Source organism: Ensifer oleiphilus (assembly GCF_013371465.1).
GTDB classification, from domain to species: domain Bacteria; phylum Pseudomonadota; class Alphaproteobacteria; order Rhizobiales; family Rhizobiaceae; genus Ensifer; species Ensifer oleiphilus.
This window is the reverse complement of the sequence record NZ_JABWDU010000007.1, coordinates 1-227,271: the sequence shown is the minus strand read 5'-3', so window position 1 is coordinate 227,271 and position 227,271 is coordinate 1. Positions and strand designations below refer to the sequence as shown.

Sequence of the window (227,271 nt, the reverse complement as noted above, 5' to 3'; positions counted from 1 at the left end):
TGTGCGCGAACCATTGAGGGATTGGGACCCGAGAAATCGATAAGGCAAAGCGATGAATGACGCTATGCCAACCCGCTATCGTCGGGCACATGCCATTGTACGCCGAAACATCCAAACGAGGGTCGCGCCAGGCTAAATGCCAAGCGGCGTCTATGGGGTTAACCACGCTTGAATCTGGCAAACCTAGTCCCGGTTCTCATGCCTTGCAATCAAATCCCGATATCAATTGGCACCTGATTGCAGCAACTGAACTTAGTGAGTCAGCTCAGCATCAAAGATCCAAGTTCCTTATCCATCGTATAACGTGGACAACGAGGAGATTTCGATGCAAACCCAGAACGTTGCGATGCCAGACGTGGATGGCTTTTTCGGTCAATTCGGTGGGCGTTTTGTTGCAGAAACGCTTATGCCCCTTTTGCTCAAGCTCGACGCCGAATGGCAAGAGGCAAAAGCCGACCCTTCGTTCTGGCAACATTTTGAAGCCATGTCCCTGCGTTATATCGGCCGCCCTAGCCCGCTGTATTATGCCGAGCGTCTTACAGCCGCTCTTGGTGGGGCCCGTGTCTACCTCAAGCGCGATGAACTCAATCACACTGGCTCGCACAAGATAAACAACTGCGTCGGTCAGATATTGATCGCGCAAAGGATGGGTAAACGACGCATCATCGCTGAAACCGGCGCCGGCCAGCATGGCGTCGCGACTGCAACGGTCGCAGCGCGTTTTGGTCTCCAATGCATCATCTACATGGGCGCCAAAGACATTGAGCGCCAAGCTCCGAACGTGTTCAGGATGCGTCTCCTTGGCGCGGAAGTGAGACCGGTTACGTCGGGAAACGGAACTCTTAAGGACGCCATGAATGAGGCGCTTCGCGATTGGGTTTCCAACATCGATGAAACGTACTACCTGATCGGTACCGTCGCCGGCCCCCATCCCTATCCCGAAATGGTCAGAACCCTCCAATCAGTCATCGGTACAGAGGCACGCAAACAAATATTGGAGCACGAGGGCCGTCTGCCAAACCTACTGATTGCAGCGGTTGGCGGCGGCTCTAATGCAATGGGTCTCTTCCACGCTTTTCTTGGCGATCCGGACGTCGCGATGATCGGCGTCGAAGCCGGGGGGCGCGGTGTCGATACCGATGAGCACTGCGCTTCTCTTTCAAAAGGAAGGCCCGGCGTGCTGCATGGCAACCGGACTTATATTTTGCAAGATCTGGATGGCCAGATCCGAGAGGGGCAATCGATTTCAGCAGGTCTCGACTATCCCGGAGTTGGGCCTGAGCACGCATGGCTCAGGGAAAGCGGTAGAGTCTCATACAAATCTGCCACTGACAGCGAAGCACTCGAAGCGTTTAAATTTCTGGCCACCGAAGAAGGTATTATACCGGCTCTGGAGCCGTCGCATGCACTGGCGGAATTAATAAAGATCGCACCTGGAATGTCGGCAGAAGCGATCATTATTCTCAACCTCTGCGGCCGCGGCGATAAAGACATATTCACCGTTTCAACCTTAATCGAAAGTAATGAGGAACTCTTTTGAGAGGAGCGACCTCATGGTGCGATCAGCAACAAGGTACCGATCTGACTGATGAACAAGCGAAGGGCTGCCAGCCCTTCCCTATAATAATTCCCAAGACTCTTCGAAAGAGCAGAAAGAATCTTGGCCTCAGGTCAAGCCGCCAATACAATCCGCGCCGAATTTCAGTTGTTCCCATCCTTTGCGATCCGCCTCTCGATAGTCCTTCGTATCGAGGTTAAGTTCGTTTTTCGCCCAGACACATATTCGATAGCCGCAACAGCAAGTTCATTCGCCACGAAATCCGATTTGTGGCCAAGATTCTGAACCACAATCAGTCTTGCACCACGGATGTTGCGCGCAAGTTGTGCGGCGTGAATCTCCGGGGAAACTATCTCATCGGCATTCCCGGTGATGATCACCGTCGGGGCTTTGATCCCGCGGTATTCCAATGAGGCTGACTCCGCCCAATTGCTCAGCGCAGCCAACTCCCGAGCGTTGTGTTGAAACGCAATCGGCGACAATGCCTGCCAAGCTTTTGTCTTCTCTATGTAGTCGTCGGGACGGGGATTGGGAGCGAAAACTTGTTTGGTCGCACGGTCGATCGCGATGAGGCCGACTGGAGGTGCCACCAGGGCGCTGAATATGGATCCGGCGAACGGGATGCCCGCAACATCGTAATACCAGGCGACCCCACCCTTCCAAGGATAAGCGGCTGGCGACATCAACACCAGTCCCGAAACCAGCTCGGGATGTCGAGCCGCCAGGGCGACGGCAATCGCGCCGCCAAGCGAATGTCCGACGACTATGGCCCGCTGGACGCCGCGCTTACTCATCAGAATGGCGATGGCGTCCGCTTGCCCGTCCGGCAGGATGTTCTCCCTACCACCCTTGTCCGAGTTTCCATGGCCAGGGCGATCGACGAAAAGCAACTTTGCCCTCCCATCCAGCTTATCGCGAAAAGAGAATACTGGATCGTAAAGGCTCGCGCTCGCACCATGAAGGAAGACAATCGGCGGGAGATCTGCTTTGCGGCCGCCGTCCAGCAATACGCTATTGAGTTTATATCCACCGACATCAATGCGAACAGCTCGCAGCGACAGATCATCAGCTTTCGAAGAAACGCAACCGGCAAGAATGAAGATGACCAGCGAAAGGGTGGCAACGAACGTACGGGCGGGACCAGACATGTTTCCTCATCTCTCTCCCAATCCGGGACAAGCAATCGCCGTTGGGGATGCGTGCGCGAGCATACAGGCTCACGCAGAGACCTTCAAAATCTGTTCTATCTGAAGCTTCAAGCGACAACTATCTGTTTATACTGCGCCATACGGCAACAATCGCGACCAAACTCGCGCGCCGCGATGTGACGGTCGGTGCCAACGCGCATGTGCAGCAATAAGCGCGCCAAAGCCTCCGAAAAAGCGAGAGGCGTCGAATTATGTGCGCAGATGCTCGCGAAATCGAAACAAAGACCCGTATCAGAAATGATCCAAACGCCACCTCATGCTCGTAACTAAAACTGACCAAAAACAACGGGAGCACACGAACCAGCCATGTGTCGAACTGCAATAGCGATCGCAGCTTTGTCCGCGGCTACGGCACTCCACGCCGCCGCGGAACGATACAAAGCGAACGAGATCGAAGGAAATTTTTATCGCTGGACCCGTTTATAATATCATTTGCCTAACAAGCATCTCATGCTCTGACGTCACACCTGCACTTAACCGGTTGACGCCGGAAGTTGGGCGACAGCGGTGTCTTGCGCGCTCTGCTAGGCCTTGCCGCTTTTGGTTACAGCGACCTACTCTCTGGTGGGTATGTCTTGGTTTGTTCCTTCAGCGGCAAGCTCAACACATCTCTCTGGACGAAAGAAAGCTGCGAAGACGTTCGGAACGTGGATTACTCAGAACATCACGTGGATCGCCCTGCTCCTCGATTACTCCTTGGCTGAGAAAAATCACATGATTGCCAACGTCGCGGGCAAATGCCATCTCATGAGTGACGACGATCATAGTTCTTCCCTCCTCAGCCAATGCCCGCATCACCCGAAGCACCTCACCGACAAGCTCCGGATCAAGCGCCGAGGTAGGCTCGTCGAAAAGCATAATCTCAGGTTCCATCGCGAGCGCTCGAGCGATGGCTACTCGTTGCTGTTCTCCGCCCGAAAGAAATGCCGGAAAGGCGTCGCGGCGATGCGATACGCCGACTTTTGCCAAGTATGCTTCGGCTCGTTCAGTTGCCTCAGCGCGGCTTGTTCCCTTCACACGCATTGGCCCGAGCATCACATTCTCCTTGGCCGTCATATGGCTCCACAGGTTAAACTGCTGAAAAACCATGGATAACCGTGAGCGCATCGAAGCAAGTTTCTTTGGGTCATGGACCGTGAGGTCTCCACTCGGCCCTTTCCTCAGATCGAGTTTTTCACCCTGAAACCGATAGCTCCCGCCAGACGGGTGCTCCAAAAAATTGAGGCAGCGCAGGAACGTGCTCTTTCCGGAGCCGGACGCGCCGATCATGGAAATCACGTCTCCGCGCCTGGCGGTAAGTGAGATGCCTTTGAGCACCTCAACGGTCCCGAACTTCTTTCGAATGTCGGTGACTTCGAGCATCGCCTTCATAGTCTATCTCCGTGTCCTGACAATCATGGGCTCAACAGTGGACCGTTGCGGAACATTTCCTTGCCGGCGATCTTGCCGAGGCGTTTACCGCGCTCGGCGATGCGGCTATCTGCGCGCGCATAGAAAACCCCCGATGTGCGCGCCTTCACGGCTGTCACCGTTCCTGAGAGCGGGTCGATGATCTCAGCGACCACGTCACCAGCGATTACCTCTTGGCCAAGGTCGATTGCATAGCTCACGACCCCCGCGGACGGTGAAACGACAGCCTCTGAACCCGCAAGCGGGGTAGGCTCACACAACTTGGCCGGCGCTTGCCCCGCCGAACCCTTCACGATCCCAAGTTCGCGCAGGAAGTCGACGATGCCCTCCGCGTCGCTTCGAGCACGTTGGCGATCAACATCGCTGCGACCTCGCAACTCAACGGTGGTCGAAGCGCAGCCAAGCGGGATGTTCATGTCTGGCAGTTCCCTTGCCAGATCGAGCCACGGGCGCACGAGTGCTTCGTCAAAAGGATTAAGACCTGAGATTTCTGCCAGGAGCACCGCACGTGCTTGAAGGCGAGTTGCAAGGGATGAAAAGGTCTGTGCAAAAAGCGGTTGCGTGTACAGATGAACCTCCGCCTCCCCGTCGCAATGAAGGTCCAACACATAATCGGCGTCGATAGCGAGGTTCATCAGGCATTTTCGAACGTGATCCGAAGGAGTGACGACGTCCCATTCGTCAATCAGAAGCTTCAACTCCGCTCGAATTACAGCCGCGTTGATGCTGGCGTCGTTGCCCAACCGGCCCGAAAGCCGACCTGACAGCATGGGCCCGAAATCGGGATAATGCCGATTAAAATTCCGTCCGTCATAAAGATCGAAACGCCCCTCCTGCTGACCGAGGGCGAACTGCGACAGCCCCACCGGGTTTGCAACCGGAACGACGCGAACACGACCGGAGATCGCGCTGGCGGCTTCAAGCTCTGCCAGCGTCTCGCAAAGCGCATGCGCGACAATGATGCCAGGGGCTTCGTCGGCGTGAAGGCCACCTTGGATATAAACAATCGGACTGCCTTCATTCGACCCGAATTCGACGCACTTCAATCTATGGCGCGTGCCGGGTCCCTGACCCTCGATATCAAAGATGGTCTCTTTCATCATGCAACTTTCGGATTGAGGCGCTCGGCCCTCTGCCCACTAGTGTGTGAAGTGTCGGAGCGTGAGAGATGCCGCAAAAAGTGCTTCTCAAGCCGGCGGAACAGAGTGGTCAGGCCGATGGTCAGACAGAGATAAATGGCGGCGGCGACGCCGAAGGATTCGGTCAGGACCAGATAGTTGGTGTAGACGTCCCTGGCGACGCGCATTACTTCGACAATCGTTACCGTGCTCGCAAGTGCTGTCGCGTGCATCATCATCACCACCTCATTGCCATATTGTGGCAGCGCACGACGCCACGCCGACGGCCAAATTACGTGCCTGAGGACCGCAGCGCGGCTCAAGCCGATCGATCGCGCCGCTTCAATCTCCCCAGGCGCCGTCGTTCGAATGGCGCCGGCGAAGATTTCGGTCGTGTAGGCGACAGTGTTGATGGTCAAAGCGAGCCACGCGCAAAACCAGGGAGAGCGGAATAGCGGCCATAGCACGCTGCTGCGCACGAATTCGAACTGGGCGATACCGTAGTAGATGACAAACAGTTGAACCAGCAGCGGTGTGCCGCGTATTACATAGGTGAACAGCCAAACCGGACCAGAGAAATAGGGCGACCGTGTCGCGCGCACGAGCGCCAGGGGCACCGAGATTGCAAAGCCGCTGACGATGACAGTCACCAGCAGGATCAATGTGTTTACCAGACCGCTCGCAAAAGCCGGCAGGTTATCAACAACGATTTCCCAATCGATCATGCGGCGCCTCCGCTACGAACCCCGCGTGAAGAGACCTTCTCAACCGCTCCGAACAAAAGGACCGAAACCGTGGTGACGGCGAGATAAATGAGGCCGATCAGTGCGTAGAAGGTGAATGGTTCCCGGGTGGCTGCGGATGCGAGCCCAGCACGATGGACCATGTCGTCGAGCCCGATGATTGACACCAACGCTGTCGCTTTCAACATGACCAACCAGGTGTTGGTTAAGCCAGGCACTGCATGTCGTATCATCTGCGGTAGCAGTATGTAGAAGGCAACCTGCGAGCGGGAAAGGCCATATGCAAAGCCAGCCTCGATCTGTCCGGCTGGCACGCTCAAGATCGCCCCCCTGAACGTTTCGGTAAGATAGGCCCCAAATACAAAGCCGATCGTGCTCACGCCGGCTATGTAGGGATCTACATCGAGATAGCCCCATCCGTAGGTTTCGGAAATGGAATTGAGCAGGATCTGACCGCCGTAGAACACCACGAGCATCACAAGGAGATCCGGCAAAGCGCGCACCACTGTGGTATACGCGGTAGCTGACAACCTGATCCCCCTCCCACCGTAAACCTTTGCGGAGGCGCCAATGAGGCCGATAAAACAGGCGATCGCCAGTGAAACCGACGCTACGCTGAGGGTTACGCGTAACCCCTCCAGGATCATCGGCAGATAACCTTGAAACATGGAAATTCCCCCTCGCGACCGACGCTGACCAAGCGCCGGTCGCGGGAAAAGAGCTACTTCTTCGCCGATTGCGGCGTCACATCGAAATCGAAGTATTTCCCCGACAGTTGCTTGTAAGTGCCGTCAGCCATGATTGAAGACAGAGCGCTGTTAACTTCCTCGCGCAAAGCGCCGTCGGACTTGCGCACAGCGATGCCAACGCCGCCGTCGGCGTCCTCGCCCAGGAAGAGGGTGTCGCCCACTTGCTCGAAATCCTTCCCTTCGGGCTTCTTGAGGAACGCTTCGGCCGAGACAACGGACGATCCGAAGGCGATGTCGCCGCGACCGGCTGCCAGTTCCAGGTAAACCGCCGGCTCCTTGTCCACCGCCAAAACGGTGCTCTCCGGATAGTTTTTCGCAACGTATTCGGCCCGGGGGGAGTTGCGCAGGACGACGATTGTTTTGCCCTTGAGCTCTTCGGGCGACCAGCTCTTGTACTCACCCTTGCGCGCGACCCATCGCGAGGGGACGTCATAGTAAGGGTTGGAGAAGTCGACGACCTTCTTGCGTTTCTCGTTGATCGTCATCGAAGCCACGATGATATCGAACTTCTTCGCATTGAGCGCCGGGATCATTCCATCCCACTCCTGCTGCACCATCACGCAGCTCTTCTTCATCTTCGCACAGAGCGCATTTGCAATGTCGATATCGAAGCCGGAGAGCGCACCATCGGGAGCGACTACGGAGAACGGCGGATAGTTTCCTTCCACGCCTATGCGCAGATCCTGCGCAAAGGCAGTGCCGGCGAGTATCGTAGTGGCAAAGATTGAAGCGAGAAATTTCATTCGCATGCGTTTTCCTCCCAAAATCGGCTAAGCTGGCTTCTCAATGGCAGGAATTTTTCATAGAGTCAACAAATGAAAGAAAATTTTCAGACACCCATCGCTTGGAACGCAGAGGCCGATCGCCGCTTTGCGACGTCTCCACTAGGTCGTGAACTCAGCAAGCTTTTGCACAGTGGATCGACTTCCCAGCGCGCGCTCTCGGGCTTCGTGCTTCGTGACCCCATGTTCGTGGCCACCCACGGCATTGAAGATCTTGCGGCTGCGACAAGCACTTCAGCTTCAAGCGTGAGCCGTTATGTCCGAGACCTCGGACTGGCGGGCTTTTCGGAGTTTCGATCATCGATAGCGGCTTTGGTGAGCGAACTTATAGCGCCAGTTGCAAAGCTAGATGCCTCAATCAGAGACCTCGATAAGCGCAATCAGGGTGTCGAATTGAGCATAGAGGTTACGGGCTCCAATATCGACGCGCTCAAGAGTCCGCAGACTGCGGAATACATACGCCTTGCTTGCGGGGACATGAAAGCGGCTCGAAGAGTATTCGTCATTGGCTTTGGTCTTTCCGCACATCTTGCGGCGATACTTGTGCTTTCGCTGCAGCCCTATCGCGACGAAGTAATAAATGTGGCTCAATATGGAGGAACAGAGTCTGCAGCCGCGCGCGCAATGTCGATTGGGGAAGGCGACTTGCTTGTGGCAATTTCTTTTCCAAGATATTCGAGGGACGTTGTCGAAATCGTCAGATATGCGCGCGATAACAAGGCAAGAATTGTCGCGATAACGGATTCTCCGGCCGCGCCACTGGCTCCGTTGGCCGACCGGTTGCTTCTCGCGCCATCCAGGCACCCGGTTCTTTCGGCCAGCAACGTACCGGCCATGGCAATCATCGAGGCCCTTGCCTCCGATTTCATGCTCGCCGATCCGGAAAATGTCAGGCGAGCAGAGAAGCTTGCCAAGGCAATTTCGTCATATCTGACTGAGGGTGATTGACGCCGCCCAATTTTCGAGCGCAGAGGGTAGCTAATTCACCGGACATCACGAAGGAAAAAGGTGTCGCGGCGGCAGCGGCGGATGGTTATTCCACCCGTTCGGTCCGCTTGCAGCCGAGCGAGCGCGCCTGCGCAATGCTCGATGTACTCGATCGGTTGGCGCCGGCAAACACCGGAGGGTTCTTTGCCTGTGGTGGCCTGCCTGGTGTGTCGTGACACCGGTTCGCCTGAACTAGCCAGCTGCCTGACGTGGCGCTGAGGCCTTGATGTGTGACAGAAAATCAAACTGCGGCTTTGACATGCAATATCATCTTTTTTTGGTCAAGAGCGCTTAAATCTCCTGCCGCTCAACTGCCGCCGACATGGTCGGCGGCAGAGTTAAGAACGCTTGCGCTTTGTTGGTTGCCTTTATGACGATTTTGGAAGCAGAACCTTATCGATCACATGAATTACACCGTTGGACTGTTTGACGTCGGCGACCGTCACAGTTGCTGTGCCGCCTGCTTCGTCGGTCAGTGTGATCTTGTCGCCGTCCATCTTTGCAGAAAGCGTGCAGCCTCCGACGGTCTTAACCGCATGGTTGCCGCCGTCATCGGCAATCATCTTTCCGACAGCCTCAGAGAGCGCATTGGCAGCCACCACATGACAAGTCAGCACTTTCGTCAGTTTCTCCTTGTTCTCTGGCTTTAGCAGTTCTTCGACGGTACCTGCCGGCAAGGCTTCGAATGCTGCATTAGTCGGCGCAAAAACGGTGAAAGGACCATCTCCCGACAGCGTTTCCACGAGGCCCGCGGCCGTCACAGCGGCGACCAGTGTCGTATGGTCTTTCGAGTTTGCAGCGTTCTCCACAATGTTCTTGCTTTCGGACATGGCCGCTCCGCCGACCATCGGATTCTCGGCGTTCGCAGTGAATGCTACGAGAGCGAAAATCGACGCGATCGCGGCGGTAGGTGTAAGGGACCGTTTCATTTGCGTTCATTCCTCCTTGCAGCCCGCACCATGCGGGCTCTCCTAACCGTGGTTCGCCAGAAATTGTCCAGCGCTAGAGATACGGCATCTGGAGGAAACTGGATCATCGTCACACGCAGTCAGCCTGATTTTGACCGACGCTGCCGGGTTCGAAGACAGGACAGATTGAGCGTGAGAGTTGTTCGTGTCGCTACAATCGATCTGATCGAATGCAGCGGCGCCAGCACAGTCTTTCGTCGGGCGCCGAGGATCTTAAAGCCGAATTAGTCTCCTATGCGGTGTGTCCACGATTGTAAGGCGCGGCCATCTTCACCTGCTCGGATCACAACGAGAGGCACAATCTCGACCAATCTATATGTTACCACGGCATCGGCCCGCCTATGCGTTCAGTCGAGAACCGAAAAACTCGCCCGCGATAGCACTTCCAGCAGTTTGGTGGTGCACCATGGATTTTCCGGACGACGATGGATGGACGCCATAAACGGCAATATATACCGAGCCCGATCCGGTCGCCCGTCACCTCACGTGTTCCGAAGTGTCCCCCGCAAGTCTCGCCCCGGGAAAGGCGCCAGCATGGAAGCTGCCAAGTCGAGTTGCGCAATTGATGCTATTTGAACTGGACTGTTCGGCCTTCGATATTCTGCATGTAATCTGAGCTGCTTTTAACCTAGGAAGCATTGATGTTCTTGCACGGACAAGACAGGCACCTTGACCGAGGGAGCAGCCGACTGACGAAGAGCAAGCTTTTCGCCGAGGCGGAGAAGGCGAACCTGTTCGTGGAAATCGACGCCAACCAGAAGGAGCGCATTGTCAAAGCCGTGCGGTCGTATGGGCACGTCTTTTCTGCAGCAGCGATTCGATGGGCTGACAGGAAACCGACAGTACCGACCCAATAGGTTCGGCGCCACGCAACATCGTGGATTACCCGTACCAAGGAGAACTCTGCATGCGACACCTCCGCAACACATTTACCGCGTTTGCCATCGCCTGTCTTGCAACGCCAGCATTCGCCGGAACCACAGTCAAGGTCACAGAGGGTGGGGAAGCCGGTGGTGCGATGACCCTCACACTCGATCAGTCCACGGTCAAGGCCGGCGAGACGACATTCCTGGTTCACAACGACGCTATTACGGAAGAGCATGAGATGGTACTCGTGAAGCTGAAGTCTGCCGAGCAGGAAATTGTCGTTGATGCAGCCAAGGGGCGGATCGACGAGAAGACGCTCAAAAGCATGGGCGAGGTTTCGGAGCTGAAACCCGGTTCAGAAGGTCAGCTCAAGGCGAAACTCGCGCCGGGTTCCTACGCACTTCTCTGCAATATCAAGGGCCATTACGAAGCTGGTATGCACGCCATGTTGACGGTCACCGAATAACGCGATCCGAGTATCCTCCCCCGATCTCGGAGAATGCGATACCGCGGTCTCCGAGAGCAGGCCGAGCCGCAACAAAAGGCACTTTCCCTCATTGCAAAGATGGACCTCTTGTTCTCTTTCGCAGTGGATCTTCCACTGGATGACGGAGGCCCCGGTCTTCTTGAACCTTGCTGTTGCCTGACGGCATGAGCGAATAGAGCCGAGCCATCAAACGGACTGGTTCGGCAACCACAGAACAGGTCGTCAGCGTCGATATTCACTGATGCTCCTTGTAGAGCGCGTTGCGCCCCACGCATCTCCCGGCACCGACATCCAGACCAAGGCAATTTCTTGCGGGCAAGAGCGATCTCGACATATGACGCGCGACTCAAACCGCCAGGAGAACGCATCAGGACCGACTTACGCAAGAACCGGCTGATTGTTGCAAGACGTTTCGGTGCAACGCAGACGATCCCGTTGAGCGGTGAACATGCCTCGCGATTGATGAGGGCACTAACGGGGGCACGGGTGTCAATACCGCGATTGAAGCGGTTGCTGTCCGCGCCAAGTTCGAACTTCGTCAGAAGATTGTGGCCGCCGGTGGATCGTTGCCAGCATGGTTGTCTATGGTTTCAATGCCGACCTGCACCTGGAAAAGCTGGGTCGGAAACATCTCCCCCCGGCGGCTTGTTAGTGCAACAACTAGGACTTTGCTGCTCAAAATCGACGAGACAGAGCTTCCGCACGCCTTGGGCCCAATCCGTGCGACGTTTCCTGCGCGAAGGGACTTGCGCAAATGGTCGCCTGGCTGGCGTTATTCGCCAGATACAGGAGGCCCTCGATGCAAGCGAGTACAAAAAAATCCTTGATTGACGATTTGCGACGGCTGGGCATCCGCGACGGCGATGTGGTGATGGTCCATGCATCGCTGAGCACGGTCGGACCTGTTGATGGTGGACCTATGACAGTCGCCTTAGCGTTAAGAGAAGCCGTCGGGGCGGCCGGCACGCTCGCAGCCTATGTATCCTGGGAGTATTCGCCCTACGAAGCAACGCTTGGTGGGCGACGTCTTCCAAGGAAAGAAGAACGCGCCTGGCCACGCTTCGAACCCGATTCCCCTCCGTACCACGGCTTCGGCACGCTCAACACCTTCCTGTTAAGACTGGATGGCACGCATCGCAGCCCCCATCCCGACGCGTCCATTTTTGCCGTGGGCGCCCTGGCGAGCGAGATTACCGCGCTTCACCCCCTCGGCACAGGCTATGGGCCGGGCTCCCCGATTGAGCGACTTATAGCACGCGGATGCAAGGTCCTGCTGCTAGGAGCTCCGCTCGATTCCGTCACGGTGCTTCACTACGCGGAGGCCGTAGCGCGCATTCCCGGCAAACGCATCATTACTTATCGAGCGCCCCAGCCTGGAGGCTCATCTCCTCCGGACTGGGTCGACGTTGCAGAATTTGACTCGAACGGCATTCTAGACGTCTTTGCGGGAGAAGCCACCATGGATGCGGTTGAGTCCATTGCGCGCGCTTACCTGCTCGAGGGGCGGCACACGCAGGGGATCGTCGGCAGGGCCTGCTCCATCGTTTTCGACGCTAAGGACATTGTCGATTTTGGTGTTGGTTATCTGGAAGAACGCTTCACCTGAGCGCGCCCTTTTGTCGAAAAACCGAACAACAAGTTGAACGTGTTTGTCGGTAATTGCTCCCGGGTTCGACAGATAATCGCTCCCAAAAGGAAAGCTCCGTAACCGCCGGCAACGCTCAACCGAAAACATCAGCCCGGTCTGATGCTTCGCCATAGGCAGACGCTGAGGACTTGGGCTCTCAATTCGACGTAGACAAGACGGTTGCCACCGCGGGATCACGGTGCCAAGAACGGGGCTGCAACGTAGGCCCGAGAGTGATTGTTGGGCACATCGGTGTGTAGGTCGCTGGCCCCCTCTTTACCCAGTAGGTGGCCAAGAAGATGGTGGACTACCCAAGGTGGCCTGTTTCCCCTCCCCTAAGGATCTCTGTTCCTCTTGAGCTCGGCCCTGTGTTCCAGACCGAACCTTGTCCTCAAAGGCGCGCATTTCCTGCGCGATGCACTGCCGATACCTTCGTGATCCTGCTACGATTGGCGGCGGCTCTGCCTGGGACATCGTCATCTCCATCGCGTATCCTCATTCAGGGTTCATGCGTCGACCTAAAGTCGCCTGTGGCTGCTCCCATGGTCAGGCGCCCATCAATGAGATGAAGACGCCGGTCCATCCGCGACGCCATTTCAAGGTCATGCGTGACCGCGATCACCGTCTTTCCTTGTTCGCGAACGAGCTTCTCCAAAATCATGAACACCTGTTCGGAACTCTGGCTATCGAGGCTGCCGGTCGGCTCATCGGCAAGGATCAGCGGCGGATCGTTGGCGAGCGCGCGGGCCACCGCCACGCGCTGGCGCTGGCCGCCGGAAAGTTGGTCGGGACGCTTGTCGAGATGATCTGCAAGGCCAAGTGCGGCAAGCAGATCACTCGCCCTTTGGCGCATCTCGTTGCGGCCTAGATGCCTGAGCTTGCGCATGGGGATCTCGACGTTTTCACGGGCGGTAAACTCCGGCAGGAGGAAATGGAACTGGAAAACGAAGCCGATATTGACAAGCCGCATGGCGGCCCGTTCGTCCTCGTCCATCAGGGCCGTATCCCTGCCGCGGATCGTGACCGTGCCGTCAGTTGGCCGGTCGAGCAAGCCGAGCAAATAGAGAAGCGACGACTTACCCGAGCCTGAGGGGCCGGTGACCGCGACAAATTCCCGCTCGCCGATGCTCAGGGACACGTCCCTAACCAGGGCGACCGGCACCGCCTCTCTGAGGATGCGTGTCAGATCCTTTGTTTCGATCAGCGTGTTCATGCCGCACCCCTGATGATATCGACCGGATTGGCGCGAGCTGCCCGCCTTGCCGGCAGATATCCGGCGACGGCGGCCGTGCCGAGTGCGAAAGCGGCGGCGATCAGATAGTGCAATGTGCTCCAGGCGATCGGCAGCCGAGTCATTTCTCTGCCGGTCGTCGATATTTCGAAATGGACGAGCGAGAGGGCGTAGACCATGGTGAAGCCAAGCGCCCAGCCGAGAAGCGTGCCGGCCGTGGCGATTGCCACACCTTCGAGCACGAACAGGACGCGCATGTCGGCCTCGGTGAAACCCAGCGACTTCATGATGGCGATGTCGCGCGCCTTCTCGTGCGTGATCGTGGAGATGATGTTGAAGATGCCAAAGCCTGCGACCAGCATGATCGCTGCAACGACTGTGTACATGATGACATTGCGCACGACCAGCGCCTCGAGGATGGACTCGTTCGCCTCCTGCCAGGCGACCGCCTTGTAGCCGAGTTCCGCCTCGATGCGACGCGCCACGGTGGGTGCCGCGTTCGGATTATCTAGCTTGATGTTGATCTCATTGATCGCGTTCGGGCGGGCCGAAAGGATCTGCGCGTTCTTCTGCAGCACATAGGTCTCGCCTTCGTCACGCGCCGTGGTGCCGGTATGGAAAAGGCCAACAATCTTGAAACGACGACTGAGCCCTTCCGAAGAGACGGCGGTGATCGTATCGCCGAGCTTGGCGCCGAGGCGGGATGCCATGGTGTCACCGATCACCACGTTGTTACCGCCAGCGGCAAGTGCGGCGAAGCTTCCGGCCTTGAAGTCTCCGATGATCGGCGAGACGCTTGGTTCCGCCTGTGGATCGATGCCGATGACCACAGCACCGACTTCCTGGCCGGAATACCGCATGACGCCTTGTGACTTCAGGGTCGCGGCGAAGCGTCCGGGGATCCAGCCGCCGATCCAGGAGAGTGCGGCGGTGGGGTTGATGATGCCGCGGCGGTCGTCGCGTGGCCTCAGTCCAGAAATGGCTGCCGCATCAAACAGGTCCTCCGCCGGTTGGCGGCGCGCTGTACGATGCTCATCGGTCACTTGGACATGCGGCATCGTGTCAACAAGCTGGCGGACGAAATCGTCCTGGCCGCCCTGCATCAGCGCCGCCATGGCGATGGAGAAACCGACGCCGACGGCAACGCCCAGCATCGCAACGATCGTTTGCCGGCCTCGGCCGGAGATGTGGGTCAGCGCGATGTCGAAGATGAGGCGCATAACCAGCTCATTTCGTAGGGGCGAGCATGGGCTTCACGCGCGTGCCGTCCGCAAGACCTGTCGGGAAAGGTGAAACGACGCGCGCGTCGTCTTCCAGCCCGGACAGGACCTCAACGCCGTCCGCGCCGCGTATGCCTGTTTTCAATGCACGGACCCTGAGACGGTTGCCCTCGATTGCCGCCGCCTTCGTTCCGTCCAGTGCCACGGTCGGGAGGATCAGGACGTCCTGCGATACCCTGACGATGATGTTGATGTCGGTCGACATGCCGATCCGAAGAGGCGTGTCGTCGGGCAGGCGGAAGCGAACGCGATAGGTCTTCGTCACCGGATCGCCCTTGGGCGTTATGCTGTCGACCGTCGCCTCCAGCTGCCGATCGGGGAAAGCATCCGATCTTAGCAGCGCGCGCTGACCAACTTCGACGCGTGGAATGTCCTCTTCGTTGACGTCGGCCGTAACGATCAGCGGTCTCGGCTCTCCGACCCAGAAAAGCACCGTACCGAGATTGGCGACTTCACCGATCTCGCCGTCCTGCCTGAGCACCTGACCGGCGCTCGGCGCTCTCAACACATAGGTTGCGAGCCGCGCCTGACGGCCGGCGACGAGCGCCTCGAGCTGTCCGAGTTCACTGCGGGCCCGGTCGACCTCCTGTTCGCTGATCGTACTGCGTTCCGAGAGCACCAATTTGCGGCGATACTCTTCCTTCGCCAGCGTCAGGCGCGCCTGGAGTTCGCCGAGCGCTGCCCGCGCTTCGGAGTCGTCGAGGCGGGCGAGCACATCGCCCTTGGCGACACGTTTACCCTCGCAGTTGCACTGTTCGACGATGCGCTCGGCAATTGTAGGCGTGACTTTCGCCCAGGTGCGCGGCTCCACGACACCATCTGCATAGATGATCTCCGCCGCATCGCCACGCTTGGGGACAATGACGGACACGGGAACCGGGCGAAGCATATACCAAGAGCCGGCCGCGCCGATGATAGCGACGATCACCGTTCCGATTGCATAACGAGCTAGCCGCACGAGACACTCCTTGAATGCTTCCAGTCCGTTCTATATAAATAGACCGACGGTCGGTTTGTTTCAATGACATATGTCAGCGTTGCCCCCGGCGCATGTGGGACCGCCATCTAAACCCCCGTAGGAAGCCGGTGGTCTGGGAGTGCCTATGGTCAGAACGAAAAAACCACCGGAAGTCCGATCGAATGAGCTGATCGATTGCGCCGAGCGGCTGTTCTTTCAGCACGGCTACGAGAACACCACGGTCAACGACGTCATTCAGGCGGCAAATGTCTCCAAAGGCGCCTTCTACCACTACTTCGTTTCGAAGGAGGCACTGCTCGAGGCCGTCGCCACTCGCCTGGCACAGCGGAACCTGGAGGCGTTGCAACCGCTCATCGGGGATCCGTCGCTTGACGCGGTCGGGCAGTTGAACGCCCTATTCGCCGGCTCTCGACGGATGAAGCTTGAAATGGCGTCGCAGCTAAAGAACACCTTCAACGCCCTTTTCAAACCGGAGAACGTCGCCCTCTACCACCGCATCGACGAGGCACTGCTGGCAGTCAGCATCCCGCTGGTCGCCGAGATTCTACGGCGCGGCCATGCGGAAGGAACGCTCGATGCGCCCGATCCCGAAGCCGCGGCCTCGATGCTGCTGCAGCTGCGCGTGAGCGTCGCAAGAGTGATGCACAAGGCGCTGCAGCGTTACGAGGCCGGCGATCTCGAAGGTGCGGCGGCGATGCTCGACGGCTGGATGCGGACCTATGGAACCGCCATCGAACGCTTTCTAAAGCTCCCGGATGGGTCGATAGAAGCGACCGAGCCGAGGTTTTCCCGCGCATTCCTCGAAGCGTAACCAGCCTTAATAGATGCCCGGCGGGCAACCACAGGTGTGCCCGCGACTTCAGAATGTTCGGCCCCGCGCTCTTGGCAACGGCGGGCGTGCTACCGGTTAGCCATCGTGCCGTCCCATCACCATTCGCGGCGACAGCTACCGTCTTCGCGAAAAGCGTCGCTCCGGCCTTCTACAGAAAGCTGGATCGGCGCTTGAAACAAACGAAACGACCAATCAATGAAGGGGGTCAAATCTTCACTTCGCTTGACACGCAGCTCGGCAGGATTGCTGCAATTGCCCAGCAAGTAAGTTCGAAGAACGCATAGTCGCACCAGACAGGAAGTGATAAGCCAGTTGGACGGGAGCGTGACCGTACCGCGTGGCAGAGCAGCATAAGGCTGGCATATGGCGAACGCAGTTTACACAAGAGCGACTGGCGACCTAGTGCAGCAGGTCCTTGAGCGGCCGCGAGCGCTCAAGAAGAAAGCTCCGCACTCAGACGGATCCACGACTAAACTCACTCTCAGCGTTGATAGGGAGGTGGTCGACTGGTTCAAGGCATCGGGCGCCGATTGGCGCGCAAGAATGCAGGAGGCTCTTCGAAATGCAACGGATCTCGGCAAGGCTGTTTGATCCCGACGGATCCGTCTCGCGCTTCCAGACAAGCGACCGGCTCCATCATTAGCCGGGAGGTATCTGCAATGAAGAGCGTCTCACTACCGGCCCTGTTTGTCCTTCTGTTAGTGACAGGGTGTGAAACCGCAACTTTGACCGCAGAACAGGGGTATGGCCCTACCCCGCAACTTGTGAAGCCAAATCCAACGCTGCTGCCGACAGTCAATATCGCTGAAGCTTCCGGATGGGCTGAAGGACAAAAGCCGACAGCCGCGACCGGGTTTTCCGTTGGCGCCTTTGCAACCGGCCTTGATCACCCGCGCTGGATCCATGTTCTGCCCAATGGCGATGTCCTGGTCGCCGAGACGAACAAACCTCCAAAAAAAGACAAGAGCTTCAGCCTCCGCGGCTGGGTCATGGGATTGTTCATGGCGCGCGCTGGGGCAGAGGTGCCGAGCGCCAATCGCATTACGCTTCTCAGGGACGGCGACGGCGACGGGGTCGCCGAGACGCGCTCGACATTTCTTGAGAACCTGAACTCTCCCTTCGGCATGACGCTCTCGAAAGGCACCCTCTACGTCGCCAATACCGATGCGATCATGGGGTATCTCTATAACGAGGGCGAAACGAGGATTAGGGTTCGCGGGCAGAAAATCGCCGATCTGCCTGCCGGCCCGATCAATCACCACTGGACCAAGGACGTGATTGCCAGCCCACACGGAACGAAGCTCTATGCCACTATTGGTTCCAACTCCAACGTCGCCGAGAATGGCATTGAAGCGGAAGCAAATAGGGCCGCGGTTCTCCAAATCGATTTGGCGACCAGAAACGTGCGCACCTTCGCGTCCGGGCTTCGCAATCCGAACGGCCTGTCCTGGCAACCTCAGTCGGGCGCGCTCTGGGTGGCGGTCAATGAGCGTGATGAAATCGGTAGCGATCTGGTTCCCGATTACATGACTTCGGTCAAGGACGGCGGCTTCTACGGCTGGCCCTACAGCTATTTCGGCAAGCACATCGACACCAGAGTGAAGCCCCAAAGACCGGATCTGGTCCAAAATGCGCTGGTTCCCGACTATGCCCTCGGCCCGCACACAGCCTCGCTCGGTCTGACCTTCTACACCGGGCAGCTATTCCCGAAAGAATACCGCTACGGGGCCTTCGTCGGCCAGCATGGTTCCTGGAACCGCCGGCCCCGCAGTGGCTACAAGGTAGTATTCGTACCGTTTGCCAACGGCAAGCCAGCAGGGCGCCCGAAGGATATCCTCACCGGCTTTATCGGACCGGATGACAAGGCGCGTGGGCGTCCGGTCGGCGTGGCGGTCGATCGGCGAGGAGGGCTCCTTGTCGCCGACGACGTCGGCAATGCGATTTGGCGGATCACGCCATCCAAGTGAGTACGCGCCACTTCTTGTTCGCTCCCGGCCACGGGCTTTCGAAGTTTACATCCCAACCTGCCCTAGTGCTTTTGTAACGGCCAGCAGCTTCGTCAGCCTCGCGTTTTCGTCCTCAAGCGCCTTCAGCCCTTCGCCTAGGCATTGCGGTTTCATTGCCTGAGTAAATTTGCTTCCTGTCAATAAAGAGCCTATCGTGGACGCCGGTCGAAGAAGAGGATGCATCGCCTCGCATATCTGGCGTAGCCCTATGACGCAGTCTTCGACGGGCATAGATGTTTGCCAACCGGCATTCCTCAGACGCTGGTTTCCGCCTCCTAAAATGAAAGCGAGGCAACCCGATGGACGCCTTCATCGCAAAAGAAAACATCAGGCGATTCAGTTCCTTACTTCGGACGGAGACAGGCGAATCCCAGAGGCGCGTTCTCTTGGATTTGCTGAGCCTTGAGAACGAAAAGCTGGCTGCGGCGGTGGGGAAGATAGATACCAACAGGGATGGCAAAATTGTCTCCGAAGAGGTTCATGCCATCATTACAGCCTAGCCGGTCACGCCGTGTGGGTGATGGAGGCATGATGATGGAGTCCGCCAATGCGGGACAATGATGGAACGCGACATCCTTCGCACCGAATGCGGCGCTGACGCGGCTCACGTCGAGTTCTCGAACTTGAAATACCACGCCTTCGCCATTTCTGTGGCTAGGATGTATCCGAGCACGATGACCACAATAGCAGCCAGTTGGGCCGTTGAGAGCGGTACGAACCCGAACACCGAAGTCGAGCCTCCAAGGAACGGAATGGCAAAAGTCGCGACCACCACCGCAACGGTCGACCACAAGAGCAACTGACTGGGTTTGCTGCGGAAAGCGGGCTTGTGGGTGCGTAGGACGAGCACCACCGCCAGTTCCGTCAATAGCGAGATCATGAACCAAGCCGTCTGAAACGTCGCCTCATTCGCATGAAAAACGAGGAGCAGGACGCCGAATGTCAAGAGATCGAAGACTGAACTGATCAGCCCGAAGAGGACCATGAATTTCCGAATATCCTTGATGTTCCAACGCTGCGGACGCAGCACTCGCTCCGGATCGACGTTATCACTGGAGATCGCGATCGAAGGCACGTCGGAGAGGAAATTGTTGAGAAGGATCTGCTTGGCTGCGAGCGGCAGGAACGGCAAAAGAGGTGTCGCTAGCGCCATGCTGATCATGTTGCCGAAATTCGCGCTTGTCGTTATCGAAATATATTTCAGCGTGTTGGCGAATGTCTGCCGACCATCCTCAACGCCGGTGCGGAGGACGTCCAGGTCGCGGCTCAACAGGATGATGTCGGCGCTCTCGCGCGCAACGTCGACCGCCTCTTCGACGGAGATGCCGACATCGGCCGCATGAAGGGCCGGCGCGTCATTAATCCCGTCGCCGAGATAGCCGAGCGAGTGCCCGGTCCGCTGGAGCGCGCGCACGATACGTTCTTTCTGCTGGGGATCAATCTCGACGAAGAGGTCGGTGCGCGGCGCGAGGTGCCACAGCGCCTCGTCTTTCAAAGTCGCAAGTTTTTCGCCGGTGAGCATGGATTTGGCATCCAGTCCGACAGCCTCGGCGAGATGGGCAGTTACGTAGCGATTGTCGCCGCTGATCACCTTGATGCGGATGCCAAGACGATTGAGGTCATGGATCGTGCGTTTTGCATCCGCCTTGGGTGGGTCATAGAAGACAAGGAAGCCACAAAAGGTCATCTCGCGCTCGTCGTCGCGGTCGTAGTCCGCCTCTATTGCGACCCTACGGGTGGCAACCGCGAGCACCCGAAATCCTTCGGCGCCGCTGGCCTTAAACAAGGTCTCGAGTTCTGCTCGCGCTTTGGCATCCAGCGGAACGTCGACGCCATTGCGGTCGACCGAGGTGCAAATGTCGAGCACGTTCGAAAACGCCCCTTTGGTCACGAACAGATGCTGCGTCGGTGCTGCACCTTCCGCCAGGACGATGGTCAGCCTACGCCGCATGAAGTCGTACGGGATTTCGTCGATCTTAATCAGACCGCTCGTTGTGAGGCCGGCGCCCTTGCCTGCCGCCACAATCGCCGCATCCAACGGGTTCTTGATCCCGGTCTCGAACGCGGCATTCAGGAACGCGAGCCGTCGAACCTTTTCCGACGGACGGCCGGCAGCGTCCTGCACATCGCTCAGAACGATGGTGCCCTCGGTCAGCGTGCCGGTCTTGTCGGTACACAAGATGTCCATGCTGCCAAGATTCTCGATAGCGTCGAGCCGCCGCACGATAACCCCACGCTTGCTCATTGCGCGTGCGCCAGCCGAGAGGGTGACGCTGATGATAGCTGGCAAAAGCTCCGGCGACAGTCCAACGGCCAAAGCAACGGCGAATAGCAGCGACTCAACTACCGGACGATCGAGCAGGAGGTTCACAGTCAGCACAAACAGGACGATCACAATCATTACGCGAATGAGCAGATAGCCGAACTGGCGCACGCCGCGGGCGAAGTCGGTTTCAGGCTGACGCGCCCGCAACCTAGCGGCAATCGCGCCGAACTCGGTTCGGCGGCCTGTATTTACCGCAAGCACCTTTGCCGTACCGCTGCGCACCGATGCGCCCAGGAATACCGAATTTGTCCGCTCCGTGATGGGCGCGTCCGGCCTGATGGTTCCCGGGCGCTTCTCGACTGGGAAGGACTCGCCGGTCATGCTTGCCTCGGTGACAAGAAAGTCCGCCGCATCGATCACAACGCCATCCGCTGGAATGAGATTACCAGCCGATAACAGAATGAGATCACCGGGAACGATCGTGCTGACCGAGACTTGTTGCTCCGCTCCATCGCGAACGACGCGGCAGGTCAGCGCGAGGCGTTTCTTCAGTTCCTCGACTGCGGTGGACGCCCGGTACTCCTGATAGAAACTCAGCAGTGAGCTTCCCATTACGATGGCCAGAATGATGCCGGCATCGACCCATTGCTGCAGGACCAGAGAGATCGCTGCGGCGAAGGCCAGGATGAGCACAAGAGGGCTTTCGAACTGACGCAGCAGGAGCCGTAGGGCATTCAGATGCACCGTATCCTCGACGCTGTTGGGGCCAACAAGGGCAAGCTCAGCGGCAGCGGCATCGGAGGTAAGACCTAGGGGGACGGATCCGAGAGACGCCGCTAACGCGGCCTGGTCCTGGCTCCAGTAGGGAGCGTCAGCAGTAGCCTCGCCCATTCAAAGGTCCGATCATCATAAGCTCTTGCGAAGAATTCTTCCCTCATCTTACGCCGAAAAGAGCGATGTCGCACCCGCACATAATCCCGTGTCTAAAATGCCACCGCTTTAGTGCGAGTTTGTTTTTCACAACTTGACCCTCAACAGGCAACGAGATCACTCAAGTGGTATCGCCTCTCCTTGATATGGATCAATGAAATTACGTTAGTCTCATCTAATTTATGAAGACCTAAAAGCAATCATTGTCGACGCGGAAAAAGGGAGAAGATGATGCGCGGACACTCACGGATCCATCCTCGGCAAACAGGGCAGTCAGGCGGAATTGGGACCGAACCAGACTTTCGCGTGACGTATTCTCGAAACAAAGGGTGGGAGATCGAAGTCATCTCTCCGCAAGCACATGCGTGGTTAGATTCGGCCGATCAGGCGCTCCTCGCCAGAGAGCGCGGTTGCCTCAGTATCGATCTCGCCGGAGTCAACCGACATGTGCATATCGCGCGATCGGCAGGCTTAAGAACGGAATACATCGGCCTCCAGCGACTTCTTATCACTTGACCCTTCTAGCGGATCTCACCACCTAGTTTGGCGCAGAATGCACAACGGGGAGCGTTGTGATACAATAATTCTACAGCATAAGTGACTGCCGATGATGATTCCCAGCGCCTGCACAATTTCATGTTTGGCGTATATGCGAATGGGACTGGACTAATATTTGATTTGGATCAAAGCCGATACATGGCCTGCAACCTAATTTACCTTATCCTCGGCTTCTAGAGGAGGCTCCAAAGTACCGAGGCCGTACAGATGTCCAATGTTTCGGTTATTGTCGCCTGCAGCACTTCGGTATTCGCGACTGCGACCATTGATGCGATAGCAAAAGCCGTACCTCCAGGCCTTCCGACCGCTCCAACATGCTACGCAGAACCGGATCAGAGTTGGCGTGCCGGATACCTTTACAGGGTCAACAAGGATGGTGACGCAGTCTATATTTCGCCCAACGGCCAATTTTTCCGCAACCGCCGACGCCAAAAGACGACGTGTTGGAATTTCAGCGTAAGCAATTGAGCAGCCTTGCAAATTGGGGAAACCGCTTCTGCAAACAGGCACTGGGAAGATAGCATAGCCCCGCGAGTCACTTGGCCAACTGCTCAAATCAATGTGAGTGTTGCAGGGACTGCCCGCGCACCACGGGCGGGTTGCACGTAGCCACGACTACTTCTAATTATACCTCTACCTCTACTTCTACTTCTACTGTTATTACTGCATTTTTGCCGGGCGCCACTACGAACAATCAGACAATTTTTACATCCAGATCATCTTTGATTGATCATGCAAAGGAATGGGAGGTCCCCAATGGTGCACTCAGCCGCAGTCTTCCGACTTGGAGTCGTGCTTCTCTCTGTCTCAGCCCTGCCCGTCTTCGCCCAGGAAGTTGGAGGCGATGTGGGGACGTTGACCTCAGAGAAGGCCGCACTGATCTTCCCCGAAAAGAGTCCCTATTCGCCTTACGCAGGCCGCAATTTTCCAACCCGCCCGCTCTTCGGCGACACGCATCTGCACACAGCTGCTTCTTTCGACGCCGGCGCATTCGGTGCGAGACTGACCCCGCGTGACGCTTATCGCTTCGCCCGCGGGGAAGAAGTCGTGGCATCCGGCGGAGAGCCGGCGAAGCTGTCGCGAGCACTCGACTTCCTCGTGGTCGCTGACCACTCCGACAATTTAGGCCTATTCCCGGATATGTTTGCAGGCAAGCCGGAGATTCTGGCTGATCCGCAAGCCAAGACTTGGTACGACATGATGAAGTCAGGTCGAGGCGGCGAGGCAGCTATTCAGATCATCATGGCTTTCGGCGCAGGGACGATTCCCAAGAGCATGAACTACCTGCCGGATAGCCGCGCCTTCAAATCGGCCTGGCAAGATAACGTCAAGGCTGCGGACGAGTTCAACGATCCTGGTCGATTTACGACCCTGATTGGCTATGAGTGGACTTCTAACACCGGTGGCAACAATCTTCATCGCAACGTCATTTTCCGCGACAATGGCGACAAGGCCGATCAGGTCCTGCCCTTTACCACCTCGAAGCCACTCGGCAGCGACAACCCTCGCGACCTTTGGGACTGGATGCAAGCCTATGAAGATAAGACAGGGGGGAACGTGCTGGCGATCGCCCATAACGGCAACCTGTCCAATGGCATTATGTTCCCTATCATTGAGTCGTTTACTAATAAGCCGGTCGACCAAGATTATGTCGAAAAGCGCGCCAAATGGGAACGCCTCTATGAGGCCACGCAGGAAAAGGGCGATGGCGAAACCCATCCGGCGCTCTCCCCAAATGACGAGTTTGCCGATTTCGAAACATGGGATTTTGGCAACTTGGATGCCACTGTAACCAAGACCCCTGAAATGCTCGAATTCGAGTATGCCCGATCAGCGCTGCGCAATGGCCTCAAACTCGAAGCGGAACTAGGCACCAACCCGTACAAGTTCGGCATGGTAGGCAGTTCTGACGCCCATACGGGCCTTCCGGCGATGGAGGAGGACAATTATTTCGGCAAAACATCGGCGATGGAACCCAACAAGGAAAGGCTGAAGGGCACTTTCATCAACAATCCCGAAGCAGGCATCAAAATAATGGATTGGCAGGTCAGCGCCTCAGGCTATGCCGCTGTCTGGGCGATGGAGAATACGCGCGAATCTATTTGGGATGCGATGCAACGCAAGGAGACTTATGCGACCACGGGATCGCGCATGATGGTGCGCTTTTTCGGCAGCTTCGACTTTGAGCAAGCCGATACTCAGAATCGCAATCCTGCTGCAACAGGCTATGGTAAGGGCGTGCCAATGGGGGGCGACTTGTCCGGCGCACCGGAAGGAAAAGCGCCGACGTTTCTCGTAGCGGCCCTTAAAGACCCGTTGGGAGCAAACCTCGATCGCTACCAGGTCGTCAAGGGTTGGCTCGACGACAAGGGCGAGACACATGAACACGTCTACGATGTCGCCTGGAGCGGCGATCGCAAGCCGGGGCCGGACGGCAAATTGCCATCCGTCGGCAATACTGTCGACGTCGAAAGCGCGACCTGGACCAACACCATCGGCGCTCCGGAACTGATCGCGGTCTGGAAGGATCCGGAGTTCGACCCAAAGCAGAAGGCCTTCTACTACGGCCGCGTGCTTGAAATCCCGACACCCCGGTGGACCGCCTATGACGCCAAGCGTTTTGGAACGAAGCCGCTGGAAGGCACGCGCATGACAGTGACCGAGCGTGCCTACACCTCTCCGATCTGGTACACGCCATGAGCCCACCGATGGCACACCCGACACGAGCGCGACGCCCTCCACGCCGTCGGCACCTGTCGCAAGGCAAACGAGTACGGCGAGCATGCTGAAGCGTGTCTTGAGAGAGCCTTTGCTGCATTTTCTGGCGCTGGCGCTGCTGATCTTCGCCGCAAACGGTCTGCTTGGCGGCAATGCGAAGGCACCCGACGAGATCGTGGTCACTGCGGCGAAAATCGAGCAGATGGCCGCCTTGTTTGACAAGACCTGGCAGCGCTCCCCGACAGCGGGCGAACTGAAGGGCATGATCGACGACTATATCAAGGAAGAAATCCTGGTGCGCCAGGCGCTGGAACTCGGGCTCGACCGCGACGACGCGATCGTGCGACGCCGCCTGCGGCAGAAAATGGAGTTCCTGAGCGCCGACCCCGTGACGGCCACCAATCCGGAACTGGAAGACTATCTCGAGGCCAATCCGGCAGCCTTCGCCACCGATACGAAGCTGGCATTCGAGCAGGTGTTTCTCAATCCCACCCGGCATGGCAAGACGATCGCCGAGGACGCCGCCGCCTTGCTCGCGAACCTCCGCAGCAACGACACGGCCGACCCCGCTTCGCTTGGTGATGTCTCCCTGCTTCCCGCGGTCGTGCAGCTCACAAGTAGGTCAGCCATCGACCAGTTCTTCGGTGGAAGCCTTGCGGAAGGGCTCGAAAAGGCTCCGCTCGGTCAGTGGACGGGACCAATCGCCAGCAGCTTTGGCCTCCATCTGGTGCGGGTCTCGAAGCATGAGCCAGGCCGGATGCCAAAACTCGAGGACGTCCGCGACGACGTGGCAAGGGAGTGGGGAAACGCGAAGCGTGCCGAACTCGAACGGCAACGCTTCGCCGAACTGCTCGCTCGCTACCAGATCAGCGTCGAAACACCCACTGCCGCGGGGGACGGCCCATGAGAGCGCCTGCCGCCCTTTTCGCCCTGCCGATCCTGATGCTGCTCGGCGCTCCCGCTATCGCCCATGAGGTGCGACCGGCCTTTCTCGACATTCGAGAAACAGCGCACGAAACCTTCGCCGTTCTCTGGAAAGTGCCGGCGCAGGGCAGGATGCGGCTGGCACTCGACGCGCATCTGCCAAAACAGTGCATCGAAAGGGAAACGCCGACACGGTCGTTCGAAGGCAGCGCCTATCTGGAGCGGTGGACCGCCGACTGTGCGGGGGGGTTGCGGGATGGAAAGATCGTCATCGACGGGCTCAAGGCCACATTGACCGAAGCCCTGGTGCGCATCGAATACAAGAATGGCGGCACCGAGGTTGGGCGCCTTTTGCCGGAAGCTCCCTCCTTCACTGCGGCGGGCAACCAATCCTATCTTGAAGTCGCCCGAACCTATTTCCTGCTGGGCATTGAGCACATACTCTTGGGCTTCGATCATCTGATCTTTGTGCTCGCGCTCATGTTGCTGATCCATGACCGCTGGATGCTGCTCAAGACGATCACAGCCTTCACCGTCGCCCACAGCATCACGCTTGCGGGAGCATCGCTGGGCTATCTCAGCCTTCCCCAACGGCCGGTGGAGGCGACGATCGCGCTCAGCATTGCATTCGTCGCGCGCGAATTGCTCAAGTCCCGACCTACCAAAGCGCGCCTCTCGGAAACCTATCCCTGGGTCGTGGCATTCGCCTTCGGCCTCTTGCACGGCTTCGGTTTTTCCGGCGCTTTGAAGGAGATTGGCCTGCCGCAATCCGATGTGCCGCTGAGCCTGCTGGCGTTCAACCTCGGCGTCGAAGCGGGACAGATCATCTTTGTTGCCGGGGCCTTGGCGATTGCCTGGGCGGGGCGCACGATGGTCGGTCTCCACGCCGCCCTTGCGCGCCGGGCGATAGCCTACGGGGTCGGCACCAGCGCAATGCTCTGGTTCATTCCCAGGATCGCCGGCATTGCAGCCTGAAACTGACTACGGCTTTACCCGTTACAGCTAAACGACGGCCCCAGGAGCGGTGTTTGCCGCATCGAACGCGGAAGCAGTGGTGAAATTCCGTACGCGACGAAATAGAGACAACGCTATACGAAATCTCCAAATATCGACTGAGCTGTAGAGCGGGCGTCACGTGCGCCCTCTATCGCGCAGCTGCTAAAATCGGACTTCCAGAGTCAGTATTGGCCCCTGCTGTACCGCGTCAAAAACGAATCCATCTTTACTGTAGTCAACTCCCAGCGCCCGATAGCCGGCCAACGCTGAAATAGTCTCGTTGAATTGGTATCCGATTGCGGCGGCAACATCCCAGTCGACATCAGCTCCCCCAGCGCCGACAAGCCCCCAGCCCGTAAGATAGATTTCAGGTGAGATCGAATAGGTGCCTCGAAGACCGGCGACCGCATCGACCCATGTCGCATCGTCGGTTGCGGAACGTCCATCAAGAATGCCGCCACTAAAAGAGACTTCGTTCTCTGCGGACCAAATGCGTGCGCCGCCGGCGACATCAAGTCGAGCCGCGGAATCCTCAAATATCGTGTAACCAACTCCAAGCAATCCCGCGAAGGTCTCGGCAGATACCGAGACATCAGATGCAACAATCCCCCGTGGCGTTGCACCCTGACCTGAAATCTTCGTGTAAATCACGTCGCCGAAAACACTATAGGGACCATAGCGCGCTTCACCCATCGCCATCGCCGCGAACTCTAGGTGGTCAAATATGTCGCCGAAGCTTGCGTCGATATGCGCTTCAGGCAATCCAAAGGATGCGACGTCCCCTTTCAGGCCTGCCGCCCAAAAGTAAGGTGCAAACGAGAAGGTCCAACCGCCCCCAGTCTCAGTCTCTTGGACTTCGGGCGTCATCGCTGACTTGAGGTCGGCAGCCGAGGCACCGCCAACCAGCAAAAAACACGCCATGGTTGCGATAGTTAAGAGACGTGCTTGCATTGTTCCCCCCAGGTGTTCCCACCACGAATTGGTTCCGAACAGCATACTTCAGAAGAAACTCAAACATGTCCAAGCAATTTTCGGCACCAGGTTCCGGGCGGGAACCGTTTTTGCGCGGGTGCGACCGCTTTGCCTCAGGATGCGTCCATCGAGCCGACTTCGTCGTTTGCTGACTTGTGCGCATGATGACAGATGAAATCAGGCACGAAGCGCATGAACTTGCAATGCGGTTTGCCGGTCGCCTCAAGCGTCGCCGTTCTGATGCCAAACGGCGTGAGGAGTGCAACCGCGTGGTCATTGCGGGCTTGATCCTCCCCGTGGCAAACCCTGCGACTGGCGTGAAGGAAGTCCGCATCAAGCACGCCAGCTGCAACGTCTTCCAGCACGGCACACCTGCCACCGTTTTTCCATGCTTCGGATTTGACGCGTCCATAAATTGTTGATCCGGCCACAGTTCCTTGGGCGACACGAGGCGGAAATTCATCCCCACCTTGGCAGCGCCGATAGCCAGTGTTCGAGCCCCGCCGAGCCGGCCGTTTCCAACCACGGCCAACGCCAAGTCTGAGAGGTGCTTATGCGTGAGCTCACGCATGGTCTGGAAGTCAGCCACAAGCTGGCAAGGATCGTATTGCTGCGACAGGGCATTGAAGAGTGGAATACCCGCCCGTTGGGCAAGGGCAGTCATGAGATCGTCAGCAAGCCCGCAACATACGATGGCATCGAATATTCTTCCAAACAGCGCGGCCATTTGCCTGATCTCATCAGGCGCAGCGTTCGCAGACTGGTCTGGCCCGATACCGACGACATGGGCGCCTTGATCGTGCGCAGCGAGCTCGAACGCCGCCCGTATGAATGGCAGTTCATGCCCATGCAAGAACGCCAGACGATTTTGGAAAAGGTGTGGGCGCTCACTACCAGAGCGGTTTGCTACTTTCAGGTCGCCGCCCATTTGCACGGGAAACCGCAACTCGCCTGGATCCAGCACCTCCACCGAAAGGACGCTACGGCCATGGAGATTGATCGACATAACGTTTCGCAACTCTCATGATTGCGCCGAAACCATGCTACTCCAAAGTGAATATCCCAAAGTTGCCCTCGGTGCTTCTCGCTTTTTCGCAGTCCGGGACTGGCGACATATCCAACAAACCCCGGACCAACACCAAGGGCATTGACCGGCATCAATGACCTTGCCGGACGATTGCCCGATCCTTTGCGGACAAAGGCTGCGGTCAACGTACGGGCTCAGGCGGGCGCCCAAAGAAATGCGGATTGGCCGAGGCTTTATCAGGGAGAAGTTGATGGCAATGGCTTATCGAACCGGACCGATCCTTCGTCATCAGGTCGACAAGGCGTTCCGTCTGATCGAGATCGTCGATTATCCGATAAATCTCGCGCAATGGCGGTCAATCTGCGAACGCGACTTCAATCGCCGATATGTTGCATCTTCCCAAGGCTCAATTGTCACCGTTGAAAATTCAATCGGCTATGTACAAGGCATCTGCATCGCTTATCCTGGAACCGACCCGAACTACGGCCACATACTCGATGTGCCCGTTTTTATTGTGGCAACGGTCTCCGACACTGCTGGCGTCTCGAACGCACTTCTGGGTCATTTGAAAACAGTGGCCCGAGCAGATCACTGCAGCTACATGATTGTCGCAAACATTGACCCGAATGTGTGGCCTGCCAAAGGATCTGATCCTCGAAGGGGCATCGTCATACCTATAGCGGTTTGATCATTGCCGAACGGGTCGGGCACTGAGAGCAGATCCAACTCCCCGCACCGACTTGACCAGCGATAAATTGGTGGGATTTGCTTCTATCTTTCTACGTAAGCGCGCAATCTCCGTATCGAAATACTCCTCCTGGGCCTCAACCCGATCTTTGCCGGCTGGATCGTGGCGACGCAGGGCAACCTTGATGCGTGCAAGCAATCTGCGAAAATGGAACGGCTGGAGAAATAGTCATCTGCACCAAGTCCCAGGCCGACGACGCGATCGACCAGATCGTTACGCCCGTCAGCATGATAACGGAATGTTGGATCGGGCGCGAAGATCGCGGGCCAAAGCAAATCCGTCTGTGTCGGGAAGGACCCCATCGAGAAGGACGACTTCGATGTCGCCACGCGCCAAGAAATCGCGCATTGTACGACTATCGCCAGCGCTGCTGACCCGGAACCCTTCATCTTGACGGTGCTGATCAACCACCTGGCGAACTCTCGTCATCGTCGACGAAACGAGCATGCTCCAGCTGCTTGCCTGAAAGCGTTTTGAATGCACTTTGTCAGCGATCAAGTGCGGCAAGCAGTTACACTCTGTTACACACCAGAACAATGTGTAGCATGTCTGTCGTCCGCCGGTCACGCCTCTGGCGTCAACTTGATCGGTCACGATCAGCGGAGGATGCCTGATGAACATGCCACGAAGGCTGGTTCAGCCAACAAATCAAACCTCGATTGAAGATGCGCCTTTCAGTACAACCGGGTTATCGTCTCTCTTTAGGCACCAGCCGCTCGAACGTTTCGCTGCGGGAACAATCGTCTTCTGGGAAGGAGACAAGGCAACCAAGGTCTTCGAAGTCGTTTGTGGCATGGTGCGCGCCATCCGTCTGCTGAGCGATGGTCGCCGCATAATCGTCGGCTTTTTGCGACCCGGTGATCTCGTGGGGGTATCCTTCAAGGACCAGTATGTCTACACCGTCGAAGCCGTAACGAAGGTAGAGTTGCGCCGTTTCTCCCGCCATCTCTTCGAGCTCGAGATCGCTCGTCAACCGGCAATGCGGGAGCTGCTCTTTTCCAAGCTCTGCGATGAGATGACGGCGGCACAGGACCAAGCCGTCCTGCTATCGCGTCGAAGCGCAGACGAGAAACTCGCAAGTTTCCTCCTGCGAATGGCGACCCGCCGCATAGGACAACACATGGTGGTCGATCTTCCCATGACAAGGCAGGATATTGCGGACTATCTTGGCATGACCATCGAGACGGTCTCGCGTACCACGACCAAGTTTGCCGGGAGCGGTATTCTTGCCATGACGGATCGACATATCATTACAATCCTGAGCATGGATGAGCTCCGCTCAATCGCCGAGGGTGAAGAATGTAACCACTGGATCGCTCCGTGTTTGGCGAAAATGCGCCAGCAGACCTCGGATGCGCGACAATTGATTGGCTGACCATACCTACACCCCCAATTGCAAGATCCTCGAAGTGTGCGGCGACGCGAACGTCATCGCGCGTCCTTGACCGAGGTCAACCGCCGATCGCGTTTGGCCAAGATTTCCGGGCAACAGGAAACCAAGCAACGCCGCCGACCAGAGAGGAAACGTACAATGCAGGTTCACCGCGACATCCAGGCAGGCCTAACCAGTCAATCGGGAGTTGCCTCCATGTTTGAGGAGCGCTCCCTGCCAACGAAATGCTGGTCGCCGATTTCTTCGCCCACGTTACGCCGGAAGATTGGTCTTTCCGTTTCTTGTCTGGCATGAAGGAAGTGCCGGACGAACGTCTGCAGGCGATGACTCATGCAGACGACCCAATGATCATCGATTTTCTGGCGTTCTCACCCGCAGATATGCTGGTTGCGGTCGGGGTATTTCCGATCGATGAACGCCTTCCTCGTGGAGAAATCGGAGCGCGACATGGGCTTTGAGATAACCAACATCGCAGATGATCCAAGTTTAGTCCTGTTCCGGCGGGAACTGCCGTCAGGAACATAACCGATCTCGATCGTCACGCGACTTGGTCGTCACTGCCAGCTTGGCCCCCTAGCTTTGACGTGGATTCTTGTTAAGGCAATCGACATACCTGTCATTTTGGCTGGAGGTATCAGGATGGGGCTGGGATTGCCGCTGTATTGCGCCTTGGTGCGAACACTGCGCCGCTCGGGACCGCATTCACTGGTTGTCCGGAATCACTAGCAGACAAAGGCTACAAGTCAGCGCTGTTTATGTCGAGAAAGTCCTCGCCCCCACACTTGCCAAGCGGGACATCTTGATCCTCGGGAATCGCGACACGCACAAGGGACAAGCCGTTCGCCTGGTCGTAAGGGCCACCTCCCTCTGAGATCGGCTCCAGATAGCGACGGCGAATCGCCCGCCAAAATTACTCAGCTCACGGGTAATCGCCTGCGGTCGCGTCGAGGATGAGCGGTCCTTCCGCCTCCAGCCGGACACGGCCCCTACCAACGCGGACGAGGCGTATGGGTGCTTGCTTCTCTTCGAGCCGGCGACGCAACAGCAGGAGCCGTGTTTCGAGATTGTCCTTGATCTCTGGCATGCGGGCGCCGACCGCGAGCCGCATTTCCCGGTTCGTGAATTCGTTCCTACCGTCGCTCCGATGCCATTCAAGCATCAGGCGCAGCAGCGTGCCGGCGACGCCCTTAACTATGTAGGTGCCGTCGACGAACACGCTGTCGTCGAAGCGGTGATGGACGACGCGGACATCTCGCCCGGCGGGGGCAGCCTCGGGCAGGAGAACCGCTGGCCTCATCTCGGCGGCTGCCGCTTCGCGTTCGCTGGCCCTGAGGGCGCTTGCAGCCTGTCCCGCCAGAATCTCGAGAGCAGCCTCGTCCTCTTCACGGAAGGCGAGCCGCTCCGTGCTCTCGATAAAGAGTACGCCCATCACCGTTCCGCCGGCGGTCATAGGAACGGCAATCTGGCTCATAGCCGTTGGCAATTGTGGGAAAGCGACGGTGCGCGAAGTATTCTCAGCCCCTTCCGCCTCCAGGACAATCGCTTCGCCGAACCGGCGCACGCGGCTCATGTCACTGACCTTTATCGTCTGGCCACTCGTTGCCGCAGCGCCGATCAATCCATCGCTGCCGGCGATTTCCGATCCGAGGCCCGAGCGCTGGTAGCCGATGCTGCCGGTGGTGATCAGGCAGCCGCGATGATTGTCGTGTATCAGCACAAGCACATTGCCATATCCGAGAACGCGCTGAATGGCGCCGAGCAGGCTGTCGATGATCTCGTCGGCTTCGGCCTGTTGCTCGATGGCCTTGAGCGCCTCCGCAAGGGCGGGAAGGCTGACGGGTGCGCGGCTGGCCATAGGCGACGCAGTTTCCACCGGTGAGGGAACTTTTTCGATTCCGTGCACGCGGAAAATGTCAGCGCTCCTAAGCCGCATGACGTCCGACATGCCTACTTGCGCACTGCTTGCCTTGAGTTGACGGGCAATCTTGTCGAACAGCGCGCCGGCGTCGATGGAGCGCACGAAACCGATGTCAAGCAAGAACTGGTCGCCGGTAAAACCATCAACGAGGATGAGCGTGACCTTGGGATTGGCGCGCACATTCGCCGCCGTCTTGGCGAAAAACTGGTTCGAAAGCGCGACATGCTCCTCGTCGACCCGCACCACATGCGAGAGATAAGAGATGTTCGGCATGCCGTCGGCCGAGGCGGTAGCGATGATGGAGGGGATGACACCTTCGAAGCAAGCAGAAAGGTCGGAAAGCCGCAGGTTCATTGAGACCTCGTGCCAAACTGCTCGCCTACCAGCATGCCGGCGAGCGGGCCGGGCGTCTGGACGTAGATTTCACTAATAGCGAGCCGTGCGACTCGAGCCTCGCGTGCCGTCAACCATGGCTCGATGAGGCGTCGGGGAACGCCAAGGGATTCGAGCTCGTCAGTCGCTGCGGTCATGAAACAGTGGGCGCGATCGAAGTCAGCCGTTTCCGTCTCTCGCATCGCGGCGAAACCCTTCAGCTGATAGCTCACATAGTCGGAAGGGCTGACGAACGTCGCGGCGATCCGCCCGGTCTGCCGGATGCAGGTCTCGAGCCGCGGCCATTGCCATGCGGAAAAGATGACGTCGATCCTCTCGTAGTCTTCCAGGAGCTGGAAGCCAACGCCCCGTCCCGCCGAAGGACGACCGGTGTTGTCGGCCACGGCGATGATGCACATCAGCGGCCGATTAAAAAAATCGTGGAGCCTATCATCTAGTCTCATTGCCATCCCCTACTGCGCATCCTTGGCCCCCTTAGCAATCTTTTAGGATATTCGGCACGGCTTGCACATTCATTTAGGAACGCCGGTTTTCGCAGCGCGCTACATAGAACGCTGTACCGGCTGGACGGACTGGACAACATCATCCGCCTGTCTTCGACGTCCCCGATGCCGCCCAAGCGAAAAACATCCTAACCCGCCTCGTATTCCGAGGCGAGGTGACGAGCCGGCGTCCGGCAACATCAGCGGAAACATCGATGACCGATGCGATCCGAACCTTGAGAGAGAGAGAGAGAGATGAACACGTACACCTATGCGGCGGTTTCGCCGCCGGGGCATGGGACGCCTGCGATGGCGTTCGGCAGGCATGTCATTCGCATGATGGCGGCCAATACGGGCGGTTCACTAGGCATGTTCGAGGCCTTTGTGTCAGCCGGCGAAGGCCCACCACTGCATATGCACGAGCGCGAAGACGAGTTCCTCCGGGTTCTGGCCGGCCACTTCGGCTTCTGGTGCGCAGGCGACTATGTCGAACTCACGGAAGGCGGCTGCATCGCTCTGCCGCGCGGCGTACCGCACCGCTTCCGCAATGTCGGGAAGACGGAGGGTCGCCTCATGGTCGTCGTTACACCCGGCGGATTCGAAAGCTTCTTTCCAATCGTCGAGCTCTGCAAGCCTGAAACGCCCGAGCAAATCGCCTCGGTCGCCAGGGACTTCGGCCTGACCTTCCCACCCGAGGAGGAACGCGAGGTCGCCTAAAGTGCCCCAAACACAGCACCTGAACCTGCACAACGGTCCATCGAAAGGATACCAAGGATGACACAGCTGCCTTCGAACGAAAACGGAATGACCCTGACAGCCACGCAGCTCGATGCCTATCTGGCCCGGATCGGATTTGAGCGGCCGTCTCACCTCGACATCCGCGGCCTGTCGAAGCTGCATCGCGCTCATCTCATGACCTTCACCTGGGAGGCGCTGGACGCCTTCATGGGATGGCCCTCCGAGATCACCCCGGCTGCCGCCTTCGCGAAGATGGTCGGGGGCCGGCGCGGCGGCTGGTGCTACGAGATGAACGGTCTCTTCGGCGCCGCGCTTGCCGCACTCGGCTTTCGCGTAACCCGCCTTTGCGGCGGCGTCGACCGGGAGAAGCTCGGCGACAGCGCCATCGGCAATCATCTGACGCTGTGTGTCGACCTCGACCGTCCCTATCTTGCCGAAGTCGGCGTGGCGGACGCCATCGTCGAGCCGGTGCCGCTTGCCGCCGGGCCGATCAGCCAACGCGGCTTCGACTTCTCGATCATGCCGGCGGACGGCGGCTGGCTGCGCTTCAACAACCATGCACGCGGCATCGCGAAAAGTTTCGATTTCCGGCCCGACCACAGCGACGAAGCCGCTATGGCCGCAACTCACGGCTGGCTGATGCAGGATCCGGGCTCCCCGTTCACCAATGCGCTCGCTGTCCTGCGACACACGACAGACGGCTATATCGCACTTCAGAACGACTGTCTGCGCCGTGTGACGGCGAACAGCCACTGTGAGCAGCGCATCACGAGCGCCGACCAGCTCGCCGACACCCTCGAGACTGTATTCGACCTCGACGTTCCCCAGCCCGGGCGCGTCTGGGAGCGCCTCAATGCCATCGGCCACGACAAGGCCGCCTGAGCCGATAGTCGCCTTATTCCACTTCCGAGGAAACATCCATGCTTCGCATTACTGCATCTGCCCTTGCTCTTGTCTTGAGCGCGATCCTCGCCCTCGCCGCTGCCCCTAATCCGGCGCCGGGCGGGGCCTATAAGATCGACCCCTCGCATTCGAGTTTCAACTGGTCGTTCAACCATTCCGGCCTCTCGCACTACACCGCGCGCTTCACCAAAGTCGATGCGCGGCTCGACTGGAAGCCGGAGAAGCCGGAGACCTCGACGCTCTCGGTCACAATTGATCCGCTTTCGGTCCGCACCGACTATCCTTGGCCGGAAAAGGTCGACTTCGATGCGGAAATAGGCGGCGAAGAAACCTTCCTAGCAGCCAAGCCGATCATCTTCGTTTCCAAGGCGATCCGCGTGACGGGCGAGAAGACCGGCGTCGTTGAAGGTCTCCTCACCTTCCGCGGCGAGACGCACCCGACGACGCTCGACGTCATCTTCAACGGTTCGATGGCCGAGCACCCTATGATGGGCGTCCCGAAGATCGGCTTCTCGGCGACCGGCTGGATCCGCCGCAGCGAATGGGGGCTGGACTTCGCAATCCCCGAACTTGGTGACGTAGTAACCTTCTCCATAGAAGCGCAGATGGTGCCTGCTGATTACTCCTTCGAGTGAAAACGAAATGAGATGCAGGTCCGACCCGACCTGCTTCTTAAGCCACGTGGTCTTTACCGGATACGAACCGGCGTTGGCTAGTTCGTCTTTTGTGCAGGCAAGTGATATTGCGATAGACAACGAAGTATGGCAGCCGGACATCATCTTCAGCTTCGCCACGGCCCCGAAAACGTCCGAGACGTCCTCGCCACTCTATCCCTCGGCGTCATCGAATTCACTTGGCCGCATGATCGCGCCGACACCGTCGCCCGGCACCAGTCGTCATACCCGGAACACCTCGTAGGTCTGCGGCGACCTTCGATATGCTTCTTCGCACCGCGGTGAGCAGAACCAGGGTCCTTGCGGCGCGGCCCGCCTATAGGATGAATACGGTGCATGCATCTTGCACACCGGGTCGATCCAGGCCGGGTCAGCCGATGGAGCAAGCTGGATCTCAAAGAGGGAGACTTCTTCGACAACCGATCGAAGCGCTACCGATCCGAGGTCTCGCACAAGGATGCCCTTGGCGACGGCCGCCTCGGCGATGGGTTGGGTGGCAAGCAATTGACCGGCGGTTGCGAGCGCTGCTACGCGCGCCGCGATATTGACCGTTGATCCAAAAAGATCACGTCCCCTGCGGATAACTGGCCCATGGTTCAACCCCGCCCGTGTGAGCGGTATGCGCTGTTCTTTTCGGCATGCCTGCACGAGCGTTCCTACTGCCTGGATCGCCATTTGCGGCTCGGGAAATGAAAGCATTGCCTCATCTCCGATCCATTTAATCGGGGGCTCATAGCCATTGAGGGCGTCGACGACCATACACTCGAATCTCTCCAGGACGTCAACCGCGGCTTTATCCCCATAGACGTCCGCGATGGCGCTGAAGCCCGAAAGATCTATGAAGGCAATCGTAGCCGAGGGGACAGAGAAAGTTTCTACTTTCCTCATATAACGCTCCATCACTACCGCCAAACCTGTTTGCATTGTAACGCAAATTCTAGTGCCAAAGCAGTACAAAGGGGGCCATAGTCGGGTCACTCCATGCCTCCAATGTTTCCAGAGACGAAAGGCGAAACTGGCGAATGCTTCGTCAATCGGAAATTCCCGCCTCGTGAGGCTGAGACCACGCGTACTCCATCTGAAGAGCGATAAAGGCTGCGGTTTCGCGGTCGTAGCGCGCCTCAATACCGTTCAGCGCGATGTTGATCGCTTTCAATGGCGCCGCGTCATCAATCGGGTCGAGAACGATGTCGAGATTGGCTTCCTCGATGGCATAGTCAGGCAGCAGCCGAAGGCCAGCGCGCATAGTCAATGGCGCAAGTTCCTCGGCCAGAGATACAGCAACCGACTGGCGGGTCCGCGAATAGACGTCCGCGACCAGCGCCATCGAGATCTCGTCGATGCCGTCGGAGACGGGAACACCAATCTGTTCATGCGCCCAGATTTGCGCGCTGTTGCGCAGCTGGACCCAGAAGTCTGTGCGGTCAAGGTAGAAGGCGCTGCTATCGTGACGTGCGTCCCAGTTTGTCGCGCCGAGTTCCGCAGCGAGCTCGATGGCGCGCGCGCGACCGCCGATTGCCTCGACGAGTGCAAGTGAGATCGGCATCGACGCGCTGACACCAGTCGTCGTAACAACGTTCCCGTCAACGACGTAACGGCGGTCCTGCACCCAGGTCATCGACGGGTTGTCCCCGCGCAGCTTGGCGATGTCGTACCAGTGAGCCGTGGCCTTGCGTCCCGTAAAGAGGCCTGCGGCGGACAACGTCTTGGTGCCCGCGCAAATGCCGACAATGATCGCGCGCTTGTCGGACTGCTTTTGGATCCACGCTACCACTTCTGGATCGGCCGCGTCTTCGATCTTGGGCACGATCACATAGTCGGCGCCGCCCGGAAACCGGCGATCGAATTCCGCGGTCGACGCGTCGGCCACGACTGAAAGTGCCGGTGTCAACTTGATCGTCCCATCCCTGGGAGCCACAGCAATCACGTCGGCGAGGCCTGAGCGAGCGAGCACGCCATAGGGAACAACGAAGTCGGTGATCTCGGCGCCCTCATTCTGGGCGATGACGGCCACCACCGGCCGTTCACGCTTGGGCGGCCGCATAGCCTTGATGGTAGCCGCGTGTTCCTCGGCCACTATTGGCGCCAAATCTAACACCGGCGCAGTGCTTTCCGGCGGGAGTCGGATATGACCATACGTAGCCGCAGCCGCCAGCGCAGTCCCCACCGTAATTGCCACAGCGAGGAGAGTCTTACTGAGCAGGGACTTGCATGCCTCCAGGAGTGTCGTTTCGGTGAGCCCGCCAATGCGTGCCGCCGGGTTGCGCGATACAAGCGCCGGATGAAGAAAATGAACTGCTGTGAACCTTAAGACCCCGCTCCTGACTACACGTTTACAAGATGCGAGGTCCGCCCGCCAATTAGCGTTCGCGTCAGCATTTTTCGTTTTGACCGCCACCACCCTGTCTCGTTGATGGGAGGTCCTGTCGGGAACCACAAAACAAGTCACGCCACACTCCATGTTTGGTTGCGCGACGGTCAATTTGAGGTTTCCAAAGCTTGGAGGGTCAAGACGCGATTATCATGTCCTCATCACTCTTGCTTGCTGCGCTTGATCACAAGTGCCCCGCCGGGTTCAGGGAAGTCCTTTTCAGACTCCGGCACACGAGCCGACTTTTTCTCTTGACCTTCCAAACGTTGGAACCTGCATAGTCGGGCGATCCAGTGATCTGCATGCCAGGCATTAGGAAGGAGCGCGCGATGAACATTGGTGAAGCGTCGAAAGAAACAGGCCTTTCGGTCAAAATGATTCGGTACTACGAAGGCATCGGCCTTATCCCGCCCGCACCTCGAACGCTGTCCGGTTACCGTGTCTATCGCTGGAGAGATCTCGGCACGCTCCGTTTCATTCGGAAGGCACGGGACCTTGGGTTTTTGGTCGAACACATCCAAAGGCTCATCCATCTCTAGCAGAATGACCGCCGGGCAAGCGCGGATGCCAAGGAGATCGCTCTTGAGCAGGTGCGAGAGCTTGAGGGCAAGATCGCCGAAATGCAAACGATACTCTGCAATGTGCGGCGGCTGGCAGAGTCCTGGTCGGGGGATGAGCATCCGGTTTATACGATCATCGATCACATGGCTTCCAGCGAGACTAGCCAACCGAGAACGATCACCACACCTCGTTTCGATGGCGTGGCGACGTTATACAGCACCATGAAGAGGCGAGTAACGTCCACAACTAAATTCTCCGAGCAAGGGCTGCGAACCTGACGCAAAGTACGTGGCGCGTACCGGCGGAGAAGGCGTCGCCGCTGAAGGCTCTAAGCATGCCGTCAACAACAAGAAACAGTCCGGCATGATGGTGACAGGAAGCCAAAGATCCTCGTCAGTGCCTGTGCTCGGTGAACGCGTGCGTTACTATGGCCGCGCAAAGCTGTTCGAAAATGATTTGCTGTGTAAATGGCAGCAGAGCGGTTGGGTCGTTCCGCATTGTTTGGAGCTTGCTGCCGGTTTTCCATTCCGCGCCCGCCGGCCGAGATCGAGCCAGATTTCGGCGGCGCGTCACGGAGAACACCTCCTAGGCGCGCGCATCGCGGTGTCCACGCGAGTGTCAACGGATGGCTCTACGCGCTATTTAGCGATGGATGTCCGGCTCTTACACGGGCCGCTACGATAAGAGCGCAAGTTCGGTGAGTGCGTGGCGACCTCGGTCGCTGCAAGAATTCGGCGTCGCCGTCTACTCTCAGAACGAGATCGCGCATCTCGCCCGCCACGCAGATCCACGGAGCAGAGAGGATGGGGCGTGCGCCCCGCGACGGGGCCAGCCAGATTCAAGCGAGGAAAGACATGATAAAACGATACATTGTCAACGTTGACGGGGTTCCACCGTCACCGTCTCCTATTAGCAACGCTGTCGTTGTCGGCAATCAATGCTGGATCAGTGGCCAATTGTCCGTCGGCGACGATGGTAACTATGTGCCCGGCAGTACCCTCGAAGAGGCACGGCGAGCTTTTGAACATGTCTTTCGGATTGCCAAGGCTGCGGGATTCAGCACCGCCGATATCGTCTATGTCGATCTGGCTTTTATAGATCTGGCGGACGTCAATGAGGTCAATCGTCTCTACGCGGAACTCTTCCCGGAAGGGCAAAGGCCGGCGCGAACCATCTATCAGGCCGCCAAATTGCCTTTCGGGGGCCGTATCAAGGTGCAGGCAGTTGCAGCGCGTTGACCTCAACACGAATCCTTGGTCGCACGTTGAGCGATCACTAATTTTGCGCTGGCCACAGCTTCATTCCTTGCTTTTTCTGGCGGACCGCGATGCGGATAAGTTGAGCCCGCTCAGCCGGAAATTCCCGACCTCGGTTGCACGCAACGTGTCCTGAGTTCGGTACAAATGTGTCGGAGAACATCTCGTATATATTCTCCGAAGCGGGCAGGCGCTGTCGCTCAATAATATGGCGACACGCATTCCTGGCGCGGCCCATAATAGGGCTGGAAAGTGTTGTCGTAGGCTCTGTACGAACGATAGCGGTCATAGCACCATTCGACATGCGCTGACGGCGCGTTGGAATAGACCCTGCGGGGCGGCTGCGCGATCGCGCCACCGACAACCACTCCTGCTCCGAATGCCGCCAGAGGATACCACCACCCGTCGCTGTGCCGACGGTACCCGTCGCGACGGTAACGATAGCCCTCGTAGCCGTTGTAATAGCCGTATCGTGGCCCAGCATTGTAACGGTTGCCGCCGTAACGGTAGCCGTCATAGCCGCTTCTATGGGGCGGTCCGCCGCAATGACCTGGCTTGTGGTGGATCAACTCGACAGGCTGGGAAGCCGACTGTCCGGCCAAAACGGGGGACATGGGCACGGCCTGCGCCGAGAACCCTGAGAGGGCCGTAGCCGCGGCCACGATTACTGCGCCTATTCTTTTCATAAGGTTACCACCTATCAAAACAAGTGCCTGTAAACGGCAATCGAGCCGCAAAGGAGCAAATGTGCTCGGCACCCTGCGCCACTACTGAACAATCGAATCCGCCAATCAATTAGTTCGCTTCAGAGGTTCCGCCAAAGGTCCTAATGTGCTCGGCGAACAGTCCACCTTGGCGCCAGTCGAGCGGAACGGTCGAAGTTGTGGGCCTGATCCCGCGCGCCAGGGCGTCATTGCGGGCGTGCGCGATCGGCAATCCCGTGTTGTTGTGCCCGTCGTCGGAAAGGTCGAGAATGCGGCGCACCCCGAAACAGGCGTTGGGCTCGATCAATTTCGCACCCAAGTGGATTGCGCTCGAGAACAAGGTGCCGTGTCGCGGCCGGGCTTCGAGCTTGGAGCGAACAGGTCCCCTGATGGTACTAACGCGACGCCGCGCAAATCTGTATGCAACGCTCAAGACTGTAGGTGCATCTCAACCAGACATGACCGATGGGCACACTCTAGCTGCAACGTCTTCGGGCTCGTTCAAGCCGACGGGACACACCGGGGATCACATTGGATGCGGGCGGTCAGACACGGGTACGCTGGAAGATAATGGAGTATCGCAACTCCCAAGTTGGTTCAGTCAAATCCAAGGGCTCGCGTCCCCAACGAACCCACGGCCATCCTTCCTTGGACCCATCAGCCATCCACACGTCTTCCTGGCTCAGCAGGATCGGCTTGAAATCTGCCGCTGCCAAAACCCGTGTCTTCAGCTCGAGGTCGATATCATCGACAACAAGATACCCCCCGGGCTCGACTAAGTTCATTACGTTCCGCAAGCACACTTCGGCGAGCGAGTCGTCCATCGGACCCATCACGTTGTTTGCAAAAACGATATTGTGCAGTCCGAGGGTGTCAGGGAAGCCAGTTTCGGTTGCATCGGCTGTAAGCCAAGTCGTGTCCCTGCGAAGCCAATCGCGCACCCTGAGCGTTCCGCCCTGTTGAACTTCAAGCACCTCTTGAAGAGCATTGATATCTTCCCAGAAGACTTCTGGTCGCCCTTCCAGATACAAGCCGTCTATTGCGGCGGACTGGCCTGGACAATAGACGCCTCGTTCAGCAGCTTTGACGACCTCGCTCGAAATATCCACGCCAGTCGCCAGGAACCTTAAGTCTGGCCGTGCTCGGCGCAGCACATACAAGGCCGAATACAATTCCGCGCCTGTACTGCATCCAATTGACGCCAGTTTGACGGTCGACCCAATCTGGTACGCGAACAAAAGCCTTGCCAAGACGTCCAACAGCGGGGGATTTCGCATGAACTGCGTGTCGTGACTTTGGATACGAACGGTGTGGCGGGTGAACTTACGGTAGATGAGTTTCCCGACGCGGTGCATCAACCGCGTCTGTGTAATTGCGCCGCGCAATCCATCCCAGATGCTGCTGAAGACTCGGCGCGGCGCTTGGAAAACGACATCGGTGAAATTGATAGCGGACATGTGAACTCCTGATGAGTTGCTCCGACGCCAGGCAAACGAGGCAACGACCGCCATTCAGCGAAGGTTTGCGACCACTCAATGCCCAACCGACGAGGAACAAGGGAGAGTTCGGTCGATGAACGCTGGGACCCACCCAGCCCCAAGCGGAGTAAGAGTCCCCAGCAAGCGGCTCTTGGAGGCGTATTGGATTTGCAATTACGCCCAGGGTGAATGCGAGCAACCATTTCATCTCTGAACCCAGATTTGTGAAATCTCCACCAGCGTGTGCCAAGTGATCGGCACACGGGTTACGCGCTGCGGCTGCGGCGCGATTTCACAAAGTCAGGCGATTGGTGGGCGATAGAATTCAGGGGGAAAGCAAGAATCCGGCTCAGACCAGACGAAGAGCGGATGTATAGTTGTCGGCATCTCGCCAGTGAGCTTCGCGGTGTCGGTCAGAATGGCGACAGCTGAGCACATCTCTCCGCAGCATTTTCGGCTGCCATGCTCGTCGTTATGGTGATCGATCACCTTGTCTTCCCCACTCGCGCAGTCGTGTGCGATAGCGACAAAGGAAGCACTTTTGAAGGCGGCAAAGTATGTGGTTTGTTCAGCAGTGGCGAAGGAGGATGCGGCCAGCGACAACACGATCGTTAGCTTCATCAAACCAATCAGATATGAGCCCCATAGCTTTGCCATCCTGCGTTTCTAGGTTCGGTGCAGCCTGCAATCAACTCCGCAGTCTGGCCAACAAAATCAGCCAAATTGCTTAAAGCATCTAAGCCAGCTCCTTCTCGCAGGCCATTGCACTTTCCCAAGCGCCTGCACTTGACCTTACCATCGTTGGAAGCCCAACAAACGTCAAAAGCGCTGTCGCGACAAAGCGCCGGTCGAGCAACGCTACAGAAACGACGCGAATCGTCCATTAGCAAGACCTGACAATCGACGTCGAAACCGCCGCTCTAGGAGCCTGATCGAAGTCGCGACGCAGGTCGTGACCAGGGCACTTTAGAGGTTATGCGCCTCGCGCCAATGGTTTCGAGCTGCGCGCATGTAATCCGGAGTTGGGCAGCAAATGTAGCGATCAACGAAGATTGTCCCTCACCTGCCCGCCCTCACAAGCGACCTGGCGATATCGATGATGTCATCACGGGCGGCCGTCGGGTCATCCTTGGACCACGCGACCCCAAGCCCGATTGGATCGGGTTCGTCAAGTACGGTGCCCTTAGGCTCGTGAGCAACCCGCCCCAGTCCATCAAGCGCAGCATTCCGCGGTGGCAGAAGGCCCGCAGCACCGCTTGTCCTCTGACGCCCGTTCGGCCAACCAACGGTCGCGCGGTTTGCAACTGGCGGGTCGCGGCGTCAGCGCAACCTCCAGTGCGCCGTTTTTCAAAACAGGATGGCTGGCACAGAACAACTGTATCGACGAGACGCCATCGCTCACTTCGAAGGTAAGCTTGGCAGAGCCATCAAGTCGGACGTGCTCGGAAACCTTCCGGACGATGGCCGAGAACTTCCCGGCCGTCATGTGGATCCGCTCCCCCTCGTCGACGTCCCACAGCTGCACGAAGATTTCCGCCCACGCTTCGGGGTTCGCTCCGCAGTCGAGGGCGGAGAACTGACCCGCCTTGACCTCGGTCACGTGATAGCCGGGCTTCACGGGATTGCCTTCGTACATGAAGATCAAAGGACGCTCCGGCGCTTCCGCGATCCTTTCCAACAACTCCGCGAGCGAAATGTCAGTTCTGTCGAAACGGCTATTGTTGATTGTGCTCATTTGCGGTTATCCTACATTTCAATGATTCAAGGATTATTGAAATATGGATGATCGTCAAGCCCTCACTTCCTTCGCCGCGCTTTCACAGGAGACCCGGCTCTTCATCGTGAGGACCCTGGTCATCGCCGGCCCTGAAGGTCTGGCCGCCGGCGCGATTGCGGAACGTATGGGCATTTCACCATCGAACGTGTCGTTCCACCTCAAGGAACTCGAGCGCTCTGGTCTCATTTCCCAGCGCCGCGAGTCGCGCTCGATCGTCTACAGCGCAAGTTACGATACGCTGGCTGACCTGGTGACGTTTCTGATGGAAGACTGCTGCGCAGGGCATCCCGGCATCCGCGGCTCGGTCGAGCGATCAACGGGTTGTTGCCCGCGCGAAGCATAGGTGGCCTGAGGAATACATCATTGCATAAGATCAAGGTTCCAGCGGGCATCGTCTCCGCTCTGGGTGTCACGCAGATCATCGGCTACGGCACTCTCTATTATTCCTTCAGCATTCTTTCCCCCGGAATGGCCAAGGACTTGGGCATCAGCCTGGAGCGGGTCTTCGCGGTCTTCTCGGTATCGCTGTTTATCGGCGGCCTGTCTGCACCGTTCATCGGCATGCACATGGACAGGATCGGTGCGGCGAGCGTGATGACGCTGGGATCGGGCCTTGCGGCGTTCACTTTGGCACTGTGTGCGTGGTCGCCGTCCGTAGTCCTCTTCGCCCTTGCGGTCGTCCTGTTGGAGGTGTCCTCCGGGATGGTCCAGTATCAGGCGGCATTCGCGACACTGGTTCAAAGCGAACCGCGGACTGCGTCACGCAGCATCACCTATCTCACGCTCATCGGCGGATTTGCCTCCACCATCTTCTGGCCGATCGCCGCGACGCTGACCGGATACCTGTCCTGGCGCGAAATCTATCTGGTGTTCGCCGCCTTGAACCTTCTCGTCTGCATGCCGCTACACTACTGGATCATGCGTGCCGGAAAGGCCGGTTCCAAGTTGGGCGAGACAAGGCCCCGCGAGGTCGTCATTGGTGCTCTTGAGCCGCAGGCGCGCCGCCGCGGCATGCTGCTGGTCTCCTTTGCATTCTCTCTTTCGGGCTTCACTCTCGCCGCGATCCTTGCCCATATGGTGCCGATGCTCGGTGCGATCGGACTTGGCAGTGCGGCCGTCGTGATTGGTTCGCTGTTCGGGCCGGCACAGGTCATGAGTCGCCTGATCAATATGGTCTTCGGAAAGAGTCTGTCCCCGCCCGCGCTGGCGATTGTCTCCGCGGCGCTCATGGTCCTGGGAATTCTGATCCTCGGGCTTTCGGGCGATTGGTTGCCAGGGGCTGTGGCTTTCGCCGTGTGTCTTGGCCTTGGCTCCGGGATCAACAGTATCGCTCAGGGGAGCCTGCCGCTCTATCTCTTTGGGTCCGCTGGCTACGGCGCAATCACGGGCAAGATGGCAGCGGCAAGGCTGGCGGTTGGTGCCGCCGCCCCATTCCTGTTCGCCACGACAATGGAAAATCTCGGCATCGCCATGGCTCTGCTCGTCAATGCTCTGCTTGGTACGCTCGGTGTCGCTGCGTTTATCGCAGTGGCTGCATCTACGCGAATCCCTGCAAGGCCTGAGTAACTAGATCGATTTGAGGTGGACGCGCATTTCGAGTTCGTCCGCGTGCTCCTTCCGCTCGCTGTAGCGGTCTGTCAGGTGAGCCGAGGCGTCCCGTGTCAGCAGCGTGAACTTCACCAGTTCCTCGCAGACGTCCACGACGCGGTCGTAGTAGGAAGACAGTTTCATCCTGCCGTCAGCGTCGAACTCCTGATAGGCCTTGGCGACGGACGACTGGTTGGGGATCGTGATCATCCGCATCCAGCGGCCGAGCACGCGCATCTGGTTCAGAGCGTTGAAAGACTGGCTGCCACCGGAGACTTCCATGATCGCCAGCGTCTTGCCTTGCGTCGGCCGGATCGATCCGAGTGACAGCGGAATCCAGTCGATCTGGGCCTTCATGATGCCCGTCATCGCCCCGTGGCGCTCGGGGCTGACCCACACCTGGCCTTCCGACCATTGCGACAACTCGCGCAGCTCCTGCACTTTCGGATGGCTGGCCGGAGCCTCGTCGGGAAGCGGCAATCCTCTCGGCTCGAACATTCGCACCTCGCTCCCCAAACGCTCGAGAAGACGTCTGGCTTCGTGCGCGAGCAACCGGCTGTAAGACACCTCCCGAAGCGAGCCGTATAGGATCAGGATGCGTGGCTTGTGCGTCGAAAAGGCTGGACGCAACGCCTCGAGGTCAGTCTGACGAAGATGCTGCTCCTGCAAGGCCGGGAAGGTCTCAGACAATGCGCTTCCCCTCCGGATCGAGGACCTGCTCGCCGTCTTCCTTGAAGAAGGCTCCCTTGAAGTCATTCGGAAGAATGTCGAGTACGACCTCGGAGGGGCGTGCGAGCCTCGTCCCGAGCGGCGTGACGACGAACGGGCGGTTGATGAGGATCGGGTCCTTCAGCATGGCGTCGAGCAACTGGTCGTCGGTCAACTTCGGGTCGTCGAGTCCCAACTCCACGTAAGGCGTCCCCTTCTCGCGGATCGCCTGGCGAACGGTCAACCCGGCGCCGGAGATCATCCTCGCGAGTTCCTCGCGGGTCGGCGGGGACTTGAGATACTCGATGATGGTCGGTTCGATCCGGGCTGCGCGGATCATCTCCAGTGTGTTGCGGGACGTGCCACAGGCCGGGTTGTGATAGATGGTGACGTCCATTGTCATGTCCTTTCGGTAATGGTGTTGCGGGAGACGGCGGGTGCCGCCTCGTACCAGCCCTTGCTGCGGTTTACGGCCCAGACGACCGTGAGCATCACGGGGACCTCAATGAGCACGCCGACGACGGTCGCCAGCGCAGCACCGGACTGGAAGCCGAACAGGCTGATGGCGGCCGCGACCGCGAGTTCGAAAAAGTTGCTGGCCCCGATGAGTGCCGAAGGTCCGGCGACGCAATGGCGCTCGCCCGACATCCGGTTCAGCAGGTAGGCCAGCCCCGCGTTGAAATAGACCTGGATCAAGATGGGGACGGCCAGCAGCGCGATGATCGTCGGCTGCGAGATAATCTGCTCGCCCTGGAAGCCGAACAGGAGGATGAGCGTCGCGAGCAGTGCCACAAGCGAAAGCGGCTGCAGTTTCGCGAGCATGGCGTCCAAGGCATTCGTCGTGCCATCGGCGGTCAGCCGCACTCTCAAGACTTGGGCGATGATGACGGGGACAACGATATAAAGGACGACCGACAGAACCAGCGTGTCCCAGGGTACAGTGATGGCCGACAGTCCGAGCAGCAGCCCTACGATCGGTGCGAAGGCGACGACCATGATCGCATCATTGAGCGCGACCTGGGAGAGCGTGAACAGCGGTTCGCCGCGCGTCAGGTTGCTCCAGACGAACACCATCGCGGTACAGGGTGCAGCCGCGAGGATGATCAGGCCTGCGATATAGGAGTCGATCTGATTGGCCGGCAGATACGGGCGGAACAGCCAGCCAACGAACAGCCATCCGAGCAGAGCCATGGAGAACGGCTTGATGGCCCAGTTGATGAACAAGGTCACGCCGATGCCACGCCAGTATGTGCTCACCTGCGCCAGCGAGCGGAAGTCGATCTTGATGAGCATCGGGATGATCATCAGCCAGATCAGGATGGCGACGGGCATGTTCACCTTCGCGACCTCTGCCGCGCCGATGACCCGGAACACGCCGGGCATCAGATGGCCGAAGGCGACGCCGACGACGATGCAGAGGAACACCCAGATGGTCAGATAGCGTTCAAACGTAGACATCAGGCCGTCTTTCCCTGAGTTCCCGTCGAGCCTTCCATCGCGCCGATTTGGCGGAGCTTCGTTTCAAGCGCCAGGCGGTCGATCGATGCCAGCGGAAGACTGACGAAGGCCATGATCCGGTTCTTCAGGAAACGGGCAGCCGTCGCAAAGGCGCGTTGGATTTCGACCTCGGAGCCGACAACGGCCGCTGGGTCTTCTACACCCCAATGGGCTGTCATGGGATGACCGACCCATACCGGGCAGGCCTCGCCGTGCGCGCTATCACAGACGGTGAAGATGAAATCCATCTCGGGTGCACCCGGTTCGGCAAAGAGGTCCCAACTCTTCGACGAAAAGCCAGTCGCGGGATAGCCGAGCGCGTCCAATTCCTTCAGCGCGTGCGGATTGACTTCGCCCTTCGGCTGGCTGCCCGCGGAGAAGGCCCGGAAGCGCCCACCTCCCTCCTTGCTGAGGATGGATTCGGCGAGGATAGAGCGAGCGGAATTACCCGTGCACAAGAAAAGCACGTTGTAGGTTTTGTTGGTCATCGTTGTTTTCCGTGGTTAGTTCGGACGTCTTTTGAGTTTCATGATCGTGGCCCATGCCAGGCAGATGCCGGAAAACTGACAGGTTGCGAGAACGGCGGGCGGCAAACCGGCACGATCAACCACAGCGAAGCCGAGCTTTCAAAGAACGGAGCGGGGGTCGTCGTAGCGAGGAAAACTGGCACACGCCGTCGAAAACTGGCGCACGCCGTCGATGATTTTCAACGTGTCCATGGTCAGCGATCTACCGAACGACTTACCGCGATGCTCGGTCAAGATGACTATCGACCTGAGAAGCATGTCATCGCCGCACGCTCGATGCCAGCATAGCCCACCGTGCCACAATCGGAGGAAACTGCCCTGAAAAACGTGCGCCCAACATCTTCGAGGTCTTCGGTTGGAGGACCGGAAGCCGCCAGCGCCAGTTTCAGTTCCGGAGCTTCCCGGGACTGGCTTCAACCTAATTTTGCTCATGACAGCTTCACCTCGCGAGCACAGCAAGGTGTGAGCTCGGCGACCAGCGGCGCACAGAGTTCGGCCGATCCGCCGCAGCAGTCTTTCAGCAGAAAGAGCGTAAGGTCTCGCAGTCCCTGGAGATCCGCCCGATAAATGATCGAACGGCTGTGCCGCTCGCTTGTGACGAGCCCCGCCCGCGATAGCGTCGCCAGGTGCGCCGACATGGTGTTCTGCGGAACATCAAGAAGGCGGGCCAGTTCGCCGGCTGCCACGCCATCGGGTTCGTGTCGTACGAGAAGCCGAAACGTCTCGAGCCTCGTGGTCTGGGCGAGTGCGGCGAGAGCCGCGATTGCGTTTGTGGTATCCATATATCCAGCTTATTGGATACATGGAGATTGTCAAGAGGCCGCCGTTTGTTGTCAATCTCGTTGTTCGATATCTTGGGGTCAAGACAAGAGCAGTTCAAATCCTGCGCTAAGACCGAACGGAGCGTGAACCTTCGTCTCATACGCGCATGACCGTCTGCCGATTTGTCGCGAGTCTCGTGCGTGCTGACCTCCGAATTCATCAAGCAATGGAATGAAGGCAAGGACAGTTTTGTCAGCGATCCGCGAAATCAACGTGGCGCACCGCCCAAGTGCGATCATCTCTCGCACCAGTCCTGTTGTGATCGGCCGGTCGACTACCCGTTTCGCAGCAAACGTTCGAGCTCGTTCGGGAACTTGATGGACAGGTCTATTTACCGCGCCTTGGCGTATGCCTGCGTATTGGCCGGCTCGAGGCTAAGCAACTTTGCCGTGACTTCAGTTGCCAGGTCATAGTCGCCGACGCGCAACGCCGGAATCCCCCGGCCGGCAAGAGCCGTACGCTGGGAGCCGTCGGCGTCCAGGACCCGCCGATACCATTCGACGGCGGTCGCGTCGTCGCCCCGCGCCGACGCCTGGCCGGCCATCTCGAACAGCAGGTTGATACTGCCCGGCAGATGCGAGAGGCGTTCTCGAGATAGCTTGCAGCGCCTTGCCCGCCGCCCAACGCCCCGGCGGTATTCCGCTAATGCGCGTTCGAGGGTGGTCTTTTCTTCCGCGCTCGTTGCGATTGCCGACGTGTCGTCCGCGAGAAGCTCCTGGGTTACGGTCCGACGCACTGCCCTCACTGGATCGGTCAGCAGCGGCTTCAACAGCGCGACGCGAAGCGGCGAGGCAAGGTTTCGGGTAGGCGAAGCAGCAGCCGGGCGCACCAGCAGGGCACGGACCCTTTCGACAACGTTCTGATCGGCGAAATCGCGCAGGAGATCGACCGCGCTGGCGCATACAATGTCGGGCCGATCGAGATCGAGCGCATAGTCGGCAAGCGCCTCGAGCTCTGCCTTAGCGCCCACCCCATCGGCGACATAGAGACCCGCTTCCAGAAGGGCCAGGCGTAAAGGTCGCGGAAAATCGAGCCGACGGGCGAACTGTCCGCCGAAAAGGCCTCGCAGCGGGCGTGAATGGGACCTTAGACCGCGAGCCCATCATGGAGAAAGCCGAACCTGTACAAGTAATTTTCGTACAAGCGTTCCAGGAGGAAGCCGGCACCGCCATCCTCCGATATCACTGGTAGAAAAAAGCGGATGCTCGGAACCCCGCAATCCCACTGCAATAGGCTATGGTAAGGGCGTGCCAATGGGCGGCGCGCCGGAAAGGCAAAGCGCGTTTCTCGTAGCAGCCCTTAAAGACCCTGATAAGTCGTCAACGGATCTTTATCTTCGAACCCAACTACCTGTGCTTGCGCAACTCTGAGCGCAGATATTAAATCCATCCTGGCACCTCCTCAAGAAGGATGACCGGTCGCATGGAGCGTCCGGTCTTCTGCGTATTGTCACAGATTATCGTGCCGCTTCCTCGATGAGATCGGCAACCGCCTGTGGCTGGGAGACCATGACCACGTGGGAGGCGCCTTCCACCACGACCGTGCGCTTTGAGCCTGCTCGCTCAGCCATGAAGCCAAGCGCCTCGGCGGGGATGTTCTTGTCGCCATCACCATAGATGAAGTAGGAAGGCAGCACCTTCCAGGCCGGCTTGCCGGACTTTTCCGTCAGTGCCGCCTCGGTGATCGGCCTCTGGCCGGCTGCCATGAGCGCAGCTTCGCCAGCGCCGACGTCATGCGCAAACTGATCGTGGAACTTCGCATGATCGATGGACAGATCGGTACCGCCATCGGCGAGCTTAACGGGGGCCGCAAGTGCCTGTCCGAGCGTGCCACCTGGAAACTTTCCGGCAAGATCGGCCGCCGCCTCGCCTTCATCCGGGGCAAATGCAGCCACATAAACCAACGACTTGACGTTACCCCTGCCGTTTGCGGCGGTGGTTATTACCTGTCCGCCATAGGAATGGCCGACGAGAACGACAGGCCCGTCGATGCTTGCGACGACATCCGAGACATAGGCAGCGTCGGATGAGACACTGCGCAACGGATTGGCGGCGGCAATGACACGATAGCCATCCTTCTGCAGGATCCCGGTGACACCGCTCCAGCTGGAGGAGTCGGCAAAGGCGCCATGAACGAGAACAACGGTGGGCTTGGCAGGTTGGGCAACCGCGTTACCCGACAGAAGAGCGCCAGTAACGGCAAGGATTGCAACAAACTTAGACATGATAGTTCCTCTTCTTCAGTGTGAGGGTGATGTTGGATGACTATGTCGCTTGGCAGGTGAAGCTTTGGATGTTCAGCTGCGGATGAAGGCAAGCACGTCGGCGTTGAAACGATCAGCCTCGGTCTCTGCCAGCCCGTGCGAGCCGCCTGGATAGATCTTCAGCGTTGCGTCGGCCACCAGTTCAGCTGCGCGGTGGGCAGAAGCGTTGATCGGCACGATCTGGTCATCATCGCCGTGGATTATCAGCGTCGGCCGATCGATGCTCTTCAGATCCTGCGTATAATCCACTTCCGAGAATTCGCGGATGCAATCATACTGACCCTTGATACCGCCCTGCAGGCCTATGCGGCGGAAGTTCTCCCGCAAACCGTCATTGGTGGCGACGCCATCCCGGTTGAAGCCGTAAAAGGGAACCGTCAGATCGAAGAAGAACTGCGAGCGGTTCTTCGCTGTGTTCTCTCGGATGCTGTCAAAAACCTCCATCGACGTGCCGTTCGGGTTGTCGGCAGTCTTGAGCATCAGCGGCGGAACTGCGCCCACCAGAACCACTTTGGCGACACGAGCCGTGCCATGGCGGCCGATATAATGCGAGACTTCCCCGCCGCCGGTGGAATGACCAACTAGGAGCACGTCGGACAGGTCGAGCGCATTGATCAGTTCGGCAAGATCGTCGGCATACTGGTCCATGTGATTGCCGTTGAATGTCTGATCCGAGCGACCGTGGCTGCGACGGTCATGGGCGATGCCCCTGAAGCCGTTCTGGCTGAAGAACAGCATCTGCTGGTCCCAGGCGTCCGAAGACAGCGGCCAGCCATGCGCGAACAGGATCGGCTGCCCTGTTCCCCAGTCCTTGTAAAACAAGCGCGTCCCATCAGTGGTGATGAAAGTCGACATGGCATTCTCCTGTGCGGCTGCTTTATTTGTGTGCGATTAATTTGTGTACGATCTATATGACCGCTCCGATCCCACCTGTCAATCGCTTGCAAATGGATTGTGTGCGATTTAATTGAGAGAAAAGGAGATCTTTATGACCGACACCCCATCTGACACCGACAATGCCGTGCCTGATGTCTCAGTCATGCTGTGCTTTTCGCTGTACTCCGCAGCCCACGCATTCACGCAGCTCTACCGGCCATTGCTCGATAAACTCGGACTCACCTATCCGCAGTACCTGGTCATGGTGACCCTGTGGAAACGCGATGGCCAGAATGTAAAAGAACTGGGCAGAACCCTGTTTCTGGATTCCAGCACACTCACCCCGCTCCTGAAGCGCTTGGATGCGGGGGGCCTCATCACCAGGACCCGCAATCCCAAAGACGAACGCGAGGTCATTATCCGTCTGACCGAAAAAGGCCACGCCCTCAAAACCCACGCCGCTGATGTCATGCGCTGTATCGAGGAAGCCGTCGGTATGGACGCTGAGGCCATTCAAGCAATCAAGGCCTCAGTCGACACCATCCGGGACAAGATCAAGTAGAATCAGAATGGATCGCGCCATGATCGGGATCAACAGACCTATCCCTACGAAGTTCGTGGGCGAACCTCACGTATCGGCACGCCTTTCACTTCTCTTGAACCACAAGCGGCACGTCCCTCTTTACAACGTAGGTGGCCAACTCAGAGGCATCACCGTCTCCCACGTTTTTCGCAATGTGCGCGGTTCCTGCCGGTATGAAGAGTGACTGGCCCGTTTTGAGAGTGACAGGTGAGCGGCCCTCGAGCTGATATTCGATTGAGCCCTCTAAAACAAATGCGACTTCTTCGCCGGGATGCGAGTGCTTGATGGAAATCGCGCCTGGGGCGAAATCAACCCGCGCTTGAACGATTTTGAGCCCAGGGGCACTGATGTCATTGTGAACAAGATCGGTGCGCTGAAGTTGACTGTTCTGCTGCGCCTGTGCCGACAGTACGAAAGCCGTGCCTGTGATCAGGCCTGCAGCTACGATGGATTTTAGAACATTCATGACGGTATCCTTGGATTTGCCAAATAGCGGGCTCCTGCCCGCGTCGACGGTCAATCTCCGTCGACCCACCCATCTAAACGGCTCCGTGTATTGAGGATGCGTCCGCAGGAGCCGCATTTTGTAAGCATGTGTAGCAAGCCGTAATGGGAACGGAGATTTCTCAATCCGGATCCCTGAAAATGCCGACCATCGCAGTGCGCTAAAGCATTGGCAATGTCGGCCGAGCCCCGGACGACGATCGCGATCGAGCCGGCCAAGGCGGCGGACCTGTTGAGGCGGAAGATTTGTACGACACCAAGGCCCACAAACTGCTCGACGCCTTGCGATAGACCGGTCTCCGCGAAACGTCACTTCCGCGGCCAGTCCGGTCCGATTATAAAGCTTGACAGAACCACCGATTGTCGATGCACTTCCAAGCGCCAGTGGACTTGTCCTTTCAACCGCCAGTAGATTGCGCGCGTGGCGATCGAGAAGAAGCGGGAGAACCCGTTGTTTTCGATTGGACGGATGAAGCCAAGTAAACACGCGGCGTCTCACAATGATCAAGCTTCACACCAGGCACATGGCGGGCGACGAGCCGAAAGAGGCGCGTCCCGCGCACAATGTCCGTTAGGGACCGACAACCCTGCCGATCCCCGTGCGGGCTTCTTGCGCCTAGACGGACCAATCAGCATCCAGCGAATATGCCTCGATGTAGTCTATCTTCATCTCGCTACCATCGACGAAGTCGTCATCCGGCGTGCCGGCCATCCCACCGACGGCTAGATTGACAAGCATGTACATCGGCTCGTGCATATCCGCGGGCGTGTCGGTGCGTGCGATCTCGGTGTCGTCGAAATACCAGATGATCTCGTCTTCCGTCCACAGTACACCGTATTCGTGGAACCCATCCGTATCGGCCACCTGCACCGCGTCGCGGCTCAATGTGTGAGACCCGTTTTCATTGGAATGGGCTGTGGCGATGACGGTATTTGTGTCCTGTCCGCGCATCTCTACAACGTCGAGTTCCGGCGGCCAGGAGCCGTCCGCGGGCAGCAGCCAGAACGCCGGCCAGGCACCTTGATCGTCCGGCAAGTCGGCCCGCATTTCAAAGTAGCCATAGGTCTGGGCAAACGAAGAATAGGTGGTCAGCATACCAGACGTGTATTCATAGCCATTGATCTCGCTCTGGATCGCATCCGTGGCGCGCTCGGCAGTGATCGTGAGCACGCCATCTTCGACCGAAAACGGGTTGGCTGAAGCGGTCGGCTGGTATGTCGGATTGACGTACCACTGCAGCTCGCCGTTTGCGGCGAGCGTTGCCCCGTTTTCCGGAGCCCACCAATACTTCGCATCCCAAACACCCCCGGCGCCGGTGGTGAGCTGAAGCGCGTCGAAATCGTCGGAAAAGGTCTGCGTCAAGCCGGACCGGTCCAGGCTCAACTGAAACTGGGTCTCCCGCAGTTCACCGGCTGTCGTATCGGCAAGGACGAGGCTTTCGTCGTTTCCGAGATCAAGGCGGAGATCCTCGCCTTCCTGGGCAACTTTGGCGAGCACCTGCTGGAACGAGGTGAAGCCGTAGCCTTCGAGGCGAATCGTGTCGTTGGAACTGAAATCAGCGACAAGGTCACTGCCGTTGCCACGTTCGAACACGAAGATGTCTGCACCACCCGAACCGACAAGAACGTCACTGCCTGCGCGTCCGTCGATGGTCTGGCTGCCCGATCCGCCGGTGATAATGTTATTGGCATCATTACCGAAGGCGTGTCGGTCGCTTCCGGTGACTGTCAAGTTTTCGAAGTTCTCCGGCAGGGTGTAGCTCATCCACGTATTGATCGTGTCGGTGCCTTCGCCGGGGTCCTCCTCGGCCCGATTCAACGATGAATAAAGGAAATAAATGTCATCATCGGCGCCGCCGATCATCGTCACATCGACGGAACTGTCACCCCAGAGGGAATCATTGCCGGGCGTGCCTTGGAGGATCGGTCCGGAACCGGTTGCGGAAAACCATGCCGTCGAATTTCCACTGTAGTAAAGGGGCTGCCCTAGGGCGTTTGTGGCCGTTTTGATCATCGGGAAGTGTCCTTCTTCGTCCGCGCCCCTGCCCGATGAACACCCCTAGCATTTCCGACTGTGCCCTGTCGCCCACACGATATTGGGGGCTCAGGCATCCGCCGCCGCCGTTACGACGATGCTGAACGGCGGCGGCCGGCATGTCGCGATGACTATGACAACCGGTACTGTTAAATTCTTCGACCAGGAAAAGGGTTTTGGTTTCATCACACCCGATAACGGTGGACAGGACGTTTTTGTCCATGTGTCGGCGCTTAATGGCGCGACTTTCCGGCGCGACGGCCAAATGGTCAGCTACGAGCTTGGCCAGGACCGCAAGACCGGAAAATCGAAGGCCGAAAACGTCCGGTCAGCCTGAACGTCGTATCATACACTTCGGGAGTTTGCTTCATCGCATTCCCTTACGTGCCCGGCCGCGCGAGCGGCCGGCCCTTGGGACACCTCATCGCAGGTTCTCAACCTCGTAAATAAGGGTTGGGCGGGCCTGACAAGTCCCGGCCACCCGCAGCGCTCTAGTGCCTGCGATGAATCGAAGTGGGAAGCGTCCGTGCCTGGTGATCCGGCGGAGTCGGCCCCGTTCCGCCAGCGGCTGAAAGCGGAAATAGTTTCCGCTTCGCGCGCTTCGAGCCACCGGCCGCCGTTGCTGAAGGTCGGGCTGCACGCACCCCGCCCTATCGATCGCGCGACATCGCAGAGTATGTCGTCCCATTGTTCAGGGGTCCACATGTACTCCCACAAGCGCCATGCAAAGGGACGTTCTGTTTCGAGGAGCCTTCCCTCGCGCCAGCCCCTAGTATTTCCGGTGCAGACCTGCACCTGCCGTAACAGCCTCGCCACTCCACCGCGCGGTCTTCGGAGCCACCTTGAGCGGCAACAAAGTGCGCGAATGCTGCTATTGGCCCACGTCTCTTTTGCGCCCGCTTGTCGTTCAGGCACTACCGCTGGAGAAGACCAGCAACATATTGTTGGCAGGCATCTCGATCGTCTCGCGGAGAATAAGTCCAGCGGCCCCACCCACATGTTCAAGATCAGCAATATCACGCACACCCCAGGATGGGTTGCGCTCCATTAGCGCCGCGTCGAAAGCAGCGTTCGAGGGGGCGGTGTGTGCCCCGTCGCGCTTGAATGGGCCGTAGAGAAGAAGAAGTCCACCAGCGTGAAGCGAACGGCCAGCTCCTGCGAACAATCCTAAGCTTGCCGCCCATGGCGCGATATGGATCATGTTGATAGACACGATGGCGTCGAAATGCCCCGGTTGTTCGAGGCCCCATTGTCCTGAGCACACATCAATATCCCGCGGTGCCAGCACATTCTTCAGCCCTGCGAACTTGATCCAGCTAGTCGTGCTGGTGCGGGCGTCGGCATCCGGATCGCTCGGCTGCCAAGTGAGGTGGGGCATTGCTCCCGCAATATACACGGCGTGTTCACCGGTCCCGCATCCAATCTCCAGCACAGCGCCACGTGTTGGAAGGACACGTTTTAGGACCGCGAGGATCGGCGCCGAATTTCGCGCAACGGAAGGTGAGAACATGCGCTGGTCGGCGCTTAGTTCGCGCTGTTCCAGCGCAACAGGCGAATCGTTCTTCTTCTCTGGTGGCATTGGCCTTGAACCCCCTTTGGGCAATGTCTCCATTGCGCGCCATTTCGGTCGTGAACCGGGACACTAGTAAGCCAGCTGCTCGCGTAGCCTTGGGACGATCCAGTCGAGGAAGCACCGCACCTTCAGCGGCAGGGGATCGGCTGGTCCATGGATAACGTTCACAGGTAGAGGTTCCGGTGCAAAGTCTGTCAGCAATTCGTGCAAAGCACTGGAGCGCAACTGATCGGAAATCTGGTAAGACAGCACGCGGATAATGCCGATACCGGCTATTGCAGCCTGAATGGCAGCCTCCGTCGTATTGACCGCAAATTTGGGGCGCGGTTCGATGGTAAAGGCCGCGCCGTCCCGGCGGTAGCGCCATTCCGGCGCGGTCGCAAAGCCCTGAAAGCTTATGCCGTCATGCTGGCTGAGGTCTTCCGGCTGACGCGGAACGCCTCGGCGGGCAAGATAGTCGGGGCTCGCGCAGATCACCCGTCGGACTGAGCCGACGCGCGTTGCGATAAGTGCGCTGTCCGCCAAGTGTCCGATCCGCAGGGCCACATCGACATGCTCATCTGCCAGACTTAGCTGCCGATCGGCGAGTGTCAGGCGCAGGTTGATATCGGGTTGCTGTTTCAGGAACTCCAGAGCTATTGGCAGCATATGGCGCTCACCGAAGGCAATCGGTGCGGTCACGTGCAGCCCTCCACGCAGCGCGCCATAGTCGCCGCTGGCCTGCCGCTCAGCCGCGTCCAGTTCCTCCAGAATACGACGTGACGCGGCGACGAAGCTGCGCCCCTCATCCGTCAAGGTGAGGCCGCGGCGGGTGCGCAAGACCAGGCGCACGCCAAGGTGCTTTTCAAGATCCGCGACCTTGCGGCTGACCGTGGCGAGCGGTGCATGCAATCGCCGCGATCCAGCCGAGAGGCTGCCGGCGTCCACCACCGCCAGCAGCACCGACATCGCTTCAAACCGATCCATCGTATCCTTTCAGAAATTGAGAGGAACGTTCCTGAAATGGCAGGATACCCTATTGGTTTCGGATATCCTAGCTTTTGTGTTGTTCCAGGGGACGCCGGCCGCCTCCCCGTATGGCCAATGATCAGGAGAAAGACGTCATGCCTCAGATTTCACGTCGTGCCTTTGCCAGCGCTCTTCCTCTCGGCCTCCTCGGTGGAGGACTGATCAGTGGCGCACCGGCCCTTGCCGCAGCGCAGAATACCGCCAAAGCGCCGGTCAGCATTACACCGCTGGCGCAGATCCGAATCGGTCGCTTCACGGTGACGGCGCTGACAGACGGGTATGCAGATATGCCCTTCGACTATTTTCCGGGGCGCACCCCGGCGGAGGTGGAGCAGGCGGCAGTCGCTCAGTTCACCGCCCGGCCGAGTGGGGTGCGGTTCCTCTTCAACCAGTATCTCATCGATGATGGCGAGCGCCGCATCCTGATCGATGCCGGTGCAGCGGGCTCGATCGGGCAGACCGGCAAACTGCCGCAGGCGCTCGGTGCGCTTGGCCTGCAGCTTGACCAGATCGACGCGGTGATCGTAACGCATATGCATCAGGACCACATGGGCGGTCTGATCGCCGGAGGCAGGAACAACTACCCCAAGGCGGAGCTCTACATCGATCGTCGTGACGTCACCCATTGGACCGACCCGGCCAAGCGCAGCGGCGCGCCCGATTATCTGCAGACCAGCTTTAAGATGGCGGAGGAGGTGGTGCGCCTCTACCCGAAACTCCAGGCGATTGACGGAGAACGCGAGATTGTGCGCGGCGTCTCAATTGTCGACCTGACCGGCCACACACCCGGCCATATCGGCGTGCGGGTCGAAGATGACGGCAAGAGCCTCATCATGGTCTCGGACATGATCTTTCCGGTCGTGCATCCGGGGGCGACCGACGTGTTCTTCCTGTTCGAGCAGGACCGTGCAGCGGCCAAGGCGATGCGCGACCGCTTTTTCCCTCGCGCCGCTTCGGAAGGCGCACTCATCGCCGCCACGCACATGCCCTTCCCAGGGCTCGGCCGTGTCGTCGCCGACCGTGGGCAGATGCGTTGGGAGGTGGCGGACTGGGCCTTGCAGGATTGAAGTTAGCTTCGGCGGTCTAGAAAGATAGGAATGGAATGAGCAGCAGATATCTCAGTATCGCCACGACGCCCTCCGTAGCGGCCGCACAGGAGCACTATGGCAGCGCACAGCAGTGGGCGCGGATCGGCGCGCGCGCTCACGCAGACGAAACTGCGCAGAGCCAGCGCCTCGGTCCGGCAGAAACGGCCTTCATCGGCGCGCGCGACGGTTTTTATCTTGCCAGCGTCTCAGAGACCGGCTGGCCCTACGTCCAGTACCGTGGTGGGCCTGCAGGATTTCTCACCACGGTTGACGCATCGATGCTGGGCTTTGCGGATTTTCGCGGTAACCGGCAATACATCACGACAGGCAATGTCAGCGCCAATGACCGCGTCTCACTGTTTCTGATGGACTACGCGCACCGGCGGCGCCTAAAAATCTACGGTCACATGCGAGTCATCGATGCAGAAGACGATTCGGTGCTGGCGAGAAAGCTGACAGCACCCGACTATCCCGCTCGGGTGGAGCGCCTCGTCCTCATCGCGGTGGAGGCGTTCGACTGGAACTGCCCGCAGCACATTACGCCGCGCTTCACTCTGGCTGAGCTGGAGCGTTGGCGATTGGAGTAACTAGATGTTGTTGTTCCTCGGTAAAGGTTTCCAGGCCCTTGACCACCCGGATGGTCATGACCACTCAAGGCAATAGAGACATGCCGGATTGGCGGCTTAAAAGCTGTAACGCACGAAAGTCACTGGTCCGCTTGCGGCTCAAACGCGACGTTAGAGTGTTCGATTAACAATATCCGCTGGTAGCGCTCTTTGCTCGTTCCGAGGGGCGAGGCAAACGGCAACGTTCCACCCGACAGAGACGACAGAAAGCCGGCGACATGCCCCCTGTCCGGGAAGTTGCTTCATATCCCTCGCCTTGAAATGAGCCCAACTATCGGTGCTTCTAGGACACCGTCCAGGTTGTGAACCAGTTCCCTTGGCAAATGAGCGTACCAGGCTTCGGCGGCGTCGCTGGAAGAGCCAGTTCGCGCTCGGTTTGACCGGCTAAAAGCCTCGTCTCGGAGGATCAGCATTAGCGACGGCCAACGGCCGGTATCCGGGAAGCCTAGGCCCGGCAAGCCGCTCCGTATGATTGAGGATCGCACCAAACGCAATCCGGTTCTTGGTCCCTCACCTTCCCGCCCTGACCAGCGGCCGCGCGATGTCGATGATGTCGCCCCTGACAGGAGTCGGAACATCCTTCGACCAAGCGACCCCGAGCCCGATCCTTAAGTCGACCCCGCTCACCTTCCCGACACTATCGTGCTGTCCTGTGAGAGATCAGCGTGAAGCAGAGGACCGAATTCAGTTAATGCTGGCTCCACATCTCGCCAGAGATCGGCATCAAGCATGAAGCCAGGGACCAGAAGCATCGCCATAGTCATAAACCTTGGTTCCTTGTGCCCATAAGGAGCCAAGATCAATGACCGGTGCAAGTAGAGATACCTGAGTCCCGAGAGCGGCAGATGAGGGCGAAGGACCACCTTCGCCAGTCGTGGCCAATGCAGTTTTCGATGTTGCAATGCAGAAAAAATGACGTCATAAAAAGTCACTCACCACGGACCCGGTGAAACTCCGGGTGGCTCTTCTGGCCGCCGATCCGCCAGACCACGCAAAACCTGCATGCCAATGTCAAAACCGCTCCATTGAGCGCGTTAGCCATGCTTTGCGAGAACTCACCAAATGCAATTTTCCTCCTTCCGTCGGGAATGGTCCGCGGCCCCTGTGCGCGAAATGCTTGCCGGAGCCGTGGCTACATTCGCACTGATCCCCGAGGTCATCGCCTTTTCCTTTGTCGCCGGTGTCGATCCGCAGGTGGGGCTGTTCGCCTCCTTCATCATCAGCATTGTCATCGCCTTCACCGGCGGGCGCCCTGCCATGATCTCGGCGGCAGCAGGATCGGTCGCGCTCGTTGCGGCACCCCTCGTCCACGCGCACGGGCTGCCTTATCTTTTGGCCGCCGGATTGCTGGCGGGTGTCCTCCAGATCGTTTTCGGCCTTCTGCGCCTGGGCGTTCTCATGCGCTTCGTTTCGAAATCGGTCCGCACGGGCTTCGTCAACGCACTTGCGATCCTGATCTTCGCAGCCCAGCTGCCGCACATCGTCGGCGGTGCCGTGCTTGCCTATGGCATGTTGGCAGCCGGGCTGGCGGTCATCTACTTTACGCCAAGGATCACGACGGCAATCCCCTCGCCATTGATCTGCATTCTCGTTCTCACCCTTGTGTCGGTTTCGTTCCAGCTCCCGGTGATGACCGTTGCCGATCTCGGCAAGTTGCCCGAGGCGCTGCCGATCTTCAGCTGGCCTGCCGTTCCCCTGTCGCTTGAAACACTGACGATTATCGCCGGCCCGGCGCTTGCGATCGCCATGGTCGGCCTGCTGGAATCGATGATGACAGCCACTGTCGTTGACGATCTCACGGGAACCCCCAGTTCTAAGAACAGGGAGTGCACCGGCCTCGGCATTGCCAATTCAGTGGCAAGCCTGTTCGGCGGGATCGCCGGCTGCGGCATGATCGGCCAGACTGTCAGCAACGTGAAGTACGGCGGGCGTGGTCGTCTCTCGACGCTGTTTGCAGGGGCCTTCCTCCTGATGCTGATGGTGTTGCTGAAGCCATGGGTATCTCAGGTTCCCGTCGCCGCCCTTGTTGCCATCATGGTGATGGTGTCGATCGATACTTTCGACTGGTCTTCATTAAAGAGTGTGGTTACCCATCCGAAGGTGTCGAGCGCCGTCATGATCGCGACCGTCTTCGTTACGGTTTTCACCTCGAACCTGGCACTCGGCGTGATAGTCGGCGTCCTTCTGAGCGGCGTTTTCTTCACATTCAAAGTCGCCCGTCTGTTGCAGGTCGAAATAGTCGCCGACACGACCGCTCGGCGTTTGACCCATCGCGTATCCGGCCAGGTGTTCTTCGCCTCGGCCGGCATTTTCGTCGAGGCTTTCGATATAGAAGAGGCAAGTGGCATGACTGTTACCATCGACGTGTCGCTGGCGCACTTCTGGGATATTACCGCGGTCGATGCCCTCGACAAGGTCGTTGACCGTTTCAAGGCGCATGGTATCGCGGTGGAAATCCTGGGTCTCAACGAGGCGAGTGCGACGTTGATCGAAAGCCTTAATGCTTCGACGAAGCTAAGGGAAGTCTGATCCAGATATCGATCGTTGCCAAGAGGCTGACCGCCGTCGCAAAGGACACATCATCAACGGAGCGCAACGGCCCCGCCGGGAAACAGAATGCTGGAGCAAGCAGTCGGTCGCCGCCTACCCTGCTGGCTGGCGGTACCCGATAGACTTGGCCTTTTGCAAGGCATCCATGGTGTCTTCAACGCTGATGAGAACAGTCGTCTCGATAGTGCGGACGGCGCCACCTGCACCGATCGCAAGCACGACAGCCGCCATTGATACGTTATCTGGGGCCTCCCACAGGTTCCACCCATCATGATCGCCAAACGCATACCAGAACCCATGGAGCTTGCCGCCAACGGATTCGATGTAACTACGCGCCGCCTCTCGGCGATCCTCAGGTTTCTCCATCATGCGGGCCCAGGTCTCGGACGTGTAGCTGAAGCGGGTAAGATACATGGCCATAGGTGCCTCCTCTTTCAGAGTGAAACAGTTAACGCCCATGTCAGGCCAAGCGCCAATCATTTCCCCTGCGGAGATCTATCAGCATGAATTGCATGACAGGAGATGACTAGGGGAACCCTTCGCTCTAAGAGCCCCAGTAACCAAGCCTCCACAATGCCCCTGCCTTTGACTTCGACTGCACCCCGCGGCTCGAAGATGAACTGGTCCTTCAACTGTCAGCATACAGAACGCGTTGGCTGTATGGCGTGAGAGACACTGCCCGTTTCCGACAGACCATCCGATCCCGGCGTGTTGACAACGGTTTGGGATTTTTATAACCATCTGGTTGGAAATAATGGAGCTATCGGATGGGGCGAAAGCGTGTCATCGACCAACAGGGCATCCTCGACGCGGCTGAACGTGTCGTCGGACGAGATGGAGCGGCGAACCTGACGCTGGACGCCGTCGCCAAAGAGGCGGCGGTGAACAAGGCAAGCGTCCTCTATGACCACAAGACCAAGCAGGCGCTGATCGAGGCCATCGTCGACCGCGCCTTCGAGCGTGATAATGCTCACCACTCCCGCATCGAAGCACAAATCGGGGATGAAACGGATCGCGTGATCCGTGGGCGCATCATTGCCGCGTCAGAGCCTCCGGCCAAGGAGTTTCGGGCGGTTGCGTTGAACCTCACGGCAGCGCTCACCCTGGATGCCGGACTGCGTGAAAAGATGCAGGGCAACCAGGCAGCAACGGTCGATCGTATCCTTGATACCTCGCCATCTCAACGTGGTGCTCTTCTCGCCTATCTAGCGCTGGAGGGGCTCAAGTTCCTCGAATACCTCGATTTCCATCACTTTCCGCGAGAGGAACGACAACGGCTCCTGCGCGAAATCAACTGGCTCGTGGCGGCCGATCCGCGGGAGCTTGATCTCCCGGAGACGTCGTCGGGCTGACCTTCAAGTACATCAGGTGAATGACATGACTGACAGAAGCATCGCCGCAGCCGCCGCGGCCACGGATAACCACGTCCCATATCGTCGGATATTCCTCACGGGAGGCAGCGGCTACGTCGGGCGCAACCTGATCCGGCACTTCGTCGGGCGCGGAATCGAAGTCGTTGCCCTCGTTCGCAGCGAGAGGTCGGAACACGTTGTCGGACTGCTGGGTGCGCACCCGTATCGTGGTGATATCCTTGTCGGGGACCTCACTGCGGCAATGTCGGGATGCGATGGCTTTATCCATGCCGCCGCCGATACAGATCATGGCCCTGCCACGAACAGGCAGCGGCAGGTAAACGAATACGGGACGCGGGCTGTCATGGAGGCAGCCCGTGCGGCAGGCATCAGAAAGGTCGTTCACCTCAGTACGGAGTCGGTTCTCGCGACCGGAAAGCCGCTGGTCAACGTGGACGAGACCATGCCCATGCCGCACAAATTTGCTGGAGGTTATTCACGCAGCAAGGCGGCGGCGGAACGTATCGCTCTCGAAAGCGACGCGCCGGAGTTCTCCGTCGTCGTGTTGCGGCCACGGTTCGTCTGGGGTCGGGACGACACGACTGCCCTTCCTGCTCTGATCGAAGCAGTGCGATCCGGCAAATTCGCTTGGATCGGCGGCGGCACTTATCTGACCTCGACCACCCATATCGCCAATCTGTGCGTCGCCGTGGAACGGGCGCTCGAGCGTGGACGCGGCGGGGAGGCCTACTTCATCTCCGATGGAATGCCAGTTCCGTTCAGGACGTTCGTCTCATCGCTTTTGGAGACGCAGAGGCTCATCCCGACGGGAAAATCTGTTCCCCGAAGTGTCGTCGGAACTATCGCAGCCATCGGTGATCTGATCGCGCTCGTCTCCGCAGGCAGGATCACCATGCCGCTGACGTGGCAATCCTATGCGACATCCGCGGTCGAGATTTCGCTGGATATCGGCAAAGCCCGCCGGGAACTGGCTTATTCGCCGGTGATTTCAAGGGAGCAGGGATTGGAAGAGCTTCGCTCGGGTCAGCACTGGTAGTCTTCAAGGCGAGGTGCTTCATTGGGCTTGCCCGCCTTGATCCACTCCACCTTGCCTTGAAGGAAGGACAGGGCTGCATTCAGGGCGGCCCTGCGTTCCTCCAGCCTTTCGATTTGTGACTGCAGGACTTCGATCGTCCGTTCCGACGAGTTTTCACCGGCTCGGTACTCTTCGTTCAGCGCAAGTATTTCCCCGAGTGAATAGCCAAGCGTCTGCTGCAATCGGATCATGCGAGCTGCGGTCACGTCCTCGGGCTTGAATATCTGATACGGATTGGAGCCGCCTTTGGCGCTGCGATCGGGCTTTAGGAGGCCCTTTGCGATGTAGAAGCGGATCGTGTCGATCGGTAGTTCCGCAGCTTTTGCAAATTCGGAAATCAGCATCTTCAAGCCTTGACCATGGACTATACTCCGCACTTATAGGTGTTGCTTGTCGAAATGTGGAGACCCAATCATCACAAGCGAAATCACATCGATGCCTCAGGTCCAACTCGGTCGGGATGGTCCCGTGGTTGGAGCCCAGGGCCTTGGCTGCATGGGCATAAGTGAGTTCTATGGAGCAACAGACGGGGGTGAATCCAAAGCGACACTGGAACAGGCGCTGGAACTCGGTATCACGATGTTCGATACCGCCGACATGTACGGCGTGGGCGGCAACGAAGAGTTCCTTGCCCCCTTCATTGCCGCCAATCGGGACCGGATCGTCATCGCAACGAAGTTTGGCTATACGCGCACCCCGGAAACCCCGGACGACTGGCGCATCGACAATCGGCCGGAATTCATAAGGGCTGCCATGGATCGCTCGCTCAAGCGTCTCGGCGTCGACGTCATCGACCTCTATTACATGCATCGCCGGACAGCCACCGTCCCTTTGGGAGAGTCCGTCGGTGCGATGGCCGAGCTTGTCCGGACCGGGAAGGTGAAGTGGCTCGGCCTGTCCGCCGTCACTGCAGCCGAGCTACGCGAAGCTCAGGAGATTCATCCCATTGCCGCCCTGCAGTCAGAGTGGTCGATCTTCTCCCGCGATATCGAGGCGGAAGTGGCACCGACGGCCGCCGAACTCGGCGTGACGATCGTGCCTTACTCACCCCTGGGTCGTGGCATGCTGACCGGGGCGGCGTTCACGAGTTTGATCACCGAGGGTGATGCCCGGCTGAACTTTCCCCGGTTCTCCGCAGAGAACCGGGTTTAACATGGCACTGGTCGCGAAGATCGAGGATATCGGAGCGGCGCGCGGCATATCGACCGCCCAGGTCGCCCTCGCCTGGCTTTATGCCCAGGGCCGCAAACTCGATGTCAAAACGATACCCATTCCCGGCACACGCAGACGGAGCCGTCTCCAGGAAAAGGCCGTGGCCGCTTCATTGCTTCTGACGGCGCAAGAGATGGAGGAACTGGAACCGCTTGCTTCTGCAGTCCGAGGGATTGCCGTCTAATTCGTCTCGAAGGGACTCTTCCCGGAAGGACAAAGGCCGGCGCGAACCATCTATCAGGCCGCCAAATTGCCTTTCGGGGGCCGTATCAAGGTGCAGGCAGCTGCAGCGCGTTGACCTCAACACGAATCCTTGGTCGCACGTGGAGCGATCACTAATTTTGCGCTGGCCACAGCTTCATTCCTTGCTTTTTCTGGCGGACCGCGATGCGGATTAGTTTTCGCCCGCTCAGCCGGAAATTCCCGACCTCGGTTGCACGCAACGTGTCCTGAGTTCGGTACAAATGTGTCGGAGAACATCTCGTATATATTCTCCGAAGCGGGCAGGCGCTGTCGCTCAATAATATGGCGACACGCATTCCTGGCGCGGCCCATAATAGGGCTGGAAAGTGTTGTCGTAGGCTCTGTACGAACGATAGCGGTCATAGCACCATTCGACATGCGCTGACGGCGCGTTGGAATAGACCCTGCGGGGCGGCTGCGCGATCGCGCCACCGATAACCACTCCTGCTCCGAATGCCGCCAGAGGATACCACCACCCGTCGCTGTGCCGACGGTACCCGTCGCGACGGTAGCGATAGCCCTCGTAGCCGTTGTAATTGCCGTATCGTGGACCAGCATTGTAACGGTTGCCGCCGTAACGGTAGCCGTTATAGCCGCTTTTATGGGGCGGTCCGCCGTAATGACCTGGCTTGTGGTGGATCAACTCGACAGGCTGGGAAGCCGACTGTCCGGCCAAAACGGGGGACATGGGCACGGCCTGCGCCGAGAACCCTGAGAGGGCCGTAGCCGCGGCCACGATTACTGCGCCTATTCTTTTCATAAGGTTACCGCCTATCAAAACAAGTGCCTGTAAACGGCAATCGAGCCGCAAAGGAGCAAATGTGCTCGGCACCCTGCGCCACTACCGCACAATCGAATCCGCCAATTAATTAGTTCGCTTCAGAGATCCCGCCATAGGACCTCAGTCCTACCGCGGCCCGCCAAAGGTCTTAATGTGCTCGGCGAACGGTTCACCTCGTCGCCAGTCGAGCGGAACGGTCGAAGTTGTGGGCCTGATGGGTATCACCAATCCGTTGATTACGATTCCGCGCGCCAGGGCATCATTGCGGGCGTGTGCGATCGGCAATCCCGTGTTGTTGTGCCCGTCGCCGGAAAGGTCGGGAATGCGGCGCACCCCGAAAATAGCGTTGGACCCGATCAGTTTCGCACCCAAGAGGGTTGCGCTCGGCCTCCGATGGGACGGCCGTCGGATCGCTACACACTTTGCCGAGCAAACTGCATTCAAACTACCGATTGACGCTTAGGCTAAGACACGGATAGAACGAACCACCGAATTTGCTCGCTAGCTTTGGTTATTGCGCGATTGGCGTCGCGCTCTGAACTGACCTTCCTTTCAAAATCGCTACAAAACCCCACGCCTCATGCGGGGTCTCTCAATATTGCTGTTGAAGAGTCCGTCATGCTCACCGGAGCCGCAGCACGCGGATGACCGCAGGTAGTTCATCGCCACCATCTAGTGGTCATTTGCCGCCTCCATCACAGGATAAATTGAAGGTAGACAATGAAGAGCTTGGACGAAAATTTTCTGATTGTTCTGGGTGCCTTTCACAGCGTCCGATATGGAGTATCGCCATCCGTGTCACGGGGTTCCGCTGAAAATCATTCTAAAAAACATGGGCTTGCGGGAAAAGAATACAGCCAGAGCCTCGAAGCGGCCATTGCCGCTGGACTTATAGGTCTCTCGTCGGACTCATATCTCTCAATTAGGGCAGCGGGACGAACGATGCTAGGCAAACGCTAGCGAAAACATACTGTGCGGCGAGGAGGAAACCGCCTGGGCGGTCCCAGAGCTCAGTCCAGATCGCCAGCCGCTGGCGGGCGAGCACTAGGCCCACCCCCTCCAGCCACTTGCCATCACGGCCCTTAATCACTTCGCGACGTGACGCTCCGCCGGCCTGAAAAATCCGCGCGCAGGAACGAGAGTGGATGGACGCTCAGCGTCAGCCCTATTTGCTTTGCGCGTCTCGACACGGGCGCCTGTTCTCAATTGATGGCTGTCTCGTCAGGACGCTCGTGCTTTCTACTCAGCGTCAACGGCTCATTCGACGGGTTCGATGAGAGGGGCGCCTTTGCTGACGATGTAAGTCGCCAGCTCGGAGGCTTTACCTTCACCAACGTTCCTGGCGAGGTGTGCCACTCCCGAAGGAACGAACAGCGACTGGCCAGCCTGCAGGATGACAGGCGCCTGCCCCTCGAGCTGGTATTACAGCGCACCTTCCAGGACAAATGCGACTTCTACGCCTGGATGCTTGTGGTTGATCGAGGCCGCACCTGGATTAAAGTCGACCCTCGTTTGGGCGATCTCCTTCCCAGCAACTGTGATATTTTGTTGCAGAAGGTCGATGCGTTGGACTTCCTACTGCGCCTGGGCCGCCTGTAGCGACAGAATGCCCATTGCCAGAATAGTTGTGGTGAGAGTGTGGGGCTTCATTTGTCTATCTTTTTGAGGAGTGCTGGTAGCCATAGAGATCAGTGACCTTAGGGTTCTTGCCCGTCGATCCAGGCGGCGAAAGGATGCGTGTCCGACCGCCCTTCGACATCCATCTCAATGATGGACGTCAGAATGACTGATAACGGGCGGCTGGTTTGTTGGTGGATAGATTGTCGGCCATTGCCTGTCGGGCAGCCTCATAGGTATCCCACTCACCGACATCGTGAAGGCTGGGGATAGTGACAAATTCGTTGCGCGCCAGCCCCATGAGCGCCGCGTCGACCAACGCGTTTGCGGGCATGACAATTTCCTGAGGCAGGTGCTGCACAGGCAAGCCGGCAACATCCCAGAAGTCGGTGGCGGTGGCTCCAGGGAGGACGACCTGAACATGTACGTTCGTGTCGGCGAGTTCGTGGCGAAGGCTCTGACTGAAGGCGAGAACAAAGGCCTTTGTCCCGCCATAGACGCCATTGAGCCTCTCGGGCGCAACCGCCACGATGGAAGCGATATTGATGATGGTTCCAGCGTTGCGGCCGACGAAGGCGGGGACCGCGGCATAGGTAAGTCGCATCAACGCCTCGACATTGAGGGCAATCATCGTGCTCATAGCCCGAGCGTCGGATTGAAGCAGTGTCGAGGTTGCACCAACGCCGGCATTGTTGACCAGCATCGTTATCCGTGGATCATCGGCAATCTTCGCCGCGACCCGAGCTACATCATCCACGACCGTTAGATCGGCAGTGACCGTCTCGACAGTGCGGCCGGTCTGCTCGTGAATGGTCGCTGCAACTCGCCGCAACCGGTCGCCGTTTCGCGCGACCAAGATCAGATCATAGCCGTTGCGGGCCAGGCGATCGGCATAAAGCGCACCGATGCCGCTTGATGCACCCGTAATGACGGCCTTTCCTAATATCTCTTGCATCGTCGTGCCTTTCTTATTGTGGTGCGCGCAGACCGCGATCGTTTGCGAGCATCGGTGCGTGCTGATTTCCAATAGATTAGGTTGGATGCCCCCCGGCCGGTACTAAGAGGAAATGAGAACCAGCCTCTCGTTTCAGGGTCTCCGGTCAGTCCGGGCGCCGATATGGCGCCAGCTGGCCACTCACGAGATCGTCGAACGGCGTTTGGCGTTCCTGTTCGCAAGCCGCCTATCAGCTTGCTCCAGACACGTCGTCATTTTGCGATCGGTGTAATTTAATAGCCGTCGTTTGGGACTTGCCGACATCAAGCGGCTTCCTCTCGGATTCTCGCCCCACCGGCCGCCGGCGCAAGGCTCTATTCCTATGCAGTCCTGAGTAGATCGCTGGACGACAAGCAGGCCGATCGAACCACTTTTTTCCAAACTGTCGAAAATGGGGGCGGTTCAGCTGCCAAGAGCGGCGCCCCCGAGCGCGTAGCCGGCTCTATCGATATTGGCGTTGTATCACTTGTGCACGGTCACCAACAAACTGAGTAAGAGCTCGTAGCCGTGGAAGGCGACGGAGATCGTGATGGTATCCTAGCCAAGTATCCCTTCCAGGGGGGGGCTCCGACACCTCGACACGCTTCAATCCCTCCATCGAGTCCCCCAGCGGTCTTGGAAGAACGGCTATCCCAGCACCACCTGCGCATAACCTTGCCTGAACATCGCGATTGTTGCTTCGCATCGAAACTTTCGCATTCGGAAACTGGTTTTTCAGCCAACCTACGTCGGGCATGATTCCATATGCCTCGTCCATAATGATCAAACTGAATCCCGCTCCAGTGCCGGGCGAAGGGTCGTCCGATCCTTTAGCGACATACAGGCCATAGGGAATATGTAGCAGCTTGCGTGAAATGACTTCCGGCTCCATGAAGGGCTTGATGCGGAAGACCAGATCCGCTTCGCGACGCGCCAGGTTCAAAAGCCTTGAATCCGTGAGAACCTCGACGATTACGTGGGGATGCACACGCCTGAAATCGGCAAGGATGGGGGCGAGAATATGGATGCCGAACCAGTCAGAGCACGATATCCGCAAGGTTCCGGACAACGTGTTCTCGGTGCCCGCAAGCTGGCGCTGGAGTGCCAGCGCCTCCTCCTCCATCCGTTCGGCGTGCCCCATCACGACGGTGCCCTCATCTGTCAGGACAAAGCCGTCGGGCGTGCGCTGGAAGAGCGAATGGCCGACCGCGGCCTCAAGAGTCTTTAGTCGTCTCCCCATTGTCGGCTGCGTCAGGCCCAACTTCCTCGCGGCCGCACCCAGCGTTCCCTCCCTCGCGATCGCAAGGAAAAGACGGATGTCGCTCCATTCCATCATGACTTATGGCCCATTCAAAAATGCATGATCAACATACAATCTTTATGATTTTCATTCGGAAAATTCCATATCACAGTGCTGACATCAACTGAAAGGGATCAATCCTATGGGCACGATGAAAGCACTAGTTCTTGAAAATCATGGTACCGAATTCCGGCTCGCGCAGATCGCACTACCGGCTGTGGCCGAAGGCCAGGTGCTCGTCCGAGTTAAGGCGAGCGGCGTAAATCCGCTGGACACGAAAATCCGCGCAGGAGTAGCCGCTCATGCCAGACATCCGCTTCCCGCAATCCTGGGTATCGACCTTGCTGGGGTCGTTGAAGAAGTCGGCGCAGGCGTGACCGGATTTCGCCGCGGGGACGAGGTCTACGGCATGACAGGCGGAGTGGCTGGCGTTAAAGGTTCACTCGCAGAATTCGCGGCCGTCGATGCACGGTTGCTGGCCATTAAGCCATCTCACCTTTCCATGCGGGAAGCGGCCGCTCTACCCCTCATTTTCATCACGGCGTGGGAAGGCCTTGTGGATCGCGTCGGCATCCGGGCTGGCCAGAAGTTGCTCGTCCTCGGTGGCGGTGGCGGCGTCGGTCACGCAGCAGTGCAGATTGGAAAATCTCTTGGTGCGGACGTCTATGCAGTCGATGGAGCCCGGAAGGCTGACTACCTCAGGAGCCTTAATGCGACGCCAATCGACTACGTCACGGAAAGCGTCGAAGAATACGTCGCCAAGTACACACAAGGGCAAGGATTCGACGTCGTCTACGACACGATTGGCGGCGCTGGCCTGGACACTGCGTTCAAGGCAGTCGCCCGCTTTGGGCATGTGGTTAGCTGCCTCGGCTGGGGCACGCACGCACTGGCCCCGCTCTCATTCAAGGCCGCGACATATTCCGGAGTATTCACTCTGCTACCGCTGCTCACTGGCGAAGGCCGTGAGCATCACGGAGACATCATGAGGGAAGCGACGCGTCTCGCAGAAAAGGGCCAGTTAATGCCGCGTCTCGACAGTCGGTCTTTCACCCTCGAGAGTGTTATGGCGGCTCACGAGTTGATTGAAGCTGGCAAGGTGGACGGAAAGCTCGTCGTCGACATCGCGTAACGGCCAGGGTCTCGTCGTATCAAGGGCGAGGCCCTTTCTCTGCAATTTCTTCATATTTGCATACACCGGACGCCAGGACGTCCTCTCCGTCGAGTTACTCGCAATTGATCACGCGGTATTGGCGGAAGTCCACCTTTGCCGCGGCCCTGCCATTCCCGGGTGGGGCCAATCCCGGTGGCGAACAAGCCACTCTCGGCGCCGCCGCTAAATCTTGTCAACCTCGCCAGTCCCTATCAATTCGGCCCTCTTCGGCCTTGTGAAAGTATTGGGAGCATACCAGCCAACCTTTCAAAGGCCTCAGCAGCATAACACAGGCCGCCGTGAGCAAAGGTAGAGCACAAAGCAGATGTAACCAGAGCGGCGGCTCGAACGTAAGTTGGAACCACAGCGCGAAAGCAAGCGCCGGAACGGCGACAACAGTCATGGCGAAGAATGCGGGGCCGTCTGCAGGATCAGCGAACGAATAGTCGAGACCACAGACCTCACAGGAGGGAGCCAGGGACAGGAGCCCATTAAATAGGTGTCCCCGTTGGCAACGCGGACAGCGCCCCTTGAATCCGGTGAGTGCAGGATTGGTAGTCTCGTTATACTCGATGGCCATGTATCTGTCCCCTAACCATCGAAATCGAGATGAATGCCGTTGAAGGCTAGCTGGCCTCGGTCGTGGGCGGTAACGCCGCTGCGAACTCGTCACGAGACGTCGGGTTCCCGTCGATCATCTCGTAGACGGCCTTAGAGCGGCCAAGGGTTTCCATTAGCGAGGATGGCCCGGCGAAGGGTTGTCCGCCAATGTGCCAGCCATCGGCGTGAAGCTCCTCTATCAGAACCCAGGTAACGGAACGGAACGCCTCGGAGCCTTCGAACTTGACCATTACATCCGTGATCGCCTTCGCCAGCGCGTGCTTTTGGGTGCTTGTAAATACACCATCCACGAGTTTGATATTCACAAAGGGCATCGTATTCTCCTCTGCTTCTTTAGTTGGGGAAAATCGACAGGGCCGATCGCAATCAATCAAGCTCGACAACGAGCTTGCCGTTGGCCTTTCGGGTCTCGATTAGCTCGTGAGCGCTTGCAGCGGTCTCGAGCGTGAATCTCCTCGGATCGAGGCGCGGCGACACCTTCCCTGCCTCCACCAGTTTCGTAGCCTCCCGCATGATATCGCCATGGTGCTCACGCCCCTCACCGGTCAGAAGTGGGATCAGAGTGAAAACACCAGAGTAGGTAGCAGACTTGAACGAGAGGGGAGCCAAGGCATGAGTTCCCCAGCCGAGGCAACTCACCACGTGTCCGAATCGAGCGACGGCCTTGAATGCGGTGTCCAATCCTGCACCACCGACAGTGTCGTAGACGACGTCGAATCCTTTGCCGCCGGAGTGCTTTGCAACATAGGCCTCCACGTCCTCGGACGAATAGTCGATCGGTGTTGCGCCCAGACTGCGCAGATAGTCTGCCTTGCTCGCGGAATCGACGGCGCAGACGTCAGCTCCCAACGCCAACGCGATCTGGACAGCGATATGCCCAACGCCACCGCCGGCGCCAATTACGAGAACTGATTGTCCGGCCTGAACGTTCACTCGGTCGACGAGCCCCTCCCATGCGGTGATGAAGATCAGTGGCAGTGCCGCGGCTTCGCGCATCGAGACGTTCGACGGTTTGATTGCCAGAAGGCGCTCGTCAACCGCCGCATACTCCGCAAGCGATCCTTGATTGCCGCCCACACCTCCGGCCATCCCATAGACCTCATCACCTCGAGAAAACCTCGTCACACCCTCACCAACCTGCTCCACGACCCCGGCAAGATCGATTCCAAGTATGGCAGGCAATCCATGTCGGGCATGCGCCGCGGCACCCGCGCGGATTTTCGTGTCCAGCGGGTTCACACCGCTAGCCCTGATACGAACCAACACTTCGCCAGACTTGGGCACGGGATGCTCCAATTCGGAAACCCGGAAAGGTCCATTCGCGGCTTCGACCACCGCTGCTCGCATTGTCGGCATCTTGCGTCTCCTAAGCGTTCGTTGGGGACGACTGTGCGCCAACTTCATGGTGGCGGAAATCATATATACCTTTAGACGCGCGCTTTCGGCGCTGTGGCAGCCGAGCCCCGGCGGTTGCAAGTTCGGGTTAGAGCTCCCGCCCTAATGGAAGATATGATTTCCGATTTTCCGCAGAAGTGTACCTTATAGGAAGGGCTGATCAGGCATGATCGAGCCAGTCGTGGCTACTTGGTTATCGGGAGCAAACGTTTGAACAAGCTGCTCGACAAGGCCATCGCTGCTCATGGCGGCCTGGCAAGCTGGGGCGTGCACAACGTTGCGAAGGCAACGGCATCACTGGACGGCGATTTATGTGCGAAGTTCGGCGATCTGACACCCCGGCAGATAACCGTCTTCCAGCATCTTCAACGAGTGGTTATCGAGCCCCTTGGTTGCGTCGATTGCCGAAGCGACCTCGAGCGCAACCGTTTATCCATCCTCGGTAGCGACGGGTCGCTTGTTACTGGGGTCGAGGACGTGCGTTCCGCGCAATTGCAATACGACTTCAAGCTGCCGGTCGATCCATTAGTTGGAGTCTTACTGGCTTGCTCCACCGTTCGATCGTTCTTAACCGCGCCCTTCCACTTGATACTGGAAGGTGTCGAGCTATGCGAACTCGTCCCCTGGAACGAAGGTGGAAACCAATGGCGTGTTCTCAGGGCCGAGTTGCCGCCCGACCTTGCCACCGCCGCCCGGATCCATGACTACTTCTTCGATGCCAACTTCCTTCTGCGGAGGCATGACTACCACGTTGATGGCGACGCTGGCATAACGATCACCGAATTGCTTTCTCACTACGAAGATTGTCATGGGGTCAATATGCCAACCAAGTTACGCGGGTACCCTCGCCGGGCAGACCTAACACCGGATTTGTCTCGCTTGATGATTTCCATTGATATAAGCGGCCTGGAATTTTCGGTCGATTAACGTTCGTACCGAACCATGCACACGCAGGGGCCAGAATATGGTGAACACTGCTGATTTGCCCCGTGAAAAGGAAATAGAATGAAGGACCTCACGCACTGTGTCGTGACACCTCGCGTAAAGACCGAAGGCTTCGCACCACTCGGGGTTGGAGTGCACCGTGCGTCAACAATTGTCTTCCAGACGGCCGAGGACTACGCCGACCGCGGAAAACTCGGACCTGACGGTTACAGCTACGGTCTTTACGGGACGCCGACCACCAGAACACTCGAGGCCAAACTGACCGCTCTCGAGAAAGGTGCCAGAACATTCCTGACGCCCTCGGGCCAGGCGGCCAACGCGATTGCGATGCTTCCGTTTCTCAAGGCGGGTGACAGGATCCTCATAGCAGATTCCGTCTATCCCCCGGTGCGCGATTTCGCCAATACGGAACTCGTGCGCTTCGGCGTCGAGGTTGCCTACTACGATCCCGTCGATCCATCTGATCTCGAGGCCAGAATCAACGGCAACACCAAGATGGTCTGGTGCGAATCTCCAGGTTCCACGACGATGGAAGTTCAGGACTTGCCCGTCATCACGGACATTGCCCATCGGCATGGAGCACTTGTTGGCTGCGACAACACCTGGGCGACACCGCTGAACTACAAGCCCCTGACACTTGGAGCGGATATCGTCACGGAGGGGCTGACCAAATACATAGCAGGGCATTCGGACGTACTGCTTGGATCGTTGACGGTCCGTGATGAACAACTAACCGCTCCCATACGATCTACGCTCGGACGGATGGGTATCTCCGTGTCTCCGGACGACGCCTCGATGGTCCTGAGAGGCTTCGAAACGCTGGGCGTCCGTATGGGGCATGCGAGTCTGGGTGCCCTGCAGTTGATCGAAAGGATACAGGCAACGGATATCGTGGAACGTGTTATCCATCCAGCATTGCCGACCGATCCTGGCCATTTCATCTGGAAGAGGGACTTTCTTGGGGCATCAGGTGTCTTTGGCGTCGTTTTCAAAAGAGGCCTGTCCGATCGTGTCTTGCCTTGTCTCAATGTGCTCAAGACCTTTGCGATAGGCGCATCTTGGGGAGGAACACGCAGTCTCATTGCGCCTATGCCCGTCAAGGCCTACCGCACGGTGCGCAGGTGGGAGGCGGACGATCTCGTCCTGCGCATAAGTGTTGGGCTTGAAGATCATCAGGATCTTGTCGATGATATCGAAGCGCTTCTCGCGGAGATTTCAAGATGATGACACTCAGAGCGCTCGTGCTCACGTGGCTCAGGCGCTCTGTGCCCGCAGACAGAATGCGATGATGTCCGATTCAAGCAGGATTCGTACTACGCCCAAACAGGCTTAGGAACCCATCGCCTTTAGCTGCAAACGGCCGAAGAATCTCGCAAAGGGCCGGAAATCCGGGCACGTGGATTGAAGGCTCTCGTATTCCCGATCCCATCGGGTTCCGATGCTGTTCTTAACTCTGATATGGTTCTGCCAGCTTAGCCGAGTTCTGCAATTCACATCGAGGCAGGTTTTCGTCGCTCACGATGGCCTCAAGGTAGATTAGGAGTGTTTGAGCGTGGATTGTGTACCTCCCGGGCTCATGAACCCTTTGATTTGACAGCATCCATCACGCGTGTCGAGTAAACGAGTCCTGCACCAGCGTTGACGCCAATCGCCGTCCCGAGCGCCTCGGCGATTTCCTCTCGTGTTGCCCCGGCTTTGAGCGCTGCGTCAGAGTGGACAACGATGCAGCCGTCGCAGCGAAGGGATACCGCCGCGGCAAGGGCGATCAATTCGTTGACCTTAGCGCCGAGCAGATTTGTCTTCCGTGCGGCTCCGCCGATTGCCTGGTAGCCGCGGATGACATCCGGACTAAGCGTTGCCAGTTCACCTACCCCCGCAAGCACTTGTTCATGGTAGGCATTCCAGTCGATCATTGACATTGGTTCACCCTCACGTTTCAGCGACGCCGAGATAGACAAGACGGGTGAAGAACTCGGGGCTGATGACGAACTGCCCCCATTTGGCGTCGAACGCTGCGGTCGGTTTCGCCGCGATGACTTCGTCGATCGGCTTTCCCTCCGTCTTAAGCTTGGCAACGTTCCCGCGGATATCAACGAGCATCGTCCTATAATCGTCGAGTTCGGACTTCTTGCTCAGGGGGTGACCGTGCCCCGGGATAACAATTGTCTCCGCGGTGACTTTGGAGAGAATGTCTTCGACCGCCTTGATCGTGCCGTCGATGCCTCCTCCGGTCGAATAATCTATGAACGGGTAAATGCCGTTCCAGTAGAGGTCTCCGGTGTGGACAATGTTCGCCTCCCCAAAGCTTACGGAAATATCACCGTCCGTATGCGCGTTTGGATGATGCTTCAGCATCAAGGTCGACTTGTCGAGTTTGAGAGACATCTCATCGCCGACGGTTTCGGAAGGAACGGCGGCCAGCGGCGGCCGAGGAAACTCGAAATCCCAGTCCTCTACCTTTACCACCTCCATCAGATGTTTTCTGGTGTTTTCGTGCGCCAGGATCGCCGCCCCTTCAGCGTTCAGCCACTCATTTCCGTCGGTATGATCGAAATGCCAGTGGGTATTGATGAGATGCCGGATCGGCTCCTTGCCGAGCCCGGCCAACGCCTCCAGCAACCGAGGCCGAGATGCGGTGATGCCTCCGTCGATGAGGACTTTTCCGTCTGCGCCTGTGAGAACGGCAATGTTGCCACCGGACCCCTCCAGGATCGAGACACCCGCCCGCGTCTTGTGAACGTTGATGGGCGTTTTTGCCGCCGCGTCCCGAATCATGTCGACGATACCCTGGGTCTTCGCGAAGACCTGGCGCGGACTGAGCCAGCCTCCTGTGGCAGCGAAAGTTGAGGCGGCCATGCAGCATAGGCAAAAGCCGCGGCGGGAGAGCGTGAGTTCTTGGGTCATGCCAACTCCTTTCAGGAATGGCGGAGCGGCTCCAGGGAGCTTGGGAGTTCAGGTCACCTAAAGCCGCGTTGCCGCCAGGCGATCATGCCTGGAAGAAAGCCAGAAGATCGGGGTTGATGATCTCGGGGTGCGTGCTGCACATGCCGTGTGGTAGCCCCTTGTAGACCTTGAGCGTGCCATGCTTGAGCAGCTTGATCGACAGGAGGGCGGCGTCGGCAATCGGAACAATTTGGTCATCGTCCCCATGCATCACCAGAACAGGAACGTCAATCTTCTTCAGGTCTTCCGTAAAGTCGGTCTCGGAGAAGACCTTGATGCATTCGTAATGCGCTATCGCTCCCCCGATCATTCCCTGCCTCCACCAGTTCTGAATGAGTCCGGGCGAGACCTTGGCGTCCTTGCGATTGAACCCGTAAAACGGACCGGTTGGGACATCGAGATAGAATTGGGCGCGGTTCGCAGCTAGCTGTGCGCGGAGGTCATCGAACACAGCAATGGGCAGACCTCCGGGATTGCTGTCGGATTTCAACATTACGGGTGGGATGGCCGAGATTATGACTGCCTTGGCCACTCGGCCTTTCCCATGTTGCGCGACATATCGGGTGACTTCGCCGCCTCCCGTTGAATGCCCCACATGGATTGCGTCACGCAGGTCGAGCGCCTTCGCAAGCTCGGCGACGTCGGATGCGTAGGTATCCATATCGTTGCCGGTCGCGGTCTGCGTCGATCGGCCATGGCCGCGTCTGTCGTGAGCGATTACCCGGTAGCCCTTGCTGAGGAAGAAGAGCATCTGATTGTCCCAGTCATCGGCGCTGAGCGGCCAGCCGTGATGGAAGACGATAGGCTGACCCTTTCCCCAGTCCTTGTAGAAAAGCTGCGTTCCATCCTTGGTCGTAATCGTGCCCATTGTCTTTTCCTCGGCTGATCGTTGCTGTGTCTGTCCACTCGCGGTCGATACCGGAGCAATTGTTGGGAACCCTAGGAGGGAGCATCCGACGGCTCCCGCGGCGCTACCCAACACGGCGCGACGTGAGATTGGAGGAAGGCCTGATTTTCGTTCTGCCATGACCTACATCCTTCGGTGGGCCGCTTGGACGACGGCTGGAACAGCGACTTCGACGGGATTTCAATCCCGTGCGTTGATCGCTTTCGGTGCCTTCAATGTTAGACAGGAGGCCCTACTCGGCCAATCATATGTTTCCGTTAGTCGTGGAAGCGCAACTAGCCTGATCTCATTGATCGAAGTATAGTTCCGCCGAACTCCAATGGTGCAGCCTGGGAGAATGTCGTGAGGGTGCATCAAATATGGAAATACGCACCTGCGCTTGCTATGGGATGCGCCGGAACTGCTCTGGGGATAGTGGAGCAGGAGCCGTACGGTGCGTTCTTCCTGGCCCTTGCGGCACCCATGCTTTTCAAACGCAGACAGGTCGCTGCGGCAATTGCGTTGGTCGTGATTGTCATCGGTGCTCTGGTCGTATTCCTGTCGTCCGATGGGTTCGCCTCCATAACCCGATCGGCGGCATTTCTATTGTGCGCACTGGGCGCATTCTGGCTTGTAAACGTATGGCGAGCGCGTGCTGATGCCGACCAACACCTCAACGACGCTAAACTGATCGTTGAAAGCATGCCGGGGCTAGGTTGGGCTACCGATGCCAAGGGAAACTTCGTTTACGTGAACCCGAGCGTGGTCGAGTACGTCGGCAAGCGGACCGACGAGTTCAACGCCACAGGGCGAACGGGGCTGGAGGCCGTTCACCCGGACGAGGCCGAACGCGTAACGGCGGCTTGGCTCACGAGCATGCGGGCTGGATCCTCCTTCGAGTCAATTCATCGCATAAGGCGGTCAAATGGCGAGTATCGCTGGTTTCACGCATACGGCCGCCCCCATTTTGATGAGCAGGGCAACATTCTCGGCTGGTTCGGAACAACAATCGACATCGATGAGAGGAAGCGCGCTGAGCAACGGCTGGAGGAAAGCGAAAGGCAGCTTCAAACACTGATCGATACGATGCCGGTGATGATATGGTGTGCCTCCCCGGCGGGCGTGCCGATCTACCAGAACCCCAAGACCCTAGAATACCTCGGAGCGACATTCGAAGAGATAAGATCGAACAATTTCGGTGTCGTTCATCCGGACGATATTGAAGGTTTTCAGTCGGCGTGGGCGGCCTGCGTCGAACGAAAGTCATCGCTCTCACTGGTCTGCCGATTGCGATATAACGACGGTACCTACCGTTGGAACAGGATCGACGCCTCTCCGCTGCTCAGCGAGGACGGTGACATCATCGAGTGGTATGGGACCAACGTCGATATAGAGGAGCTTCATCGGACGCAGGAGGAACTCCGGGCGAACGCAGAACGGCTTACAATGATGCTCGACACCCTTCCCGCCTTTGTGTGGTGCGCCAGCCCCGATGGGCAGCCTACCTATTTCAACAAGCCCTTGATGGAATATTCCGGCGTCACGCTCGAGGAGCTTCGTGGGGCAAACGGCTCGGGTTTCGCGCCGATGATAGGCAGCCTCGTCCACCCTGCGGACGCGCCTTTGTTGCGGCATCGCTTTGAGCAATCCTTCAAGTCGGGCCAGCCCATTGCACTGAAATACCGCCATCGTTTGGCAGACGGCTGTTATCATCTTGTCGACTGCAGGGCTCGTGTCCTGCGCGACTGCCAAAGCCGGCTCTTTCAGTGGTACGGTGTCATTGTCGACGTCGAGGAGGAAAGGCAGGCGCAGACGCAGCTTCAGAGGGCCCAGCATCAACTCGAACTCGCGACACGTGCCGCCAGTCTATCTGAATTGTCTGCCTCGATTGCCCACGAGCTAAACCAACCTTTGGTGGCTGTCGTCACCAACAGCAGTGCAACCGAAAGCTGGCTAGGGGCGATGCCTCCAAACATCGAACGGGCGAAGACCAGTGCCAGGAAGGCTGCAGATGCCGCGAACGACGCGGCCGAAGTGATCAGCCGGATAAAGGCTCTCTTCAGGCAATCGGGCGGAGCGAAAAGCCCGGGGAACATCAATGATGTCATCGAGGAAGCCTGCACATTGCTGCGCGAAAGGATTTCGGGTTCGAAGTGCGACCTGCGAACTCACCTGGAGCCGGACCTGCCGATCGCAAACTTCGACAGGGCTCTCATCCTCCAAGTACTTGTAAACCTCATTCAAAACGCGATGGACGCAATGGCGACCTTGAATGGAGCAATTCGACTGCTGGAAATCAGGTCGCGGTTCGATGACGGGAAAATCCTCGTGGATGTGCGCGACAGCGGTGTCGGACTACATGACAACGAGAAGATATTCGAGCCATTCTACACCACGAAGCATAACGGCATGGGGATCGGGTTGTCGATCTGCCGAAGCATCGTCGGCGCACACGCCGGAAAACTGTGGGCTTCGCCCGCAGAGCCCAGCGGCACTGTATTCAGCTTTGCACTTCCTTTGTCCGGAGGATAACCCGATGCACAGCGAGGAGAACGCGGTCTACGTAGTAGACGACGACAAGCGCGTCCGAGACGGGCTTTCCGAGCTCCTGGAATCGTGGCAGATCCAAGTTGCGACGTTCGCAACCGCGCAGGAATATCTGGATGCACCAAGGCCCCAGAGTCCTTCGTGTCTCGTACTCGACATAAGACTGCCTGATATCGACGGTTTCGAACTCCAGGCTCGGCTGGCGGATGACCCGCATCCCCCTATCATTTTCATAACAGGGCACGGCGACATACCAATGACTGTCCGCGCGATGAAGCTGGGCGCAGTTGATTTCCTTCCGAAGCCGTTCAGGGAAAGCGAGCTGCGCGCTGCGATCGAATTGGCACTCGCGCGGGACCGCGAGGCGAGATTCGATCGAGCTGCCCTTAGTGAGTTACAATCCAGACTGGAATGCCTTTCCGCCAGGGAACGCGATGTCCTTCCACTCGTTGTAAGTGGGCTAATGAACAAACAAGGTGCAGCGGAGCTTGGAATAAGCGAGATCACCTTCCAGATCCATCGAGGCAACATGATGCGCAAGATGCATGCTGACTCTCTTCCCGACCTAGTGCGGATCGCCTCTAAACTAAGCATACCGATCACCCACTCCCGACATGGAAACTGACGAATGGTCGCGCGGGCGGGTCATACCCTTGCAATTGTAGATGATGACAAGCGTGTTCTTGACGGGCTGCGTGAGCTTCTCGAGTCCGTAGGTTACCTGGCCCGTACTTATAGGTCGCCGAAGGCGTTTCTCTCCAGTGGAGACCTCTCCGCGTATGACTGTGTTATCACTGACATCAGCATGGGCTCGACGGACGGATTCGAGTTGGAACAGGCGGTCAGAGGCCGGGAACCGGAAATGCCGATGATACTGATGACAGGTCGCAGCGACATCGAGGATCGTGGTTTCGCAGGAGCAGATGAGCGCAGGGTCTTCATGCGAAAACCACTGAACAGCAAGGTGCTTCTCCAGGCGATTACGCGGCTTCTTGCATTTCCGCGATGATCGGGGTCGCCTGGCCTTCCTTTGCCTCTGAAAGGTTCTTTCTGTATTGGCTGGGCGCGCTTCCCATTACCCTCCTGAAGGCCTTGGTGAAAGCTGCCTCCGACCGATACCCCACGCTTCGCGATATCATGGAGAGCTTGCCTGCATTGCTTTCAATCAGTCTGGCTGCCTGGTAGATCCGCCATTCTGTCAGATATTCCAGCGGAGCTTGTCCGACGACATCCTTGAAGCGGGCGGCAAACGCTGAGCGCGACATACCAGCCTTCTTTGCAAGTTGATCCACCGTCCACGGCATTTGGAGCTCTGAGTGCATGGCATCGACCGCCAAGACCAGATTCCTGTCGGAGACTGCCGCCAGCCATCCCGTCTTTGGCGCTAATCCTTGCTGCGCGAAAGCACGGATCGCATGCACGAAAAGCAATTCGAACAGGCGACGCACCACGGCATCCGAACCGAGCCCCGGAGCATCTGCTTCAGCCGCGAGCAACTCAAGCACGGACTGGAATTGCCGGCTCCGGCTCTGCTCCGATTTGAGGTGAAGCAATTTAGGCAGCACATTGAGCAAGGGCCGGGTGTCAAGTCTGTCAATCTCGAAGAAGCCGCTTATGAACGTGGTCGTCGCCCCGCCTCCACCAAACTGAATCCTGTTGCCCACACGAAGGGTCTCGACATCAAGACAGTCCGTCGTGCGCGAGTCCGCGTGATCGTAAACCTGGTAAGGCTCGTTCCCGAACATGATGAAGACGTCACCTGCGCGCAACGACACCGTATGGGGATTTTCCCTTGTGGTGAGGACTCCTGATCCGCGGACCACGAGGACAAATTTGATTGCCGGATCGCCGATCGACACCACGCCCCATGGCGCGGTCGCGTCCAGCGTCGTGAACTTCGCTTTCCTAATTCGCATCGAAGAGAAGATGTCGGTCAAAGGATCCAACTAAATGTTCCCATTATGGACGATCAAGCCAAAACTTGGGACGATCGAGACTGAAGGCTCTTGCGTGTCATCGCTATATGGAGGCTCGAAAAGGAGATTCCAATTGCAAAACCATCACGCCGTGGTCGAAACAATACGCACGTTGAAAGCTCGCTACTGCCGATACGTGGATACCCAGAACTGGTCGGAATTCGCTGCGATGTTCGCACGCGATCCGTCGCTCCGCTTTATCGGCGAGGACGGTGTTGTGGTCGCCGAGTTTGACTCCCTCGACGAATTCCTGGCCGTCACCAAGGGCTACCTTGCTGGGGCACGGACAATCCATCAGGTCCACAATGACGAGATCGATGTCATCTCGGAGACCGAAGTCCATGCCATCTGGTCCATGGAAGACTACCTGATTTTTCCCGATGTCAATGACAGCCGGCCCGCCTCGATGCACGGGTACGGCCACTATCATGAAACATGGCTGCGCGAAGACGGACAGTGGCGCCTAGGGCACCTGGAGCTTCGCCGCACAATCCTAGAAATCAAGCCGAAGGAGAATGCGGCATGACCTCCAATCCTATTAAAGTCGGCATCATCGGCGTTCATCCGGACAAGGGCTGGGCCACCACTGCACATATCCCTGCGCTGAAAGCATTGCCTGAGTTCCAGATCGCGGCCGTAAGCCACAACAGACCGGAAATAGCTCGCGCGTCCGCCGAGAAGTTTGGCGCGGATCGCAGCTATGGAACGACGCATGAGCTTGTGACGGATCCGAACGTTGACCTGGTCGTCGTGACGGTCAAGGTTCCACATCACCTTGAACTCGTGACGATGGCTCTGGAAGCAGGTAAAGCCGTTTTCTCGGAGTGGCCTTTGGGGATGAACCTGCGCGACGCCGAAAAAATGCTAGCGCTGGCCAAGAGCAGGAATGCATTTACGGCGATCGGCCTTCAAACGCGCTCCGCCCCGGCCATCAACTTCATGAAGGATCTGATCAAGGACGGCTATGTTGGCGATATCCTGTCTGTTTCCGTCATCGGGTCTGGTATCATCTGGGGCGAGGAGATCAACGAAAGCTACCTGTACACACTGGATATGGCAAACGGAGCTTCAATGTTCCATGTGCCGTTCGCCCACTCACTTGACGCGACCCTCTACGCCATCGGTTCGAGACTGAAGTCCGTCAGTGGCGCGCTGTCGAACAGCCGTGCGATGACCCGTATAGCGGAGACAGGGAAAGAGGTTCCTTTGACAGCGCCAGATCAAATCATTGTCGCTGGCTTGCTCACGAACGGCGCAGCCCTTAGCGCCCACTTCCGCGGCGGTCTCTCGCGCGCCACGAACTTTCACATCGAGATCAACGGGACTAAGGGCGATCTCATCCTGACGAGCCCCGTCGGTTACGTCGGGCTGGGCGGCTTCACTGTAAAGGGCGCGCGGGGGGGCGAGCCGATGCAGGAATTGCCCGTGCCTCCACTCTACGAGACCCGCGGCTTCGAGGACGGTTTCAGTCAAAGCGTCGGTCTGGCCTATTCCCGCATCGCGTCCGACATGAGAAATCACACTAGGCTGTCTCCTTCATTCGAAGACGCTGTGGACCTGCACCGCGTTCTGGATGCCATCGTCTCAGGCAACGGGGAACGGCGCGATGTCTGAGAAAATGCAGGCACTCGTTGTCACCAGACCTGGCGGTCCTGAAGTCCTTCAGGTGCGGGAAGTCGACCGCCCCCGACTACGGGACGAGCTTGATGTTCTGATTAAAGTGAAGGCGGCCGGTATCAATCCGGCGGACTGGCAGAACAGGAAGAATGGAGCCGTCTACGACGGCGAAGGGAGTTCACAGAAAGACCCTACAATCCTCGGCATCGACGGTGTCGGCGTTGTGGTCGAAGCCGGACGAGACGTGGTGAACGTCCGGGTCGGCGACGAGGTCTGGTACGTGGACGGCGGCTACGCCGGAAACCCCGGAAGCTATGCAGAATACAAGGTCGTCCGTGCCGATTACGTCACTGCAAAGCCGAAGAAACTCGACTTCGTGGAAGCCGCCGCCCTGCCAGTTGTGGCCCTTACCGCATGGGAGGCCGTCTTCGAAAAGGCGAAGGTTACCCGTGGTGATCATGTATTGGTCCACGGTGGCGCTGGCGGCCTCGGGCATATCGCAATCCAGTATCTGACTTCTCTCGGAGCCAGGATCGCCACCACCGTTTCCAACGAGGCTAAGGCCGCATTTGTGAGGGAGCTGGGTGCCGATATCGCAATCAACTACCGGAAGGAGAGCGTCGAGGAAGCCCTTCACGCTTGGCGAGGCGAGCCCGGTGCAAACGTCGTATTCGACTTCGTGGGCCACGGAAACTTCGCGGCAAGCTTCGCCCACACGGCGCCTTACGGACGGCTGATTAACACTGTTGTGTCGGATTGGCCCGTCGAGGGAAACGGCCCGGCCGAGTGGAAGAACCTGGACATCAGCTTCGTCAACATAGGCCTGCCGCAGATCAGCCGCCATCATGCACATCGCCTACGCCAAACCGCTGCACTCTCACAGATTGCCGAACTCGTTGATCGGGGCAGCTTGCGGGCACGCATTGACAGGGTGGTGTCTTTCACGGGCGTCGGCGAAGCGCAAAGGGCACTTGAAGCAGGCGAAACTCTAGGCCGCCCGGTCCTTTTGATCTCAGGTGAGTGAAGCGATGCAACGTTGGGAATATCGGCCGCAGGAACGCGGTCTCATACTATGTGACGTTCCGATTCCGGAGCCCGGACCCAGGGAAGCTCTCGTCAAGGTGAAAGCGGTGTCTCTCAACTATCGGGATGCCGCCTTGATCGACGGAGCGATGGATTCTGGCCCAGACGGCGTCCTGGTGCCGGGGTCAGACATGTCGGGAGAGGTTGTCCGACTGGGACCGGATGCAAAACGCTTCTCGATCGGAGACCGTGTCATCTCGGCGGATACCATGAACTGGATCGATGGTCCGGCTCCGCCATACGAGACCAATAGCTTCCCGCTTCTTGGAAGGCTCGCCGAATATATCTGCGTGCCAGAAGACCGCCTCGTCGCTCCGCCGAAGAGCCTCACGAATGTCGAAGCAAGCACCCTCCCCGTCGCAGGACTGACGGCATGGTTTGCGTTGGTTGAACTTGGCCACGTAAGAGCCGGACAGACTGTTGTGGTCCAGGGTACCGGAGGTGTCGCATTATTCGCCGTACAGTTTGCCGCGGCGCACGGCGCGCGCGTTATCGTTGTGACGAGTAGTGACGAGAAGATCGAACGTGCGCGTGCGGTCGGTGCTTCCGATGGCATAAATCGCCAAATCCATCCTGCCTGGCACGAGCGTGTGTTGCAACTCACCGATGGATTCGGTGCACATCACGTACTGGAGATGTCGGGCGGCGAGAACCTTGGACTCTCCGTTGTTGCGCTGGCTCTAGGTGGGCGGATATCTCTGGTCGGGTTGCTAGGAAGCTCGGAAATCCGTGCGCCGATCGGACCAATCCTGTACAAGCGGGCACAAATCGTCGGCATCGGCGTCGGACATCGCCGGGCGCAGGAGGACATGGTCGCGGCAATCGACCGGCTCTCCCTGCGACCAGTGATCGACAGGACCTATCCATTTGCACAAACCCCGGAGGCGATTGCTCATCTGCGTCGCGGCCCGTTCGGGAAGGTTGTCGTGTCCATGTGAAGAATTCGAGACCCGTGCCAAAGGCCGCAGGTCTCGGTCTTGCTGGCGGCTATTGAAGGCCATGTTCACGAAGGAACGACACGAAGGCGCGCATGGAAGCGCTCAAATGGCGATGTCGAGGATAATACAGCGATAGCCCGGGATACGGTGGCGTCCATTCTTCCAGGACCTGCTCAAGGATTCCGGCATCCAGGGCAGGACCAGCCATCCACTTGGTCAAGTAAGCTAGCCCGTAGCCGTCGATGGCGGCTGCTAGAATGAGGCGGGAATTATCGAGGACCAGGCCACCCCTCGTCTCGGTAGCAAGAGCTTCTCCCCGCCGTTCGAATTCCCAGCGGTAAAGACTCCCGCTGGGCATCCGGAGTTGAATGCATCGGTGATCGACCAGATTGGCCGGCGAGCGCAAAGCCGGCGCATCTGCGAGATAGGAGGGAGCGGCTACAACGACATGCTGCTGCATCGGCCCAATGGGAACGGCGATCATGTCGTCGGAAACAATTTCACTGGAGCGGATGCCGCAGTCGAAACCGTGCTCGGCAATGTCGACCAGCCGTCTCTCGCTCACCACCTCAACCTGCACGTCGGGAAACGACGCCATGAATTTGAGCACGAGCGGACTGAGAACCTGTTCGGCAGCTGTAGCATCGGCGTTGATCCGTAGGGTCCCCGACGGCCGGGCATTGAAGTCGCTCAATTCGTCGGCCGCCTTCGCGATCTCATCCAGCGCGGGTCCCAGCCGGGCAAAAAACCGCTGCCCGGCATCCGTCAGAGAGACATTACGCGTGGAGCGGTGGAAGAGCTGAACGTTAAGGCGGTTCTCTAAACTCGCGACGCTATGGCTTAGCGCGGATGGGCTGAGGTCACATCTACGGGCGGCCGCACGAAATCCGCCGAATTGAGCCACGGCCAAAAAGGCCGCCAGCTCCGCCGGCGACAAAGCGCCGACTGTTCGAAATATCTCAGCATACTGTTCAGTCGTGTCCATCTACACAGAACAATGCACCAAGGTTATCTGAGTTGCAACCACAACAGTGAAAGGCCGAAGCAATGACTGACCAGCTTCCTTTTGGATTCTCAACTACGGCATCCGAAGTGCTCTCTGGGATAGATTTAACTGGCAAAACGATGATCGTTACAGGCGGAGCCAGCGGCATCGGTATCGAAACAGTGAAGAGCCTCGCCGCGGCAGGAGCATCGGTCACCATCGCTGCGCGCCGCCCAGGTGCTGCAGAAGATGTTGCCCAAGCGCTCAGAACCGAAACAGGCAACCCGAAAATTGAAGTGCGTGCGCTCGATCTATCCGACTTGAAGTCTGTCCGTGCTTTCGTCACCGACTGGGACAAGCCTGTCCACGCTCTCGTCAACAATGCCGGAATCATGATGTTGCCCGAGTTGGAGCGCTCTGCCGAAGGTTGTGAGATGCAGTTCGCGACGAACTTCCTCGGTCACTTCGCTCTGACGCTTGGCCTGCGTCAACACCTGGCGAAGGCTCAAGGCGCGCGTGTCGTCTCGGTCAGTTCAACAGGAAGTCTCTTTGGACCCGTGTTCTGGGACGATCCCCATTTTCGGTTCATACCCTACAATCCCCTGCTAGCATACGCTCAATCCAAGACTGCCTGCATCCTGCTCTCGATCGGCATCAGGGATCGCTGGGCTTCTGACGGCATCGTTTCGAACGCACTCAATCCCGGAGCCATCGCAACCAACCTCCAACGCCACACCGGGGGGCTGAGAACGCCCGAGCATCTTCGCAAGACTCCGGAACAAGGAGCTTCCACGTCGGTACTACTGGCGGCCTCGCCTTTGGTGGAGGGGATAAACGGACGGTATTTCGACAACTGCCAGGAAGCCCCTTTGGTTGCGCAAAGACCGGAGCGCAAGCTCGAAGGTGTCGCATCGTACGCACTTGATAGTGCCAATGCCGATCGCCTTTGGGAGATGGCTCTCAATCTCGTTGGAGAACACAAATGAGCGATCTCCCGCGTGTGGGTTTTATCGGGCTGGGTGATCAAGGTGCGCCGATGGCAATCGCGATCGCCGAGAAGTACGAGCTTCGTGTCTGGGCAAGACGTGGCTCCTCATACGAGGCCCTCGGACACGCCCCGCACATACGGGCATCCAGCCCGGCCGACCTGGCGGCAAGTGTGGACGTCTTGTGCCTGTGTCTTCGAAACGACGCAGATTTGCACGAACTGTTCGCCGATCGCAGGATATTCCGCGAACTCGGCAGAGATAGGATCATCATCAACCATGCCACCGGTGATCCGATCGAATCGGAAGGATTCGAAAGACTGGCGGCCGAGTGGGGCGTCCGGTTTCTCGATGCGCCGGTCAGCGGCGGGCGCCCGGGTGCGGAAGCTCGCTCTCTTACCTGTTTCGTCGGCGGCCAACCTGGCGCACTCGAGGACAGCCGGGACATCATGGGATGCCATAGCTCCAGCATTATAGCCATGGGCCCGGCAGGTTCCGGACAGATGGCGAAGCTCTGCAACAACGCTCTCACGATCTCGAACCTGCGCAATGTGGTCGAGGTGTTCGCGATGGCGAACAAGCTGGGCCTGTCCCTCGCCGGCCTTCGCGAGGCGTTCGCGCACAGCAGTGGAGCAAGCTTTATCCTCCAGGCCCTCGGAACCAAGGTGACGAAGACGAACGCGGCGCACATCGCCGAACTCAACCGAACGGACCTGCGCGAGTTCGCGGAGGCCATGAGCCGAAAGCACATCGATCCGACGGCTCTGCTGCAATGGGGAATCAGAGGCCCAGACGGCCTAGAGGAACTGGTTCGCCGATTGCCGCAGTCGAGCAGGTAATATGAACCCATGATTGGTGGGGGCTGAACCTATGTGTAGCTTTGTTCGAGCGGGCATCTCTCCACAGTGTGAAATGTAAGTCGCTCGCGCCTACCCCGCCAACAAGGGAACCACGCCATGTCAGACGCCAGTCACACAATCACTATCGATGTCCCGGTTGAACTGAAGTCTGTAAAATCCGTGCACAGCATCGGCTCGCTTCAGTTCGAAGGCGATCTGCCTGCCGCGATTTTCCACCTTCAACTCATTACCAACGACATAGCGAACTGGGGCGCTGACTCCGAGGTCATAGTGGTATTCCACACGAATGCGGGACACCTCACGCTGCATGACGAGGCGTACAACCACTCACGGAAGATCGCAGCGGGAAATCCCAACAAGAACCTGATAGCCGATTTGGTGAAGCGAGGTGTCAAGATAGAGCTCTGCGGGGCCACCGCAGAGGCCAACGGCTGGGGCAATGCGGACCTTCTTCCGAACGTGAAAATCAACACGGACGCCATGGCGCGAACCATCCAGCTTGTTCAAGAGGGATTCGTAAAAATCACGGAGGCGTAGTCGTGCTGGCCCCACGCCCGTAAAGCACCAACTGATGTTGAGCTGCAATCAGTCTGAAGCGAGATCCCTGGGCCGCCCGAAGAAGCTTGCCTGATGGCTTTCTGCGCCGAACGAGCGAAGAATGAATCGCTAAGAGAGGTTCGCCGCTTTCTCTCTCAGCGACGGCAGGTCGTGGGTGTCGAATGCGCCATCCCCGGCCGATTGCGTTCACGTAAATTCGCTCGCGCCACAGCGCAAGCAGACCCTGAGCAATCAGTCCAACGGCGTATTGGCAACGAGCGATCATGTCTGCGAAACCTCCCTGCCGAGATGCAACACCTCCGAGATGAGCAAGGTGAGGTCTTCCGGGCGGGTGCGATGGTTGCAGATAGCCGCGCGCAGGCAATGCTTCCCACGGATCGTTGTGTCGGAAAGGGCTGCCACACCGGTTTCCTGCAGGCGCAGCATGATCTCGACGTTGATCTCTTTTAGCCGCTCCTCGCTCAGACCTTCAGGCACATAGCGGAAGCATACGATGTTGATCTCAGGCTCCGCTATGAGTTCCAGCGGCGGATGCGAGCGCACGAGATTCGCGAGGAGAGCGGCCTGTGCGATGTTCTGGTCGATGAGCCGGCCGAACTTGGCAACACCGTGCTCCATCAGAGCCATCCAGACCTTGAGCGCCCCGAAGCCGCGACTTGTCTGAAAGCCGAATTCGTGGAGCCACTGACCTGAAGCAATGCCGCGCGGCATGCCCTGCAAAAACTCCGGCGACACAGCGAAGGTCTCCCGGTGCTTCGTCCGGTCGCGGACGAGTGCGCAACCGACTTCGAACGGGGCATGCAGCCACTTGTGCGGGTCAAGCGCGACGGAATCCGCTCGCTCGATGCCTTTCACGCGCCAGGCATTCTGCGGCGCGATCGAAATCAGCGCACCGATGCACCCGTCCACATGGAACCAGAGGTCTTCCTCGACGGCGATCTCCGCCAATGCGCTGAGATCGTCAACTGCGCCGGAATTGACCGTGCCAGCAGTGCCTATGACGCAGGCGGGCCTCATTCCTGCCGTGCGATCCTCGCCGATGGCGGCGCGAAGGGCTGCAACGTCGATCCGGTAGCGGGAATCGGTCCGGATCCGTCGCAGCGCCCTGTTGCCGAGGCCGAGCGTCTCAACCGCCTTGCGGTGACAGGAATGGACCTGGTCGGAGGCGTAGACGCGGAGGGGCTGATTGAGGGCTGCAACTCCTTCCTCTCGCAGATCGAGCCCCGCCTTGACGTTCCGGGCAACAGTCAGCCCGATAAGGTTGGCCACCGAACCACCACTCACCAGCGTACCGCTCGCCGTCTCGGGAAAGCCGATCATGTCGCGGAGCCATCCCACGACCTGCTGGTCAACGAGGGCGGCGGCATGGCTGCCGCCCCCGAGATTGGAACCTTGGATCGCGGCGAGAAAATCGCCGAGCGCACCAGTGAAGTTGCCGGAACCCATGTACCAGGACCAGAACCGCGGATGGATATTGCCCATCGGATAGGCAAGCACCGCATCCTTGACGAGCCTGTACACGTCCTCCACTGGCGTCGGCCGGTCGGGAACCGGTGCCCGAAACAGGGCGTCCACTGTCTCCGGCATCGGCCGCCAAACCGGACGCTCACGCACGCGGCCGACGTGGTCGACGGCATCGTCGACGATCCGATGGGCGAGCGCGGCGACAAACGACCAGTCCGGCGGGTCGAGGGTTTCCGGTCCGGCTAGGACTTCCGGCTGCGTGAGAGTTTCCGCACTCCGGTGCGGCGATCGCGCTTCCATCTCTCTCTCCCTCTCTCTACTCGGCTGCGAGCTGGAAGCCGGGCGTGGACCGCGACAGTTCCATCTCCTCGGCATCCATGTCCGAAGGGATCGTTTCGAACATTGGCGTCGACAGGTAACGCTCGCCGGTATCGGGCAACATGCAGAGGATCACCGAGCCCGCCGGTGCGCGCTCCGCGATCTGGCGCGCGACGCCGAAGGTCGCGCCGCCCGAAACGCCGGTGAAGATGCCCTCCTTTTGTGCAAGCGCCTTCGCCCATTCCATCGCCTTCGGACCGGCAATCGGGACGAGTTCGTCGTAATAGCGGTTGTCGATCGCCTCCTGCAGGACATCCGGTATGAAATCTGGGGTCCAGCCTTGGATCGGGTGCGGCTCGAAGGCGGGATGGCTCGCGGCCGGTGCACCATCCGTGCCGCGCTGCTGCACTTGGCCGCTGCCGAGCAATTGCGCGTTGGCGGGCTCGGCAAGGACGATCTTCGTCTCTGGCCGCTGGCGGCGCAGTACGCGGGACACGCCGACGAGCGTGCCGCCGGTACCGTAGCCGGTGACGAAGTAATCGAGACGGGAGTTGGCAAAGTCGTTGACGATCTCCTGGCCGGTCGTCGCCTCATGGATCGCGGCGTTGGCCGTGGTCTCGAACTGTCGGGCGAGGAACCATCCGTTTTTCTCGGCAAGTTCGGCTGCCTTGCGATACATGCCGAGGCCTTTTTCCGCGCGCGGTGTCAGCACGACCTTGGCGCCCAGGATGCGCATCAGCCGGCGGCGCTCGACGGAGAAACTATCGGCCATTGTAACGACGAGCGGATAGCCCTTTTGCGCGCAGACCATCGCAAGCCCGATGCCGGTGTTGCCGCTGGTTGCCTCGACCACGGTCTGACCGGGCTTCAGCTTGCCGCTGCGCTCGGCTTCCTCGATTATCGCTATGGCGAGCCTGTCCTTGACAGACGAAGCCGGATTGAAGAACTCCGCCTTGACATAGATCGTCGCTTTGCCGGCCCCGAGATTGTTGACGCGGATTGCCGGCGTGTCGCCGATCGTGTCCAGCACGCTGTCGAAAAGCCGCCCGCGGCCGCTCGTAGTTCTTTGTCCTGAATTGGTGGGCATGGAAACCTCTCACACTTCCGGATGCTTGGTTGCGCCATGGATGCTAAAGTGCCCGCGTGGGAGCTCGCGTGGGAGTGCGCATGGAAACGGATGGTCCAAGCGTGGTTTTTTCGGCGCAGGAGCTGGAACTACGGCTCCTCGGACCGATGACGCTCATGCGCCACGGCGTGGCCGTGACCTTGCCGCCGTCGCGCAAGGTCCGCGCGCTGCTCGCCTATCTGGCACTCGCGCCCGGTTCCGTTCCGCGCGAGCGGCTCTGTGATCTACTCTGGGAACTCCCGAATGACCCGCGCGGTGAATTGCGCTGGAGCCTGAGCAAGCTCCGCTTGCTCATGGACACGGACGGCCGCAGGCGCGTGATCGCCGCCGATGACCGGATTTCGCTCGACCTGGATGGCTGTGACGTTGACGCGCGACATCTCATGGAGAAAAGGCGCCGTGGCGTTGAAAACCTCGATCTCGCGGCGTTGCGAACGATCGCCGAGCGATGCAGCGTCGATCTCCTCGAAGGAGCCGACATCGACAGTTGCCCCGCGTTCAACCACTGGCTGACATCGCGCAGGAGCGAATTTCGTCTTTATGGGCTGGAGGCCGCAGCGGAAATAGTCAAGAAGACACCCGTCGGCGGCGAGGATGGCTTGCCGGCGGCCCGGCAATGGCTCCACTTCGCGCCACTCGACGCAGAGGCGAATGTTCGTTTCCTGGAGGAGCTGTGCCAAAAGCGGATGACCGATGCCTGCAACCGACATCTTGAGGCCGCGGCGCGCCTCTTTGCCGACGAGGGCGAGGATTTTGCGCCGATCCGTGAGGCATGGGAGCACCTCAGGCGCTTAGCCCGGCAACCGGCCGTTACGATCGTTTCTGAAGGCGTTGGGGCACTTGCCAAGCCGGTCCAAGTGACGGCCGCGCGCCGCGCCTCCATCGCTGTTATGCCGTTCTGCGAACTTGCTGCAGAGCCGGCGGAGCGACACGGTCTCGGGGGCGCGATAACGCATGACGTCATCAGCAAACTGGCACGCTTGCGCAGCCTCTTCGTCATTGCCCGTGGCTCCGTGTTTGCGATCGCCGGCGAGGGGCTGGAGTTGCAGGAAATCGGCCGCCGGCTCGGCGTCGACTATATCGCGACCGGCTTCCTGGAGCAGCATGACCACCTCGTCGGAGTGACCGTTGAAGTCGCCGAGGCGGCGACCGCTCATATCGTCTGGACGGAACGGTTCGAGGCCCGCTCCGCCGAGCGCTTCACGCTCCTCGAAGAGGTCGGTAACAGCATCGTCCAGTCGATCGCCGCCGAAATCGAGAACGAGGAGCGCAACCGAGCCATCCTGAAGCATCCCGATTCGCTCGACGCCTGGGAGGCATATCACCGCGGCCTCTGGCACATGTTTCGCTTCACGGCCGAGGAAAACGCGCGTGCGACCGAATTCTTCCGCCTGTCGACCCGCCTTGATCCGACATTCTCGCGGGCGCACGCGGGGCTCTCCTTCACCCACTGGCAAAGGGCATTCCAGCGCTGGGGCGACCGCGATGCCGAGGCTAAGGAGGCGCTGAAGGCGGCCGGGCAGAGCCTGTTGGTCGACGACCAGAATCCCGCTGCGCATTGGTCGATGGGCCGCGCCCTATGGCTGACGGGCGACCACGACCAGGCGGTGCGCGAATTGGAGCACTCCATCCATCTGAGCCCCAACTTTGCCCTCGGTCACTATGCGCTCGCCTTCGTACACTCGCAGTCCGGAGACCCCCAAGCTGCGATCGCCGCATCCGATCATTCGCGGCTCTTGAGCCCCTACGATCCCCTGCTTTTCGGCATGCTCGGCACCCGGGCAATCGCACTCATCCGCCTGGACGCCTTCGAGGAAGCCGCAGAATGGGCCGTCAAGGCGGCGGCCCGCCCGAATGCGCATGTCCACATCCTGGCGATTGCCGCCCATTGTCTCGCATTATCCGGGCGTATCGGTGAAGCTCGCAACTATGCTGCCCGCATCCGTCTCCAGAACCCGGATTACCGAACGGATAACTTCCTCGACGCGTTCCATTTCACGCCCGACGTCATCGCCCGATATCGCGAAGCGGCGGTCTTGATCGGATTGGCGACCTGAGTCATCGCACAGAATGGGTCAAAGTTGGCGAAGGGATGGTTGAGTGTCCGCGCCCGGAATTGTTCAGATAATTCGCATCCAGTGCGCCTGTTTGCTTTGCACGGTGAGATGGCGGCAGGAAACCATCGATACAGACGTTCCGCTGAGTGCGAGAAACTATGCGACTATCGTCCCCTCGCCTTGAGAGGACCGACCGACGTTTGCGAGATCGGTTGTCTTGAGGAACGAATCCGATCCCATTTCCCTCGGCCGGACAGAAGTGGAAACGACGCGGCCCACCCACCCGCGTAGGATGGGTATCAGTGGTCAGAACAGCCTCGCGGAGAAGAACGACGAGGACCGAGAACTGTTCGGCCCACAACCGCGTTCCAGCGTTTCGGGCCCTTTCCCTGGGATGCCAATCGACCCTTTTGCCGCATCGTGACCTCTATGCCCGGTTTGCCGGGCGTCGGAGTTGGCTCTTTAGGCAACGTTCACGGCTTTTCACGCCGAAAGCAGAGCCCGAGTCATCGGATGTCTGGCGTCGGCAAGGCCATCGATGACGTTGAAGTGATGCCTGTCGGGCTCCACGACGCTCGCCGTTGTTGCGCCCAGTCCCGTCCAGATATTGGCAAGCAACGCGTTCTGGCGAAGGAATTCCGAGCGCTCGCCGCCACCGACCCAGCAAGTGATGCGGGCATTGGGCATGGGTCGCAGCAATGCCGGGCTCTGCGAAAGCGCCTCGGCCTCGTCGATCGCCAGCCTCTCGTTCATTGCCGTCGACATGATCGGGCGCAGGTCATGAACGCCGGAGATCGAGACGACGTTGCGGATCCGCCCCTGGGTGTGCGGCGAGAGCGGAGCAGTTGCCGTGATCATCCGGCTGACAAGATGGCCGCCTGCCGAGTGACCGGCCAGCATCAACGGACCCTCGACGAATATCGAAGCCTCGCAGACTGCCGCGGCTATCTCCTCGACGATCCCCCCAATTCGGATCTCCGGGCAGAGTGTATAGGACGGCATGGCAACGGCATAACCGCTGGCGATGGTACCGCTGGCCAGATGCGACCAAAAGCTCTTGTCGAGCTGCAACCAGAACCCTCCGTGCACGAAGACGACCAAACCCTTGGTCGGGCCATCGGGGAAGAACAGGTCCATGCGGTTCCTGGGGCGCTCGCCATAGGCAAGGTCAAGTTTCGCAAGTCCCGACGCCGAGCGCGCGTTGCGGAATGCCTCGGACGGCCCAACCCACGCGTCCGGCCACCGGTCGCCGCGTGCGATGTTCGCACCGTTGGCGTAGGCATCGTTCCAGTCCGAAACGTAATGCTCCAACATCGACAAAATCCTCCCGTTCATGTCTCCCCGAGCATAGAAATCACCCGCCTCATCAACAAACGCAATGGCGAGATTCGAAAAAACTTTAGGCTTGAAATAATTTTAGACTGGTGCGATGCTGCCCCATGTTCAGCCGAGAAGTGGAGGTCTCGCTGTGCCCATCACGAACAATTGGAACCGTCGCAGCGGCGGCGCGGCCCATCGGCAACGATGCGGCGATGCTTGCGCCCTGTTCGCACGACCGCACGAACTTTAAGCCGGCTTTGAAAAATGCCTGAGCAACAGGCAGGAACTGAACAAGGGAACAGCCGCCACATGCTTGGACCGACCTCGCACGTCGATACGTTCACACGCGATCATCTGCCACCATCGGAAGAGTGGCCGGAATTCCTTCTCGAAGGATTCGAATATCCGGATCATCTCAACGCTGCCGTCGAACTGACGGACGCCGTCGTTGCAAGGGGTTTTGGCGACCATACCGCGCTGATCGGCAACGGGCGCCGCCGGACCTACAAGGAATTGTCAGACTGGACGAACCGGCTGGCGCATGCGCTGGTCGAGAACTACGGCGTCAGGCCCGGCAATCGCGTGCTGATCCGGTCCGCCAACAATCCGGCCATGGTCGCCTGCTGGCTGGCTGCCACCAAGGCCGGCGCCGTCGTCGTCAACACCATGCCGATGCTCAGGGCCGGCGAATTGACGAAGATCGTCGACAAGGCAGAGGTCAGTCTGGCGCTATGCGACACGCGTCTGATGGACGACATGATCGCCTGCGCGAAAGACAGCCGTTACCTAAAGCAGGTCATTGGCTTCGACGGCACCGCCAACCACGATGCCGAACTCGACCGGGTCGCGCTCGACAAGCCGGTCGTCTTCGAGGCCGTCAACACGGGCCGGGATGACGTGGCGCTGCTCGGCTTCACCTCCGGAACGACCGGGATCCCGAAGGCGACGATGCATTTCCACCGCGACCTGATGATGATCGCCGACGGCTATGGCAAAGAGGTTCTGGAGGTCACGCCCGACGACGTCTTCGTCGGCTCGCCGCCGCTCGCCTTCACCTTCGGTCTCGGTGGCCTTGCCATCTTCCCCTTGCGTTTCGGGGCGGCGGCAACGCTGCTCGAGCACGCGACTCCGGCCAACATGGTGGAGATCATCGAGAAATACAGGGCTACGATCTCGTTCACCGCGCCAACCGCCTATCGTGCCATGATGAAGGCGATGGACAATGGCGCCGATCTTTCATCCCTGCGGGTCGCGATCTCGGCCGGTGAAACGCTGCCCGGCCCCGTCTTCGATGAATGGACGGCAAAGACGGGCAAGCCGATCCTCGACGGGATCGGCGCGACCGAAATGTTGCACATCTTCATTTCCAACCGTTTCGAGGATCGCAAGGCCGCCTCGACAGGCAAGCCCGTCGGTGGTTACGAAGCGCGGATCGTCGACGACGAAATGCGCGAGGTTCCCCGTGGCACGATTGGCAGGCTTGCCGTGCGCGGCCCAACCGGCTGCCGCTACATGTCGGACGCCCGCCAGCGCGACTATGTCCGCGACGGCTGGAACCTGACGGGTGACGCCTTCTACCAGGACGAAGACGGCTTCTTCCATTTCGCCGCCCGCTCAGACGACATGATCATCACCGCCGGCTACAACATCGCCGGCCCGGAGGTCGAAGCGGCCTTGATCTCTCATCCCGCAGTCGCCGAATGCGCTGTCGTCGGTGCGCCCGACGCCGAGCGTGGCCAGATCGTCGAGGCTTATGTCGTGCTTTCTGCTGGGGTATCGGCAAATGACGCGATGATCAAATGCCTGCAGGACCACGTGAAGGCGACAATTGCGCCCTACAAGTATCCCCGATCGGTCAAATTCCTGGAAAGCTTGCCGAAAACAGCTACGGGCAAGATCCAGCGGTTCCGATTGCGGTCGGAGACCTAAAACATGAGCAATTCATACGACCCTTCGAAAGAAGGCGCCCAGATGTCGTTCAAGGGACGCATGTCCTACAGCGACTACCTGATGCTGGAAAAAGTCCTCGACGCACAGGAGCCGCTGTCGAAGGCGCATGACGAGATGCTGTTCATCATCCAGCACCAGACGTCGGAGCTTTGGATGAAGCTCGCGTTGCACGAGATCAATGCGGCTGTCCGCTCGATCCGGCAAGACCGGCTGGAGCCGGCCTTCAAGATGCTGACGCGCGTTGCCCGCATCTTCGAACAGTTGAACAGCGCCTGGGACGTGCTCCGCACGATGACCCCCAGCGAATACACGCAATTCCGCGAATCCCTCGGGCAATCCTCGGGCTTCCAGTCGTGGCAATACCGGGCAATCGAGTTTCTCGCCGGCAATCGCAACGTCGCCATGCTCGGCCCGCACGCTCATCGACCTGACATAATGGAGAAGCTGAAGACGATCCTTGCCGCACCATCGCTCTATGACGAGGCGATCCGGCTCTTGTCCCGCAAGGGGTTTGACGTCGGAGAGGAAGCGAACAGGACCGATTGGAGCGAGACGCGCGCTGATAGCGACAAGGTCTTTGCGGCCTGGCAAATCGTCTACCGCGATCCGGAGCGCTACTGGATGCTCTATGAGCTGGCCGAGAAGCTTGTTGATTTTGAAGACTATTTCCGCCGTTGGCGTTTCAACCATGTGACCACGGTCGAGCGCATCATCGGCATGAAACGCGGAACCGGGGGGACATCCGGCGCGTCCTATCTTAGAAAGATGCTCGAAGTCGAACTCTTCCCCGAGCTCTGGCATGTGCGCACCGGTCTCTGATAGAACACAATCTAAAAGGGAATCTACAAGGAGGAAAAGCATGAACCGCATTCTGGCAGCGAGCGTTTTTGGCCTTTCGCTTGCAACATCGAGCCTTGCCTACGCCGAGCCGGTCAAAATCGGCGTCATCACCACGCTTTCGGGCGGCGGCGCCGGTCTCGGCATCGACATGCGCGACGCCTTCACGCTGGCGATGAAGCAATCGGGCAACAAGGACGTGGAGCTGGTGATCGAGGACGACGCCCAGAAGCCGGAACTTGCGGTGCAGATCGCCGAGAAGATGATCCAGGGCGACAAGGTCGACCTGATGACCGGGATCATCTGGTCGAACCTCGCCATGGCTGTCGTTCCGAACACGGTCGCGCAGGACGTGATCTATCTTTCGCCCAATGCCGGACCTTCGGCGCTTGCGGGCGCGAACTGCAACCCAAACTATTTCAACGTCGCCTATCAGAACGACAATTTCCACGAGGCGATGGGGCAATACGCCAACAAGGACTACAAGAACGCCTTTATCCTCGCGCCGAACTATCCGGCCGGAAAAGATGCGCTGACCGGCTTCAAGCGCTACTACAAGGGCGCGCTGGCCGGCGAGATCTACACGCAGGTCGGCCAGACCGACTATGCCGCCGAAATCGCCCAGATCCGCGCGTCGGGTGCCGATAGCGTCTATTTCTTCCTGCCCGGCGGCATGGGCATCGCCTTCATGAAGCAATATGCCCAGTCGGGCGTCGGCATTCCGGTCACAGGCCCCGGTTTCTCCTTCAGCCAGGACGTTCTACCGGCGATCGGCGATGCGGCGATCGGCGTCAAGAACTCCGCGACCTGGTCCAAGGATCTCGACAACGAGGCCAACAAGAAGTTCGTCGACGCTTTCAAGGCCGAGTACAAGCGCCTGCCGTCGATCTATGCAGCACAGAGCTGGGATACGGCAAACCTGATCCTGGCTGCCCTGTCGAAGGCTGATGTCAAGGACAAGGACGCTTTCCGCGCGGCCCTCAAGGCGGCGGACTTCAAGTCCGTTCGCGGCGAGTTCGCCTTCAACAACAACAACCACCCGATCCAGAATGTCTATATCCGCGAGGTGGTGAAAGAAGATGATGGCGTGCTGACCAACAAGATCATCGCGACCGCCTTCGAGCATCACAAGGACGCCTACGCCGAGAAGTGCGCGATGTAACCGCGCGTGCCTTTTGTCTGCCGGGTGCTCGGTTTGAAAGCCGGCATCCGGTCGATAGGCCTCGCCATCCCGACATGAAGCTTGGACCGTCCTCTTGTTCACAACACTCCTGATCGAACAACTGCTCAACGGGCTTCAGCTCGGCGTCATGCTGTTTCTGATGGCCGCGGGCCTGACGCTGATCTTCGGCGTCATGGGCCTGATCAATCTCGCCCATGGCTCGCTCTACATGATCGGCGCCTTTGCCTGCGCCACGGTCGCTGCCGCGACCGGCTCGTTCTGGATCGGGCTGATCGCCAGCCTGGCGGCTGCCGCCGGCGTCGGAGCGATCATCGAGGTTGCCGTCATTCGCAGACTCTACGACCGCGACCATCTCGACCAGGTCCTCGCAACCTTCGCGCTGATCCTCATCCTTTCTGAAGGCGCACGCTGGCTCTTCGGCTCTTTCCCGCTCTATCTCGACATACCGCCCCAACTTCAAGGCGCGGTGGCCTTGCCGGGCGGCGGCCAATACCAGCTCTATCGGCTGGCGATCATCGGCGTCGGTGTCGTCGTGGCCGCAGGCCTCTATCTGTTGATTTCCAGGACCCGACTCGGCATGCGCATTCGCGCCGGTGAGTCCGATCGCGAAATGATCGGGGCGCTCGGTGTCGACATAGGCACGCTTTATACGGTCGTCTTTGCGCTCGGCGCAGCACTAGCGGGCCTTGCCGGCGCTCTGGTCGGCGCCCTGCAGTCGGTTCAGGTCGGGATGGGCGAGCCGGTTCTCATCCTCGCCTTCGTCGTCATCGTCATCGGAGGCATCGGCTCCATAAAGGGCGCCCTCGTCGGCGCGGTCATTGTCGGCGTCGTCGACACCATGGGGCGCTTCCTGCTTCCATCCCTGCTCGCATTGACCATGCCCGCGTCGCAGGCGACCACCATCGGTGCGGCACTCGCCTCGATGCTGATCTATGTCGTGATGGCCCTCATCCTTGCCTTCCGGCCGAGCGGCCTGTTTTCGGCGCATTCGTGAGATGCCCATGAGCCGCGAGACCACGGTCAATCTCCTCCTCGCCCTTCTGCTTCTCGGCGCGCCGCTTGTCGCCGCCGGCATGGGCGAACCCTTTTACGTGACGCTTGCGACCCGTGTCGTCGTGCTCGCGCTCGCCGCCGTCGGCCTCAATTTGGCACTCGGGCTTGGCGGGCTCCTGTCCTTCGGACACGCTGCCTTCTTCGGCCTCGGCGGCTATGTCGCCGGCATTCTGGCGACCCACGCCTTCAATGCCGAACCGCTGTTTGCCGATATTCCCGGCACGACTTCGATGCCGCTCATCTGGATGACGGCGGTGGCGGTCGCCGGCCTCGTCGCACTGCCGATCGGAGCGATCAGCCTGCGCACGTCAGGTGTCTATTTCATCATGATCACGCTCGCCTTCGCGCAGATGATCTACTACTTCGCCATCTCCTGGCCTGCCTATGGTGGCGAGGACGGCCTGTCGCTGTCGATGCGCAACGCCTTTCCCGGTGTCAACACCGCCAAGCCCCTGCCCTATTTCCTCATCTGCTACGCGGCCCTCATGGGCGCGCTTCTTCTGTTTCGCATAATCGAGGGCTCACGCTTCGGCAGCGCATTGCAGGCGGCGCGGCAGAACGGAACGCGCCTTGCCGCCGTTGGCATCGCGCCCTTCAGTATTCGCCTCGTCGCCTTCGCCGCCTCCGCCATGATCACCGGCTTTGCCGGCGCGCTCTATGCCGACCTCAATCGCTTCGTCGGCCCGTCGATGCTGTCCTGGCACATGTCGGGCGAACTGATCGTGCTCATCATCCTCGGCGGCAAGGGTCGGCTGTTCGGGCCGGTCGCCGGCGCCATGATCTTCGTGTTCTTCGAATACGTGCTCGGCGGCATCACCGAGCGTTGGCAATTCTTCCTTGGCCTCATCCTGCTCGGCATCGTGCTCTTTGCGCGCGGCGGATTGCTCGGCCTGCTCTGCGGAAAGCCGCGTCATGTCTGAGCCAGTCCTCGAAATCCACGATCTCAGAAAATCCTTCGGCGCCCTGAAGGCGACCGATGGGGTCAGTCTCGAGCTTCGGCCGGGACAGATCCATGCACTGATCGGCCCGAATGGCGCCGGAAAGAGCACCCTCATCCACCAGATCGCCGGCTCGCTCAAAGCCGACAGCGGCACGATCCGGTTTCTCGGTCGCGATATCGGCGGGCTGGACATGGCCGCCCGTGCCCGGCTCGGCCTTGCCCGCAGCTTCCAGATTTCCTCTCTCGCGCAGGAATTCTCGGCCCTGCGCAATGTGATGCTGGCGGTGCAGGCAAGGCAAGGCAGCAGCTTCCGCTTCTTCCGCCAGGTTACCGACGACAAGACCCTGACCGAACCGGCGATGGCGATGCTGGAGCGGGTTGGGCTTGCAACCCGTGCCCACGTGCCGGCAGCGGAACTGTCGCACGGCGAACGCCGGCAGCTGGAGATCGCCATAGCGCTGGCGCTTTCGCCAAGGGCTTTTCTGTTCGACGAACCGATGGCCGGCATGGGACCGGAGGGTTCCAAGCGGCTGACGTCCTTCCTCGACGAGTTGCGCCACCAAGCGCCAATGCTGCTCGTCGAACACGACATGGATGCGGTCTTTGCGCTGGCGGACCGGGTATCCGTGCTCGTCTACGGCCGCATTATCGCGAGCGGCACCGTCGATGAAATCCGCAGCGATCCCGACGTTCGCCGGGCCTATCTTGGAGAAACCGCGTGAGCCTGCTCGCACTGAAAGGCCTCGAGACCTTCTACGGCGCTTCCCAGGCGCTCTTCGGCGTCGACCTCGATGTGCGGGAGGGCGAAGTTGTCGCCCTCATGGGCCGCAACGGCATGGGCAAGACCACGACGATCAACTCGATCCTCGGCCTCGTGCGCCCGCGCTCGGGCGCTATCACCTTCGCCGGCAAGTCGATCTTCGGACTGCGATCGCATCGCATTGCCAGGCTCGGTCTTGGGCTTGTGCCCGAGGGACGGCGCTGCTTTCCCAATCTCACCGTCATGGAAAATCTCGTTGCCACCGCTCGCGGGACGGAGTGGACCTTGGAGAAGGTCGTCGCACTTTTCCCAAGACTCGGCGAGCGCCGCGACCAATACGCCAACACGCTCTCGGGCGGCGAACAGCAGATGCTTGCGATCGGCAGGGCGCTGATGACCAATCCCAGACTACTCATTCTCGACGAGGCAACCGAGGGGCTTGCGCCGGTTATCCGGCAGGACATCTGGTCTGCAATCCGCACGCTCAAGGCGGCGGGCCAATCGATCCTCGTCGTCGACAAGACGCTTTCCGAACTGCTGCCCGTCGCCGACCGCTGCTTCGTGCTGGAAAAGGGCGTCACCGTGTTCACGGGATCACCGGCAACGTTGACGCCGGCACTTCAGGACCGCTATCTCGGGATCTGAGTTCGTCGGTTCAGGCCGCGGGAATGCCGCCGGCAAGGACGGTCGAATAGGCTGCAGCGTCAATGTTGCCGCCCGAGATCACGCAGACAATGTTTCCTTTGAGATCCGGTCGCGAGATCGCGGCGGCGAGCGACGCAGCCCCCGCACCTTCGGCGACGATCTTCGCTTTCCTGAACAGCAGCCGCATCGCGTCGGTCACCTGGGCCGGGCTGATCGCGATGGCGCCGTCGATCAGTTCGCGTGCAACCGGCCAAAGCTGCGGTACCAAAGAGGGAGCCCCGATGCTCTTGATGAACGACGGTCTGGTCTCGATGGTCACGATCCGCCCGGCCTCCAGGGCCGCGCATACCGGGGCGGCGCTGTCGTCTTCGACCGCAAAAACGCGGCAACGGTCGGACGTGGCTTTCACGGCGCTGGCGACCCCCGTCGTCATGCTGCCGCCGCCATAAGGCGTGAACACCACATTGACCTCAGGCAGATCCTCGAGGATTTCCATGCCGATGGAGCCGTTTCCGGCCAGCACCGCCTGATTGGTCACCGGATTGATCAGCAATTCCGGCGCATCGGGCCGGTCCGCACCAACAATATAGTCCCACCAGGTCTCCGCGCTCACGAAGCGTACCTCGCCACCAAGGTCCCGCACACCGTCGATTTTGGTCTGCGGCGCGCCGCGATACATGTAGGCGACCATCGGCACGCCGATCAGGCGCGCGGCCCAGGCCATGCCGTAGGCCATGTTGTCGGAGCTTGTGACCGCCACGCCATTGCGCAAAGCCGTGGGATCACGCGAAAGCACGGCGTTCAATGCCGGGCGCAGTTTGAAGGCGCCGATCGGAGAGAGGGTCTCCAGCTTCAGGAAAATCTGCCGGTCCGCAAGCCCGAGGTCGAGCCGGACCAAGGGCGTGCGCGGGACGTGGGGAGCAATGCACTCGCGAGCCTCAACGATTTCGGCGGGCGTCGGGCGGTGTGGCGCGATCATTGTGAACGTCCCCTGTTACGGCTGCCCGACGCTCAGTCACGCCGAGTGAGACTTATGATCCGACTTGAGACTGCAGGAAGCAGACCGCCCGCAGTCTCAGAAAATATGGAGATCAGGTCACGGCGGCGCGAACGGCAAAACGCGCATCCTGCCACGAACCGGTGCGTAGGATCTCTTCAAGAATGGCCACCGCCTGCCAGACGTCGGCATAGCTGACGTAGAGCGGTGTGAAGCCGAACCGCATCGTGGTGGGTGCGCGGAAATCGCCAATGACTCCGCGCGCAATCAGCGCCTGCATGATCTCATAGCTGTTCGGATGGCTGAACGAGACCTGGCTTCCGCGCTTGGTCCCGTCGCGCGGGCTTTCGAGCTCGAGGCCGTGAGCGCCGCATTTTTCTTCGACAAGCGTGATGAAGAGATCCGTCAGCCGGATGCTCTTTTCGCGGAGCTGCGCCATGTCGACCGTGTCCCAGACGTCGAGTGCGCCCTTGAGCGCCCGCAGCGACAGGATCGGCTGTGTGCCGCAAAGAAAGCGGCGGACCCCCTCGCCGGCGGCGTAGTTCTTCTCGAAGGCGAAGGGACGAGCATGCCCCCACCAGCCGCTGAGCGGCTGACGGATATCGCTGTGGTGGCGCGTCGCGGCATAGATGAAAGCAGGAGCCCCAGGCCCGCCGTTCAGGTACTTGTAGGTGCAGCCGACGGCGAAATCGACATCGGCGCCGTCGAGATCGACCGGCAGGGCGCCGGCCGTATGGCAGAGATCCCAGATGACCAGCGCGCCGTGCTCATGCGCCTTGCGCGTCAGCGCCGCCATGTCGCGGAGTTCGCCGGACTTGTAGTTGACGTGGTTGACCAGAACCACGGCCACGTCACTGTTGATCAGGTCCTCGATCTCGGGCGCATCGACCCCTTCGAGGCGCAACGAGGCGCCGGGGCGCGTCGAAACCACGCCCTCGGCCATGTAGAGATCGGTCGGGAAGCTGCCACCTTCGCTGACGATCATGGAACGATCCGGTCGGAGCGCCATGGCGGCATGCAGGGTCTTGTAGATATTGATCGACGTGGTGTCGCAAACGACGGTCTGGCCGGCGGCAGCCCCGATCAGCCGCCCGACACGGTCGCCGAGCGCGAGCGGCATGTCGAACCACCCGGCCGTGTTCCAGCTGCGAATGAGATCCTGCCCCCATTCCTCGGTTGCCGCCTTTCGGAGTTCGTCGAAGGCCGCGGTCGAGGCAACACCGAGCGAGTTGCCATCGAGATAGATGAGGCCCGGCGGCAGGATGAAGCGGTCGCGCATCGGGCGCAGCACGTCGGCCGCATCCATAGCCTCGATCGCTGCAAGATCAGGTACAGCACTCATGAAACGGTCCTCGTTTATTCGCGTACGGTTTCGCGGGCGGGTGCCGGCCCACGGCCTCGCTTGAGGCTCGGAAGAGCCAGCATGGCCAGAACGAACAGGCCCGTCGCAAGCTTCAGATCCGGCGGCGGCATGCCGGCAGCCAGGCAGAGGGAGACGAGCTGATAGTAGACGACCGCACCGACGAACGGAGCGGCGAGCTGGCGCAGCACGCTTTGTTTACCGACAATCGCTTCACCGATCATCAGCGCAGCCAGCCCGTTGATCAGGATGCCGAGCCCCATATTGACGTCGGCAAAGCCTTGCGACTGCACCATCAGTGCGCCGCCGGCCGCCGAGAATGCGCCAGCAAGCCCGACGCCGCCAATGGTCGCCATCCAGACATTGATGCCCTGGGCTTCCGCCATATCCGGGTTCGCGCCGACGGCGCGGACAGCCGTGCCCTTTTCCGTCCGGAAGAAATGATAGAGCAGGACGAAGACGACGAGCGCGATGAGGCCTGCCACGGCGATTTTGCTTGCCGGGAAACCCGGTTGCAACCCCGGCACCCAGTCAAAGACCGTCGGCGCTCCGAAGACCGAGATGTTCGAGCGGCCCATGATGCGCAGGTTGATCGAATAGAGCATCGTCATCATCAAGATGCCGGCGAGCAGCGTGTGGATCCGGAAGCGCAGGTGAATGAACGCGGTGCAGCAGCCGGCAACGAAGCCCGCCACCAAGGCAATGGCAATCGCCGCCAATGGCGACATGCCGGCCGCCATGAGTACGCCGCAGACGCAGCCGCCGAGCGGGAACGCGCCTTCGCTGGTCAGATCCGGGAAGCTCAGCATGCGAAACGGGATCATGATCCCCATCACCACGAAGGCGAGGATCAGGCTTTGCGCCAGCGTGACGGGAACGAGCGAGACGAAGCTCGAGATGATGTTTTGAATGATATCCATGATCGTCAACTCGCCAGGAACATGCGGTCGGTTTTGACGGAGAAATGGCCGATCAGATCCGGCACCGTCGTCTGGGCCTTGTCCTTGCCGTCGATCTCCAGGCGAACGCGTCCTGCATCGAGCATGACGACCTTGTGGCCGAAATCTACGGCGTGCTGCATATTGTGCGTCACCATCAGCGTGGTCAGCTTCAGGGCTTCGACCGCGCGGATCGTCGCCTGCATGACGATATCGGCCGTGCGCGGGTCAAGTGCTGCGGTGTGTTCGTCAAGCAGCAGCAGTTCCGGCTTCCCACCGACGGCCATGATCAGGGACAGCGATTGCCGTTGGCCGCCCGACAGCAGTTCCACACGGGTATCGAGGCGGTTTTCCAGCCCGAGACCCAGCAGAGAGAGCCGCTCCTTGTAGGACGCGAGCCGCGTCGCGTTGAGGCCACGGCGGAGCGTGCGCTTGTTGCTGCGAAGGTCGGCGAGCAACATGTTTTCCGCCACCGTCATGCTGGCTGCGGTGCCGCGCATCGGGTCCTGGAAGACGCGTGCGAGCCGCATCGCGCGTTTGTGGACGGGCATAGCCGTCACGTCGTCGCCATTGATGACAACCTGTCCCGCATCGAGCACGAGTGCGCCGGAAATTGCGTTGAGCATGCTGCTCTTGCCGGCGCCGTTCGAGCCTATGACGACGCCGAATTCGCCCGTCGCGAGGCGGAGGCTGAGGCCGTCGAGCGCGACCTTCTCGTCTGCTTGCCCCTTGTAGAAGACCTTGCGGGCCGATCTGATTTCCAGCATTGGCTCCCCCCAATCCGATGAAGTGACAGCGCTCTTGGCGCCGTCACTATTGAGACCAACTGGAAATCAGTCGACGACGCAGTTGCACTCGGTGGCGAGCGCCGCCGGCACTTCGATGCCGAAAGCGGCCGCCGCCTTCTTCGAGATCAGCGGTGCGTGATCTTCATAGGCCGGACGAGACGGCGCGATCGTCTTCGGGTCCTTACCCCCAAGGATTTCGGCGGCGATCTTGCCGGCATTCATGCCGACCTGCTCGTAGTTGACGGCAAAGCTCGCCGGCACGACGCCATCGCGCACGGCACCGTCGTCGGAATTGACGATCGGGATCTGCGTCTGGCGTGCAGCCGCCGATACAGCACCGATCGCCGGCTGGAGCAGATTGGATGCAGGCGTGTAGATCACGTCGGCCTTGCCAGCGAAGGAAGCGATGCGCTGCTGGATGTCGTTGACGTTGTCGACGCCCACGGCCACGACCTCGAACCCGGCAGCGGGTGCCGCCTCTTTGATCTTGTCGAGCAGCGCCGTGTCGTTCGCCTCACCAGGATTATAGGGAACGCCGAAGCGCTTGGCTTCCGGCAGGAGCTTGCGGGTGAAGGCCATCACGGCGGCCACGTCCTGAAGGTCCGTCGCTCCGGTCATGCCGTCGTCGCCCACCTCCCAGGACGGAACCAGCTTGGCTGCCACCGGATCGGTGACGGCGGAAAAGACGACCGGGATGCCGGATCCGGCGAGCGCCTTCTTGGCGATCTGCGATACGGGTGTGGTGATCGTATAGACGAGCTTCGGCTGTTCTGCCTGCAGCTTTGCAATCATCTGCGGCACGAGCGAAGCATCGAAGTTCGTATGGCTTTCGGTGTAGACGACATCGGTGCCTTCCACGAAGCCGTTTTCAGCCAGCGCCTTCTTGAAGCCGGCGATCGACGCGCTCAATTGCGGGTGTTCGCCGAAATTAGCGATGCCGATGCGGATCGGATCGGCAGCGGCCGTTCCCGTTCCCCATGCCAGCGCGCCGGCGACGACCAATCCCGAAAGCCACGTTCTCTTGCTCATGCATCCCTCCCAGAATTTGACGAGCTTGCCACCCTCCTCGGCGGCGTGCGTGGATGATGGAGACGGTCAGAGTTCTTGTCAAACAAATATATATATTTTCAAATTCTCGGCAGAACTATATATATTTGAGCTCAACGGCGCGGGCGTTAAGGGTACTTGATGCAAGATCACGAACAGTCGACCAAAACGGAATCGGCCTACCGGTTGCTGCGCCGCGACATCCTGGCAACGCGGCTCAAGCCGGGTGCGCCGATGAAGTTGAGTGGTCTGCGCGAAAACTACGGCATCGGCTGGACGCCTCTGAGGGAAGCCCTGTCGCGACTGGAAGCCGAAGGGCTGGTGACGGCAATCAGCAACCGCGGCTTCGCTGTTGCACCGGTTTCGCGCGAGGCGCTCGACGACCTGACCCGGGCCCGTTTGGTCGTGGAGATACCGCTGCTCATCGAGTCGATCGAAAAAGGCGACAGCGCCTGGGAGTCCGCCGTCGTCACAGCGCACTACCGGCTGTCGCGCTGCAAGATTGCCGTCGGAAACGTCTCTGAAAGCGAGATCGACGAGTGGGACGAGAAACACGCCGCTTTCCACAGCGCCCTGATCGGCGCAGCGCGCTCGAGCTGGCTTTCCCGGTTTCAGGCAACGATCTCCGACCAGCTTCGCCGCCATCATCGCTTCCTCAGTCTGGCCCCGACATTGAGGGCGGCGGCAGGCATGAGCGAGGGATATGAAGAGGCGGTCGCCGCCTTGGAGGACGCCATGGCGATCGAGCATCACACCGAACTAATGGAGGCGGTGCTCGACCGCGACATCGAACGCGCCCGACAGCTCATGACCGACCACATTGGTTTTACGGTGAACGTCTACGCCCAATCCGAGGATGGCGCCACTCCAGCCGGGCACCATTCCTGGCCGCGGCATGCTTCCAAATGACGGAGCGTGACGGCCTGTCCAAGAGCCGGAAACGTCTCTAAAAGCAAAGGGACGGGCGACTGCCCGCCGATGCGAGGGTGCAGGACAAGAAGCGGACGGTTGTTATGATGGGTGAAGACAAGTTCGACACTTCGCCGGAATGGGTGGATGGCGAGACCAAGGCACTCGAAGCTCCCGGCGATCATCGCGCCGAGCTCAGGTTATGGCTGCGCTTGCTCACCTGTTCGACGCTGGTCGAGAGCGAGATCCGCCGCCGGCTCCGGGAGGAATTCGACTCGACCCTGCCGCGTTTCGACCTGATGGCCCAGCTCGAGCGCGCGCCCGATGGCATGGTGCTTGGCGAGGTCTCTAAACGCATGATGGTCTCGCCCGGCAACATAACGGTCCTGGTGGAGCGTCTCACCGAGAGCGGCCACATAAGCCGCACCACATTGCCGACGGATCGGCGCGTGCAAGTGATCGCGCTGACGCCCTTTGGCCGCGCCGAATTCGAGAAGATGGCTGCAACCCATGCCGACTGGATCTCCGACCTGTTTGCGGGCCTTTCGCCCAAGGAAAGCGGCGTGTTGATGGATGAACTCGCCAAGCTCAAGCGCTCCGTCATCTCCGCGTTGGCAAAAAACACCTAAAGGCAATTCCGACTTTGCCTACTTTCCTGGCGCCTGAGAAGCGGACCTCCGCTGATGGCCCGTGCGCGAAATCCGCACTTGCGGAAAGTGCATTCGCGCAAAACAATTTTAAGCTTGAAATTTATTGTGAATGAGTCCACCCTTGCCTCAAGCAGTTCCGGATGACCGCCAACGGCATCAGGGCGGCGACGCGCGCGGCCGGAGCTCGGGAGGAGAACGACATGCGGATCGTCTGTATCGGTGGCGGGCCAGCCGGCCTCTATTTTGCGTTGCTGATGAAGCGCCAGCACCCGGAGCACCAGGTAACGGTCGTCGAGCGCAACCGCGCCTTCGATACCTTCGGTTGGGGGGTGGTCTTCTCGGACGCCACGATGCAGTCGATGCGAAAGTGGGATCCGGAAACGGCTGAGGCCATCGAGGTTTCCTTCAACCATTGGGACGATATCGAGCTGGTCTTCAAGGGCCGCAAGATCAGGACGACGGGCCACGGCTTCGTCGGCATCGGCCGCAAGAAGATGCTCAACATCCTCCAGGAGCGCTGCCTCGAACTCGGTGTCGAACTCGTGTTCGAGCAGGACGTGGAAAGCGACGAGCAATTTGCCGATGCCGACCTCATCATCGCTTCCGATGGCGTCAACTCCCGAATTCGCAACAGATACTCCGATGTCTTCCAGCCGGACATGGTCATCCGTCCCAACCGCTATGTCTGGCTCGGCACCAACAAGCGCTTCGATGCCTTCACCTTCGACTTCCAGCGCACCGAACACGGCTGGTTCCAAGCGCATATCTACCGTTTCGACGACGACACCTCGACCTTCATCGTCGAGACCACCGACGATGTTTTCCGCGCCCATGGCCTCGACCAGATGGATCAGGACCAGTCGATCGCGTTTTGCGAAAAACTTTTTGCCGAGACGCTCGATGGTCATAAGCTGATGACCAATGCGCGCCATATGCGCGGCTCGGCCTGGCTGAATTTCGGCCGGTTGATCTGCGAGAAGTGGAGCCACTTCAACGGCAATAGCCACGTCGTCCTAATGGGCGACAGCGCCCATACCGCGCATTTCGCCATCGGGTCGGGCACCAAGCTCGCGATCGACGACGCCATCGAGCTGACCCGCCAGTTCGATACGTTCGGCCACGACAAGGCCAGCATCCCCGACGTGCTCCAGGCTTACGAAGAGATCCGCCGGGTTGATGTCGCCCGCATCCAGAATGCCGCCCGCAATGCCATGGAATGGTTCGAGGTCGTCGGCACGCGTTATGCCGATACGCTGGAGCCCGAGCAGTTCATGTATTCGATGTTGACCCGCTCGCAGCGCATCAGCCACGAAAACCTCCGCCTGCGAGACAAGGACTGGCTCGAAGGCTTCGAGCGCTGGTTTGCCGAACGCGCCGGTGTCGCGCCTGCGGCAAGCGGAGCCGTCCCGCCACCGATGTTCACGCCGTTCAAGCTGCGTGGCCTGACGCTCAGGAACCGCATCGTGGTCTCGCCGATGGCGATGTATTCAGCGACCGATGGCGTGCCGAACGACTTTCATCTGGTGCATCTGGGCGCACGCGCCATGGGCGGCGCCGCACTCGTTTTCCCGGAAATGACCTGCGTATCGCCCGACGCCCGCATCACGCCGGGGTGCCTGGGCCTGTGGAACGCCGAACAGACGCTGGCTTACAAGCGCATCGTCGACTTCGTGCACCAGCAGACCCAAGCCAAGATCGGCATCCAGCTCGGACACGCCGGACGCAAGGGCGCGACCAAGCTCGCCTGGGAGGGGATCGACCAACCTTTGAACGAAGGCGCCTGGCCACTCATTTCGGCATCCGCCCTGCCCTACCTCAAGCATTCGGACACGCCGCGCGAGATGACCCGTGCGGATATGGACCGCGTCGTTGCCGACTTCATACAGGCCACCGAGCGGGCCCGGGACCTTGGCTTTGACATCCTCGAGCTGCACGTGGCGCACGGCTACCTGCTTTCAAGTTTCCTGTCACCGCTCACCAACCTTCGCACGGACGACTATGGGGGCGACCACGCGGCCCGCGCCCGCTTCCCGCTCGAAGTATTCCACGCAGTTCGCAAGATCTGGCCCGAGGATCGACCGATGTCGGTGCGTCTGTCGACGCACGACTGGCACGAGGGCGGCAATACGCCGGACGACGCGGCCGTCTTTGCCCGCCTGTTCAAGGAGGCCGGCGCCGACATGATCGACTGCTCCTCCGGCCAGGTGGTCAAGGAAGAACAGCCTGTCTACGGCCGGCTGTTCCAGACCCCCTTTTCCGACAAGATCCGCAACGAGATCCAGGTGCCGACCATCGCCGTCGGGGCGATTTCCGAAGCGGATCACGCCAATTCGATCATCGCCGCCGGCCGCGCCGACCTCTGCGCGATCGCCCGCCCACACCTGGCGGATCCTTCCTTCGTCCTGCACGAGGCAGCGAAGATCGGTTACGATGGCGAGCCCTGGCCGAAGCAGTACAACTCCGCCCGCGCGCAATATGTGAACAACCTGGCGCGCGCGGCAACGACGGCAGGCAAACCATGAACCGCAGGCACGCGCTCGTAACAGGGGCCGGAAGCGGCATCGGCAAGGCAATCGCGCTCGCGCTCGCAGCCGATGGCCACATTGTCAGCCTTGCCGGCCGCCGCGCAGCACCGCTTAATGCCGTGCGAGACGAAATTCTGTCGTCTGGCGGCCACGCCCATGTGCTTGGCGGCTTCGACGTGACCGACCCGGTGGCGGTCGAGCAAGGCATTTCGGTTGCAATTGCCAAGAGCGGAGAGATTGCGGTTCTCGTCAACTGCGCCGGCGAAGCGCCTTCGGCGCCATTCGAGAAAACCGATCTGTCGCTCTGGCAACGGGTGCTCACAACCAACCTGACCGGGGTTTTTCTGGTGACGCAGGCAGCGCTTTCCTCCGTGCGCCGGGCCGGAAACGGCCGGATTGTCAACGTCGCGAGCACGGCGGGTCTCACCGGTTACTCCTATGTCTCCGCCTATTGCGCCTCGAAGCACGGCGTCATCGGCCTGACGCGCGCGCTGGCACTCGAGCTTGCGCGCACCGACGTCACGATCAATGCAGTCTGCCCCGGGTTCACCGACACCCCGCTGATTGAGGGCGCGCTCGATACAATCAGCGAGAAGACCGGCCGTTCGCGTGAGGAAGCGCGTGCAAGCCTGGCGCGGGCCAATCCGCAAGGGCGCCTGGTGACGCCTGACGAGGTGGCCGACACCGTCTCATGGCTCGTGTCGGAGAAGGCGAGCGCGATCACGGGCCAGGCCATCGCAGTCGCCGGTGGCGAAGTTCTTGGAGGATAGAGATGACAAACCCGATGCAGGCCAAGAAGCGCCCCTTTAGGGATCACAAGGCCCAGCACTTCCTGTTCGAAACAGATGCCGACGGCCGGGTCGCCACGATCACCCTCAACCGTCCGGAGAAGAAGAATCCGCTGACCTTCGAGAGCTACGAAGAGCTTGTCGATCTCTTCCGGGCACTCGGCCGGGCAAGCGACGTGCGCGCCGTTGTCCTGACCGGCGCCAATGACAACTTTTCCTCCGGCGGCGACGTCTTCGAGATCATCGAGCCGCTGACGCGCATGTCGATGCCCGACCTCATCGATTTCACTCGAATGACCGGCGAACTGGTGCGCCAGATCCGCGCTTGCCCTCAGCCGGTCGTATCAGCGGTCGACGGTATCTGCGCCGGCGCCGGCGCGATCCTGGCGATGGCTTCCGACTTCCGCGTGGCGACGCCGGAAGCGAAAACGGCATTTCTGTTCACGCGCGTCGGGCTCGCCGGAGCAGACATGGGCGCCTGCGGAATTCTTCCCCGCATCATCGGCCAGGGTCGCGCCGCGGAATTGCTTTTCACTGGTCGGGCGATGACCGCAACGGAAGGGCATGCCTGGGGCTTCTATAACGCGCTGCACGAGCGCTCGGTGTTGCTTTCCGAAGCTCAGAAATTCGCACGCGGCATTGCCGACGGCCCGTGGTTTGCCCACGCGATGACAAAGAAGATGCTCGATCAGGAATGGGCGATGGGCATCGACCAGTTGATCGAAGCGGAAGCACAAGCCCAGGCGATCTGCATGGCGACCGGCGACTTCCGCCGCGCCTTCGAGGCCTTTGCAGCCAAGGCCAAGCCCGAGTTCAAGGGGAACTGACCATGGACCTTCAGGAGAAGGCTCCACTTCAGCCGACCCGCGACCATTTCGACTGGCCGTTCTTCGAGAAGGGCCACCGTGCGCTTGCCACGGAGTTGGACGCGTTCATCGCCAACGGCGGCCTCGGCGAGATCGATAACGCAAATGTCGATGCCGCCTGCCGGCATCTGGTCGGCGCCCTCGGTGCTGCAGGCGTGCTTCGCCATTGCGTGCCGAAGGCGTTCGGCGGGGCGAGCGAAGAAATCGACAGCCGGTCGCTCTGCCTTATCCGCGAAACGCTTGCCTACACCGACGGGCTTGCCGACTTCGCCTTTGCCATGCAGGGGCTCGGCACCGGCGCGATCAGCCTTTCCGGTTCGCAGGCGCTGAAGCAGGCCATTCTGCCGAAGGTCGCCAGCGGCGAATGGATCTCCGCCTTTGCGCTTTCCGAGCCCGATGCAGGATCGGATGTCGCGGCAATGGCCTGTGCTGCCCGGCGCGACGGAGAGGACTTCGTGCTCGATGGCGAAAAGACCTTTATCTCGAACGGCGGCATCGCCGACGTCTACACCGTCTTTGCCCGCACCGGCGAGGCACCCGGTACGCGCGGCATCTCAGCCTTCGTGGTGTTCGCCGACACACCGGGCTTAGTGATTGCCGAGCGCATCGAGACGATCGCGCCGCATCCGCTTGCCCGGCTGCGTTTCGACACATGCCGTATCCCGGCGTCGCAGCTTCTCGGCAGTGCCGGCGAAGGCTTCAAGATCGCCATGCGCACACTCGACATCTTCCGCCCGTCCGTCGCTGCGGCGGCCATCGGCTTTGCCCGCCGCGCACTGGACGAGGCGGTGGCGCACGCAAAGAGCCGCAGGATGTTCGGCGCGACCCTTGCCGATCTGCCGACGGCGCAAAGCACGCTCGGCGAGATGGCGACCGCAATCGACGCCGCAGCCCTTCTGACCTGCCGCACTGCGTGGCAGCGCGACGTGCAGAAGCGGCCGACGACACGCGAGGCCGCAATGGCCAAGATGACGGCGACCGAGAATGCGCAATGGGTCATCGACCAGGCCCTGCAGCTCTTCGGCGGTCGTGGCGTGCGCGTTGGCGAGATCACCGAGCGGCTCTATCGCGAGATCCGCGCTTTGCGCATCTACGAGGGCGCGACCGAAGTTCAAAAGCTCATCATCGGCCGCGAGCTGATGAAGGGCACGAGACGATAGCGAGGGGTGCCGAATGCGCAAGATTCAAGGGCGTCGTTCGGCGCTCACGCTTCATTAGCCTGGCCGGATTGCATCCGCGCCGCGTTGTCACAACATCTGGAGACGACACATGCACACCATCCTGCAACCTGAAGGTTGGGCAAAGCCGATCGGTTACGCCAACGGCGTCGCTGCCAGAGGCCGCACGGTTTTTGTCGGCGGCCAGATCGGTTGGAATGCACAATCCGAGTTCGAAACCGACGATTTCGTGGAGCAGGTGCGCCAGACGCTGAAGAATGTCGTAGCGGTGCTCGCGGCCGGAGGCGCCGGGCCGGAGCATATTACCACGATGACGTGGTATTTCACCGACAAGCAGGAATATGTCGGCAACCTGCGCGGCATCGGCCAGGCCTACCGCGACATCATCGGTCGGCATTTCCCTGCCATGGCGGCGATGCAGGTGGTCTCATTGGTAGAAGACCGCGCCAAGATCGAGATCCAGGTCACCGCCGTCGTCCCCGATTGAGGTTTGCCGACATGGCAGACATCCCATTTTCAAAGAGCATCTCCGCTCGCCTTCGAGACGGTGTTTTCGTCGTCGTCATCGACAACCCGCCTGTCAACGCCCTGTCCGCAGATGTGCGCTCCGGCTTGATGGCGGCACTCGATCATACTGCCTCTCTTGACGCGGCAACGGGCATCGTCCTGACGGGTGCCGGCAGCACGTTCATAGGCGGAGCCGATATCAAGGAGTTCGGCAAGCCGCCGGTCGAACCTATGCTTCCCGATGTGATCGAGCGCATCGAGACGTTCGAAAAGCCTGTTGTCGCTGCAGTCAACGGCGCCGCCCTTGGCGGAGGCTGCGAAGTGGCTCTCGCTTGCCACGGCCGCATCGCCGGCGAAAAGGCATCGTTCGGGCTGCCCGAGGTGAAACTCGGGATCGTGCCGGGTGCCGGCGGGACGCAGCGTCTGCCGCGCTTGGTTGGCTTGGTCGCAGCGATCGAGCTCGTCGGCACGGGGCGTCCTGTCAAGGCGGCCGAAGCCGTCACGCTTGGGCTTGCCGATGGTGTCGCCACCGCTCCCGTTGGCGCCGCCATCGCGCTGGTGCACGAAGCTAGCGGAAAACCGCTGCGCCGGACTGGCATGATCGGCGTTCCTTCCACGGACCCAACGACAGTCAGCGCCGCTGAAGCGAAAGTGCTAGCGCGAGCACGCGGCCAGTCCGCCCCCGCGGAGGCCATTCGCCTCGTCAAGGCAGCCGGCGAACTCGACCTCAGAAGAGGATTGGCCGCCGAACGCGCCACCTTCCTGCGTTTGCGCGATTCCAGCGAGTCCGCTGCCCTGCGGCACGTCTTCTTCGCCGAGCGCGCCGCGGGTAAGGTCGAGGGCCTCGACAAAGCCTCGTCGCGCAGGATCGAGACCGTCGCCGTGGTCGGCACCGGGCTCATGGGATCTGGCATCGCCGTCGCCGCCCTGACGTCCGGCCACAGCGTCATCGCGCTGGAACAGAGCCCAGAAGCGGCAGCCGGCGGCAGGGCACGCATCGCCGAGACCCTGGACAAATCCGTACGCTCCGCTCGGTTCACCGCGGACGGACGCGCGGAATGCCTCGCCCGATTGCAGACGACCGCCGAGGCCGAGGAACTTGTGAAGGCCGACCTTGTCATCGAAGCAGTCTTTGACGACCTCACGGTCAAGACCGACCTGTTTCGCAAGCTTGACGGCATCGTCAGAGCCGACGCCATTCTTGCTACCAATACGAGTTACTTAAATCCCGATGCGATTGCCGCCGCGACGGCAGATCCGTCACGCGTGGTCGGGCTCCATTTCTTCTCGCCGGCCAATGTCATGCGACTGGTTGAAGTCGTCGACTGCGTCAAGACAGCACCAGAGGTCCTAGCCAGCGCCCTCGCTTTCGTCAAACGCCTCGGCAAGCTGCCGGTGGTCTGCGGCGTCACCGAAGGCTTCATCGGCAACCGCATCTTCTCGGCCTATCGCCGCGAGGCGGAATTCATGCTGGAGGACGGCGCGCTGCCCCAGGAGATCGATGCCGCGCTCGAAGCCTATGGCTTTCCGATGGGCATCTTCGCCGTCAACGACATGGCCGGGCTGGAAATTGCCTGGGCACGCCGCAAGCGCCAGGCGGCGACGCGGGACCCTGCCGCACGTTACGTCGAAATCGCCGACCGGCTTTGTGAGGCGGGTCGCCTTGGCCACAAGATCGGTCGCGGCTGGTATGCCTATCCCGATGGCAAGCGGACCATTGATCCCGAGGTGACCGCGGTGATCGAGGCGGCGCGGGCGGCCAAGAACATTGCGCCGCGCATTTTCACCCCCGCGGAGATCATGAGCCGGCTCTTGAAGGCGATGGTCGATGAAGGAACGGCACTGCTTACCGACGGCATCGCGGCGCGTCCCGGCGACATCGACGTAGTGATGATCAACGGCTACGGATTTCCAGCACACAGAGGCGGGCCGATGTTCGCCGCAGAGCAAAACAAGGGCGAGCCCCATGCGTGAAGCCTTTCTCATCGGCGGCGTTCGCACGCCGATCGGTCGCTATGGCGGCGCGCTGTCGAGCGTGCGAGCCGATGATCTCGCCGCCCACGTGATCCGCGAAGCGCTGGCACGTTTTGCAAGTGTTCCGGCCGACGCGATCGACGAGGTTGTCTTCGGTTGCGCCAACCAGGCGGGAGAGGACAATCGCAACGTCGCCCGCATGGCGGCCTTGCTTGCCGGGCTGCCGGATACGGTGGCGGGAACGACGATCAACAGGCTTTGCGGTTCGGGCCTCGATGCCGTTGGCTACGGCGCACGCGCCATCCGGCTGGGCGAGGCGGAGGTTGTTATCGCCGGCGGTGTGGAGAGCATGTCACGCGCGCCCTTCGTCATCCCGAAGGCCGAAAGCCCGTTTCAACGCAGCACCGAGATCCACGACACGACCATCGGATGGCGCTTCGTCAATCCGCTGATGAAAGAGCGATACGGCATAGACCCCATGCCGGACACGGCCGAAAACGTCGCGACAGAGTTTTCGATCGCGCGTGAAGATCAGGACGCCTTTGCGTTGCGCAGCCAGGCGCGCGCAGCGACCGCGCAAAAGAACGGGCGGTTCGCCCGCGAAATCGCTCCCTATCCGATCAGGGGGCGAAAGGGCGACACGACGTACGTCGAACAGGACGAACACCTACGTGAGACGACCCTCGAAAAGCTTGCCAGCCTGCCGACGCCCTTTCGCGCCAATGGCACGGTAACCGCCGGCAATGCGTCCGGCGTCAATGACGGGGCGGCGGCACTCGTGCTCGCCTCCGATCGCGCTGTCGAACGCTACGGTCTTGAGCCCCTCGCCCGGATCGACGGCATGGCAACGGCGGGTGTTGCGCCACGCATCATGGGCATCGGCCCCGTCAATTCCACCCGAAAGCTGCTTGAACGTCTCGGCCTTTGCATCGGCGACATCGACATCGTCGAGCTCAACGAGGCTTTCGCGGCGCAGGCTCTCGCCTGCATGCGGCAATTGGGGCTTGCCGACGACGCGTCCAACGTCAATCCGAATGGCGGCGCCATCGCACTCGGCCATCCGCTGGGCATGTCGGGTGCGCGCCTGGCGCTTACGGCCGCACTGGAGCTTGAAGCCCAAGGCGCGAAGCGCGCGGTTGCGACCATGTGTATCGGCGTCGGACAGGGTATCTCGATGCTTCTGAGGCGGCCGTGACGCCGGCCTCGCGGAAGTATTGACCATTGAAGTAAGGCCGACCGCCGGAGGACATCTCTGCCTCTGATGTTCGCAGAGTATCGACAGTCCCTGACGCCCGTTCCGCAGCTACCGGGAGACTTTGAGAAAGTCTGCAGGAGAATCGGGCAAGAAACCTAAATCTTGCTTAGCTCTCTCATGGCGTGGCCATCATCTCGCTAATTGCAATGTCCGAGACGTCCTTGCCACCCACATTCTGAAGCAAACCAGGTCCTACGAGCAGGCAAGTTGCGCAATCCAAGACGCGCCGAAGATGGTTGCCAACAAATAAGGCGGCTTCTTGCCACAGGACACGGCATAGCCCTTTTCAGCCCACCATTTGAGAATTCCTGTTCAAGGCGAGTTTCTGGCGCGGATGGCAACACTCTCGCAAAATAGGCACGAGGGTGACTGTGGCCGATGCACGCGGAAGTCACCAATCGATCATTTTACACTAGCAAAATCGAGCGTTAAATCTTATCATTGTGCTTAATCTGGGCATTTTTAGTATGCGACTACAGAAGAGGACGATCCCTTTAACGCGGCGCAGCCACCGCTTTCGTTGAACACGCGTCACTGCGCTGTAGTGAAGAGCACCACCAAGAATAATTTTCTCATTCCGCACAGGTATACTATTAAACTTGGGGACACTAAATGGCTGGATATGGCAAATTCAACTTGATGAAGATGAAATTAATTGGCATCGCTAGTATCATTATCGGGTTCCTCGTCGCAGCATCCGGCTACCGCTATGGCTCGTTCGGGTTCGGGTTCGCAGGAGCGGTCCTTTTGCTTATCGGAATAGCCTTCGTCATCAGTCACGTCCTTCGCCGAAATGAACGGCTGTAGCGCCATTGGTGTCACGCGGTCTATAGGGGCAAAGTTCACTGACGCATTCTGTGCGTCCAGCAGATCTCACGGCTGCGCAATCGACTGATTGCCCCCCGCAGCGTATTCGGACTTTCTTTCCCAGCACTCTCCGCTGGTCGGAGGAGCGGCAAACAAACAGAGGAGCAGCAACGAAACCATGGCTTCTCACGCCACCATGCCGCGCAATGCAGGTGGCGATCCGACCGGCCCGCCGGCGTCAGTTCGCTTAGTGCTGAGCGGAGTTATGCTTCTGGCGGGATTGGTCGCCCTGACGGATGTGGCGTTTGCGTCGGTCGCCACCACGGGCTTCATCGGAACCGCGGCCAAATCGACTTGTGTTAAAGTGCCCGCGCCCAATTGGGGGCCGCGCTATCGCGCAGCCCCCTCTTTTCTTTACTGGCCACCCCATGCGGCTGGATAGTCGGGCAGCTTCTCGCAGCCGCACATGGCGTGGTGAAGCGGCGGCATCTTATCGTTGACATACTGGTCGAGCGTCTCGGCGGTGATCGCCGGCTGCGGCATCACCCATTCCGGTCCGGGGACCTGTTCGCCTTTCAGCACCTTCACGGCCGCAATAATGGGCGTGCGCCACTGATAGGTCGGGTAGGTCGGTGCAATCGCCTTGAAGCCTTCAGCCTTCCATTTCATCAGGAAGTCCTGCTGGTCCTCCCCGGTGATAACAGGCAGAGGCAGGCCGGAATCTTCGAAGGCCTCCAGCGCTGCAACGGCGGTCGCGCCGGCATCCATCCAGACCGCGTCGATCTTGCCGCGCTGAAGATAGTCCTCGACAATTGATTTGGTCTTGGCGTTGTCGCCCTCGGTGAACTCTTCGCCGATGACGTTCAGCCCCTTTTCCTTGAAGATGTGCTTGGCGGCGGATGCACGGGTTTCCAGAACGTCGACACCCGGCACGATGCGCAGCATCAGCACGTTGGCGCCGGTGGGCGCATTGGCCGCCACGAACTCGCCAGCCTGGATGCCAAAGCCATACCCGCCGACCGGATGGATGAAGGTCACCGGGCACTTCGTGTTGACGCCACGGTCGAAGACGATGACGGGCAGCTTGGCGCAGGCCTTTTCGACTGCCGGAGTCAGCGCTGCAGTGGTGTTCGGCGACACGATCAGCGCAGAGCACTTGCCGCCGTCGATAAGATCGTCGATGTCAGAAATCTGTTTGTCGTCAGAGCCTTCCGCATCGACATGAATAAGTTCCTTGATTTCGGGATGGAGCTTCACCTCGGCCTGCATATTCGTCCAGCCCGTCACACGCCAGGCATTGTTGACCCCGGCATTGGAGAAGCAGATCGTGTAGGGGCCTTCCTTCCTGAACTTTGCGGTGTCGGCCATCTGGTCACCGTAATATTGCGCCCATGGCTCCCCGTTCGGACCGTTGGCCTTGGCAGTCAAGAGTTCGCGCTGCCTGGCGAATTCGGCAGGATCGTCAAAATTCAGCTTTTGCGCCTGCGCGGTGCTGGCGATGAGGGCCGCCGAAAGGGCGGCGGTCAGCAGTCTTTTCATGTCTCACTCCCATTTGATCATGATTTTCAGTTCCTCCCGACGGCCTTGCGGCCGACGAAACTCAGGTCCCGCCAGCGCGGTTGCGCCGATAGGTGGCAAGCACGACGGCAACGATCAGGATCACGCCCTGGACGACGTCGCGCACCGGTTTCGGTAAGCCGATGAAGTTGAGCAGCGTGAAGATGGCAGTCAGCGTCAACGCGCCGGCAATCGAGGCAGGCACCGAGCCGCGCCCGCCCAGAAGCTGCGCACCGCCGATGACGCAAGCCGTGATTGCCTGCAACTCGTAGCCGACGCCGACATCGGTCGAGACACCGGCAAAACCGCCGAGCAGGATGCCGGCCGTCACCGCGCTCAGCGACGACACGACGAAGGCGGTGATACGAACCCGCTCGATCGGAACGCCCGACATCTGCGCCGCACGCGGGTTGTCGCCGATCGCGTGCAGCATGCGTCCGAGATTGGTGCGATGCATGAGCCAGAACAGGTATGAACCGGCCGCAAGCATTACCAGCAGCGCCACTGGCAGGAACTGGATGAGCGGAATGCCCTGGATGTTGACGCGCCCGAAGAAGCGGAACGTTTCCGGTAAATAGCCGCGCGGTGAACCGCTCGACCACATGAAGGCTGCACCGTTGAGCGTGATCATCATGCCGAGTGTGGCAATCAGCGAGGGGACCCTCAGAAAGCTGACGACGAGGCCGTTGACGACACCTACTGCGAGCCCGACGGCATACATGATCGGGATCACCCACCAGGTCGCGTCGGCGTTGTTGTTGAGCAGCATCGAGGAACCGACCACCGTCAGTGTGATCAGCGAGCCGACCGAGAGGTCGAAACCACCCGACACGATGACATAGATCTGGCCGGCAGCGAGGATCGCCAGCGGCGCGGCGCGCTTCAGGAAGTTCATGTAGCCCGTGGGCTCGACGAAATTCGGGTTCGATAGCGTGATGGCGACGAGCAGCGCTGCAAGCACGAAGAAGACGGGGTTGATCTTCGGCAGGCGGCCGCTTCGGGGTGCGCCAGGCGCCTGTTGGGAACTGACAGTCTGCTGGCTCATGCCACGATCCTCTTCGAACGCACGGCGTAGAAGGCGACGGCAGCGACGATGATGATGCCGCGCATGACCTGCTTGGCAAAGGCGTCGACGCCGGCAAGATTGAAGATGGAGTCGATCAGAGAGAAGATGACGACGCCTGCGACCGTGCCCCAGATTCCGCCCTTTCCGCCGGAGAGGATCGTCCCGCCGATGACGACGACGGCGATCGATTCCAGATCGTAGGCCCCCTCCGTGCCGAGCCAGGGCGAGCCGGATTTGAGGCGGCTTGCGAGATAGAGGCCGGACAGCGATGCACAGAGGCTGCAAAGGATATGGCTTGCAATCACCACGCGGTTCGTCTTGATGCCCGCTGCACGCGCGGTGTCGCGGTTGCCGCCAACCGAATAGACGTTGGAGCCGAAGCGGGTGAACCGCAGCACGACCCAGGCTGCAACAACCACAACCGCCAACACCATGAGACTGAACGGCAGCCCCAGCACCGTGCCATAGGCGAAGAACTGGAACGCATCCGGGACCGATCCGCCGAACTTGCCGTGGAAGGATGCAAGGCAACCCTGAATGATGAGCGCCATGCCCAGCGTCGCGATCAGCGGATTGACCTCGAGCCTGGTGATCATCAGCCCGTTCAACGTGCCGACCAGCGCGCCCATAAGCAGCACCACGACGACGGCTGGCGCCATCATTGCCGGATCGCCGTTCATGATCGCCGACGAAACCACCGCCGACGCGGAAATGAGGTGGGCTACCGAGAGGTCTATCGAACCGACGAGAATAGCGAAGGTCTGGCCGACCGCGGTCATGCCGAGCGCAATGGAGCGGTTGAGGATGGAGATCGCCGCTTCCGGTGTCAGGAACCGCGTCAAGCCGAGGCTGAGCGCAATCGCGACGTAGATCAGAAGTGCTGCCGCGAGCAGCAGGGCCGGTGAATAGCGCTCGATGCGCGACGGTAGGCGTTTGATGAGTGTCGCCGTGCTCATGCCGCCACCGCCTCTTCGCCGGTTGCGGCAAGCATCACATCGGCCTCAGACACGCCGCGCGGGAACGCTGCCACCAGTTCGCCGCCGCGCATGACGAGGATGCGGTCGGCAGCGCCGAGCACCTCGGGCAGGTCGGACGAGATCATCATGATCGCCGTACCCTTGCGGGCGAGATCGCGCATGAGGTGGTAGATGCCCGCCTTGGCGTTGACATCGATGCCGCGCGTCGGCTCGATGAAGATCAGCAGGCGCGGCGCCAGCGCCAGCCAACGCGCGACAATTGCCTTTTGCTGGTTTCCGCCGGAGAGGGCCTTGATCTCCTGGGAAAAGCTGCCAGCGCGAACGTCAAGGTCCTGCAGCAGTCCATCCATTTCCTCCGTGGTCGCGAAGGCGGTCGCATCGGCCCTGCCCGCGAGAGCAGAAAGCGCCCTTGCGGTCAGCATGCCATTGTCCGTAACCGACTGCATCAGCACCAGCCCTTCGGCCTTGCGATCGCCCGGCAGTAGGCCGATACCTGCTCTGATGGCGTCGCGCGGGTGGTTGAATCTCGCCGACTTGCCGGCAAGCATCACCTCCCCCTCTGTGAAGGGTGAAATGCCGAAAATCGCCTTGGCGAGCGCAACGCGTTCTGCCCCCTGCAATCCGGCAATACCGACGACCTCGCCGGCGCGAAGGTCGAAGGAGATATTCCTCAATCGGTCGTTGCCGCCATGGCGCACGGAGAGCACGATGTCGCCGATTTCCTGTGGCGTCGCCGGCGCTGCGTAGAAATCACCGATATCCCGGCCGACCATGGCGCGGACGATCGCATCGGGCTCCGGCACTTCATCGAAGCTCACGGCCGTTTCGCCGTCCTTGAGTACCGTCACGCGGTCGGCAAGCCGTGTGATCTCGCGCATGCGGTGCGTGATGTAGATAATCGCCACATCCCTCTTCTTCAGCGTGTCGACGAGGCTAAACAGCACCTCGCATTCCGTCTCGTTGAGGGCGGCGGTCGGTTCATCCATGACGATAACGCGAACATCGAGCGAAACCGCCTTGGCGATCTCGACCAGTTGCTGGCTTGCGACATCAAGGTCGGCGACAACCGTGTCGGCTTCGATCCGATGCGCCGAACCGAACAGCGAGAGCACACGTCGCGCCTCCCTATTCATCGCCCGGTGGTCGACGAGGCCGAACCGCGTCGGTTCGCGGCCGAGAAAGATGTTCTGCGCCACGGTGCGCTCGGGCAGCAGCGAAAATTCCTGGTAGATAACCGCGATGCCGGCTCGGATTGCCTCGAGCGGATGGGTGAAATGTCGCTCCTCGCCGCCCACGACAACGGCGCCATCGTCCAGCCGGTAGACGCCGGAGAGGATTTTCATCAGCGTCGACTTACCGGCGCCGTTCTCGCCGGCCAGTGCGTGCACCTCGCCCGGATAAGCGGCGAAGCTCACGCCTTTCAGTGCTTTGACGCCGGGGAAACTCTTGGTGATGGCGCGCATCTCGATTACAGGAGAGGGAGTGTTCATGCTTGTGCCCATGTCTTGCGAATGAACGTCGCGCTTTCAGAAAAAAGCGTCTCGAAATCAGGAAACAGCGGTCTCCAGACGCGGGTGGCCGTCGCGATCGCCGGAAGCCCGGCGCCGAACGCCTCAAGGGTCAGCCAGCCGTCATAACCGATCTCCTTCAAAGTCCTGAACATCGCGGCGAAGTCTATGTGCCCTCGTCCCGGGATGCCACGGTCGTTCTCCGAAACGTGAAAGACGCCGATATCGCTGCCGATCAGGCGAATGGCCGCCTCCGGGCGACGCTCTTCGACGTTGGCATGAAAGGTGTCGTACATGATCTTGAAGGCGGGATGTCCAACCCGGTCCACATAGGAGCGGGCCTGCTCCATGGTGTTCAAGTAATAGGTCTCGAAACGATTGAGCGGCTCGAGGCTCAGATGCATTCCGTTTGCCGCAGCCCGCTCCGCCAATGCACGGTGCGCGTCGGCACCGTATTTGAGTTCATCCTCGCTGGCGCCTGCCCCGGTGAAGAACCCGATCGGCGCATGGAATGGCCCTCCCATGCTTTCGGCTCCAAGCGCGATGGCGCAATCCAGCGCCCAGTCGAGGTGGGCAAGGCCGCGCCCCCGAACATCCGGGTCGCAACTGACGGGGTTGGCGTCCGGCGTGGGAACGATCGACGTAGTCGACCGACCGATGCCCAGTGTGTCCAGTTCCTTGCCGAGGCGTTCGTAGTGGTCGACAGCGCCTTTAAGGACCGGGACCTCGACCCCGTCATAGCCGAGGTCGCGAAGCCGCCCGATGCTGGCCAAGTGCCGATCCTCCACGAAGTCGGTAAGGCAGAGAAGGTTGATGCCGAGGTTCATGGTGCGCTCAGTGCAGCTTGATGCCGAGGTCGCGGCAGGTCGCGCGGATCCAGGCCAGGGATTTCTCGATCATGGGGCCCGCGGTACCTTCGCATTCGAGGCTGAGCACACCATCGTAGCCATGGTCGCGCAACATCGCGAGGCACGTCTTGATGTTGTCGGCGTTGACACCGTCGCCGAGCGCGCAATGGCTGACCGCGATGCCTGTCTGCCCACCACGAACCGCCGCGGCCAGCGTTTGCGAAACATCCTTGATGTGAACGTGGCTGACCTTGTCGATGAAGAGCGGCAGGAACTCCGTCGGCTCCTGACCAGCGATGAAGGTGTTGCCGGTGTCCATGTTCATGCGCAGCCATCGGGAATCGACGAAGGCAAGCATGCGCTCCATGAACTCAGGTCGGGTGGTGAAATGTCCGTGGGGTTCGATATTGACGATGATTTCGTGCGCTTGCGCGACCTCGATGATCTGCTCGTAGCTGCGCTTCATCAACGCCATCGATTCTTCTTCGCTCAGCCCCGGCGGCAAATGAAGCCCGTCGGTGGTGTCAACGCAGGGGCTGCCGGCCTGCGCGGCCCAGGCAATCGATTTCAGCACGTAGGGCACACCACGCAACGGGCCGTCTTCACCGGAAAGCGGATAAGCCGCATCGACCTGAGAGAACCGCACGCCGTAGCGGTCCATCTTTTGGCGCAGCAATGCGGGGTCCTCGTAAAGCGCGACATGTGGTTGGTAGCCGAGACCGTGAATCCAGCTCACGCCGTCTATCAGACCACACTCGATGAAGTGCACGTCGTTGTCGCTCGCCCACTGCAAGCATTTTTCGAACGACCAATAGGCCGAGTTGAACGCATCCGTGTGGAAGCCTATCCGCACCGGCAAATCCTCCCTGATTGTCCTCCATGCCGTTGAGTTACAACGGCAAATCACAAAGCGCCTCCGTTTGTCGCTTGATGATGACGCAGCATTGCGCAATAAAGGAGCGTCTGCGTTCGAAATAGCGGACTGGTAAATTTTGAACATCGATGGGGAGAGCGATGAGCAAAATCAACAATGAGCGAGCCGTTGGACGGCCGGCGGTTTTCCGTGAGCCGGGTGCCCTGCTTTATGCCGGGAACTGCCAGGACCTGATGAAGGCGTCAATTGCTGGACAGGTCTCGCTCAACGCATGGACGCGACGCGGCTATCCGGGCATCGACCTCGGTCAGGCCCTTCCCCAAGTCTGTTCCGTCGGTGGGTGGGACGCAACGAACCCGCAGGACTGGGGCCTACGCGAACATTGCAACGAAGGCGTCAAGATCGCTTACCTCGCACGCGGCTCGCTGACCATTACGATGGACGGACGCAAGACCACGCTCAGCGAGGGCCAGATGTTCGTGGTCCGGCCTTGGCAGTTGCATGCGCTCGGCGATCCCAATATCGGCGCAAGCCATATCGTCTGGGTGTTGATGGACATGGGCGTGCGTCGCCCGCACGAAACCTGGCTTTGGCCGGACTGGATCGGCTGGCCGGAACGAGACCGCAAACGGCTGAGCGAGCTTTTGTCCAAGAACGAGCAGATCTCCTATCTCGCCTCGCGCGAAGTCGCTCGCACCTTCATGGAGATCCACGAGGTGGTTGCGAGCCAAGACATCCATGGCGGCGAAGCACGCCTGCGTCTGCTGATCTCGATGATGCTGCTCCAGTTCCGCCAAATGCTGGAAAGCCAGGCGCCGGTGCTGGACCTGGCACTTGCAAGCTCCAAGCGCACGGTAGAGATTTTCCTCAAGCGCTTGAAGCACGCGCTGGACGAAGACTGGACGCTGGAGAACATGGCTATCGAATGCAATCTGTCGCGCACCCAATTCACTCAGCATTGCCTGGTCCTGACCAACATGACGCCTGTGCGCTTTCTGCAGATGCTGCGGCTAAACGCGGCGCGCCAATTGCTTGAAAGTGGCCAACAGTCCGTCACCAACGTCGCTTTTGACTGCGGTTTCTCCTCGAGCCAGTATTTTGCCACCTGCTACAAAAAGCGGTTCGGCTTCTCCCCAATCGAGACTCCACGGCAGCAAACCATGATTGCCAATTGAGCTAGTCGGCCATTGCGACCAACGGCACCTTGAGAAAGGCCCAAGAAAATCGCATCGGGACTACACTCCCGAAGGCCCAGAACGACTCCTAGGGACTGCGTTCGTCAGCACAATGAAGAAGCAGGTTTGGTCCGCTTGAACAAAGCCTCGGTCTCGATTGACGCCGTGCCTCGAACCAAACTGGTCGATCGGGGTGCTTTGTCCGGCACCCGTGATGACGACGGCTGACGTAAACGGCTCATCGGGCGAGCCATCCTCCATCCACAGGAATGATCGCTCCGGTCACATAGGAGGCACGAGGAGTGGCCAGGAACAGAACGGCAGTCGCCAGATCGTCAGGAACACCCCACCGCCCCATCGGAATACGTTCGAGGATCTGTCTCTGGCGATCCGGGTCCGCCCGCAGTGCTGCGGTGTTGTCGGTTTCCATGTAGCCCGGCGCAATGGCGTTGACGGTGACACCGGATGCAGCCAGTTCGTTGGCCATCAGCTTCGTCAGTCCGGCCACCGCGTGCTTCGAGGCGGTGTAGGCAGGGACACGGATCCCGCCCTGGAAGGAAAGCAGCGACGCGATGTTGATGATGCGGCCGAACCGGCGCGAAACCATGCCGCGCGCGACAGCTTGGCTCAGAAAGAACAGGTTCTTTTCGTTGACATTCGTCACCACGTCCCAATCCGCCTCTGTGTAGTCGAGCACATCGGCACGCCTGATGATTCCGGCATTGTTGACCAGGATATCGATAGGCCCGGCCAGCTCTTCCATCTGGGCGACGAGGGCGCGAAAGTCGTTGGGTTGCGAAAGATCCGCCTGGACACCGAGGAAACGGCGTCCGCTTGCCTCTATCAGCTGACCCGTTTCCGGCATCGGCGTGGATCCAAGGCCGACGATGTCGGCCCCCGCCATCGCCAGCGCCCGAGCCATCGCCTGCCCCAGTCCTCCGCGGGCGCCGGTGACCAGCGCCCACTTGCCGGTAAGATCGAACAGGTCCGCAATCTCGCTCATCGCAGGGTCCCCATCGGCACAAAGTCCATGTCGGCGAAAGACTGGTTATCCCCCGCCATCGCCCAGACGAAGGCATAGGAACCCGTGCCGCTGCCGCTGTGGATCGACCACGGGGGCGAGATGACCACCTGCTCGTTGCGAACGATCAGGTGGCGCGTCGCCTCGGGCCGACCCATGAGATGGACGACCATACGATCTTCCGGCATGTCGAAATAGAGATAAGCTTCCATGCGCCGATCGTGAAGGTGCGCAGGCATGGTGTTCCAGACGCTTCCCGGCTCGAACCGTGTGATGCCGAGCATGAGCTGGCAGGTCGGCAACAGGCCGTCATGGACATATTTGTAGATGGTGCGCTTGTTGGCGGCCTCACTCGTTCCGAGCGCCTGTGGTGAAGCTTCATCCTGGGTGATCTTGCGGGTGGGATGGCTGGCATGCGCAGGAGCTGAGACGCCATAGAGTTTTGGAGGCGATGCCTCGTCCACGGCGGCAAAGGCTACGCCCTTCGCCCCTTTGCCGATATAGAGCGCCTCGAACGGCGCAATGACATGATCCAAGGCATCGACAGATATTCTCGCCGCACCGCCACCAAGGTTGACGACGGCCAGTTCCCGCCGCTCGAGAAAATCGGCGACGCCGGCGGATTTTGCTAGCGCAGCGCTGAAGGCAAGCGGCGTGCCTTCCGGCCGGATGCCGAGAAGAACCAGGCGATCATAATGGCTGTAGGCGGCGCGCATCTCGCCGGCAACGAAGAGATCTTCGATGAGAAAATGGCGGCGCAGCCCCTCTGTGTCGAGCGTTTCGGCCTGTTCGAAATGTATAGCTTGGCGAATATCCATCAGTTCTTGTCCTCAACTTTCAAAATTGGCCGGCATCGACAGGCGGTCAGGCACTCGTGTTTCTGTTCATGAGCGAGACCGGCCGGCCCTTAGCGCTGATCAGCGCCTCGAGCGCCGGCAGGTCGGGGGTCCGCGGCAAGCGCGTCAGCGCGCTGCGGCCGGCGACCGGATCGGCGCTCACCAGAACGGCGGAAAAAAGCGTGCTCTCTCCAGGAGAAAGCTCGGCCACCAGCTGCGGCACAAGCGTCTTTGCGGCAATCAGGTTGGTGTTCGGCTGAGCGATATGCGCCTTGCCGACGCGAGCGACCGACGAGCCGCAATCGACGATCGCCGAGAGGTCTCGCGGGGTCGCCACGACCGCCTTGCCAGGTTCACTTTCCAGTGCCTCGGCAAGCCTGTCGTGTCTGGCGATCGCAAAGCCCCCCTCCTTCGCGGTAACGGCTCGTTCGGTTCTCACGCGATGGGCGCGGACATGGAATTCCTCATGCCAGTAGAGCCAGGTTTCGACCAGGATGTCGTCATTGGGCCGCCAGCGCGCGTAGAGGACGTCGTCGGCGATCAACACCTCCTCATTTGCCTGTCGGACCTGAAACTGGAGACCGTCGCTGCTGAAACCCAGCATGCCATCCAGGACCGCATCTGCAAAGCGATTGGGGTCGCTTTCCACGCTGAAGCCGTAACGGGCGGAATAGACGAACTTGCTGTATTTCTCGGCGCCGAACCGTGCCCAGGTGTTTTGCGGTCCCGTCTGCTGGCCGCTGCAAAGCGCGATGGCATTGCCGGGCGGATTCTTGATGATCATGCCCGTGTGTCGGTGTGCGGCGACGTCGTCGCGCGGTGGACAAACCGCCTCCACAGCGCTCCAGAAGGGGTGTTGCTCCGGTAAGGCCAGCGGCAGAAACGCCTTCAAGGCCCAATAGGGCGACTGCGGCGAATTGTAGGTCTCGCACATCAAAAGGTTCGGGTAGGCGTAGCCAACCGGCAGGATACCGTCCCTCGACGCCATCGGTTGCCTGGCCCACCAGCGCAGATTGCGCAGGTAGAAGCCCTTGAGTTGCCCCCAGGGCAGCGCCTCCTCGCCGGAAAATGCCAAAGCACCGAAGAAACCGGCGATCGCAAACCGATAAGTCATCGACCGACCGAACGCCAAGGCGGCGCCGTCATCGGCAAACCATCGCGTCATATCGCCGGCGGCGAGACGCGCTCGCTCGCGATATGGCTGCGTGTAGGTGCTACCGTCGAGCGCGGCAAGAATGAGCCCATAGAAGTGAAAGGCGAAGGGGATGTAGTGGTCGGCACGGCGCGCGTCGCCATCGCTGTACCAGCCATCGCCGAGATAGAACGTTTCGAGCTCGTCGATATAGGCCTGGTCCAAGGCCCGATCGTGATCGGCGCCGACGGAATCCAGCCCCAGGCCGATGAGAATCCGGAAGAACTTCCAGTTGTTCTCGGAAAACCGGCAGGCATGCCCGGCCTTCAGATAGGCGACGACATTCTGGCGCGCATCTGGCCCCAGGGGAGCCCAGAGCTTGTCCGGCACGAGACGCAACGCAAATCCGATGGCCGCGAGTTCGACAAGGCGCTGGTTGCGATCCGTGGGCTGACCCCAGTATTCGCGATGGTGCGGATCCGTGCCGGACGCAAGGCCGCGCGCGATCGGCGTCCAGTCGATCCATGTGGCGCCGCCGACCTCAGCCGGCACCAACCCCCACAACAACCGCGAGAAGCCCTCAAGATCGGCTGCCGCCTGATCGAAATGCGCAGCGGTCGCGTCGAACCGCAACCGCGCGCCACCTGGCGATCGGTAGGGCTCGGCCGGGTCGCAGAGCGATTTCAGCGCGCGCTCGACATCGGCGCGCGTGCGCAGTTCATTGCCCGACCATGGATGGAACAGGCTGTCGGGGTATATGCCATCTGTCATGGGCTATTCCTGTCTAGGGCGGCGTATGCTGTGGTGCCCAGGGCGAGCGTTTGGGAAACGTTAGCTCCTGAGAATGCGGTTTGCCTGCGCGACCAGTTCCTCGCCGGCTGCAGCAACAGTCAACTGGCCGAAGGCGACCTGGTCGGCGATCGGCCGGAACACGCGTTCCTCCATCTCGGAGGCCCCGATCGGAACCTGGGGCGGAAAGGCACCCACCCTTCCCGCTATCGAGGAAATGTAGTCCACCGATCGTTTCGAGACGTCATCGACGAGAGGCGCCACTGCCTCCCGGACGTCAAGGTTGATTGGCACGCCGCGTTCCACCCCGAGAATTTTCCCTGCCGCCAGGTCATTGATGAAGAAATCGATGAACCGGGCTGCAAGTTCCGGCTGCCTTGAGGTGCTGGCAATCCCGAAATGCAGGCTTGCCTTGTAGAACAGGCCGGAAGGTCCTGCCGCATCGGCGATCGGTAGCGAGGTGATGCCCAACCTGTTCTTGGCGAGCGCCTGATAGCCGAGCAACTGGTTAGAAAAGGCAATCGCCATCACCGCATGACCGGTGGAAAGCGGATTGGAATCGATCTGCAGCTTGTCCATGGCCTGGACCTCGGCCGACACGCAGCCGCCGTTCTTCGCCAGGCTCTCCCAATAGCCGTACCAGTCGCTGGCATCGGTGGCGTCGAAGCCGATCCGGCCATCCTCGCCGTACAGTCGCTTGCCGCGTTGAACGAGAAACGCCTCGAAGGCATAGCTGTAGCGCGCGCCGTTGCCGACCGCCCAGACATTCTTCCGGCCGATCGCCTTGGTGATGTCGACGCAGAGTCTGGCAAAACCGTCCCAGGTGGTGGTCGGGCCGGGCGGTGCAATCGCGGCCTTTTCGAAGGCGACACTGTCGTAAATCAGAGCAAACGCATTCAACGACAGCGGCATGCCGACGACCTTGCCGTCGACCGCCCCGAGATCGAGGACGCCGGACATCAATTTGTCGGTGCGGATCGTGCTTCCCAGGTAATCGCCGAGAGGAAGCATGGTGTTGCGGCGCGCATAGTCGGCAAAACGGCTCGGCGCGAGCTGGAAAATGTCGGGCGCATTGCCGCCGGCCAGCATCGTCGTCAGCTTCGACCAGTAGTCGTTGCCGCCAACCTCGCCATTGATCTTCACACCGGGATTTGCGGCCTCGAACAACCTGGCAACACTCAGGGTGCGCTCGGCGCGTGCGGGCGAACCGAACCAGAAGAGGCGCATCGTCGCGCTATCCGCCAAGGCCGAGCGCAGCGGCGATTGCAAAAGCGTTGCCGCCCCTCCGAACAACAACCCCAACTGCAAAAGTTCGCGTCTGCCAAGCATGGTTCTCTCCCGAAAGCTTCTATTTCCGTGCGCCGCCGACCTCCTTCGGCGGCGCACTTGCGCATGGCGACTTCGACAAGCGAAGTGGCCGCCTATCGTCCGAGACGATCAGCCCTTGAGAATTCGGCCGCCTTCCGCCACCAACTGATCGGCCGCCTCCGCGGGCGTCACCCGGCCGAAGGCCACCTTGTCAGCCAGCGGCCGGAAGGCGCGCGTGTCGAATTCGGAGGCGCCGACCGGCACCGGCGGAGGATAGGCACCGACCCGACCGGCAATCGACGAGATGTAATCGACCGTCCGTTTCGACACGTCGTCGATCAGCGGAACGACCGCATCCTTGACGTCGGTATTGACCGGAACGCCGCGCTCGACGCCGAGCACCATGCCGGCAGCCATGTCGTTGACGAAGAAGTCGATGAAGCGGGCAGCAAGCCCCGGATTTTCGCAGGTGCTTGCAATGCCGAAATGCAGACCCGGCCGATAGAACAGGCCTGATGGTCCTGAGGGCTCCGAGACCGGCAAGTTGGTGATCCCGAGCGGGTTCTTCACGGCCGACTGGTAGCCCAGAAGCTGGTTCGAAAAGGCGATGGCCATGGCGGCCTTGCCGGTTGCGAGCGGGTTAGAATCCACCTGGATCTGGTCCATGGACTGGACTTCGGCCGACACGCAGCCGCCGTTCTTGGCGAGGCTTTCCCAGTAGCCATACCAGTCCTTGGCATCGTTGGCATCGAAGCCGATCTTCCCGTCCTCGCCATACAATCGCTTGCCGCGCTGGTTCAGGAAAGCATCGAACGCATAGGTGTAGCGCGAAGCGTTGCCGACGGCCCAGACGTTCCTGCGATCGATCGCCTTGGTCAGGTCGACGCAAAGCTTTGCGAATTCGTCCCATGTGGTCGCAGCCCCCGGCGGATTGAGCCCGGCCTGCTTGAAGGCTTTCGCGTCATAGAACAAGGCGAAGGCGTTGAGCGACAACGGCATGCCCGCCACCTTGCCGTCGACGGTTCCAAGCTCCAGCACACCCGGTGCGAGCTTGTCGGTGCGAATGGACTTGCCGAGAAAATCGTTGAGCGGAAGCGTGGTGTTGCGGCGCGCATAGTCGGCAAACCGGCCGGGCTCGAGCTGGAAAATGTCAGGCGCGTTTCCGCCGACGAGCATCGTCGTCAGTTTCGACCAGTAGTCGTTGCCGCCGACTTCACCGTTGATCTTGACGTCCGGATTGGCTGCCTCGAACAGCCGGGCGACGCCAAGCGTGCGCTCGGCGCGCGCGGGCGTGCCCCACCAGTAGAGCCGCATCGTGGCGCTGTCGGCAAATGCGGTCCGCAGCGGGAGCTGCGAGAATGCAGCCGTTCCGCCGAGCATCAGGCCGTTGCGTAGAAGTTCGCGTCGATTGAGCATGAATTCCTCCCTTTGGTTCCGTTTTTATGCCTGAGCCCAGTCGGCAAGCCTGCGTCCTTCGGCGTCGAAGAGATGGCAATGTTCCGGCGCGATGCTGACGTTCAGCGTTTCGCCCGTGTTGAGCAGCGTTTGGCCTTCCATGGCGACGATGAGCGCCTGCTTGTCGGGCAGACGCCCATAGATGATGGTCTGGCCGCCGAGATGCTCGATATGCGTGATCGTCATTGTCCCGAGAGCGATGCCACCCGCGCCGTTGGCCCTGATATGCTCCGGGCGAACGCCAAGGCTGAGCGTCGCCCCGATCTCGACTCGTTCGACCAGCGGCACGGCGACATCGGCGCCGGCAAGACCGATGACAACCCCGTCGTCGCGACGACCCACCACGGAAACATCCAGGAAATTCATCTTCGGCGAACCGATGAAGCCCGCGACAAAGCGATTGACTGGCCTGTTGTAGATTTCGAGCGGCGATCCCTGCTGCTCGATCCGGCCAGCGCGCAGCACCACGATCCGGTCGGCGAGCGTCATCGCTTCGACCTGGTCATGGGTGACGTAGATCATCGTGGCGCCGATATCGGCGTGGAGCTTTGCGATCTCGACGCGGGTCTGCACGCGAAGCTCGGCGTCCAGATTGGACAAGGGTTCGTCGAACAGAAAGATCTTCGGATCGCGCACGATGGCGCGGCCGATGGCGACGCGCTGACGCTGGCCGCCCGACAGCTGCTTTGGCTTGCGTTCCAGCAGTTGGGTGATCTGCAGGATTTCGGCCGCCTTGCGCACCCGCTTGTCGATTTCGGGCTTGGGCATGCGCATGGTCTCAAGGCCGAACGACATGTTCTTGTAGACGCTCATATGCGGATAGAGCGCGTAGGATTGAAAGACCATGGCAATGCCACGTTCGGAGGCCGCCTTCTCGTTCATTCTGGCGCCGCCGATCGCCAGCTCGCCGCCGGAGATTGGTTCCAGTCCAGCAATCATGCGCAAGAGCGTGGACTTGCCGCATCCTGACGGGCCGACGAAAACGACGAACTCGCCGCTGCCGATCTGGAGGTCGACGCCGCGAATGATTTCGACGGCACCGTAGCGCTTCTGGACTTGCTTCAAAGCGAGCGTCGTCATGGGGCTCCCCTTTCCTGTTTCTTGTTCTGTGGCTGTTGTTCGTGGCGCTACCGCTTCATGCCCGTCGTCGCGATGCCTTCGATCAGGAGCCGCTGGAACAGGAGGAAGAGGATGAAGATCGGCAATACGGTCAAGGTCGACATCGCAAGCAGCGCGCCCCAATCCGATTGCGCCGTGGCATCGACGAAGGTTCGAAGACCTAGCTGGGCCGTGTATTTCTCGATGTCGTTCAGATAGATCAACGGCGCGAAGAAATCGTCCCAGGTCCAGATGAACGAGAAGACTGCGGCGGTCGCCAGAACCGGCGTCGAAAGCGGCAGGATCACCTTGAGGAAGATGCGCAACGGTCCGGCACCATCCATGATAGCCGCCTCATCGAGCTCACGCGGGATACCGCGGAAGAACTGAACCATCAGGAAGATGAAGAAGGCGTCGATGGCGAAGAACTTCGGAACGACAAGCGGCATGATGGTGTTGACCCAGCCGAATTTCAGGAACATCAGATATTGCGGGATCAGCACCGCATGCTGCGGCATCATCAGCGTCCCGAGCATCAGCGCAAACCAGAATCCGCGCCCCTTGAACTGCAGTCGCGTGAAGGCATAGGCGGCCATCGAGCACGACATCAGATTGCCGATGACGACCAGAACCGAGATCAGCAACGAGTTGAGGAACATGTAGCCGAAGCTGACGCTCAGGCCATTCCAGCCACGTCGATAGGCATCGAGCGTAAACTCCTGCGGGATTAGCGACGTCGTCGCGAAGATCTCGTTTTCGGGCTTGAAGGAGCTCGAGACCATCCACAGCAGCGGGTAGAGCATGATGAAGCTGACCGCGGTCAGGAGCGCGTAGACCAGCGCCCGCTTCAGCGGCGATGACTTCGCTCCTTCGGGCATGGCGGCTGCCTCGACGACGCTCGACGCATAGACGGTATCAGTCATCGTAGTGCACCCAATATTTAGCCGACATGAAAGACAGCGCCGTGAAAATTGCGATAATGACCACCAGCACCCAGGCAAGGGCTGAGGCGTATCCGAAGCGGAAGTTGGTGAAGGCTTCCTGGTAGAGGTAAAGCGTGTAGAACAGCGTCGTATCGATCGGCCCCCCGCTGCCGTCACTGACGACGAAAGCCGAGGTGAATGCCTTGAAGGCGTCGATCGTCAGGATCACCGCATTAAAGAAGATCACCGGCGTCAACAGCGGCAGCGTGATCTTGAAGAACTGGCGGGAGCGGCTTGCGCCGTCGATGCTGGCGGCCTCGTACATATCCTGCGGGATCTGACGCAGACCGGCCAGAAAGATGATCATCGAAGAGCCGAACTGCCAGGCGGCGAGCAGGACGAGGGTGTAGAGCGACGTGGACGGGTTCGAGATCCAGCTCGGGCCCTCGTAGCCGAAGAGGGCCGCCAGAACCTGGTTCAGCACGCCATCGCCGGCAAACACCTGCCGCCAGAGCACCGCGATTGCAACGCTGCCACCGACCAGCGACGGAAGATAGAAGATCGCGCGAAACACCGTCAGGCCACGCAGCCCCTTGTTCAGCGCCACTGCAATCGCCAGCGCGAACATCAGTTTGAGCGGGACCGACAGCAGGACAAAAGTGAAAGTCACCCGCATCGCCGTCCAGAAACGGGGGTCGTCGCTGGCGATCCGCACGTAGTTCTCGGCACCGACCCAGTTGGCCGGCCCCATCAGGCCGAAGTCCGTGAGCGAAAGATAGAACGACGAAACGGCCGGGCCCAAGGTCAGTACGACAAACCCCAACAGCCAGGGCAGCAGAAAACCGTAGCCGCCCAACTGGCTGCGCAGTCGCACGCTCAGAGGCGGCCCTGCATTCGATGCGTCCGCAATGGACATTCCCTAACCCTCCCTTATCGGCGCCATGAACGTCACGAAGGACGCCCAGACTAGGCATAAGAATGAAACCGAAAACATTCTGCGTCAAGCGAAAGTTTCGCTATTGACGAAATTTACTTAATGAGCAAAAAGATTTCCATACTCAGGAGCACACACATGAAAATTGAAACCAGTAGCTACTTCGCAGCCTCCGTGCCGGCAGCAGCCACCTCTCATGTTGATCGCCACCAGGCAGCACTCGTGCGCAGCGTCGAAAAATTGCGCACGACCATGCCGATCATCGGCATCCGCAATCCGAAGATCGGCTTAAGCGACAATGGCTGGGCCTATTGCAGCCCCTACGACTGGGTCGTGAGCTTTCATGCCGGCCAGTTGTGGCTTGCCTCGCAGCTGACAGGAGACCCGACATTCCTGAACGCAGCACGCGCCCGCCGCTCGATCTTTAGGGGCATTCTGGCGCATCGCCGCGCCCAGGACCATGATCTTGGCTTCCAGTTCTCGCTCAGCTGTGTGGCCGAATGGCTTATGACCGGCGAGAAGGAACCGCGCGCGCTCGCTCTTGAGGCCGCCAATCTGCTGCTCGGCCGGTACCGACCGGAGGGGCGCTATCTTCAGGCATGGAACGCTCAGCCGGCGCACGGTGGCATGCGCGCGGACTTCGCCAATGGGCGGATCATCGCCGATACGATGCAGAACCTTGCGCTGCTTTATTGGGCCTACGGCGAAACCGGGCGAGCGGACTTTCGCGAGGCCGCCGATGGCCATGCCGACACCACTTTGAAACACCTCGTGCGCGACGACGACACCAGCTTCCACACCTTCCTGTTCGATCCGAGCACTGGCGACGCACTGCGCGGCGAAACCCACCAGGGTCATGCCGACAGCTCATGCTGGTCGCGCGGCCAGGCCTGGTTGATCCATGGTTTTGCCCAATGCGCGCGCGTCACCGGAAACAGGACCTATTTGGATGCTGCCCGCAGGCTCGCCGCCAAGGCCGAGCAGCTGATGGGCAGCGACCTCGTGCCCGTTTGGGACTATGACGTTCCTGACCCGAAGTACGCGCCGCGCGACAGCTCGGCCGGCGCGATCATGGCAGCCGGCATCTATATGCTCGCCGACCAATGCGACGCCGAAGAAGCTCAAGTCTGGCGCGGGTTTGCCGACCGCCTGATCGCGGGCTTGCTCGACACCTGCGACCTGACTGGCGATCCAGCAGCACTCGGCCTTCTCGCCCATGGTGCGGCCCATGTCGGATCAGGCTACTCCGACACCATGCTTCCCTATGGCGACTACTATTTCATGGAGGCCTTGATGCGGTCGCTCGGGCATACACAATTCTTCTGGTAAGCAGACGAATGCCCGCCGCCGTGACTCCCAAAACGCGCAGGAATCTGATGGAGTGCACTTACAATGACCGATGATCAACTCGCCACACTGACACTGCGCGACATCGCCGATGCAGCCGGCGTTTCGGTCGCATCCGTGTCGAAGGTTCTGAACAATCGCGGCGGCGTTAGCGGCGAGAGCCGCAAGAAGATCCTGGCTCTTGCCGAAGAGCTCGGCTACCTCGGGCGCAGCGCCCGTTCGCTGCACAAGGCCGGCATCGGAAGCACCGCCTTGATCGTTCCAGCCGAGTACTACTCCGGTTCGCAGTTCTACGAGGATGTGATCCGCGGCGCGCTGGACGAGGCGGCGGCGCACTCTCTGAAGGTCGACGTGCAGCTCCTGACGCTCGACGCGCAACAGAACGCAATGGAAATCGACGAATATCTGCGCGGCGCGGAACCGAGCACAGTCATCGCGGTCGGCCTAGACGACCGGGCCGCAATCGACCGGCTCGCCGCAAGCGGCGTGCCGACGGTTCTGATCAACGGCATGGATCGCTCGATGCGCATGGACAGTGTTCTGCCCGACAACTGGTCAGCGGGCTGGCTTGCGACGCGGCGCCTGCTTGAGGCCGGGCACCGAGAGATCGTGCACGTCACGCTCCCACGGCGATTGTCGATGCAGCGTCGTCTTGAAGGCTTCCGCCTGGCACTGGAAGAAGCCGGAATAGAGTTCGATCCGGACAAGCATCTTCTTGACCTCGGCAAGATGGGTTTCCTGGAAACCCAAGCGCAACTGGCGACACGCCAGGCGCTCGAGAGCGGCAGGCTCGACAAGGCAACGGCCCTTTTCTGCAGCATGGACGTGGTCGCGCTCGGCGTCATGCAGGCGCTTCAGAGCCAGGGGCTTTCGGTTCCCGACGACTATTCGATCATCGGGCTCGACGATGTAGCGATTGCCATGCACAGCCGGCCGCCGCTGACGACGATCAGCATCGATCGCCTGGAGCTTGGCCGGATCGGTGTTCAACTGCTGATGAAGCGGATCGCCAACGCCGAAGAGAGCATCACCCGCGTCAACATGGGCGTGAAGCTAATCGAAAGGGCGACCGTCGGGCCGCCCAGACAGCGCCCCACCCGCTAACGGCATGGAGACTTGCCGGCGTCACCGCCGCCGGCTCGTCCTTGTCCTGCCACCTGCCCGGCGCCGATATCCGAGTTCGCCTGACCGTACAGCACGCGGCAAGCGCCGGACGATCATGCCATCTTTTCTCCCCAGACCAGCGAGGATGCCTCCATGAAGAAACCCAACGTCGTCGTCATCATGGCCGACCAGCTTCGCTACGATTTCATCGGCACATCCTACATGCCGCATCTGCAGGCGCTTCAGGCCGACAGCTGTTTTTTCCCGAACGCATATTGCGCTTCCCCGCTCTGCGTTCCCTCGCGTGGCGCGTTTTTCACCGGACGCTATCCCAATTCGACCGGTTGCCTGATCAATCCCTGGGTCGAGGCGGACAGGCAACATGGCTTCATCCCGGATGGCATCGCCAATCTTTACGACCTCCTGTCAGCCGACTGGGATGGGTGGCATGCGGGAAAACAACACATGATGTACCAACCACCGCTGGAAACACGCGAAGGCACCAGGACCAAGTGGAACGCCCTTGAAGACACTTATGGCGCATTTCTGCAGGCCAGGGGCCATCGGCCACCCGGAGGCACGCGCTTCCGCGGCATCGTTCCGGAACTGACCTCCGGCGCCGTGACCTCAGTCGGGAACTATTCACTACCGGCGACTGGGTGCTACGAGCCGGGCTTCGACAGTTTCTTCGACGGCTACATCCTGCGATCGGCGCTCGACGCCATCGAGAACCGCGATCGGTCCCGCCCGTTCTTCCTCAGTGCGATGTTCCTGGCGCCGCATCCTCCATTCGATGTCCCCGAACCTTGGTTTTCGCTGGCGCGTGAATTTGATCCTCCAGATAATGTCGGCGTTTGGTTCTCCGGCCAAAGCCCTCTGCAGCTCTACAACCTCCCGGGCTTCCTCGGCGCCCGCTACAGCCGCGACGATTGGAAGGAGATCTGGCGCGTCTATGCCGGTCTGGTCGCACTTCTTGATCATTGCATCGGTGAACTCGTAAGCAGGCTGAAGGCCGAAGGCATCTACGATGAAACGCTGATCGTGTTTACGAGTGATCATGGCGAGATGCTCGGCTCGCACCGGCTCTGGCAGAAGATGTGCATGTATGAAGAATCCGTCAGGACACCCCTCATCTTCAAGCTGCCTGCGGGGATGGAGGGCATGGGCGGCATCTGTGAGCAGCCTGTGAGCCACATCGATGTGCTTCCCACGATCTGCGAGCTCCTGGAAATCGAACGCCCGCCTGATCTTCCCGGGACCTCCTTGCTGCCGGCGATGAGGGGCGGGACGACGCGCGAGCACCGGGACATCTTCATCCAGTATGACGGCAATGGAGCCCTTGGCAATTTCTCGCGATGCATCATCTGCAAATCACACAAGCTCATCGTCGACTTATTCAAGGATGAGATCTTCTTCGAACTCTATGCGCTGGAAAGCGACGCGCAGGAAACGACAAACCTGGTTGTGGAACGCGCAGATTTGGCTGCGGAGTTGTTCTCCAAAATAGCCGAGCACATGCGAATGACGGGAGACCATGTCGCGCTTGCTCCCGATGCACTCCAACAATTCATTCTGCGTTTGGATAGTGTGCACTCCGCTTAGGTTTCAACTTGTCCCGTACCGCTACGCTCGATACGCGGGAGTTCGATAGGGTATATTCAGCGGCCATGATCTATGATCGCCAACCGATTACCGACCTCTTTCGCCGGATAGATGATGGAATTATGCTCGGGATGATGGCACTCCGAGACGACCCGCGCACATACTTCTTCACTTTGACGCGCCAGCAATAGATCCGTCCTTTCGCCTTAGAATAGAGGTTATCCGGCACGCTCAGGCAATTCCCTCAGCTCGGGTTCCCTAGCGACGTCGTCTCGATGGACCCCAGAGGTATCTGATGACGCCGGTCGCGATCAGAACCAGGGCGGGATGGCTCATGATCCTGTTCTGCGTAGTTTCAAGAAAGGATGGCCGCCTCTTTATCAATCGGGACGTTCCCGAATTAATAGACCCGATCTCCTCACGCAGGTTCGCAACTTTCTGGTCGCAGCATAGACATTAGCGACCCGCGACTGGAAGCCCGCCTTCCAAGGCAAGCTCCTTTCGCTGTCAAGGTCTGAGAAATCCATATCGGCGTCGCGCAATGCCGCCACCTCTGCTTCGGCTTTTCGGCAGTCATGGCTTCCGTGGGAATCAGAACCGGCCATCACCAAACTCCCCGGTCTGCGCGTTCGAACCGAATTGTAGATCAAACTTTTCCCGAAGTTTGCCAGACCAGCATAGAGCCCTGGCCGCCGGCAGTCTCCGCGATCTGGCGGACCGGGGCCTCGACGGCGCGTGGGACAATATCGATCGCGACACGCTGTTCGTCGTTGGCAAAGGCAAGATTGTCGAGGGCCTTGGTGGCGCGCAGGAGTTCGGACCGCGCAAACTCGACCTCGATCGCAAGGTCACCGAGCTGCGTGCAGCGGGGGGAGCCAGCGCTCCACATTAGGGGACAAACTGCCAAATCGCCTTTTTCACTAAGTATCGCACCACCAGAGGTCGTGCCCCTGGTTATCCCCGCGAACTCTTTCCTAACGGGCTTTTCCTCTGGCCTACATTTGTGCATTGTGCGCCACCGAGAGGAGGACATGATGACCTACGATTGGGAAGGTGTCCGCAGGAGGCGTTTCAAGCCCGCTAGAGTGTGGCTGTTGCTGGCACTGGGTGCATGGCTATCGGCTATAGTTTTAGCATCGTGAACCGATGAAAAAGCGGCCCTCCAAGGCTGGCATTTTTTAGAACGGAAGGCCGCAAGAGTTTGGTTGGAATAAGTATCGCACTTAAATCGATCGGCTTAGCCCTTCCAACAACAATGAACACGATGCCACGCATCGCCTCGGCCAAGCTGACACCAAGCGCCATTGCCGCAATGCCGGCTACCCCGTGTGCCACGCCGATCCCCCATCGTCTTCCAACGTTTCATGTCGTCGAGGTGCCGCCTGATTTCCCCGGCGGCAGAGCCTAGCCCACCCGCGCACACATTCAGGATTGCACCGCGCCAACCATCCCGCATAATCATCTGCGCTGGGACTGACATGTCCTCCTTATCGGTTGGGAGCTATGTGTGATGAACAAAACCGCCGCATCTCGCCAAGAGATAATAGAGCCTGATGCCTTCAAAAAAACCGAAGCCGTCTTCCCCGAATTGATACGCCAAAAGGCAATCCCATTGGAAAGCGAAGAGGCTGATGCGCTCGCCGCCCAGTTGATCGGCCTGTATCAAAGCGGCATTCAGGACGCGGATGCTCTCAAGCACGTCATGACCTACTAAGCTCGTCGCTTCACAAAAAAGCGGCCTCCGCTGTGGAGGCCGCAATCGTTATGAGTACCCAGTACATAACTTTTACAACGATTCCATCTTTGGCGGAATAGTCGCCGAGTTTTGACGCCTCAATTGCCCGCCTCCGATCCGCTGCATCTCGCATGACGCGCGTGTCGACGGATAGGTTGGTGAGTATCCGTCGGCGGGGCGCACCGGCACCCGCGACAAGGTGAAAAGTTCCGGCTTGGGACTTCAGTCTGACCAGCCGTGGCATAGGTCCGATGTCGATTGTTCTGCCCCCCATAGCGCTAAATTTCTCAATCAGCCCAGTCCCCCAGAACAGAAAAGTCATGGGTGACGGCCCCAGAGCGGCTCTTCGGTTCCTGCAGGCTGCTCTGCGGCTGTTACCAATTGGATGAGACTGTGGGAGAACAGGATGTACAAAAGACATAGCTTTGGGCAACCGGAAAAAACCGCATCAACCGGGCTGCCGATCGGTGTGATGCTTATTTCGGTAACAGAGATAGCCGTTTACTTGATCGTTGGAGGCGAATTTCTCAACGACGATAGTCGGGCTGCCGCCGTGTACATTCCCCAGGTGGAGGCGAAATAGGCTTACTCACGGCCAAAGGAGGCACGATGAGCTTGTTAAAGAGTTCAGGGCTTGTACGGCACGCGGGTCGATCAAGCGGTAACGGTAACGGCAAGGACAACGACATTTGCAACCATTCGCGCCCGCCACCCGGTGTGGTGAGTGCACTATCGCTCGAGCGCGTGTGCCTTGAGGACTCGGCCGGCAATTGAACAACTTTGCGCATCAAAAATGTGGATGTCAGGCGCTCGGGCCGGGAACCGGATGGTGTCCATCCTTGCGTATGCTGTGTCGTCGGCCGCCTTGACGCGCGACGTGCCGAGGAGCGCGTAGACGATCATCGGTACAAAGGCGGCGTAAAGCCCGGCGCTAACTGGAAGGCCGGCAGCGGTCGCATAGGCCATAGCCTTCGGAATCACCACTGCCGCTGCTGTGATGCCCGCGATCATATCCGGGCGCAGGGTAACGGTCGATGAGCGATTTAGTTGATCGGCATCGCCAACGGGCCTTCATTTCGCCCTCATATTGCTATGTGCACGTTCGCGGTGACTGATATCTGTCCCGCTGGCACAGTATCATCCCTCCACTCGGAGATCCACGACACAAAGAATCGGAACTCCGTGATCACCTAAAGTCGAGCATAAATCGCCGCACCTCCCCACGGGGCCGTGCGGCTCCAGAATCTCCGCCTCAACACGTCTTCGAGCTAGCTGTCACGACGGAATTCGTGATCCTGATGCGGCAACTTCCCCTTCCCGCTGGGCAAACAGAGTCGTTAGATTTCACCGTCCCTCACCTACCCGCCCTTACCAACGACTTGGCGAAATCGATGAAGTCATCGCGGGCGGCCCGTCGGGTCATCCTTGGACCACCACGCAACCTCAAGCCCGATCCTGAAGTCGACACCCCTCACCTTTCGACGCTTGAAATTGCGATTGGGCAGATCCAGCGTCCATTCCGGTGCAAAGCCGATGCCTAGGCCGACCGAGACCAGTGCTCTTCAAAGTAGGTAGCGAGAAAGCCGCACTGTTGTAGACGTTTGCGTTCGATCACCTCGGCCGGCCGATCTTGCCATCGCCTTGGAATTTCACCCCGCGCCAACGGATTTGGGGGCAGTAACCGCATCTCAATGTTTGAGCATGTAGCGTTGACCTATGTCCTGGAATGACCTCCGAAAAGTGCTTGCGACGACTGTGCTGAGCTTAGTGATGCTTGCATCTATGGGCATCGCACCAGTTGGCGCGTCTGAAACGATGGACATCCGCAGCTCTTGCTGGACATCCAGCCGTTTGTCGGACGACTTGGTCACGGTCGTCAACTCACCCAGGCGCTGGACCTGTGGAGACCGGACCTATTCGCTCGATGGCGAGCGGACGCTGCTGCGTTTTGAAATCGGTCCACACGATGTCCTTCCCCGATATCTCTTTTCAAGGCGTAGTGCACTCGTGGCTATGCATCTGCTGGCGATCGACCGAGACGGCGAGATGCGCCAGACGTCCTTGCCGGCCGGTGAACTGCTTAGCGCTCTGTCTGGCGGATATTTCAAGGCCCCTCTGCCGGACGTAACCCACGACACGCGACAAGTTGTTGTTGCGTTCGATTTACCAAGCCACCGGATGACACTCGAGAGAGCCTATCTGTCCTCGTCTGACCTTGCTATGGGCCCGGAACATCTACGGTCCTTGCTTCTCTTGGCTACCCTTGCTGGAATGCTGTTTATACCGGTCATTTTCAACGCGGCTTTCTACCGGATCCTGGGCGAGCCATTCCTGCTTTGGCATTCCCTGCTCACGATCTCTTTGCTGCTGACTATTTTGGTCTCTTCGGGGCTTGCAGTGGTTCTTTTCGATCCGCCGGCAATGACATTGAGCTGGATGACGACGGTGATCTTCGGCGTTACAGTCGCTTCAGGGGCAATGTTTACCCACAGTTTCATCGAACCCGGCCGTATGCATCCTCTCCTGCGGCGGGCGCTGCTCGTTTGCGCCGCCTGGGCGATGTTTCTCAGCTTGTCACACGCCGCATTTCCGTTCGTGGGACGTTCGATCCAGTCAACCATCTACACGGCGGCTTTTGCTCCGGTAGTCATCATCTTCATCTTGTCAGTTGCCGACGCACTGCGGCGCGGAAGTCGAGCCGCCAAGTTCCAGGCGATCGGCTATACCCCTGTGATCATGGCCGGGTTGGTACGCTTGGCAACGGGCGTAGTTCCATGGTTAGAGAGCAATGACGCTATGCTGCTATTCTATACGGGGTGCCTATGCGAAGCATTGTTCACCGCACTCGGCGTGGCTGACCGCTTTATGACGATCAAGCGCGAGCGAGACAGTGCACGCTTCGAGGCAGACGTACTGGAGCGCCTATCCGAACGCGACGCATTGACCGGGTTGCTCAACCGGCGTGCAATCGAGCAGAATTTCGACAAGCTTCGCGCCGAGGGCTATCGCACCCTTGCCGTACTCGACCTGGACCACTTCAAGTCAATCAATGATGTTCACGGCCACGTGGTCGGCGATGCCGTGCTGAAAGCGGTGGCCGAAGCACTCCAGGCGGACCCGCAGGTTCATGCGTTCCGCCTCGGCGGCGAGGAGTTCGTGCTTCTTGTGCGTGGCGAAGATGGCCAAGCTCGGGTGGATCGTAGGCGCCGGGCGATTCCCCTCGTCGTCGCCAACACGGTTCCACACCTTGGCCGCCCCGTAACTGCAAGCATGGGAGTGGCGGATACATCAACAAATGCTGATGTGGATTTCGCTGAACTCTACGAACAGGCCGACAAGCTACTTTACGAGGCCAAACTTTCGGGCCGCAATCGAACCAGAGGAACATTGGTGCAAGGCTCAAAGAGCTATGTCGAACCAGGCTTTGGTACTTCGACGAAATCGCCAGAATGCTTCCGCAGTCCTAAGACCGCGCCTGGCGACGTGCGCCAATAGGAGCACGGCTTTCCCAGCGGCGATCCGGCGCGGCGGTCGGTGTTACGGCGGTCTCCGAGCTTGGCGCTCTTGAATGGAATCGAACCACCTGCATGCCGGTTGCTTATTGAGCGAGCGCGCTAATTAACAAAGCTGTCATTTCGTTTATTAAAGCGTCGTGCTATTTAACTCCACCACAACAATCGTCTCGAGAAGGCTATGGGCAGCAACGACCCTAACAACAACGGACGGCTGGGCCGCTTCGTGGAAACCGCTGTCAGTGGTGAACGCGTCAAGGCGTTTGTTCCGCCTCCCCTTCCCCCGGTTCCGCCACTCGCGATCACCGGCTTGCTCACTCGTCTCAGCGCGGCCGAGCGCGCGCTCGGTCGGCTCGACGGTGTTTCCGTGTTGCTACCGAACAAGGAACTGTTCCTCTACATGTATGTACGTAAAGAGGCGGTCCTTTCATCCCAAATCGAGGGCACCCAATCGACGCTTTCCGACCTGCTTCGCTTCGAAACGGAAGCGATCGGTGGCGAGCCCGTCGACGATATTCGCGAAGTCTCCAATTACGTCGACGCCATGATGTTCGGCCTCGAGCGTCTGAAAGAACTACCACTATCCCTGCGCCTTATTCGGGAAATGCATCAGCGATTGCTGGACAGCGGCCGCGGTGGGACGAAGAGCCCTGGTGAATTCCGCACGACCCAGAATTGGATCGGCGGAACTCGGCCAGGAAACGCCATGTTCGTGCCCCCTCCTCCCAACGAAGTCATGAGTTGTCTCGGTGAATGGGAGAGGTTCGTTCATCTGGACACGCCCGACATTCCACCTCTGATCAAGGCGGGGCTCATCCACGTCCAGTTTGAAACCATCCATCCCTTCCTGGACGGCAATGGTCGTCTCGGTCGCCTCCTGATCACATTATTCCTTTGCGCTACGGGCGTACTTCGACAACCCTTGCTCTACCTCAGCCTCTATTTCAAATCGCGCAGGGCCGATTACTACCGCCTGCTGCAGGAAGTCCGAGAATACGGCACCTGGGAAGCTTGGCTCGAGTTCTTTCTCGATGGGATCTGCGAAACTGCGGAACAAGCATTTGAGACTGCCAGTCAAATTGCACGGCTATTCGACGGCGACCGCGACCGGATCATAAGAGAGTCTGAACGTACGGGATCGGTCCTCCAGATCCACGAAGCCATGCGCACAAGCCCCTATTTGACCGCGACGGCAGCAATGAAGCTAAGCGGACTGACAATGCCGACCGTCAACGCAGCTCTAGACCAACTCCAAAGACTTGGGATCGTTGAAGAAGTAACGGGCCGACGGCGGGGCCGGGTGTTCGTCTATCGCGCCTACATGGAAATACTCAGCGACGGAGCAAGCGGCCACTGAGTTCCCACTGATACATTATGCAATCCTACGAGCACACACACATCACTCCAGCCGGGCCGGAAAGCCCGGTGCGCGCAGGTCGGTCTTCAGCAGGTCTTCCAGAAGCTTGGCGATCATCGGCGATTCGGCGTTGCCGCCATAGGCCGCCTTGGCGGCAACGTAGGTTTGCTGGGTGACCCCCGCAAGGTCGAGCGGGACGCCGAATTCACGGCCGAACGCCATGGCAAATCCGAGATCCTTCAGCGCCAGGTCAATGTTGAAGGCGACATCGTACGATCCGTTGAGGATCAGCGCGCCCTCGGTCTCGTGGACGAAGGAATTACCCGAGGAAGCCTTGATGGCGTGCCAGGCCTGACCGAGATCGAGCCCGCCGCGCCGGGCCAGCATTAGCGCTTCGCTGCATGCCTTCAAGTGGATGAAGGCCAGCATGTTGGTGATTACCTTGATGATCGCAGCATTGCCAAGCGTACCCATGTGGAAAATCTTGTGGCCCATGGCTTCGAGCGCCGGCAAATGGGTCTCAAAGAGGTCCTTGTCTCCGCCGGCAAGCATGGTGATCTTTCCGTGCGCGGCAAGATGCACGCCCCCAGTCACTGGTAGCTCCATCACTCGCACGCCATGCCTCGCAGCAACAGCAGCGAGACGAAGAATTTCATCACGGCTCAGCGTCGACATCTCGATCCAGGTCGACCCGGGTCTCAGGTCGGAAAGTAACTGGTTAAGAACCTGATCGGAGACAGATGGTGAGGGTAGGCAGGTGATCACAGCATCGCACTGCCGCGCCATTTCTTCCGGAGAATCCGCCCAGGTCGCCCCTTCTGCAACGAGGCGCTCGGAAAGATGTTTGTGGCGATCATGCACGACCACCGCGAAGCCGGCCTTGAGCAGGCTGGCAGCAAGGTGCCCTCCGAGATTTCCTAGCCCGATATAGCCGTAGATCATTGGCATTCGATCCTTGTGAAACCGAAAAGCGAAAGTATAAGCGGAGGCAAAACGGCCATGTAGCAGAGCCAGATTTTACTCCGCCCGCAGCCTTACTATTCCGCGGCCACCGTGGTCGGGACTTGGGCCGCCGCTCTAATTTTCGTCCGTGACTTCAGAAGACCTATGGCAAGCAGACCAAGGATACCCGACGCGGCGATGAAGCCGAAGTACATTTGATAAACTGCGAGTCCCGAATAGCGATCTGCAAGGTACCCATTCAGTTTAGGGAGATAAATGTCAGGTGTATATGCGATCAGGGAAATCATGCCGATGGCGAACCCAGTCAGCCGAGTCGGGATATTGCTGCTTTCAAGGATCGACCAATATAAGCCACGAGTGGCATATGTCATCACGCCGATCAGCAACACGACAAGCAGCAAGACGAGACTGTGAGCCGTCGATGGCAGAAACAGCAGTGCCAGCAGCCCGACAATACTCAATGTCATGGTGATCGCCAATATATTTTCTCGGCCGATCTTGTCGCCCAGAAAGCCAGCTCCCAAGCCACCGATGGGACGCATCCACAACTTCGCTACCGTGATAAAGGCGGCGGCGCTTGCCGTCATCGTGTATTTTTCCTGCAGGAAAGCGGAGAAGGAATAGGTCGCCCAGAACAACTGATAACCACAAAGTATGATAATGGCGATAAGCCAAAGCTCGGGTACTGCCATAAGCAGCCTAAGATCAGCCAGGAGATTGGTCTTCGTCGCGGTCTCCACAGCGGTGTCGTCTTTCAAGCCCAGGAAAAGGAAACATAAGAGCGCTACCGCAAAGCAGTTGTAAACGTAGAGCATGATGACCGACGGCAGAGTCTCTGCTGCGGAAAGGCCCTTACCATCAACGTAATAGCTAAATAGCGCAACGGCGGCCGTAGCCAGGATGGCTTCCACAAGACCGCGCAGCCCTTCCAGACCGCCAAAGAATCGACCCTGCTCATGGGGCCGAGCCAGCATCTTGACGCCCTTAAGGAGCGCCGCCCAGAAGGTCAGACCAGATGAGATGCCCCAGCCCAAAAATATCCAATATAAGGCCGATTTATCTGGAATGCTGGCATACCAAAGACCCAGGATGCCTGTGACCGCCATTGAGAAGGTTAAGAGAAGACGCGGCGATACCCGGTCCGCCAACCAGCCGCTAGGCAGATAGGTAACCAGAAATATCGTCCCAAGCATCGAGTAATACGTGCCGAGTTCAGAACTGGATATCTTGAAGGTTTCGAGAATCGTCGTTTCGAAGTTCTGGCGCAGATAAATCAGCGGATAGATGGACCCCGCCGCGAGGAGCAGAATGAAGAACTGAATATAGCGTTGGATGCCAGACTGGTGCGATTGCGCATTGTCGATGCCTGTGGCCGGACTGAGTGTAGCCATCGTCGTGGACTCCTCCCAAGAGTCTGAAGCTTTGAAACCGTGCGTTTAATGAGGTGGGCGAATTACCAATTTGCCCGCGAAGGCGGACTTGGGCTCAAAGGCGGATCGAGCTACGAACCTTCAGCTCCTGGTAATCCTCGAGTCCGAAGATCCCACCTTCGCGCCCGTTGCCCGATTGCTTGTAGCCGCCAAAGGGAGAGCCATAGTTGGTGGCCTGCCCATTTATCGTGACGGTACCTGCGCGCAGGGCGTCAGCAACGCGCTCGGCCCTAGTCATGTCCCCTGTCTGCAGATAGGCCGCTAGGCCAAAATCGCTGTCATTTGCGATCGCGATAGCTTCGGCTTCGGTATCGAAGGGGATGATGACCAGAACTGGACCGAAGATTTCTTCGCGCGCGATCCGCATGTCATTCGTCACGTCGGCAAAGATTGTGGGCTTGACAAAGCACCCCTTCTCCAGCCCTTCGGGCTTGCCGGTTCCCCCAGCGAGAAGGCGCGCTCCTTCGTCGATACCCATCTTGATCATTGCCTGAACACGGTCGAACTGCAGTTGGTTGAACAAGGGGCCAATGTGGTCGCCGGGTTTGGCGGGATCGTCCACCATTTGCGTCTCTGCAACTTGTTTTGCGATTTCGAGAACACGATCGTAGACACTACGTTCGACCAGCATCCGCGTCGGAGCGTTGCAAGACTGTCCCGTATTATAGAAGCAATGGGCGACAGAGGCCGCAGCACGGGTTTCCAAATCGGCGTCGGCAAAGACCAGGTTCGGGGATTTGCCGCCCAGTTCCAACGTTACTCGCTTGACCGTATCCGCGGCGTCCTTTGAGACCGAGATGCCCGCACGTGTGGATCCCGTGAATGACATCATCGCGATATCACGATGGCGCGACATCGCGCGGCCTACCTCTTGCCCGTCGCCGAATACGAGATTGAACACGCCCGGGGCATAACCTGCCTCGTGCACGATATCAGCGAACAGCGCCGCTGAAAGCGGCGCATATTCTGACGGCTTCAGAACGCAGGTCGCCCCCGTGGCAAAGGCGGGTACGACTTTCAGCGCTATTTGGCTAATCGGCCAATTCCATGGTGTAATCAGCCCGCAAACCCCGATTGGCTCACGGATCAGCGTATCGCCATTGGCCAAGATCTCGCGCTGTGTCTGAGCTTTGAGTGCGGCGATGAACGCCTCAATATGTTCGACGCCACAAAAGGCCTGCTGCTCACGCGCCATACTGATCGGCGCGCCCATCTCCGTGCTTATCGCCTGCGCCATCTCCTCCAGCCGAGAGGAGAATACCGCCTTCAACCGCTCCAGCAAGGCAATCCGTTCTTCTTTGCTCGTCTTCGAAAAGGTGTTGAACGCACGCTTCGCCACGCCCACTGCTGCGTCGACATCGCGGCTGTCGCCCAGGATCACCTGCCCCACAACTTCGCCGTTGGCTGGATTTGTGATGGCAAATGGGTTGCCTGATACGGGCGCGACCCAGGCGCCATCAATGTAGAATTTGTCCAGGTTCTTCATAGCCTCTCATTCCTTTCGGGCATAAGTCACGGCGCGACCGGTTCGGTGACGAGGTTGAGGTGAAGTTCGGTGCCCGTATAGGGGCTCGCGGCGATCGCCTCGTCGTTCAGCGTCACCCCGAGACCGGGAGCCGTGGGCGGGATGACGAAGCCGCTTTCCCAGACGATCGGTTCGTTGAGGAACCGCATGAACGCGCCATCGAAGCGGCCGATCGACTCCAGTATCAGAAAGTTCGGGCTGCATGTCGCGATCTGGATGTTGGCGGCCGCCACCACGGGGCCGCAATAGAGATGCGGCGCGATCTGCGCGGATCGCGTTTCGGCCATCGCGGCAATTTTCTTCGCCTCCAGGATGCCACCAACGCGACCGAGATTCATTTGGAGTATGGAGGCTGCACCAGCTTCGAGCATGCGGGCGAACTCATGCTTGGTGCACAGACGTTCGCCAGCCGCAATTGGGATGGCGGTATAGCGGGCAACCTCGGCCATGTCCGCAGGATTTTCCGGCGGAATGGGCTCCTCGAACCAGAGCGGGTCGTAGGCTTCCAGCCGGCGCGCCAATCGTTTTGCGCCGGAAACGGTGAACTGCCCATGGGTGCCGAACAGGAGGTCGGCCCTGTTGCCGACGGCGTGCCGGATGCGTCTGCAGAATTCTTCCGACCGCTCGAGATCCTCCATGCGCGGCTGATGACCGTCATAGATCGTATAGGGGCCGGCGGGATCGAACTTGACGGCGGTGAAGCCTTCTTCGACGGCGCAAGCAGCGACTTCTGCGGCGATATCCGGATCGTTGTAGACGTTGGGAAGGCTCGGATCTGGATAGACGTCACCGTGCGGCGGATAAAGATAGGTGTAGCTGCGCAACCGCTCATGGACCTTGCCGCCGAGCAATTGATAGACAGGCTGGTCAGCGGCCTTGCCGATGATATCCCAGCAGGCCATTTCGAGACCGCTCAAGACGCCCATCACGGTCACGTCGGGGCGCATCGTGAAGCCGGCGCCATAGCTTCGGCGCCAGATCCGCTCGATATGGTGTGGATCGTTGCCTTCGAACTGCCGGGTGAACATATCGACGGCCATCGCCGCGCAAAGGTCCGGGCCGAATGTGGCGTTGTAGATTTCCCCCACCCCGCTGATGCCGCAGGCGGTGGTCAGGCGAACGAAGATGAAGTAGCGCCCGCCATGTCGCGGCGGCGGGTTGGCAACAACAAAGGTCTCTATCCGGTCGAGCTTCATGAACCTAGTCCCTTACAATCACGCATCTTGTAGAATCAGTTCGGCGGCTCGCGTGGCCAACATGATGGTTGGACCGTTGGTGTTGCCGGACGTGACATTGGGAAAGGCGGACGCGTCGACAACGCGAAGGCCCTCCATCCCATGAACGCGCAAGCGTGCATCCAATACCGAATCTCTGGCATCGTGGCCCATGCGGCAGGTGCAACTTGGATGGAAAACGGTTCCGGCACGATTGCGAAAGTTTTCCAATAACGCAGCATCGTCCATGGTCGAGATGTCGGGCTGAAGGCGCGCCTTCGTCACGGCGCGTATAGCGCTGGTCTGAGCCAATTGCTGCAGAAGGCGGCTGGCCTTGATCACAGTTTCGCAATCTTCATTGGTAGAGAGCGAATTGGGCTGGATCAGCGGGGGGGCCTCTGGATTGGTCGAAGCAATCGTTACCTGACCCCGGCTTGTTGGGCGACTGGGTTGAACACATAGTAGAAATCCTGGAGCAGGGTCCACGCCCACCGCGCCTGACGCGTGTGTAATGTAGGACATCGGATTGCAGTAAACTTGCACATCGGGAACTTCCAATTCCGGCGATGAGCGGACGTAACCACTGATCTGATTTACGGGTACACTCAGCGGTCCCTTACGCGTCAGGATGTAGCGGACTCCGGCCAACATCCTGCCAAGACCGTTGCCCAAAATGTTGTTCAATGTGGGCTCAGTCGCGCGATAATATTGTGAAACTGCTAGGTGGTCTTGCAGACCTTTGCCGACCTCGGGCAGATCATGCAAAACGGGAATGCAATGTGCTTGCAGTAAAGCCGCCGGACCAATTCCTGACAACTGAAGAATCTGGGGCGAATTAATGGCGCCTGCTGATAGGATTACTTCCTTATTCGCCCGCACGATGTGTTGGACGCCGCCTAACCGGAACTGCACGCCGGCCGCACGCCCATTTTGAATGATCAGCTTTTCGACGAGTGCACGCGAGATAACGCGCAGGTTTGATCGCTTGGTTGCAGGCCGAAGAAACGCGTCCGCAGCCGACCAGCGTCGTCCGTTCCGAACCGTGCTGCGCATGCGCATGAGCCCTTCGGCTTCCTCGCCGTTCAGGTTGCGGGCGACATTCCAACCCATTTCACGAGCGGCAACCAGGAAGTTCTGCACAAAAGGGTGCATGCCGTCACCGACGTCGCTCACGACCAAGGGTCCGCCCCCTTTTTGGATAGCTCCTTCGACGTGGCATTCTAGCGCTTCATATGTTTTGCGCACGATCTCCCAATTCCAACCAGTCGCACCTGCGCGCTCCCAATCGTCGAAGTCATGCGGTAGGCCCCGCAAATAGGCCATCGCATTAATTGAGCTTGACCCCCCAATCACCCGGCCACGTGGCCAATACGCCTGCCGCCCGTTCAGACCGGGGTCGGGCTGGGTCATGTAACTCCAGTTCACGGCGTGGTCGGCAAACGTCTTCGCATATCCCAACGGAACCTTGATCCAAAAGCGAGCGTCGCTACCACCGGCTTCGATCAGTAGCACCTTATGGCGTGGATTTTCGCTCAGCCTGTTTGCGAGGACACAGCCCGCGGATCCAGCTCCTACGATGATGTAGTGAAATGCTGATTCATTCATCGTAGGATCAGCCTCCCAACTGACGTGTCGACTTTCGCGCTATTGCGTAAAGGTCTATCGCAGGCTGGACTTACAACACAAACAATGCTTTTGTGAGCATAGGCATCATTTTCATTGCAGGTCGTATGGCAAGATTGCCCCAAGTCACTTGGCTGCACAGTTTCGAAGCGGCAGCTCGACATTCCAGCTTCACGGCAGCTGCAGAAGAGTTAGGGATGACCCCTGCTGCAGTTAGCCAGCAAATACGACTTTTGGAGCGCAAGCTCGGCACAGAGTTGTTTGTCAGGCTTCCAAGGGGTGTCGCCCTGACCGATACCGGCAAAGCCTACGCTCAACCCATCCGCCGATCTTTTGCAGACATGATGTCGGCCACAAACAGCTTGTTTCGAGATTCAACGATGCGCACGGTGCGCGTGCGCGCCTCTATCTCGTTCGCGGGTCTGGTAATTGCTCCGCGTATTGCCGAATTCTACGCTTTGCATCCCGACATTTCAGTTCAGCTAACGTCTTTCGTCTGGGCGGACAAATTTGACGAGGATCCCGCCGACATCGACATTCGTTATGGTACAGGGGATTGGGACGATGGCGCCGTGCAGCATCTCGGCCATGAATACGCCATCCCCGTTTGCCATCCAGACTATGCCGCCTCCTTCCCGCAGCCGTTGACCATTCAAGCATTGGCTGCGGGAAGGATTATTAGCATCATGGGATCTGAGGCGGACTGGGGTCAATTATCCGAACAGAATGGACTGAACCTTCAGACGACCGGCGATTGGTTCAAGGTGGATTCCTCGTTTATAGCGCTGCAATCGGCGATCGCCCGTGCTGGCTCCGTCATGGTCTTAAAGCGCTTCGCGGACCATTACCTTGAACAGCGCATTCTAATCGCTCCGTTTGACTATCGGCTGCCGATCCGATTGGCGCATTTCCTCGTGCGCAACGGTAAATCTATCCCTCGCGAGGAAGTGCAGATCTTCTGCGAGTGGCTGATGAGTGCTTCGGGTGAAGCGGCCGCAGATAAAGCGTGATGCATAGCTGATAAGTGGAATCAACCGGACCTTCGTTTCCGACTATTCGGCTTGTCACCATACGTAGCGTGCGTGGAAAGTTGGCGCATGCGGCGCAGTTCACGCCGCACCCATCCGAGCAAGGCCGCAACATGTAGGACTGGGCTCGTACATCACCGTGCCCGTGGTGCCACCAAGTTGACCGCCACGTTCACCGCCATCATCAACGGTGATCAGCAGAGTCGGGGCGTGCAGTTACAGCCAAGGAACCATCCGGCCAACTCATGATCTGAAAGTAGCTATGCGCATCAATAGCTACGCGGCGGAAGACATTTGCAAATCCCTGAAGATGTGAAAGCCGCCTCCGCGTGCACCTTGTCTGCAGGCACAACTTGATCGATAGTGGCGCGACATTCAGGTAACTGTCGAAACTTGGCATCTTGAAACAGAAGCTCAAGCGAATGCCTTGGGAAGCCCAGGTCTGGCGGTTTGACCACCGTCAAACACTACGATTCCAATATGCGTATATTGAGAAATATCACACCGGATCGGGAGGATTTTTCGATGGGCATCTGCGCTGCTTCAACTCTGATGCGGTCAACCGCGATTGCATTTGTCTTGTTAGCCTGGTCCGGGACGACTCTCTTGGCGGCAGATATCTCAGCGGCCGACACGATTTTCTTTGGTGGCGATATCGTCACAGTCAACGAGGCGAAACCAACCGTGGAGGCCTTAGCGGTCAAAGACGGGCTTATCGTTGCGGTCGGCGACCGTGAGATGATCGAGCAGGAACACAAGGACGAGAGTACCAAAATCATCGACCTTGCAGGAAAGACCCTGCTACCGGGCTTCATTGACGCACATTCCCACTACATAAACTCGCTCTCTGTAGCAAACCAGGCGCAAGTATATGCCCCGACCTCAGGGCCGGGAAAGGATGTCGAAAGCATCATCGCCACGATCCGCAAGTTTGCTGAGGAACGGAAAATTCCCAAGGGCGAACTGATCGTTGCCTACGGCTATGACGATACTGTCATGCCCGACGGGCGGCTTTTGAACCGTGACGACCTGGATGCCGCCTTTCCGGAGAACCCGGTTCGCGTCGATCACGTGTCGATGCACGGTACCGTCCTGAACAGCCTGGCGCTCAAGAAATATGGCTACAGTGCCGCAACGGAGACGCCTCCGGGCGGTGTTATCGTGCGCAAGGAGGGGACGAACGAGCCATACGGCCTTATCATGGAAACCGCTTACTTGCCGGTTGCCGAGCAGTCCGAGGCGATGACCCCCGAGCAGGAAATCGAGGCAGCAAAAGCAGGCCAGATGCTTTATGCCCAGGCCGGGATCACGACAGCCCACGAAGGGCTCACGCACCTCGCCAATTTCCAGACCATGAAGCGAGCATCCGATGCCGGGGCCAATATCATTGATGTAGTCGCTTATCCGTTCATCACCGACGTGGACAAGATTGCTGCGGAACTCCCAGTAAGCGAATGGGGAGAATACCGTGACAGGCTTAAGATCGGCGGCGTCAAGATCACGATAGATGGATCGCCGCAAGGACGAACCGCTTTCTTCACGACTCCCTATCTGACGGGTGGTCCCGCAGGGGAGAAGGATTGGAAAGGCGAACTGACCTTTCCGCAGGACACCATCAATCAAATGGTCAAGAAGGTGTACACGATTGGCGTTCCGCTCGACCTGCATGCCAATGGTGATGCCGCTATAGACGCATTCTTCAATGCGCATGAATTCGCAGCCGCCGATGACCTCACCAAGGATCGGCACGTAACACTAGTCCATTCTCAATTCATCCGGCGGGACCAAATTCCGAAATACGTCAAGTACAAGGTCCGGCCGTCCTTCTATACACTTCACACCTACTATTTTGCCGAGGCCCATCTCGCCAATCGTGGCAAGGAGCAGGCGATGTACATCAGCCCGATGCGCGATGCGATCAACGCCGGACTACACCCCACAAACCACACCGACTTTGTCGTCGCTCCCCTCGACCAGATGTTCATGCTCTGGTCCGCGGTCAATCGCATATCTCGGGCAGGTGCGCAGATCGGTCCCGATCAACGCGTTACGCCCTTGGAAGGGTTGAAGACGATGACGATTTGGCCGGCGGAACAATATGGTGAACAGGATAGAAAGGGATCGCTCGAACCTGGCAAGCTCGCCGACCTCGTCATCCTGGACAAAAACCCGCTCAAAGTCGATCCAATGACGATCAAAGACATCAAGGTTGTCGAGACGATCAAGGAAGGCGATACGATCTTCAGAGCGCAGTGACTAAGCTTCAGAGTGTACAGCAGCGTGCCGGCGTCAACTCTATCGAACCTTCAAGGCCTAATGCGTCGGTTCATGTTCATGTTGCTACTTTCGTATTTGGGGAGGACAATCTTCTCAACGGTGGAGCCGAGGAGGAGGTTGTGGATTTCGAGAAGGAAGGGCGCAACCGCATGATGATGCTGCTGCCAAGGCACCAGAGGCAGATTTCCGAGGCCAAATTCGCAGCGATCAATGAGTTTATGGAAGCCTATGGCATTGCGGTGTGGAACCGCAATGAACTGCGCGAGCAACGGTCGCCAGACGCCGTACTGCTCAAGGAATTTGAAGTACTATGTCAGGAAATGGAAGATGAAATTGCAAGGAAGCTGGCTGGCGTACCCGCTCCGAAGGAGCCGCTGACCACCAGTAGATTCTCAGTTGCGAAAAGGTGCGGCGGGACCGCAATGTTCACTTAACAACTGAGCGGCATGCTCGCGTCAGTTGCTGCCGCCCCTGCCCCCCCGCCGGCAACTTAGAACCGCAATCCAGCTCTCCGGATTGCGGTTCTTTCCGTTGCAGAGCAGATGATGGGCTATGATTGGGATGGCGCGCGCTTGCGCCCGATGAAGGTGGCGAGATATGGAGCCGCCGTGGCGTTGACTAGTCTACTGGTCGCGGTCTTAACGCAGGTCGTGAAGAGGGCGCCCAAGTCCCGTGATATTCCCAGCGCCGCGACACGACTGAGCAGGTCATTGATCGGGCGCATTGATGCTTGCGATCATGATTTTGGCTTGTCGGCTAAATAGCGAGATCTCTCGCAATTGAATTTTCAGCTTAACTCATCCTTGGCGGCGCCTTCTTAGATTTCACCAAAAGGGAGAGGGAAATGCAGAAGCTCAGGGAACTAGGACGTCACCGTTTGAGTGCGAGGATGCCGAAGTTTCGGCGCGCGATCGAAACCGAGCCCCGTTCGGCGGAGCTTAACGACCTTTTTGAGGCATACGCACTCGCAGCCGCACGGTTGGAGGAATTGCGAGAGCGGGAACAGTCAGACCAAAGACTTCTATTCGAGTACGAGGTGGCAAGCAGAGGAATTGAAGAGGAGGTAACCCGGCTCCTGGTTTCGATCCATGGCAATCCACCGCCTGTCAGCAATACCAGCGCATCGCATGAAAATGGCATGCGCCAAGGTCGCATACGAGTCCGAGCCAGCTTGCAGACTTCGCTCTAGGGGCCTGATCGAAGTCGCAACTCAGGTCGTGACCACGGCGCTTTAGAGGTTATGCGCCTCGCGCCACATCGTTTCGAGGTCTCGGGCGTGATCAGAGTTGGGCAGCAAAGGTCCGGCACCAAGAAGCCGCAGCGCAAGTATCCCTTCAAAGATCAGCAGGCGCTCAACTCCCGATCCATGCACGAACGCTTTTGCCCGGCGGAGCTTCACCTTTGACCGCGGTACGGTGTTTGCCGGATTCAGGGCTTTGGAAGATGGCATCCGCGCGGAGTTGGTTCTGCGACCCCAGTGCACCGTGGCAGAAAGGCGCGTTGGAGCACGCCAACAAGCGCATCCGCCGGTTCATGCCAGGCGATACTGTGTCGCAACGCAAGCTCATCCAGCTTGATCGCCATCTCAACGACCAACCGAGAAAGTGCCGGGACGACAGGACGCCGGCCGAGTGAGGTGGCCGGAGCGAGGACCCTGCTCTCACCGGATCATGGTTCAGGGCTGCTTGCCGCTGAAATCAAGCGTGCTCCTTACTGCCGCCCGCCATCCGAGGACGAGCTGCTGTCGTTCGCCCTCATCCATTCGGGCAACGAAACGGTGATCTCTCTTCCAACTTTGGGAAAAGCCTTGCATATCCGGCCACACTTGTGCTCCGTGGCCCGCCAGCCAAGCAGCACCGAGCGCCGTGGTTTCGTGGACAACCGGGCGATCGACCGGCACGCCTACGATGTCTGCCAGGCGCTGCATCATCCAGTCGCTCGCCGCCATGCCGCCATCGACACGCAGGAACGTTTCGTCCGCCCGCGGCCAGTCCTTACGCATCGCTCTCAGTAAGTCGCGCGTCTGGAAACAGACCGATTCCAGGGCCGCCTTTGCCAGTTCCGCCGGGCCAGTATTGCGGGTAAGGCCGTAGAGCGCGCCGCGCGCATCCGGATCCCACCATGGGGCACCGAGACCCGTGAAAGCCGGAACGAGATAGACGATCTGGCCGGCATCCGCGGCCGCGGCCAACGGGCCGGACCGATCGGCACGGTCGATGATCCCGAGACCGTCGCGCAGCCACTGCACTGCCGCACCGGCGATAAAGATCGAGCCCTCCAGCGCATAATGCATCTGGCCGTCGATCTTGTAAGCAATGGTCGTCAGCAACCGATGTTGGGACGTCACCCGCTCGGCGCCGGTGTTCAGCAGGGCGAAGCACCCGGTTCCATAGGTCGATTTGACCATGCCCGGTTCGAAACAGGCCTGGCCGATCATCGCGGCCTGCTGGTCGCCGGCAATCCCGCGGATCGGAATCCGCCCGCCGAACAATGCTTCGCCCGTCTCCCCGAAGTCACCGGTATTGCCGACGATTTCCGGCAGGATCGCCTTCGGTACGTTGAACAGAGCAAGTAGACTATCGTCCCACTCGGCCGTCTCAATATTGCAGAGCATCGTGCGGGATGCATTGGTGACGTCGATCACGTGGCGCCGTCCGCCCGTCAGCTTGTAGACCAGCCAGCTGTCGACGGTGCCGAAGGCTAGATGCCCGGCCCTTGCCGCCTCCCTTGCGCCAGCAACGTTGTCAAGCAACCAGGCGATCTTGGTGGCGGAAAAATAGGGGTCGAGCAACAGGCCTGTCTTGCGGCCGATGTCCTGCTCCGTGCCGTCGGCACGAATCCGGGCGCAATGCTCGGCGGTTCGCCTGTCCTGCCAGACGATAGCCTTGTGGATCGGCCTTCCCGTCCGCCGATCCCACATCACGACGGTCTCGCGCTGGTTGGTAATCCCGATCGCTGCAATTTCGCAGGCTGAAACGCCCGCGGACGACATGGCCAACCGCGATGTCTCCACTGCCGTGCGCCACAAGTCTTCGGCGTCGTGCTCGACCCATCCGGACCGCGGGAAATGCTGCGGAAACTCCTGCTGACCGGATCCGCAGTTCCGGTAGTCGCGATTGAAAACGATCGCTCTCGTCGACGTTGTTCCCTGATCGATGGCTAGTACATATTCGCTCATGAAAGCTCCCGCTCCGGAAAATACCCGGCTCAGCCGGTCGCCGCCTTGCTGCCGAACCGCTCACCGTCGAGGAACGCTGTGAGGGCTGCGACATCCCCGGGCGTGCTGCGCAAACCCACCTTGGAGCGACGCCACAGGATGTCCTCCGCCGAGCGCGCCCATTCTTTCTTCACGAGATAACGAATCTCGTTTTCCCCGAGATTTGCTGCGACGATCCTGCCCAGGCTGTTCTCAGGGCCGAGAATCTCGAAGGCCTTGGTGCCGTAGTTGCGCGCCAGCCGCCTTATTGTCGTCTCGGCAACGGAAGGGGCGTGCGCTGCCAGCCCGGCGACGAGAGCCTCGAAGCCGTCGAACGGAAAGTCGCCGCCCGGCAACGTCGCTCCGGCGGTCCAGCGCGGATTGCGGGCTCCGAGATGCTTTTCGACGAGGTCCAGCACGGATTCGGCAAGCCGGCGATAGGTCGTGATCTTGCCGCCGAACACGTTGATCATCACGCCGGTTGCCGCGTCGCCATCGGCCTTCAGCACATAGTCACGCGTCGCTTCCTGCGCGCTTGCCGCGCCTGCCTCGTAGAGCGGGCGAATGCCGGAATAGGACCAGATGACATCCGCCGGTGCGATCTGCCGCTGGAAATAGGAGCTCGCGGCCGCGCACAGATAGGCCGTTTCCTCCTCGCTGATCGCGACCTTTTCCGGCTTGCCGGAAAAGTCGCGATCAGTCGTGCCGATCAACGTGAAATCGCCCTCGTAGGGAATGGCGAAAACGATGCGCTTGTCGGTGTTCTGGAAGATGTAGGCCTTGTCATGGTCAAACAGCTTGGGAACGACGATATGGCTGCCCTGCACGAGCCGGACATTCCTCACATTGCCCCCACGGGCGGCAAGCTCGATAACCTGGTCCACCCAGGGTCCGGCGGCGTTGACCACGAGGCGGGGGCTGACCGTCCGGCAGATCTTCGTCGCCCGGTCGGCGATCTCGGCAACGAAACCGCCATTGCTGCGTTCGATGCGGATGACTTCGCTACGTGTCATAATCTCCGCGCCGCGATCGGCCGCGTCTCGAGCGTTGAGGACCACCAGTCGAGCGTCCTGCACCCAGGCATCGGAATATTCGAACCCCTTAGCATAGCCGTCCTTAAGAGGCTTGCCCGCCGCGTGTTTCGTCAGGTCCAGGACCCTTGTCGGCGGCAGGCGCTTCCGACCGCCGATATGGTCGTAGAGGAAAAGCCCCAGCCGCAGCAGCCATGCCGGGCGAAGCCCTTCATGATGCGGCAGCACGAAGCGAAGCGGCCAGATGATATGGGGAGCCATTTGCCAGAGCACCTCCCGCTCCATCAGCGCTTCCCGCACCAGCCGGAACTCACGGTGTTCCAGATAGCGCAGGCCGCCGTGGATGAGCTTCGTCGATGCCGACGACGTGCCGGTCGCGAGATCATTCATTTCCGCGAGCAGCACCTTGTAGCCGCGCCCCGCCGCATCGCGCGCAACGCCGCAGCCGTTGATGCCACCGCCGATGACGAGGATGTCGTAGTCGAAGGCCGCCATGGTTAGAGCCCGCCGAGGCAGACATATTTCAGCTCAAGGAACCCCTCGATGCCGTATTTCGAACCCTCACGGCCGAGACCGGACTGCTTGATGCCGCCAAATGGCGCCATCTCGTTGGCGATCATGCCGGTGTTGACACCAACCATGCCGGCTTCCAGCGCCTCGGCGACGCGCCAGACGCGCGCCATGTCCTTCGCATAGAAATAGGAGGCGAGGCCATATTCGCTGTCATTGGCCATGGCGATCACGTCGTCCTCGTCCGTGAACGAGATGATCGGAGCGAGCGGCGCAAAGGTCTCCTCGCTCGCGACCTTCATCGCCTGCGTCACGCCGGCAATGACCGTCGGCTCGTAGAAGCTGCCGCCGAGCGCACTGCGCTTGCCGCCGATAAGTAGCCTGCCGCCTTTCTCCAGCGCGTCGGCAACGTGTTCTTCCATCTTGGCGACGGCCTTGTCGTCGATTAGCGGGCCTTGCGTGGTGCCGACTTCCGTGCCGCGGCCGAGCTTCAAACTGGAGACCTTGGCGAGCAGCTTTTCCGAAAAGGCTTCGACTACGCTTTCCTGCACATAGATGCGGTTGGCGCAGACGCAGGTCTGGCCGGCATTGCGGAATTTCGAAATCATCGCGCCTTCGACAGCCGCATCGAGGTCGGCATCGTCAAAGACGATAAAGGGCGCATTGCCGCCGAGTTCCAGCGAGAGGCGCTTGATGCTGTCGGCGGCCTCCTTCATCAACCAGCGGCCGACGCCGGTGGAGCCGGTGAAGGTGATCTTGGCGATCTTTGGATTATGGCAGAATTCCGACCCAATCGGCCGCGCCTCGCCGGTAACGACGGAGAACACGCCCGCAGGCACCCCTGCCCGCTCGGCAAGCACGGCGAGCGCCAGCGCTGAAAGCGGTGTCTGCGAAGCAGGCTTCAAAAGCATGCTACAACCCGCCGCGAGTGCCGGGCCGGCCTTGCGGGTGATCATGCCGTTCGGGAAGTTCCAGGGCGTGATCGCAGCGCAGACACCGACTGGCTGCTTCAGCACCATGATGCGTTGGCTGGTATTGGCACCAGGAATGATGTCGCCGTCGATGCGCTTGGCTTCCTCGGCAAACCATTCGAGATAGGCGGCGTTCGAGATCACCTCGCCCTTCGCTTCGGCGAGCGGCTTGCCTTGTTCGCTGGTGAGGATCAGCGCCAGGTCGTCGGCATTTTCGAGGATGAGCTGGAACCAGGCGTTGATCACCTTGGCGCGTTCCTTGGCGGTGCACTTCGCCCAGAGCTTTTGGGCAGTCTCGGCCGCGTCGATAGCTGCAGCCACCTCCGCGCGCGAGAGCGAGGGCACATCGGCGATATGGGAGCCGTCGAAGGGATCGGTGACGGCAAAGGTGCGGCCGTCAGCAGCCGAGGCCCAGCGTCCGGCGACGAAGGCCTTGTCGGCAAGCAAGCTGGCATCCTTGAGCGCGGTCTTGAGCGGGTGAGTCATGAAAAATCTCCGAAAAGCTTGAGGAAGGCGGGTCCGGCGAGCGACAGGCCGGAGAGGAACAGCAGCGAGAAAGCGACGCGCCGCATGCCGGTGGGCGTCAGCGGCGGCGGATAGCGGCGCGCAAGCAGGGTGAAACCCATGACGACGGGAATGCAGAGCAGTCCCCACCAGAGGGCGGTCGAAGGGATATTGCCCGCCCCGGCAACGAGCAGCAGACGCAACACCCCGTTGACAGCAAAGATGGCGACGAGCGTTTCGCGAATGGCGACAGGCCGGAGCGGCTGGCGATAGAAATGATAGACGAGCGGCGGCCCGGCAGTGGAGAACAGGCCGCCCATCACGCCGGCAATCGCGCCGAAGAACAGGAAGGATGCCGGCCCTGAGGGTTTTTCCAGCGGTGCGGGCTGGAGCAGAAGCTGGATGCTTGACAGGACGATGATCGCACCGAGTACCAGCTTCAGCCAGTCGAGCGAGGCCGTGAGCAGCAGCCCGAGCAGCCAGTAGCCAAGCACGAGGAAGGCAAGGCTGATGAAGATCACCAACAGGAATTCACGGCGCGCGATGGCGCGCCAGCCCTTGGCGAGCACCTGCACGGCGTTGACGATGCCGAGCACGCCGACGAGCACGGCGGCGTCTTCCAGCGGTACGACGCCCGTCAACCCCACCCCGCCCATCATCAGCAGACCAAGCGCAAAGCCGGTCAAAGTCTGCACATAGGAAGCGCCCGCCGCAAGCAGCAGCAGGACGGCAAGGCTCACGGTATCCATGATCAGAGCGTCCCGATCCCCGCGAAGAGTTCTTCGCGCGCTGCACCCTTGCGATAGAAGACGGACGGCTGGCCGAGCGGTGCGGAAACCGTCACCTCGCGGCCGCCCTCGTGTGCGACGCCGGTCCACACATGCACCCAGCGCTCACCCTTCGGCAGGTAGACCATGCGCTCCGTCTCGCCCGCCCTCCAGACGGGGGCGACCAACAGGTCGGCGCCGTAGAGATAGGCATCTTGGATGGCATAGGTGGCGCGGTCGTCCTCGTGGTGCAGGAAGAGCGGACGCTGCACGGGCAGACCGGTCTCGGCAGCCTCGGCCGAAAGCGCCCTCAGGTAGGGCGTGAGATGAACGTAGATAGCTGTCATACGGGCGAAATGGGCGAGCACTGCCGCGTCCTGGTCGATTTGGAGATTGTCGCGCGGGCGGTTGCCTTCATGGGTGCGCATGACCGGCGTGAAGGCCGCCATCTCGGCCCAGCGCATCAGCAGTTCGGCCGTGCGCACATTGCCGAACAGGCTGGTGTAACCGCCGATATCGGAATGGTGATAGGCGTTGCCGAGCAGGCCGGAGGAAAGCGCGCCGGAGATCACAGTGGCGAGGCCGTCATGGCGGGAGAAATCCACCGACTGGTCGCCGCCCCACAAAAGCGGGCAATGGGCCTGTACGCCGGTATAGCCCGCACGCATAAAGAACAGCGTATCACCGGTTTTGCCGCGGCTTTCCACGGCGCGGGCATTCACCTCGGCCCAGAGCGTCGGCCAGGCATTGTGCATCAGCTTGGCGTTCATCCCATTCTTGAGGTTGACGTCGATCGGCAGGTATTCGCCAAAATCCGCCATCCAGCCGGAAAGGCCGAAATCCAACATGTTCTCACCGATCACCCGCTCGGCGAACCAGGCCGCCGCATCGCGATTGGTAAAATCGACTACGCCGCAATCAAACTCGCCAAAATCGACCAGGGCGGTTTTTCCCTTGGCATCGGTCGCGAAATAGCCGTTCGCTTCGGCCTCCGGGAAGAGCGAACCATCCACGCAGAGATAGGGGTTCACATAGCCAAGGAAGCGGATGTTCTCATCGGCCAGTTCGGCGATCTTCTGGCGCAGGTTGGGATAACGCTCGTCGTTACCGACCCAATCCCAGAACAGGCGCGCGCCAAACGTGGTGTGGCGCAGGCCCACCCAGTCCTCGCACCAGAGACCCGAGACCTTGACGCCTGCAGCGCGGATCTTGTCCAGCCGCTCGAAGGATGTCTTCCCATCCTTTAGGCCGATGATCGCACCGCCATAAACCCAATCGGGAAGCTTAGGCTGGCGGCCGAAGCGCAGCGAGAGTTTGGAGACGAGATCTCGGAAGTTGGCGGCCGCGAAGAATTCGATCCGCTCCGGCACGGCCCAGATTTCCACCTCATGAAAAGCCTCGCGGCGGAAATCGAAGACGGCATAGGCGGTCGTATCGACATGCAGCGCATAGCGCCGGGACGAAACGTAGGTCGGCTGCGGATAGTTGGTATTGTAATAGTCGCCGCCCGCCTTGCCTGATACGTCGGACTTGAATGTGATCTCCGTCGTCTTGTCGCGGCCGACGCCGGGTTCCGACGTCCAGAGCGGGAAGCGGCGGCCGCGCAGGTCGAAATAGGACATCTGCTCGCCGCCGCCCCAAACATGCTCGTCCTTTTCCGCGACGGTGCGCACCCAGAGACGGTTAATGGACGTATCCGGCGCATGCAGCCGCAAGCTGTCGCCGCCCACTGTCAGAACGAGGCGCACGGGCTGACCGGGAGCGCTGGAAAGGTGGATCGTGTCGCCCTCGACCTCGGCATGGGCAAGCGCGACGCGCTCGATGACATAGTCCTCGATATCGAAATTGCCGCAATACATGTCCATCCGCTCCTCGCCGCGGCCGGCGAAGATAGCAGGGGTATCCGCTGTGTGGCTGAGGACAGTGCGGCCGTCGAGGGAGAGCGAGAAGCCGTTGGCGGTCTTTTCGAGGAGCATGGTGAAACCTTCAGTTCTGCGTGAGGCCGGCATCGACGATGAAATTGGCGCCGGTGCAGCCATTGCTTTCATCCGAGCCGAGGAAGAGCGCTAGGCGGGCGACATGGCCGGCATCGAGGCGGTATTTTAGGGATTGCAGGTCGATGAACTTCTGGCTTTCCTCCGGTCCGGCCCAGAGCGCTTTCTGCCGTTCCGTGACGATCGCACCCGGCACGATGCAATTGACGCGCACGCCATCGGGGCCTAGATCGCGGGCCAGCGTGCGCGTCATGCCGTTGATCGCCGCCTTGGCGGTCGTGTAGCCGACCATGACCGGATTGCCGCGCATCCAGGAGACTGAGCCCATCATGACGATGGAGCCTCTGCCCTTCTCGCGCATCCCCTTGGCCACCGCCTGCGTAGCAAAAAACTGGTGGTCGAGATTGAGCGCCAGCATGCGCCGCCAGTAATCGGGCTCGACCTCGTCCATGCGGTGGCGATCGTCCTTGCCGGCATTGTTGACCAGCACGTCGACCGCGCCGTGGCTGGCCTCGACCTTGGTTACGGCATCGCGCAACGCGGGAACATCGGTGAGGTCGCAGGCGTAAAAAACCGCACCCGTCGCTTCCGCCGTCGCCTTGCCCGCGCCTTCGTCGATATCGAGGAAGGAGACGTGTGCACCCTGCGCCCGGAAGGCGGTCACCATGGCTTCGCCGATACCGGAGGCCCCGCCAGTGATCAGCACGTTGCGGCCTTCGAGCGAATGATAGCGGACAGTGTCGTAGGTCATGACGGGCCTCAGCGGGCTGGGTTGAACAGGGGCCGGGCAAGGCCGGCGACATCGGTGCGCATGGCGAAAAGCGCGCCGGAAAGCGGATAGTCGGCTAGCTCATCTTCGGAGCGGCCAATGCTGGCGCTGGTGCAGTAGAGCGTCTTGAGGTCGGGGCCGCCGAAGGCGATCATCGTCGGACACTTCGCCGGTACCGGAAATTCTGCAAGCAGCGTGCCATCCGGCCCGTAGCGCTGCACGCGTGCGCCCTCGAAAAGCGCAGTCCAGTAGCAGCCCTCGGCATCGACCGCGCCGCCATCCGGGCGGCCCTTGTCGGCCTCGCTGCCGAAGCGAGCGAAGATCTGGCGGTTGGTCGCCGCGCCCGTCGCGGGATCGTAATCGTAGGTATAGAGCGTGTAGCGCAGCGTGTCGGAATGATAGAGCCGCAGGCCATTCGGCGAGAATGCGACGCCGTTGGAGGTGAGCAGTCCCTCGGCGAGGCGCGTCAGGCCATGCGAATCGTAGCTATAGAGGCTGGCAACGCCTTTTTCGCGCGTCTCGTCGACGGTGCCCGCGACAAAACGGCCGGCCGGATCGACGCCGCCGTCGTTGAAGCGGCTTACCGCCTGGTCCTCGGGATTGGCGGCAAGCTTTTTCTGCGGCGTACCGTCAGCGTCAAGCAGCCAGAGACCGGAGCGCAGACCGGCGATGAAGCCGCCGCCTTCGGCAAGACCGATGCAGCCGACTTCCTCCGGCAGTTCCATTGTCGTTAGCGTTTTTGTTGCTGGATCGTAGCGGTGGATGCGGCAGCGTTTGATATCGACGAAATAGAGCGCTTGTTCGGCGACCGACCAGAGCGGGCTTTCGCCGAGGGCGGCTTGAAAAGTGAGAACTGGGGCAAAACCGTGTTCCACCGTCAATTCCTCAATATGCCGCCGTCGCAGCGACAGACGTCTGCGTTACGCCCCTCAACTGGCAGAGCCAATCGTTGGCACGGCCGGTCATCATGGCGATATCGGAGGCGATGGCGGCATAGTCGTAGCCATAGCCGATGAAGCGTTTCACCATGTCCGGATTGGGGCCGACTATGCCGACCGGCTTGCCGGCGGCATGTGCGTCCTTGGCCGCCTTCTCGATCAGCGCCTGCACCTCCGGGTGCGCGATATTGCCGATATGGCCCATGGCGGCGGAAAGATCGCCGGGGCCGACGAAGAGTGCATCAATGCCTTCAACGGCGGCAATTTCCGGCAAGCGTTCGATCGCTTCCGGCGTTTCGAGCTGGACGATGGTGCAGATGTCGTCATTGGCGGTCTTGAGGTAGTTCGGGATCGTACCGAAGTGCGAGCCGCGATGCACGGCAGCGACACCGCGAATGCCGTGTGGCGGATAGCGGGTATAGGATGCCGCGGCTCTCGCCTCTTCCGCCGTCTGCACGAAGGGCAGCATGACGGTGCGTGCGCCGGCATCCAGCGCGCGCTTGACGAGCACCTGGTCGTTCCAGGCGAGCCGTACCACAGCGTCGGCCGGTGTGCAGCCGATGGCGCGCAGGATATGGGCGAGATCGGTGAACTCGACCGGCACATGCTCCATGTCGACCACGAGGAAATCAAAGCCGCCATAGCCGAGGGCTTCGGCCGTCGCGGGTGCTGCGGCCATCAGCCAGGTGCCGAGCGGGGTGGCGCGCGTCGTGTCGCCGAGCCAGGACTTGAAGGGGTTGTTGCTGCTCATGGATATAGGTCCCTCAGTAGATCGGCGGTTCGGGCACGGCTTGTGTGCCGGTCAAGAAGTCGAAGTCGCAGCCCTCGTGCGCCTGGCTGACATGGCGCTGGTAGAGGGCGGCGAAGGAGCGTTCGTAGATAGGAGCGGACGGCTTCCACTCGGCGCGACGGCGCGCCAGCTCATCATCGGAAACCCGCATGTTGATGGTGCCGGCGCCGACATCGAGGTCGATCAGGTCGCCGGTCCTGAGCAGTGCCAGCGGCCCCCCGATGGCGGCTTCCGGCGAGACGTGCAGGATGCAGGTACCGTAGTGGGTGCCGCTCATTCGGCCGTCGCAGATGCGAACCATGTCGCGCACGCCCTGCTTCAGCAGTTTCTTCGGGATCGGCAGGTTGCCCCATTCCGGCATGCCGGGCGCACCGACCGGGCCGGCATTGCGCAGCACGATGACGGTATCTTCCGTGATGTCGAGATCTGGGTCGTCGAGCGTCTTGTTCATCGTGCGCGGATCATCGAAGACGATGGCCGGACCGACATGCTTCAGGAATTTCGGATTGGCGGCGGAGGATTTCATTACAGCGCCGTTCGGCGCGAGATTGCCGCGCAGGACTTCCAGCGTCTTGCCGCGCGAGAGCGGCACGACGGGGTTGTCCTCGCCGCGGATCACCTCGTCGTTCCAGCAATCGGCCGACGCGATGTTCTCACCGAGCGAGCGGCCATTGACGGTCGGGCGGTCGAGGTTGAGGTGCTGCGACAGTTTTTTCAGCAGCGCATTGATGCCGCCGGCAAAATAGAAGTCCTCCATCAGATATTCGCCTGACGGGAAGACATTGGCGACCACCGGGACCTTGCCGGCCATTGCTGCCATGTCGTCCAGCGTCAGCTGCACGCCGACGCGCTTGGCCATGGCGATGAGATGCACGGCGGCATTCGTGGAACCACCGAGCGCCATATAGGCGACGAGGCCGTTCAAAAAACTATCTCGGTCGAGGATTTTTGACGGCTTCAGGTCTTCCCAGACCATTTCGACGATACGCACGCCGCAGGCGGACGCCATGCGCGTATGACCGGAATCGACGGCGGGGATGGAGGAGGCACCAGAGAGCGTCATGCCCATCGCATCGACTATGGAAGTCATGGTCGAGGCGGTGCCGATGGTGTTGCAGGTACCGGGCGAGCGCGTCATGCGACTTTCGAGGTCCACCCAGTCCTCGCGGGTGATGTTGCCGGCGCGAAGCTCGTCCCAGTATTTCTTGGTGTGGGTGCCCGCGCCAGTCTTCACGCCGCGCCACTGGCCGTTCGACATCGGTCCGGCGGGGCAGAAGATCACGGGAATATCCATCGAGAAGGCGCCCATCAGCAGCGCCGGGGTGGACTTGTCGCAGCCGCCGAGCAGCACGGCGCCGTCGATCGGGTGGCAGCGCAGCAGTTCCTCGCATTCCATTGCGAGGAAATTGCGATAGAGCATCGTCGTCGGCTTGACCATGACTTCGCCGACAGAGATCGCCGGCAATTCGACGGGATAGCCGCCCATCTGCCAGACGCCGCGCTTGACGGCCTCGGCCCGGTCGCGGAGATGCGCGTGGCAGGGGCTCATCTCACTCCAGGTGTTGATGATGCCGATGACCGGCCGGCCCATGAATTCTTCGCGGCGCATACCCATCTGTTGGGTGCGCTGGCGGTGCGCGAAGGCCCGCATGTCGTCGGAGGCAAACCAGCGCTGGCTGCGCAGCTCCGAAAGGTCACGCTTCCTCATCCCTTGATCCCCCCAGCGGTGAGGCCAGAGACGACACGTTCCTGGAAGATGACGATCAGAACGGCGACCGGCACGATGCCGACAACGAGGGCTGCGGAGATGACCGGCCAGGGGAAGGCGAACTCGCCCTGGTAGAGCTGGATGCCGACTGGGAGCGTGCGCAGCGTCGGGTTGGAATTGAAGGAGAGCGCCAGCAGGAACTCGTCCCAGGCATTGACGAAGGCCAGGATGCCGGCGGTAAAGACGCCCGGCGCGCAGAGCGGTACGACCACCTTGAACAACGCCCCCATGCGCGTGCAACCGTCGATCATCGCCGCGTTTTCGAGATCGCGCGGGATGCCCTCGAAGAAGGAGACGAGCATCAGCGTGCAGACCGGCAGCGACAGCACCGTATAGGGCAGCACCAGCGCGACCCAGGTGTTGAGTAGGTTCAGCGTGCGCATGATTTCGAAGAGCGGCACGAGAAGCGTCACCAGCGGGAACGTGGAGACGGCGATGATTAGAGACAGGATGAGGCCGCGATAGCGTAGGTTCAGCCGCGCCAGCGCATAGGCCGCCAGCACCGAGACGAGCAGCGTCAGACCGGTGGAAAGCAGCGCCACCATGAAGCTGTTGAACAGGAAGATGTGCAGCGGCTGGTCGGAGAAGGCCTGCATGTAGTTCGAAAGCGTCGGGGCATGCGGCACCCAGGTGATCGGCTTGGCGGTGAGTTCGGCTTCCGTCTTCAGCGAGGTGAAGAGGATCCACAGCGCCGGGAACATGCCGTTCACGATCAGCGCGCCACCGGCGATGAAACGCAGCGGACGGCCGGAGAGGAGCGAGGAGAAACCGGGGTTAGCGACTGCGCTCATGGCTTACTCCTTGGTCCGGATGGCGCGGAGATAGACGGCGGTCACGCACATCGACAGGGCGAACATCACGACGGCGAGCGCCGATCCGTAGCCGAGGTCTAGGAAGGAGACCGTGTTCTGGTGGATGTACATGGCGAGCGTGGCAGTGGAAGTGCCGGGGCCGCCGCCGGTCATCATGTAGGGAATGTCGAAGGTCTGCAGTGCCGTGATGGTGCGGAAGATCAGCGCCACGACGATGGAGGGTTTCAGGAGCGGCAGCGTGATCTCGAAGAACTGGCGGATGCGGCCGGCGCCGTCGACATCGGCTGCCTCATAGAGCGAACGCGGGATCGTCTGGAGGCCGGCAAGGATGATCAGCGCCATGAACGACGAGGTCTTCCAGATGATCGTCAGACAGATGGCGGCGAAGGCCCAGTTCGGCGAGTTGAACCAGATGATGCCCTCGAAACCCATGCGGTTCAGTACGTCGTTGACGACGCCGTATTCCGAATGGAAGAACCAGGCGAAGATCAGGCCGGCGAACGAAAGCGGCAGCGCCCAAGGGATGAGCAGGGATAGGCGCACCGGCCACTGCACGCCGAAGGGGAGGTTCGCGAGCAGGGCCAGTGCCAGCCCGGCCAGGAGAGCGCCGGGCACGGTAATGAGTGTGATGAGCACGGTGTTCCAGGTGGTTTCCCAAAAAACCGGGTCTTCCAGCATCAGGCTGTAATTTTCCAGCCCGACGAACTCCCCCGGCAGGCCTGACGTCAATGACAGGCTGAAGAAGCTGGTATAGCCGAGGCGCAGCACCGGATAGACGATGATCAGCGCGAGAAGGATGGCCGCGGGCGCAAGCAGGACCACGGCGAGCGCCCGGTCGCCAAGATCGAGCCAGCGCGTCCAGGCCGGCGGGCCGCGATCGGCGGGGCGTGCCGCAATGAGGGTGGAGGTGTTTGTCACCGGTGCAACTCCCGACGGTTCAGGTTGGGGTGCCGGAAGGAAAACCCTTCCGGCAGTTCCGATCAGCGCAGGATACGCTTCAGGCGGGCCTCGATCTGGCTGGCGCCGTCTTCCGGCGTAGTGACGCCGGCAAGCACCGCGTTGACCGTCGTGCGGATGACCTCACTCACCTCATTGTAGCGCGGCGTCACCGGGCGGGACTTGGCGGTCTCTACGACCTGCAGCGCATCGGCGAACCACGGTACGGCCTTCAGAACCTCGGAATTCTTGTAGGCGGCGGCATAGGTGGGCAGCAGCGAGCCGTTCGCCGCCATGAAGACGGAGACGTCCTCGCTCGTCAGGTACTCAACCAGCTTCTTTGCCTCCTCCTGATGAGTGGAATAGGCCGAAACGCCCCATTCCCATCCGCCGAGGCAGCTTGCCTGCTCGCCGCCGCCAAGGGCGGGAAGGCGCGTCACGCCGACCTTGCCGGCAACGACGGATTCGGCACCCTGGAAATGGGTCCAGGCATAGGACCAGTTCACCGCGAAGGCCGCGCTGCCGGCCTGGAATTCCTTGCGCGTGTCGTCGGTGGCAACTTCCGCGATGTTCTTCTTGGCGACGCCGGTATCGACGAAGTCCTTCCACAGTTTCAGCGCCGTGACTGCGGCGTCGTGGTCGAAGGTGAGCTTGCCGTTCTCGACGAGGTTCTTTCCCTGGCTCCAGTAGGGAAGCAGGAACGTGCAGACCGCGCCCTCGATCGCCTTGCCCTGGAAGGAGAGGCCTTGAAGCTCAGGATTCTTCTCGCCCTCGGCGATTTTCTTAGTGGCCGCAGCCAGCTCTTCCCAGGTCTTCGGCGGGGCGATACCGTATTTGTCGAGCAGGTCCTTTCGGTAGTAAAGGAACATCGCGTCGGCGAAGGCCGGCAGCGCCACGATCTTGCCGTCCACCGTATTGGCTTCGACATAGGCCGGCAGGTAGACCGACATGTCCTTGCCTTCGAAGGAAGACGTCCAGCCGGCGGCGGCGTATTGTGCCGGGCGAATGACGTCGAGCATCAGGATGTCGAGGTTCGGATCTTTCGCTGACATGACGGTGTTGAGATATTGCGCTTGCGCTTCGGAGGTGTTGCCACCGGTTTCGATCGCGACTTTCACGCCGGGATTGGCAGCCTCGTACTTGTCGAGCACCTTGCGCCAGACATCCGGCTGGTGCTGGCTGGAAACGAAGATCTTCAGTTCCGTATCGGCAAAAGCCGGCGTGATGGAACCGAGCATGCTTGCAGCGGCGAGCGCGGCCGCCATGAACCTGATATTCATTCTATCCTCCCGTTGATCAGTTGTGCAGGGCGCTTGGCATTTAGTTGATGACGCGTTCGCTCGCGGCATCGAAAAGGTGGATTTTAGTGGGATCGACGCCGATGCGAAATTCCGAACCAGCTTCCGGCCGCGCCTCCGGCGGCATGCGGGCGGTCAGCATGTCACCACCGACATCGAAGTGAACCAGCGTGTCGGAGCCAAGCGGTTCGACGACCTGCACGCGCGCCGACAGCGCGACTGCGGGATCGACGACCGGGCCAAAATGCTCCGGTCGGATGCCGACGACGACCTCGCATCCGTTGAGCCCCTGATCGCGGCCCGGCCGCACGGCTGACAGCGCCAGCCTGTTTCCATTGGAAAAGACGAGACAGCCTGCCTCGACCTTCGCCTTGGCGAAATTCATCGCCGGCGAGCCGACGAAGCCACCGACGAAGACGCTCTGCGGCCGATTGTAGACCTCGTCCGGCGTGCCGACCTGCTCGATATCACCACCCTTGAGGATAACGATGCGGTCGGCGAGCGTCATCGCCTCGACCTGATCATGCGTGACATAGATGATCGTCGTGCCGATCTGCTGGTGCAGGCGCTTGATCTCGGTGCGCACCTGGCCGCGCAGCTTGGCGTCAAGGTTGGAGAGCGGCTCGTCGAAAAGAAAAACCTTTGGGCGGCGCACGATGGCGCGACCCATGGCGACGCGCTGGCGCTGGCCGCCGGAAAGCTGGCCTGGACGCCGCTCTAGCAGATGACCGATGCCGAGCATTTCTGCGGCCTCGTTGATGCGCGCCTCAGAATCGCGCGCCGGGATGCCGCGCACCTTCAGGCTGAAGCCCATATTCTCGCGCACCGTCTTGTGCGGATACAGCGCATAGTCCTGGAACACCATGGCGATGTCGCGCTCGCGCGGCGGCAGGCGGTTGACTAGCGTCTCGCCGATGCGGATCTCGCCGCCGCTGATACTTTCAAGGCCGGCAACCATGCGCAGCGTCGTCGATTTGCCGCACCCCGACGGCCCGACAAAGACGACGAATTCGCCGTCACCGATCTCCAGGTCGATACCCTTGACGATGCTGAGCGCACCGTAACTCTTTTCCAGCTTTCGCAGGCTGACAGAAGCCATTCCTCTCTCCCAAGCGCGCAACGGGGCTTCCCCGATGTGATGGCCAATCATAGCGCTACGATTTTGATCATGCAAGCAGCAGCGAAAAACTTATTTTTTGCCACGCACCGAAATGAAAAGAAGCAAACCATCCGAAATATCGCAGCATTTTCATGATATTGAGCAAATAGCTGCACTTCTTTTTCGTTGCTGCACGCCAAAACACATGCTATAAATACTATAATAGCGCTACGGAGATAGGCATGGAAAGAATCGTTAGAAAACCACGCAATCGCCGCAAGATGCAGTCCGTGACGATGACCGACGTGGCCGAACTGGCCAATGTCTCACCCTCCACGGTTTCGCTCTTCCTGCGCAAGCCGGATGCGGTCTCCCCAAGCGCGAGCCAGGCGATCAGCCGAGCGATCGACAAGCTCAACTATGTGCCGAACCTCATGGCCGGCGGGCTCGCAGCCGCCTCCTCCCGCGCCGTCAGCATCATTGTGCCGTCAGTGCGCAATGCCTTCTTCGCCGAGACGGTTTCCGCCATGCAGGCCGCGCTGAAGAAGCAGCGCCTGCAGCTCATCCTCGGCCATACGGAGTATGACGAACTCGAGGAGGAGGAACTGGTGCGCATGGCGCTCTCCTGGGCCCCGGCTGCCATCGTCCTGACCGGCCTTTCCCACAGCGCGTCGACCCGCCGCCTGCTCGCCAACGTCACCATCCCTGTCATCGAGATCTGGGAATTGGGCGGACCGCAGATCGATTCCGCCATCGGCTTCCATCACGACCAGGTCGGCATCGCCGCCGCCGCGCACCTCATCCAGCAAGGCCGCCGCAACCTGGTCTTCCTCGGCGCGCGCATGCACCAGGACCGTCGCGCCAAGCAACGCTGCGACGGCTTCTTGCAAGCCGCGCGCACCGGCGGCGCAGCGGCTCAAGTCGTGGAACATCCCGACACCGCTTCCGCCGAGATCGGCGCCATGCTGCTTTCCGAAGCGCTTAGGCTTTATCCCAATGCCGACGGCATCGCCTGCTCTAACGATCATATTGCGCTCGGTGCTCTCTTCGCCTGCAATCGCCTGGGGGTCGCCGTGCCTGAGCGGCTCGCCGTAGTTGGCTTCGGCGACCTGAGCTTCAGCGCCGCCTGCAACCCGCCGCTCACCACGATCCGCCCCTCCGGCGACCTCATCGGCCGCGAAGCCGCGCGGCTGATCGAAGATCACCTCAACGGCGAAAAGCCCGAGAGGCAATTGACGATCGACACCCGCTTTACGCTGCAGCATCGCCGGAGCAGTTGAGGAAGAGACAAGCGGCTTCGGAATTAGCCCGCGGTCCGCATCTCTTAACGCCGGATCTGCGAAATCGCCGATCCGTCTCTCAAAACGACGAAGACAGAAAGGTCTAGCACAGCCCGTCGAACGTGACGACGCGCCTTTTCTTGGCAGAGCGTCCGGCAGCAATGGAAACCAGCCTAAGCCGATTTCTGCAGTAGTGATTGGCCGAAATTGCATCGGGGTCCTGGCTTCGGGGGCTCCCAATGTGTGAGTACCGTTTGTTCGTTGTTGTGCAGGTCAGGACGTTGGTTCGCCGAGGTTCCAGAGACCAAGTCCCGTCATTACAACTCACCGATGTTGGGTCTTGAACGGAATTCAACCCTCGACCCGCTAGGCACATCTAGCAAGCAACTGCGAACGGTTTATAAACGTCTAGGGGACGACACCATCGCCAATCAGCGCAAGTGCCGAGTCTTGGCGTCATGAGCTTTATGTGGGTGTCCACCCTTTCCAGCACTATTCCCGGAATGACGGCACGTTCGGGCAGCGACCACCAAACCTGGTTTAAGCGTTCGGCTGTCTCACTCACAGCTTTAAGCACGGCAACTTCCGGCAGGCGTGGAGCCGAACAGGAAATCCGCGCCGTTGCGCGAGAGCCGCCCACGCGAAGTCGCGCATGCTACCCCGCCTTCCAATGCCATGCGTGACAGGATCGCTCACTATCTCGAGGAGCGCGTATTCTCCTGATTTTTTTGAACCAAATCGCAGCGGTTACCATAACCAGACCAGCATATGCTTCCCGCGGAGAATTCGCCATCGGCCGCGTGAATGCCAAAATGCCCTCGACCATCAGCGAGGAATCCCATGACAGAGAATGCCTACGACCTTCGCAAAGAATCAGGCGGCACGCGGACGGTGTACGACATCTTCACTGGCATGCGAGCGCTTGTGAACGAGGTCGAGCAAGTTGGCCCGCAGATGGCGCAGGCCGACGATCTCGCCGACCTGTTGAATTTGCTGTTCATCCGGCGCCGTTCGGGGTTGGTGCATTGATGTGCTATCGCGCTTCCCGCTAAAAATTGAAGTAGACGGTGACGCCTGATCGACGCTGGTAGCGGTAGTTGTCGTTGTAGCCATAGTAGCCGCGATCACGGTAGCCGCCATAATACCCGTAATGACGCGGGTAGCATCCACCGTAGTAGCGGCAGTCACGCCAAGCGTGCCGTCTATCCCATCGGCGATCCGCGCGCCAATGCCGATGGCCACGGTGCTTGACTTGTTCGACAGTGTTTGTCTGCACCTGTTCGGGTTTTGGCACGAAAACCGGAGCGGCGCTTAGCGGCATGGCGAAAGACGCAGCCAGACCAATCGCTGCGAAGACAGATAAGAGCCTTTTCATAGCAAACTCCTCTTTGTGACGTTCACAATGACCCTGCCCGGCTGCCCCCCCATGAACGGGGAAGACCAATGCTCCAGGTGCCGTCGCCGTTGGACACGGCGTTGCGGCTTAGGAACCTCTCGCCGCGTCATCAGTTTCTCCCACAGCCCAACAGGAGAAACAGAAATGGCCAAAGACGAATTGAGCGCCGGCTTCACCGGCACACCAACTGAACCACCGACAGGTGCCCGCAAGATCGCGAAGACAGCCACCGACGCCGTCAGTCGTGAAGCGAACGCGCTGGCGGCCGGGGCGGTTCAACACCCATACACTGCAACCGGCGTGACGATGACGATTGGCCTTCTCGCGTTCGCGATTGGTTACGTTATGGGCCGATCGTCGGTCGACACAGGGAGAAGCTATTGGCGGTAGGATGGCAATCAGATAAGAAGCTTCGCGGCGGTCGCAAGCGGCCACAAGAGCCGTCACTTCGGCCGGAGATCAGATTGCTCATTTGAACCGTGCGAGCATGCTTCCAAGCCGAGCATTTTCCTGGCGCAGCCGATGCGCCAGTAGCGCTTTTAATCTGCGATTTTCTTCCTCAAGCGCGGCGAGATCGTCAACCGAAACTTGAATCGGAGCCTCACTGGCGTTGCTTCGTGCGCGGCGTCCACGCGCTTGCCGCGGGACCTTGTAAAGTTGCGGCGCCGTCTTCGTCGCAGGGATCACATCTGCGTGCAAGGCTGAAGCGTCTTCAGCGCGATCCGGCGGAACAGTAACCTCTTGCGGCGCGGCAATGGCATCGGCAACGTGTGAGACGCTATCGAGCACGCTTTCAATTTCAACGCCGACCGCAGCGCTCGGCCCCGGACCAATACCCGCCGGTTGGTCGACCGCTGCAAACAGGTGCGGAGCCTCGCTCTCCGACTTGCGCACAAGCGCCTTTAGATCAGTATCGCCCCAAATAGAGGCTGGCCGGATTGTCGAGCGTCGGCGGGGCGATTTGAATTCGACGATAAACTTTCGCTGGTGTGGTTTCATCGGTGTCCACTGGTCGGGAGCGTTGGCCGGGCACGGCGCATTAAAACCGCTCAAGCATCTTTTTGAGTTGGGCGTTCTGCGAAGTCAGTTTTTCTGCCAGCTGCCGCCTCAGTTGCCCAATATCCTCCTCCAGGGCCAGAACCTCTTCAGAGAAGGTCATTTGCGGCGCAGGAACGTGGGCGTTTCCAGAGCCATACTCGACCCGAGTGGCCGGCGCAACATTCCGGGCGATCGATCGTTTGAGCCGAGTTTGCCGCTTGATTGGACTGTCTTCGGACGGATTTTGTTGGTCGTGGGCCGGTGCCTGATCAGCGAGGTCGGTTGAGGGTGCGTTGCGACCGACTGTTTCCTCAACAATGGGAGCTGCTTCGAGGACGCGATCGTTTGCCGATCCATTCGCCACGGTATCCGTCGAAGTCGCCGCCTCAACGATCGAGGCTATTGGTGCTCCCACAGCGGGGGCCGGGAGTACCTCCGGTTTCTTGGTCTCGATCTCGGGCGCGTTCTTTGCTTGCTCGGTGGCAGTTCCTCGAGACGCCAGATCAAGCAGAAACTTCCATGGTGATTTCATAGTGCCTCGTCATCCCGGGCTTTGGCAGCCCGTCCTTGCGATGTGATGACGATGGCCGATCGCGGAAACGATCGGCCTCTCAGGATATGCATCAGGCAAGCCCGAGGCGTTTACGGAGATCGGCATTCTCCGCCCGCAGTTTTTCACCGAGTGCCTTGCGCAGCCGTGCATTCTCTTCTTCGAGCTGAAGAAGAGCGGCGATTTCGTCCAGGACGGAAATCGGGGCTTCAGCCGCCGCTTTTGGGGCCGCGCTTTTTGCGCCGGCCTTTTCGACACCCTTGGCTCTGGTCTTGGCAGCCGCCGGAGACTGCTGCGCATCTTTCATCTCGGTCGGCTTCGCCTTAGGCTTCCTGCCTCTCTTGACCTTCGGCGCGCCCGCCTCCTCTGAGGCCACGTCAGAAGCAACCTTCTTCGCCCTCGGACCGCGCTTCTTGGGCGCTGCCACCTCTACCGGCGTGGTCGCTTCGGCGACGACAGCGTCGTCGTCCGGTTTAATCTCGTCTGCCATGAGTTTTAATCCCTCTCTAAGCCTACATACTTTTCCGATGGGCAAAGCGCAGAGTCAATGATTGCACCGGCCAATGCCGGACATCGGCAATATCGATGCTACATTGCGTGGCGCTGTCGCAGACGAACGAATCTGCGCCAGCGGAACGCATGCGAAAGCGAATGGAGAAATACGACGAACCGCAAAGACATCGCCAATCGCGCTCTAGCCAAGTGGCGCGATTTCGGTTTTCCGATCGACGATCACCCCGAATTCCACGCACTGTTACAGCTCTGGATCAATGGTGACGTATCCGTCGACGATATCCGGCGTAAATATGTGAAACTGCTCCAGAAGCGCAGCCGCAACGGGAAGCCCGATTGAACTCCGCGAACACCGCGGTACTTGAGCGGCGGTCCGAAGGTCCGTTTTCGCTTGGCATAAGTCGAACAATCCTCGCGCGACTGACATCCGCCGGCATCGCTCGACGCGAGCGTGTATGCGACTGATGGAAAGATAACTCCTGCGCCACATTCCCGTTTGCCGCTGCCCGCTTCCGTCGCTAAGGTTTTGCCGGCAATTAGGCCATAGCACCAGGGGGACACCGTGGCATCAGGTACCGTTAAGTTTTTCAATCAGGACAAGGGTTTCGGCTTCATCACTCCAGACAACGGCGGCGCTGATGTGTTCGTGCATGTGTCTGCCATCGGCTACGGCGGCTCGCTGCGTGAAGGCCAGAAAGTCACGTATGAACTCGGCCAAGATCGCAAGACAGGCAAATCGAAAGCCGAAAACGTCACCACCGCTTGAGTTCGTCGGCTTAAACCCATATTTCGGCCCCTGAAAAATGGAAGCGCTCTGATCAAGATGGCGCGTAGATTGGGCCGGAATGCCGCGAAGCCCCGGCACATTGGCGCCGGGGCTTCGCCGAACAGCATTCGCATATTGGTACCTGTGAAATGCGACTTCTAGGCTGCGGAACCTTGCGTCTAATACACAATGCCCACTCGATCCCGGCCCAGACAAGCCGTAGTTGCCGCCCGCTGTTGGGCAAACGGCGAACTTGGCTTTGCTGTTGCGCGCAACGCGGCCTTCGCAGCCCACGCCGCAGCGCCAGCGGCGACCGATCCGAAAGCGGTTGCCAGGGCGAGGGCCGCGCCGACGCAGTGGCAACCTCACATGTTCCAACCCATGCCCCTTATGCTGCTCGCTACGCTCGGAAGGCTTGCGCCAATTGAACAGCTGGTTCGACTGGATGCCGTGACGCCGCGCGACGATGGTGACCGTCGCATCCGCTTCATACGTCTCCTGAACGAGGGCGAGCTTCTCGGCGGTCGACCGACGACGGCGCTCGGGGGTTATGGATCATAACAAGACGGAACCGCCGTGGCGTTGACTAGTCTAGTGGTCGCGGTCTTAACGCAGGTCGTGAAGAGGGCGCCCAAGTCCCGTGATATTCCCAGCGCCGCGACACGACTGAGCAGGTCATTGATCGGGCGCATTGATGCTTGCGATCATGATTTTGGCTTGTCGGCTAAATAGCGAGATCTCTCGCAATTGAATTTTCAGCTTAACTCATCCTTGGCGGCGCCTTCTTAGATTTCACCAAAAGGGAGAGGGAAATGCAGAAGCTCAGGGAACTAGGACGTCACCGTTTGAGTGCGAGGATGCCGAAGTTTCGGCGCGCGATCGAAACCGAGCCCCGTTCGGCGGAGCTTAACGACCTTTTTGAGGCATACGCACTCGCAGCCGCGCGGTTGGAGGAATTGCGAGAGCCGGAGCAGCCAGACCAAAGACTTCTATTCGAGTACGAGGTGGCAAGCAGAGGAATTGAACAAGAAGTAACCCGGCTCCTCGTTGCGATCCATGGCAATCCACCGCCTGTCAGCAATACGAGCGCATCGCATGAAAATGGCATGCGCCAAGGTCGCATACGAGTCCGAGCCAGCTTGCAAACTTCGCTCTAGGGGCCTGATCGACGTCGCAACTCAGGTCGTGACCACGGCGCTTTAGAGGTTATGCGCCTCGCGCCACATCTTTCGAGCTGCGCGGCCGTGTGGCAGCAATGGTAGCGATCAACGCAAGGTCGTCCCTCACCTTCCCACCCTGACCAGCGACCGCGCGATATCGATGATGTCATCACGGGCGTCGGATCATCCTTGGACCACGCAACCCCAAGCCCGATCCTGAAGTCGACATCCCTCACCTTCCTGAGCTCGAAATTGCGATTGGTCAGATCCAGCGTCCATTCCGGCGCAAAGCCCATGCCAAGTCCGGCCGAGACAAGCGACACCAGCGAGTACGCAACGCTCTTTGCAAGATCGTGCTCCTCGAACTTCTCCGCGAAATAGCGTTCCGTGTAGGACAGGTTCTGCCGCGAGAACGAGATGATCTTCTCACCCTTAAGATCCTCGATGCCAATCTCGCTGCGGGAAAGCAACGCGCTCCTTTTCTCCACCGCCAACAGGTAGCGTTCATGCGCGATCGAGAAGAACCGGAGGGAGCTGATGTTCTCGACCGGGCGGATGAAACCGAGATTGATCTGGCCGCGATATCCCCGGAACCGCGGGTCATCGCGTCCCTCAATTTAGATGTGAATTCGGTTCCCGGGATTTGCGGTCGGACTGATAAACGGAACGTTAGGGTGGCCAAGCATTTCTGATAAGCCTAAGCTAACTGTTCAGGGAGCAAGCTCCTAGCCAATGTCTTTAAGGCTCGAGCCCCGCACAATGTGCGGTGTTGCGGATGTGCATTTCCATTTCAGCACGCGCGGCGGTAGGATCATTGGAACGAAGGGCCGCAATGATGCGACGGTGCTCTGCGATGGACGCGGTCATGCGGGCAGGGTCGGTAATGGGGATAGGCTGTCGCTGGGTTTCCGTGATTTGATCGCGCACGGTTTGATAGAGTGCTCGCAGCATGGTATTGCTGCAGGCCGATGCAATGATCGCATGGAAGTCCAAGTCCGCTTCGACATTGGCCAAGAGATCACCTTTCGCCCAGCACTCTTCCATCTGCCGAGTAGCATCCTCCATCTGCTCCAACTGGCTTGCCATGAGCCTACCGGCTGAAAGACTGGCGATCTGCCCCTCCAGCATAATGCGGGTCTGAAAGACGTCGAACACCGAATAACTGCCAGAATAGCGCCAGGGCGCCATATGGTTGGATACCGAGGATGGACCGCCTGAAACGAATGTCCCACGTCCCGCCTCTGTCTTCAGCAAGCCAAGTGTCTCTAGGGTCAACAAGGCCTCGCGCAGCGACGCCCGGCTGATGCCGAATTTCTGCGAGAACTCCCGTTGCGATGGAATCTTCTCGCCAAGCTGAAGAGTGCCATCCTGGATCATGCTCTGGATTTCGCGGGCGACCGACTGAGGGACCAAGGTTCTGTTCAGCATTCTCGTGTGATCCATCCGTCCCATTGGCGCCATGCGCAATAGCGCACCGCCTATTATCTCGCACAGTCTATTTTATTGGCAGCATATCTTGCAATTGCCAAAGAGGCATGCTTCCTTGGTCGGACCGGTCTGACCAGTTAGACCAGAAAACAAGCGTAAACGTGTTAAGGCCAAAAAATCAAGGGGAACCTCATGAAAACGCTCACCCTCATCAAGTCCACCATCCTATCAGCCCTGCTTGCTACGGCGGGTTTTGCATCCTCGGCCATCGCAGCCGACCTCACCGTCGGCGCAAATATTGGCAATGTCCCATGGGAATTTCAGGATGCATCGGGCAAGACCGTCGGCTTTGAGATCGATCTCGTGACCGAAATCGGCAAGCGGCTCGGCAAGTCGGTCGAATTTGTCAACATCCCCTTCAGCGGGCTGTTTTCCGCCGTGCAGTCCGGCCGCATCAACATGGCCGTCTCGTCCATCACGATCACCGAAAAGCGCCTGGAATCCGTCACTTTCGCGCAGCCATATTATGACAGTGACCAGTCGTTGACAGTGTTGGCCTCCAGCGGCATTTCTGGAGTTCCGGCTATGGAAGGCAAAGTCGTCGGCGTCGATACAGGCTCGACCGGCGACATGTGGGCGACAACCAATACGGCAAAGTACAAACTTGGCGAAATCCGCAAGTTCGAGGGCCTGTCGCCCGCCATGCTAGACCTGGCTGCTGGCCGCATCGACGGCTATATCAGCGACATTCCGGCACTTCAGTACTACGTGAAGGACAAGCCGGAACTGAAGGTGGTGGAGCGCATAACGACGGGCGAGAAATACTCCGTCATGTTCAATAAGGGCGATCCATTGGCTACAGAGGTCAATGCGGTCATTTCGACGCTGAAGAAGGAAGGGTTCGTCGCCAAGCTGCACGAGACCTGGTTCGGCGCCAAGGCCGAAGACACGACATCGAGCGTTATGGTCATGGATATGCCGTCCGCGAAGTAAACCGTGATCCCATGTGATGACGGCGTCAGCGCGCCGCCATCACATCCAAAGCCGGTGGCCTCATGAATCTGCTCAATACCTTCTTCAATATACCGATCCTGATCGAAACCTTCCCGCTGCTTTTATCCGGGCTTTTGGTGACGCTGGAAATCGGCATCACAAGCATCATTGTCGGCCTGGTCGGCGGCCTGTTTCTGGCGCTCGTCCGGCTTTACGGAGCCGGCCCGGTTCCGTTCCTCGCAAAGATCTATATCGACATCTTCCGCTCGATCCCTCTCCTGGTGCTGCTGATCGTCGTCTATTACGCCCTGCCCTTCGTCGGCATCCGGTTCTCGCCTTTTGTCTCCGCCGTCGTGGCACTGACCCTGGTGTCATCGGCCTATACAGCTGAGATTTTCCGTGCCGGCATCGAGGCCATTCCACATGGCCAGTTCGAGGCATCGCAGGCGCTGGGGCTTTCGAGCCGCCACATGATGATCGACGTGATCCTGCCGCAAGCCATCAAGATCGTCATTCCCCCGCTCACCAACAATTGCATCAATGTACTTAAGGACACCGCCCTCGCCTCCGTCGTCGCCATGCCCGATCTTCTAAAACAGGCCACCCAGGCGCAAGCCCTCTCAGCCAATCCGACGCCGCTGATCGGCGCGGCACTGATCTATGTTGCCCTGCTCTGGCCGCTGGTCAGCATCGTTGCGCGCCTTGAAAAACGCTTCGGCGGGGAGAAGCGCGCATGAGACCGCTCATCCAGATCACCAATCTGAAAAAAGCCTACGGCATATTTACTGTGCTGCACGGCATCGATCTCGACATCGACGAGGGGGAAGTCGTCTGCGTCATCGGGCCATCCGGTTCTGGCAAGTCCACCCTCATCCGCTGCATCAACCGGCTTGAGGCTTTTTCCAGCGATAGCAGCATTGTGGTCGATGGTGTCACCGTTGGACCGGGCAAGGCGCTGGCAAAGGTGCGGGCCGAAGTGGGCATGGTGTTCCAATCCTTCAACCTCTTCCCGCACCTAACGGTTCTGAAAAACGTCATGCTCGCCCCGATGCGAGTACGCGGCACGAAATCGGCCGATGCCGAGCGCAAGGCGCGCGAGCTTCTGGCCCGTGTCGGCATTGCCGAACAGGCGGAGAAATATCCAGGAAAGCTGTCGGGCGGACAACAACAACGCGTTGCGATTGCCCGCGCTTTAGCGATGGAGCCAAAGGTGATGCTGTTCGATGAGCCGACATCGTCGCTTGACCCGGAAATGGTCGGCGAGGTGCTGGATGTGATGAAGAGGCTTGCCGGTACCGGCGTGACGATGATCGTGGTCACGCACGAGATGGGCTTTGCCCGGCAGGTGGCCGACCGCGTCATCTTCATGGATGGCGGCCGCATCATCGAACAGGGCACGCCCGGCGAAATCTTCGACAATCCCAAGGAAGAACGGACACGGGGATTCCTGCGCGCTGTTCTCAACCACTGAGAAAAACAAAAGACGGTCTGGAGGACCACATGCCGAACCAAAACACCCCGACGCAGGACAGACTGGATATCGACTTCGTCCGTAGTCAGTTTCCCGGTCTTTCCCATGGCTGGACCTTTTTCGACAATGCCGGCGGATCGCAGATCCTGAAGCGCGCCGTCGAGCGGATCAATACCTTCCTCTATGACAAGAACGTCCAGATCGGAGGCAGTTACGAGGTTTCGCAGGCCGCCGCAAAGGCCCTCTATGAAGCCCGCACCGCCGCAATGCATCTCGTCAATGCAAGGCGGCCGGAGGAAATTGTCTTCGGCAACTCGACAACCGCGCTCCTGCAGAACCTGGCCCGCGCCATGACCAGCCAATTGGCCCCAGGCGACGAGATCGTCGTCACCATTGCCGACCACGAATCCAATATCGGGCCCTGGGATCGGCTGCAAGATGCCGGCATGGTCGTCAAGTTCTGGCCGCTGAACAAGGACACTTTCGCGCTCGATCTTGCCGATCTCGAACCGCTAATGTCAGAGCGCACGAAGCTTGTCTGCATTACCCATGTGTCGAACATCCTCGGCTCGATCAATCCGGTGCGGGAGATCGCCGATTTCGTGCACTCCAAGGGGGCGCGCATCTGCGTCGACGCCGTCGCCTATGCGCCGCACCGCGCGGTCGATGTGCAGGACTGGAATGTCGATTACTACGTCTTCAGCCTCTATAAGACCTATGGTCCACATTACGCACTGATGTACGGTAAGTACGAGCATCTGCTCGAACTCGACACGCTCTACCACTACTTCTACGGCAAGGACAAAGTGCCGGGTAAACTCGAGCCAGGCAACCCGAACTATGAGCTCGCCTATTCCACCTGCGGTATCGTCGACTACCTCAGCGAACTCGGCGAAAAAGCCGGAGAAACGGGCTCCATCCGTGAAAAGATAGTCGCGGCCTATGGCGCGATCACGTTGCAGGAAAATGGTCTCGTCGACCGGCTTCTCGGTTATCTTCGTGGCCGCAACGACTGCCGGATCATCGGGCAGAGTACAAACCGCGACGGCAACCGCATCCCGACCATCAGCTTCGTATTCGATGGCCGCGATTCCGCCGAGATCTGCAAGGCGATGGATGCGCATCGGATCGCTATCCGCTTCGGCGACTTTCACTCGCGTCGGCTGGCGGAATATCTCGATCTCACCGAAAACAATGGCATGGTCCGTGTCTCGATGGTCCACTACAACACCATCGAGGAAATCGACCGAATGACCGCGGCGCTGGATCAGATCCTCGGGTCTCCCGACAGCACCGTCACCACGGCAGCCTGAACCGGGAAGAACGCCGCATGAAATTCGATACGATTATCCGCAACGGAACGATCGTTACCGCCAGCGATACCTTCCGGTGCGATGTCGGCATCCAGGACGGCTGCATAATAGCCCTCGCCGACAACCTTTTTGACGCGGCGGAGATCATCGATGCGAGCGGCCCCTATGTCATGCCCGGGGGGATCGACAGCCACGTGCACCTTGCACAGCCGTCCGGAGACGGCATCGTCATGGCCGATGATTTTGCCAGCGGCACACTGTCAGCAGCTTTTGGCGGCAACACCACGGTCATGCCTTTCTGCATGCAGGAAAAAGGCACGACGCTGAGGGAATCGCTCAAGGTCTATCACGAGAAGGCGAAGGGTGAATGCTATATCGACGTCAGCTTTCACATCGTTGTCACCGATCCGACCGGCTATGTGCTGGGTCAGGAGCTACCTGCCCTGGTCGAGGACGGCTATACCTCGATCAAGGTCTTCATGACCTATGACAATCTGCGCCTTCGCGATGACGAGATTCTGGCGACGCTTGACAGCGCGCGCTCGTCCGGCGCGCTGGTGATGGTCCATTGCGAAAATGAGGATGCCATCCGTTTCCTGATCGGCCGCCATGAGAAGAACGGCGAACTGGCGCCGAAATATCATGCCACCAGCCGTCCCGTCGCTGCCGAGCGCGAGGCGACCCACCGGGCGTTGTCGCTGGCTGAAATCGTCGAGACACCGATTGTCATCGTCCATGTCTCCAACCGCGAGGCCATGGAGGAAATCCAGCGCGCACGCGCTCGCGGCAGCAAGGTTGCCGGGGAAACCTGCCCGCAGTACCTCATGTTGACGGCGGACGACCTAGACGCCACCGAACTGGACGGTGCGAAATTCGTCTGCTCGCCGCCCCCACGCGACAAGCAAAGCCAGGCCGCCTGCTGGGAGGGGCTGCAAAATGGCACGTTCGACGTGTTTTCCTCAGACCACTGCCCTTTTCGCTTCGAGGACGATCAGGGCAAGCTGAATGGAAAAGGGAAACGGAATTTTCGCTGGATCCCGAATGGCATCCCGGGTGTTGAGACGCGGCTACCGATCCTATTTTCCGAAGGCGTCGGCAAGGGCCGGATCGACCTCAACCGGTTCGTTGCCCTGTCCTCCACCAACCATGCCAAGCTCTATGGCCTCTATCCCCAGAAAGGGACGATCGCGATCGGCTCGGATGCGGATATAGCACTTTGGGACCCCAACAAGTCGGTAAAGATTACCAATGACATTCTGCACCATGGGTCTGACTATACACCCTACGAGGGGCTCGATGTGACGGGCTGGCCGGTTCGGGTACTCGTGCGTGGAAAAACGGTCACTGACGGAGCAACGCTGGTTGGCGCAAAGGGATCGGGCAACTATCTCGATAGGGCCAGGTCCTCGCTCGCTCACAGTAGGGCGAACAGTTAGCGACTATATCATTGGAACTGCCGTCCGCCACTTCTCCAGAAGGCAAGCGTAACGCTCTGCACCGACGGGATGAATTTGAGAAGGGCGATGGCGGAACCTAAGACTCGATATACTCCGCGCCAAACCGTTCTCTGGCTCTGAAGAGGGTTGTGTTTTAGATGTGCAGGTCGCTTATGTCGTTCGAGATCAGCGCTTTCAACACGCCCTGCCGAGTATGCTCGCTGTGCTCAACCATCGCTGCCCGCGCTTTTTCGCTATCCCTGCACCGCAATACATTGACGATGTGCCGATGGTCATCGTTGGTCTCGGGGTTCACGTCCCTGCTGCGAGCACCGAGATAGAAAAGCCGCGCGCATTCGTCCAGATGCGTTGCGACCATGGCAGAAAGTCGCGGATTGTCCGAACCGTGAGCAATCGCCATGTGAAAATCTCGGTTCGCCTTGACGAAGGAATGGATAGTCATCCCCTCCGTTGGCTCATAATGCGCGTTGGCCAACACATCGAGATGATCAAGTTCTTCGGCGCTAAGATTGACGGCGGCCATTGCAGCTGCCGTACCCTCCGTCATCGCCCGGATTGCGAAGAGATCATTGATATCCTTCACGGTCACGGGCGTTACGCGGTAGCCACGCCGCGGAAAGGCCTCGATCAGACCTTCGGCCACCATCCGGCCAAGCGCCTCGCGCACGGGCGTCTTGCTCATAGCAAGCTGCTCGGCCAACTCTAGTTCGGAAAACTCCGCCCCCGGCCGGAGGAGACCGAGGAGGATCTGCTCGCGAACTGACACATAGGCCATTTCGGTCAACGACTGCTTCCGGGGTTTGCCAGCCACACCCTCACCATTTGCCGCTGTCATGCCCAATGGTCTCTCCTGTTCGACGTCATGCACTTGCGCGGTCGCGCTTGTTTCCGTTGTGGTCGATGTTTGTCGAACATGCAATCACATCACCCTTTGACATGAAATATTTCGTAGTATACTACATGGCATATCAAGCGAAAACCGGAAGGTTTACCGGTTCGTGGAGGCCGCGTGGGCAATATTCTTGTTATCAATCCGAACAGCTCAAAGGCGGTCACGCGATCGATGGAGACCTGTCTCGGCCCTTTCGCTGACCGCCGCCATGCTATTCGGTGCATCGAACTTGCCAAATCACCGATAGGCATAGAGACGGATAGACATGTCGAAGAAGTGGTCCCGCATCTGATCGAAGCGGTGCGCGGTGCAAGCGCCGATGCCGTCGTGGTCAGCTGTTTTTCGGACCCCGGCATCGATGCCGTGCGCGATGCTGCATGTGTTCCGGTGACCGGAATTGCAGAAGCTGCATATCTCGCCGCGCTTGGCCTGGGCGAGCGTTTCGGTATCGTGTCACTCGGCCCTTCATCGATCGCCCGTCACCGCCGCTATCTAGAAAAACTGACCCTGCAGGCGCGCCTTGTCGGCGACCGCTCCATTGACATGACGATCGCTGAGTTGGTCGAAACGGATGTTGTCGATCGCGTGTCCGCCACAGCCGCGCAGTTGCGCGACGAGGATGGCGCCAACGTCATCATCCTGGGCTGCGCGGGTCTTGGCTCCTACCGCGAGGCACTTCAGGACCGGCTCCGCCTGCCAGTCATCGATCCTGTTCAGGCCGGCGTCGCGCTTGCCTGCACGCATGCTGACCTAGGCTACCTGGGGAGAGGCCGATGACTGACCTGATCATTCGCGGCCGGATTGTCACGCCGCGCGGCATCCTCAATGACGGATGGGTTGCCGTCACACACGGGAAAATCCAAGCCGTAGGGGATGGGCCAGAGCCGGACGCAGCCGAATTCCATGACGCCGGCGATCGATATGTAATACCCGGTGTTGTGGATGGTCAGACACATGCCGGCAGCTATCTTGGCCTTGCGGGACTGGAGCCGACCACTCGTTCGGCGATCGCAGGCGGCGTCACGACGATTGTCGATATGCCATATGATAACCCCTCGCCCTTAAGTACGCCGGACCATCTGACGGCCAAGATCGACGCGATCGGCCGTTATGCACATGCCGATGTCGCTCTCTATGCGACGGTGATGCCCGGCCAACCACTCGATCACATAAAGAGACTTGAGCACGGCGGTGTCGTTGCATTCAAGATTTCGGCTTTCGAAAGCAGTCCAACACGCTTCCCGCGGGTCGACGCCGCTCTGACGCTCGATTTGCTCGAAGCCCTTGCGGCCACCGATTTGCCGGTCGGGCTACACAATGAAGACCAGGAGATTGTCAGGTCGCGCGTCGAACGTGCACGCAAGGCCGGTCTTGACGGCATTGCGGTTCATTCGCAAAGCCGGCCACCGGCCGCAGAGCTTGCGTCGACGGCGCATTTCCTTGAACTTGCCGCCGCAGCGGGCGCCCATGCTCATATTGTTCACATCAGCCATCCGCGCGGCTTCCAAATCGTTGACCACTACCGTCAAGATGGACACCGTGCCACCGGTGAGACCTGCGTACACTACTTCTGCTTCGACCCGGAACGCGATGGTGCGGAACTCGGCGCCCGCATGAAAGTAAACCCGCCGATCCGGCCGGGCATGATTGAGGCGCTGTGGGGCGACATAACGTCGGATCGCGTAGCCTTCGTTAGCTCGGATCATTCCAGCTGGCCGATCGACAACAAGTTCACCGATAGCATCTTCGATGCCGGCGCGGGCGTGCCAGGAATGGAGACCCTTTTGCCTGCCTTCTACACGGCGGCACGAGCCAGGTGCACGGATGCGATCCGGCTAACGGTCGACCAACTCTGCGCACGTCCCGCCCGATTCTTCGGCCTTTCACAGCGAAAGGGCGCGATCGTTCCAGGCGCCGATGCGGACCTCACAATCTTTGAAGAAGCCGACGTTGTCTGGGATTCCGCAAAGGCCCAGGACGGGCTGCGCTGGAGCCCATATGACGGCCGCCGCTTTGCCGGACGCGTCACCGCCACATTCCTCGCCGGACGCCTGGCATACGACGGCCAGCGCGTCCTCAATCGACCGGGCGACGGGCATTTTGTCCCGCGCGGTTCAACCAGTTGGTTCACCGGAGAAACGAACAGATGAGCCTCGCCAACACCGCCCGCCCGAACGATGGACATGTGGAGAAGGCTATCACCTTCTTCTACTACAAGAACCTGCCAAGGGCCTTTGCTTTCTACAACGAAATTTTGGGCTTTCCGCTTGAGGTTGACCAAGGCTGGTCAAAAGTACTCCGTATCGCACAAAGTGCCTATGTCGGGCTGGTAGACGAAACGCGCGGCATGCACCAGACGCACCCCATCAAGCCGGTGCAATTATGCATCCGCGTGCCAGACGTCGATGCTTGGCATGCCTATCTCGCCGCCAAACAGGCGCCGAGCCTGACGCAGCCGCGCGACAGCGCAGGCCTTGGCATTCGCGCTTTCGTTTTCGAAGACCCGGAAGGTTACCAGATCGAGGTGCAGTCCGTGCTTCGCTGACCGCTTCGCATGCTTCTCATCACCAACAAAAAAAGGGGAATACGATGATGAACCTACGCATGATTGCAACAAAAGGAATTCTGTTTGCAGGTGCTCTCCTTCTAGCCTCAACTGCCTTGAGCAGCCAACTCGACGCTAAGTCGCTGACCGTCGGCCTCACGTCCGATGCTGTCAACCTCGACCCTCAGGCGGGCGAGGAGCTATCGAGCAACATCTTGTTTTATCATATCTACGACCCCCTGGTACGCCGAAACGCCGACCTTACCTTTGGTCCGGGCCTTGCGGAAAGCTGGAAGCTCACCGACGACACCACATGGCTCTTCAGCTTGCGCAAGGGCGTCAAATTCCATAATGGCGAGGAGTTGAAGGCATCAGACGTGGTGTTCACCCTCGATCGGTTGAAGAAGTCGCTGATGGCCAATCTCGGGGCCAACATCGCCTCGTTCAAGGCGATCGACGACCACACAGTCGAAATCAAGACACCGCGTCCCTATGCGGTGCTGCCGAACGACCTCGCTGCGGTTCTCATCCTCAACGAAAAATACGTCAAGGAAGCCGGCGACGAACAGGCAGACTTGAAGCCGATCGGCACAGGTCCCTACAAGCTCGTTGAATGGGTCAAGGAAGATCACATCAAGCTGGAGGCGAACAAGGATTACTACGCAGGCCCAGCAAAGCTTGACACGGTGATCTTCCGTCCGATCACCAATGGCGCAACACGAACGGCGGCACTCTTGACCGGCGAAGTCGATGTGATCCAGGACCTCAACGTGCGCGACGTCGAACGCGTCAAAACCGATGAGCGCTACAAGGTTCTGACACGGCCAAGCCTGCTCAATGTCGTTCTGTCGATCGACCAGCGCGACAAGAGCCCGACCATCGATCTGGACAAGAACCCGATGACCGATCGCCGCGTGCGTGAGGCGATGGTGCGCGCCATAGATGTCAGCGCCATCAAGAAGGTGATTATGAACGGCCTGTCGACGCCGTCCGAACAGTACGTGCCGGCCTCCCACACCGGTTATGTGGATGGGGCGAGCTTTCGTGATTTGTATCCGTTCGACCCGGGGAAAGCGGCAGCCCTCATGGCTGAGGCAGGGTATGCCGATGGCTTCACAGTAACGCTCGACGCCACCAACAACCGCTATGTCAACGATCAGCAGATCGTGCAGGCACTCGCCAGCATGCTGGGCAAGATCAAGATCAACCTGAAGCTTAACCTGATGCCGAAGTCTAACTTCTTCAGCTACATCCGTGTGCCCAGCGACAAGTCCAGCCTGATCATGAGTGGCTGGGATGTTCCCTCGGGTGACGGCGGTTCGATGTACAGCGTCATGTTCTACTCACGCGGCAAGAAGGAGGGCTACGGTCAGGTCAACCGCGGCAGTTACTCCAACGCGCAGGTGGACGACCTCATCGACAAGGCTGACGCTACGTCGAAACTCGTTGAACGCGATGAATTTCTCCAGCAGGCGACTAAGATTCTCATGACGGATATCCCGATGATCCCGCTTCACTACGAACAGGATCTCTATGCGGCCAAGACGAATGTCGAGATCACGCCTCGGGCCGACAAGTTCCTCTGGGCCTACCAGATCGACGTGAAGGAATAGCAAGCCTTAAGCCCACGAGGGTGCCGGACAAACCCGGCGCCCTTCCTTTCAGTCTCGAATCTGATGGAACATCGGTCTTGCTCGGTTACACAATAAAACGGCTCCTGCAGATGGTGCTGGTTCTCTTTGTCGTGTCAATCATCGTCTTCTTGATGATGAGCTTCACCGGAGATCCGGTCTTCATGGTGATCCCAATCGATTCCACACAAGCCGAAATCGAGCAGGCGCGACGTCTCCTGGGTCTCGATCAATCGCTCTTCAGCCAGTATTGGATCTTTCTGTCCAACCTGCTGCAGGGCGATTTCGGGCGATCCTACGTCTTCCGGCAGCCGGCGATGGACCTCATCCTCGAGCGCCTGCCTGCCACCATAGAAATGGTTCTGGTTGCCATGGCATTTGCCACAGTGATAGCCATTCCACTCGGCGTCTACGCCGGCGCCAACCCGAACCGCACCGCCTCTCGCGGCATCATGGCCGGATCTCTTTTCGGTATCTCCTTGCCGGGATTCTGGGTTGGCATGATGCTGATCTACTTCTTTTCGGTACGCCACCCGCTTCTTCCGTCATCGGGCCGGGGCGAGACTATCGAAATTCTCGGGCTGCGCCTCTCGATCTTCACGGCGGATGGTTGGTCGCATATCCTTCTTCCGGCTGTTACCCTGGCACTGGCCACCCTCGCCATCATCCTGCGCATCACACGCGCTGGCATGATGGAGGTCATGCGGCAAGACTATATCCGGTTTGCCCGCGCAAAAGGCGCCTCGCGAACACACATCCTCTTCGCACACGGCTTGAAGAATGCGCTCATTCCCGTCGTAACAATCTTCGGCCTACAGCTTGGCGACCTGATCGCGTTTGCAACCATCACCGAAACGATCTTTGCCTGGCCGGGCACTGGCAAGCTCCTGATCGATTCCATCTATCGCGGCGACCGACCCGTCATCGTTGTCTACCTGATGCTGACCGCCTTCATTTTCGTCGTCATCAACTTCCTCGTCGACATCGTCTATACGGTGATCGACCCTCGTATCACCGTCAAGTGAGGGCCAGATGCAGCGATTGCTTTCCTCCGAGTTCGTTCACAACTACCGCCACAATATTCCCGCGGTGTTGGGCAGCTTGCTCGTCCTTGCCTTTGCGTTCCTGGCCATTTTCGGCCCCTTGCTTGTTTGGCAGGATCCTTACGACGTTTCGCAGCTGGAGCTGATGGACAGTTTCAAGCCTCCCGTTTGGCTGGAAGGCGGCCATCCGCGTTACCTTCTTGGCACAGACGGACAGGGCCGCGATGTCCTGGCCTCGATCATATATGGCGCGCGGATCTCCGCCTTCATAGGCATTGCAGCGATGGCTTGTTCCTGCGTGATCGGCACCATCCTCGGCCTCATATCCGGTTACTACGGGGGCATGCTGGACGCCGTCATCATGCGGGTTGCCGACATCCAGCTTTCCTTCCCATCGATGCTGATCGCCCTGTTCCTGATGTCGGCATTCGGCAACGGGATAGGCATGATCCTTATCGCGCTGACTGCTGTCGGATGGGTCGTCTATGCGCGCACCGTGCGAGGCTCGACACTCAGCGAAATCCAGAAGGAATATATCCAGGCGGCGCGCGTGGCAGGCCTCAGCGACACCGAGATCATCCGCCGCCATGTGCTGCCCAACGTCCTGACACCGCTGATCGTTGTCTCGACAATCCAAGTGGGCAGTTTCATCCTTATCGAGGCATCACTGAGCTTTCTGGGCGTCGGTGTCCCCATCACCGAGCCTTCGCTGGGATTGCTGGTCAAGGAAGGTTTCGACGTTCTTTTCTCCGGCATCTGGTGGACGTCGGCCTTTCCCGGCCTCTTCATCATGTTCCTGGTGTTCGGCATAAACCTGTTCGGCGACTTCTTGCGCGACGAACTCAATCCGCGGCTTCGCTGAGCCATGAGGGAGGACGCGCGCATGGCAGAACCGCTACTTGATCTGCGGGAACTTCAGACTCATTTCCAGACGTTCGGCGGGCTCGTGAAGGCCGTGGACGGGGTTAGCTTCAACGTCAAGGCCGGCGAGATCGTTGGTCTTGTCGGAGAATCCGGTGGCGGCAAGTCGGTCATAGGCTTTTCGATTCTCGGGCTCGTCGATCCCCCCGGACGCATTGCCGGTGGCGAAATCCGATTTGACGGTCGCGACATCTCAAAGCTCGGCGAACGCGAGATGCGCAACGTACGCGGGCGTGATATCGCCATGGTCTTCCAGGACCCCATGACCTCGCTGAATCCGGTCTATACGATTGGCAGACAGATGGACGAGGTATTGCGGCTGCATACCAATCTCGACGAGGCGGCCAGACGTATTCGTTGCATTCGTATGTTGGAGGACGTCGGCATATCAGGAGCCGAAAGCCGGCTGGATGCCTATCCGCACCAGTTTTCCGGCGGTATGCGGCAGCGTGTCGTCATCGCTATCGCCCTTTTGGCCGGCTCGCGCCTCATCATCGCCGATGAGCCGACGACAGCCCTTGACGTAACGGTCCAGTCACAGATCCTCAAGCTCATGCGTCGCCAGGTTCAGGAGACCGGAGCCGCAATGATTCTCATCACACACGACCTTGCGGTGGTGTCGGAAATGGCTGACCGCGTTGTGGTGCTTTACTGCGGCAAGGTCGTCGAACGCGGGCTAACCGAAGAGGTCATCAGGAGCCCGGCGCATCCTTATACGCGCGGCTTGCTAGACAGCATTCCTCGCATCACCGACCGTCAGCGCCGTCTACGGCAAATTCCGGGAACTGTGCCCGATATTCGCACTCTGGGCGCCGGCTGTTCATTTCGCGGCCGATGCGCACACGCTCAGCCCCTTTGTGCCGAACGCTCCCCCGAACTTGCCCCAGTGCGTGGATCGCTCGATGCTGCCTGTCACTTTCCGCTCCAGGAGACGCTCTGATGACGCAACCCGTTCTCGACGTCAGAAACCTCGTTAAATCCTTCACCGTCGGCGACGGAATTTTCGATCGCCTTCGGTTCACTGGCGGAAAACTGCTTGCGCCGCCTAAGGTGGTGAACGCGGTCAACAGCGTATCGCTGTCGATCGCGCCAGGAGAGGTACTCGCTCTGGTCGGGGAATCCGGTTGCGGAAAATCGACCGTCGCAAAAACGATTGCCCGTATTCACGCCCCGACGTCCGGTGAGATTCGCATCGATGGCAAAGAAGTGTCCTGCCTGAACCAGAAAGAACTCAGGCCGGTCCGGCGCGAGCTTCAGATGATCTTTCAGGACCCCTACGCCTCCCTCAATCCGCGCCAGCGCATTAAAGACATCGTCATCGAACCACTGCGCGCGCAATCCGACCGGAGAATGAGCAGCAGCGACATTGATGCGGAGGCAATCAAGCTCCTCGCGCGCGTCGGTCTCAATGCGGAACAGGCAAACCGCTATCCCCATCAGTTCTCTGGAGGGCAGCGCCAGCGTATCGGAATTGCCCGCGCCTTGTCGGTAAGGCCCAAGCTGATCATAGCCGACGAGCCGGTCTCCGCACTCGACGTCTCGATCCAGGCGCAAATCCTCAACCTGATGATGGACCTGCGCGACGAATTCGGCCTGTCTTATCTATTCGTCTCGCATGACCTTTCGGTCGTCCACCACATCGCCGACCGGGTTGCCGTCATGTATCTCGGCTTCATGGTCGAGACAGCTTCGCGCGACCAGCTTTTTGCCACTCCCCGGCACCCCTACACGCAGGCTTTGCTTTCAGCCGCGCCAAACGTCGACAAGGCATTGCGCAAGCCGCAGGCGGAAATCACCGGAGAGGTGCCGAGCGCACTCAATCTACCGTCCGGCTGCTGTTTTCGAACCCGCTGTCCGCTTGCCTTTGCGCGCTGTGCGGTGGAGCGTCCGGCGCTTCTTCCACAGCGCGGCGGGGGCAGCGTTGCCTGCCATTTGCACGATACCGTTCCGGAGGCCTTCCCGACATGACCACAGCAACCATCGTTCAACCACGGCTACGGCTCGAAGACCCTCATGATTGCACTGACGCAAATGACGTCCTGTGCGTGTTCGACGCCTTTTTCGACGGACTTGTACGCTTCGGAAAAGACGGCGGCTACAGTCCTGCGATCGCAGAGAGCTGGATTGTGTCCCGCGATGCGCGCGACTGGACGTTCGTTCTGCGCGAAAACCTTCTCTTTCATGACGGCAGCGACTGCGACGCGACTGCAGTCATCCTGTCACTGCGCCGCATGGCGCGGGCAGACAAGGGATATACGCTCGGCGCGCCAGGCGTCTGGCATCAGTATCTTGGCGACGCGCAAATCTCCGCGCCAGATCGCAGAACGGTCAAGATCGCGCTTACCCACCCCATGGCAGATCTTCTCGACGTCCTCGTCTACGGCTATGTCATCGCGCCAGCTGCACTGGAGCGCTATGAGCGCGGTGACGCGACCACTCCGATCGGAACCGGGCCCTACCGTTTTGAAACGTTTACAGAAGGTTACGAGATCACTGGCTCGCGCTTCGAAGGCTGGCATGGCGCAAGACCGGCAAACGCGGGTATCCGCTTCCTCCTCGAGCCAGACGCAAGCCGGCGACAAAACATGCTCCTTGCCGGCAATGCGCAAGTTGCAAACAGCCTTGGCTCTCAGCAATCCTGTGATCTAGACGACACCGGAGGCCATACCCGCATCGTTTCGCTGGTGCCGGTCTCCATTATTTACCTCTTCAACAGCGCCAGCGGCCCGTTTGCCGACCCGCGTGTTCGCCGCGCTACCAACCTGGCGCTCGACCGCAACGCATTGGTCGAGACGGTGGTCGGCGGCGCGGCTCGCCCGCTCCTTGGCTTCGTCAGTCCCTCCCATTTTGGCGCCGAGGATAGCGCACTCGACATGTCGCGTGATCTTGCTGAAGCAAAGCGGCTCTTGATCGATGCCGGCCATGGCGGTGGCTTGGTCATCAACGTCGATTGCCCAACACGCCTGCCCGACGAAGCAGAAGCGCTGACGGCAGCGATCGGACTCCAACTTGCCGACATCGGTATATCGTTCCGTGTTCATCGCCACGAAGACCGCGAGGCCTACGCCCATGGCGTGCGCTTGAAGAAGGTGCACGACATGTGCGTTTTCGATTCCAGTCCGCTCAGCACCTTCCGCGTGCTTGCCGAGAAGATCGATGCGCGTACACGCGGCTCCTGGTGGCTCGGCTACCACAATGGCGAGGTCGAGCGACTCATCGACGAGGGCCGTCGAACCACCGACAACACGGCGCGTGCCGCAATTTACGCAAGCACCTATCGCCTGTTGCAGCAGGATCCGCCGTGGCTTTATCTTTACAATCCCCTGCGCGTTACGGGACTGGCCGGCAAACATCCACAATGGCGTATGCGGCCGGACGCGGTCCTAGACGTGACCATGCTGCCAGATTTTGGGCAGGCGGCTGACCACCATGATTGACATCGACCTGCTGTTCTCCGGCGGCACGATCATCACAATGGATGACAGACGCCGCGTCATCGACGACGGTGCGATTGCAGTGAGCGCCGACCGGATTATCGACGTCGGCCCGTCCGCACTTCTAGCGTCACGCTATCGGGCCGGGCGCACCATCCACACAACTGGCAGGGTCCTTATTCCAGGTCTGATCGACGTTCACGCGCATGCCGGCCACGGTCTGATCAAAACGATGGGCATGGAACAGGCGGGCCACTGGGAAGAGCTCGTCAATGCTGCCTACACGGTCGGGACGACGCCCGAATTCTGGCATGCGGAAGCGCAGCTTGCTGCGCTGGAGCGGTTGCGTTTCGGTGTGACGTGCGGTGTATCGCTGCTGGGCGGCGGCGACACAATCATGCGCACCGACGACGCGGACTATGGGACAGCGCATTGCGAGGGCGTTGCAGCCATCGGCACGCGGTCGGTGGTTGCAGTCGGAACTACGCGCCCGCCACACCCGCGCACCTATGCGCGTTGGGACGGTGATAAGCGCAGCGAACGTGCTGTGACATTCGAAGACCAGTTCGCAGTCTCGCGCGAATTGCTTGAACAGTGGCACGGCAAGGGCCGCATCCGTATCGCCCTCCTGACACCGGTGTTGCGAGACGAGCACGCCGCGACGCTGTCTTCAGGAGATTACGAGGCGGCCGTGCGCCAGACGCAGACCGTTCGCGCCCTGTCGCGCGAGGCAGGTGTGATCTTCACGCAGGACGGACACTGGCGCGGCTCGGTCCAGCGCGCCAAGAATATTGGCATGCTCGGACCGGATGCGTTGCTGTCGCACGCTATCGACCTGAGTGCCGAGGAAATCCGTATCGTCGCCGATACCGGGACGCGCATTGCCCATAACCCAAGCGCGATCGCCTCCATCCTCGGCCGATGCCCGGCAGTCGAAATGCTGGAGGCCGGCGTGGTCGTCGCTCTCGGCTCCGACGCGACGGCGCCAGATCGTTCCTCCGACATGTTCCGCCACATGCAGCAGTGCATGCATTATCACCGCACGTTCTTTCGCGACCCCTCGGTGCTTCCACCTGGAAAAGTCTTGGAGATGGCTACGATCGATGCTGCTACAGCGCTTGGCCTCGAAGGCGAGATTGGATCTCTTCAGGCTGGAAAGAAGGCCGATATTGTCGTCATTGACATGGCCCGCCCGCATCTGGCGCCCTTCCAGATGCCGGCTTTCCGCGCGGTTTATTTCGCCAATGGCAACGATGTCGACATGGTCGTGATCGATGGCGAGATCCTGCTGGAGGGCGGTCTGCCGGTCAAGGCGGATATGGAGGCGATTCTAAACGCGGCCAACGCAGAGGCCGACGATCTCGTCGCCCGCATGAACCTGAAATCCATGATTGGTCTGCCGGAAGGCTTCTTCGGCGCGGCCCGTTATCCCAACGCAAACGCTAAAACTGAATGAGGACCGCCATGGGTAGACTGACCGAGGACGCAAACGGCGTCTATATCATCGCACTGACGCCATTCACCGACACGGGCGCGCTCGATCTCGAGAGCACCGATCGGATGGTCGATTTCTATCTGGAACGAGGTGCTACCGGCCTTACGGTGCTCGGCATGATGGGTGAAGCACAGAAGCTGACCACAGATGAGTCGCAGGTCTACGTCCGGCGTATTTTGAAGCGCGTCAACGGACGGGTGCCGGTCGTCGCAGGAGTGTCGTCTACCGGTTTCGCCTCGATGAAGACGCTGACCGACATGGTCATGGAGGACGGCGCGGCGGGTGTCATGATCGCTCCGCCGGCGACCCTTCGAAACGACCAGCAGATTGTCAACTACTACCAGCAAGCGGCCGATTTCCTCGGCGACGTCCCATTCGTCCTACAGGACTTCCCGCTGGTGACGTCCGTGACAATTCCGGTGTCCGTCATTCAGGCTATCATAGACCAGGTTCCAACCTGCGTGTGCCTGAAGCACGAAGACTGGCCGGGCCTTGCCAAGATTACCGCATTGCGCAAGACCGCGAACGAGCATGGCAAGCGCCATATATCGATCCTGTGCGGAAACGGCGGCCTGTTTCTGCCGGAAGAAATGGCGCGCGGTGCAGATGGTGCCATGACCGGTTTTGCCTATCCCGAAATGATGCGGGACGTCGTGCATCTCCACCGCGAAGGCGATGCGGCGCAGGCGCAGAATATCTTCGACGCCTACCTTCCGCTTGCACGTTACGAACAGCAACCTGGTCTGGGCCTCTCCATTCGCAAATACGTGATGGCCAAGCGCGGCGCAATCACATCGTCCACCTTGCGCAAACCCGGTACGATCCTGTCGAAGGACGATGTCTCCGAAATCGAACGGCTTATTGAACGACAGACGAAACGCCTGCTGGAGCTTGGACAATGAACCTTGGACTTAAAGACAAAACGGCTCTGGTGCTCGGCGCAAGCCGTGGTCTGGGCGCAGCCATCGCCTCCGGTCTCGCCGCAGAAGGCGCAACAGTTTTTGCCGCAGCACGGTCGGTGGAGAAGACCGAAGCCTGGGCCCACGCCTTACCGCAAGGCACTGGAGTTGTGTCACCCATCCCACTGGACCTCGGCGATTTGAGGAGCGTTGATGACCTTGCCGATCGCCTGCTGGCAAAGGGCGGCGTCGACATTGTCATCAACAACACCGGAGGGCCGCCCCCCGCCTCCGCTGTCGAGGCTTCGCGCGCAGACTGGCTTATCCAATTCGAGACGATGGCCGCAAACCTGTTCCACCTGACTGGCCGGCTTTTGCCCCCTATGCGGGCAAGGAGATGGGGCAGGATCATCACTTTGACGTCGTCCGGTGTAGAGCAACCCATCCCAAGGCTGGCCCTTTCCAACGGTATCCGGTCGGCCATTGTGGGATGGTCGAAAACACTCGCCGACGAGGTCGCAGCCGATGGTGTTACGGTCAACGTACTCTTGCCCGGCCGCATCCACACGCAACGCGTCGATGAACTCGACGCAAGTGCGGCCAAACGCTCCGAACGCAGCCCCGCAGACATTGCCGCCGCATCTGCCGCCAGCATTCCCGTCGGCCGTTACGGGCGCCCGGACGAATTTGCCGACGTCGCCGTGTTTCTGGCGTCTGAGCGCGCTTCCTACATTACCGGATCAAAAATCCGGGTGGATGGCGGGGCAATTCGCGGAATATAGGACCGTAATTGTCCTTAGGGCATGCGCTATTTTACCCTCTTTTGGTTTTGCACATCGGTGCGAGGAGATCCCACGGCATGCGCGTTCCTATATTTCAAATCGACGCCTTCACAGACAGGCTCTTTGCCGGAAACCCCGCCGCGGTCATGGTCCTGCCAAGTTACCTGGACGATGCGGTGTTGCAGGCAATCGCAGCCGAAAACAACCTCGCTGAAACCGCCTTTCTGGTTCCTCAGTCCGGGCAGTATCATCTGCGCTGGTTCACCCCGGCTGTGGAGGTTCCCCTGTGCGGTCATGCGACTTTGGCAAGTGCCGCCGTCGTGATGGAACGACTGGAGCCAGGCCGCAACAGCGTCGTCTTCAATACGGCAAGCGGCCCTTTGGCGATCCATCGCAAGCAAAACGGATACGTTATGGATTTTCCGTCCCGGCCGTCTGAAAAAACTTCTACCCCATCGGGATTAGCCGAGGCCCTAGGCGCCGTTCCAATAGAAGTCTTCAGCAGCCCGTTCAATTACCTTGTCTTGCTGGAGGATGCCCGCAGCGTCCGCACGCTCGCACCCGACTTCAGGGCAATCGCTGACCTTGATCGACCGGGTGTCATCGTCACAGCAGCAGGTGACGAGCGCTATGATTTTGTGAGCCGATACTTTGCGCCCGCCAAGGGCGTCCCGGAAGATCCCGTGACGGGCGCCGCTCACTGCATGCTAGCACCTTACTGGGCGGCGAAAACAGGAAAGTCGGCTTTTCGCGCTTATCAAGCATCCCGCCGCGGCGGCGAGGTCGTGTGTTTGATTTCAGGTGGTCGAGTAGAACTTGAGGGCAGCTGCGTCTTCTATCTGGAAGGCCACGCGGAAATCTAGGCCGCAAATGAACGAATACTGAATGTCCTTAGTTCTTAAACGATCGCCTGGCAAAGCAGAGCTGAAGCAATTTTCAGCCTCTTTTTCAAATCTCAAGACCAAACGCGGTCCTAATAGCCGTGAAGAAGTTGAATCACAGCCAGTTCAAACGCGGAAAATTGCTCCCAAGGCTGCCCCGCATCCTCGGCGGTCTCCTCTAGTCGGATATCGCCGAGAAGCAGGCCCGCTCCATTCGCTACCAGCTCAGCATCGCCAAGCTGCCGCTCGCCAAGGATATCGACGACTTCGACTTCGCCAATACGCCCATCAATGAGCCGCTGGTTCGGGAATTGGCCACCGCCATCTTCGTCGCTGTCAATCGGCACCCAAGACTGACCCCATAAGCCGTTCTGATCATCACCGACCAGCGCCATGCAGTAGCGCGACAGGGCGTCGAAAACGATAGCATGTGAAGATGATTAATTGCGGACAGGCCTCGGAGCGTCTTGCGCAAGCACAAGGCTGGCAGGCGGCGGCATGCTGTCGTCTCCTTGTACCAATGCCGAGATGTAGGCTAGCGCGTTCGCCATGCCGTTTATCGTGTAAGGCTTCTCGATTGCCCCGATCGCGCCTGCGAAGTCGTCTGGAAGTTTCTTGATGTTGCCGCTGACGAAGACGTAGGGAATGCGCTTCTCGGCGAGCATACGTCCCACGTTAATACCCGTTGGGCCGTCCTGCAGGTTGATATCGACGAAAGCAAACTCCGGCGGCGCGTCGCGGACGATGTCGGCTGCCTGCCCACTGCTTGCCGCAACCCCGACGACCGAATGGCCCGCCGCCTCCACTTCGCTCTCCAGTTCCATGGCGAGCAGCATCTCGTCCTCGACGATCATGACTTTCAATAGGGTACATCCTTTTCGCTTTCCACAAGCAGCGTAACGTCAACGATCGTTCGCCTGCCCGCCTGGGTTCGCTCGATCCTGGCCTCAACCTGGCGTGCCGAAGCCTCGAGCAGCATCCGACCCAACTCGGCGCTGGTTTCATCGGGTTCGACGGGTTCGGAGGTATCCTCGACCCGAATGAGGAAATGACCGTTCAGCCGTTTGACGAGGATATGGATCTCCCCTCCACCATCGCTGAGGCCCCGGCGTACGGCATCGCCGACGAGTTCGTTGACTATCAATGACAGCGGAGAGGCCTTTACCGCAGGTACGTAGACCGGGGTGAGATCAAGGGTAAGGTGGATGTCGTCACGCTTTATGGCTCCCACAAGGTCGGTCGCCAGCTCCCGAGCGAAGTCGGCAATGTCGAACCGGGCGACATCGTCGGTCGTAAACAACTTTCGCTGGACGGTGCTGATCGCCTCGATGCGGTTGAGTACCGACATCAACGCAGACCGTTGACCCTCGTCCTTTGTCAATCGCGCCTGCATCTTCACGATCGACGCCATCGTCAGAAGATTGTTCTTAACGCGATGATCGACTTCATGCACGAGCAACGTGCGCGTGGCGAGCGCGGCTCGCAGGTTCCTCGTTGCCTCGGCCACGGCCTCTTCAGCCTGGTGGCGGGCAGCGGCAAGTTCTGCCTCCCTGCTTTTGACGTTGGTGAAGTCGAGCTGCGACGCGAAGAAATAGACGATCTTGTCATTGTCGTCGCGAACCGGGGACAGGAACAGCGCGTTCCAAAACGACTGGCCGTTTTTCCTGTAGTTGAGGATGTCGACTGCGATATCTGATCCGGCGTCGATTGCCGAGCGGATCCGCGCTACGGTTTCCGGATTGGTATCCCCGCCTTGTAGAAAGCGACAGTTGCGCCCCACAACTTCGACGCTTGAATAGCCGGTGAGCTTCTCGAAGGCAGCGTTGCAGAAGATAATGGGATTGTCAGCTTGGGTCGGATCGGTGACAATCATCGGCATCCGCGTCGCCTTGAAGGCGGCTGCAAAAGGGTCTTCGCGCACGTGTCGCGCAACAAGGCGCTGTCCGGCGTCTCGCGCGTCTGTACGTCTCTGATCATATTCCTGCATGGCGGCCTGGTTGTTTAGTAATCAGACTTAATGCGGCGTGTGCCGTCTAGTTCCATCGCCCAGAATGCGGCTCGTCTCTTTGTATCCCCCAAAAATGAGAGATGTCGGGAGAGGCAATTAGGCCGAAGAATTTCGAATTCAAGGAATCAAAAATCGGAAGCCAAAGCCTGCCAAGAAGTGACCTTGAGCTGGCGGTGGACCTCGGGGCGAGGCATCGGTCGTCGCCATTCAACCGGACTGTTTCCTGGCTCACGCATCTATGTCGAGCACCGCGTCGATTTCGCAGACGACCCCTGCAGGATCGTAGCTGATTGTCGACCGGCCGTTCAGCTCGGCCGCGAGAAACCTCTCAACCAGACGCGAACCGAAGCCCTTCTTTGTTGGCGGCTTCACGGTGGGACCACCTTGTTCAGCCCACCTAAAGTGCAACCTGGCATTCGCTCCCTCATGCCCCTCCCCAAGGCGCCAGGAGATCCGGACCTTGCCCTGAGCAGCAGACAATGCGCCATATTTTGCGGCGTTCGTCGCCAACTCGTGGATAGCCAAAGAGAACGAGACAACTGCCTTTTGCGGTAGAAGCACGGGAGGTCCCTCAATCTTGAAACGTTCCGGGGGATAAGGCTCAAGCACTTGCCTGACCAGCGCCAAAAGATCGGCGCGCTGCCAGTCCCGATGCGTGAGCAGATCATGCGCCTTCGCCATCGACGTGAGCCGTTCCTGGAAGGCACCCACTTCGTCCTGCACCGTCCCGCTCCGCCCCAGGGTCTGGTTCGCGATGGCGAGCACGGTGGCAAAGACGTTCTTGACGCGATGATTGAGTTCACCGATCAAAACCGTCTGCAGACGTTCAGCCTCCTTTCTGGCCGTGATGTCCTGGGATATCTTCGAGGCGCCGATCGTCTTTCCGCTGCTGTCATATATAGGAGAAACGCTGAGTTGGACGTCGACAAGACGACCATCCTTTCTTCGACGCTGCGTTTCGTAGGGCTCTACGACGCTCCCGGCGCTGACCTGCCGCAGGATCTTCGGCTCCTCGTCGTGCCGCTCCTCCGGCACAAGCATCAAAACGGACTTTCCGACCGCCTCATCTCGCGAATATCCGTACAGCTTCTCGGCGGCAGCGTTCCAGTTTGTGATCGTCATGCCGAGATCGATACCGAGGATCGCATCGTTCGAGGACTCGATGATCGCAGCCAGGTGGCGTTCCGCCTCTTGCGCATCCTTGCTCGCCGAAATGTCGATGGCAATGAATCCAACCTGCCGGATCCGGCCATCGTCACCCCTGAGCGCCGAAACCGATATCGCCGTCCATACGAGGGACCCGTCCTTTCTGACGCACCTCTTCTCCATGTCGAAGGATTCGCCGATGTTGACGAGGCGCTCGAACCGTCGCTCGGCTTCCGCGAGGTCGTCTGGATACGTGATGTCCTGAAACCGAACGCCGACCAGGTCGTCTCTTCGATAGCCGAGCATCTCGCAGAAGCGCTGGTTGACGAGGACCAACCGGCCTGAAAGATCAGTCTGCCCGATACCTGCGGCGGACTGGGAAAAAAGCACCCGCAGACGTTCCTCGCTTTCCTTGAGGGCCTGCTGCGAGCGCACCCTTTCCGTAGTCTCGCTGACGATGCAGAAGACGCCGCGGATTTTGCCGTTCTCGTCTTTGATCGGCGAGTAGGAGATGTCGAAGTAAACTTGTTCCGGATGCCCGTGACGCTCGATGTAGAATTGGCGATCCTTGGCAGACACCGTCTCGCCACCGTGAAGGACCCGATCGAGCAACGGCTTGAGGTCTTCCCAGAGCTCGCTCCAGTTCTCCTTTGCCGGGCGCCCGAACGCCTGAGGATGCCTGAGGCCGATGGACGGAGCGTAAGCGTCGTTGTAGAGGGCGACGTACTGCTCGCCCCAAAACATCACGATCTGGGCGTGCGATGGAAGCATGATGTCGACGGCAGACTTCAAGCAGGCCGGCCATGCCGAGGGCGGCCCCAGGATCGACTCGTCCCAATTCCCGTCTTCAATCATACGCGCGATCTCAGCGGAAGCCGGATAGCGGTGTTGTCCAAGTGAAGTCACAGAAAACCAAGCCCCCAAGCTCTGTCGTCGCACATGATTTTCCGAGCCCAATTAGTCGTTCTTCCAGCGATATCAAGGGCATTGAAAGCTGCAGTCGAGTTCTGCGATTGGTAGAGGGATCGACGACTTTCACCAATCGCGAAAAAAATCCCTCAGTCAGCGATCCGTCCGGTTGGAGCCGATCATACTTGCTTGTCGGATCGAAATCGCGGCTCTCGGCGGCAGACACCCGCCTTTGGAATACCAACCAGGCCGATGACTCTGATCTTCTGCAGTCATATGGCTTCACCACTCTTGCATAGTGAGTGGCACTCATTGGTGACGGAGAAGTAAACGAACACGGTCCGTATCGATCTGCCCGGAATGCCGCTGTCACTGCAGGGCGAGTTTCACGCCTTGAGAGGAATTGAACCGAGCTCCATGACCTCCAAATATGTATGAGCCAGCCATTGCGAATCCGTATCGCGCGATGATACGTTTTGTGTTGACCTTCACTCGTATCACCGTATGATACACTTATGAAGAGCCAGACGTGATCAGGTCATTTAAGGACGCCAGAACCGAGGCCGTTGCATGCGGCAAGACACCAAAAGGCTTTCCTTCAGATATCGTGAGGTCGGCAATTCGCAAATTGACGATTCTGAACAGTGCTGCTGTTCTCGACGACTTGCGTTCGTCCCCGGGAAATCGACTTGAAGCGCTGAAGGGCGACAGGGAAGGCCAGCACTCGATCCGGAGCAATGATCAGTGGCGCATATGTTTCGTATGGACAGATGCAGGCATCGAAGACGTCGAAATTGTTGACTACCATTGAGAGCCAATCGTGGCACACAGGGAGCTTGAGATGACCCATATTCTTCCACCGGTCCATCCGGGCGAAATCCTCCGCGAGGAGTACCTACGTCCTCTGAACATGAGTGCCGGTGCATTGGCGAAAAAGCTCAATGTTCCTCGCACCCGCATCGAACGCATAGCGGCCGAGCAAACACCGATAACCACAGATACCGCCCTGCGCCTTGCTAAGTACTTCCGCACAACGCCCGAATTTTGGATGAACATTCAGACCAGCTTCAACCTCAAGACAGAGAAAATAGCGCTCCGTGGCGAACTGGAGTTGATCCCAGAAATCGATAGAGCGGTGTAATCGGTCCTGCGCAGTACACCGCCTTCCAAACGATACATTATGCGTCCCTGAACTTACAAAGCCATAACAAACCAGAACCCGCTGCGCCCGCGCAAGTGCTCCAGTCACTACTTGGCAAGGTAAGCGTCGACGGCAATTGAGCCATTGGTTCCGCCACCCAAAGATCGGCATCGGCGCGGGTTTTTGGTCAGAAACGAGCTGGTAATAAGAATGCGGTGAAGCCTCACCTATCTTCCTTAAATGGATCGACGCCGAGTTCTTTGAACAACGCTTCCGTCTTCGCCCGATCAGCCCGGCTCATGTGGCCGATCCCGGTCCTGATCGCGGAGCGCCAGGCCACTCCCCTCTCGCATGCCTCGTGCAATGCGTCCGACAGCTCATTGAGCCGATTGGCGACATCTAGCGCTTCGAACAGGAGACCGGCTTGCCTCAAGTCCTTGTCTCGTTTCGCGGAACCAAGCGTGTCAACGGCGCGGCGGCTGGCGACGATCAGCTTGTGGACCGCGTAGCGCTCCGGAGCTGGTACGATTACGCTGATGCCTGACTTGTGCAGCATGACGGCCCTGATCGGCTCATAGATCAGGAAGTCCAAGAATCTCAGGGGTTCTGCCGAGGCTCCACCAAGGGCGGGCATGTCGGCCGGTTTGTCCATGTGGTCATCTGATCCCCTGTTTCCGGTCAGGAACTCGACCTTGTAGCCACTGCGATTGATGAAGCCGGTCACACGCGGCGACCCCGAGCGATGCAACACCGGCCGGAATGTCGGATCGAGGCCCTTCAGGATATCGAGAATAGGTGGAAGGCTGTCCCCGACGTCGGCCGAGATCGCATAGTCCTGGGCGAAGTCCGCATCTCCGGTCTGGAATGAGGCAGCAGGCAGACGGACGCCCAGGTGTCCCGCGTAGGTCGAGAAGGCGACCGATCCAACGAGGCAGGCCCGCAGGCGGAAGATTCCGGCATTGGCAAGAGCTTCGACGACATCACCGGTAAAACGATCGGGTTCCGGCAACCCAGCCTCGCGAACGAGCGTCGAGACGAATTTGCGGCGAGCTTTGGCATCGTCTTTGATCGCCTTGAAATCCTCGACCCGTTTGTTGATCTCCGGATCGTCGGCCGGTCCAACATAGCGGCGCTGTTGGCGATACCCCTCTCCTTCCGGCGGCTTGTCGAAGTACCAGTATTTCCGGCCCTTGTTGTTGACCCCGACGAAGCGGCCTTCAACCGGAAAGTCGGCCGAGAAAGAAGCATCGAGCAGCCGTTGACCGAGTTCGGCGGTCATGGTGCGATACATGAGATCGATCTGCTTCATGTTGCCTCGCTGTACTAAATCGGAGTTTTTAGTACAGCGCCGAGAACGCAGAGCTATACTAAATCCTCACATTTAGTATAGCTCTGCTCCCACTTTTTCAATCGCAATCTGTATCGCGGCCAGATGGCCCGACCAACTTCCAGACCGAGGCAGTAGTCGACGTGGTATTCCTGTCGTTAGAGCCGTCGGCTGAGGCCTGATTGGTCGCAGGTTCGAGTCCTGCCCGTGTCCACCATACGACTGAATCCCTCGCAGTCGTGGCCGATCGGCGATGCCGCCGAGCGACACCTCGCGTCATTGGTTGACATATGAGGGGCAGTCCATAAGCTGGATATACGCCTTTGAGATCGATACCGTTTTCCGGGAGATAATGATCATGCAGGTGCCCCTCAGACCAGCACGGCCATTCGCATGAGACGGTTTCTGCTGGTAAGCCTCGCCCTTTGCTTTTCGGCTTTGGCGACCGCCGCCGCAACGCTCGACACCATTACGGAGCGTGGAACCGTGCGTATCGGTTACATCTCTGGTCAAGCGCCATTTTCCTCCGCCCAGCAAGGGACCGAGCCGGTGGGATATGCCATCGACCTGTGCCGCAAGATTGCTGACGAGATCGAACATCAATCTCCGCAACTGAAACGCGAATTTGTCGAGATGACCCTCGCCGGCGGCTTCGACGCGGTTGAGAATGAAGATATCGATTTGCTTTGCGGTTCCATCACCGTGAACTTGAAGAGGCGGGAAATCGTCGATTTCTCACAGCCAATCTTTCTCACCGGCGCGAGCGCCTTGCTGCGCAAGGATTCGCCCAGCTACCTGCAGGGGCTCTTCCGCACCGGATCGACCGTTCACACCGTCAGCGAGCGCGCTGCTACAAACGTGATCGGTATGCGCGCCAACACGACGACCGCAGGCACGCTTCGCGAGCAACTCGCAGTCCAGGAATCGACGACGAGACTTGCCGATTTCAACACGCATGAGGATGGGCTCAGGGCGCTAGAGGACCGCCGGATCGATGCCTACATCGCCGATCAGGTTCTGCTCATCAACCTTGCCAAGCGGGCGCGCGATCCATCCTCGCTCGCGGTCGGAGATCGCCTGATCACGCATGAACCCTATGCGATCGCGTTGCGTCGCAACGACGCCGACTTCCGTCTATTGGCGGACCGCGCGCTGACAGACTTCTATCTGTCGGATGAGTTTCTGCCGCTGCTGGAGACCTATTTCGGAGGCGAAGCGCCGATGCTGCACACGCAAATCATAATGCAACACGTGCCATAGTTCGTGTGCGCGCGCGGATACCACGCATTCGGAGAGTTTCCGGTACAACTTCCAATCCAACGAGGCCATCAAAGAGGTTTCGCTCGTTCCATGTGCGGTGGCCTACGTGTCGTCGAGGTGTGGCGACTGGAGTAGTCGCCGGCTTTTCCAGCTGTCTGCTATATACCGGGTCAAACGGCGTTTGCGCCGCTGAAAGGTCACGGTCGGTCTCGACGTCGCTCCCGCGGACGTATCGCAAGCTGCACGGGAAGCAGCCTGCTTCCTCGCTGCGCTTCAGATTATCCGCAACGGCCCATCTTCGTGATTGGCAATGCCCGACTGATGAGCAATTCCAGCCGATCCTTTACGCAATATTGGACGCGCACATTGGAAACTAACAAAGCACTGAGCTCCTGAAGCCTTCGCCGAAGCGTGCAATTTCCTCCAATCCGACGGGTCCAACTAGATTGCCTTAAAACTACTTGTTTCGCCGACACGCAGCGAGCCCTTGAATTCGATCGTAGTGAAGGCGAGGTGCGTCCCGCCAATGTTCGTCAGATCGTGAACCATTGCCTCGTCGGCAGCAAAGGCGAAGACCTTACAGTCGCCCGCGCGATAGTCGGTAACGACTGTGTTGCCGTCCGAGTGCATCGAGCGAGACCGTCCGGACGTCAGTGCAATCCAGCAATAATCCAGTTCATGTCGATGAAAGCCGAGCCGTTCGCCGGGGGCAAGGCTTATGTGCCAGACACGCACGAGTTCGGTCTCCGACACGAGAACTTGTCCGACCCGCTCGCCCGCATTCGCAATCTCGTCGCGAAAAGCCTTCGGCATTCCAACGCTGCTCTCAGTCATCTGCATCATCCCGGTTTCTCCGTCATGTGGTGGGTATGACCCCTCCATCGATATTGATCACATCTCCGCTGATGAACTCGGAAAGGTCCGAGGCCAGGTAGACAACCGCAGTGGCCACGTCCCGGGCGGTTCCAAGCCGCCCCGCGGGCAGTCTGGAATCAGCAAGGAACGCATCGACCGCGCCGTCGATCGTTGTGCCGTAACGCTCGGCGAGCGCATGAAGGAACCCGCCCGGACGATCCCATAGTTCGGTACGAATGTGGGCAGGTGCGACCACATTCGAGCGAACACCCTTGGGCGTGAACTCGCGGGCAAGCGCCTTGGACATAAGGGCGATCGCCGCCTTGGAGGTGCTGTAGTCCGGCAGCAGCGGGTGCGGCATGCGCCCCGCTTCCGACCCACAATGGATAAGCACGCCCTTTTTCTGCGCGAGCATTGTTGGCAGCACAGCCCGCGCCATGCGAACGTAACCCATAAGATTGACGTTAAGCGTCTGCGCCCAATCCTCGTCCGAGACCGCTAGAAATCCGTTCCGTGTCGGACAAATGCCGGCATTGTTGAAAAGCACGTCGATGCGACCAAAGGCTTTCAGCGCCGTATCCGCAACGACCTCCCCGGCCCCCCTCGCTCCCAGATCGACCTCGCATGTAAGCCAGCGGTCCTGGAAAGCGAGGTCTGTCACCGGCGACATGTCGCGGCTGACGCCCAAGACGCAGGCGCCTTCGGCCAGGAACATCTTCGCCGTCTCCAGCCCGATTCCGGATCTTGCGCCAGTGACGATGACGACCTTGTCTATAAGATTGAGGTTCATGGCTGCAGTCTCCTCCACATGCTCTTCGATTGCCGCGGCAAGGATGCCACGGCTACCGAAGAGCGCGTCAAGGTTTCTTCTGCGTTGTCTCCGTCTGCCGCACGCTCAGAGGAGTTTCAGTTTCGTCGTGCGCGAGACCACCGACACGGCGATCACGATGATGATGCCCTTGACGATGCTCTGCACGTAGGTGTCCATGCCCACAAGATTGAGGCCGTTGTTCATGATGCCAATCAGCAGCGCGCCGAAGAATGTCCCCATGACGGTTGCCGTGCCGGGACGAAGCATCGTCATGCCGATGAAGACGGCGGCAAGCCCGTCCAAAAGGTAGGTTTCGCCACCGTTCGGCTGGCCAGAACCAAGCCGAGCCGACAGGATGATCCCGGAGATCGCGGCAAAGAGCGAGCTTAGCGCCAGTCCATAGACCCGGTAGGTGCGGACCTTGATGCCGGATAGCTCGGCGGCGCGTGCATTGCCACCAACGGCATAGAGATACCGGCCGAAGGTTGTCCGCTCCATTACGAACCACGAGCCGGCAACGATGATCAACATGATCAGTGCCGGGTATGGCAGTATGCCTGCGACCTTGCCCTGCCCCAACGCCAGATATTCGGCGGGAATGCCGCCATAGATCGCGCGGCCGCCGGAGATCATGAAGTTGATGCCCCACAAAATGGAGCCGGCGGCAAGCGTCGCGATGAGCGACGGAACACCGACGCCAACGACAAGCGCAGAGTTGATGAGGCCGACGCCCAGGCCAGCGCCGAGGGCGCCCATGATCGCAAGCGGGATCGGCACGCCAGCCACCATCAACAGGGGTGCCAGCAAGCCGGCAAGGCCGACGACATAGCCAACGGAAAGGTCCATCTCCTTGGCAGCGAAACCGAAGGTCAGGCCGACCGCGACGATCGTCAACATCGAGATCTGTTGAAGGATGTTGACGAGATTGGTGCCGGTGAAGAACCGATCCGTGCCGATCGCAAATGCCAGAAACAGGACGATCAGAACGGCAAGCGTGCTGTACTTTTGGACCAATATGCCAATACGCATCGGGCGGGACGCTTTCTCGTGAGCAATAGTTGTTGTCATGGTCATTGGGTCACTCCCGCGATTGCGTTGATGAAGACAGCCTCACTGAAGTCGCGACGGGCGATCTGGTCGGCAGCGTGACCATTCCTGAACGCTACGACCCGGTCGGCCACATGAGCGACCTCAAGGAGATCGCTCGAAGCGACGATGACAGCGGCACCGCGTTCGGCCAGTGAGAGGATGAGATCATGGATCTCGCGTTTGGCGCCGACATCCACGCCTTCGGTTGGTTCGAGAAACACGAAGAGCTTGTACTTGCCCTCGGACGCGAACTGCCATTTGGCAACGGAAACCTTTTGCTTGTTGCCGCCGCTGAGTTCGACAATCTTCGTTTCGGTGCTCGACGTCTTGATGTTGAGCCGCTTGATCAAGCGTTGGGTCTCGGCGCGCTCACGTCCGTTCTGAACCACACCGAACGGCCTGAGGCTGGTCTCCTGGATGCCAGCCATCGACATGTTCTCCCGCACAGTCCAGTCGCCGATCATGGCGTTGATCATCCGATGGTCAGGGATGAGCGCAGCACCGCGCCGTTTCATATCACGCACGCTGGCGCGCCCGACATCCTTGCTCTTGAAGCGGTACTCACCCGCCGTGGCAAGGCTTGGTTCAAACAGGGACTGGGCGAACTCGAAGTGCCCAGAACCGGTCAGTCCGATCAACCCGACGATCTCGCCGCTACGAACCTCCAGCCCATCCATCAGGAAACGCGCGCCCTGCCAGCCCTTAATATCGACGACGATCTCCGCTCCGTCGGCAAGGTTGCGCTCCTTGAGAGCGCCATCGAGCAAACGATCTTGATTTCCGGCCTGCCCGCGATTGAGCATTAGGTCGATCAGCTGACGCTCGCTCACGTCATGCTCCACATTGGAGAGGTGGCTCACTCTGCGGCCATCCTGCAGCACCGTGATCTCGTCGCAAAGATCGATCACCTCCTGAAGGAAGTGGCTGATCAGGACGACCGCCATCCCGGCGTCGGACAGTTGGCGGATCAGCGTCCAGAGGCTTTGTTTTTCCTTGGCCGGCAGTGTTGCCGTTGGCTCGTCGAGGATCAGGACCTTTGGTCGCGAGTGCAGAGCCCTGAGGATTTCGATGACCTTCTGGTCGGCATAGGGAAGCTCATCAACCTTGCGATCAAGTGCGATCATCGTTTCCGGGAACCACTGTTTCGCCAGGTTTTCCGCCTGCCGCTGAACCTCGCGCCGGTTGATAAAAAAGCGGCTTTTGACCGGCTCGAAGCCGAGACAGATGTTCTCGGCGCCGGTCAGATGCGGCACGAGGCTGCCTTCTTGCGAAACGAGCGAAACGCCATTTGCAACGGCGGCTGCCGGATTTTCGAAAGCGACCGGCTGCCTGGCCATGTTGAGCGTGCCGGCCGTCGGCTGGACGGCGCCGCTCAATATACTGACGAGCGTCGTCTTGCCGGCGCCGTTCTCACCGACGATGCCGTGGACGCGACCCTCAACGATCTCGATGGACACGCCGTCGAGCGCGAGCGTCCCCGGCCATTGCTTGGTGATGTTATCAAGAACAATCGACATATTGGACCTCCGAAATGGACGGGCGGCGGCACCGCCCGCCCGACCGGTTCACTTGCAGTTGTCCTTAGTGAAGAGCGTAGCACCGTAGTAGACGATGTCCTTGCCGTTGGTGACTTCCTTCGGGTGATCACCGTCCACCATGACGCGCTTGGCGTAGGTCGCGAGATTCACGCCCCATTCCTCAAACTGCTGCCGTCCGGTCGCAACGAACATGGAGTTGGGTTCGCAAATCGCCTTGATTGCTTCGGGATGCCCGTCCATGCCCGAGACCGGGACGTTCAGTCCGGCGCCCTGGAGCGCGGTAATGGCTGCCTGCGCCGGCTCGTCCCAGGGGGTCCACACGGCGTCGATCTCTTCGCCGTAGCGCGTGCCAAAGTCCTGCACCGCGTTCAGCGTTTCCTGGTAGAAATTGGCGACATCAAAGTTGTATTCGCCGATGACCTTGATGTCCGGATATTCCTTCAGGATCGCGCGCAGCGTATCGGTACGCTCGCGCACCGGCTTGATCTTGTCGGTCGTGATGATGATGAGGTTGCCCTTGCCTTTCATCTGACTGATCAGGCTCAGGGATACCTCCGCGGACATCTGCCAGTTGTTGGTCGTGATGTCTGCGGTCGAGCCCGGGATCCAGCCGGAATCGACGGTGTAAACCGGGATGTGCGCCGATTCTGCGCCCTTCAGAGCGTTACTGGATGCGCGCAGGTCGGCGTAGGTGACGTAGATGACGTCGACACCGCGGTTGACCGCATCCTCGATGTTGTTTGCGACCTTCTCGGCAGATCCGGCAGAATCGAGATAGGTTACTTCCCAATCGTCGATATTGTTGTCGGTCAGGTACTTCTTGAAGCCGTCCTGGGTGCGCTGTTCGGCCTGGAAGGCGGCGTTGCCCTGGACCCAGCCGATCTTGACCGGTTTGGCGAGTGCCGGAGATGCGGCCCAAAGGGCGATGATCGCCACGCTTGTGAATTTCAGAACTGTCGACATGATTTTTCCTCCCATTCTGTCGTCAGATTGATAGAAAGCCGCCGTCGATATTCAGATCGACGCCGGTGCAATAACTCGCCGCCTCGCTCGCGAGAAACACCGCCGGTCCGCCCACTTCGTGGGGCCGCCCCATGCGTTTCATCGGCGTCATCTCAGCGAACCTACGGACGTTCTCGGCCACTTCCGGGCGGCTGTTCATGGGCGTTGCCATGAAGCCAGGGCTCAGGCAGTTGACGCGTACGCCCCGCCCGGCCCATTCGGCCGCAAGGCTCTTCGTCAGGCGGATCACTGCGGCCTTTGTGGCGTCGTAGTGCGCCTGCTCAAGACCAGGGATCGCGGTCGAGCCGCAGATCGACGCCATGTTTAGGATCGACCCGCGGCCCCGTTCGAGCATGCGACGTCCCTCGACCTGGCAAGACCAGAAGAGCCCGTTGAGGTTGATATCCATCATCCTCAGGAACTGGGACTGAGGCATCGTTTCGGCAGCAGCGACATTGGCGATGCCGGCGCTGTTGACAGCGATCTCTATTTCGCCGAGCTCCCGTTCGGCGCTGTCGAACGCGGATTCGATCGAACCTGGATCGGTGACGTCGCCGTCGAGTAAAAGCACTTTTCGATCAGCGTCAGAGATGGCCGCCAGCGTCCCACCCAGACCGGCAGCCCCAGGCAGGTCGAAACAGGCGACATCAGCACCAGCCTCGGCAAGCGCAATGGCGATCGCCTGCCCCAGACCGCTGCCGGCGCCGGTGACGAATGCGCGCTTGCCGCTGAGATCAAATTTGTTCACCTGCACCTCCCGAAACCTGCTGATTTTATTGATAAACCGATTGGCTGTTGGGATTGAGGACGTTGGCTTGAATTCACTCTTCAGCGGCGCTGAAGAAGGTTCACACAATGGCCCTGATCGTGCCGCCCTCTGCACGCATCGCCATGCCATTGAGGTGTTGGCTTGCTGCGAGATGAACAACGCTGCGCGCCACCTCTTCGGGCTCGATCATCCGCCGGATGAGCGATGTCGGCTCGGTTTCATCGAAGTATTCGGATACGACCGCTTCGCGGGTCGTGCCCTTTTCATCGGCAATTTCCTGGTGGTAGCGGCGCACAGCCTCGGTGTTTGTCGGACCGGGCAGGATGGCGTTGACCCTGACCCGGGTGCCCCTGGTCAACTCCGCAAGCGCCCGCGACACACCGAGCAGGCAGGTTTTCATGGCGCCGTAATGCGCCATCCAGGGCTGCGGCTTGACGGCGCTTTCGCTGCTGATGAAGACGATGCTTCCTTCGCCCCGCGCCAGCATGTCCTTCAGCACCAGGCGCGACATGCGCACGCCCGTCATGACGTTCACATCGAAGGAACGGAACCAGTGTTCGTCCGTCGTTTCGAAGAAATCGCGGACTTCGAAAATGCCGATGTTGTTGACGAGGATATCGACGGGGCGATGGGATGAAGCGAAGGCATAAAGCCGCTCAGCCTCGCCCTGCGCCGTGAGATCACCGGCAAGGCCGCGACACCCCGTTCCAAGGACAAAAATCGCCTCCTCGACCTCCGGAGCGCTGATGCCACTCACGGTGACTTCCGCGCCTTCGGCGAGAAAGCCCGATGCGATGGCGCGCCCGATGCCCGTGGCGCCACCCGTCACCAACACGTGTTTGCCGGTAAGACCGTAATCCATAGAAAAATCTCCATGCGTCGTCGTTCGGTGGTCAGGAAAGACGCACCGTCGAGATGGGGGCAATTTGGAACGTGATCAGGCGGCGCCGCGCAGCCTTGGATACTCGCTCCTGCAGAGCTCTGCGCTGCGGCTCAGGCGCTTAACGCGCTGCAGGACAAAATCGATGAACTCGGCCGTCCGCAGAGGCAAACGGTGTCTCGGTTCAGACAGCAGATGGATGATCTCTGGGTCGCAGTCGAAGTCCCTGAGGACTGCAACCAACGCCCCTTCTTCCAGTTCGCGCGCGACGTCCCAGGAGGACACGCGAACAAGCCCTTGGCCCGCCTTGGCCAAGTCGATCAGCGCCTGCCTGTCGGATACGATGCGGTTGCCGCTCACGCGAACAAGTGTCGGTTCACCGTCGACTGCAAAACCCCATTTGTCGGCGGCGGTCTTGCCGTCGAGATAAACGAGACAGTTGTGCGTCACGAGATCGGAAGGCACATCCGGTGCTCCCCTACGCGTCAGGTAGTCGGGCGCCGCGCAGATGACCATGGGGTTCTCGCCGAGCTTGCGGGTGGTCAGCGCGCTGTCCGGCACGGCACCGAAGCGAATTACGATATCGCAATCGTCGTCGACCAGGTTGACGTCGTCGTCTCCGAGGATGAGGCGAAAGCCGATCTCCGGATGCGCTGTACCGAACTCATTGGTTAAAGGGATGAGATATTTCCGCCCGAACTCCGAGGGCGCTGCAATCGTCACGGTACCATTCGGGTTCTTCTTGCGCTGACGCATCGTCTTGTCGAGCCGCTCGAAGTCCTCAAGGATCGCCTGCGACGTTTCAAAGAGATACCGTCCCTCCTCGGTCAGACAGAGGGAACGCGTGGTCCGTTTCAAGAGAGCAACCCCGAAGTGACATTCAAGCGCCTTCAGCCGCCCGCTCATGGTCGCCGGCGACAAGCCGAGCTTCGACGCGGCGAGAGAAAAGCTGTTCGACTTGACGATTTCTGAAAAGACACGAAGATCCTGGATGCTGTTCATTGCGCCACCTCCATTGCGGGCAAGAACTGTCCGAGGTCAGCCATGCTCGCAGCAAGTCCAGTGACGAACACTTCGACGCGCGCGCGGATGATCGGATCGAGATCATCCGGTATCTTGTTGCGGTAGACGTATTTGCGCACGCCCATGTAAAAGAAGCTGGAGTGAAAGCCCCAGACGATCTCGAGCACCAGTTCATCTGCCCTTGGCCCGGTCGGAACCTCGACACCTGCTTCGGCCGCGATTTCGGCGAAGATAAGCGGGAAGGTCGTTTCGTGCAGCAGGCCAAGATATTTCTGGGTGATCTGCGGGTCTTCGAGCGCCGATGCGATGAAGATCCGGATCCAGCGTTCGTCGAGGATCGCAGCCGTGTAGGCCTTAAGGTAACGGACGAGGCGTTCGCGGATCGAAAGCGAACGATCGGCGAGCAGATCGTTCCAGCCCGGATCCCAGCGCTTCAGGTAGACTTCGTCATAGATCTTCTGGAGCAGGTCGTCGCGGTTCTTGAAGTACCTGTAGAGCAGCGGCTGAGAAACGCCGAGCGCATCGGCCAGTTCGCGCGTTGTGAAGCGCAGTCCTCGCTGGGCGACGAAATCGATCGCAAATTCGAGGATCTGTTGCTCGCGGTCAGCCGCGTCGAGGTATTTTCGTGCTGCTTTTGCCATAGCCTATCGTTCTGACACCTTGGCGGCGTCAGTCCTCATGCTTTGAAAATCAGACTTGGCTCCGACCCTAACGGCGGCCGGGAACCTCCCATGCTCTCTCCCTGAGCTGACATAAGAGGTAACACCATCGTCAAAGCTGATCAAGTGATAATTTATCAACTGATAATTTCTCATCAGATCGAACGTCCCAGAAAGTCTAGGAACCTGCGAATTCTCTGCGGCACATGCGTCTGGGCCGAATAGATCGCTGATATGGGTTCAGTCTCCCCTGCATCCCAAGGCACAAGCAGCCGGACGAGGCGTCCTTCGGTAAGATCACCACTGATATGAAATGCAGAAAGCCGGGCGATCCCCGCCCCTTGCAACGCAAAGTGCCGCATGGATTCGCCGTTGTTGACGACCAGCCTGCCACCAACGTCGATGTGGACCGATGCACCATCGGCAGGGTCCTTGAACTGCCAGGTATTGAGATGCGGTCGGCCACCGAAGGTGAGGCATGCATGTTGGCGCAGTTCCTCTGGGCGCGTCGGCTCTCCGTGCCGCGAAAGGTAGTCCGGTGAGGCAACGATGTGCCTTGGTGAGCCGAGCAACCGTCGGGACCGCAGAGAGGAATCGCGCAAGACGCCCGTGCGAATGGCGATATCCGTCTTCTCCGCAATCAGGTCGACGGACTCGTCGCTGAATTCAAGTTCGATGCGCATGCCCGGGTTTTCATCGAGAAACCGCACAACGAGCGGCGAGAGCACGTGGGTGCCGAACGGCAGGTTGGTACTGACTTTCAAGAGCCCGCCAACCGCCTCGGCCTTGCGCGCGATCTTTGCTTCCGCCTCGGCAATTTCCTGCACGATCGCCCGAGACGTCTTGTAAAAATCGGCCCCTTCCGAGGTCAGTCGGAAACTGCGGGTCGAGCGCACCACGAGCTGCACGCCGAGGCGTTTTTCAAGTCGCGTAACCAGCTTGCTGACGGCCGATGGCGACATCGAGAAGAAGCGGGCAGCCGCTGAAAAGCTGCCGGCCTCTACAATCGACACGAAGACTTCCATTTCGAGCGCGCGGTTCTGCATATTGGCCACTATCGTGAACTTTATTCACTTCAGTTATTCCTCAAGTCAGCCTAGCTGACCAGCGGGCAAACCGTCATCCTCTCGTTCATTCATGACAAAGGGAGGAATCCATGTATCAAAAACGCGCATTGATCGTCGGTGCGACGGGTATCGTCGGACTGAACGTCGCTGAGCATCTCAGAGACCTGGGCGGCTGGGAAATCCACGGTGCGTCGCGCCGGCCACCACTTGGATCATCATACATCAAGCCTCACACCGTTGACCTCTTGAAGCGGGACGAGGCAATTGCCGCCCTCTCCCACCTGGCGCCGACGCACATTTTTTACTGCTCCTGGACGCTCGGAACGAACGAGGACGAGAACATTCGCCTCAACGGCAACATGCTGAAGAATGTGCTCGATGCGTTCAAGGACAAGGGTTGCGTCCAGCATGTCGGCGTCGTCACCGGCACGAAGCATTATCTTGGGCCTTTCGAGGACTATGGCAAGGTCCAGCCGATCACGCCCTTCCGTGAAACGGCGCCGCGCCTGCCCAAGAAGAACTTCTACTACGAGCTCGAAGACATCGTCATGGCCTATTCCGCCGAGTATGACTTCGGGTGGTCGGTCCACCGCTCCCATACGATCATCGGCTACGCGGTCGGTAACCTTATGAACATCGGCTCGACGCTCGCCACGCACGCCTCGATCTGCAAGGCGACCGGCCGTCCGTTCCGCTTTCCGGGAAGCCCAACCGCCTATCGCGGCCTCAACGACATAACCGACGCACGCATCCTCGCCAAGCAGATCGTCTGGGCCGGCACGGAACCGAATGCCCGAAACGAAGCTTTCAACGCAGTTAACGGCGATGTCTTCCGTTGGGAGCAGCTCTGGAAGACGATTGCCGATTACTTCGATTTGCCGGTGGCCGAGTATCCCGACCAGTACAATTCGCTTGCCGAGCAGATGAAGGATCTCGGCGGTGACTGGGCCAAACTGGTTGGCCAGCATGGCCTGCAGCCGAACAAGCTCGATCGCCTCGCGTCCGCCTGGCACACCGATCTCGACCTCGGGCGCCCGATGGAATGTGTCCACTCGATGGCCAAGGCAAGAGCGCTGGGCTTCACCGAAACGCAGGATACGGAACGCTCTTTCATCGACGTGTTCGACCGCCTGCGCGCCGAACGCATCATTCCCTGATCGACAAGCAAAATCGAATGAAGCCACGGCGCGCCAATGGCGCGCCGTTTTGCATTTCTTTTGGCAAGACATCGAAGGGGCGACGCGGGATAAAAAAAGCCGCGCTCCATGCGGGGCGCGGCTTCGGGCGTTTCACAAGACAACCCGTTTAAGCAATAAGCGGTCTCGACCCCAGTAGACGAGCGAGACGATCAAGCGTCTTGATGCTCGCATTGACCTGTTCGCAGCGGACCTCCGCCACCCCTTCCACTTCCATAAGATAGGTGCGTATCGGCCCGACATAGGTCATCGCCATGTTGGGGCAAGCCTTGCAGGCGCCGACGAGCTTGATACTGACGACACCCTCCGGGCTGATGTCGGCGATCTCGATATCGCCGCCGTGGCCAAGAATGAGGGGGCGGATGCGCGCAAACGCAGCTTCGAGAGCCTCCGGCGATATCGCACGACGGACCATCATCACACGAGCCCCAGTTCGATCTTCTTGGCTTCGATATCAATCCCCATGCCGCGGGCAAACGCCTTTCCAAGGATGTTTTCCTTCATCTCTCGAGTGATTTCCGGATAGCCGTAGCGCTCTTGCAGTTCTTCCGGCATTTCGAGGTTGGCGAGCGTGTCGATGTAGGTCTGGACATGCGGCCAGATGAAGGCTTCCGAACCATAGCAGATGCGGTCAGCACCGACATAGAGCAACGCCTCGCCGAGCCTCGCCAGCATCTTCCAGGGCTGGAGGTAGTACTGGTTAAACCAGAGCGGCAGGATCAGGTAGATGTTGTCGAAGCGGCTGGCGATCGAGATCGTCTCGTCGACATAGGGGTCACCGAGGTGGTGAATTCCGAAGTTCAGCTCCGGGAAGTCGGCGGCGGCATACTGGATATCATTGGGCTTGAAGGCTTCGACCGGGCCGAGTTCCAGCGGGAAGCCCTTGTGGAACTGAACCATCTTGATGCCGAGCTCGATCGCCTTTTCCCAGAGCGGATAGGCGATGTCGCGATCATCCGCGCGCCAGGAACAGCCACGGCGCTGATACTGGTAGAACTTCATGCTGACGGCGCCGAGTTCCTTGACCTGACGCTCCATCTCTTCCAGCGCGAAATCGAGCCCGTGATAGGCCGGGTCCACCCCGCCGGTCAGAACGACCCGCTTCGGATTCGACTTGGCGAAGGCATCGCTGAGTTCGACCGGGCCAAGCCCTGCCCGCCAGTGCGAGAACAAAGGCACGGAGCAAGCGCTCGCCATATCCGTATCCGAGTTGTCGAAGAGCATTTTGTTGCCCCATGCGAGATCGGGGTTCGAGAAGGTTTCGGTTTCCGGGGGTGGCCCCCGGCGGCCCGTCAGATTGATGAAGCCGGCGATCTGCGAGCGCAGCAGTTTGACGCGCCTGCCGTCGCTTCCCGGCTTGATCTGGTTGTCGCCGAAGTCCTGCGTATGGACCGCCGCGTCGAAAACAAACATCCCGTCTTTCATTGCTTACCTCCTGAAGAAGATCGCCGTTTCACTTGCGTCCTTCTCTAGGTAGCACGAGCCAACCCATTCATTTCTTTGGAATAGTTGAAGATTGTTTTCAGACAATCATGCGAGCGGCCGCGCGCATCTCCAGCTAAAACAAGCCTTGTGATCAAGCATCCCGTGGACGAGATATCCGCGGCTGAGGACGAGGACAGGACGTGACCCAACCAGGCAAGATCGAAGCAACCGGGGGCCGAAACAGCCTCAGACCAAGTGACGAGGAGATCGCATTCCTCAAGGACCGAGCCAAATTCTGTCGCCTCGAGACAATCAGGCTGATTGAGATCGCAAAAGTCGGCCACTACACCTCCGTCTTCTCCGCAGCCGAGCTGTTCTCCGCGCTCTATTACGACGCGATGAACCTGAAGCGGGGCGAACCGAAATGGGAGGATCGCGATCGTTTCATGATGGGCAAGGGGCACGCAGCCGTCGGGCTCTTTCCGATCCTCGCCGACCTCGACTTCATCCATCGCGGTCTGCTCGACGGCTATACGCGTCTCGGCAATCCGCTCGGCGACCACCCTGACATGACGAAGGTTCCGGGTATCGATTTCAGCTCAGGCTCGATCGGCCACGCCCTTTCGGCCGGTTGCGGCATGGCGCTTGCCGGACGCATGCTCGGCAAGGATTTCTACACTTTCGTGATGATCGGCGATGGGGAACTGCAGGAGGGCCAGGTCTGGGAAGCGGCCCTCTTCGGCGCGCACAACGGGCTCGGAAAGCTGATAGGCATCATCGACCGCAACGGCTACCAGCTCGACGGATCGGTTGACGACATCATTGGTGTCGAACCGATCGTCGAGAAATGGCAGGCCTTCGGCTGGGAAACCCATGTCGTAGACGGTCACGATGTTGCCGCCGTTGCGACCCTTTTGCGGACCCTCAAGGCCGACCGCGACCGTGCACGCCCCGTCATGATCGTTGCCGAGACCATCAAGGGTAAGGGCGTCTCCTACATGGAGACCGAGCCAGGCTGGCATCTTGGCTATCTCGACCCCTCGGATGCCGCGTTGGCAATTGCCGAAATCAAAGCGATGGAGATCTGAAATGAACAAGCCGCTTTCAGACAAGTCCTGGCAGTACCGCCAGCTCAATGCGGTGACGCCGGGCCTCGACGCGCTTTCCGACGCCCTGCTGGAACTCGTCGCCGCGGGCGAACCCGTTGTGGCAGGAACGGCCGATCTCCAGTACTCAAACGGCCTTTCCAAGTTCCATCGCCTGCATCCGGAGCGCTTCGTGCAATTCGGCATTTCCGAGCAGAACATGGTGTCAGCTGCAGCCGGCATGGCTGCGGTGGGAATGAAGCCCTATGTGGCAACGTTTGCGTCTTTTCTGGCACTGCTTTGCTGCGAGCAGATCCGCATGGATGTCGCCTATTCGAAACTTCCAGTCAGGCTGATCGGCCATCATGCAGGGATTTCGCTCGGGTTTTACGGCACCTCGCATCATGCGACGGAAGATCTTGCAATCATGCGCTCGATCGCCAACCTGACCGTGATCGCGCCGGCAGACGGCAACCAACTGATGGAAGTCATCAAGGCTTCAAACGACTATCCCCATCCGATTTACATACGGACGCAGCGCGGGCGTGATCCCGAGGTCTACGCGAACCGCCAGCCGTTTACGATCGGCAAGGCGATTTCCCATTTTTCGGGAACTGACCTGACGATTATTGCGACCGGATCCACGGTGCATCCTGCACTCGAGGCAACGCGCGCGCTGAGGCGCGCCGGCGCCAGCGTTGGATTCATCGACATGGCCACGGTCAAGCCGATCGATCGCGACGCGATCCTGGAGGCGGCGGCTCAAAGCCCGCAGATCTTGACGGTAGAAGAGCACAATGTGCTGGGAGGGCTCGGCGGAGCGGTCGCCGAGGTGCTGTCGAGTGAAGGACTGCCCGTGAAGCTGACCCGACATGGCATCTACGACGAATACAGCCTGATCGCGCCGCCGACGCACCTCTACGTCCATTACGAGCTCGACGCGAAGGGGATTGAGGCGCGCGCCGTCAAGCTGCTGGAAGGGGTGTCTTGAACCACCGTGCCGGATAGGCCACAGCTTCCATGACTACCATCTTCGTCAAGACCGCGACGCCTGGCGCCGCGGTCTTTCTCGCGGCTGGCCTTACGCAACGCCGCCGAGGCAGACATATTTGATCTCGGTGAATTCCTCGATGCCGTATCTGGAGCCTTCGCGGCCAAGGCCGGAAAGCTTGACGCCGCCGAACGGTGCCTCCGCCGTCGAGATCAACCCGGTGTTGACCCCGACCATGCCGTATTCTAGCGCTTCCGCCACGCGGAACACCCGCGCCAGATCCTTCGCATAGAAATAGGAGGCAAGGCCGAATTCCGTATCGTTGGCCTGCTCGATCACATCAGCCTCATCCTTGAAGCGGAACAGCGGCGCCACCGGGCCGAAAGTCTCTTCGCGCGCCACCGCCATCGCCTGGGTGACGTCGGC

213 protein-coding genes, 1 tRNA gene, 10 pseudogenes and 1 other annotated feature are annotated in these 227,271 nt (G+C 59.6%); of the genes and pseudogenes, 104 read left to right on the top strand and 120 right to left on the bottom strand.

The features are described from left to right. Positions 1-325: 325 nt before the first annotated feature. The gene (trpB, locus tag HT585_RS24125) at positions 326-1,540 is read left to right on the top strand and encodes a tryptophan synthase subunit beta (protein WP_176355325.1); all 1,215 of its coding nucleotides are present in this window, start codon (positions 326-328) and stop codon (positions 1,538-1,540) included. A 161-nt stretch (positions 1,541-1,701) separates the two neighbouring features. Here trpB and HT585_RS24120 read toward each other — a convergent pair whose 3' ends face one another. From HT585_RS24120 to HT585_RS24095, 6 genes are all read right to left on the bottom strand, one after another. Next, positions 1,702-2,706 carry an alpha/beta fold hydrolase gene (locus tag HT585_RS24120; RefSeq protein WP_176355324.1) on the bottom strand — a complete coding sequence of 335 codons (1,005 nt, stop codon included), beginning with the start codon at positions 2,704-2,706 and terminating at the stop codon, positions 1,702-1,704. 660 nt (positions 2,707-3,366) lie between these two features. Further along, a complete protein-coding gene (locus HT585_RS24115; protein ID WP_281410702.1) occupies positions 3,367-4,137 on the bottom strand; it encodes an ABC transporter ATP-binding protein in 771 nt (256 codons plus the stop codon). Positions 4,138-4,160: 23 nt separating this feature from the next. After that, the gene (locus HT585_RS24110; RefSeq protein ID WP_176355323.1) at positions 4,161-5,279 is read right to left on the bottom strand and encodes a succinylglutamate desuccinylase/aspartoacylase family protein; all 1,119 of its coding nucleotides are present in this window, start codon (positions 5,277-5,279) and stop codon (positions 4,161-4,163) included. Then, positions 5,276-6,019, bottom strand: a complete 744-nt coding sequence (locus HT585_RS24105; protein ID WP_176355322.1) for an ABC transporter permease — start codon at positions 6,017-6,019, stop codon at positions 5,276-5,278. The genes HT585_RS24110 and HT585_RS24105 overlap by 4 nt, the downstream gene beginning before the upstream one ends. Further along, positions 6,016-6,705 carry an ABC transporter permease gene (locus tag HT585_RS24100; protein WP_176355321.1) on the bottom strand — a complete coding sequence of 230 codons (690 nt, stop codon included), beginning with the start codon at positions 6,703-6,705 and terminating at the stop codon, positions 6,016-6,018. Before HT585_RS24100 ends, HT585_RS24105 begins: the two co-directional genes overlap by 4 nt. Before the next feature lie 53 nt (positions 6,706-6,758). Beyond that, complete coding sequence (locus HT585_RS24095; protein ID WP_176355320.1) at positions 6,759-7,535, bottom strand: transporter substrate-binding domain-containing protein; 777 nt, start codon at positions 7,533-7,535, stop codon at positions 6,759-6,761. 66 nt (positions 7,536-7,601) lie between these two features. Between HT585_RS24095 and HT585_RS24090 the strand changes: the two genes are divergently transcribed. Next, entirely contained in the window at positions 7,602-8,516 is a 915-nt protein-coding gene (locus HT585_RS24090) for a MurR/RpiR family transcriptional regulator (protein ID WP_176355319.1), read from the top strand. A gap of 407 nt (positions 8,517-8,923) precedes the next feature. Here the strand turns inward: HT585_RS24090 and HT585_RS24085 are convergent, their stop codons facing one another. Then, positions 8,924-9,484 carry a fasciclin domain-containing protein gene (locus tag HT585_RS24085; RefSeq protein ID WP_176355318.1) on the bottom strand — a complete coding sequence of 187 codons (561 nt, stop codon included), beginning with the start codon at positions 9,482-9,484 and terminating at the stop codon, positions 8,924-8,926. A gap of 946 nt (positions 9,485-10,430) precedes the next feature. Between HT585_RS24085 and HT585_RS24080 the strand changes: the two genes are divergently transcribed. Further along, positions 10,431-10,856: a plastocyanin/azurin family copper-binding protein gene (locus HT585_RS24080; protein WP_176355317.1), complete on the top strand. Its 426-nt coding sequence runs from the start codon at positions 10,431-10,433 to the stop codon at positions 10,854-10,856. 820 nt (positions 10,857-11,676) lie between these two features. Further along, positions 11,677-12,483 carry an aminoglycoside 3-N-acetyltransferase gene (gene aac(3) / locus HT585_RS24075; protein WP_176355316.1) on the top strand — a complete coding sequence of 269 codons (807 nt, stop codon included), beginning with the start codon at positions 11,677-11,679 and terminating at the stop codon, positions 12,481-12,483. A 520-nt stretch (positions 12,484-13,003) separates the two neighbouring features. Here the strand turns inward: aac(3) and HT585_RS24070 are convergent. Genes HT585_RS24070 through HT585_RS24060 form a run of 3 tightly spaced genes read right to left on the bottom strand, consistent with a single transcriptional unit; the run spans position 13,004 to position 15,973 of the window. After that, the gene (locus HT585_RS24070; protein WP_176355315.1) at positions 13,004-13,717 is read right to left on the bottom strand and encodes an ABC transporter ATP-binding protein; all 714 of its coding nucleotides are present in this window, start codon (positions 13,715-13,717) and stop codon (positions 13,004-13,006) included. Next, on the bottom strand, positions 13,714-14,955 hold the full coding sequence (locus HT585_RS24065) for an ABC transporter permease (RefSeq protein ID WP_176355314.1): 1,242 nt from the start codon (positions 14,953-14,955) through the stop codon (positions 13,714-13,716). Before HT585_RS24065 ends, HT585_RS24070 begins: the two co-directional genes overlap by 4 nt. A gap of 7 nt (positions 14,956-14,962) precedes the next feature. Next, positions 14,963-15,973, bottom strand: a complete 1,011-nt coding sequence (locus HT585_RS24060) for an efflux RND transporter periplasmic adaptor subunit (RefSeq protein ID WP_343214073.1) — start codon at positions 15,971-15,973, stop codon at positions 14,963-14,965. 145 nt (positions 15,974-16,118) lie between these two features. Here HT585_RS24060 and HT585_RS24055 point away from each other — a divergent pair, with 145 nt between their 5' ends. The 4 genes from HT585_RS24055 (at position 16,119) to HT585_RS24040 (ending at position 19,332) form a co-directional block, all read left to right on the top strand. Continuing rightward, the gene (locus HT585_RS24055) at positions 16,119-16,805 is read left to right on the top strand and encodes a TetR/AcrR family transcriptional regulator (protein WP_176355313.1); all 687 of its coding nucleotides are present in this window, start codon (positions 16,119-16,121) and stop codon (positions 16,803-16,805) included. A 384-nt stretch (positions 16,806-17,189) separates the two neighbouring features. Continuing rightward, complete coding sequence (locus HT585_RS32295) at positions 17,190-17,417, top strand: BrnA antitoxin family protein (RefSeq protein ID WP_176355312.1); 228 nt, start codon at positions 17,190-17,192, stop codon at positions 17,415-17,417. Between the two features lie 68 nt (positions 17,418-17,485). Then, the gene (locus tag HT585_RS24045; RefSeq protein ID WP_176355311.1) at positions 17,486-18,793 is read left to right on the top strand and encodes a PQQ-dependent sugar dehydrogenase; all 1,308 of its coding nucleotides are present in this window, start codon (positions 17,486-17,488) and stop codon (positions 18,791-18,793) included. Between the two features lie 338 nt (positions 18,794-19,131). Next, the gene (locus tag HT585_RS24040) at positions 19,132-19,332 is read left to right on the top strand and encodes a hypothetical protein (protein WP_176355139.1); all 201 of its coding nucleotides are present in this window, start codon (positions 19,132-19,134) and stop codon (positions 19,330-19,332) included. A 104-nt stretch (positions 19,333-19,436) separates the two neighbouring features. Here HT585_RS24040 and mgtA read toward each other — a convergent pair whose 3' ends face one another. Then, on the bottom strand, positions 19,437-21,989 hold the full coding sequence (gene mgtA, locus HT585_RS24035; protein ID WP_176355310.1) for a magnesium-translocating P-type ATPase: 2,553 nt from the start codon (positions 21,987-21,989) through the stop codon (positions 19,437-19,439). A gap of 1,353 nt (positions 21,990-23,342) precedes the next feature. Here mgtA and HT585_RS24030 point away from each other — a divergent pair. The 3 genes from HT585_RS24030 (at position 23,343) to HT585_RS24020 (ending at position 27,203) form a co-directional block, all read left to right on the top strand. After that, entirely contained in the window at positions 23,343-25,286 is a 1,944-nt protein-coding gene (locus HT585_RS24030; protein WP_176355309.1) for a DUF3604 domain-containing protein, read from the top strand. A gap of 82 nt (positions 25,287-25,368) precedes the next feature. Continuing rightward, positions 25,369-26,211 (top strand): peptidyl-prolyl cis-trans isomerase, encoded by an 843-nt coding sequence (locus HT585_RS24025; protein WP_246707889.1) that lies wholly within the window; start codon positions 25,369-25,371, stop codon positions 26,209-26,211. Then, complete coding sequence (locus HT585_RS24020) at positions 26,208-27,203, top strand: HupE/UreJ family protein (RefSeq protein ID WP_176355308.1); 996 nt, start codon at positions 26,208-26,210, stop codon at positions 27,201-27,203. The genes HT585_RS24025 and HT585_RS24020 overlap by 4 nt, the downstream gene beginning before the upstream one ends. A gap of 183 nt (positions 27,204-27,386) precedes the next feature. On the opposite strand, the gene HT585_RS24015 is transcribed toward HT585_RS24020, so the two are convergent. The 3 genes and pseudogenes from HT585_RS24015 to HT585_RS32290 form a co-directional block, all read right to left on the bottom strand. After that, positions 27,387-28,175 (bottom strand): hypothetical protein, encoded by a 789-nt coding sequence (locus HT585_RS24015; RefSeq protein WP_176355307.1) that lies wholly within the window; start codon positions 28,173-28,175, stop codon positions 27,387-27,389. 134 nt (positions 28,176-28,309) lie between these two features. Next, on the bottom strand, positions 28,310-28,561 hold the full coding sequence (locus HT585_RS31855; RefSeq protein WP_246707888.1) for a hypothetical protein: 252 nt from the start codon (positions 28,559-28,561) through the stop codon (positions 28,310-28,312). Between the two features lie 257 nt (positions 28,562-28,818). Continuing rightward, positions 28,819-29,124: pseudogene (locus tag HT585_RS32290) on the bottom strand (hypothetical protein); the annotation flags it as partial. A 349-nt stretch (positions 29,125-29,473) separates the two neighbouring features. Here HT585_RS32290 and HT585_RS24005 point away from each other — a divergent pair. The 3 genes from HT585_RS24005 to HT585_RS23995 all read left to right on the top strand — a co-directional run bounded on the left by HT585_RS24005 (position 29,474) and on the right by HT585_RS23995 (position 31,822). Further along, positions 29,474-29,911 carry a hypothetical protein gene (locus HT585_RS24005; protein WP_176355305.1) on the top strand — a complete coding sequence of 146 codons (438 nt, stop codon included), beginning with the start codon at positions 29,474-29,476 and terminating at the stop codon, positions 29,909-29,911. Between the two features lie 673 nt (positions 29,912-30,584). Then, positions 30,585-31,346 (top strand): Crp/Fnr family transcriptional regulator, encoded by a 762-nt coding sequence (locus tag HT585_RS24000; protein ID WP_176355304.1) that lies wholly within the window; start codon positions 30,585-30,587, stop codon positions 31,344-31,346. 242 nt (positions 31,347-31,588) lie between these two features. After that, on the top strand, positions 31,589-31,822 hold the full coding sequence (locus tag HT585_RS23995; RefSeq protein ID WP_176355303.1) for a hypothetical protein: 234 nt from the start codon (positions 31,589-31,591) through the stop codon (positions 31,820-31,822). A gap of 461 nt (positions 31,823-32,283) precedes the next feature. On the opposite strand, the gene HT585_RS23990 is transcribed toward HT585_RS23995, so the two are convergent. Both HT585_RS23990 and HT585_RS23985 read right to left on the bottom strand, forming a co-directional pair. Beyond that, the gene (locus HT585_RS23990) at positions 32,284-33,636 is read right to left on the bottom strand and encodes a GAF domain-containing protein (RefSeq protein ID WP_176355302.1); all 1,353 of its coding nucleotides are present in this window, start codon (positions 33,634-33,636) and stop codon (positions 32,284-32,286) included. Continuing rightward, a complete protein-coding gene (locus HT585_RS23985; protein ID WP_176355301.1) occupies positions 33,633-34,118 on the bottom strand; it encodes a pyridoxamine 5'-phosphate oxidase family protein in 486 nt (161 codons plus the stop codon). Before HT585_RS23985 ends, HT585_RS23990 begins: the two co-directional genes overlap by 4 nt. A gap of 294 nt (positions 34,119-34,412) precedes the next feature. Here HT585_RS23985 and HT585_RS23980 point away from each other — a divergent pair, with 294 nt between their 5' ends. The 3 genes from HT585_RS23980 (at position 34,413) to HT585_RS23970 (ending at position 36,433) form a co-directional block, all read left to right on the top strand. Then, a complete protein-coding gene (locus HT585_RS23980; protein WP_176355300.1) occupies positions 34,413-34,874 on the top strand; it encodes a cupin domain-containing protein in 462 nt (153 codons plus the stop codon). Between the two features lie 87 nt (positions 34,875-34,961). Beyond that, the gene (locus tag HT585_RS23975; protein ID WP_246707886.1) at positions 34,962-35,777 is read left to right on the top strand and encodes an arylamine N-acetyltransferase family protein; all 816 of its coding nucleotides are present in this window, start codon (positions 34,962-34,964) and stop codon (positions 35,775-35,777) included. Between the two features lie 38 nt (positions 35,778-35,815). Then, entirely contained in the window at positions 35,816-36,433 is a 618-nt protein-coding gene (locus HT585_RS23970) for a YceI family protein (RefSeq protein WP_176355298.1), read from the top strand. A gap of 261 nt (positions 36,434-36,694) precedes the next feature. On the opposite strand, the gene HT585_RS23965 is transcribed toward HT585_RS23970, so the two are convergent. From HT585_RS23965 to HT585_RS32285, 3 genes are all read right to left on the bottom strand, one after another. Then, a complete protein-coding gene (locus tag HT585_RS23965; protein ID WP_176355297.1) occupies positions 36,695-37,360 on the bottom strand; it encodes an adenylate/guanylate cyclase domain-containing protein in 666 nt (221 codons plus the stop codon). Between the two features lie 142 nt (positions 37,361-37,502). After that, positions 37,503-38,639, bottom strand: a complete 1,137-nt coding sequence (locus HT585_RS23960; RefSeq protein WP_176355296.1) for a DJ-1/PfpI family protein — start codon at positions 38,637-38,639, stop codon at positions 37,503-37,505. A gap of 365 nt (positions 38,640-39,004) precedes the next feature. Continuing rightward, complete coding sequence (locus HT585_RS32285; RefSeq protein WP_425513780.1) at positions 39,005-39,547, bottom strand: hypothetical protein; 543 nt, start codon at positions 39,545-39,547, stop codon at positions 39,005-39,007. 660 nt (positions 39,548-40,207) lie between these two features. Here HT585_RS32285 and HT585_RS23950 point away from each other — a divergent pair. Next, a complete protein-coding gene (locus HT585_RS23950) occupies positions 40,208-40,642 on the top strand; it encodes a RidA family protein (protein ID WP_210270542.1) in 435 nt (144 codons plus the stop codon). Between the two features lie 218 nt (positions 40,643-40,860). Here the strand turns inward: HT585_RS23950 and HT585_RS23945 are convergent, their stop codons facing one another. The 6 genes and pseudogenes from HT585_RS23945 to HT585_RS23925 all read right to left on the bottom strand — a co-directional run bounded on the left by HT585_RS23945 (position 40,861) and on the right by HT585_RS23925 (position 44,577). After that, positions 40,861-41,346 carry a BA14K family protein gene (locus HT585_RS23945; protein ID WP_176355295.1) on the bottom strand — a complete coding sequence of 162 codons (486 nt, stop codon included), beginning with the start codon at positions 41,344-41,346 and terminating at the stop codon, positions 40,861-40,863. A gap of 109 nt (positions 41,347-41,455) precedes the next feature. Further along, on the bottom strand, positions 41,456-41,797 hold the full coding sequence (locus HT585_RS32130; RefSeq protein ID WP_176355294.1) for a DUF1194 domain-containing protein: 342 nt from the start codon (positions 41,795-41,797) through the stop codon (positions 41,456-41,458). 112 nt (positions 41,798-41,909) lie between these two features. After that, a complete protein-coding gene (locus HT585_RS23935) occupies positions 41,910-42,821 on the bottom strand; it encodes a CheR family methyltransferase (RefSeq protein ID WP_176355293.1) in 912 nt (303 codons plus the stop codon). Between the two features lie 321 nt (positions 42,822-43,142). Next, positions 43,143-43,499, bottom strand: a complete 357-nt coding sequence (locus HT585_RS23930) for a hypothetical protein (protein ID WP_176355292.1) — start codon at positions 43,497-43,499, stop codon at positions 43,143-43,145. 402 nt (positions 43,500-43,901) lie between these two features. Continuing rightward, positions 43,902-43,997 (bottom strand): annotated as a pseudogene (locus tag HT585_RS31830) (LysR family transcriptional regulator); the annotation flags it as partial. Between the two features lie 58 nt (positions 43,998-44,055). Continuing rightward, the gene (locus HT585_RS23925; RefSeq protein ID WP_176355291.1) at positions 44,056-44,577 is read right to left on the bottom strand and encodes a DUF6428 family protein; all 522 of its coding nucleotides are present in this window, start codon (positions 44,575-44,577) and stop codon (positions 44,056-44,058) included. 43 nt (positions 44,578-44,620) lie between these two features. Here HT585_RS23925 and HT585_RS23920 point away from each other — a divergent pair, with 43 nt between their 5' ends. Beyond that, complete coding sequence (locus HT585_RS23920) at positions 44,621-44,962, top strand: ArsR/SmtB family transcription factor (RefSeq protein WP_176355290.1); 342 nt, start codon at positions 44,621-44,623, stop codon at positions 44,960-44,962. A 20-nt stretch (positions 44,963-44,982) separates the two neighbouring features. Further along, a complete protein-coding gene (gene arsK / locus HT585_RS23915; protein ID WP_176355289.1) occupies positions 44,983-46,185 on the top strand; it encodes an arsenite efflux MFS transporter ArsK in 1,203 nt (400 codons plus the stop codon). Here arsK and arsH read toward each other — a convergent pair whose 3' ends face one another. From arsH to HT585_RS23875, 8 genes are all read right to left on the bottom strand, one after another. Then, the gene (arsH, locus tag HT585_RS23910) at positions 46,186-46,914 is read right to left on the bottom strand and encodes an arsenical resistance protein ArsH (RefSeq protein ID WP_343214076.1); all 729 of its coding nucleotides are present in this window, start codon (positions 46,912-46,914) and stop codon (positions 46,186-46,188) included. It lies immediately after the preceding gene. Continuing rightward, positions 46,889-47,311, bottom strand: a complete 423-nt coding sequence (arsC, locus tag HT585_RS23905) for an arsenate reductase (glutaredoxin) (RefSeq protein WP_176355287.1) — start codon at positions 47,309-47,311, stop codon at positions 46,889-46,891. Before arsC ends, arsH begins: the two co-directional genes overlap by 26 nt. 2 nt (positions 47,312-47,313) lie before the next feature. Next, positions 47,314-48,372, bottom strand: a complete 1,059-nt coding sequence (arsB, locus tag HT585_RS23900; RefSeq protein WP_176355286.1) for an ACR3 family arsenite efflux transporter — start codon at positions 48,370-48,372, stop codon at positions 47,314-47,316. Beyond that, positions 48,372-48,899 (bottom strand): arsenate reductase ArsC, encoded by a 528-nt coding sequence (locus HT585_RS23895; RefSeq protein ID WP_176355285.1) that lies wholly within the window; start codon positions 48,897-48,899, stop codon positions 48,372-48,374. Before HT585_RS23895 ends, arsB begins: the two co-directional genes overlap by 1 nt. Positions 48,900-49,366: 467 nt before the next feature. Further along, positions 49,367-49,720, bottom strand: a complete 354-nt coding sequence (locus HT585_RS23890) for an ArsR/SmtB family transcription factor (protein ID WP_176355284.1) — start codon at positions 49,718-49,720, stop codon at positions 49,367-49,369. Between the two features lie 371 nt (positions 49,721-50,091). Then, complete coding sequence (locus HT585_RS23885; protein ID WP_176355283.1) at positions 50,092-50,730, bottom strand: tetratricopeptide repeat protein; 639 nt, start codon at positions 50,728-50,730, stop codon at positions 50,092-50,094. Positions 50,731-51,216: 486 nt separating this feature from the next. Further along, the gene (locus tag HT585_RS23880; protein ID WP_176355282.1) at positions 51,217-51,984 is read right to left on the bottom strand and encodes an alpha/beta fold hydrolase; all 768 of its coding nucleotides are present in this window, start codon (positions 51,982-51,984) and stop codon (positions 51,217-51,219) included. Positions 51,985-52,056: 72 nt separating this feature from the next. Then, complete coding sequence (locus HT585_RS23875) at positions 52,057-52,878, bottom strand: alpha/beta fold hydrolase (RefSeq protein WP_176355281.1); 822 nt, start codon at positions 52,876-52,878, stop codon at positions 52,057-52,059. 133 nt (positions 52,879-53,011) lie between these two features. Here HT585_RS23875 and HT585_RS23870 point away from each other — a divergent pair, with 133 nt between their 5' ends. After that, complete coding sequence (locus tag HT585_RS23870) at positions 53,012-53,461, top strand: MarR family winged helix-turn-helix transcriptional regulator (RefSeq protein ID WP_176355280.1); 450 nt, start codon at positions 53,012-53,014, stop codon at positions 53,459-53,461. 85 nt (positions 53,462-53,546) lie between these two features. Here the strand turns inward: HT585_RS23870 and HT585_RS23865 are convergent, their stop codons facing one another. Together HT585_RS23865 and eglC are read right to left on the bottom strand one after the other, a co-directional pair. Next, the gene (locus HT585_RS23865; protein ID WP_176355279.1) at positions 53,547-53,948 is read right to left on the bottom strand and encodes a cupin domain-containing protein; all 402 of its coding nucleotides are present in this window, start codon (positions 53,946-53,948) and stop codon (positions 53,547-53,549) included. A gap of 654 nt (positions 53,949-54,602) precedes the next feature. After that, positions 54,603-56,000: an endo-1,3-1,4-beta-glycanase EglC gene (gene eglC, locus HT585_RS23860; protein WP_176355278.1), complete on the bottom strand. Its 1,398-nt coding sequence runs from the start codon at positions 55,998-56,000 to the stop codon at positions 54,603-54,605. 154 nt (positions 56,001-56,154) lie between these two features. Here eglC and HT585_RS23855 point away from each other — a divergent pair, with 154 nt between their 5' ends. Then, on the top strand, positions 56,155-56,358 hold the full coding sequence (locus tag HT585_RS23855) for a cold-shock protein (RefSeq protein ID WP_176355443.1): 204 nt from the start codon (positions 56,155-56,157) through the stop codon (positions 56,356-56,358). Between the two features lie 570 nt (positions 56,359-56,928). On the opposite strand, the gene HT585_RS23845 is transcribed toward HT585_RS23855, so the two are convergent. Both HT585_RS23845 and HT585_RS23840 read right to left on the bottom strand, forming a co-directional pair. Beyond that, the gene (locus HT585_RS23845; protein WP_176355277.1) at positions 56,929-57,600 is read right to left on the bottom strand and encodes a DUF938 domain-containing protein; all 672 of its coding nucleotides are present in this window, start codon (positions 57,598-57,600) and stop codon (positions 56,929-56,931) included. Positions 57,601-57,663: 63 nt separating this feature from the next. Continuing rightward, positions 57,664-58,560, bottom strand: a complete 897-nt coding sequence (locus HT585_RS23840) for a LysR family transcriptional regulator (protein ID WP_176355276.1) — start codon at positions 58,558-58,560, stop codon at positions 57,664-57,666. 137 nt (positions 58,561-58,697) lie between these two features. Between HT585_RS23840 and HT585_RS23835 the strand changes: the two genes are divergently transcribed. The 3 genes from HT585_RS23835 (at position 58,698) to HT585_RS23825 (ending at position 62,845) form a co-directional block, all read left to right on the top strand. Then, a complete protein-coding gene (locus HT585_RS23835) occupies positions 58,698-59,669 on the top strand; it encodes an MBL fold metallo-hydrolase (protein ID WP_176355275.1) in 972 nt (323 codons plus the stop codon). Between the two features lie 35 nt (positions 59,670-59,704). Further along, a complete protein-coding gene (locus HT585_RS23830) occupies positions 59,705-60,277 on the top strand; it encodes a pyridoxamine 5'-phosphate oxidase family protein (RefSeq protein ID WP_176355274.1) in 573 nt (190 codons plus the stop codon). 975 nt (positions 60,278-61,252) lie between these two features. After that, positions 61,253-61,308 (top strand) — a sequence feature (sul1 is cis-regulatory element that is thought to sense ions involved in sulfur or methionine metabolism; They are found in Alphaproteobacteria). A gap of 70 nt (positions 61,309-61,378) precedes the next feature. Then, entirely contained in the window at positions 61,379-62,845 is a 1,467-nt protein-coding gene (locus HT585_RS23825) for a SulP family inorganic anion transporter (protein WP_176355273.1), read from the top strand. Positions 62,846-62,959: 114 nt separating this feature from the next. Here HT585_RS23825 and HT585_RS23820 read toward each other — a convergent pair whose 3' ends face one another. After that, on the bottom strand, positions 62,960-63,286 hold the full coding sequence (locus HT585_RS23820) for a GYD domain-containing protein (protein ID WP_176355272.1): 327 nt from the start codon (positions 63,284-63,286) through the stop codon (positions 62,960-62,962). 347 nt (positions 63,287-63,633) lie between these two features. Here HT585_RS23820 and HT585_RS23815 point away from each other — a divergent pair, with 347 nt between their 5' ends. Next, positions 63,634-64,218 (top strand): TetR/AcrR family transcriptional regulator, encoded by a 585-nt coding sequence (locus HT585_RS23815; protein ID WP_176355271.1) that lies wholly within the window; start codon positions 63,634-63,636, stop codon positions 64,216-64,218. Continuing rightward, positions 64,190-65,275 (top strand): NAD-dependent epimerase/dehydratase family protein, encoded by a 1,086-nt coding sequence (locus HT585_RS23810; protein ID WP_246707882.1) that lies wholly within the window; start codon positions 64,190-64,192, stop codon positions 65,273-65,275. The genes HT585_RS23815 and HT585_RS23810 overlap by 29 nt, the downstream gene beginning before the upstream one ends. On the opposite strand, the gene HT585_RS23805 is transcribed toward HT585_RS23810, so the two are convergent. Next, positions 65,263-65,658: a MerR family transcriptional regulator gene (locus tag HT585_RS23805; RefSeq protein WP_176355270.1), complete on the bottom strand. Its 396-nt coding sequence runs from the start codon at positions 65,656-65,658 to the stop codon at positions 65,263-65,265. The two genes, HT585_RS23810 and HT585_RS23805, sit on opposite strands and share 13 nt — an antisense overlap. Positions 65,659-65,782: 124 nt before the next feature. On the opposite strand from HT585_RS23805, the gene HT585_RS23800 reads away from it, so the two are divergent. Together HT585_RS23800 and HT585_RS32125 are read left to right on the top strand one after the other, a co-directional pair. Then, positions 65,783-66,466, top strand: coding sequence for an aldo/keto reductase (locus HT585_RS23800; protein WP_343214071.1), 684 nt, complete (start codon positions 65,783-65,785; stop codon positions 66,464-66,466). Position 66,467: 1 nt separating this feature from the next. Continuing rightward, a complete protein-coding gene (locus HT585_RS32125) occupies positions 66,468-66,710 on the top strand; it encodes an aldo/keto reductase (RefSeq protein ID WP_281410701.1) in 243 nt (80 codons plus the stop codon). Between the two features lie 333 nt (positions 66,711-67,043). Here the strand turns inward: HT585_RS32125 and HT585_RS23795 are convergent, their stop codons facing one another. From HT585_RS23795 to HT585_RS23775, 5 genes and pseudogenes are all read right to left on the bottom strand, one after another. Then, positions 67,044-67,529 carry a BA14K family protein gene (locus HT585_RS23795; protein ID WP_176355269.1) on the bottom strand — a complete coding sequence of 162 codons (486 nt, stop codon included), beginning with the start codon at positions 67,527-67,529 and terminating at the stop codon, positions 67,044-67,046. 147 nt (positions 67,530-67,676) lie between these two features. Beyond that, on the bottom strand, positions 67,677-67,922 hold the full coding sequence (locus tag HT585_RS23790) for a DUF1194 domain-containing protein (protein WP_246707880.1): 246 nt from the start codon (positions 67,920-67,922) through the stop codon (positions 67,677-67,679). An 885-nt stretch (positions 67,923-68,807) separates the two neighbouring features. Beyond that, a pseudogene (locus HT585_RS31820) lies at positions 68,808-69,122 on the bottom strand (cupin domain-containing protein); the annotation flags it as partial. Positions 69,123-69,327: 205 nt separating this feature from the next. Continuing rightward, the gene (locus tag HT585_RS23780) at positions 69,328-70,122 is read right to left on the bottom strand and encodes an SDR family NAD(P)-dependent oxidoreductase (RefSeq protein ID WP_176355440.1); all 795 of its coding nucleotides are present in this window, start codon (positions 70,120-70,122) and stop codon (positions 69,328-69,330) included. 481 nt (positions 70,123-70,603) lie between these two features. Next, entirely contained in the window at positions 70,604-71,473 is an 870-nt protein-coding gene (locus HT585_RS23775; protein WP_176355439.1) for a LysR family transcriptional regulator, read from the bottom strand. Between the two features lie 109 nt (positions 71,474-71,582). On the opposite strand from HT585_RS23775, the gene HT585_RS23770 reads away from it, so the two are divergent. Further along, entirely contained in the window at positions 71,583-72,572 is a 990-nt protein-coding gene (locus HT585_RS23770) for a zinc-dependent alcohol dehydrogenase family protein (RefSeq protein ID WP_176355267.1), read from the top strand. 214 nt (positions 72,573-72,786) lie between these two features. Here the strand turns inward: HT585_RS23770 and HT585_RS23765 are convergent, their stop codons facing one another. The 3 genes from HT585_RS23765 to HT585_RS23755 are packed head-to-tail and all read right to left on the bottom strand — an operon-like array spanning position 72,787 to position 74,570. Beyond that, entirely contained in the window at positions 72,787-73,173 is a 387-nt protein-coding gene (locus HT585_RS23765) for a DUF983 domain-containing protein (protein WP_176355266.1), read from the bottom strand. Between the two features lie 46 nt (positions 73,174-73,219). Further along, complete coding sequence (locus HT585_RS23760) at positions 73,220-73,528, bottom strand: tautomerase family protein (RefSeq protein ID WP_176355265.1); 309 nt, start codon at positions 73,526-73,528, stop codon at positions 73,220-73,222. Between the two features lie 52 nt (positions 73,529-73,580). Continuing rightward, positions 73,581-74,570 carry a zinc-dependent alcohol dehydrogenase family protein gene (locus HT585_RS23755; protein ID WP_176355264.1) on the bottom strand — a complete coding sequence of 330 codons (990 nt, stop codon included), beginning with the start codon at positions 74,568-74,570 and terminating at the stop codon, positions 73,581-73,583. A 249-nt stretch (positions 74,571-74,819) separates the two neighbouring features. On the opposite strand from HT585_RS23755, the gene HT585_RS23750 reads away from it, so the two are divergent. Together HT585_RS23750 and HT585_RS23745 are read left to right on the top strand one after the other, a co-directional pair. Next, positions 74,820-75,536, top strand: a complete 717-nt coding sequence (locus HT585_RS23750) for a hypothetical protein (protein ID WP_112773111.1) — start codon at positions 74,820-74,822, stop codon at positions 75,534-75,536. 78 nt (positions 75,537-75,614) lie between these two features. Further along, entirely contained in the window at positions 75,615-76,778 is a 1,164-nt protein-coding gene (locus HT585_RS23745; RefSeq protein WP_112773110.1) for a trans-sulfuration enzyme family protein, read from the top strand. Positions 76,779-77,128: 350 nt separating this feature from the next. Here HT585_RS23745 and HT585_RS23740 read toward each other — a convergent pair whose 3' ends face one another. The 3 genes from HT585_RS23740 to HT585_RS23730 all read right to left on the bottom strand — a co-directional run bounded on the left by HT585_RS23740 (position 77,129) and on the right by HT585_RS23730 (position 79,365). Continuing rightward, positions 77,129-77,473 carry a carboxymuconolactone decarboxylase family protein gene (locus tag HT585_RS23740; protein ID WP_176355263.1) on the bottom strand — a complete coding sequence of 115 codons (345 nt, stop codon included), beginning with the start codon at positions 77,471-77,473 and terminating at the stop codon, positions 77,129-77,131. Between the two features lie 10 nt (positions 77,474-77,483). Beyond that, positions 77,484-78,458 carry an MBL fold metallo-hydrolase gene (locus HT585_RS23735; protein ID WP_425513779.1) on the bottom strand — a complete coding sequence of 325 codons (975 nt, stop codon included), beginning with the start codon at positions 78,456-78,458 and terminating at the stop codon, positions 77,484-77,486. Positions 78,459-78,540: 82 nt separating this feature from the next. Continuing rightward, a complete protein-coding gene (locus HT585_RS23730) occupies positions 78,541-79,365 on the bottom strand; it encodes an alpha/beta fold hydrolase (RefSeq protein ID WP_176355262.1) in 825 nt (274 codons plus the stop codon). A 501-nt stretch (positions 79,366-79,866) separates the two neighbouring features. Here HT585_RS23730 and HT585_RS23725 point away from each other — a divergent pair. From HT585_RS23725 to HT585_RS23715, 3 genes are read left to right on the top strand one after another with little or no spacing between them, the layout of a single operon-like run. Continuing rightward, positions 79,867-81,915, top strand: a complete 2,049-nt coding sequence (locus HT585_RS23725; protein WP_176355437.1) for a PAS domain-containing sensor histidine kinase — start codon at positions 79,867-79,869, stop codon at positions 81,913-81,915. A gap of 4 nt (positions 81,916-81,919) precedes the next feature. Then, positions 81,920-82,555 (top strand): response regulator transcription factor, encoded by a 636-nt coding sequence (locus HT585_RS23720; protein WP_176355261.1) that lies wholly within the window; start codon positions 81,920-81,922, stop codon positions 82,553-82,555. Between the two features lie 3 nt (positions 82,556-82,558). Further along, the gene (locus HT585_RS23715; RefSeq protein WP_176355260.1) at positions 82,559-82,939 is read left to right on the top strand and encodes a response regulator transcription factor; all 381 of its coding nucleotides are present in this window, start codon (positions 82,559-82,561) and stop codon (positions 82,937-82,939) included. On the opposite strand, the gene HT585_RS23710 is transcribed toward HT585_RS23715, so the two are convergent. Next, on the bottom strand, positions 82,911-83,876 hold the full coding sequence (locus HT585_RS23710; RefSeq protein ID WP_176355259.1) for an AraC family transcriptional regulator: 966 nt from the start codon (positions 83,874-83,876) through the stop codon (positions 82,911-82,913). The genes HT585_RS23715 and HT585_RS23710 overlap by 29 nt on opposite strands. A 103-nt stretch (positions 83,877-83,979) precedes the next feature. Between HT585_RS23710 and HT585_RS23705 the strand changes: the two genes are divergently transcribed. The 4 genes from HT585_RS23705 to HT585_RS23690 are packed head-to-tail and all read left to right on the top strand — an operon-like array spanning position 83,980 to position 87,544. Continuing rightward, positions 83,980-84,432: a nuclear transport factor 2 family protein gene (locus tag HT585_RS23705; RefSeq protein ID WP_112773104.1), complete on the top strand. Its 453-nt coding sequence runs from the start codon at positions 83,980-83,982 to the stop codon at positions 84,430-84,432. Beyond that, entirely contained in the window at positions 84,429-85,520 is a 1,092-nt protein-coding gene (locus tag HT585_RS23700; protein WP_176355258.1) for a Gfo/Idh/MocA family oxidoreductase, read from the top strand. Before HT585_RS23705 ends, HT585_RS23700 begins: the two co-directional genes overlap by 4 nt. Further along, on the top strand, positions 85,513-86,547 hold the full coding sequence (locus HT585_RS23695; protein WP_176355257.1) for a quinone oxidoreductase family protein: 1,035 nt from the start codon (positions 85,513-85,515) through the stop codon (positions 86,545-86,547). The genes HT585_RS23700 and HT585_RS23695 overlap by 8 nt, the downstream gene beginning before the upstream one ends. 4 nt (positions 86,548-86,551) lie before the next feature. After that, complete coding sequence (locus HT585_RS23690) at positions 86,552-87,544, top strand: zinc-dependent alcohol dehydrogenase family protein (RefSeq protein WP_176355256.1); 993 nt, start codon at positions 86,552-86,554, stop codon at positions 87,542-87,544. 49 nt (positions 87,545-87,593) lie between these two features. Here HT585_RS23690 and HT585_RS23685 read toward each other — a convergent pair whose 3' ends face one another. Then, complete coding sequence (locus HT585_RS23685) at positions 87,594-88,529, bottom strand: LysR family transcriptional regulator (protein ID WP_176355255.1); 936 nt, start codon at positions 88,527-88,529, stop codon at positions 87,594-87,596. A 62-nt stretch (positions 88,530-88,591) separates the two neighbouring features. Here HT585_RS23685 and HT585_RS23680 point away from each other — a divergent pair, with 62 nt between their 5' ends. The 3 genes from HT585_RS23680 to HT585_RS23670 all read left to right on the top strand — a co-directional run bounded on the left by HT585_RS23680 (position 88,592) and on the right by HT585_RS23670 (position 90,912). Continuing rightward, positions 88,592-89,515, top strand: coding sequence for an SDR family NAD(P)-dependent oxidoreductase (locus tag HT585_RS23680; protein ID WP_176355254.1), 924 nt, complete (start codon positions 88,592-88,594; stop codon positions 89,513-89,515). After that, positions 89,512-90,354: an NAD(P)-dependent oxidoreductase gene (locus tag HT585_RS23675; RefSeq protein ID WP_176355253.1), complete on the top strand. Its 843-nt coding sequence runs from the start codon at positions 89,512-89,514 to the stop codon at positions 90,352-90,354. Before HT585_RS23680 ends, HT585_RS23675 begins: the two co-directional genes overlap by 4 nt. Positions 90,355-90,471: 117 nt before the next feature. Further along, on the top strand, positions 90,472-90,912 hold the full coding sequence (locus HT585_RS23670) for a DsrE family protein (RefSeq protein WP_176355252.1): 441 nt from the start codon (positions 90,472-90,474) through the stop codon (positions 90,910-90,912). A 282-nt stretch (positions 90,913-91,194) separates the two neighbouring features. Here HT585_RS23670 and HT585_RS23665 read toward each other — a convergent pair whose 3' ends face one another. Both HT585_RS23665 and HT585_RS23660 read right to left on the bottom strand, forming a co-directional pair. Continuing rightward, positions 91,195-92,697, bottom strand: coding sequence for a pyridoxal phosphate-dependent decarboxylase family protein (locus HT585_RS23665; RefSeq protein WP_246707878.1), 1,503 nt, complete (start codon positions 92,695-92,697; stop codon positions 91,195-91,197). 16 nt (positions 92,698-92,713) lie between these two features. Continuing rightward, entirely contained in the window at positions 92,714-93,802 is a 1,089-nt protein-coding gene (locus HT585_RS23660; protein ID WP_176355250.1) for a PLP-dependent cysteine synthase family protein, read from the bottom strand. A gap of 80 nt (positions 93,803-93,882) precedes the next feature. Between HT585_RS23660 and HT585_RS23655 the strand changes: the two genes are divergently transcribed. Continuing rightward, the gene (locus HT585_RS23655) at positions 93,883-95,898 is read left to right on the top strand and encodes a transcriptional regulator (RefSeq protein WP_176355249.1); all 2,016 of its coding nucleotides are present in this window, start codon (positions 93,883-93,885) and stop codon (positions 95,896-95,898) included. Between the two features lie 483 nt (positions 95,899-96,381). On the opposite strand, the gene HT585_RS23650 is transcribed toward HT585_RS23655, so the two are convergent. Beyond that, positions 96,382-97,212, bottom strand: a complete 831-nt coding sequence (locus HT585_RS23650; protein ID WP_176355248.1) for an alpha/beta hydrolase — start codon at positions 97,210-97,212, stop codon at positions 96,382-96,384. Between the two features lie 315 nt (positions 97,213-97,527). Here HT585_RS23650 and HT585_RS23645 point away from each other — a divergent pair, with 315 nt between their 5' ends. From HT585_RS23645 to HT585_RS23615, 7 genes are all read left to right on the top strand, one after another. Beyond that, positions 97,528-99,147: an AMP-binding protein gene (locus HT585_RS23645; protein WP_176355247.1), complete on the top strand. Its 1,620-nt coding sequence runs from the start codon at positions 97,528-97,530 to the stop codon at positions 99,145-99,147. A gap of 3 nt (positions 99,148-99,150) precedes the next feature. Continuing rightward, positions 99,151-99,987: a tryptophan 2,3-dioxygenase gene (gene kynA / locus HT585_RS23640; protein ID WP_176355246.1), complete on the top strand. Its 837-nt coding sequence runs from the start codon at positions 99,151-99,153 to the stop codon at positions 99,985-99,987. A 40-nt stretch (positions 99,988-100,027) separates the two neighbouring features. After that, complete coding sequence (locus tag HT585_RS23635; RefSeq protein ID WP_176355245.1) at positions 100,028-101,167, top strand: ABC transporter substrate-binding protein; 1,140 nt, start codon at positions 100,028-100,030, stop codon at positions 101,165-101,167. 94 nt (positions 101,168-101,261) lie between these two features. After that, a complete protein-coding gene (locus HT585_RS23630) occupies positions 101,262-102,182 on the top strand; it encodes a branched-chain amino acid ABC transporter permease (RefSeq protein ID WP_176355244.1) in 921 nt (306 codons plus the stop codon). A 7-nt stretch (positions 102,183-102,189) separates the two neighbouring features. Further along, entirely contained in the window at positions 102,190-103,161 is a 972-nt protein-coding gene (locus HT585_RS23625) for a branched-chain amino acid ABC transporter permease (protein ID WP_176355243.1), read from the top strand. Continuing rightward, a complete protein-coding gene (locus HT585_RS23620) occupies positions 103,154-103,903 on the top strand; it encodes an ABC transporter ATP-binding protein (RefSeq protein WP_176355242.1) in 750 nt (249 codons plus the stop codon). Before HT585_RS23625 ends, HT585_RS23620 begins: the two co-directional genes overlap by 8 nt. Beyond that, positions 103,900-104,586: an ATP-binding cassette domain-containing protein gene (locus HT585_RS23615; RefSeq protein WP_176355241.1), complete on the top strand. Its 687-nt coding sequence runs from the start codon at positions 103,900-103,902 to the stop codon at positions 104,584-104,586. Before HT585_RS23620 ends, HT585_RS23615 begins: the two co-directional genes overlap by 4 nt. Before the next feature lie 10 nt (positions 104,587-104,596). Here the strand turns inward: HT585_RS23615 and HT585_RS23610 are convergent, their stop codons facing one another. The 5 genes from HT585_RS23610 to HT585_RS23590 form a co-directional block, all read right to left on the bottom strand. Further along, positions 104,597-105,565 carry a threonine ammonia-lyase gene (locus tag HT585_RS23610; protein WP_176355240.1) on the bottom strand — a complete coding sequence of 323 codons (969 nt, stop codon included), beginning with the start codon at positions 105,563-105,565 and terminating at the stop codon, positions 104,597-104,599. Positions 105,566-105,677: 112 nt separating this feature from the next. Beyond that, on the bottom strand, positions 105,678-106,925 hold the full coding sequence (gene kynU, locus HT585_RS23605; protein WP_176355239.1) for a kynureninase: 1,248 nt from the start codon (positions 106,923-106,925) through the stop codon (positions 105,678-105,680). Positions 106,926-106,939: 14 nt separating this feature from the next. After that, positions 106,940-107,863, bottom strand: a complete 924-nt coding sequence (locus HT585_RS23600) for an ABC transporter permease (protein ID WP_176355238.1) — start codon at positions 107,861-107,863, stop codon at positions 106,940-106,942. A gap of 5 nt (positions 107,864-107,868) precedes the next feature. After that, the gene (locus HT585_RS23595) at positions 107,869-108,648 is read right to left on the bottom strand and encodes an ABC transporter ATP-binding protein (RefSeq protein ID WP_176355237.1); all 780 of its coding nucleotides are present in this window, start codon (positions 108,646-108,648) and stop codon (positions 107,869-107,871) included. Between the two features lie 66 nt (positions 108,649-108,714). Continuing rightward, positions 108,715-109,698 (bottom strand): ABC transporter substrate-binding protein, encoded by a 984-nt coding sequence (locus HT585_RS23590; RefSeq protein WP_176355236.1) that lies wholly within the window; start codon positions 109,696-109,698, stop codon positions 108,715-108,717. 159 nt (positions 109,699-109,857) lie between these two features. On the opposite strand from HT585_RS23590, the gene HT585_RS23585 reads away from it, so the two are divergent. From HT585_RS23585 to pcaF, 9 genes are all read left to right on the top strand, one after another. Then, the gene (locus HT585_RS23585; RefSeq protein WP_176355235.1) at positions 109,858-110,625 is read left to right on the top strand and encodes a GntR family transcriptional regulator; all 768 of its coding nucleotides are present in this window, start codon (positions 109,858-109,860) and stop codon (positions 110,623-110,625) included. Between the two features lie 104 nt (positions 110,626-110,729). Further along, on the top strand, positions 110,730-111,254 hold the full coding sequence (locus tag HT585_RS23580; protein WP_246707876.1) for a MarR family winged helix-turn-helix transcriptional regulator: 525 nt from the start codon (positions 110,730-110,732) through the stop codon (positions 111,252-111,254). A 221-nt stretch (positions 111,255-111,475) separates the two neighbouring features. Continuing rightward, positions 111,476-113,797 carry a bifunctional salicylyl-CoA 5-hydroxylase/oxidoreductase gene (locus tag HT585_RS23575; protein WP_176355234.1) on the top strand — a complete coding sequence of 774 codons (2,322 nt, stop codon included), beginning with the start codon at positions 111,476-111,478 and terminating at the stop codon, positions 113,795-113,797. Further along, entirely contained in the window at positions 113,794-114,570 is a 777-nt protein-coding gene (locus tag HT585_RS23570) for an SDR family NAD(P)-dependent oxidoreductase (RefSeq protein ID WP_176355233.1), read from the top strand. Before HT585_RS23575 ends, HT585_RS23570 begins: the two co-directional genes overlap by 4 nt. A gap of 2 nt (positions 114,571-114,572) precedes the next feature. Next, the gene (locus tag HT585_RS23565) at positions 114,573-115,415 is read left to right on the top strand and encodes an enoyl-CoA hydratase family protein (RefSeq protein WP_176355232.1); all 843 of its coding nucleotides are present in this window, start codon (positions 114,573-114,575) and stop codon (positions 115,413-115,415) included. Positions 115,416-115,417: 2 nt separating this feature from the next. Continuing rightward, positions 115,418-116,614: an acyl-CoA dehydrogenase family protein gene (locus HT585_RS23560; RefSeq protein ID WP_176355231.1), complete on the top strand. Its 1,197-nt coding sequence runs from the start codon at positions 115,418-115,420 to the stop codon at positions 116,612-116,614. Positions 116,615-116,723: 109 nt separating this feature from the next. Further along, positions 116,724-117,119, top strand: a complete 396-nt coding sequence (locus HT585_RS23555; RefSeq protein WP_176355230.1) for a RidA family protein — start codon at positions 116,724-116,726, stop codon at positions 117,117-117,119. Between the two features lie 11 nt (positions 117,120-117,130). Continuing rightward, positions 117,131-119,113, top strand: coding sequence for a 3-hydroxyacyl-CoA dehydrogenase NAD-binding domain-containing protein (locus HT585_RS23550; protein ID WP_176355229.1), 1,983 nt, complete (start codon positions 117,131-117,133; stop codon positions 119,111-119,113). Then, positions 119,106-120,308 (top strand): 3-oxoadipyl-CoA thiolase, encoded by a 1,203-nt coding sequence (gene pcaF / locus HT585_RS23545; protein ID WP_176355228.1) that lies wholly within the window; start codon positions 119,106-119,108, stop codon positions 120,306-120,308. The genes HT585_RS23550 and pcaF overlap by 8 nt, the downstream gene beginning before the upstream one ends. Positions 120,309-121,589: 1,281 nt before the next feature. Here pcaF and HT585_RS23540 read toward each other — a convergent pair. The 6 genes from HT585_RS23540 to HT585_RS23515 all read right to left on the bottom strand — a co-directional run bounded on the left by HT585_RS23540 (position 121,590) and on the right by HT585_RS23515 (position 127,984). Beyond that, positions 121,590-122,714 carry an ABC transporter substrate-binding protein gene (locus HT585_RS23540; protein WP_176355227.1) on the bottom strand — a complete coding sequence of 375 codons (1,125 nt, stop codon included), beginning with the start codon at positions 122,712-122,714 and terminating at the stop codon, positions 121,590-121,592. 61 nt (positions 122,715-122,775) lie between these two features. Further along, a complete protein-coding gene (locus HT585_RS23535; RefSeq protein ID WP_176355226.1) occupies positions 122,776-123,777 on the bottom strand; it encodes an ABC transporter permease in 1,002 nt (333 codons plus the stop codon). Next, complete coding sequence (locus tag HT585_RS23530; protein WP_176355225.1) at positions 123,774-124,754, bottom strand: ABC transporter permease; 981 nt, start codon at positions 124,752-124,754, stop codon at positions 123,774-123,776. The genes HT585_RS23535 and HT585_RS23530 overlap by 4 nt, the downstream gene beginning before the upstream one ends. Next, positions 124,751-126,265 (bottom strand): sugar ABC transporter ATP-binding protein, encoded by a 1,515-nt coding sequence (locus HT585_RS23525; RefSeq protein ID WP_176355224.1) that lies wholly within the window; start codon positions 126,263-126,265, stop codon positions 124,751-124,753. The genes HT585_RS23530 and HT585_RS23525 overlap by 4 nt, the downstream gene beginning before the upstream one ends. Then, positions 126,262-127,110, bottom strand: coding sequence for a sugar phosphate isomerase/epimerase family protein (locus HT585_RS23520; RefSeq protein ID WP_176355223.1), 849 nt, complete (start codon positions 127,108-127,110; stop codon positions 126,262-126,264). Before HT585_RS23520 ends, HT585_RS23525 begins: the two co-directional genes overlap by 4 nt. A gap of 7 nt (positions 127,111-127,117) precedes the next feature. Further along, positions 127,118-127,984, bottom strand: a complete 867-nt coding sequence (locus HT585_RS23515) for a TIM barrel protein (RefSeq protein ID WP_176355222.1) — start codon at positions 127,982-127,984, stop codon at positions 127,118-127,120. Positions 127,985-128,145: 161 nt separating this feature from the next. Between HT585_RS23515 and HT585_RS23510 the strand changes: the two genes are divergently transcribed. Then, entirely contained in the window at positions 128,146-129,180 is a 1,035-nt protein-coding gene (locus HT585_RS23510; RefSeq protein WP_176355221.1) for an AraC family transcriptional regulator, read from the top strand. A 238-nt stretch (positions 129,181-129,418) separates the two neighbouring features. Here the strand turns inward: HT585_RS23510 and kduD are convergent, their stop codons facing one another. The 8 genes from kduD to HT585_RS23470 all read right to left on the bottom strand — a co-directional run bounded on the left by kduD (position 129,419) and on the right by HT585_RS23470 (position 138,658). Beyond that, a complete protein-coding gene (gene kduD, locus HT585_RS23505) occupies positions 129,419-130,183 on the bottom strand; it encodes a 2-dehydro-3-deoxy-D-gluconate 5-dehydrogenase KduD (RefSeq protein WP_176355220.1) in 765 nt (254 codons plus the stop codon). After that, on the bottom strand, positions 130,180-131,019 hold the full coding sequence (gene kduI / locus HT585_RS23500; RefSeq protein WP_176355219.1) for a 5-dehydro-4-deoxy-D-glucuronate isomerase: 840 nt from the start codon (positions 131,017-131,019) through the stop codon (positions 130,180-130,182). Before kduI ends, kduD begins: the two co-directional genes overlap by 4 nt. A gap of 46 nt (positions 131,020-131,065) precedes the next feature. Beyond that, positions 131,066-132,940, bottom strand: coding sequence for a DUF2264 domain-containing protein (locus tag HT585_RS23495; protein ID WP_176355218.1), 1,875 nt, complete (start codon positions 132,938-132,940; stop codon positions 131,066-131,068). A 60-nt stretch (positions 132,941-133,000) separates the two neighbouring features. Then, positions 133,001-134,287, bottom strand: coding sequence for an ABC transporter substrate-binding protein (locus HT585_RS23490; protein WP_176355217.1), 1,287 nt, complete (start codon positions 134,285-134,287; stop codon positions 133,001-133,003). A gap of 108 nt (positions 134,288-134,395) precedes the next feature. Then, complete coding sequence (locus HT585_RS23485; RefSeq protein ID WP_176355216.1) at positions 134,396-135,682, bottom strand: ABC transporter substrate-binding protein; 1,287 nt, start codon at positions 135,680-135,682, stop codon at positions 134,396-134,398. 24 nt (positions 135,683-135,706) lie between these two features. Next, a complete protein-coding gene (locus HT585_RS23480) occupies positions 135,707-136,801 on the bottom strand; it encodes an ABC transporter ATP-binding protein (RefSeq protein WP_176355215.1) in 1,095 nt (364 codons plus the stop codon). Positions 136,802-136,848: 47 nt separating this feature from the next. Continuing rightward, positions 136,849-137,742: a carbohydrate ABC transporter permease gene (locus HT585_RS23475; protein WP_425513778.1), complete on the bottom strand. Its 894-nt coding sequence runs from the start codon at positions 137,740-137,742 to the stop codon at positions 136,849-136,851. After that, entirely contained in the window at positions 137,735-138,658 is a 924-nt protein-coding gene (locus HT585_RS23470; protein ID WP_176355214.1) for a carbohydrate ABC transporter permease, read from the bottom strand. The genes HT585_RS23475 and HT585_RS23470 overlap by 8 nt, the downstream gene beginning before the upstream one ends. A 156-nt stretch (positions 138,659-138,814) precedes the next feature. On the opposite strand from HT585_RS23470, the gene HT585_RS23465 reads away from it, so the two are divergent. The 4 genes from HT585_RS23465 (at position 138,815) to HT585_RS32280 (ending at position 142,920) form a co-directional block, all read left to right on the top strand. Further along, positions 138,815-140,005, top strand: a complete 1,191-nt coding sequence (locus HT585_RS23465; protein ID WP_176355213.1) for a glycoside hydrolase family 88 protein — start codon at positions 138,815-138,817, stop codon at positions 140,003-140,005. A gap of 63 nt (positions 140,006-140,068) precedes the next feature. Then, complete coding sequence (locus HT585_RS23460) at positions 140,069-141,127, top strand: LacI family DNA-binding transcriptional regulator (RefSeq protein WP_176355212.1); 1,059 nt, start codon at positions 140,069-140,071, stop codon at positions 141,125-141,127. A gap of 153 nt (positions 141,128-141,280) precedes the next feature. Then, entirely contained in the window at positions 141,281-142,729 is a 1,449-nt protein-coding gene (locus HT585_RS23455; RefSeq protein WP_176355211.1) for a sulfatase family protein, read from the top strand. An 8-nt stretch (positions 142,730-142,737) separates the two neighbouring features. Next, positions 142,738-142,920: a DUF4334 domain-containing protein gene (locus HT585_RS32280; protein ID WP_176355210.1), complete on the top strand. Its 183-nt coding sequence runs from the start codon at positions 142,738-142,740 to the stop codon at positions 142,918-142,920. 412 nt (positions 142,921-143,332) lie between these two features. Here the strand turns inward: HT585_RS32280 and groEL are convergent. Then, a pseudogene (gene groEL, locus HT585_RS32275) lies at positions 143,333-143,543 on the bottom strand (chaperonin GroEL); the annotation flags it as partial. A 696-nt stretch (positions 143,544-144,239) separates the two neighbouring features. On the opposite strand from groEL, the gene HT585_RS23440 reads away from it, so the two are divergent. Continuing rightward, positions 144,240-144,443: a hypothetical protein gene (locus HT585_RS23440; RefSeq protein ID WP_176355138.1), complete on the top strand. Its 204-nt coding sequence runs from the start codon at positions 144,240-144,242 to the stop codon at positions 144,441-144,443. A gap of 427 nt (positions 144,444-144,870) precedes the next feature. Next, positions 144,871-145,047, top strand: a complete 177-nt coding sequence (locus HT585_RS23435) for a hypothetical protein (RefSeq protein WP_176355208.1) — start codon at positions 144,871-144,873, stop codon at positions 145,045-145,047. 146 nt (positions 145,048-145,193) lie between these two features. Here the strand turns inward: HT585_RS23435 and HT585_RS32120 are convergent, their stop codons facing one another. Continuing rightward, complete coding sequence (locus HT585_RS32120) at positions 145,194-145,475, bottom strand: SulP family inorganic anion transporter (RefSeq protein ID WP_281410700.1); 282 nt, start codon at positions 145,473-145,475, stop codon at positions 145,194-145,196. Between the two features lie 343 nt (positions 145,476-145,818). Next, a pseudogene (locus HT585_RS31810) lies at positions 145,819-146,023 on the bottom strand (hypothetical protein); the annotation flags it as partial. A 211-nt stretch (positions 146,024-146,234) separates the two neighbouring features. On the opposite strand from HT585_RS31810, the gene HT585_RS23425 reads away from it, so the two are divergent. Together HT585_RS23425 and HT585_RS23420 are read left to right on the top strand one after the other, a co-directional pair. Then, positions 146,235-147,959, top strand: coding sequence for a sensor domain-containing diguanylate cyclase (locus HT585_RS23425; protein WP_246707873.1), 1,725 nt, complete (start codon positions 146,235-146,237; stop codon positions 147,957-147,959). A 198-nt stretch (positions 147,960-148,157) separates the two neighbouring features. After that, on the top strand, positions 148,158-149,333 hold the full coding sequence (locus HT585_RS23420) for a Fic family protein (protein ID WP_176355206.1): 1,176 nt from the start codon (positions 148,158-148,160) through the stop codon (positions 149,331-149,333). Between the two features lie 42 nt (positions 149,334-149,375). On the opposite strand, the gene HT585_RS23415 is transcribed toward HT585_RS23420, so the two are convergent. The 5 genes from HT585_RS23415 to HT585_RS23395 all read right to left on the bottom strand — a co-directional run bounded on the left by HT585_RS23415 (position 149,376) and on the right by HT585_RS23395 (position 156,070). Continuing rightward, on the bottom strand, positions 149,376-150,275 hold the full coding sequence (locus HT585_RS23415; protein WP_176355205.1) for an NAD(P)-dependent oxidoreductase: 900 nt from the start codon (positions 150,273-150,275) through the stop codon (positions 149,376-149,378). A 95-nt stretch (positions 150,276-150,370) separates the two neighbouring features. Further along, positions 150,371-151,687 carry an MFS transporter gene (locus tag HT585_RS23410; RefSeq protein ID WP_176355204.1) on the bottom strand — a complete coding sequence of 439 codons (1,317 nt, stop codon included), beginning with the start codon at positions 151,685-151,687 and terminating at the stop codon, positions 150,371-150,373. A gap of 94 nt (positions 151,688-151,781) precedes the next feature. Next, complete coding sequence (locus tag HT585_RS23405; RefSeq protein WP_176355203.1) at positions 151,782-153,212, bottom strand: aldehyde dehydrogenase family protein; 1,431 nt, start codon at positions 153,210-153,212, stop codon at positions 151,782-151,784. Positions 153,213-153,238: 26 nt separating this feature from the next. Beyond that, a complete protein-coding gene (locus HT585_RS23400; protein WP_176355202.1) occupies positions 153,239-154,447 on the bottom strand; it encodes a mandelate racemase/muconate lactonizing enzyme family protein in 1,209 nt (402 codons plus the stop codon). An 18-nt stretch (positions 154,448-154,465) separates the two neighbouring features. Continuing rightward, on the bottom strand, positions 154,466-156,070 hold the full coding sequence (locus HT585_RS23395) for a GMC family oxidoreductase (protein ID WP_176355201.1): 1,605 nt from the start codon (positions 156,068-156,070) through the stop codon (positions 154,466-154,468). Positions 156,071-156,195: 125 nt separating this feature from the next. Between HT585_RS23395 and HT585_RS23390 the strand changes: the two genes are divergently transcribed. From HT585_RS23390 to HT585_RS31805, 4 genes and pseudogenes are all read left to right on the top strand, one after another. Further along, complete coding sequence (locus HT585_RS23390) at positions 156,196-157,098, top strand: LysR family transcriptional regulator (RefSeq protein ID WP_176355200.1); 903 nt, start codon at positions 156,196-156,198, stop codon at positions 157,096-157,098. A 468-nt stretch (positions 157,099-157,566) separates the two neighbouring features. After that, positions 157,567-159,372 carry an amidohydrolase gene (locus HT585_RS23385; RefSeq protein ID WP_210270538.1) on the top strand — a complete coding sequence of 602 codons (1,806 nt, stop codon included), beginning with the start codon at positions 157,567-157,569 and terminating at the stop codon, positions 159,370-159,372. Between the two features lie 140 nt (positions 159,373-159,512). Next, on the top strand, positions 159,513-159,827 hold the full coding sequence (locus HT585_RS23380) for a hypothetical protein (RefSeq protein WP_176355199.1): 315 nt from the start codon (positions 159,513-159,515) through the stop codon (positions 159,825-159,827). An 894-nt stretch (positions 159,828-160,721) separates the two neighbouring features. Further along, positions 160,722-161,028 (top strand): annotated as a pseudogene (locus HT585_RS31805) (transposase); the annotation flags it as partial. Positions 161,029-161,068: 40 nt separating this feature from the next. Here HT585_RS31805 and glpK read toward each other — a convergent pair. The 13 genes from glpK to HT585_RS23315 form a co-directional block, all read right to left on the bottom strand. Next, the gene (gene glpK / locus HT585_RS23375; protein ID WP_176355198.1) at positions 161,069-162,571 is read right to left on the bottom strand and encodes a glycerol kinase GlpK; all 1,503 of its coding nucleotides are present in this window, start codon (positions 162,569-162,571) and stop codon (positions 161,069-161,071) included. Positions 162,572-162,600: 29 nt separating this feature from the next. Next, positions 162,601-164,115, bottom strand: coding sequence for a glycerol-3-phosphate dehydrogenase (gene glpD, locus HT585_RS23370; protein WP_176355197.1), 1,515 nt, complete (start codon positions 164,113-164,115; stop codon positions 162,601-162,603). 2 nt (positions 164,116-164,117) lie between these two features. Next, on the bottom strand, positions 164,118-165,587 hold the full coding sequence (locus HT585_RS23365) for an NAD-dependent succinate-semialdehyde dehydrogenase (RefSeq protein ID WP_176355196.1): 1,470 nt from the start codon (positions 165,585-165,587) through the stop codon (positions 164,118-164,120). Then, positions 165,584-166,354 carry a TSUP family transporter gene (locus HT585_RS23360; RefSeq protein WP_176355195.1) on the bottom strand — a complete coding sequence of 257 codons (771 nt, stop codon included), beginning with the start codon at positions 166,352-166,354 and terminating at the stop codon, positions 165,584-165,586. Before HT585_RS23360 ends, HT585_RS23365 begins: the two co-directional genes overlap by 4 nt. A gap of 2 nt (positions 166,355-166,356) precedes the next feature. Beyond that, on the bottom strand, positions 166,357-168,348 hold the full coding sequence (locus HT585_RS23355) for an alpha-glucosidase (RefSeq protein ID WP_176355194.1): 1,992 nt from the start codon (positions 168,346-168,348) through the stop codon (positions 166,357-166,359). A gap of 10 nt (positions 168,349-168,358) precedes the next feature. After that, positions 168,359-169,117, bottom strand: coding sequence for an SDR family NAD(P)-dependent oxidoreductase (locus HT585_RS23350; protein WP_176355193.1), 759 nt, complete (start codon positions 169,115-169,117; stop codon positions 168,359-168,361). A gap of 8 nt (positions 169,118-169,125) precedes the next feature. Further along, positions 169,126-170,010 carry an SMP-30/gluconolactonase/LRE family protein gene (locus HT585_RS23345; protein ID WP_176355192.1) on the bottom strand — a complete coding sequence of 295 codons (885 nt, stop codon included), beginning with the start codon at positions 170,008-170,010 and terminating at the stop codon, positions 169,126-169,128. 10 nt (positions 170,011-170,020) lie between these two features. Then, positions 170,021-170,824 carry an HpcH/HpaI aldolase family protein gene (locus HT585_RS23340; protein ID WP_176355191.1) on the bottom strand — a complete coding sequence of 268 codons (804 nt, stop codon included), beginning with the start codon at positions 170,822-170,824 and terminating at the stop codon, positions 170,021-170,023. A 13-nt stretch (positions 170,825-170,837) separates the two neighbouring features. Continuing rightward, positions 170,838-172,571: an L-arabinonate dehydratase gene (gene araD, locus HT585_RS23335; protein ID WP_176355190.1), complete on the bottom strand. Its 1,734-nt coding sequence runs from the start codon at positions 172,569-172,571 to the stop codon at positions 170,838-170,840. Continuing rightward, the gene (locus HT585_RS23330) at positions 172,568-173,422 is read right to left on the bottom strand and encodes a carbohydrate ABC transporter permease (RefSeq protein ID WP_176355189.1); all 855 of its coding nucleotides are present in this window, start codon (positions 173,420-173,422) and stop codon (positions 172,568-172,570) included. The genes araD and HT585_RS23330 overlap by 4 nt, the downstream gene beginning before the upstream one ends. 3 nt (positions 173,423-173,425) lie before the next feature. Continuing rightward, positions 173,426-174,361, bottom strand: a complete 936-nt coding sequence (locus HT585_RS23325) for a carbohydrate ABC transporter permease (protein ID WP_343214070.1) — start codon at positions 174,359-174,361, stop codon at positions 173,426-173,428. A 62-nt stretch (positions 174,362-174,423) separates the two neighbouring features. Beyond that, a complete protein-coding gene (locus tag HT585_RS23320; protein WP_176355188.1) occupies positions 174,424-175,659 on the bottom strand; it encodes an ABC transporter substrate-binding protein in 1,236 nt (411 codons plus the stop codon). 40 nt (positions 175,660-175,699) lie between these two features. After that, positions 175,700-176,776: an ABC transporter ATP-binding protein gene (locus tag HT585_RS23315; RefSeq protein WP_176355187.1), complete on the bottom strand. Its 1,077-nt coding sequence runs from the start codon at positions 176,774-176,776 to the stop codon at positions 175,700-175,702. A 242-nt stretch (positions 176,777-177,018) separates the two neighbouring features. Here HT585_RS23315 and HT585_RS23310 point away from each other — a divergent pair, with 242 nt between their 5' ends. Further along, entirely contained in the window at positions 177,019-178,056 is a 1,038-nt protein-coding gene (locus HT585_RS23310) for a LacI family DNA-binding transcriptional regulator (protein WP_246707871.1), read from the top strand. A gap of 840 nt (positions 178,057-178,896) precedes the next feature. Further along, complete coding sequence (locus HT585_RS23305; protein ID WP_176355186.1) at positions 178,897-179,085, top strand: hypothetical protein; 189 nt, start codon at positions 178,897-178,899, stop codon at positions 179,083-179,085. A 19-nt stretch (positions 179,086-179,104) separates the two neighbouring features. Here HT585_RS23305 and HT585_RS23300 read toward each other — a convergent pair whose 3' ends face one another. Then, positions 179,105-179,431 carry a hypothetical protein gene (locus HT585_RS23300; protein ID WP_176355185.1) on the bottom strand — a complete coding sequence of 109 codons (327 nt, stop codon included), beginning with the start codon at positions 179,429-179,431 and terminating at the stop codon, positions 179,105-179,107. Positions 179,432-179,596: 165 nt separating this feature from the next. Between HT585_RS23300 and HT585_RS23295 the strand changes: the two genes are divergently transcribed. Continuing rightward, positions 179,597-179,842, top strand: a complete 246-nt coding sequence (locus tag HT585_RS23295; RefSeq protein ID WP_176355184.1) for a hypothetical protein — start codon at positions 179,597-179,599, stop codon at positions 179,840-179,842. A gap of 78 nt (positions 179,843-179,920) precedes the next feature. Here the strand turns inward: HT585_RS23295 and HT585_RS23290 are convergent, their stop codons facing one another. From HT585_RS23290 to HT585_RS23280, 3 genes are all read right to left on the bottom strand, one after another. Continuing rightward, complete coding sequence (locus tag HT585_RS23290) at positions 179,921-180,451, bottom strand: hypothetical protein (protein WP_176355183.1); 531 nt, start codon at positions 180,449-180,451, stop codon at positions 179,921-179,923. A gap of 40 nt (positions 180,452-180,491) precedes the next feature. Beyond that, positions 180,492-181,022 (bottom strand): hypothetical protein, encoded by a 531-nt coding sequence (locus HT585_RS23285; RefSeq protein ID WP_176355182.1) that lies wholly within the window; start codon positions 181,020-181,022, stop codon positions 180,492-180,494. A gap of 91 nt (positions 181,023-181,113) precedes the next feature. Next, entirely contained in the window at positions 181,114-181,530 is a 417-nt protein-coding gene (locus tag HT585_RS23280; protein ID WP_176355181.1) for a SyrB-like regulator, read from the bottom strand. A gap of 57 nt (positions 181,531-181,587) precedes the next feature. Here HT585_RS23280 and HT585_RS23275 point away from each other — a divergent pair, with 57 nt between their 5' ends. The 3 genes and pseudogenes from HT585_RS23275 to HT585_RS32270 form a co-directional block, all read left to right on the top strand. Continuing rightward, positions 181,588-181,893 carry a hypothetical protein gene (locus tag HT585_RS23275; protein WP_176355180.1) on the top strand — a complete coding sequence of 102 codons (306 nt, stop codon included), beginning with the start codon at positions 181,588-181,590 and terminating at the stop codon, positions 181,891-181,893. A gap of 222 nt (positions 181,894-182,115) precedes the next feature. Continuing rightward, a complete protein-coding gene (locus tag HT585_RS23270; RefSeq protein WP_113475883.1) occupies positions 182,116-182,319 on the top strand; it encodes a cold shock domain-containing protein in 204 nt (67 codons plus the stop codon). A gap of 189 nt (positions 182,320-182,508) precedes the next feature. Continuing rightward, a pseudogene (locus HT585_RS32270) lies at positions 182,509-182,655 on the top strand (putative immunity protein); the annotation flags it as partial. Between the two features lie 78 nt (positions 182,656-182,733). Here the strand turns inward: HT585_RS32270 and HT585_RS23265 are convergent. The 3 genes and pseudogenes from HT585_RS23265 to HT585_RS23255 all read right to left on the bottom strand — a co-directional run. Further along, positions 182,734-182,871 (bottom strand): annotated as a pseudogene (locus HT585_RS23265) (transposase); the annotation flags it as partial. A gap of 731 nt (positions 182,872-183,602) precedes the next feature. Beyond that, positions 183,603-184,057, bottom strand: a pseudogene (locus tag HT585_RS23260) (LysR family substrate-binding domain-containing protein); the annotation flags it as partial. Positions 184,058-184,217: 160 nt separating this feature from the next. Beyond that, on the bottom strand, positions 184,218-184,907 hold the full coding sequence (locus HT585_RS23255) for a FadR/GntR family transcriptional regulator (RefSeq protein WP_176355179.1): 690 nt from the start codon (positions 184,905-184,907) through the stop codon (positions 184,218-184,220). 192 nt (positions 184,908-185,099) lie between these two features. Here HT585_RS23255 and HT585_RS23250 point away from each other — a divergent pair, with 192 nt between their 5' ends. The 5 genes from HT585_RS23250 (at position 185,100) to hydA (ending at position 190,120) form a co-directional block, all read left to right on the top strand. Beyond that, positions 185,100-185,900 carry an ABC transporter substrate-binding protein gene (locus HT585_RS23250; protein ID WP_176355178.1) on the top strand — a complete coding sequence of 267 codons (801 nt, stop codon included), beginning with the start codon at positions 185,100-185,102 and terminating at the stop codon, positions 185,898-185,900. 62 nt (positions 185,901-185,962) lie between these two features. Continuing rightward, complete coding sequence (locus tag HT585_RS23245) at positions 185,963-186,637, top strand: amino acid ABC transporter permease (protein ID WP_176355177.1); 675 nt, start codon at positions 185,963-185,965, stop codon at positions 186,635-186,637. Beyond that, on the top strand, positions 186,634-187,371 hold the full coding sequence (locus tag HT585_RS23240; RefSeq protein WP_176355176.1) for an amino acid ABC transporter ATP-binding protein: 738 nt from the start codon (positions 186,634-186,636) through the stop codon (positions 187,369-187,371). The genes HT585_RS23245 and HT585_RS23240 overlap by 4 nt, the downstream gene beginning before the upstream one ends. Before the next feature lie 29 nt (positions 187,372-187,400). Beyond that, positions 187,401-188,684, top strand: coding sequence for a cysteine desulfurase-like protein (locus tag HT585_RS23235; protein WP_176355175.1), 1,284 nt, complete (start codon positions 187,401-187,403; stop codon positions 188,682-188,684). A 17-nt stretch (positions 188,685-188,701) separates the two neighbouring features. Then, positions 188,702-190,120 (top strand): dihydropyrimidinase, encoded by a 1,419-nt coding sequence (gene hydA, locus HT585_RS23230; RefSeq protein WP_176355174.1) that lies wholly within the window; start codon positions 188,702-188,704, stop codon positions 190,118-190,120. Between the two features lie 154 nt (positions 190,121-190,274). Here hydA and HT585_RS23225 read toward each other — a convergent pair whose 3' ends face one another. Further along, complete coding sequence (locus HT585_RS23225; protein WP_176355431.1) at positions 190,275-190,976, bottom strand: GntR family transcriptional regulator; 702 nt, start codon at positions 190,974-190,976, stop codon at positions 190,275-190,277. Positions 190,977-191,150: 174 nt separating this feature from the next. Here HT585_RS23225 and HT585_RS23220 point away from each other — a divergent pair, with 174 nt between their 5' ends. The 14 genes and pseudogenes from HT585_RS23220 to HT585_RS31795 form a co-directional block, all read left to right on the top strand. After that, the gene (locus HT585_RS23220) at positions 191,151-191,810 is read left to right on the top strand and encodes an aspartate/glutamate racemase family protein (RefSeq protein WP_176355173.1); all 660 of its coding nucleotides are present in this window, start codon (positions 191,151-191,153) and stop codon (positions 191,808-191,810) included. Beyond that, positions 191,807-193,183 carry a dihydroorotase gene (locus HT585_RS23215; protein WP_176355172.1) on the top strand — a complete coding sequence of 459 codons (1,377 nt, stop codon included), beginning with the start codon at positions 191,807-191,809 and terminating at the stop codon, positions 193,181-193,183. Before HT585_RS23220 ends, HT585_RS23215 begins: the two co-directional genes overlap by 4 nt. Continuing rightward, positions 193,180-193,578: a VOC family protein gene (locus HT585_RS23210; RefSeq protein WP_176355171.1), complete on the top strand. Its 399-nt coding sequence runs from the start codon at positions 193,180-193,182 to the stop codon at positions 193,576-193,578. Before HT585_RS23215 ends, HT585_RS23210 begins: the two co-directional genes overlap by 4 nt. A 44-nt stretch (positions 193,579-193,622) precedes the next feature. Next, a complete protein-coding gene (locus HT585_RS23205) occupies positions 193,623-195,191 on the top strand; it encodes an ABC transporter substrate-binding protein (RefSeq protein ID WP_176355170.1) in 1,569 nt (522 codons plus the stop codon). Between the two features lie 77 nt (positions 195,192-195,268). Further along, a complete protein-coding gene (locus tag HT585_RS23200; RefSeq protein ID WP_176355169.1) occupies positions 195,269-196,234 on the top strand; it encodes an ABC transporter permease in 966 nt (321 codons plus the stop codon). 7 nt (positions 196,235-196,241) lie between these two features. Next, positions 196,242-197,114: an ABC transporter permease gene (locus HT585_RS23195; protein ID WP_176355168.1), complete on the top strand. Its 873-nt coding sequence runs from the start codon at positions 196,242-196,244 to the stop codon at positions 197,112-197,114. Between the two features lie 21 nt (positions 197,115-197,135). After that, complete coding sequence (locus HT585_RS23190; RefSeq protein WP_176355430.1) at positions 197,136-198,113, top strand: ABC transporter ATP-binding protein; 978 nt, start codon at positions 197,136-197,138, stop codon at positions 198,111-198,113. Further along, positions 198,113-199,141 carry an ABC transporter ATP-binding protein gene (locus HT585_RS23185; RefSeq protein WP_176355167.1) on the top strand — a complete coding sequence of 343 codons (1,029 nt, stop codon included), beginning with the start codon at positions 198,113-198,115 and terminating at the stop codon, positions 199,139-199,141. Before HT585_RS23190 ends, HT585_RS23185 begins: the two co-directional genes overlap by 1 nt. Further along, a complete protein-coding gene (locus HT585_RS23180) occupies positions 199,138-200,610 on the top strand; it encodes an ABC transporter substrate-binding protein (protein ID WP_176355166.1) in 1,473 nt (490 codons plus the stop codon). The genes HT585_RS23185 and HT585_RS23180 overlap by 4 nt, the downstream gene beginning before the upstream one ends. Further along, positions 200,603-202,063 carry an amidohydrolase family protein gene (locus tag HT585_RS23175; protein ID WP_176355165.1) on the top strand — a complete coding sequence of 487 codons (1,461 nt, stop codon included), beginning with the start codon at positions 200,603-200,605 and terminating at the stop codon, positions 202,061-202,063. The genes HT585_RS23180 and HT585_RS23175 overlap by 8 nt, the downstream gene beginning before the upstream one ends. 8 nt (positions 202,064-202,071) lie before the next feature. Continuing rightward, the gene (locus HT585_RS23170; protein WP_176355164.1) at positions 202,072-203,004 is read left to right on the top strand and encodes a dihydrodipicolinate synthase family protein; all 933 of its coding nucleotides are present in this window, start codon (positions 202,072-202,074) and stop codon (positions 203,002-203,004) included. Beyond that, entirely contained in the window at positions 203,001-203,783 is a 783-nt protein-coding gene (locus tag HT585_RS23165; RefSeq protein WP_176355163.1) for an SDR family oxidoreductase, read from the top strand. Before HT585_RS23170 ends, HT585_RS23165 begins: the two co-directional genes overlap by 4 nt. A gap of 77 nt (positions 203,784-203,860) precedes the next feature. Continuing rightward, complete coding sequence (locus HT585_RS23160; protein ID WP_176355162.1) at positions 203,861-204,646, top strand: PhzF family phenazine biosynthesis protein; 786 nt, start codon at positions 203,861-203,863, stop codon at positions 204,644-204,646. Positions 204,647-204,846: 200 nt separating this feature from the next. Then, positions 204,847-205,011, top strand: a pseudogene (locus HT585_RS31795) (ATP-binding protein); the annotation flags it as partial. 93 nt (positions 205,012-205,104) lie between these two features. On the opposite strand, the gene HT585_RS23150 reads toward HT585_RS31795, so the two are convergent. The 3 genes from HT585_RS23150 to HT585_RS23140 all read right to left on the bottom strand — a co-directional run bounded on the left by HT585_RS23150 (position 205,105) and on the right by HT585_RS23140 (position 208,673). Further along, positions 205,105-205,527 carry a response regulator gene (locus tag HT585_RS23150; RefSeq protein WP_176355160.1) on the bottom strand — a complete coding sequence of 141 codons (423 nt, stop codon included), beginning with the start codon at positions 205,525-205,527 and terminating at the stop codon, positions 205,105-205,107. Beyond that, the gene (locus HT585_RS23145) at positions 205,524-206,651 is read right to left on the bottom strand and encodes a PAS domain-containing protein (protein WP_176355159.1); all 1,128 of its coding nucleotides are present in this window, start codon (positions 206,649-206,651) and stop codon (positions 205,524-205,526) included. The genes HT585_RS23150 and HT585_RS23145 overlap by 4 nt, the downstream gene beginning before the upstream one ends. A 249-nt stretch (positions 206,652-206,900) precedes the next feature. After that, a complete protein-coding gene (locus HT585_RS23140) occupies positions 206,901-208,673 on the bottom strand; it encodes a PAS domain S-box protein (protein WP_176355158.1) in 1,773 nt (590 codons plus the stop codon). A gap of 583 nt (positions 208,674-209,256) precedes the next feature. On the opposite strand from HT585_RS23140, the gene HT585_RS23135 reads away from it, so the two are divergent. Next, on the top strand, positions 209,257-209,538 hold the full coding sequence (locus HT585_RS23135) for a type II toxin-antitoxin system RelE/ParE family toxin (RefSeq protein ID WP_176355157.1): 282 nt from the start codon (positions 209,257-209,259) through the stop codon (positions 209,536-209,538). 30 nt (positions 209,539-209,568) lie between these two features. Further along, positions 209,569-209,868, top strand: coding sequence for a HigA family addiction module antitoxin (locus HT585_RS23130; protein ID WP_176355156.1), 300 nt, complete (start codon positions 209,569-209,571; stop codon positions 209,866-209,868). Positions 209,869-210,091: 223 nt separating this feature from the next. On the opposite strand, the gene HT585_RS23125 is transcribed toward HT585_RS23130, so the two are convergent. Next, a complete protein-coding gene (locus HT585_RS23125; RefSeq protein ID WP_176355155.1) occupies positions 210,092-211,177 on the bottom strand; it encodes a nucleotidyltransferase family protein in 1,086 nt (361 codons plus the stop codon). A 158-nt stretch (positions 211,178-211,335) separates the two neighbouring features. Here HT585_RS23125 and HT585_RS23120 point away from each other — a divergent pair. Beyond that, a tRNA-Leu gene (locus HT585_RS23120) sits at positions 211,336-211,408 on the top strand. Positions 211,409-211,588: 180 nt separating this feature from the next. After that, positions 211,589-212,455 carry an amino acid ABC transporter substrate-binding protein gene (locus tag HT585_RS23115; RefSeq protein WP_176355154.1) on the top strand — a complete coding sequence of 289 codons (867 nt, stop codon included), beginning with the start codon at positions 211,589-211,591 and terminating at the stop codon, positions 212,453-212,455. Between the two features lie 441 nt (positions 212,456-212,896). Here the strand turns inward: HT585_RS23115 and HT585_RS23110 are convergent, their stop codons facing one another. The 10 genes from HT585_RS23110 to HT585_RS23065 form a co-directional block, all read right to left on the bottom strand. Beyond that, positions 212,897-213,289: a cupin domain-containing protein gene (locus HT585_RS23110; RefSeq protein WP_246707869.1), complete on the bottom strand. Its 393-nt coding sequence runs from the start codon at positions 213,287-213,289 to the stop codon at positions 212,897-212,899. A gap of 22 nt (positions 213,290-213,311) precedes the next feature. Next, positions 213,312-214,100, bottom strand: a complete 789-nt coding sequence (locus tag HT585_RS23105) for an SDR family NAD(P)-dependent oxidoreductase (RefSeq protein ID WP_176355152.1) — start codon at positions 214,098-214,100, stop codon at positions 213,312-213,314. Positions 214,101-214,205: 105 nt separating this feature from the next. Beyond that, positions 214,206-215,195 carry an ABC transporter permease gene (locus tag HT585_RS23100; RefSeq protein WP_176355151.1) on the bottom strand — a complete coding sequence of 330 codons (990 nt, stop codon included), beginning with the start codon at positions 215,193-215,195 and terminating at the stop codon, positions 214,206-214,208. Continuing rightward, the gene (locus HT585_RS23095; RefSeq protein WP_176355150.1) at positions 215,192-216,727 is read right to left on the bottom strand and encodes a sugar ABC transporter ATP-binding protein; all 1,536 of its coding nucleotides are present in this window, start codon (positions 216,725-216,727) and stop codon (positions 215,192-215,194) included. Before HT585_RS23095 ends, HT585_RS23100 begins: the two co-directional genes overlap by 4 nt. 48 nt (positions 216,728-216,775) lie before the next feature. Next, entirely contained in the window at positions 216,776-217,711 is a 936-nt protein-coding gene (locus HT585_RS23090) for a sugar ABC transporter substrate-binding protein (RefSeq protein ID WP_176355149.1), read from the bottom strand. A gap of 22 nt (positions 217,712-217,733) precedes the next feature. Then, positions 217,734-218,522, bottom strand: coding sequence for an SDR family oxidoreductase (locus HT585_RS23085; RefSeq protein WP_425513786.1), 789 nt, complete (start codon positions 218,520-218,522; stop codon positions 217,734-217,736). A gap of 76 nt (positions 218,523-218,598) precedes the next feature. After that, entirely contained in the window at positions 218,599-219,381 is a 783-nt protein-coding gene (locus tag HT585_RS23080) for an SDR family NAD(P)-dependent oxidoreductase (protein ID WP_176355148.1), read from the bottom strand. A 75-nt stretch (positions 219,382-219,456) separates the two neighbouring features. Further along, a complete protein-coding gene (locus tag HT585_RS23075) occupies positions 219,457-220,401 on the bottom strand; it encodes a LysR family transcriptional regulator (RefSeq protein WP_176355147.1) in 945 nt (314 codons plus the stop codon). Further along, complete coding sequence (locus HT585_RS23070) at positions 220,398-221,063, bottom strand: TetR/AcrR family transcriptional regulator (RefSeq protein ID WP_176355146.1); 666 nt, start codon at positions 221,061-221,063, stop codon at positions 220,398-220,400. The genes HT585_RS23075 and HT585_RS23070 overlap by 4 nt, the downstream gene beginning before the upstream one ends. A gap of 173 nt (positions 221,064-221,236) precedes the next feature. Then, entirely contained in the window at positions 221,237-222,127 is an 891-nt protein-coding gene (locus HT585_RS23065) for a LysR family transcriptional regulator (RefSeq protein WP_176355145.1), read from the bottom strand. 110 nt (positions 222,128-222,237) lie between these two features. Here HT585_RS23065 and HT585_RS23060 point away from each other — a divergent pair, with 110 nt between their 5' ends. Then, positions 222,238-223,305 (top strand): SDR family oxidoreductase, encoded by a 1,068-nt coding sequence (locus tag HT585_RS23060; RefSeq protein WP_176355144.1) that lies wholly within the window; start codon positions 222,238-222,240, stop codon positions 223,303-223,305. A gap of 148 nt (positions 223,306-223,453) precedes the next feature. Here the strand turns inward: HT585_RS23060 and HT585_RS23055 are convergent, their stop codons facing one another. Further along, positions 223,454-223,762, bottom strand: coding sequence for a NifU family protein (locus tag HT585_RS23055; protein ID WP_246707867.1), 309 nt, complete (start codon positions 223,760-223,762; stop codon positions 223,454-223,456). Then, positions 223,762-224,769, bottom strand: a complete 1,008-nt coding sequence (locus tag HT585_RS23050) for an amidohydrolase family protein (RefSeq protein ID WP_176355143.1) — start codon at positions 224,767-224,769, stop codon at positions 223,762-223,764. The genes HT585_RS23055 and HT585_RS23050 overlap by 1 nt, the downstream gene beginning before the upstream one ends. A 200-nt stretch (positions 224,770-224,969) precedes the next feature. On the opposite strand from HT585_RS23050, the gene HT585_RS23045 reads away from it, so the two are divergent. Next, on the top strand, positions 224,970-225,857 hold the full coding sequence (locus HT585_RS23045; protein ID WP_343214068.1) for a transketolase: 888 nt from the start codon (positions 224,970-224,972) through the stop codon (positions 225,855-225,857). Position 225,858: 1 nt separating this feature from the next. Continuing rightward, complete coding sequence (locus tag HT585_RS23040; protein ID WP_176355142.1) at positions 225,859-226,845, top strand: transketolase family protein; 987 nt, start codon at positions 225,859-225,861, stop codon at positions 226,843-226,845. Positions 226,846-226,935: 90 nt separating this feature from the next. On the opposite strand, the gene HT585_RS23035 is transcribed toward HT585_RS23040, so the two are convergent. Then, a partial coding sequence (locus HT585_RS23035) for an aldehyde dehydrogenase family protein (RefSeq protein ID WP_176355141.1) occupies positions 226,936-227,271 on the bottom strand: 336 nt, incomplete at its 5' end.

Bases quoted from the DNA above. Each gene is read 5' to 3' on its own strand.
- HT585_RS32125 (WP_281410701.1), top strand. From the start codon at position 66,468: ATGGCACTGGTCGCGAAGATCGAGGATATCGGAGCGGCGCGCGGCATA.
- glpK (WP_176355198.1), bottom strand. From the start codon at position 162,571: ATGAGCGAATATGTACTAGCCATCGATCAGGGAACAACGTCGACGAGA.
- HT585_RS24095 (WP_176355320.1), bottom strand. From the start codon at position 7,535: ATGCGAATGAAATTTCTCGCTTCAATCTTTGCCACTACGATACTCGCC.
- HT585_RS24085 (WP_176355318.1), bottom strand. From the start codon at position 9,484: ATGAAACGGTCCCTTACACCTACCGCCGCGATCGCGTCGATTTTCGCT.
- HT585_RS23310 (WP_246707871.1), top strand. From the start codon at position 177,019: ATGGAAAGAATCGTTAGAAAACCACGCAATCGCCGCAAGATGCAGTCC.
- HT585_RS23435 (WP_176355208.1), top strand. From the start codon at position 144,871: ATGTACAAAAGACATAGCTTTGGGCAACCGGAAAAAACCGCATCAACC.
- HT585_RS24080 (WP_176355317.1), top strand. From the start codon at position 10,431: ATGCGACACCTCCGCAACACATTTACCGCGTTTGCCATCGCCTGTCTT.
- HT585_RS23130 (WP_176355156.1), top strand. From the start codon at position 209,569: ATGACCCATATTCTTCCACCGGTCCATCCGGGCGAAATCCTCCGCGAG.
- HT585_RS23495 (WP_176355218.1), bottom strand. From the start codon at position 132,940: ATGACAGATGGCATATACCCCGACAGCCTGTTCCATCCATGGTCGGGC.
- HT585_RS23145 (WP_176355159.1), bottom strand. From the start codon at position 206,651: ATGCAGGAATATGATCAGAGACGTACAGACGCGCGAGACGCCGGACAG.
- HT585_RS23535 (WP_176355226.1), bottom strand. From the start codon at position 123,777: ATGAGCCAGCAGACTGTCAGTTCCCAACAGGCGCCTGGCGCACCCCGA.
- HT585_RS23895 (WP_176355285.1), bottom strand. From the start codon at position 48,899: ATGACCAACAAAACCTACAACGTGCTTTTCTTGTGCACGGGTAATTCC.
- HT585_RS23160 (WP_176355162.1), top strand. From the start codon at position 203,861: ATGCGCGTTCCTATATTTCAAATCGACGCCTTCACAGACAGGCTCTTT.
- HT585_RS23805 (WP_176355270.1), bottom strand. From the start codon at position 65,658: ATGCTGATTTCCGAATTTGCAAAAGCTGCGGAACTACCGATCGACACG.
- HT585_RS24090 (WP_176355319.1), top strand. From the start codon at position 7,602: ATGAAAGAAAATTTTCAGACACCCATCGCTTGGAACGCAGAGGCCGAT.
- HT585_RS23795 (WP_176355269.1), bottom strand. From the start codon at position 67,529: ATGAAAAGAATAGGCGCAGTAATCGTGGCCGCGGCTACGGCCCTCTCA.
- HT585_RS23550 (WP_176355229.1), top strand. From the start codon at position 117,131: ATGGCAGACATCCCATTTTCAAAGAGCATCTCCGCTCGCCTTCGAGAC.
- HT585_RS23530 (WP_176355225.1), bottom strand. From the start codon at position 124,754: ATGAGCACGGCGACACTCATCAAACGCCTACCGTCGCGCATCGAGCGC.
- HT585_RS23625 (WP_176355243.1), top strand. From the start codon at position 102,190: ATGAGCCGCGAGACCACGGTCAATCTCCTCCTCGCCCTTCTGCTTCTC.
- HT585_RS23360 (WP_176355195.1), bottom strand. From the start codon at position 166,354: ATGGATACCGTGAGCCTTGCCGTCCTGCTGCTGCTTGCGGCGGGCGCT.
- HT585_RS23290 (WP_176355183.1), bottom strand. From the start codon at position 180,451: ATGAAACCACACCAGCGAAAGTTTATCGTCGAATTCAAATCGCCCCGC.
- HT585_RS23700 (WP_176355258.1), top strand. From the start codon at position 84,429: ATGACCTCCAATCCTATTAAAGTCGGCATCATCGGCGTTCATCCGGAC.
- HT585_RS24115 (WP_281410702.1), bottom strand. From the start codon at position 4,137: ATGAAGGCGATGCTCGAAGTCACCGACATTCGAAAGAAGTTCGGGACC.
- HT585_RS23665 (WP_246707878.1), bottom strand. From the start codon at position 92,697: ATGGAAGCGCGATCGCCGCACCGGAGTGCGGAAACTCTCACGCAGCCG.
- HT585_RS23285 (WP_176355182.1), bottom strand. From the start codon at position 181,022: ATGAAATCACCATGGAAGTTTCTGCTTGATCTGGCGTCTCGAGGAACT.
- HT585_RS23050 (WP_176355143.1), bottom strand. From the start codon at position 224,769: ATGAAAGACGGGATGTTTGTTTTCGACGCGGCGGTCCATACGCAGGAC.
- HT585_RS23820 (WP_176355272.1), bottom strand. From the start codon at position 63,286: ATGGCCATGTATCTTACCCGCTTCAGCTACACGTCCGAGACCTGGGCC.
- HT585_RS23695 (WP_176355257.1), top strand. From the start codon at position 85,513: ATGTCTGAGAAAATGCAGGCACTCGTTGTCACCAGACCTGGCGGTCCT.
- HT585_RS23975 (WP_246707886.1), top strand. From the start codon at position 34,962: ATGACCCTGACAGCCACGCAGCTCGATGCCTATCTGGCCCGGATCGGA.
- HT585_RS24065 (WP_176355314.1), bottom strand. From the start codon at position 14,955: ATGCGCCTCATCTTCGACATCGCGCTGACCCACATCTCCGGCCGAGGC.
- HT585_RS23865 (WP_176355279.1), bottom strand. From the start codon at position 53,948: ATGAATGTTCTAAAATCCATCGTAGCTGCAGGCCTGATCACAGGCACG.
- HT585_RS23400 (WP_176355202.1), bottom strand. From the start codon at position 154,447: ATGAAGCTCGACCGGATAGAGACCTTTGTTGTTGCCAACCCGCCGCCG.
- HT585_RS23305 (WP_176355186.1), top strand. From the start codon at position 178,897: ATGACAGAGAATGCCTACGACCTTCGCAAAGAATCAGGCGGCACGCGG.
- HT585_RS23580 (WP_246707876.1), top strand. From the start codon at position 110,730: ATGATGGGTGAAGACAAGTTCGACACTTCGCCGGAATGGGTGGATGGC.
- mgtA (WP_176355310.1), bottom strand. From the start codon at position 21,989: ATGGGCGAGGCTACTGCTGACGCTCCCTACTGGAGCCAGGACCAGGCC.
- HT585_RS23255 (WP_176355179.1), bottom strand. From the start codon at position 184,907: ATGCTGAACAGAACCTTGGTCCCTCAGTCGGTCGCCCGCGAAATCCAG.
- HT585_RS23760 (WP_176355265.1), bottom strand. From the start codon at position 73,528: ATGCCCTTTGTGAATATCAAACTCGTGGATGGTGTATTTACAAGCACC.
- HT585_RS24120 (WP_176355324.1), bottom strand. From the start codon at position 2,706: ATGTCTGGTCCCGCCCGTACGTTCGTTGCCACCCTTTCGCTGGTCATC.
- HT585_RS23635 (WP_176355245.1), top strand. From the start codon at position 100,028: ATGAACCGCATTCTGGCAGCGAGCGTTTTTGGCCTTTCGCTTGCAACA.
- HT585_RS23115 (WP_176355154.1), top strand. From the start codon at position 211,589: ATGAGACGGTTTCTGCTGGTAAGCCTCGCCCTTTGCTTTTCGGCTTTG.
- HT585_RS23555 (WP_176355230.1), top strand. From the start codon at position 116,724: ATGCACACCATCCTGCAACCTGAAGGTTGGGCAAAGCCGATCGGTTAC.
- HT585_RS23215 (WP_176355172.1), top strand. From the start codon at position 191,807: ATGACTGACCTGATCATTCGCGGCCGGATTGTCACGCCGCGCGGCATC.
- HT585_RS23720 (WP_176355261.1), top strand. From the start codon at position 81,920: ATGCACAGCGAGGAGAACGCGGTCTACGTAGTAGACGACGACAAGCGC.
- HT585_RS23980 (WP_176355300.1), top strand. From the start codon at position 34,413: ATGAACACGTACACCTATGCGGCGGTTTCGCCGCCGGGGCATGGGACG.
- HT585_RS23295 (WP_176355184.1), top strand. From the start codon at position 179,597: ATGGCCAAAGACGAATTGAGCGCCGGCTTCACCGGCACACCAACTGAA.
- HT585_RS23995 (WP_176355303.1), top strand. From the start codon at position 31,589: ATGCTGGTCGCCGATTTCTTCGCCCACGTTACGCCGGAAGATTGGTCT.
- HT585_RS23575 (WP_176355234.1), top strand. From the start codon at position 111,476: ATGCGGATCGTCTGTATCGGTGGCGGGCCAGCCGGCCTCTATTTTGCG.
- kynA (WP_176355246.1), top strand. From the start codon at position 99,151: ATGAGCAATTCATACGACCCTTCGAAAGAAGGCGCCCAGATGTCGTTC.
- HT585_RS32120 (WP_281410700.1), bottom strand. From the start codon at position 145,475: ATGATCGCGGGCATCACAGCAGCGGCAGTGGTGATTCCGAAGGCTATG.
- HT585_RS23395 (WP_176355201.1), bottom strand. From the start codon at position 156,070: ATGAATGAATCAGCATTTCACTACATCATCGTAGGAGCTGGATCCGCG.
- HT585_RS23660 (WP_176355250.1), bottom strand. From the start codon at position 93,802: ATGCCCACCAATTCAGGACAAAGAACTACGAGCGGCCGCGGGCGGCTT.
- HT585_RS23685 (WP_176355255.1), bottom strand. From the start codon at position 88,529: ATGGACACGACTGAACAGTATGCTGAGATATTTCGAACAGTCGGCGCT.
- HT585_RS23765 (WP_176355266.1), bottom strand. From the start codon at position 73,173: ATGGCCATCGAGTATAACGAGACTACCAATCCTGCACTCACCGGATTC.
- HT585_RS23620 (WP_176355242.1), top strand. From the start codon at position 103,154: ATGTCTGAGCCAGTCCTCGAAATCCACGATCTCAGAAAATCCTTCGGC.
- hydA (WP_176355174.1), top strand. From the start codon at position 188,702: ATGAAATTCGATACGATTATCCGCAACGGAACGATCGTTACCGCCAGC.
- HT585_RS23595 (WP_176355237.1), bottom strand. From the start codon at position 108,648: ATGCTGGAAATCAGATCGGCCCGCAAGGTCTTCTACAAGGGGCAAGCA.
- arsC (WP_176355287.1), bottom strand. From the start codon at position 47,311: ATGGACGTCACCATCTATCACAACCCGGCCTGTGGCACGTCCCGCAAC.
- HT585_RS24100 (WP_176355321.1), bottom strand. From the start codon at position 6,705: ATGTTTCAAGGTTATCTGCCGATGATCCTGGAGGGGTTACGCGTAACC.
- HT585_RS24040 (WP_176355139.1), top strand. From the start codon at position 19,132: ATGGACGCCTTCATCGCAAAAGAAAACATCAGGCGATTCAGTTCCTTA.
- HT585_RS23405 (WP_176355203.1), bottom strand. From the start codon at position 153,212: ATGAAGAACCTGGACAAATTCTACATTGATGGCGCCTGGGTCGCGCCC.
- HT585_RS23745 (WP_112773110.1), top strand. From the start codon at position 75,615: ATGAAGGACCTCACGCACTGTGTCGTGACACCTCGCGTAAAGACCGAA.
- HT585_RS23170 (WP_176355164.1), top strand. From the start codon at position 202,072: ATGGGTAGACTGACCGAGGACGCAAACGGCGTCTATATCATCGCACTG.
- HT585_RS23195 (WP_176355168.1), top strand. From the start codon at position 196,242: ATGCAGCGATTGCTTTCCTCCGAGTTCGTTCACAACTACCGCCACAAT.
- HT585_RS23775 (WP_176355439.1), bottom strand. From the start codon at position 71,473: ATGGAATGGAGCGACATCCGTCTTTTCCTTGCGATCGCGAGGGAGGGA.
- HT585_RS23935 (WP_176355293.1), bottom strand. From the start codon at position 42,821: ATGTCCGCTATCAATTTCACCGATGTCGTTTTCCAAGCGCCGCGCCGA.
- HT585_RS23350 (WP_176355193.1), bottom strand. From the start codon at position 169,117: ATGACCTACGACACTGTCCGCTATCATTCGCTCGAAGGCCGCAACGTG.
- HT585_RS23655 (WP_176355249.1), top strand. From the start codon at position 93,883: ATGGAAACGGATGGTCCAAGCGTGGTTTTTTCGGCGCAGGAGCTGGAA.
- HT585_RS23040 (WP_176355142.1), top strand. From the start codon at position 225,859: ATGAACAAGCCGCTTTCAGACAAGTCCTGGCAGTACCGCCAGCTCAAT.
- HT585_RS24015 (WP_176355307.1), bottom strand. From the start codon at position 28,175: ATGCAAGCACGTCTCTTAACTATCGCAACCATGGCGTGTTTTTTGCTG.
- HT585_RS23225 (WP_176355431.1), bottom strand. From the start codon at position 190,976: ATGACAGCGGCAAATGGTGAGGGTGTGGCTGGCAAACCCCGGAAGCAG.
- eglC (WP_176355278.1), bottom strand. From the start codon at position 56,000: ATGATCAAAACGGCCACAAACGCCCTAGGGCAGCCCCTTTACTACAGT.
- HT585_RS23880 (WP_176355282.1), bottom strand. From the start codon at position 51,984: ATGTCTAAGTTTGTTGCAATCCTTGCCGTTACTGGCGCTCTTCTGTCG.
- HT585_RS23965 (WP_176355297.1), bottom strand. From the start codon at position 37,360: ATGAGGAAAGTAGAAACTTTCTCTGTCCCCTCGGCTACGATTGCCTTC.
- HT585_RS23425 (WP_246707873.1), top strand. From the start codon at position 146,235: ATGCTTGCATCTATGGGCATCGCACCAGTTGGCGCGTCTGAAACGATG.
- HT585_RS23455 (WP_176355211.1), top strand. From the start codon at position 141,281: ATGAAGAAACCCAACGTCGTCGTCATCATGGCCGACCAGCTTCGCTAC.
- HT585_RS23485 (WP_176355216.1), bottom strand. From the start codon at position 135,682: ATGCTCAATCGACGCGAACTTCTACGCAACGGCCTGATGCTCGGCGGA.
- HT585_RS23570 (WP_176355233.1), top strand. From the start codon at position 113,794: ATGAACCGCAGGCACGCGCTCGTAACAGGGGCCGGAAGCGGCATCGGC.
- HT585_RS23890 (WP_176355284.1), bottom strand. From the start codon at position 49,720: ATGGATACCACAAACGCAATCGCGGCTCTCGCCGCACTCGCCCAGACC.
- HT585_RS23390 (WP_176355200.1), top strand. From the start codon at position 156,196: ATGGCAAGATTGCCCCAAGTCACTTGGCTGCACAGTTTCGAAGCGGCA.
- trpB (WP_176355325.1), top strand. From the start codon at position 326: ATGCAAACCCAGAACGTTGCGATGCCAGACGTGGATGGCTTTTTCGGT.
- HT585_RS23140 (WP_176355158.1), bottom strand. From the start codon at position 208,673: ATGATTGAAGACGGGAATTGGGACGAGTCGATCCTGGGGCCGCCCTCG.
- HT585_RS24025 (WP_246707889.1), top strand. From the start codon at position 25,369: ATGCTGAAGCGTGTCTTGAGAGAGCCTTTGCTGCATTTTCTGGCGCTG.
- HT585_RS23990 (WP_176355302.1), bottom strand. From the start codon at position 33,636: ATGAACCTGCGGCTTTCCGACCTTTCTGCTTGCTTCGAAGGTGTCATC.
- HT585_RS23175 (WP_176355165.1), top strand. From the start codon at position 200,603: ATGATTGACATCGACCTGCTGTTCTCCGGCGGCACGATCATCACAATG.
- HT585_RS23315 (WP_176355187.1), bottom strand. From the start codon at position 176,776: ATGGCTTCTGTCAGCCTGCGAAAGCTGGAAAAGAGTTACGGTGCGCTC.
- HT585_RS23125 (WP_176355155.1), bottom strand. From the start codon at position 211,177: ATGAAGCAGATCGATCTCATGTATCGCACCATGACCGCCGAACTCGGT.
- HT585_RS23610 (WP_176355240.1), bottom strand. From the start codon at position 105,565: ATGATCGCGCCACACCGCCCGACGCCCGCCGAAATCGTTGAGGCTCGC.
- HT585_RS23190 (WP_176355430.1), top strand. From the start codon at position 197,136: ATGGCAGAACCGCTACTTGATCTGCGGGAACTTCAGACTCATTTCCAG.
- HT585_RS23470 (WP_176355214.1), bottom strand. From the start codon at position 138,658: ATGTCCATTGCGGACGCATCGAATGCAGGGCCGCCTCTGAGCGTGCGA.
- HT585_RS24110 (WP_176355323.1), bottom strand. From the start codon at position 5,279: ATGATGAAAGAGACCATCTTTGATATCGAGGGTCAGGGACCCGGCACG.
- HT585_RS23675 (WP_176355253.1), top strand. From the start codon at position 89,512: ATGAGCGATCTCCCGCGTGTGGGTTTTATCGGGCTGGGTGATCAAGGT.
- HT585_RS23415 (WP_176355205.1), bottom strand. From the start codon at position 150,275: ATGATCTACGGCTATATCGGGCTAGGAAATCTCGGAGGGCACCTTGCT.
- HT585_RS23970 (WP_176355298.1), top strand. From the start codon at position 35,816: ATGCTTCGCATTACTGCATCTGCCCTTGCTCTTGTCTTGAGCGCGATC.
- HT585_RS23815 (WP_176355271.1), top strand. From the start codon at position 63,634: ATGGGGCGAAAGCGTGTCATCGACCAACAGGGCATCCTCGACGCGGCT.
- HT585_RS23590 (WP_176355236.1), bottom strand. From the start codon at position 109,698: ATGAGCAAGAGAACGTGGCTTTCGGGATTGGTCGTCGCCGGCGCGCTG.
- HT585_RS23340 (WP_176355191.1), bottom strand. From the start codon at position 170,824: ATGAGCAGCAACAACCCCTTCAAGTCCTGGCTCGGCGACACGACGCGC.
- glpD (WP_176355197.1), bottom strand. From the start codon at position 164,115: ATGGCGGCCTTCGACTACGACATCCTCGTCATCGGCGGTGGCATCAAC.
- HT585_RS23855 (WP_176355443.1), top strand. From the start codon at position 56,155: ATGACAACCGGTACTGTTAAATTCTTCGACCAGGAAAAGGGTTTTGGT.
- HT585_RS23600 (WP_176355238.1), bottom strand. From the start codon at position 107,863: ATGGATATCATTCAAAACATCATCTCGAGCTTCGTCTCGCTCGTTCCC.
- HT585_RS23080 (WP_176355148.1), bottom strand. From the start codon at position 219,381: ATGGATTACGGTCTTACCGGCAAACACGTGTTGGTGACGGGTGGCGCC.
- HT585_RS23240 (WP_176355176.1), top strand. From the start codon at position 186,634: ATGAGACCGCTCATCCAGATCACCAATCTGAAAAAAGCCTACGGCATA.
- HT585_RS23540 (WP_176355227.1), bottom strand. From the start codon at position 122,714: ATGAAAAGACTGCTGACCGCCGCCCTTTCGGCGGCCCTCATCGCCAGC.
- HT585_RS23060 (WP_176355144.1), top strand. From the start codon at position 222,238: ATGTATCAAAAACGCGCATTGATCGTCGGTGCGACGGGTATCGTCGGA.
- HT585_RS23110 (WP_246707869.1), bottom strand. From the start codon at position 213,289: ATGACTGAGAGCAGCGTTGGAATGCCGAAGGCTTTTCGCGACGAGATT.
- HT585_RS23065 (WP_176355145.1), bottom strand. From the start codon at position 222,127: ATGCAGAACCGCGCGCTCGAAATGGAAGTCTTCGTGTCGATTGTAGAG.
- kduI (WP_176355219.1), bottom strand. From the start codon at position 131,019: ATGGATATTCGCCAAGCTATACATTTCGAACAGGCCGAAACGCTCGAC.
- HT585_RS23945 (WP_176355295.1), bottom strand. From the start codon at position 41,346: ATGAAAAGAATAGGCGCAGTAATCGTGGCCGCGGCTACGGCCCTCTCA.
- HT585_RS23075 (WP_176355147.1), bottom strand. From the start codon at position 220,401: ATGAACAGCATCCAGGATCTTCGTGTCTTTTCAGAAATCGTCAAGTCG.
- HT585_RS23280 (WP_176355181.1), bottom strand. From the start codon at position 181,530: ATGGCAGACGAGATTAAACCGGACGACGACGCTGTCGTCGCCGAAGCG.
- HT585_RS23355 (WP_176355194.1), bottom strand. From the start codon at position 168,348: ATGCTCCTCGAAAAGACCGCCAACGGCTTCTCGCTCTCCCTCGACGGC.
- HT585_RS23330 (WP_176355189.1), bottom strand. From the start codon at position 173,422: ATGAGCGCAGTCGCTAACCCCGGTTTCTCCTCGCTCCTCTCCGGCCGT.
- HT585_RS23210 (WP_176355171.1), top strand. From the start codon at position 193,180: ATGAGCCTCGCCAACACCGCCCGCCCGAACGATGGACATGTGGAGAAG.
- HT585_RS23185 (WP_176355167.1), top strand. From the start codon at position 198,113: ATGACGCAACCCGTTCTCGACGTCAGAAACCTCGTTAAATCCTTCACC.
- kduD (WP_176355220.1), bottom strand. From the start codon at position 130,183: ATGAGCGAGATTGCGGACCTGTTCGATCTTACCGGCAAGTGGGCGCTG.
- araD (WP_176355190.1), bottom strand. From the start codon at position 172,571: ATGAGGAAGCGTGACCTTTCGGAGCTGCGCAGCCAGCGCTGGTTTGCC.
- HT585_RS23585 (WP_176355235.1), top strand. From the start codon at position 109,858: ATGCAAGATCACGAACAGTCGACCAAAACGGAATCGGCCTACCGGTTG.
- HT585_RS23985 (WP_176355301.1), bottom strand. From the start codon at position 34,118: ATGAGACTAGATGATAGGCTCCACGATTTTTTTAATCGGCCGCTGATG.
- arsB (WP_176355286.1), bottom strand. From the start codon at position 48,372: ATGTCTACGTTTGAACGCTATCTGACCATCTGGGTGTTCCTCTGCATC.
- HT585_RS32295 (WP_176355312.1), top strand. From the start codon at position 17,190: ATGGCGAACGCAGTTTACACAAGAGCGACTGGCGACCTAGTGCAGCAG.
- HT585_RS24045 (WP_176355311.1), top strand. From the start codon at position 17,486: ATGAAGAGCGTCTCACTACCGGCCCTGTTTGTCCTTCTGTTAGTGACA.
- HT585_RS23825 (WP_176355273.1), top strand. From the start codon at position 61,379: ATGCAATTTTCCTCCTTCCGTCGGGAATGGTCCGCGGCCCCTGTGCGC.
- HT585_RS23845 (WP_176355277.1), bottom strand. From the start codon at position 57,600: ATGCCACCAGAGAAGAAGAACGATTCGCCTGTTGCGCTGGAACAGCGC.
- HT585_RS23410 (WP_176355204.1), bottom strand. From the start codon at position 151,687: ATGGCTACACTCAGTCCGGCCACAGGCATCGACAATGCGCAATCGCAC.
- HT585_RS23875 (WP_176355281.1), bottom strand. From the start codon at position 52,878: ATGTCGACTTTCATCACCACTGATGGGACGCGCTTGTTTTACAAGGAC.
- HT585_RS24070 (WP_176355315.1), bottom strand. From the start codon at position 13,717: ATGAACACGCTGATCGAAACAAAGGATCTGACACGCATCCTCAGAGAG.
- HT585_RS23755 (WP_176355264.1), bottom strand. From the start codon at position 74,570: ATGCCGACAATGCGAGCAGCGGTGGTCGAAGCCGCGAATGGACCTTTC.
- HT585_RS23920 (WP_176355290.1), top strand. From the start codon at position 44,621: ATGGATGATCGTCAAGCCCTCACTTCCTTCGCCGCGCTTTCACAGGAG.
- HT585_RS23105 (WP_176355152.1), bottom strand. From the start codon at position 214,100: ATGAACCTCAATCTTATAGACAAGGTCGTCATCGTCACTGGCGCAAGA.
- HT585_RS23925 (WP_176355291.1), bottom strand. From the start codon at position 44,577: ATGAGCACAATCAACAATAGCCGTTTCGACAGAACTGACATTTCGCTC.
- HT585_RS23835 (WP_176355275.1), top strand. From the start codon at position 58,698: ATGCCTCAGATTTCACGTCGTGCCTTTGCCAGCGCTCTTCCTCTCGGC.
- HT585_RS23830 (WP_176355274.1), top strand. From the start codon at position 59,705: ATGAGCAGCAGATATCTCAGTATCGCCACGACGCCCTCCGTAGCGGCC.
- HT585_RS23250 (WP_176355178.1), top strand. From the start codon at position 185,100: ATGAAAACGCTCACCCTCATCAAGTCCACCATCCTATCAGCCCTGCTT.
- HT585_RS23520 (WP_176355223.1), bottom strand. From the start codon at position 127,110: ATGAACCTCGGCATCAACCTTCTCTGCCTTACCGACTTCGTGGAGGAT.
- HT585_RS23320 (WP_176355188.1), bottom strand. From the start codon at position 175,659: ATGAATATCAGGTTCATGGCGGCCGCGCTCGCCGCTGCAAGCATGCTC.
- HT585_RS23245 (WP_176355177.1), top strand. From the start codon at position 185,963: ATGAATCTGCTCAATACCTTCTTCAATATACCGATCCTGATCGAAACC.
- HT585_RS23525 (WP_176355224.1), bottom strand. From the start codon at position 126,265: ATGAACACTCCCTCTCCTGTAATCGAGATGCGCGCCATCACCAAGAGT.
- HT585_RS23560 (WP_176355231.1), top strand. From the start codon at position 115,418: ATGGACCTTCAGGAGAAGGCTCCACTTCAGCCGACCCGCGACCATTTC.
- HT585_RS23070 (WP_176355146.1), bottom strand. From the start codon at position 221,063: ATGGCAAAAGCAGCACGAAAATACCTCGACGCGGCTGACCGCGAGCAA.
- HT585_RS23645 (WP_176355247.1), top strand. From the start codon at position 97,528: ATGCTTGGACCGACCTCGCACGTCGATACGTTCACACGCGATCATCTG.
- HT585_RS23205 (WP_176355170.1), top strand. From the start codon at position 193,623: ATGATGAACCTACGCATGATTGCAACAAAAGGAATTCTGTTTGCAGGT.
- HT585_RS23840 (WP_176355276.1), bottom strand. From the start codon at position 58,560: ATGGATCGGTTTGAAGCGATGTCGGTGCTGCTGGCGGTGGTGGACGCC.
- HT585_RS23725 (WP_176355437.1), top strand. From the start codon at position 79,867: ATGCTTTTCAAACGCAGACAGGTCGCTGCGGCAATTGCGTTGGTCGTG.
- HT585_RS23780 (WP_176355440.1), bottom strand. From the start codon at position 70,122: ATGCAAGAGATATTAGGAAAGGCCGTCATTACGGGTGCATCAAGCGGC.
- HT585_RS24105 (WP_176355322.1), bottom strand. From the start codon at position 6,019: ATGATCGATTGGGAAATCGTTGTTGATAACCTGCCGGCTTTTGCGAGC.
- HT585_RS23735 (WP_425513779.1), bottom strand. From the start codon at position 78,458: ATGACCCAAGAACTCACGCTCTCCCGCCGCGGCTTTTGCCTATGCTGC.
- HT585_RS23930 (WP_176355292.1), bottom strand. From the start codon at position 43,499: ATGGCAAAGCTATGGGGCTCATATCTGATTGGTTTGATGAAGCTAACG.
- pcaF (WP_176355228.1), top strand. From the start codon at position 119,106: ATGCGTGAAGCCTTTCTCATCGGCGGCGTTCGCACGCCGATCGGTCGC.
- HT585_RS24005 (WP_176355305.1), top strand. From the start codon at position 29,474: ATGGCAATGGCTTATCGAACCGGACCGATCCTTCGTCATCAGGTCGAC.
- HT585_RS23300 (WP_176355185.1), bottom strand. From the start codon at position 179,431: ATGAAAAGGCTCTTATCTGTCTTCGCAGCGATTGGTCTGGCTGCGTCT.
- HT585_RS24055 (WP_176355313.1), top strand. From the start codon at position 16,119: ATGGTCAGAACGAAAAAACCACCGGAAGTCCGATCGAATGAGCTGATC.
- HT585_RS23235 (WP_176355175.1), top strand. From the start codon at position 187,401: ATGCCGAACCAAAACACCCCGACGCAGGACAGACTGGATATCGACTTC.
- HT585_RS23420 (WP_176355206.1), top strand. From the start codon at position 148,158: ATGGGCAGCAACGACCCTAACAACAACGGACGGCTGGGCCGCTTCGTG.
- HT585_RS23475 (WP_425513778.1), bottom strand. From the start codon at position 137,742: ATGACTGATACCGTCTATGCGTCGAGCGTCGTCGAGGCAGCCGCCATG.
- HT585_RS23670 (WP_176355252.1), top strand. From the start codon at position 90,472: ATGTCAGACGCCAGTCACACAATCACTATCGATGTCCCGGTTGAACTG.
- HT585_RS23680 (WP_176355254.1), top strand. From the start codon at position 88,592: ATGACTGACCAGCTTCCTTTTGGATTCTCAACTACGGCATCCGAAGTG.
- HT585_RS23100 (WP_176355151.1), bottom strand. From the start codon at position 215,195: ATGACCATGACAACAACTATTGCTCACGAGAAAGCGTCCCGCCCGATG.
- HT585_RS23095 (WP_176355150.1), bottom strand. From the start codon at position 216,727: ATGTCGATTGTTCTTGATAACATCACCAAGCAATGGCCGGGGACGCTC.
- HT585_RS23365 (WP_176355196.1), bottom strand. From the start codon at position 165,587: ATGACTCACCCGCTCAAGACCGCGCTCAAGGATGCCAGCTTGCTTGCC.
- HT585_RS23165 (WP_176355163.1), top strand. From the start codon at position 203,001: ATGAACCTTGGACTTAAAGACAAAACGGCTCTGGTGCTCGGCGCAAGC.
- kynU (WP_176355239.1), bottom strand. From the start codon at position 106,925: ATGAGTGCTGTACCTGATCTTGCAGCGATCGAGGCTATGGATGCGGCC.
- HT585_RS23510 (WP_176355221.1), top strand. From the start codon at position 128,146: ATGAGCAAAATCAACAATGAGCGAGCCGTTGGACGGCCGGCGGTTTTC.
- HT585_RS23090 (WP_176355149.1), bottom strand. From the start codon at position 217,711: ATGTCGACAGTTCTGAAATTCACAAGCGTGGCGATCATCGCCCTTTGG.
- HT585_RS23490 (WP_176355217.1), bottom strand. From the start codon at position 134,287: ATGCTTGGCAGACGCGAACTTTTGCAGTTGGGGTTGTTGTTCGGAGGG.
- HT585_RS23650 (WP_176355248.1), bottom strand. From the start codon at position 97,212: ATGTTGGAGCATTACGTTTCGGACTGGAACGATGCCTACGCCAACGGT.
- HT585_RS23770 (WP_176355267.1), top strand. From the start codon at position 71,583: ATGGGCACGATGAAAGCACTAGTTCTTGAAAATCATGGTACCGAATTC.
- HT585_RS23460 (WP_176355212.1), top strand. From the start codon at position 140,069: ATGACCGATGATCAACTCGCCACACTGACACTGCGCGACATCGCCGAT.
- HT585_RS23690 (WP_176355256.1), top strand. From the start codon at position 86,552: ATGCAACGTTGGGAATATCGGCCGCAGGAACGCGGTCTCATACTATGT.
- HT585_RS23055 (WP_246707867.1), bottom strand. From the start codon at position 223,762: ATGATGGTCCGTCGTGCGATATCGCCGGAGGCTCTCGAAGCTGCGTTT.
- HT585_RS23275 (WP_176355180.1), top strand. From the start codon at position 181,588: ATGATTGCACCGGCCAATGCCGGACATCGGCAATATCGATGCTACATT.
- HT585_RS23870 (WP_176355280.1), top strand. From the start codon at position 53,012: ATGACCGACACCCCATCTGACACCGACAATGCCGTGCCTGATGTCTCA.
- HT585_RS23565 (WP_176355232.1), top strand. From the start codon at position 114,573: ATGACAAACCCGATGCAGGCCAAGAAGCGCCCCTTTAGGGATCACAAG.
- HT585_RS23950 (WP_210270542.1), top strand. From the start codon at position 40,208: ATGGGGCGTGCGCCCCGCGACGGGGCCAGCCAGATTCAAGCGAGGAAA.
- HT585_RS23180 (WP_176355166.1), top strand. From the start codon at position 199,138: ATGACCACAGCAACCATCGTTCAACCACGGCTACGGCTCGAAGACCCT.
- HT585_RS23740 (WP_176355263.1), bottom strand. From the start codon at position 77,473: ATGTCAATGATCGACTGGAATGCCTACCATGAACAAGTGCTTGCGGGG.
- HT585_RS23480 (WP_176355215.1), bottom strand. From the start codon at position 136,801: ATGACGACGCTCGCTTTGAAGCAAGTCCAGAAGCGCTACGGTGCCGTC.
- HT585_RS23715 (WP_176355260.1), top strand. From the start codon at position 82,559: ATGGTCGCGCGGGCGGGTCATACCCTTGCAATTGTAGATGATGACAAG.
- HT585_RS24020 (WP_176355308.1), top strand. From the start codon at position 26,208: ATGAGAGCGCCTGCCGCCCTTTTCGCCCTGCCGATCCTGATGCTGCTC.
- HT585_RS23465 (WP_176355213.1), top strand. From the start codon at position 138,815: ATGAAAATTGAAACCAGTAGCTACTTCGCAGCCTCCGTGCCGGCAGCA.
- HT585_RS24000 (WP_176355304.1), top strand. From the start codon at position 30,585: ATGAACATGCCACGAAGGCTGGTTCAGCCAACAAATCAAACCTCGATT.
- HT585_RS24030 (WP_176355309.1), top strand. From the start codon at position 23,343: ATGGTGCACTCAGCCGCAGTCTTCCGACTTGGAGTCGTGCTTCTCTCT.
- HT585_RS23440 (WP_176355138.1), top strand. From the start codon at position 144,240: ATGAACAAAACCGCCGCATCTCGCCAAGAGATAATAGAGCCTGATGCC.
- HT585_RS23730 (WP_176355262.1), bottom strand. From the start codon at position 79,365: ATGGGCACGATTACGACCAAGGATGGAACGCAGCTTTTCTACAAGGAC.